Annotated in this window: 210 protein-coding genes, 4 tRNA genes, 3 rRNA genes, 12 pseudogenes and 1 riboswitch (1 of these 230 running past the window's edge); of the genes and pseudogenes, 135 read left to right on the forward strand and 94 right to left on the reverse strand. The window is 44.9% G+C overall.

Annotated features, from left to right (window positions below):
- The 12 genes from GA693_RS12470 to galE all read left to right on the forward strand — a co-directional run.
- Positions 1 to 112: the 3' end of a hypothetical protein gene (locus GA693_RS12470; protein ID WP_160241773.1), read on the forward strand. It extends 1,313 nt beyond the left edge of the window; 112 of the gene's 1,425 nt are visible here — the last part of the coding sequence; the start codon falls outside the window, past its left edge; it ends in the stop codon at positions 110 to 112.
- Positions 102 to 662 carry an acyltransferase gene (locus GA693_RS12475; RefSeq protein WP_160241772.1) on the forward strand — a complete coding sequence of 187 codons (561 nt, stop codon included), beginning with the start codon at positions 102 to 104 and terminating at the stop codon, positions 660 to 662. Before GA693_RS12470 ends, GA693_RS12475 begins: the two co-directional genes overlap by 11 nt.
- Positions 659 to 1,846, forward strand: coding sequence for a glycosyltransferase (locus GA693_RS12480; protein ID WP_160241771.1), 1,188 nt, complete (start codon positions 659 to 661; stop codon positions 1,844 to 1,846). Before GA693_RS12475 ends, GA693_RS12480 begins: the two co-directional genes overlap by 4 nt.
- Positions 1,843 to 2,988: a glycosyltransferase family 4 protein gene (locus GA693_RS12485; protein ID WP_160241770.1), complete on the forward strand. Its 1,146-nt coding sequence runs from the start codon at positions 1,843 to 1,845 to the stop codon at positions 2,986 to 2,988. The genes GA693_RS12480 and GA693_RS12485 overlap by 4 nt, the downstream gene beginning before the upstream one ends.
- Positions 2,989 to 3,597, forward strand: a complete 609-nt coding sequence (locus tag GA693_RS12490; protein ID WP_160241769.1) for a sugar transferase — start codon at positions 2,989 to 2,991, stop codon at positions 3,595 to 3,597.
- Positions 3,594 to 4,244, forward strand: coding sequence for an acetyltransferase (locus GA693_RS12495; RefSeq protein ID WP_104499742.1), 651 nt, complete (start codon positions 3,594 to 3,596; stop codon positions 4,242 to 4,244). The genes GA693_RS12490 and GA693_RS12495 overlap by 4 nt, the downstream gene beginning before the upstream one ends.
- A 31-nt stretch (positions 4,245 to 4,275) precedes the next feature.
- Positions 4,276 to 5,445, forward strand: coding sequence for a DegT/DnrJ/EryC1/StrS family aminotransferase (locus tag GA693_RS12500; protein WP_160241768.1), 1,170 nt, complete (start codon positions 4,276 to 4,278; stop codon positions 5,443 to 5,445).
- A gap of 140 nt (positions 5,446 to 5,585) precedes the next feature.
- Positions 5,586 to 7,460 (forward strand): nucleoside-diphosphate sugar epimerase/dehydratase, encoded by a 1,875-nt coding sequence (locus tag GA693_RS12505; protein WP_160241767.1) that lies wholly within the window; start codon positions 5,586 to 5,588, stop codon positions 7,458 to 7,460.
- Positions 7,461 to 7,484: 24 nt separating this feature from the next.
- Positions 7,485 to 8,360, forward strand: a complete 876-nt coding sequence (gene galU, locus GA693_RS12510; protein WP_160241766.1) for a UTP--glucose-1-phosphate uridylyltransferase GalU — start codon at positions 7,485 to 7,487, stop codon at positions 8,358 to 8,360.
- Positions 8,361 to 8,378: 18 nt separating this feature from the next.
- On the forward strand, positions 8,379 to 9,635 hold the full coding sequence (locus GA693_RS12515; protein ID WP_160241765.1) for a nucleotide sugar dehydrogenase: 1,257 nt from the start codon (positions 8,379 to 8,381) through the stop codon (positions 9,633 to 9,635).
- Positions 9,635 to 11,299: a glucose-6-phosphate isomerase gene (gene pgi, locus GA693_RS12520; protein ID WP_160241764.1), complete on the forward strand. Its 1,665-nt coding sequence runs from the start codon at positions 9,635 to 9,637 to the stop codon at positions 11,297 to 11,299. The genes GA693_RS12515 and pgi overlap by 1 nt, the downstream gene beginning before the upstream one ends.
- Positions 11,292 to 12,308 (forward strand): UDP-glucose 4-epimerase GalE, encoded by a 1,017-nt coding sequence (galE, locus tag GA693_RS12525; protein WP_104484445.1) that lies wholly within the window; start codon positions 11,292 to 11,294, stop codon positions 12,306 to 12,308. The genes pgi and galE overlap by 8 nt, the downstream gene beginning before the upstream one ends.
- Positions 12,309 to 12,365: 57 nt before the next feature.
- On the opposite strand, the gene GA693_RS12530 is transcribed toward galE, so the two are convergent.
- From GA693_RS12530 to GA693_RS12595, 14 genes are all read right to left on the reverse strand, one after another.
- The gene (locus GA693_RS12530) at positions 12,366 to 13,736 is read right to left on the reverse strand and encodes a phosphohexomutase domain-containing protein (protein WP_160241763.1); all 1,371 of its coding nucleotides are present in this window, start codon (positions 13,734 to 13,736) and stop codon (positions 12,366 to 12,368) included.
- 220 nt (positions 13,737 to 13,956) lie between these two features.
- Positions 13,957 to 15,570 carry a Tn7-like element transposition protein TnsE gene (locus GA693_RS12535; protein WP_160241762.1) on the reverse strand — a complete coding sequence of 538 codons (1,614 nt, stop codon included), beginning with the start codon at positions 15,568 to 15,570 and terminating at the stop codon, positions 13,957 to 13,959.
- 2 nt (positions 15,571 to 15,572) lie between these two features.
- Positions 15,573 to 17,105 carry a TnsD family Tn7-like transposition protein gene (locus GA693_RS12540; protein ID WP_160241761.1) on the reverse strand — a complete coding sequence of 511 codons (1,533 nt, stop codon included), beginning with the start codon at positions 17,103 to 17,105 and terminating at the stop codon, positions 15,573 to 15,575.
- A 4-nt stretch (positions 17,106 to 17,109) separates the two neighbouring features.
- A complete protein-coding gene (locus tag GA693_RS12545) occupies positions 17,110 to 18,786 on the reverse strand; it encodes an AAA family ATPase (protein ID WP_104500502.1) in 1,677 nt (558 codons plus the stop codon).
- 14 nt (positions 18,787 to 18,800) lie between these two features.
- A complete protein-coding gene (locus GA693_RS12550) occupies positions 18,801 to 20,897 on the reverse strand; it encodes a Mu transposase C-terminal domain-containing protein (RefSeq protein ID WP_104500501.1) in 2,097 nt (698 codons plus the stop codon).
- A complete protein-coding gene (locus GA693_RS12555) occupies positions 20,884 to 21,693 on the reverse strand; it encodes a heteromeric transposase endonuclease subunit TnsA (protein WP_005233265.1) in 810 nt (269 codons plus the stop codon). The genes GA693_RS12550 and GA693_RS12555 overlap by 14 nt, the downstream gene beginning before the upstream one ends.
- 604 nt (positions 21,694 to 22,297) lie before the next feature.
- The gene (gene glmS, locus GA693_RS12560; protein ID WP_075167635.1) at positions 22,298 to 24,136 is read right to left on the reverse strand and encodes a glutamine--fructose-6-phosphate transaminase (isomerizing); all 1,839 of its coding nucleotides are present in this window, start codon (positions 24,134 to 24,136) and stop codon (positions 22,298 to 22,300) included.
- Positions 24,137 to 24,148: 12 nt separating this feature from the next.
- Positions 24,149 to 25,513 (reverse strand): bifunctional UDP-N-acetylglucosamine diphosphorylase/glucosamine-1-phosphate N-acetyltransferase GlmU, encoded by a 1,365-nt coding sequence (gene glmU / locus GA693_RS12565; protein WP_160241760.1) that lies wholly within the window; start codon positions 25,511 to 25,513, stop codon positions 24,149 to 24,151.
- Between the two features lie 18 nt (positions 25,514 to 25,531).
- A complete protein-coding gene (locus GA693_RS12570; protein WP_104472366.1) occupies positions 25,532 to 26,008 on the reverse strand; it encodes a phosphatidylglycerophosphatase A family protein in 477 nt (158 codons plus the stop codon).
- 22 nt (positions 26,009 to 26,030) lie between these two features.
- Positions 26,031 to 26,948, reverse strand: coding sequence for a thiamine-phosphate kinase (gene thiL, locus GA693_RS12575; protein ID WP_160241759.1), 918 nt, complete (start codon positions 26,946 to 26,948; stop codon positions 26,031 to 26,033).
- Between the two features lie 16 nt (positions 26,949 to 26,964).
- Positions 26,965 to 27,414 carry a transcription antitermination factor NusB gene (gene nusB, locus GA693_RS12580; protein ID WP_005181335.1) on the reverse strand — a complete coding sequence of 150 codons (450 nt, stop codon included), beginning with the start codon at positions 27,412 to 27,414 and terminating at the stop codon, positions 26,965 to 26,967.
- Between the two features lie 4 nt (positions 27,415 to 27,418).
- The gene (ribH, locus tag GA693_RS12585) at positions 27,419 to 27,889 is read right to left on the reverse strand and encodes a 6,7-dimethyl-8-ribityllumazine synthase (RefSeq protein ID WP_005181338.1); all 471 of its coding nucleotides are present in this window, start codon (positions 27,887 to 27,889) and stop codon (positions 27,419 to 27,421) included.
- 19 nt (positions 27,890 to 27,908) lie between these two features.
- Positions 27,909 to 29,024 (reverse strand): bifunctional 3,4-dihydroxy-2-butanone-4-phosphate synthase/GTP cyclohydrolase II, encoded by a 1,116-nt coding sequence (gene ribBA, locus GA693_RS12590; RefSeq protein ID WP_104473595.1) that lies wholly within the window; start codon positions 29,022 to 29,024, stop codon positions 27,909 to 27,911.
- A 665-nt stretch (positions 29,025 to 29,689) separates the two neighbouring features.
- Positions 29,690 to 29,926, reverse strand: coding sequence for a VF530 family protein (locus tag GA693_RS12595; protein ID WP_002058193.1), 237 nt, complete (start codon positions 29,924 to 29,926; stop codon positions 29,690 to 29,692).
- 135 nt (positions 29,927 to 30,061) lie between these two features.
- Between GA693_RS12595 and GA693_RS14910 the strand changes: the two are divergent.
- Positions 30,062 to 30,517: pseudogene (locus tag GA693_RS14910) on the forward strand (aconitase family protein); the annotation flags it as partial.
- Between the two features lie 4 nt (positions 30,518 to 30,521).
- On the opposite strand, the gene GA693_RS14915 reads toward GA693_RS14910, so the two are convergent.
- The 3 genes and pseudogenes from GA693_RS14915 to GA693_RS12615 all read right to left on the reverse strand — a co-directional run.
- On the reverse strand, positions 30,522 to 30,782 hold the full coding sequence (locus GA693_RS14915) for a helix-turn-helix domain-containing protein (RefSeq protein WP_004647603.1): 261 nt from the start codon (positions 30,780 to 30,782) through the stop codon (positions 30,522 to 30,524).
- A 283-nt stretch (positions 30,783 to 31,065) separates the two neighbouring features.
- Positions 31,066 to 31,434 (reverse strand): MbcA/ParS/Xre antitoxin family protein, encoded by a 369-nt coding sequence (locus GA693_RS12610; protein WP_005233302.1) that lies wholly within the window; start codon positions 31,432 to 31,434, stop codon positions 31,066 to 31,068.
- Positions 31,435 to 31,500: 66 nt separating this feature from the next.
- Positions 31,501 to 31,674: pseudogene (locus GA693_RS12615) on the reverse strand (DDE-type integrase/transposase/recombinase); the annotation flags it as partial.
- A gap of 216 nt (positions 31,675 to 31,890) precedes the next feature.
- Here GA693_RS12615 and GA693_RS12620 point away from each other — a divergent pair.
- The 3 genes and pseudogenes from GA693_RS12620 (at position 31,891) to GA693_RS12630 (ending at position 34,099) form a co-directional block, all read left to right on the forward strand.
- A complete protein-coding gene (locus tag GA693_RS12620; protein WP_160241758.1) occupies positions 31,891 to 33,120 on the forward strand; it encodes an acetamidase/formamidase family protein in 1,230 nt (409 codons plus the stop codon).
- Between the two features lie 480 nt (positions 33,121 to 33,600).
- Positions 33,601 to 33,914, forward strand: a pseudogene (locus GA693_RS12625) (aconitase family protein); the annotation flags it as partial.
- 14 nt (positions 33,915 to 33,928) lie between these two features.
- Positions 33,929 to 34,099, forward strand: a complete 171-nt coding sequence (locus tag GA693_RS12630) for a hypothetical protein (protein ID WP_160241757.1) — start codon at positions 33,929 to 33,931, stop codon at positions 34,097 to 34,099.
- Between the two features lie 129 nt (positions 34,100 to 34,228).
- Here GA693_RS12630 and GA693_RS14920 read toward each other — a convergent pair.
- The 5 genes and pseudogenes from GA693_RS14920 to GA693_RS12655 form a co-directional block, all read right to left on the reverse strand.
- Positions 34,229 to 35,215, reverse strand: a pseudogene (locus tag GA693_RS14920) (site-specific integrase); the annotation flags it as partial.
- Between the two features lie 61 nt (positions 35,216 to 35,276).
- Positions 35,277 to 36,409, reverse strand: a protein-coding gene (locus GA693_RS12640; protein ID WP_223155595.1) for an IS3-like element ISAba14 family transposase whose coding sequence is annotated in 2 segments (ribosomal slippage) — positions 35,277 to 36,157 and positions 36,157 to 36,409 — 1,134 coding nt in all. Because the reading frame shifts where the segments join, the coding sequence is not laid out codon by codon here.
- 85 nt (positions 36,410 to 36,494) lie between these two features.
- Positions 36,495 to 38,747: pseudogene (locus GA693_RS12645) on the reverse strand (site-specific integrase); the annotation flags it as partial.
- Positions 38,731 to 41,004, reverse strand: coding sequence for a hypothetical protein (locus GA693_RS12650; protein WP_160241756.1), 2,274 nt, complete (start codon positions 41,002 to 41,004; stop codon positions 38,731 to 38,733). The pseudogene GA693_RS12645 and the gene GA693_RS12650, both read right to left, overlap by 17 nt.
- Positions 41,004 to 41,678, reverse strand: coding sequence for a hypothetical protein (locus tag GA693_RS12655; RefSeq protein WP_160241755.1), 675 nt, complete (start codon positions 41,676 to 41,678; stop codon positions 41,004 to 41,006). Before GA693_RS12655 ends, GA693_RS12650 begins: the two co-directional genes overlap by 1 nt.
- 333 nt (positions 41,679 to 42,011) lie before the next feature.
- On the opposite strand from GA693_RS12655, the gene xseA reads away from it, so the two are divergent.
- Together xseA and xseB are read left to right on the forward strand one after the other, a co-directional pair.
- Positions 42,012 to 43,277 carry an exodeoxyribonuclease VII large subunit gene (gene xseA, locus GA693_RS12660; RefSeq protein ID WP_016658934.1) on the forward strand — a complete coding sequence of 422 codons (1,266 nt, stop codon included), beginning with the start codon at positions 42,012 to 42,014 and terminating at the stop codon, positions 43,275 to 43,277.
- On the forward strand, positions 43,267 to 43,461 hold the full coding sequence (xseB, locus tag GA693_RS12665; RefSeq protein WP_005180690.1) for an exodeoxyribonuclease VII small subunit: 195 nt from the start codon (positions 43,267 to 43,269) through the stop codon (positions 43,459 to 43,461). The genes xseA and xseB overlap by 11 nt, the downstream gene beginning before the upstream one ends.
- 179 nt (positions 43,462 to 43,640) lie before the next feature.
- On the opposite strand, the gene GA693_RS12670 is transcribed toward xseB, so the two are convergent.
- From GA693_RS12670 to GA693_RS12680, 3 genes are all read right to left on the reverse strand, one after another.
- Positions 43,641 to 43,850: a hypothetical protein gene (locus GA693_RS12670; protein WP_016658935.1), complete on the reverse strand. Its 210-nt coding sequence runs from the start codon at positions 43,848 to 43,850 to the stop codon at positions 43,641 to 43,643.
- Positions 43,851 to 44,008: 158 nt separating this feature from the next.
- Entirely contained in the window at positions 44,009 to 45,307 is a 1,299-nt protein-coding gene (locus tag GA693_RS12675) for a Y-family DNA polymerase (RefSeq protein ID WP_016658936.1), read from the reverse strand.
- The gene (locus tag GA693_RS12680) at positions 45,304 to 45,876 is read right to left on the reverse strand and encodes a LexA family protein (RefSeq protein ID WP_160241754.1); all 573 of its coding nucleotides are present in this window, start codon (positions 45,874 to 45,876) and stop codon (positions 45,304 to 45,306) included. Before GA693_RS12680 ends, GA693_RS12675 begins: the two co-directional genes overlap by 4 nt.
- Positions 45,877 to 46,569: 693 nt before the next feature.
- On the opposite strand from GA693_RS12680, the gene GA693_RS12685 reads away from it, so the two are divergent.
- Positions 46,570 to 47,034 (forward strand): hypothetical protein, encoded by a 465-nt coding sequence (locus GA693_RS12685; protein ID WP_160241753.1) that lies wholly within the window; start codon positions 46,570 to 46,572, stop codon positions 47,032 to 47,034.
- Between the two features lie 223 nt (positions 47,035 to 47,257).
- Here GA693_RS12685 and GA693_RS12690 read toward each other — a convergent pair whose 3' ends face one another.
- Positions 47,258 to 47,779: a hypothetical protein gene (locus GA693_RS12690; protein WP_160241752.1), complete on the reverse strand. Its 522-nt coding sequence runs from the start codon at positions 47,777 to 47,779 to the stop codon at positions 47,258 to 47,260.
- Between the two features lie 514 nt (positions 47,780 to 48,293).
- Between GA693_RS12690 and GA693_RS12695 the strand changes: the two genes are divergently transcribed.
- Positions 48,294 to 48,860 (forward strand): recombinase family protein, encoded by a 567-nt coding sequence (locus tag GA693_RS12695; RefSeq protein WP_000678311.1) that lies wholly within the window; start codon positions 48,294 to 48,296, stop codon positions 48,858 to 48,860.
- A 114-nt stretch (positions 48,861 to 48,974) separates the two neighbouring features.
- Positions 48,975 to 49,295, forward strand: a pseudogene (locus GA693_RS12700) (chromate resistance protein ChrB domain-containing protein); the annotation flags it as partial.
- 47 nt (positions 49,296 to 49,342) lie between these two features.
- Here the strand turns inward: GA693_RS12700 and GA693_RS12705 are convergent.
- Entirely contained in the window at positions 49,343 to 50,047 is a 705-nt protein-coding gene (locus GA693_RS12705) for an IS6-like element IS26 family transposase (RefSeq protein WP_001067858.1), read from the reverse strand.
- A 63-nt stretch (positions 50,048 to 50,110) separates the two neighbouring features.
- Positions 50,111 to 50,314 (reverse strand): annotated as a pseudogene (locus GA693_RS14925) (LysE family translocator); the annotation flags it as partial.
- Between the two features lie 426 nt (positions 50,315 to 50,740).
- Between GA693_RS14925 and GA693_RS12710 the strand changes: the two are divergent.
- The 3 genes from GA693_RS12710 to aadT all read left to right on the forward strand — a co-directional run bounded on the left by GA693_RS12710 (position 50,741) and on the right by aadT (position 56,646).
- Complete coding sequence (locus GA693_RS12710; RefSeq protein ID WP_032073150.1) at positions 50,741 to 51,904, forward strand: efflux RND transporter periplasmic adaptor subunit; 1,164 nt, start codon at positions 50,741 to 50,743, stop codon at positions 51,902 to 51,904.
- Positions 51,901 to 55,005 (forward strand): multidrug efflux RND transporter permease subunit, encoded by a 3,105-nt coding sequence (locus tag GA693_RS12715; protein WP_323844239.1) that lies wholly within the window; start codon positions 51,901 to 51,903, stop codon positions 55,003 to 55,005. Before GA693_RS12710 ends, GA693_RS12715 begins: the two co-directional genes overlap by 4 nt.
- Positions 55,006 to 55,131: 126 nt before the next feature.
- Positions 55,132 to 56,646, forward strand: coding sequence for a multidrug efflux MFS transporter AadT (gene aadT / locus GA693_RS12720; RefSeq protein ID WP_099143580.1), 1,515 nt, complete (start codon positions 55,132 to 55,134; stop codon positions 56,644 to 56,646).
- Positions 56,647 to 56,749: 103 nt separating this feature from the next.
- On the opposite strand, the gene adeS is transcribed toward aadT, so the two are convergent.
- Positions 56,750 to 57,865, reverse strand: a complete 1,116-nt coding sequence (adeS, locus tag GA693_RS12725) for a two-component sensor histidine kinase AdeS (RefSeq protein WP_099143579.1) — start codon at positions 57,863 to 57,865, stop codon at positions 56,750 to 56,752.
- Positions 57,855 to 58,196: pseudogene (locus GA693_RS12730) on the reverse strand (winged helix-turn-helix domain-containing protein); the annotation flags it as partial. The pseudogene GA693_RS12730 and the gene adeS, both read right to left, overlap by 11 nt.
- Positions 58,197 to 58,274: 78 nt before the next feature.
- On the opposite strand from GA693_RS12730, the pseudogene GA693_RS12735 reads away from it, so the two are divergent.
- The 6 genes and pseudogenes from GA693_RS12735 to GA693_RS12760 form a co-directional block, all read left to right on the forward strand.
- Positions 58,275 to 59,125 (forward strand): annotated as a pseudogene (locus GA693_RS12735) (IS3-like element ISAba14 family transposase); the annotation flags it as partial.
- A gap of 85 nt (positions 59,126 to 59,210) precedes the next feature.
- A protein-coding gene (locus tag GA693_RS12740; RefSeq protein ID WP_223155595.1) for an IS3-like element ISAba14 family transposase occupies positions 59,211 to 60,343 on the forward strand; the annotation gives its coding sequence in 2 pieces (ribosomal slippage) (positions 59,211 to 59,463 and positions 59,463 to 60,343; 1,134 coding nt in all).
- A 132-nt stretch (positions 60,344 to 60,475) separates the two neighbouring features.
- Entirely contained in the window at positions 60,476 to 61,336 is an 861-nt protein-coding gene (gene aac(3)-IId, locus GA693_RS12745) for an aminoglycoside N-acetyltransferase AAC(3)-IId (protein WP_000557454.1), read from the forward strand.
- 12 nt (positions 61,337 to 61,348) lie between these two features.
- Entirely contained in the window at positions 61,349 to 61,891 is a 543-nt protein-coding gene (locus GA693_RS12750) for an AAA family ATPase (protein WP_000587837.1), read from the forward strand.
- A gap of 590 nt (positions 61,892 to 62,481) precedes the next feature.
- Entirely contained in the window at positions 62,482 to 63,186 is a 705-nt protein-coding gene (locus GA693_RS12755) for an IS6-like element IS26 family transposase (protein ID WP_001067858.1), read from the forward strand.
- A gap of 59 nt (positions 63,187 to 63,245) precedes the next feature.
- Complete coding sequence (locus GA693_RS12760; protein ID WP_104470814.1) at positions 63,246 to 63,812, forward strand: recombinase family protein; 567 nt, start codon at positions 63,246 to 63,248, stop codon at positions 63,810 to 63,812.
- Positions 63,813 to 64,027: 215 nt separating this feature from the next.
- Here GA693_RS12760 and GA693_RS12765 read toward each other — a convergent pair whose 3' ends face one another.
- Positions 64,028 to 65,308 (reverse strand): cation transporter, encoded by a 1,281-nt coding sequence (locus GA693_RS12765; RefSeq protein WP_104500112.1) that lies wholly within the window; start codon positions 65,306 to 65,308, stop codon positions 64,028 to 64,030.
- 90 nt (positions 65,309 to 65,398) lie between these two features.
- Between GA693_RS12765 and cadR the strand changes: the two genes are divergently transcribed.
- The 7 genes from cadR (at position 65,399) to GA693_RS12800 (ending at position 73,558) form a co-directional block, all read left to right on the forward strand.
- On the forward strand, positions 65,399 to 65,791 hold the full coding sequence (gene cadR, locus GA693_RS12770) for a Cd(II)/Pb(II)-responsive transcriptional regulator (protein ID WP_004281856.1): 393 nt from the start codon (positions 65,399 to 65,401) through the stop codon (positions 65,789 to 65,791).
- Between the two features lie 142 nt (positions 65,792 to 65,933).
- Positions 65,934 to 66,344 carry a hypothetical protein gene (locus tag GA693_RS12775; RefSeq protein ID WP_025465702.1) on the forward strand — a complete coding sequence of 137 codons (411 nt, stop codon included), beginning with the start codon at positions 65,934 to 65,936 and terminating at the stop codon, positions 66,342 to 66,344.
- 48 nt (positions 66,345 to 66,392) lie between these two features.
- Entirely contained in the window at positions 66,393 to 67,760 is a 1,368-nt protein-coding gene (locus GA693_RS12780) for a TolC family protein (protein WP_004677225.1), read from the forward strand.
- A gap of 1 nt (position 67,761) precedes the next feature.
- A complete protein-coding gene (locus GA693_RS12785; protein WP_086197158.1) occupies positions 67,762 to 69,012 on the forward strand; it encodes an efflux RND transporter periplasmic adaptor subunit in 1,251 nt (416 codons plus the stop codon).
- Positions 69,002 to 72,160, forward strand: coding sequence for an efflux RND transporter permease subunit (locus GA693_RS12790; RefSeq protein ID WP_160241749.1), 3,159 nt, complete (start codon positions 69,002 to 69,004; stop codon positions 72,158 to 72,160). The genes GA693_RS12785 and GA693_RS12790 overlap by 11 nt, the downstream gene beginning before the upstream one ends.
- Positions 72,161 to 72,245: 85 nt before the next feature.
- Positions 72,246 to 73,145, forward strand: a complete 900-nt coding sequence (locus GA693_RS12795) for a cation diffusion facilitator family transporter (RefSeq protein WP_004665978.1) — start codon at positions 72,246 to 72,248, stop codon at positions 73,143 to 73,145.
- A gap of 203 nt (positions 73,146 to 73,348) precedes the next feature.
- Positions 73,349 to 73,558, forward strand: a complete 210-nt coding sequence (locus tag GA693_RS12800) for a hypothetical protein (protein WP_160241748.1) — start codon at positions 73,349 to 73,351, stop codon at positions 73,556 to 73,558.
- Positions 73,559 to 73,689: 131 nt separating this feature from the next.
- On the opposite strand, the pseudogene GA693_RS12805 reads toward GA693_RS12800, so the two are convergent.
- Positions 73,690 to 73,983, reverse strand: a pseudogene (locus tag GA693_RS12805) (IS5/IS1182 family transposase); the annotation flags it as partial.
- 96 nt (positions 73,984 to 74,079) lie between these two features.
- Here GA693_RS12805 and GA693_RS12810 point away from each other — a divergent pair.
- Both GA693_RS12810 and GA693_RS12815 read left to right on the forward strand, forming a co-directional pair.
- Entirely contained in the window at positions 74,080 to 74,784 is a 705-nt protein-coding gene (locus tag GA693_RS12810; protein ID WP_001067784.1) for an IS6-like element IS1006 family transposase, read from the forward strand.
- A 121-nt stretch (positions 74,785 to 74,905) separates the two neighbouring features.
- Entirely contained in the window at positions 74,906 to 75,277 is a 372-nt protein-coding gene (locus GA693_RS12815) for a hypothetical protein (protein ID WP_004726814.1), read from the forward strand.
- 329 nt (positions 75,278 to 75,606) lie between these two features.
- On the opposite strand, the gene GA693_RS12820 is transcribed toward GA693_RS12815, so the two are convergent.
- Entirely contained in the window at positions 75,607 to 76,542 is a 936-nt protein-coding gene (locus GA693_RS12820) for an HNH endonuclease (RefSeq protein ID WP_160241747.1), read from the reverse strand.
- A 298-nt stretch (positions 76,543 to 76,840) separates the two neighbouring features.
- Here GA693_RS12820 and GA693_RS15015 point away from each other — a divergent pair.
- The 5 genes and pseudogenes from GA693_RS15015 to GA693_RS12845 form a co-directional block, all read left to right on the forward strand.
- Positions 76,841 to 77,136 (forward strand): annotated as a pseudogene (locus GA693_RS15015) (integrase core domain-containing protein); the annotation flags it as partial.
- Positions 77,110 to 77,265: a hypothetical protein gene (locus GA693_RS12830; RefSeq protein ID WP_160241746.1), complete on the forward strand. Its 156-nt coding sequence runs from the start codon at positions 77,110 to 77,112 to the stop codon at positions 77,263 to 77,265. The pseudogene GA693_RS15015 and the gene GA693_RS12830, both read left to right, overlap by 27 nt.
- Positions 77,266 to 77,347: 82 nt before the next feature.
- Positions 77,348 to 77,593, forward strand: coding sequence for a type II toxin-antitoxin system RelB/DinJ family antitoxin (locus tag GA693_RS12835; protein WP_160232242.1), 246 nt, complete (start codon positions 77,348 to 77,350; stop codon positions 77,591 to 77,593).
- Positions 77,583 to 77,876 (forward strand): type II toxin-antitoxin system RelE family toxin, encoded by a 294-nt coding sequence (locus GA693_RS12840; protein WP_000221359.1) that lies wholly within the window; start codon positions 77,583 to 77,585, stop codon positions 77,874 to 77,876. Before GA693_RS12835 ends, GA693_RS12840 begins: the two co-directional genes overlap by 11 nt.
- Positions 77,877 to 77,949: 73 nt before the next feature.
- A complete protein-coding gene (locus GA693_RS12845; RefSeq protein WP_160241745.1) occupies positions 77,950 to 78,360 on the forward strand; it encodes a PH domain-containing protein in 411 nt (136 codons plus the stop codon).
- A 135-nt stretch (positions 78,361 to 78,495) separates the two neighbouring features.
- On the opposite strand, the gene GA693_RS12850 is transcribed toward GA693_RS12845, so the two are convergent.
- Positions 78,496 to 79,628, reverse strand: a protein-coding gene (locus tag GA693_RS12850; RefSeq protein ID WP_223155595.1) for an IS3-like element ISAba14 family transposase whose coding sequence is annotated in 2 segments (ribosomal slippage) — positions 78,496 to 79,376 and positions 79,376 to 79,628 — 1,134 coding nt in all. Because the reading frame shifts where the segments join, the coding sequence is not laid out codon by codon here.
- A gap of 274 nt (positions 79,629 to 79,902) precedes the next feature.
- Here GA693_RS12850 and GA693_RS12855 point away from each other — a divergent pair.
- Positions 79,903 to 80,943: an IS481 family transposase gene (locus GA693_RS12855; protein ID WP_160241744.1), complete on the forward strand. Its 1,041-nt coding sequence runs from the start codon at positions 79,903 to 79,905 to the stop codon at positions 80,941 to 80,943.
- Between the two features lie 42 nt (positions 80,944 to 80,985).
- On the opposite strand, the gene GA693_RS12860 is transcribed toward GA693_RS12855, so the two are convergent.
- A protein-coding gene (locus GA693_RS12860) for an IS4-like element ISAba1 family transposase (protein WP_085940648.1) occupies positions 80,986 to 82,076 on the reverse strand; the annotation gives its coding sequence in 2 pieces (ribosomal slippage) (positions 80,986 to 81,536 and positions 81,536 to 82,076; 1,092 coding nt in all).
- 101 nt (positions 82,077 to 82,177) lie between these two features.
- Here GA693_RS12860 and aph(3'')-Ib point away from each other — a divergent pair.
- Together aph(3'')-Ib and GA693_RS12870 are read left to right on the forward strand one after the other, a co-directional pair.
- Positions 82,178 to 82,981 (forward strand): aminoglycoside O-phosphotransferase APH(3'')-Ib, encoded by an 804-nt coding sequence (gene aph(3'')-Ib / locus GA693_RS12865; RefSeq protein ID WP_001082319.1) that lies wholly within the window; start codon positions 82,178 to 82,180, stop codon positions 82,979 to 82,981.
- Positions 82,981 to 83,817, forward strand: a complete 837-nt coding sequence (locus GA693_RS12870; protein WP_000480972.1) for an aminoglycoside O-phosphotransferase APH(6)-Id — start codon at positions 82,981 to 82,983, stop codon at positions 83,815 to 83,817. Before aph(3'')-Ib ends, GA693_RS12870 begins: the two co-directional genes overlap by 1 nt.
- Before the next feature lie 166 nt (positions 83,818 to 83,983).
- Here GA693_RS12870 and GA693_RS12875 read toward each other — a convergent pair whose 3' ends face one another.
- Positions 83,984 to 84,688: an IS6-like element IS1006 family transposase gene (locus GA693_RS12875; protein ID WP_001067784.1), complete on the reverse strand. Its 705-nt coding sequence runs from the start codon at positions 84,686 to 84,688 to the stop codon at positions 83,984 to 83,986.
- A gap of 63 nt (positions 84,689 to 84,751) precedes the next feature.
- Here GA693_RS12875 and GA693_RS12880 point away from each other — a divergent pair.
- From GA693_RS12880 to GA693_RS12910, 6 genes and pseudogenes are all read left to right on the forward strand, one after another.
- Positions 84,752 to 85,582 (forward strand): annotated as a pseudogene (locus GA693_RS12880) (IS91-like element ISCR2 family transposase); the annotation flags it as partial.
- A 284-nt stretch (positions 85,583 to 85,866) separates the two neighbouring features.
- Positions 85,867 to 86,532, forward strand: a complete 666-nt coding sequence (locus GA693_RS12890; protein ID WP_168400355.1) for a tyrosine-type recombinase/integrase — start codon at positions 85,867 to 85,869, stop codon at positions 86,530 to 86,532.
- Positions 86,533 to 86,721: 189 nt separating this feature from the next.
- Positions 86,722 to 87,888: a tetracycline-inactivating monooxygenase Tet(X3) gene (locus tag GA693_RS12895; RefSeq protein WP_024160783.1), complete on the forward strand. Its 1,167-nt coding sequence runs from the start codon at positions 86,722 to 86,724 to the stop codon at positions 87,886 to 87,888.
- A gap of 148 nt (positions 87,889 to 88,036) precedes the next feature.
- On the forward strand, positions 88,037 to 88,774 hold the full coding sequence (locus tag GA693_RS12900; RefSeq protein ID WP_001366550.1) for a recombinase family protein: 738 nt from the start codon (positions 88,037 to 88,039) through the stop codon (positions 88,772 to 88,774).
- Positions 88,771 to 88,995 carry a hypothetical protein gene (locus GA693_RS12905; RefSeq protein WP_000743213.1) on the forward strand — a complete coding sequence of 75 codons (225 nt, stop codon included), beginning with the start codon at positions 88,771 to 88,773 and terminating at the stop codon, positions 88,993 to 88,995. Before GA693_RS12900 ends, GA693_RS12905 begins: the two co-directional genes overlap by 4 nt.
- A gap of 210 nt (positions 88,996 to 89,205) precedes the next feature.
- Positions 89,206 to 90,699 carry an IS91-like element ISCR2 family transposase gene (locus tag GA693_RS12910; protein ID WP_001120888.1) on the forward strand — a complete coding sequence of 498 codons (1,494 nt, stop codon included), beginning with the start codon at positions 89,206 to 89,208 and terminating at the stop codon, positions 90,697 to 90,699.
- 175 nt (positions 90,700 to 90,874) lie between these two features.
- Here the strand turns inward: GA693_RS12910 and GA693_RS12920 are convergent, their stop codons facing one another.
- Both GA693_RS12920 and sul2 read right to left on the reverse strand, forming a co-directional pair.
- Positions 90,875 to 91,177 (reverse strand): phosphoglucosamine mutase, encoded by a 303-nt coding sequence (locus GA693_RS12920; RefSeq protein ID WP_000251875.1) that lies wholly within the window; start codon positions 91,175 to 91,177, stop codon positions 90,875 to 90,877.
- Between the two features lie 86 nt (positions 91,178 to 91,263).
- Positions 91,264 to 92,079, reverse strand: coding sequence for a sulfonamide-resistant dihydropteroate synthase Sul2 (gene sul2, locus GA693_RS12925; protein WP_001043260.1), 816 nt, complete (start codon positions 92,077 to 92,079; stop codon positions 91,264 to 91,266).
- Positions 92,080 to 92,168: 89 nt separating this feature from the next.
- Between sul2 and GA693_RS12930 the strand changes: the two genes are divergently transcribed.
- Positions 92,169 to 93,259 (forward strand): IS4-like element ISAba1 family transposase gene (locus GA693_RS12930; RefSeq protein WP_085940648.1). Its coding sequence is split into 2 segments (ribosomal slippage): positions 92,169 to 92,709 and positions 92,709 to 93,259, totalling 1,092 coding nucleotides; the frame shifts between segments, so codons are not numbered across the junction.
- A 67-nt stretch (positions 93,260 to 93,326) separates the two neighbouring features.
- On the opposite strand, the gene GA693_RS12935 is transcribed toward GA693_RS12930, so the two are convergent.
- The 8 genes from GA693_RS12935 to GA693_RS12970 form a co-directional block, all read right to left on the reverse strand.
- Positions 93,327 to 94,031: an SDR family oxidoreductase gene (locus GA693_RS12935; RefSeq protein WP_160241742.1), complete on the reverse strand. Its 705-nt coding sequence runs from the start codon at positions 94,029 to 94,031 to the stop codon at positions 93,327 to 93,329.
- A 231-nt stretch (positions 94,032 to 94,262) separates the two neighbouring features.
- Positions 94,263 to 94,781, reverse strand: a complete 519-nt coding sequence (locus tag GA693_RS12940) for a tetratricopeptide repeat protein (RefSeq protein ID WP_160243721.1) — start codon at positions 94,779 to 94,781, stop codon at positions 94,263 to 94,265.
- 284 nt (positions 94,782 to 95,065) lie between these two features.
- A complete protein-coding gene (locus GA693_RS12945; RefSeq protein ID WP_160241741.1) occupies positions 95,066 to 95,203 on the reverse strand; it encodes a hypothetical protein in 138 nt (45 codons plus the stop codon).
- Between the two features lie 222 nt (positions 95,204 to 95,425).
- Positions 95,426 to 96,172 carry an ATP-binding protein gene (locus GA693_RS12950; RefSeq protein WP_160241740.1) on the reverse strand — a complete coding sequence of 249 codons (747 nt, stop codon included), beginning with the start codon at positions 96,170 to 96,172 and terminating at the stop codon, positions 95,426 to 95,428.
- Positions 96,173 to 96,182: 10 nt separating this feature from the next.
- Positions 96,183 to 96,743, reverse strand: a complete 561-nt coding sequence (locus GA693_RS12955; RefSeq protein WP_160241739.1) for a DUF1376 domain-containing protein — start codon at positions 96,741 to 96,743, stop codon at positions 96,183 to 96,185.
- 72 nt (positions 96,744 to 96,815) lie between these two features.
- A complete protein-coding gene (locus GA693_RS12960; protein WP_004895356.1) occupies positions 96,816 to 97,064 on the reverse strand; it encodes a hypothetical protein in 249 nt (82 codons plus the stop codon).
- A complete protein-coding gene (locus GA693_RS12965) occupies positions 97,057 to 98,238 on the reverse strand; it encodes a site-specific integrase (protein ID WP_160241738.1) in 1,182 nt (393 codons plus the stop codon). The genes GA693_RS12960 and GA693_RS12965 overlap by 8 nt, the downstream gene beginning before the upstream one ends.
- Positions 98,239 to 98,257: 19 nt before the next feature.
- Positions 98,258 to 98,467 carry a hypothetical protein gene (locus GA693_RS12970; RefSeq protein WP_000122748.1) on the reverse strand — a complete coding sequence of 70 codons (210 nt, stop codon included), beginning with the start codon at positions 98,465 to 98,467 and terminating at the stop codon, positions 98,258 to 98,260.
- A 115-nt stretch (positions 98,468 to 98,582) separates the two neighbouring features.
- Here GA693_RS12970 and GA693_RS12975 point away from each other — a divergent pair, with 115 nt between their 5' ends.
- Positions 98,583 to 98,810 carry a helix-turn-helix domain-containing protein gene (locus GA693_RS12975; protein ID WP_160241737.1) on the forward strand — a complete coding sequence of 76 codons (228 nt, stop codon included), beginning with the start codon at positions 98,583 to 98,585 and terminating at the stop codon, positions 98,808 to 98,810.
- Positions 98,811 to 99,135: 325 nt separating this feature from the next.
- On the opposite strand, the gene GA693_RS12980 is transcribed toward GA693_RS12975, so the two are convergent.
- Together GA693_RS12980 and GA693_RS12985 are read right to left on the reverse strand one after the other, a co-directional pair.
- Positions 99,136 to 99,211: transfer RNA gene (locus GA693_RS12980), tRNA-Gly, on the reverse strand.
- A 45-nt stretch (positions 99,212 to 99,256) separates the two neighbouring features.
- A tRNA-Gly gene (locus GA693_RS12985) sits at positions 99,257 to 99,332 on the reverse strand.
- Positions 99,333 to 99,564: 232 nt separating this feature from the next.
- On the opposite strand from GA693_RS12985, the gene GA693_RS12990 reads away from it, so the two are divergent.
- The 5 genes from GA693_RS12990 to GA693_RS13010 all read left to right on the forward strand — a co-directional run bounded on the left by GA693_RS12990 (position 99,565) and on the right by GA693_RS13010 (position 102,434).
- Positions 99,565 to 99,873 carry a BolA family protein gene (locus tag GA693_RS12990; protein ID WP_016658959.1) on the forward strand — a complete coding sequence of 103 codons (309 nt, stop codon included), beginning with the start codon at positions 99,565 to 99,567 and terminating at the stop codon, positions 99,871 to 99,873.
- Between the two features lie 32 nt (positions 99,874 to 99,905).
- Positions 99,906 to 100,298, forward strand: coding sequence for a SirB2 family protein (locus GA693_RS12995; RefSeq protein WP_160241736.1), 393 nt, complete (start codon positions 99,906 to 99,908; stop codon positions 100,296 to 100,298).
- Between the two features lie 80 nt (positions 100,299 to 100,378).
- Positions 100,379 to 101,221: a ParA family protein gene (locus GA693_RS13000; RefSeq protein ID WP_160241735.1), complete on the forward strand. Its 843-nt coding sequence runs from the start codon at positions 100,379 to 100,381 to the stop codon at positions 101,219 to 101,221.
- A 7-nt stretch (positions 101,222 to 101,228) separates the two neighbouring features.
- Positions 101,229 to 101,621, forward strand: coding sequence for a hypothetical protein (locus tag GA693_RS13005; RefSeq protein ID WP_005181343.1), 393 nt, complete (start codon positions 101,229 to 101,231; stop codon positions 101,619 to 101,621).
- A 219-nt stretch (positions 101,622 to 101,840) separates the two neighbouring features.
- Complete coding sequence (locus GA693_RS13010) at positions 101,841 to 102,434, forward strand: LysE family translocator (RefSeq protein ID WP_016658963.1); 594 nt, start codon at positions 101,841 to 101,843, stop codon at positions 102,432 to 102,434.
- On the opposite strand, the gene GA693_RS13015 is transcribed toward GA693_RS13010, so the two are convergent.
- On the reverse strand, positions 102,431 to 103,069 hold the full coding sequence (locus tag GA693_RS13015) for a DedA family protein (protein WP_005181345.1): 639 nt from the start codon (positions 103,067 to 103,069) through the stop codon (positions 102,431 to 102,433). The genes GA693_RS13010 and GA693_RS13015 overlap by 4 nt on opposite strands.
- 193 nt (positions 103,070 to 103,262) lie before the next feature.
- Between GA693_RS13015 and GA693_RS13020 the strand changes: the two genes are divergently transcribed.
- A complete protein-coding gene (locus GA693_RS13020; RefSeq protein ID WP_016658964.1) occupies positions 103,263 to 103,679 on the forward strand; it encodes a DoxX family protein in 417 nt (138 codons plus the stop codon).
- 220 nt (positions 103,680 to 103,899) lie between these two features.
- Positions 103,900 to 105,468 (forward strand): glutamine-hydrolyzing GMP synthase, encoded by a 1,569-nt coding sequence (gene guaA, locus GA693_RS13025; RefSeq protein ID WP_016658965.1) that lies wholly within the window; start codon positions 103,900 to 103,902, stop codon positions 105,466 to 105,468.
- A 207-nt stretch (positions 105,469 to 105,675) separates the two neighbouring features.
- Here guaA and GA693_RS13030 read toward each other — a convergent pair whose 3' ends face one another.
- Complete coding sequence (locus GA693_RS13030; protein WP_016658966.1) at positions 105,676 to 106,944, reverse strand: GGDEF domain-containing protein; 1,269 nt, start codon at positions 106,942 to 106,944, stop codon at positions 105,676 to 105,678.
- Positions 106,945 to 107,262: 318 nt separating this feature from the next.
- On the opposite strand from GA693_RS13030, the gene GA693_RS13035 reads away from it, so the two are divergent.
- Positions 107,263 to 108,210 (forward strand): pirin family protein, encoded by a 948-nt coding sequence (locus tag GA693_RS13035; protein WP_160241734.1) that lies wholly within the window; start codon positions 107,263 to 107,265, stop codon positions 108,208 to 108,210.
- Positions 108,211 to 108,341: 131 nt separating this feature from the next.
- Positions 108,342 to 109,001: a glutathione S-transferase family protein gene (locus GA693_RS13040; RefSeq protein WP_160241733.1), complete on the forward strand. Its 660-nt coding sequence runs from the start codon at positions 108,342 to 108,344 to the stop codon at positions 108,999 to 109,001.
- 45 nt (positions 109,002 to 109,046) lie between these two features.
- On the opposite strand, the gene GA693_RS13045 is transcribed toward GA693_RS13040, so the two are convergent.
- Together GA693_RS13045 and argS are read right to left on the reverse strand one after the other, a co-directional pair.
- The gene (locus tag GA693_RS13045; protein ID WP_075168056.1) at positions 109,047 to 109,667 is read right to left on the reverse strand and encodes an SPOR domain-containing protein; all 621 of its coding nucleotides are present in this window, start codon (positions 109,665 to 109,667) and stop codon (positions 109,047 to 109,049) included.
- Between the two features lie 85 nt (positions 109,668 to 109,752).
- Complete coding sequence (gene argS / locus GA693_RS13050; RefSeq protein ID WP_160241732.1) at positions 109,753 to 111,543, reverse strand: arginine--tRNA ligase; 1,791 nt, start codon at positions 111,541 to 111,543, stop codon at positions 109,753 to 109,755.
- Between the two features lie 184 nt (positions 111,544 to 111,727).
- On the opposite strand from argS, the gene GA693_RS13055 reads away from it, so the two are divergent.
- A complete protein-coding gene (locus GA693_RS13055) occupies positions 111,728 to 112,006 on the forward strand; it encodes a DUF2798 domain-containing protein (RefSeq protein ID WP_005181365.1) in 279 nt (92 codons plus the stop codon).
- A gap of 3 nt (positions 112,007 to 112,009) precedes the next feature.
- Here GA693_RS13055 and GA693_RS13060 read toward each other — a convergent pair whose 3' ends face one another.
- Positions 112,010 to 112,615: a hypothetical protein gene (locus tag GA693_RS13060; RefSeq protein WP_160241731.1), complete on the reverse strand. Its 606-nt coding sequence runs from the start codon at positions 112,613 to 112,615 to the stop codon at positions 112,010 to 112,012.
- A gap of 367 nt (positions 112,616 to 112,982) precedes the next feature.
- On the opposite strand from GA693_RS13060, the gene GA693_RS13065 reads away from it, so the two are divergent.
- The 6 genes from GA693_RS13065 to GA693_RS13090 all read left to right on the forward strand — a co-directional run bounded on the left by GA693_RS13065 (position 112,983) and on the right by GA693_RS13090 (position 121,092).
- Positions 112,983 to 114,683 carry an NAD-dependent malic enzyme gene (locus tag GA693_RS13065; protein ID WP_160241730.1) on the forward strand — a complete coding sequence of 567 codons (1,701 nt, stop codon included), beginning with the start codon at positions 112,983 to 112,985 and terminating at the stop codon, positions 114,681 to 114,683.
- Between the two features lie 169 nt (positions 114,684 to 114,852).
- Positions 114,853 to 117,747: a type VI secretion system Vgr family protein gene (locus tag GA693_RS13070; RefSeq protein WP_160241729.1), complete on the forward strand. Its 2,895-nt coding sequence runs from the start codon at positions 114,853 to 114,855 to the stop codon at positions 117,745 to 117,747.
- Complete coding sequence (locus GA693_RS13075; protein ID WP_160241728.1) at positions 117,744 to 119,354, forward strand: glycoside hydrolase family 19 protein; 1,611 nt, start codon at positions 117,744 to 117,746, stop codon at positions 119,352 to 119,354. Before GA693_RS13070 ends, GA693_RS13075 begins: the two co-directional genes overlap by 4 nt.
- The gene (locus GA693_RS13080) at positions 119,341 to 120,045 is read left to right on the forward strand and encodes a hypothetical protein (protein ID WP_160241727.1); all 705 of its coding nucleotides are present in this window, start codon (positions 119,341 to 119,343) and stop codon (positions 120,043 to 120,045) included. Before GA693_RS13075 ends, GA693_RS13080 begins: the two co-directional genes overlap by 14 nt.
- Before the next feature lie 157 nt (positions 120,046 to 120,202).
- Positions 120,203 to 120,601 (forward strand): hypothetical protein, encoded by a 399-nt coding sequence (locus GA693_RS13085; RefSeq protein ID WP_160241726.1) that lies wholly within the window; start codon positions 120,203 to 120,205, stop codon positions 120,599 to 120,601.
- Complete coding sequence (locus tag GA693_RS13090; protein ID WP_160241725.1) at positions 120,592 to 121,092, forward strand: hypothetical protein; 501 nt, start codon at positions 120,592 to 120,594, stop codon at positions 121,090 to 121,092. Before GA693_RS13085 ends, GA693_RS13090 begins: the two co-directional genes overlap by 10 nt.
- 104 nt (positions 121,093 to 121,196) lie before the next feature.
- Here the strand turns inward: GA693_RS13090 and GA693_RS13095 are convergent, their stop codons facing one another.
- Complete coding sequence (locus GA693_RS13095) at positions 121,197 to 122,117, reverse strand: Dyp-type peroxidase (protein WP_005181383.1); 921 nt, start codon at positions 122,115 to 122,117, stop codon at positions 121,197 to 121,199.
- A 158-nt stretch (positions 122,118 to 122,275) separates the two neighbouring features.
- Here GA693_RS13095 and GA693_RS13100 point away from each other — a divergent pair, with 158 nt between their 5' ends.
- Positions 122,276 to 122,896, forward strand: a complete 621-nt coding sequence (locus tag GA693_RS13100) for a LysE family transporter (protein WP_160241724.1) — start codon at positions 122,276 to 122,278, stop codon at positions 122,894 to 122,896.
- 67 nt (positions 122,897 to 122,963) lie between these two features.
- Here the strand turns inward: GA693_RS13100 and znuB are convergent, their stop codons facing one another.
- From znuB to GA693_RS13115, 3 genes are read right to left on the reverse strand one after another with little or no spacing between them, the layout of a single operon-like run.
- A complete protein-coding gene (znuB, locus tag GA693_RS13105; protein WP_016658980.1) occupies positions 122,964 to 123,764 on the reverse strand; it encodes a zinc ABC transporter permease subunit ZnuB in 801 nt (266 codons plus the stop codon).
- Positions 123,765 to 123,767: 3 nt separating this feature from the next.
- Positions 123,768 to 124,559, reverse strand: a complete 792-nt coding sequence (gene znuC, locus GA693_RS13110) for a zinc ABC transporter ATP-binding protein ZnuC (protein ID WP_016658981.1) — start codon at positions 124,557 to 124,559, stop codon at positions 123,768 to 123,770.
- Positions 124,532 to 125,029, reverse strand: coding sequence for a transcriptional repressor (locus GA693_RS13115; RefSeq protein WP_005181393.1), 498 nt, complete (start codon positions 125,027 to 125,029; stop codon positions 124,532 to 124,534). Before GA693_RS13115 ends, znuC begins: the two co-directional genes overlap by 28 nt.
- 136 nt (positions 125,030 to 125,165) lie before the next feature.
- On the opposite strand from GA693_RS13115, the gene GA693_RS13120 reads away from it, so the two are divergent.
- From GA693_RS13120 to GA693_RS13170, 11 genes are all read left to right on the forward strand, one after another.
- The gene (locus tag GA693_RS13120; protein ID WP_016658982.1) at positions 125,166 to 126,005 is read left to right on the forward strand and encodes a metal ABC transporter solute-binding protein, Zn/Mn family; all 840 of its coding nucleotides are present in this window, start codon (positions 125,166 to 125,168) and stop codon (positions 126,003 to 126,005) included.
- 171 nt (positions 126,006 to 126,176) lie between these two features.
- Entirely contained in the window at positions 126,177 to 126,575 is a 399-nt protein-coding gene (locus tag GA693_RS13125) for an ATP synthase subunit I (protein ID WP_005181400.1), read from the forward strand.
- Positions 126,576 to 126,676: 101 nt separating this feature from the next.
- Positions 126,677 to 127,552, forward strand: a complete 876-nt coding sequence (atpB, locus tag GA693_RS13130; protein WP_004970145.1) for a F0F1 ATP synthase subunit A — start codon at positions 126,677 to 126,679, stop codon at positions 127,550 to 127,552.
- An 86-nt stretch (positions 127,553 to 127,638) separates the two neighbouring features.
- A complete protein-coding gene (gene atpE, locus GA693_RS13135) occupies positions 127,639 to 127,884 on the forward strand; it encodes a F0F1 ATP synthase subunit C (protein ID WP_000424060.1) in 246 nt (81 codons plus the stop codon).
- Positions 127,885 to 127,924: 40 nt separating this feature from the next.
- Entirely contained in the window at positions 127,925 to 128,395 is a 471-nt protein-coding gene (locus tag GA693_RS13140) for a F0F1 ATP synthase subunit B (protein ID WP_005181403.1), read from the forward strand.
- Between the two features lie 12 nt (positions 128,396 to 128,407).
- Positions 128,408 to 128,944, forward strand: a complete 537-nt coding sequence (locus tag GA693_RS13145) for a F0F1 ATP synthase subunit delta (protein ID WP_075168156.1) — start codon at positions 128,408 to 128,410, stop codon at positions 128,942 to 128,944.
- Between the two features lie 46 nt (positions 128,945 to 128,990).
- A complete protein-coding gene (atpA, locus tag GA693_RS13150) occupies positions 128,991 to 130,535 on the forward strand; it encodes a F0F1 ATP synthase subunit alpha (RefSeq protein WP_005181412.1) in 1,545 nt (514 codons plus the stop codon).
- Positions 130,536 to 130,621: 86 nt separating this feature from the next.
- Positions 130,622 to 131,491 carry a F0F1 ATP synthase subunit gamma gene (gene atpG, locus GA693_RS13155; protein WP_005181426.1) on the forward strand — a complete coding sequence of 290 codons (870 nt, stop codon included), beginning with the start codon at positions 130,622 to 130,624 and terminating at the stop codon, positions 131,489 to 131,491.
- Between the two features lie 26 nt (positions 131,492 to 131,517).
- On the forward strand, positions 131,518 to 132,912 hold the full coding sequence (gene atpD, locus GA693_RS13160; protein ID WP_104490036.1) for a F0F1 ATP synthase subunit beta: 1,395 nt from the start codon (positions 131,518 to 131,520) through the stop codon (positions 132,910 to 132,912).
- Between the two features lie 26 nt (positions 132,913 to 132,938).
- Positions 132,939 to 133,358: a F0F1 ATP synthase subunit epsilon gene (locus GA693_RS13165; RefSeq protein ID WP_005181432.1), complete on the forward strand. Its 420-nt coding sequence runs from the start codon at positions 132,939 to 132,941 to the stop codon at positions 133,356 to 133,358.
- A gap of 134 nt (positions 133,359 to 133,492) precedes the next feature.
- Positions 133,493 to 133,975, forward strand: a complete 483-nt coding sequence (locus GA693_RS13170) for a DUF2846 domain-containing protein (RefSeq protein WP_005181435.1) — start codon at positions 133,493 to 133,495, stop codon at positions 133,973 to 133,975.
- 193 nt (positions 133,976 to 134,168) lie between these two features.
- On the opposite strand, the gene GA693_RS13175 is transcribed toward GA693_RS13170, so the two are convergent.
- From GA693_RS13175 to GA693_RS13185, 3 genes are all read right to left on the reverse strand, one after another.
- The gene (locus tag GA693_RS13175; protein ID WP_160241723.1) at positions 134,169 to 135,167 is read right to left on the reverse strand and encodes a pirin family protein; all 999 of its coding nucleotides are present in this window, start codon (positions 135,165 to 135,167) and stop codon (positions 134,169 to 134,171) included.
- A 120-nt stretch (positions 135,168 to 135,287) separates the two neighbouring features.
- Positions 135,288 to 135,896 carry a hypothetical protein gene (locus GA693_RS13180; protein ID WP_160241814.1) on the reverse strand — a complete coding sequence of 203 codons (609 nt, stop codon included), beginning with the start codon at positions 135,894 to 135,896 and terminating at the stop codon, positions 135,288 to 135,290.
- A gap of 182 nt (positions 135,897 to 136,078) precedes the next feature.
- A complete protein-coding gene (locus tag GA693_RS13185; protein ID WP_005181445.1) occupies positions 136,079 to 136,621 on the reverse strand; it encodes a glutathione peroxidase in 543 nt (180 codons plus the stop codon).
- Positions 136,622 to 136,949: 328 nt separating this feature from the next.
- On the opposite strand from GA693_RS13185, the gene GA693_RS13190 reads away from it, so the two are divergent.
- The gene (locus GA693_RS13190) at positions 136,950 to 137,861 is read left to right on the forward strand and encodes a DMT family transporter (protein WP_005181447.1); all 912 of its coding nucleotides are present in this window, start codon (positions 136,950 to 136,952) and stop codon (positions 137,859 to 137,861) included.
- A 380-nt stretch (positions 137,862 to 138,241) separates the two neighbouring features.
- Here the strand turns inward: GA693_RS13190 and GA693_RS13195 are convergent, their stop codons facing one another.
- From GA693_RS13195 to GA693_RS13205, 3 genes are read right to left on the reverse strand one after another with little or no spacing between them, the layout of a single operon-like run.
- Positions 138,242 to 138,808 carry an L-threonylcarbamoyladenylate synthase gene (locus GA693_RS13195; RefSeq protein WP_005181449.1) on the reverse strand — a complete coding sequence of 189 codons (567 nt, stop codon included), beginning with the start codon at positions 138,806 to 138,808 and terminating at the stop codon, positions 138,242 to 138,244.
- Between the two features lie 44 nt (positions 138,809 to 138,852).
- Positions 138,853 to 139,995 carry a DNA-processing protein DprA gene (dprA, locus tag GA693_RS13200; RefSeq protein ID WP_075168149.1) on the reverse strand — a complete coding sequence of 381 codons (1,143 nt, stop codon included), beginning with the start codon at positions 139,993 to 139,995 and terminating at the stop codon, positions 138,853 to 138,855.
- A gap of 16 nt (positions 139,996 to 140,011) precedes the next feature.
- Positions 140,012 to 141,169 (reverse strand): LysM peptidoglycan-binding domain-containing protein, encoded by a 1,158-nt coding sequence (locus GA693_RS13205; protein WP_160241722.1) that lies wholly within the window; start codon positions 141,167 to 141,169, stop codon positions 140,012 to 140,014.
- A gap of 119 nt (positions 141,170 to 141,288) precedes the next feature.
- On the opposite strand from GA693_RS13205, the gene def reads away from it, so the two are divergent.
- The 11 genes from def (at position 141,289) to GA693_RS13260 (ending at position 155,185) form a co-directional block, all read left to right on the forward strand.
- Positions 141,289 to 141,813 (forward strand): peptide deformylase, encoded by a 525-nt coding sequence (gene def, locus GA693_RS13210; protein ID WP_005181462.1) that lies wholly within the window; start codon positions 141,289 to 141,291, stop codon positions 141,811 to 141,813.
- A 90-nt stretch (positions 141,814 to 141,903) separates the two neighbouring features.
- A complete protein-coding gene (locus GA693_RS13215) occupies positions 141,904 to 142,326 on the forward strand; it encodes a DUF2946 family protein (RefSeq protein WP_016658991.1) in 423 nt (140 codons plus the stop codon).
- A 73-nt stretch (positions 142,327 to 142,399) separates the two neighbouring features.
- A complete protein-coding gene (locus GA693_RS13220; protein ID WP_160241721.1) occupies positions 142,400 to 144,454 on the forward strand; it encodes a TonB-dependent copper receptor in 2,055 nt (684 codons plus the stop codon).
- A 586-nt stretch (positions 144,455 to 145,040) separates the two neighbouring features.
- Positions 145,041 to 146,578, forward strand: a 16S ribosomal RNA gene (locus GA693_RS13225).
- Between the two features lie 61 nt (positions 146,579 to 146,639).
- A tRNA-Ile gene (locus tag GA693_RS13230) sits at positions 146,640 to 146,716 on the forward strand.
- 63 nt (positions 146,717 to 146,779) lie between these two features.
- A tRNA-Ala gene (locus tag GA693_RS13235) sits at positions 146,780 to 146,855 on the forward strand.
- A 353-nt stretch (positions 146,856 to 147,208) separates the two neighbouring features.
- Positions 147,209 to 150,098, forward strand: a 23S ribosomal RNA gene (locus GA693_RS13240).
- 191 nt (positions 150,099 to 150,289) lie between these two features.
- Positions 150,290 to 150,404 (forward strand): 5S ribosomal RNA (gene rrf / locus GA693_RS13245).
- Together the 16S, 23S and 5S rRNA genes with 2 tRNA genes alongside form the textbook arrangement of a ribosomal RNA operon.
- 186 nt (positions 150,405 to 150,590) lie before the next feature.
- A complete protein-coding gene (locus GA693_RS13250; RefSeq protein ID WP_104499218.1) occupies positions 150,591 to 151,820 on the forward strand; it encodes an MFS transporter in 1,230 nt (409 codons plus the stop codon).
- 118 nt (positions 151,821 to 151,938) lie between these two features.
- Complete coding sequence (locus GA693_RS13255; protein ID WP_160241720.1) at positions 151,939 to 154,338, forward strand: YgiQ family radical SAM protein; 2,400 nt, start codon at positions 151,939 to 151,941, stop codon at positions 154,336 to 154,338.
- Positions 154,339 to 154,651: 313 nt separating this feature from the next.
- Positions 154,652 to 155,185 (forward strand): DUF2726 domain-containing protein, encoded by a 534-nt coding sequence (locus GA693_RS13260; RefSeq protein WP_005181471.1) that lies wholly within the window; start codon positions 154,652 to 154,654, stop codon positions 155,183 to 155,185.
- A 38-nt stretch (positions 155,186 to 155,223) separates the two neighbouring features.
- Here GA693_RS13260 and GA693_RS13265 read toward each other — a convergent pair whose 3' ends face one another.
- From GA693_RS13265 to mdtD, 5 genes are all read right to left on the reverse strand, one after another.
- Entirely contained in the window at positions 155,224 to 155,577 is a 354-nt protein-coding gene (locus GA693_RS13265; RefSeq protein ID WP_005181474.1) for a RidA family protein, read from the reverse strand.
- 468 nt (positions 155,578 to 156,045) lie between these two features.
- Complete coding sequence (dinB, locus tag GA693_RS13270) at positions 156,046 to 157,101, reverse strand: DNA polymerase IV (RefSeq protein ID WP_104472828.1); 1,056 nt, start codon at positions 157,099 to 157,101, stop codon at positions 156,046 to 156,048.
- 9 nt (positions 157,102 to 157,110) lie between these two features.
- A complete protein-coding gene (locus tag GA693_RS13275) occupies positions 157,111 to 158,124 on the reverse strand; it encodes an MBL fold metallo-hydrolase (protein ID WP_160241719.1) in 1,014 nt (337 codons plus the stop codon).
- A 49-nt stretch (positions 158,125 to 158,173) separates the two neighbouring features.
- Complete coding sequence (locus GA693_RS13280; protein WP_160241718.1) at positions 158,174 to 158,959, reverse strand: glycoside hydrolase family 25 protein; 786 nt, start codon at positions 158,957 to 158,959, stop codon at positions 158,174 to 158,176.
- 75 nt (positions 158,960 to 159,034) lie between these two features.
- On the reverse strand, positions 159,035 to 160,426 hold the full coding sequence (gene mdtD / locus GA693_RS13285) for a multidrug transporter subunit MdtD (RefSeq protein WP_005181486.1): 1,392 nt from the start codon (positions 160,424 to 160,426) through the stop codon (positions 159,035 to 159,037).
- 176 nt (positions 160,427 to 160,602) lie between these two features.
- Here mdtD and GA693_RS13290 point away from each other — a divergent pair, with 176 nt between their 5' ends.
- Together GA693_RS13290 and GA693_RS13295 are read left to right on the forward strand one after the other, a co-directional pair.
- Complete coding sequence (locus GA693_RS13290) at positions 160,603 to 162,417, forward strand: choice-of-anchor I family protein (protein ID WP_160241717.1); 1,815 nt, start codon at positions 160,603 to 160,605, stop codon at positions 162,415 to 162,417.
- Positions 162,418 to 162,577: 160 nt separating this feature from the next.
- Positions 162,578 to 163,543 carry a hypothetical protein gene (locus GA693_RS13295; RefSeq protein WP_045795363.1) on the forward strand — a complete coding sequence of 322 codons (966 nt, stop codon included), beginning with the start codon at positions 162,578 to 162,580 and terminating at the stop codon, positions 163,541 to 163,543.
- A gap of 78 nt (positions 163,544 to 163,621) precedes the next feature.
- On the opposite strand, the gene GA693_RS13300 is transcribed toward GA693_RS13295, so the two are convergent.
- Positions 163,622 to 164,242 (reverse strand): LOG family protein, encoded by a 621-nt coding sequence (locus GA693_RS13300; RefSeq protein WP_160241716.1) that lies wholly within the window; start codon positions 164,240 to 164,242, stop codon positions 163,622 to 163,624.
- A 336-nt stretch (positions 164,243 to 164,578) separates the two neighbouring features.
- Here GA693_RS13300 and GA693_RS13305 point away from each other — a divergent pair, with 336 nt between their 5' ends.
- From GA693_RS13305 to GA693_RS13330, 6 genes are all read left to right on the forward strand, one after another.
- Positions 164,579 to 166,156: a TerC family protein gene (locus GA693_RS13305; protein ID WP_075167841.1), complete on the forward strand. Its 1,578-nt coding sequence runs from the start codon at positions 164,579 to 164,581 to the stop codon at positions 166,154 to 166,156.
- A gap of 79 nt (positions 166,157 to 166,235) precedes the next feature.
- Complete coding sequence (locus GA693_RS13310; RefSeq protein WP_160241715.1) at positions 166,236 to 166,703, forward strand: YchJ family protein; 468 nt, start codon at positions 166,236 to 166,238, stop codon at positions 166,701 to 166,703.
- Between the two features lie 63 nt (positions 166,704 to 166,766).
- The gene (locus tag GA693_RS13315; protein ID WP_005181518.1) at positions 166,767 to 167,411 is read left to right on the forward strand and encodes a trimeric intracellular cation channel family protein; all 645 of its coding nucleotides are present in this window, start codon (positions 166,767 to 166,769) and stop codon (positions 167,409 to 167,411) included.
- A gap of 144 nt (positions 167,412 to 167,555) precedes the next feature.
- Positions 167,556 to 168,875: a niacin transporter NiaP gene (niaP, locus tag GA693_RS13320; protein WP_005181520.1), complete on the forward strand. Its 1,320-nt coding sequence runs from the start codon at positions 167,556 to 167,558 to the stop codon at positions 168,873 to 168,875.
- 257 nt (positions 168,876 to 169,132) lie between these two features.
- The gene (parC, locus tag GA693_RS13325; protein ID WP_160241714.1) at positions 169,133 to 171,352 is read left to right on the forward strand and encodes a DNA topoisomerase IV subunit A; all 2,220 of its coding nucleotides are present in this window, start codon (positions 169,133 to 169,135) and stop codon (positions 171,350 to 171,352) included.
- Between the two features lie 149 nt (positions 171,353 to 171,501).
- Positions 171,502 to 173,178 (forward strand): AMP-binding protein, encoded by a 1,677-nt coding sequence (locus GA693_RS13330; protein ID WP_160241713.1) that lies wholly within the window; start codon positions 171,502 to 171,504, stop codon positions 173,176 to 173,178.
- A gap of 36 nt (positions 173,179 to 173,214) precedes the next feature.
- Here GA693_RS13330 and GA693_RS13335 read toward each other — a convergent pair whose 3' ends face one another.
- Positions 173,215 to 173,601: a hypothetical protein gene (locus GA693_RS13335; RefSeq protein ID WP_016659719.1), complete on the reverse strand. Its 387-nt coding sequence runs from the start codon at positions 173,599 to 173,601 to the stop codon at positions 173,215 to 173,217.
- 103 nt (positions 173,602 to 173,704) lie between these two features.
- Here GA693_RS13335 and GA693_RS13340 point away from each other — a divergent pair, with 103 nt between their 5' ends.
- Positions 173,705 to 174,106, forward strand: a complete 402-nt coding sequence (locus GA693_RS13340; protein ID WP_005181530.1) for an MAPEG family protein — start codon at positions 173,705 to 173,707, stop codon at positions 174,104 to 174,106.
- A 117-nt stretch (positions 174,107 to 174,223) separates the two neighbouring features.
- Positions 174,224 to 174,748: an inorganic diphosphatase gene (gene ppa, locus GA693_RS13345; protein ID WP_016659718.1), complete on the forward strand. Its 525-nt coding sequence runs from the start codon at positions 174,224 to 174,226 to the stop codon at positions 174,746 to 174,748.
- A gap of 108 nt (positions 174,749 to 174,856) precedes the next feature.
- Here ppa and GA693_RS13350 read toward each other — a convergent pair whose 3' ends face one another.
- Entirely contained in the window at positions 174,857 to 176,155 is a 1,299-nt protein-coding gene (locus GA693_RS13350) for an OprD family outer membrane porin (RefSeq protein ID WP_160241712.1), read from the reverse strand.
- Positions 176,156 to 176,915: 760 nt separating this feature from the next.
- Here GA693_RS13350 and GA693_RS13355 point away from each other — a divergent pair.
- Positions 176,916 to 177,695 (forward strand): TorF family putative porin, encoded by a 780-nt coding sequence (locus tag GA693_RS13355; protein WP_103799959.1) that lies wholly within the window; start codon positions 176,916 to 176,918, stop codon positions 177,693 to 177,695.
- Between the two features lie 59 nt (positions 177,696 to 177,754).
- Here GA693_RS13355 and GA693_RS13360 read toward each other — a convergent pair whose 3' ends face one another.
- A complete protein-coding gene (locus tag GA693_RS13360) occupies positions 177,755 to 179,242 on the reverse strand; it encodes a YifB family Mg chelatase-like AAA ATPase (protein ID WP_160241711.1) in 1,488 nt (495 codons plus the stop codon).
- A 69-nt stretch (positions 179,243 to 179,311) separates the two neighbouring features.
- The gene (locus GA693_RS13365) at positions 179,312 to 179,539 is read right to left on the reverse strand and encodes an accessory factor UbiK family protein (RefSeq protein ID WP_160241710.1); all 228 of its coding nucleotides are present in this window, start codon (positions 179,537 to 179,539) and stop codon (positions 179,312 to 179,314) included.
- Between the two features lie 276 nt (positions 179,540 to 179,815).
- Between GA693_RS13365 and glnK the strand changes: the two genes are divergently transcribed.
- From glnK to GA693_RS13400, 7 genes are all read left to right on the forward strand, one after another.
- On the forward strand, positions 179,816 to 180,154 hold the full coding sequence (gene glnK, locus GA693_RS13370) for a P-II family nitrogen regulator (RefSeq protein WP_004650081.1): 339 nt from the start codon (positions 179,816 to 179,818) through the stop codon (positions 180,152 to 180,154).
- Between the two features lie 62 nt (positions 180,155 to 180,216).
- On the forward strand, positions 180,217 to 181,620 hold the full coding sequence (locus tag GA693_RS13375) for an ammonium transporter (RefSeq protein ID WP_075174920.1): 1,404 nt from the start codon (positions 180,217 to 180,219) through the stop codon (positions 181,618 to 181,620).
- Between the two features lie 139 nt (positions 181,621 to 181,759).
- Positions 181,760 to 182,218, forward strand: coding sequence for a transcriptional regulator NrdR (nrdR, locus tag GA693_RS13380; protein WP_005181550.1), 459 nt, complete (start codon positions 181,760 to 181,762; stop codon positions 182,216 to 182,218).
- Between the two features lie 23 nt (positions 182,219 to 182,241).
- Positions 182,242 to 183,330 (forward strand): bifunctional diaminohydroxyphosphoribosylaminopyrimidine deaminase/5-amino-6-(5-phosphoribosylamino)uracil reductase RibD, encoded by a 1,089-nt coding sequence (gene ribD / locus GA693_RS13385; protein ID WP_160241709.1) that lies wholly within the window; start codon positions 182,242 to 182,244, stop codon positions 183,328 to 183,330.
- On the forward strand, positions 183,327 to 184,616 hold the full coding sequence (locus GA693_RS13390) for a DNA adenine methylase (protein ID WP_005181555.1): 1,290 nt from the start codon (positions 183,327 to 183,329) through the stop codon (positions 184,614 to 184,616). The genes ribD and GA693_RS13390 overlap by 4 nt, the downstream gene beginning before the upstream one ends.
- A gap of 27 nt (positions 184,617 to 184,643) precedes the next feature.
- A complete protein-coding gene (locus GA693_RS13395) occupies positions 184,644 to 185,303 on the forward strand; it encodes a riboflavin synthase (protein ID WP_016659709.1) in 660 nt (219 codons plus the stop codon).
- A gap of 112 nt (positions 185,304 to 185,415) precedes the next feature.
- Positions 185,416 to 185,961 (forward strand): VTT domain-containing protein, encoded by a 546-nt coding sequence (locus GA693_RS13400; protein ID WP_160241708.1) that lies wholly within the window; start codon positions 185,416 to 185,418, stop codon positions 185,959 to 185,961.
- 62 nt (positions 185,962 to 186,023) lie between these two features.
- Here GA693_RS13400 and GA693_RS13405 read toward each other — a convergent pair whose 3' ends face one another.
- The 5 genes from GA693_RS13405 to GA693_RS13425 all read right to left on the reverse strand — a co-directional run bounded on the left by GA693_RS13405 (position 186,024) and on the right by GA693_RS13425 (position 190,366).
- The gene (locus tag GA693_RS13405) at positions 186,024 to 187,328 is read right to left on the reverse strand and encodes an IS4 family transposase (protein WP_160241679.1); all 1,305 of its coding nucleotides are present in this window, start codon (positions 187,326 to 187,328) and stop codon (positions 186,024 to 186,026) included.
- 117 nt (positions 187,329 to 187,445) lie between these two features.
- The gene (locus GA693_RS13410; protein WP_005181560.1) at positions 187,446 to 187,664 is read right to left on the reverse strand and encodes a hypothetical protein; all 219 of its coding nucleotides are present in this window, start codon (positions 187,662 to 187,664) and stop codon (positions 187,446 to 187,448) included.
- A gap of 209 nt (positions 187,665 to 187,873) precedes the next feature.
- Complete coding sequence (gene blhA, locus GA693_RS13415; RefSeq protein ID WP_016659708.1) at positions 187,874 to 188,494, reverse strand: cell division protein BlhA; 621 nt, start codon at positions 188,492 to 188,494, stop codon at positions 187,874 to 187,876.
- A gap of 23 nt (positions 188,495 to 188,517) precedes the next feature.
- On the reverse strand, positions 188,518 to 188,925 hold the full coding sequence (locus GA693_RS13420) for a DNA polymerase III subunit chi (protein WP_160241707.1): 408 nt from the start codon (positions 188,923 to 188,925) through the stop codon (positions 188,518 to 188,520).
- A complete protein-coding gene (locus GA693_RS13425) occupies positions 188,918 to 190,366 on the reverse strand; it encodes a leucyl aminopeptidase (RefSeq protein ID WP_160241706.1) in 1,449 nt (482 codons plus the stop codon). The genes GA693_RS13420 and GA693_RS13425 overlap by 8 nt, the downstream gene beginning before the upstream one ends.
- A gap of 158 nt (positions 190,367 to 190,524) precedes the next feature.
- Here GA693_RS13425 and lptF point away from each other — a divergent pair, with 158 nt between their 5' ends.
- From lptF to GA693_RS13445, 4 genes are all read left to right on the forward strand, one after another.
- Entirely contained in the window at positions 190,525 to 191,625 is a 1,101-nt protein-coding gene (lptF, locus tag GA693_RS13430; protein WP_005181567.1) for an LPS export ABC transporter permease LptF, read from the forward strand.
- Position 191,626: 1 nt separating this feature from the next.
- Positions 191,627 to 192,697: an LPS export ABC transporter permease LptG gene (lptG, locus tag GA693_RS13435; protein WP_127801557.1), complete on the forward strand. Its 1,071-nt coding sequence runs from the start codon at positions 191,627 to 191,629 to the stop codon at positions 192,695 to 192,697.
- A 118-nt stretch (positions 192,698 to 192,815) separates the two neighbouring features.
- Positions 192,816 to 194,363: a 2,3-bisphosphoglycerate-independent phosphoglycerate mutase gene (gpmI, locus tag GA693_RS13440; RefSeq protein ID WP_160241705.1), complete on the forward strand. Its 1,548-nt coding sequence runs from the start codon at positions 192,816 to 192,818 to the stop codon at positions 194,361 to 194,363.
- 23 nt (positions 194,364 to 194,386) lie between these two features.
- Complete coding sequence (locus tag GA693_RS13445) at positions 194,387 to 195,556, forward strand: S41 family peptidase (protein ID WP_160241704.1); 1,170 nt, start codon at positions 194,387 to 194,389, stop codon at positions 195,554 to 195,556.
- A 16-nt stretch (positions 195,557 to 195,572) separates the two neighbouring features.
- On the opposite strand, the gene GA693_RS13450 is transcribed toward GA693_RS13445, so the two are convergent.
- From GA693_RS13450 to gacA, 3 genes are all read right to left on the reverse strand, one after another.
- Positions 195,573 to 196,928, reverse strand: a complete 1,356-nt coding sequence (locus GA693_RS13450; RefSeq protein WP_218945238.1) for a sigma-54-dependent transcriptional regulator — start codon at positions 196,926 to 196,928, stop codon at positions 195,573 to 195,575.
- Positions 196,929 to 196,998: 70 nt separating this feature from the next.
- On the reverse strand, positions 196,999 to 198,567 hold the full coding sequence (locus GA693_RS13455) for a sensor histidine kinase (protein WP_104489117.1): 1,569 nt from the start codon (positions 198,565 to 198,567) through the stop codon (positions 196,999 to 197,001).
- Between the two features lie 14 nt (positions 198,568 to 198,581).
- Complete coding sequence (gene gacA / locus GA693_RS13460) at positions 198,582 to 199,217, reverse strand: response regulator transcription factor GacA (protein WP_005181577.1); 636 nt, start codon at positions 199,215 to 199,217, stop codon at positions 198,582 to 198,584.
- Positions 199,218 to 199,434: 217 nt separating this feature from the next.
- Here gacA and GA693_RS13465 point away from each other — a divergent pair, with 217 nt between their 5' ends.
- Positions 199,435 to 200,517, forward strand: a complete 1,083-nt coding sequence (locus GA693_RS13465; RefSeq protein WP_127799456.1) for a serine hydrolase — start codon at positions 199,435 to 199,437, stop codon at positions 200,515 to 200,517.
- Positions 200,518 to 200,609: 92 nt separating this feature from the next.
- On the opposite strand, the gene thrC is transcribed toward GA693_RS13465, so the two are convergent.
- The 4 genes from thrC to xerD form a co-directional block, all read right to left on the reverse strand.
- Positions 200,610 to 201,755: a threonine synthase gene (gene thrC / locus GA693_RS13470; RefSeq protein WP_005181581.1), complete on the reverse strand. Its 1,146-nt coding sequence runs from the start codon at positions 201,753 to 201,755 to the stop codon at positions 200,610 to 200,612.
- 57 nt (positions 201,756 to 201,812) lie between these two features.
- On the reverse strand, positions 201,813 to 203,117 hold the full coding sequence (locus tag GA693_RS13475; RefSeq protein ID WP_016659702.1) for a homoserine dehydrogenase: 1,305 nt from the start codon (positions 203,115 to 203,117) through the stop codon (positions 201,813 to 201,815).
- A 122-nt stretch (positions 203,118 to 203,239) separates the two neighbouring features.
- The gene (locus GA693_RS13480; RefSeq protein WP_160241702.1) at positions 203,240 to 204,052 is read right to left on the reverse strand and encodes a DsbC family protein; all 813 of its coding nucleotides are present in this window, start codon (positions 204,050 to 204,052) and stop codon (positions 203,240 to 203,242) included.
- 97 nt (positions 204,053 to 204,149) lie between these two features.
- A complete protein-coding gene (gene xerD, locus GA693_RS13485) occupies positions 204,150 to 205,067 on the reverse strand; it encodes a site-specific tyrosine recombinase XerD (RefSeq protein ID WP_005181586.1) in 918 nt (305 codons plus the stop codon).
- A gap of 168 nt (positions 205,068 to 205,235) precedes the next feature.
- Here xerD and GA693_RS13490 point away from each other — a divergent pair, with 168 nt between their 5' ends.
- The 5 genes from GA693_RS13490 to ftsW all read left to right on the forward strand — a co-directional run bounded on the left by GA693_RS13490 (position 205,236) and on the right by ftsW (position 210,338).
- Positions 205,236 to 205,496 (forward strand): FeoA family protein, encoded by a 261-nt coding sequence (locus tag GA693_RS13490; protein ID WP_005181588.1) that lies wholly within the window; start codon positions 205,236 to 205,238, stop codon positions 205,494 to 205,496.
- Positions 205,493 to 207,346, forward strand: a complete 1,854-nt coding sequence (gene feoB, locus GA693_RS13495) for a ferrous iron transporter B (RefSeq protein ID WP_160241701.1) — start codon at positions 205,493 to 205,495, stop codon at positions 207,344 to 207,346. The genes GA693_RS13490 and feoB overlap by 4 nt, the downstream gene beginning before the upstream one ends.
- Before the next feature lie 25 nt (positions 207,347 to 207,371).
- A complete protein-coding gene (locus tag GA693_RS13500) occupies positions 207,372 to 207,620 on the forward strand; it encodes a DUF6587 family protein (RefSeq protein WP_016659699.1) in 249 nt (82 codons plus the stop codon).
- A gap of 154 nt (positions 207,621 to 207,774) precedes the next feature.
- Positions 207,775 to 209,127 (forward strand): UDP-N-acetylmuramoyl-L-alanine--D-glutamate ligase, encoded by a 1,353-nt coding sequence (gene murD / locus GA693_RS13505; protein WP_160241700.1) that lies wholly within the window; start codon positions 207,775 to 207,777, stop codon positions 209,125 to 209,127.
- Between the two features lie 14 nt (positions 209,128 to 209,141).
- Complete coding sequence (gene ftsW, locus GA693_RS13510; RefSeq protein ID WP_160241699.1) at positions 209,142 to 210,338, forward strand: putative lipid II flippase FtsW; 1,197 nt, start codon at positions 209,142 to 209,144, stop codon at positions 210,336 to 210,338.
- Here the strand turns inward: ftsW and GA693_RS13515 are convergent.
- The 7 genes from GA693_RS13515 to GA693_RS13545 form a co-directional block, all read right to left on the reverse strand.
- The gene (locus GA693_RS13515; RefSeq protein ID WP_005181597.1) at positions 210,327 to 210,587 is read right to left on the reverse strand and encodes a zinc-ribbon domain-containing protein; all 261 of its coding nucleotides are present in this window, start codon (positions 210,585 to 210,587) and stop codon (positions 210,327 to 210,329) included. The genes ftsW and GA693_RS13515 overlap by 12 nt on opposite strands.
- A 51-nt stretch (positions 210,588 to 210,638) precedes the next feature.
- Entirely contained in the window at positions 210,639 to 211,559 is a 921-nt protein-coding gene (gluQRS, locus tag GA693_RS13520; protein ID WP_160241698.1) for a tRNA glutamyl-Q(34) synthetase GluQRS, read from the reverse strand.
- A gap of 2 nt (positions 211,560 to 211,561) precedes the next feature.
- Complete coding sequence (dksA, locus tag GA693_RS13525) at positions 211,562 to 212,089, reverse strand: RNA polymerase-binding protein DksA (protein WP_160241697.1); 528 nt, start codon at positions 212,087 to 212,089, stop codon at positions 211,562 to 211,564.
- 214 nt (positions 212,090 to 212,303) lie between these two features.
- Positions 212,304 to 213,107, reverse strand: a complete 804-nt coding sequence (locus tag GA693_RS13530) for a metallophosphoesterase (RefSeq protein ID WP_104989208.1) — start codon at positions 213,105 to 213,107, stop codon at positions 212,304 to 212,306.
- Positions 213,108 to 213,128: 21 nt separating this feature from the next.
- The gene (locus GA693_RS13535; RefSeq protein WP_160241696.1) at positions 213,129 to 213,737 is read right to left on the reverse strand and encodes an NUDIX domain-containing protein; all 609 of its coding nucleotides are present in this window, start codon (positions 213,735 to 213,737) and stop codon (positions 213,129 to 213,131) included.
- Between the two features lie 77 nt (positions 213,738 to 213,814).
- Positions 213,815 to 215,710: a phosphomethylpyrimidine synthase ThiC gene (gene thiC / locus GA693_RS13540; protein WP_005181616.1), complete on the reverse strand. Its 1,896-nt coding sequence runs from the start codon at positions 215,708 to 215,710 to the stop codon at positions 213,815 to 213,817.
- Between the two features lie 84 nt (positions 215,711 to 215,794).
- Positions 215,795 to 215,925: riboswitch (TPP riboswitch) on the reverse strand.
- Between the two features lie 60 nt (positions 215,926 to 215,985).
- Positions 215,986 to 217,008: a hypothetical protein gene (locus tag GA693_RS13545; protein ID WP_171526572.1), complete on the reverse strand. Its 1,023-nt coding sequence runs from the start codon at positions 217,006 to 217,008 to the stop codon at positions 215,986 to 215,988.
- 348 nt (positions 217,009 to 217,356) lie between these two features.
- Between GA693_RS13545 and abuO the strand changes: the two genes are divergently transcribed.
- The gene (abuO, locus tag GA693_RS13550; protein WP_160241695.1) at positions 217,357 to 218,697 is read left to right on the forward strand and encodes a multidrug efflux outer membrane protein AbuO; all 1,341 of its coding nucleotides are present in this window, start codon (positions 217,357 to 217,359) and stop codon (positions 218,695 to 218,697) included.
- Between the two features lie 124 nt (positions 218,698 to 218,821).
- Positions 218,822 to 219,544 carry a phosphate signaling complex protein PhoU gene (gene phoU, locus GA693_RS13555; protein WP_005181619.1) on the forward strand — a complete coding sequence of 241 codons (723 nt, stop codon included), beginning with the start codon at positions 218,822 to 218,824 and terminating at the stop codon, positions 219,542 to 219,544.
- A 963-nt stretch (positions 219,545 to 220,507) separates the two neighbouring features.
- Here phoU and GA693_RS13560 read toward each other — a convergent pair.
- Both GA693_RS13560 and argH read right to left on the reverse strand, forming a co-directional pair.
- The gene (locus GA693_RS13560; RefSeq protein ID WP_005181625.1) at positions 220,508 to 220,777 is read right to left on the reverse strand and encodes an oxidative damage protection protein; all 270 of its coding nucleotides are present in this window, start codon (positions 220,775 to 220,777) and stop codon (positions 220,508 to 220,510) included.
- A 21-nt stretch (positions 220,778 to 220,798) separates the two neighbouring features.
- Entirely contained in the window at positions 220,799 to 222,229 is a 1,431-nt protein-coding gene (gene argH / locus GA693_RS13565) for an argininosuccinate lyase (protein WP_171457075.1), read from the reverse strand.
- On the opposite strand from argH, the gene GA693_RS13570 reads away from it, so the two are divergent.
- The 10 genes from GA693_RS13570 (at position 222,220) to GA693_RS13615 (ending at position 230,666) form a co-directional block, all read left to right on the forward strand.
- Complete coding sequence (locus GA693_RS13570) at positions 222,220 to 223,374, forward strand: sensor histidine kinase (protein WP_104989206.1); 1,155 nt, start codon at positions 222,220 to 222,222, stop codon at positions 223,372 to 223,374. The genes argH and GA693_RS13570 overlap by 10 nt on opposite strands.
- 55 nt (positions 223,375 to 223,429) lie before the next feature.
- Positions 223,430 to 224,170 carry a LytR/AlgR family response regulator transcription factor gene (locus GA693_RS13575; RefSeq protein ID WP_005181633.1) on the forward strand — a complete coding sequence of 247 codons (741 nt, stop codon included), beginning with the start codon at positions 223,430 to 223,432 and terminating at the stop codon, positions 224,168 to 224,170.
- Positions 224,171 to 224,278: 108 nt separating this feature from the next.
- Positions 224,279 to 225,196, forward strand: a complete 918-nt coding sequence (gene hemC / locus GA693_RS13580) for a hydroxymethylbilane synthase (RefSeq protein ID WP_034598116.1) — start codon at positions 224,279 to 224,281, stop codon at positions 225,194 to 225,196.
- Between the two features lies 1 nt (position 225,197).
- The gene (locus GA693_RS13585) at positions 225,198 to 225,977 is read left to right on the forward strand and encodes a uroporphyrinogen-III synthase (protein WP_160241694.1); all 780 of its coding nucleotides are present in this window, start codon (positions 225,198 to 225,200) and stop codon (positions 225,975 to 225,977) included.
- On the forward strand, positions 225,974 to 226,819 hold the full coding sequence (locus GA693_RS13590) for a hypothetical protein (protein ID WP_160241693.1): 846 nt from the start codon (positions 225,974 to 225,976) through the stop codon (positions 226,817 to 226,819). The genes GA693_RS13585 and GA693_RS13590 overlap by 4 nt, the downstream gene beginning before the upstream one ends.
- 2 nt (positions 226,820 to 226,821) lie before the next feature.
- Positions 226,822 to 228,015, forward strand: a complete 1,194-nt coding sequence (locus tag GA693_RS13595; protein ID WP_127799618.1) for a heme biosynthesis protein HemY — start codon at positions 226,822 to 226,824, stop codon at positions 228,013 to 228,015.
- Positions 228,016 to 228,025: 10 nt separating this feature from the next.
- The gene (locus GA693_RS13600) at positions 228,026 to 228,454 is read left to right on the forward strand and encodes an acyl-CoA thioesterase (RefSeq protein WP_005181644.1); all 429 of its coding nucleotides are present in this window, start codon (positions 228,026 to 228,028) and stop codon (positions 228,452 to 228,454) included.
- 145 nt (positions 228,455 to 228,599) lie between these two features.
- Positions 228,600 to 228,926, forward strand: coding sequence for an H-NS histone family protein (locus tag GA693_RS13605; protein WP_075167809.1), 327 nt, complete (start codon positions 228,600 to 228,602; stop codon positions 228,924 to 228,926).
- 163 nt (positions 228,927 to 229,089) lie between these two features.
- Positions 229,090 to 229,830 (forward strand): type II secretion system protein N, encoded by a 741-nt coding sequence (gspN, locus tag GA693_RS13610; RefSeq protein ID WP_104473370.1) that lies wholly within the window; start codon positions 229,090 to 229,092, stop codon positions 229,828 to 229,830.
- The gene (locus GA693_RS13615) at positions 229,830 to 230,666 is read left to right on the forward strand and encodes a type II secretion system protein N (RefSeq protein WP_160241692.1); all 837 of its coding nucleotides are present in this window, start codon (positions 229,830 to 229,832) and stop codon (positions 230,664 to 230,666) included. Before gspN ends, GA693_RS13615 begins: the two co-directional genes overlap by 1 nt.
- Positions 230,667 to 230,686 lie beyond the last annotated feature (20 nt).

Genomic DNA, 230,686 nt, shown 5'->3' on the forward strand with positions numbered 1-230,686 from the left:
GTCTGATTCTGATAATATTGTTTTCTTTGTATTTAAAAATGGATTATTAGTTTTTTTGTATTTATATTTTATTAGTATATTTTGTGTGAAAGGCTATAAGTATGTCAGGTAGAGATATTTTTAAAAAGTATTCTAAGTTATTGAATGCTTTTTATTTTTTTTATAATTTATTTCCAGATTTTTTGAGTTATATTTTATTAAATATTTTTAATTTTGGTAAAGTTGGTTTTTTACTTAGATATTTTGAATTAAAGAAAAGTTCAGAATTTGTAGGTGAAAATGTTTACATTGCTAAAAAATGTGTTTTTAAAAATTTAAAATATTTTAGTTGTGGAATAAATTTAAGCATTCATGAGTTTTGTTATATAGATGCTGCTGGTGGAATTGAAATAGGTGATAATGTTTCTATCGCACATAATTGTTCATTAGTTTCCTTTGAACATACTTGGGAAAATTTAGAAATCCCAATTAAATATAATCCAACTAAATTAAATTCTATTAAAATAGGTAATGATGTTTGGTTGGGGTGTGGTGTTAGAGTTTTAGCTGGTACAGTAATTGAGGATCGTGTGATTGTTGCAGCAGGTGCAGTAGTTAAAGGCACTCTTGAATCTGGTTATTTATATGGCGGAATCCCAGCTAAGAAGTTAAAAAAATTATGAGTTCATTAAAGTGTTTATATGTGCATGATCATACCTTTAAAAAAATGGGAAATGATTATTATAGTGAAGGCAAAATCACAGATGCTGTATTTTCGCGTTATATAAATGCGACAGATAGATTGAATGTTTATAGTCGTATGGAAGAAACTAAATTACCTAACTCCTTAACTAAAATAACAGCAAAAAATGTTAATTTTTGCCCTGTCGAAGGCCAGAGTTTTTCTCTGGTTTTTACTAAAAATATATCAAAAAACATTAAATTGGCTTTATCTGAAATTAGAGAGGCCGATTTTATTGTGGTACGCCTTCCTAGTTTTTTGGGAATATTTATTCTATTTTTAAATCTATTTTTTAAGAAAAAATATTTTGTGGAATTGGTTGGTGATGCAAAAGAAGCATTACTTACTTCGAAGGTGGAAATAAGTTTTTCGTTTAAAATATTTGTAAGTTTTTTTGCATTTCTTAACGCTTTTTTTGTTAAGAGGGCAGATGGCGTAATATATGTAACTGAATCCGCTTTACAGAATAAATACCCAACTACTGCTTTACAAAGTTATGCCTCAAATGTTGAGTTGAGGATTGAAGATAAACTTCTAAATTTACAAACTTATCAGAATGAAAAATCCTATTTTAAAATAGGTATGATCGGTTCTTTTAATAATAGTTATAAAGGAATTGATGATGCAATACGTGCAGTTTATATGCTAAGTAAAAAAGAGAATATTGTTCACTTACATATATTAGGATCTGGTAAATTAAAATCTGAATATCTTGCCATGGCTAAAGAAATGGGCTTGGTAGATAATATTATATTTGATGATGTACTTTCAGGTGGAGCGGAAGTTAATCAATGGTTAGACTCTTTAGACTTATATATACAACCGAGTAGAACAGAAGGTTTACCTCGAGCACTTATAGAAGCTATGGCTAGAGGTTTACCTGCAGTTGCTACCAATGTCGGTGGAATTCCAGAATTATTACCCTCTGAGTTTTTAATTCCACCAAATGCACCGCAAGAATTGGCTAACAAAATCGAGTTATTAATTTCTTCACAGCAATTACGTTATGAGCAAGGTAGAGCAAATTATAATAAAGCCAGAGAATATGACTCGGAAATTTTAAGACAACGCAGAACAAAATTTTGGAATCAGGCTAAAGCTATTGTGGAGAAGGACTTAAAATGAGCAAATTTCTAATTATCTCTAGCTTTCTCCCCTCAGTGCTTAACTTCCGAGGAAAACTACTCGAAGCGATCCATCAGCAAGGCTATGAAATCCATATTATTGCACCTGATTTGCCTTCGTTCCCTACGGAACATGAAAAACTCCTAGATTTAGGTTATTTCATACATGAAGTTTCCATGCAACGCACAGGTACCAACCCGGTTGCAGACTTAAAAACCTTAGGAAGCATGTATACACTCATAAAAAAAATCAAACCTGATTATGTTCTATCTTATACGATCAAGCCGGTTATTTATGGAACACTAGCCGCATGGCTGACAAAGGTACCGCATCGTTATGCCTTAATTACAGGTTTAGGCTATGCCTTTCAAAATGTCGAACACGGCAGCAAGCGTAGTTTCTTCCAAAAAATAGTACATGGTTTGTATCAACAAGCACTTTCGCATAGCCATAAAGTCTTTTTCCAGAATCCTGATGACTTAAAACTTTTTCAAAATTTAAAACTTTTGCAACCCAATTTGCCTACAGTGGTGGTGAATGGTTCAGGGGTGAATGTTACGGACTTTAATGTATTGCCTTTTCCTGTTAATACACAAAATAAGCCTAAGCTTTCATTCTTACTTATTGCACGGTTATTGGGTGACAAAGGAGTAAGAGAGTATGCAGAAGCAGCAAAGCTGATTAAACAACAGCATCCAGAAGTTGAATTCCATTTGGTGGGTTGGATTGATGAAAATCCTGCCGCGATTCAACAATCAGAGCTAGATACATGGATTGCCGATGCAAGACTTAAATACTGGGGTAAGCTTTCAGATGTACGACCAGCCATCGCACAAAGTTCGATCTATGTTTTACCTTCTTATAGAGAAGGAACACCACGTACAGTATTGGAAGCCATGGCAATGGGACGACCAATTATCACCACAGATGCTCCGGGTTGTCGTGAAACTGTAATTCAGGGCGAAAATGGCTTTTTAGTTGAAGTAAAATCTGTAACTAGTCTGGTTAATGCCATGCAAGAGTTTATAAATAATCCTGCACTTATTGAGCAAATGGGGCAACGATCCAGAGAAATTGCTTTAAATAAATATGATGTACATCAAGTAAACCGACATATGATGCAAGAAATGGGTTTAATATAAATGCTAAAACGCCTCCTCGATATTATTATTGCTTCTATTGCCCTTATTTTACTGTCACCGTTGTATTTTTATGTGGCACATAAAGTGAAAAAAAATCTGGGCTCGCCCGTTTTATTCCGCCAGGTACGCCCCGGTTTACATGGCAAACCGTTTGAAATGATCAAATTTCGCAGTATGAAAGACGCAGTAGATGCTCAAGGTAATCCATTGCCCGACAGTGAGCGCTTGACGCCATTCGGCAAAATGCTGCGTTCAACCAGTTTGGATGAAATGCCAGAGCTTTGGAATGTCATTAAGGGTGATATGAGTATTGTTGGGCCGCGTCCATTGCTTATGGAATATTTACCCCTTTATAACGAAGAACAAGCCAAGCGTCATCTGGTCCGTCCGGGTATGACTGGTCATGCCCAAGTAAATGGTCGCAATGCCATAAGCTGGGAAGAAAAATTTAAACTCGATACGTGGTATGTAGAAAATCAATCGGTTTGGTTAGATTTTAAAATTATGCTGAAAACGGTTAAAAAAGTGCTCGCCAAAGATGACATCAATGAAGCGGGTGAAGCCACAATGTCTAAATTTACAGGTTCAGAAAAGGATTCAAATTCATGATTTCTTATATTGGTGTATATGGTGCAAGTGGTTTTGGTAAAGAAGTCATGCCTTTGGCTAGACAACAATATCCCACATTAGAGAAACAACAATTTGTATTTATTGATGATAGTGGGGCAGGTACTAGTTTAAATGGATATCAGGTCTTAAGTTATGAAGATTTCTTAAAGTATCCTGACCAAAAAAAGGCAGTAACGATTGCAATAGCCAATAGCCAGGTTCGTGAAAAACTGGTGAAACGTTTAACTGAAGATCAAATTCAACATTTGAATATTCATGCAAGTAATACAGTTATTTTAGATGAAGTTCAGATTGGTGAAGGTAGTTTACTTTGCCCTTTCACTTGTCTGACATCCAATATTAAAATTGGAAAATTTTTTCATGCCAATATTTATAGTTATGTCGCCCATGATTGCGTGATTGGCGACTATGTCACTTTTGCACCTGGTGTAAAATGTAACGGTAATATTCATATTGAAGACCATGCCTATATCGGTACAGGTGCCGTAATCAAACAGGGTACACCAGACAAACCATTAGTGATTGGCAAAGGTGCTGTGGTTGGTATGGGCGCAGTAGTCACCAAAAGCGTCCCACCGGGCGTAACGGTGATTGGCAATCCGGCACGGATTTTAGAGAAAAAATAAGCTTTTCAATTTTAAAAATTCAGGAAACATCATGTTAAACACTGCATTTGAACCATGGCCAAGTTTTACTCAGGAAGAAGCGAATGCGGTTTCCCAGGTTCTATTGTCGAATAAAGTCAACTACTGGACCGGGCAGGAATGTCGCGAATTTGAAAAAGAGTTTGCCCGCTTTGCAGGGACTCAATATGCCGTGGCACTGGCCAATGGTACAGTTGCACTGGATGTGGCCTTAAAAGCCCTGAATATTGGTGCAGGTGATGACGTGATTGTCACCTCACGGACCTTTTTGGCATCTGCCAGCTCGATTGTGACTGCCGGGGCCAATCCGGTTTTTGCCGATGTAGAGCTTGACTCACAAAATATTTCTGCCCGTACCATAGAAGCAGTACTGACCCCAAACACCAAAGCGATTATTTGCGTGCATTTGGCGGGCTGGATGTGTGATATGGACCCGATTATGCAACTGGCACAGGACAAAGGCCTGTATGTCATTGAAGACTGTGCACAGGCACATGGTGCCATGTACAAAGGCAAGCCTGCCGGATCAATTGGCCATATTGGTGCCTGGTCATTCTGTCAGGACAAAATTATGACCACCGGTGGCGAAGGCGGTATGGTCACCACCAATGATGAACAGCTCTGGAAAAAAATGTGGTCGTATAAAGACCATGGTAAAAATTACGACAGCATTTATCACAAACAGCATCCACCCGGGTTTCGCTGGTTACACGACTCTTTTGGCACCAACTGGCGCATGATGGAAATGCAAGCCGTGATCGGTCGACTGCAGTTACAGCGGATGCCAGAATGGACGCAAAAACGGACTGAATATGCCCAACGTATTTTAAAGGTATTTCAGGACAGTCCGTATTTTAGTGTGCATTACCCGAACAATGATTATGTCCATGCCAACTATAAGTGCTATGTACAGGTCAATACGGCGCAGTTGCCAGAAGGCTGGTCACGTGACCGGATTATGGCCGAAATCAATGCACTGGGCGTACCTTGCTTTAGCGGTTCCTGTTCAGAAGTGTATTTAGAACATGCATTCGATGGTACGCCATGGCGACCCGCCCAGCGTCTAGCCAATGCCCAGCAGCTGGGTGAAAGCAGCCTGATGTTCCTGGTGCATCCAACCTTATCGGAAGATAATATTCGCACAACTGAACAGGCCATTGCTCAGGTGATTCAGCGTATATAATTTAATATGCGCTACAATAATGTCATATAAAAAATGCATCAACTGATGCATTTTACAAACTGAGTTTAATTTGCAGTTTAATCATTCCAATATTAATAATTGAACTGAGCTGTACTATTCCTATTGAGAAGACACATCAAGTGAAATCCGTCATCCTACCTCTCGTCGAATCCCCCCGTGCTGCCAAACTGGCTTTCCTGGTCATTTTGGATTTCTGTGTATTCCCAGTCCTAATCTGGCTGTGTTATGCCATTCGTCAGTTTGACCTTGGTGCAGAGGTGGTGCCGAATATTCCGTTTGGTTCACTGTGGGTCAGTGCAATTGCGGTTATCCTGCTGTTTGTGTTTGGGGTGTACCGCTTTATTGTACGTACCTACAATGAAGTGTTTATGGTCAAGTTGGGCCTGGCGACCTTTCTGGCGGTAGCGGGACTCTATGCCTTGGCCTATTTAACAGATGCTTTTATTCCAACCTCGATTCCACTGATGTTCGGCTTTATGATGTTCGCCTGGGTGTGGTTTAGCCGTGGGATCATCCGTTTTATTGTCCGTTCTTATGTGCAGGCGGGTATCCCAAAAAAACGCATCGCAATTTATGGGGCAGGCAATGCCGGTCAACAGGTGGCCGCGACCTTAAACCGTTCTAATGAACATTTACCGATTTTATTTATTGATGATAATCCATCTTTAAGTGGACAGAATATTGGCGGGATTGATGTCTATCTGCCGGAAACAGCACTTAAATGTTTTGGCAAATTGCGGATTGATGAAATTTTAATTGCCTTACCCTCTGTGGGGCGTAGCCGTAAAAGTGAAATCGTTAAATTTCTGGAACCTGCCCATTTAAAAATTACTGAAATTCCGGGTCTGACCAAACTGGTGGATGGTGAAATCCGCGTCTCCGATATTCAGGAAGTCGATATTATTGACTTGCTGGGCCGTGATCCGGTGCCGCCGGTGGCAGAGCTGCTAGAAAAAAATATTAAAGACAAAGTGGTGATGGTTACGGGTGCCGGTGGTTCAATTGGTTCCGAACTATGCCGCCAGATTATTAAAAACCAGCCGCAGAAACTGGTGATTTATGAGCTGACCGAATTTGCCCTATACAGCATTGATAAAGAACTGCGTCTGGCGTCCAATATCGAAATTATTCCGATTCTGGGTACGGTTCTGGATCAGGCTAAACTGGAACGGATTATTGAACAGTATGCGGTGCAGACCGTCTATCATGCGGCGGCGTATAAGCATGTACCGCTGGTAGAATGTAACCCGATTGCTGGCTTGAAAAATAATGCAATTGGTACCGCTTTTAGTTTAAATGCAGCCGTCAAAAATGGCGTTGAAACCTTTGTGCTGATTTCGACCGACAAAGCGGTACGTCCGACCAATGTCATGGGTGCATCGAAACGTATGGCCGAGCTGTACTGTCAGGCCATGGCGGAAGCGCAGGACCAGACCCAGATCAGTATTGTACGTTTTGGGAACGTGCTTGGTTCATCCGGTTCTGTGGTGCCATTATTTAAACAGCAGATTGCCAAAGGTGGCCCGATTACTGTGACCCATCCGGACGTGACCCGTTTCTTTATGACCATTCCAGAAGCTTCACAGCTGGTGATTCAAGCCGGTGCCTTGGGTCATGGTGGCGATGTGTTCCTGCTGGATATGGGCGAGCCGGTACGGATTCAGGACCTGGCCCGTCAGATGATTGCGCTCAGTGGCCTGAAAGTTCGTGAAGCTGATAGTCAGGACGGCGATATTGAAATCCAGTACTCCGGTTTACGTCCCGGTGAAAAACTTTACGAAGAATTACTGATTGATGCCGATAATACCGAAGTGACGCAACACAGCCGGATTTTACGTTCTTATGAAAAAATGTATCCTCTGGATGAGTTATTACAGGTTTTTGAACGCTTCAATGATTTAACCGCGGTGCAATCGGATATTGATTGGGCATTAAGCCAGCTGGAGCACTATGTTGATGGCTATCAGCGTGGTAAAGAAGTCAAAGTGAATTAAAATATCGAGATCAGGTTAAAGTATATGATTAAGAAGGCGATTTTACCTGTTGCAGGTTTGGGTACCCGTTTTTTACCGGCCAGTAAATCTATTCCCAAAGAAATGGTGACGGTGGTCGATCGTCCCGCGATTGAATATGTGGTGCGTGAAGCGGTTGCTGCCGGTATTGAACAGATTATTCTGGTCACGCATTCTTCCAAAGCGTCAATTGAAAACTACTTTGACCGTAACTTTGAGCTAGAAACCACATTAGAGCAGAAGCAAAAGTGGGATTTGCTAAAAGAAATTACCGAAATTTTACCGCCGCAGGTCAGCGTGGTTAGTGTGCGTCAGCCACAGCCACTGGGCCTGGGTCATGCGGTGCTGTGTGCCAAAGATATTGTCGGCGATGACGCTTTTGCCGTATTACTGCCAGATGTGCTGGTCAAAGATCAGGCAGAAAAAAATGATCTGGCCTTGATGATTGAACGTTTTAATGCCACACAGGCGGCGCAGATTATGGTCGAGGCTGTGCCGGAGCATCTGGTCGATCAGTATGGCATTGTGGATGTTGCCGCTGCTCCTGCAGAAGGCCAGAGTGCGGCCATGCAGGGGATTGTCGAGAAACCGGCGGTCGGTACTGCACCTTCTAATCTTTCCGTGATCGGGCGTTATGTATTACCGGCCAAAATTATGCAGCTATTGGCCACCACACCGAAAGGGGCCGGGAATGAAATCCAGCTGACCGATGCCATTGCCGCATTACAACAGCTGGAAACCGTCGAAGCCTACCGCATGAAAGGCCAGACCTTTGACTGTGGCAGCAAACTCGGCTATTTAAAGGCCGTCTTGCATTACGGAGTGGACCATCTAAGTTTAGGTGCAGAATTTAAACAGTTGATTCAAGAACTTAAAGACTAATACGGGGCAGAGGTCAGCATGAAGGTTGCAGTTTTTGGTCGAACGCTTTATGCCGGAGTGATGGCGGCGCTGTTGGCAGAATGTGGGCACAAGGTCTACTGGTGTGACATTTTCGAGCAAGATAGCCCGGAAGCGCCTGACTTTCAGGATGAGGCGGTCAATCGCCTGCTGCAGCAGCAACATGCCCAAGGCTTTCTGCATTACTGTAGCCTGAAAGAGCTGGGTCTGGAGATTGATGTCTATCTGTTTAGCCTGAACCCGGCTGAAGAGCCGCTGCTGATTGAATTGTTGCAGCAGCTCCAGCAGCGCCCGATCATTCATCCGAAACTGATGATCAATGCTTCAACCCTTGGCTTGCAGGGTACGGCACGTTTGAAACAGCTACTACCTGAAGATGACTGGGTGTATTTGCCGGATATGAGTCAGGAAGGCAATGCGCTGGCCAGTATTACCCAGGCGGAACAGCTGACTGTGGGCTGTATGAACCCGCAGGTGCAGAGCAAAGTGCAGGAATTTTTACGTCCTTTATTCCCGCGTAAGCAGCAATACCTGTTTATGCCGGTGCTGGATGCGGAATTTACCAAGCTGAGCATTTCCGGCATGCTGGCAACCCGAATCAGTTACATCAATGACTTGGCTGTGGTGGCCGAAAAACTCGGCATTGATATTGAGCATGTGCGCCAGGGCATGGCCGCTGATAGCCGGATTGGCGCGTCTTATATGTACCCGGGCGCCGGTTTTGGCGGAGAAAACTTCTCGCATGATGTTTTAACCCTGGCCAATACCGTGTCAACCACCGGGGTCAAAAGTCAGCTTTTGGCCCAGGTCTGGGAGATTAATGAGCAGCAAAAAGAACTGCTGTTTCGCAAACTGTGGAACTATTATCAGGGTGATTTAAAAGGCAAAACCATTGCCATCTGGGGTGCAGCCTTTAAGGAAAATACCTCACGCGTACACCATTCACCAATTCATGCCATGCTCAAGGCGTTATGGGCACAAGGGCTCACGGTTAAATTACACGATCCGCAGGCCTTGCCAGAAATTCAGGCATTGTATGGCGAACGCGATGACCTGATCATGTGTCAGGACCAGTATGAAGCTGTTAAAGGCAGCCATGCGCTGTGTCTGTTAACCGCCTGGAAACATTACTGGAGTCCGGACTATAAAACCCTGCTCAACAGTATGCAGCATCCACTGATTCTAGATGGACGTAATATCTATGATCCGCAATTTGTCAAAGCGCAAGGCTTTGCCTATATGGGAGTAGGACGCTAATGAGCAGTTCAGCAGCGGTACATACGCGTGATTCACTGTTATTACAGTTACAGACTTTAAAAAATCAGTTTGAACAGTGCCATTTAACCGATTTATTTGCACAGGATGCGCAGCGTTTCGAGCACTTCTCCGTACGTTTAAAATCGCTGGTTTTCGATTATAGCAAGCAGCGTATTGATGCCGAAGTACTGGCGCAGCTGATTCGCTTTGCTGAGGCACATGACTTATCGGGCTGGATCAACACCCTGTTTTCCACTGACCCGATTAACTATACCGAACAGCGTGCAGCCATGCATTGGGCGCTGCGTTTGCCGGAACAGGACAGTACTCATCCGGAACTGGCGCAGCAGGTGCAGACCCAGCTACAGCGAATGTATCAGCTGGTGGAAAAAATTCATGCCGGGCAGTGCCGCGGTGCCACCGGTGAAGTAATTCAGGATGTGGTCAATATTGGCGTCGGCGGTTCGGACTTGGGGCCTTTGATGGCGACTCAGGCGCTGTCCGATTTTAAACATTCAAGTGCCAAGCCGCTGAGCGTACATTTCGTTTCGACCATGGATGGCAGCCAGCTTTCGGATCTGCTGCACAAGCTGCGTCCGGAAACCACGCTGTTTATTATTTCCTCCAAGTCTTTTGGCACCATTGATACCTTGTCCAATGCACAAACCGTCCGTTTATGGCTGGAAAAAGCCTTGGGCAAACAGGCACGCGTATTACAGCATCATTTTGTTGGGGTCTCGACCAAGCCCGATAAAATGACCGCATGGGGCATTACGCCAGAAAACCAGTTCCTGCTGTGGGATTGGGTGGGTGGCCGTTATTCACTCTGGTCCTGTATCGGCTTGCCGATTGCGCTAATTATTGGTGTGGAAGGCTTTAAAGCCTTTCTGGCGGGTGCCTATGCGGTGGATCAGCATTTCCAGACCGCACCCTTTGCACAGAATATTCCGGTGTTGATGGGTCTGCTCGGCATCTGGAACAATAATTTCCTGGATATTCAGACCCATGCGGTTTTGCCCTATGATGGCCGCTTAAAATATTTTGCCTCTTATCTGCAGCAGCTGGAAATGGAATCGAATGGTAAATCGATTCAGCGCAGTGGTGACGCGGTTGAACTGGATACCTGCCCAATTGTCTGGGGTGAAGTGGGACCGAATGCCCAGCATGCGTTTTATCAGCTGCTGCATCAAGGGACACAGGCGGTCAGCTGTGATTTTATTGCGCCGGTGAAGCGCTACAATGCCAACCAGTTTACCTATGCCGAAAGTGCAGAGGCGCTGGTCGAGCAACATCATCTGGCGCTGTCTAACTGTCTGGCGCAATCGCGCTTACTGGCTTTTGGTAATCAGGCGCTGGATCAGGCCGAGCTGGCCAGTCTGCCACCGTATAAGCAATATGCCGGTAATCAGCCGAGTTCAACCTTCCTGATTCAGGAACTGAATCCGTATAGCTTGGGCATGCTGATTGCCTTGTATGAGCATAAGGTCTTTGTCCAGTCGGTGATCTGGAATATTAACCCCTTTGATCAGTGGGGCGTGGAAAAGGGCAAGGAAATTGCCAATCAGCTGTTGCCAATTTTAAATGGCCAGCAGCAGGATGTATCGGCACTGGACGCTTCGACACAGGGTTTATTACAAATTTTATTGGGAAAATCAGATGGCTAATATTCTGGTTACCGGTGGAGCCGGTTATATCGGTTCGCATACCTGTCTGGAGCTGCTCAATGCCGGGCACCAGGTGGTGGTGCTGGATAACCTGTCGAACAGTTCGGCAGAATCATTACAACGGGTACAAGCACTGACCCAGAAAAGTCTTCATTTTATTGAAGGGGATATTCGGGATGGTGCCGGTCTGGATCAACTGTTTCAGCAGCACAAGATTGATGCGGTGATTCATTTTGCCGGCCTTAAAGCAGTGGGGGAAAGTCAGCAAATTCCACTGGCTTATTTTGAGCATAATATTGCCGGGTCTATCAGCCTGGCGCAGGCAATGCAACGCGCAGGGGTGTTTAAACTGGTCTTTAGCTCGTCTGCGACAGTTTATGGGGAATATAATCCATCGCCTTATCAGGAAGATATGCCATTAAGTATGCCAAATAATAATTATGGCTATACCAAACTGGTGATCGAACAAATGTTGGAAAAACTGGCGATTGCTGATGAGCGCTGGTCGATTGCCTTATTACGTTATTTTAACCCGGTCGGCGCGCATAAAAGTGGTCAGATTGGCGAAGACCCGCAAGGGATTCCAAATAATCTGATGCCGTATGTGACCCAGGTGGCCGTGGGGCGTCGTGAAAAACTCTCTATTTTTGGCAATGACTATCCAACTCAGGATGGCACATGTGAACGAGATTTTATTCATGTCGTCGACCTGGCTCAGGCCCATGTTTTAGCCGTTGAGAATCGCCTGACTGAGTCTGGCTGCCGGGCCTGGAACATTGGGACCGGACAACCAATTTCAGTGCTGAAGATTAAAGAAACTTTTGAGGCTGTTAATGCTGTGCAAATTCCCTTTGAATTCGCAGCACGACGTGATGGAGATTTAGCCAGTTTCTATGCTGATTGCCAGCGTGCACAAACTGAGCTTGGTTGGCAGGCTAAATTGTCACTAGAAGATATGCTGGCCGATAGCTGGAACTGGCAAAAACAGAATCCAAATGGCTATCGTTAAGTAGGTTCAGACCCTCGCACAATAAAAAAATGGAGCATTTATGCTCCATTTTTTGTGTTAAGCCTGAATCAAACGGGTCAATTCATCGACATAGTCCTGCATTGGTTTGGGTTGCAGGTCACGGCGGCTTTCAATATTCAAACGCAATAACGGTTCGGTATTGGAAGCACGTACATTAAAACGCCAGGCACCGAAATCCAGACTTACGCCATCGGTCTGGTCAATGGCCGGGTTCTGATCGGCATAGTGCTCAAAAATCTTTTGAATGGTGGCTTGGGTATCTGCCACTTTAAAATTAATTTCACCTGAGCATGGGAACTTGGCAATCATCTCTTCTACTAGACTCGATAAGGATTGACCGGTTTCAGACAGCACCGCAATCGCCAGTAACCATGGAATCATGCCGCTATCACAATAGGCAAAGTCACGGAAATAGTGGTGGGCACTCATCTCCCCGCCATAAACCGCATTGTGCTCACGCATCACATCTTTAATAAAGGCATGCCCAGATTTGGACTGAATTGCTTCACCCTGATACTGTTCCACCACATCAAAAGTGTTCCAGACTAGACGCGGATCATGCACAATTTTTTCACCGGACTGCTTCAGCAAGAAGGCTTGGGCTAGCAGCCCCACAATGTAATAGCCTTCAATAAATTGGCCTTTTTCATCAAACAGGAAGCAGCGGTCAAAGTCGCCATCCCAGGCAATCCCCAGATCTGCGCCATGCGCCAGTACTGCCTCGCGGGTGCTGTCGCGGTTTTCTACCAGAATCGGGTTCGGAATCCCGTTCGGGAACGTACCATCGGCTTCATGGTGAATTTTGACAAACTCCACCGGAACATTCAGGGCCTTGAATTTGTCTTCAATCGCATCAATCACATGACCGGCAGCACCATTACCGGCATTCACCACCAGCTTCATTGGGCGAATCTTGGCTGGATCAATATAGGTCATCAGATGATCTACAAATTCTGGCAGAATATTGTAGGATTGCGTGGTTCCTTTGGCTGTAACTTCGGTAAATGTACCAGCTTCTGCTAAGGCCTGAATTTCTTTTAAGCCAGTATCGGCACTGATTGGACGCGCATTTTCGCGTACCAGTTTCATGCCGTTATAGTCCATCGGGTTGTGACTGGCAGTGACTTCAATCCCGCCTTGGACATCCAGATGGAAGGCGGCAAAATAGACTTCTTCGGTGCCGGTCATGCCCAGATCAAGCACATTTACACCTGCATCATTTAGACCTTTGATGGTGGCCTGTTTTAAATCTTCACTGCTTAAACGGATATCACAGCCAATCGCCACAGTTTTCGGCTGGTAAATCTGGCCATAGGCACGGCCAATTTTATAGGCAATCTCTTCATTCAGTTCGCTGCCCAGTTTGCCGCGAATATCGTAAGCTTTAAAGCAAGTTAGTTTTGTCATGTAATCCTGCAATATCCCTCAAAAAAGGAAAAGATATAAAGATATAAAGATGAGCATCTGGTAAGCACATCTTAGCTAAGCATTTTAACAGCCTGAATAAGTCTTTACTAAAAAATTACCGAAAGACATCCTTTATAGGGGGGAATACTTCAATGTTTACAGTATTTGTCACCAACACACGATACATGTACAGCATTACTTTTAATCGTATTATCTAAGATTAATTGAGTGGAGAACGCCCTAAGGTAGATAGGTGTCTGATAATATTCTGCCGCCATAGCTCTATTTCATCCGAAGTATATTGCATGGATTCCTGTGACTTTTTAGGATGATGAATGGTTTTAAATGACCCCCATTCTGAAAGTGTTTCCTTAGTAGGCCAACGTAAAGAGCGTTTCACAATCATCCGTGTAAGTTTCTTAATGACCTCTTGACTAGGCTGTGTGTTAGCCTTCCATTGAATTATTAGGGTAGAAATACTCTTCGCGTGATCATCAAGATCAATTTCAAAAATACTTAAAGCCCTGCCTTGATATTTGAATCTGAACTCAAGCAATGTTCGAGGCTGATCTTTATAGGTGTAATGTAGCCGTGATTTACCTACCTTGGGTAAACGATGGTAATGTGGATCTTCGGAGTCTAATACGATAACCTTTGACTCATTTAAGCCCAGGATCATTTCTTTGAATGCGGTAAGGCCTTCACTGTAATATTCTAGATATTGCAGATCATCTGCGAGACCTATGAATTCACCTTGACCAATGGTTCCTAATATTGATGGTTCATCTGTCGCAACGACATCTGGATCATCAAAGGTACCTCGTTCTTCCCCATATGATCTGTTCATCCCCTTGTGTTTTATATAGCGTTTTGCGGTACGGATCGGTTGCTGAAAACTTAACAGTACTGGTTCAGATTTGATAATCACTGCACCCTTATCTGAACTTGCTTCCTGTAGATCATCAATATCAGGTTCTTCTGGCATTTTTTCAATACGATAGCTACCTTTTGTTGAACTGTTCTTTCCATTCTGTTTTTGGATAAAGTGAGAGCTAGAAAACTCAACCAGCTTAGGAAGTTTGGGTTGTATATTTTTAATTTCAAGAATTTCATTGATATAAATCTGATCTGATTCTTTTGAATAATAGGCTTTTACCGTAATTTCTGTATTTCTTAAAGACGGACAGCTAAAGTCGAAATTCCATCTCTCTCTTGATTTGTCTTGATATTTTTGTGAAATAAAGTGGGCACCAATACTTTTATAGCAGGTTTTGATTTCACGATTAATCAGGATCCAAGCGAGAACACTGCGTATTTCAACAGAGTCATAGAGCGTAGGAGGAAAACTTTTTGACACTAATTCATGAATAATGTAATGATCTTTGGTTCTTTTTTGGACAAAGAACTCTGCATCCAAAAATTCTGGATTGAACACATTACGGGCAAAGTATGCATTATGAAAAAACAAAGCACGGGCAAGTTCAAGCTTGGGCAAATGCACTAAGGTATTTTCATAGCGATGATCAAGATCAGTCATGATCTGAGACAACTGATTTTGTTTGCTATAGATGTTGCATGTATTGTGCCAGCGTCTGAGATGTTCGATTTTATAAGTCAGAATGAGTGGCTCTGCCGATTTGTAATCTGGAGTTGGTTTTAAACATCTTTGACGTGCAAGTAAATGCATATTTGAAAATCTAACCCCGAGAGGATATTTTTTTTTCGACATCAGGTCGTTGAGTTGGAGTTCGATCATCCAATCTTGGTTTTTTTGTTCTTTATAAATAGTCCCTATTGAACGAATAAGGGCATTCTCAGGAAAGTTTTTCAGCATTATTACACCTTAATAATCTGATCATATTGTATGACCTGGTTGAGGAAGGTTCGGGTTTCTTTTGTCATTCTGTCTGTTGTTAAGCCAGCTTTTCTGAGTAACACCCACAAGGTGATAGACTCATTTTTGAGTTTATTTAGCAGAAGTTCACGTGATAAGCGCCGAATTTGATAGCAGCTAACATCCTCTTGGTATGTGCTTAGAAATTTTACGATTAATGGCAAGCTATCTAAATTCTTTTCAATAGTTGATGGGTTTTTTAACTGTTTGATCCACCAAGTTTTTGTCCGTCGAGGAGAGTCAAGATTATCGACTAATTTTTGATTTAAACGAAGTAAATATTTAACACCATCCCAATCACGTTGTCTCCAATTGACTTTTTTTCCAGAGGGAATAAATGGCATCTGTTTCTGACTGTTGGTCTCCATCAGCCACTTCTTATCATTACGGTACAGCCAAGCATAAAGTGCTGTATTCTGTTTTCTTGCTTCAATAATGGAATTTTGTGCTAAAGCTGTTAACCATGAATGGCGTTGAGCCTGGATAACCTCGGACTGTAAGTTTTCCTGTGAGGTGTCATTTGAAGGACGCATTGGGGTAGCATGGTAGGCTTTCACCTCTTTGAAGATATCTTGAAAAGACCAATGACTTCCAGCATAAAATGCTTCAATTACAATTAAATGTTCTAAGTAGCTGAAGCTACGTCTATGCTTTCTAAAGATATTTTTAAGCCAACTATTTTCTGTGTCTATCTCACCTAGTCCATGTTGTACTAAAAATGACATAGACCAGCGTTGCATGATTTTCTGATAAATGAGTTCATATATGATGTGATGATCGCCTTTGACCATACCGTGCTTTGAGGCAAGGGTTTTATAGAAAAGCGTCCATTGCTGTAAGGTGGCAGAAGAGCTGTTTGCAAGTGAACAGAGTTCAGTGGCTTTTTGGGCAATCAAAATTTCGTCTGGGGATGCGGGTTCTTGTTCAAGTATTGGACAATTATCCACACAGGCGGCTTTGAATTCATGCTTATGGATTGGTCTGTATTTCACACTACTATTAAGTAGCTTGCCATGTTGAGGGCAGCAAGTGACGCCTGGAACTTGCCATAGTCTTGACCAATACCATTCTCCATATATTTGTAATTGTTCGTCGAAACACTGAGGGCAATAGCGTAAGTATTCTGGAATACGAACTTTTGATGCATTCAACCCCACTGTTAAGTGTAAGGCACCATGCGATGCTCCTTGCATGAATCGTAAGCAGTCCTGTCGTCTTTCTTCAGGAATAAAGAATGTATACAGTGGAAATAATGTGTGATGGTTAATGAGATACATTACGTCATAGTGTGCTGAGGGTAGCCACTGCAGAATTTTGTCCAAATGAGAGGGAAGATCTACGGTCGCAGAAACTTTACGGTTCTGAAACACTTCATCGAGGAGCTGTTTGGGACTGGTAAGTGCCAAACGTATTCCAGCACGCGCTACAGTACTATATATCAGCTCATCGACATGAGGCATCGGAAAATTAAACATACTGTTAACTCTCCCTGAGCCATTGCTCAATATCGAGCACGTACTCTGTGTGGTTTTTCAGATGTTGGTAAAAGGATAGGTGGGATTCTTTTTGACTGTATTGAAAACGTAAATCAGCACTTTCTAAGCGATGCCAGACTGCAGCAGTATTCGTGGATTTTCGAGTGGATTGAGGCGCCTTTTTCTGCTCTTCGTCCATTACTTTTTCGAGATCATTTTCATCTTTGAGCCATTGCATGATCACTGGCAACAAAATTTGTATATCTGTATCTGGATAAGACTGAAAAGCTCGTTTAATGATGTTGGGTAATAGATCTGATTGATAGCCCAATTCAATCAGTAGACGATGCATACGGATCGCCTGTGAATTGCCGTCATAGATATCGACATCATCTTTTTCGAAGTGTGCTTTTCTGATTTTCTCCTGTAAGTACAGGAGCTTTTTGTCGACTTCAGGAATAATTAAGTCTGAATACTGCGCAATTCTTGCAGGATCTCGACTACGTAACGCCTCAATCATGGCATGGATTGGGATCATATCCTGCTCATAGGTGGTCTTCAGCAGTTTGATGGTGATACGCTCTATCCCAGTCTCAATTGCTCGGATTTGAGCCAGTACAAACAGTTTAACAACGATATCAGGTATACCTTGTGACAGTTCATACCAACATTCTCGTATATCTTCAGACAGGGTTAGGTCTGCTTTGGTCAACCATTGGTATTTCCAAAGTGTATCTGTAAACCCCACCCATTCAGACTTGACGACTTGCTGGGTGTGAGGAGAAATACTATTTTTTTCATTTTTAATCGGCTCCCATAACACAGCGCCAAATCCAATAGCTCTTCGGGCTGATCTGAAATCAGCATCAAATATAGGGCGGGCTTTTGGGGTTCCTACCATTACGACTGGCAAACTGATGATATTGACAAGCGTGACGAAAAAATTAAGCATCTTTTTTTCACCACCAGACTTATTGACGCTTAAGTGCTGAATTTCATCAATAATTAATAAGCCAATCGCATGTAGATTGGCGATTTGGCTCATCAGATGCATCAGAGTTTCAATGCCGTGCCTTTTAAGAGCATATTTTTTCTCATAATCCGAACCAATAGCAGAATCCACGGCTCTAAAGAAATGCAGACATAAGCTTTTTAATGAACCATCGTGCGGACAGTCAATTTTAAGGTAGACAATTTGGGTAAAATTATATTTCTCATGAAAAATGACCTGAGGATATGTAGCTAGGATCCGATTTAATGTGGTGGTTTTTCCACTACCTGAACAACCAATGAAAGACATACTTTTTGCGGTTGACTGGGCTGTTTTAAAGCGAAATGCATTAATTTCACCTGTCATCATCCGTTCGTAACCATTCTGCAGATGAGTGGCTAAATTACCATTCTCAAGATTACGTGCGACATATCCATCACGAATCATAATTGCGATCTTTTGCTCAAGTGAATAGTGTCTTGAAATTGGAAGAAAGAAACTATTCATTAGCTGAGCAATCAGGTGGCTTCTGACTACCCCAGGTTCATGTTTTTCAAGTGGACTGATGTCTACAGTACATTTCAAAGCCGTTTTAATATCGTTAAAATCACGTATTGGCGGCAAGGCTTCAATGAGCGGGTTACCTTTGTATTGACCAAAGCTCGGTTGATAGATAGCTTTTACTTTCATGGTTGTTCCTCACTTCAGTCATCATCAAATAGTTGATCAAAAAATGCAGGTCGATCATATGAATCATGCTCATCGGTCTGTGCTGCATTTTTTGAAAAAGGAAGGATGTTGCTTGGCAGGTCTTCACTGAATTCACTTTCGGACAGAGAGTTTTTCAACATCTCTCGTTCTTTATCACGTGCTTTTAGACGATTTTCTTTGATCTTGGAAAGACGCTGAGCATTGCTGTGAGTCGATGCCCGCGTGGATGCAATGGCTTTTTGAATAATCTCCTCATTTGAGCGCTCTAATTCAGCCCGTGCGAGTTGCAATGACATATGGTAATTTGCTTGTATTGACTTTTGCTCTTTTTGAACTTTCCAAACCTCCCAAAAGCTGCATCCTATAAATTCTCTTGAACGTTGGGCTAGATGTGCTTCCCAGCAATCTGATGTCGAAGGAGAGAAAAAGAGATACACTTTTTCTGCATTAGCAGGATCGTATGCCACGGTTATTTTTTTGGGGCGACGTGTTGAGGTAGACCGATGCATCCAGCCATTTTCTAAGATTTCTTTACAAATATAGTAAAGGCCAAAAACCTTGATACCTAAATGAGAGAGAGTACCTTCAGTTCGGGGCAAGAGTGCAATATAAATAGCACGTTCAGAAGCTGTTCTTAATTTTCCGGTCCGGTTTTGGATTCCCCAATTCCATAACTGTAATGGAATATTGGGAAGATCTGTTGGCATATCGATATCACGATCATAGGATCTAATCTCATGTGTCTGATTATGCATTAATACAGAGTTAAGTATGATCTTAGTAAATTCATGCACAGTCAGAGTGGCATCTAAACGGTAGTCTGTGCCACCACGTTTCTTTTCTTTAATAGGCTGTACAACACCTGGCGCATATGGCTTAAATTCGGCTTGGATAGTACGAAAATAGCGTTCAATGATACCTTTGAGATCACCTCTGTATGCCGGTGCATTTTCAATTCGTATAGCAAAACTTTTTTCTAGATGTTCAATTTGATGACCAAGCAATTCACCGCGATCCGCTAAAATGGCTTCAGGTAAACCAATACAAGGCCAATCTTCAGAGCGTATTTCACGGCCAAAATTTTTACAGTATTCGACTTTGTCACACATAGCGATGCGTAGAACTTGCATGCTGGTGACATAGGAGGGATTTTCAAGGCCGACATACATACCGGTCACCATGCGACTAAATTCATCTATCATGAAATAGACAGTCGGGCGGCCGATAATGCATTCACGATCAGAATCAGAGATGAGATATATATCTGCAATTGTGGCATCAATTTGATATCGAGAACCTGGCCCCAAGACTTGAGAGTTTGTTGTAGATACTAAAGGCCTTGTATCTTTTAAATATTCAATTTGATGAGAACGTTTTTTCAGCCTGAGGGTGGGATTGAAATCTCTCTCGTAAAAATATTTAAATTGCCAAAAAGAGGGATATTCACTCTTTGGTATATCAGGGTAACGGTCTTGATAAAGTATCAAAAATTTTCGGTAAGCGTATTTGACTGAAAATTTTTTGTCATTCAGTAAATATTGATGGATGACTTTTTTAAACAAATTTTCGACAGTGGTATCAATTAATGCACCTGTCCCTTCAGAAATAACACGTGGTCGTCCTAATTTCTTTTCAGTTACTCTTTTTTTTATGCCTTTTCCGCCAGAATTATAGTAATGAGGAATAAGTGCATTAGGTGTCATACCACGTTGCCAATAGTGCCGTAATAAACGATAAATGGTTTGTTTGGCCGCGACTTTTTCTTGTACAAGTTGGTTAATCAGATAAGCACGCTCTTTACGTTCATAAAATCGTTCATGTTCAATAACTGGTTTGATTATGGCAAAGTTTTGATCACGCTTTGTTTGGTAGATAGATCCTTCCGTTACAGTGAACAAACTGAGATCAGAGAATGGATCATCAGTCAGTTCGGCTTGCCCTAGTTCAATTCGTTGTTCGAGCTCCGAAATTGGAAAGAGTTCGGGCAATGCTTTATCAGACTCAATATCTATCCAAACCAAATGCTGAGGATATATTTTCAGAATGCGAAACCGATGATCTAGTTTATAAACATGATTAACCTGAAACATTTTTAAGTTTCTCCAAATGTTGAATATTCCCAATCTCAATGTCCCGACCACGTATTTTTCTATAGCTTTTGGAGATATCGAACAAAAAATACCGCTGGGCAAGCAGTTCTCTTATTTCTAGAAGAGATGCGCCTGTTTCCATGGAATACTGAGTGTCAAGGTATTTGGATAGCTCTATCAGGGTAAGTTCAGGTTTTTGGAGAAAATGACTCTGATAAAAGTCTATTTTTGAAAAGATATGGATATCGTCAGTTGCTCTATTCAGTGGGTAGAGCCATTTAATATTTTCTATTGCTGTTGGTGAAATCTCTTTTTCTGTAACGACAAACCAAGGTACTTGTTGTTCATCCCAATAACGTCTTTCAAGTTCCAATTGGGCAATGGTCTTCTTTTGATCTAGGTGCGCGGACTTGATAGCTTTTATAACAAAGCAAGGAGGCTTTAGCGGGGAGTTGTTTACAACAAAAAAAGTTGAAGTAAGAATTTGATGAACATTCTTTTCGATAGGGTGCTGAATTTTTAAATCTTCAGCAATTTGCAGGGTAGTTGTAAGATCAAGTGGAATTTGCTCGCGTATATCTTCGACCTCTTGAATTCTGTCTAATGCGAGAAATAAAGCTAACTCTAAGTCAGAAAATAAATGATGAGTTCTTTGGGTTTTATAACCATATACACGGCTAGACCGTTCCGTCAGGGATTTGTTATCTCTAACATTTAAAAAAGGCTTATATGAATGTAATCGCCCTTGGCCACGTCCTTCTTGTAGCCAGCGTAATTGTTGTTCTTTTGATGCCATCTGAAACCCCATACTTTTCTTTAAACCTAGCACTTGATTTATTTTTAATCAATATAGTCTTATATTTTATTTTTATGAATTAAATATTTTTACTTAGTATGATTGTTTATTTCTATTTAAATATTGCTGTTAAGGTGATAATTAAATTATTTTATTTTTAATAATCAAGTATTTATTTAATTTAAGGTTTGTAATTGTAATGATTAATATATTACTTTAACTTATGAGAAAAAATAAATTTTATATAAAAATTTATAGATTTCTTGAGGACTAAATTAGATTTTTTACTGAAATCGAAGAATTTATATTTTTATTGTAGAGTAAAATAGTTTAATACTTTATTTTTTATAAGTTATTGATTTTATTTATTAAATTTTTAAATAACTATTTAAAGAAAGTATCATCCTTTCTTGGTTTGTGCTCTTTAAATATATCCACGAAATAAAAAAGTCCCATACTTGTATTTTAACATATTGAAAATATGAATATTATTTTATATATGTCAAAAAAAAGTATGGGACTTTATTACACTAAGTGTAGGCTTTATTACATAGTATTGAACTATTTTACTTTCTTACAGTGAACCAGCCTTTTTCTGTTTTGCTTATTCTACCGTCACCGATTTGGCCAAGTTACGTGGCTGATCCACATCGGTACCGCGCAGTACCGCAACATGATAGGACAGCAGCTGGACCGGAATACTGTAAACAATTGGCGCCAGCACCGCACTGATTGATGGAATATGTACCACATGCTGACGCTCTTTGGTTTTAATGCCGCTGTGCTCATCAGCAAATACAAACAGCTCGCCACCACGGGCCTGTACTTCTTCCATATTGGATTTCAGTTTATCCAGCATGTCATCTTTTGGTGCCAGAATCACCACCGGCATTTCATTATCGACCAGAGCTAGCGGACCATGTTTCAGCTCACCGGCGGCATAACCTTCGGCATGAATATAGGAAATTTCCTTCAGCTTCAGGGCACCTTCAAGCGCAATCGGGAACTGGGTGCCACGGCCGAGGAACAGGCAGTGGTTCTTTTCCACAAACAGCTCGGATAAGTGCAGAATCGCCGGGTTATGTTGCAGGGTATCCAGAATCACTTTTGGCGTATGCCACAATTCCGCGATAATCTCGGTAACGGTCTTGTCTGCAATGCTCTGTTTGACCTGACCAATTTTCAGAATCAGCAGCATCAGCGCAGCCAGTTGCGTGGTAAAGGCTTTGGTTGATGCCACGCCAATTTCCGGTCCAGCCAAAGTTAACAGGCTGTGATGGGTTTCGCGTACCATTGATGAGGTGGCTACGTTACAAATTGCCATGGTGCAGATGTTTAGCGCTTTGGCTGCAGCACGTTTTTGGGTATCGCGCAGTGCAGCCAAGGTATCGGCGGTTTCACCCGATTGGGAAATACAGATATACAGGGTGTTGTTAACAATTACCGGCGTGCGATAGCGGTATTCGCTGGCAATTTCGACCTGACACGGTACATCAATCAGCTGTTCAAACCAGTACTTGGCAATCATGCCGGCATGGTAACTGGTACCGCAGGCAATAATCTGCACTTGCTGGATGCTGGCGAAGTCCTGCTCGGCCTGGGCCAGAAAGTCTTCACGCAGCGCATTGCCATTTAAAGCCTGAGAAATGGTTTGCTGAATCGCTTCTGGCTGCTCATAAATTTCTTTGAGCATGTAGTGCTTGTATTCACCTTTAGAGGCATTGCTGACCGTCGCATCCAGCTCTTTCACCGGACGATTCACCAGCTGACCATCCACAAAAACTTCAATGGTTTCACGGGTTAAACGGGCAATATCACCTTCTTCCAGATAAATAAAGCGATTGGTGATTGGCAACAAGGCCAGCTGATCCGAGCTGATAAAGTTCTCGCCAATCCCGACGCCAATTACCAGTGGTGAACCTTCACGAACCGTGATCAGTTCATCCGGATGATCGGTATGGATAATACCGAGTGCATAGGCACCTTTGAGCTGTGGCACTACCTGTTTCACCGCTTCCAGTAAACTTGGGGTGGATTTCAGGGCATCATTGACCAGATGCGCAACCACTTCGGTATCGGTTTGCGAGGTAAACACATAGCCAAGCGCTTCCAGATCATCTTTGAGTTCCTGGAAGTTTTCAATAATCCCGTTATGCACCACCGCCACATTGCCCGAAATATGCGGATGGGCATTATTTTCAGTTGGCTTGCCATGAGTCGCCCAGCGTGTGTGTGCGATCCCCAACGAACCGGTTAATTCGGCTTCAATAACCGCCTGTTCCAGATTGGCCACTTTCCCGACACGACGTTCACGTAATACATGACCGCCATTGATTAGCGCCAGACCGGCAGAATCATAGCCACGGTATTCCAGACGCTTTAAGCCTTCAATCAGGATATTGCTAATATTACGTTCTGCAACGCCACCGACGATACCACACATAATCTTTTCCTCTTATTTTTTCAGTTTTTGGGGACGTTGATAATTATCTTTACTCAACTGTTTTGAGCGTTCAAAGGCCAGGCTATGGTCAGCCACATCACGGGTAATTACCGAGCCGGCACCCACCGTTGCGCCGTTGCCAATGGTTACTGGTGCCACCAGCGAGCTGTTTGAGCCAATGAAAGCCGCATCGCCAATGATGGTTTTGAATTTATTGGCGCCGTCATAGTTACAGGTAATGGTGCCTGCGCCAATATTGGAACCGGCGCCGACTTCTGCATCGCCTAAATAGGTAAAGTGATTGGCTTTGGAGCCGACACCAATTTGGGTGTTTTTGACTTCAACAAAGTTGCCAATATGCACCTCATTGGCCAGCACTGCACCCGGACGCAGGCGGGCAAATGGACCAATCTGTACATCTTCACCGACAACAGCATTTTCAAAGACGCTATACGGCTGAACTTTGGTACCGGCCGCAATTTTGCTGTTTTTAATCACACAGCCTGCGCCAATTTCAACCCGATCACCGAGTTCGACTTCACCTTCAATAATCACATTGATGTCGATACGTACATCTTGACCTACTTTGAGTGAACCACGTAAGTCGAAGCGACTTGGATCAATCAGATGCACGCCTTGCTGCATTAACTGTTTGGCCTGGAAGCTTTGAAATTCACGTTCTAATGCGGCCAGTTGCACCCGGTCATTGACGCCTTCGACTTCAAAGGCACGTTCCGGCTGCACTGAAGCCACCTGCATGCCATCGGCAATGGCCATGGCCACAATATCGGTCAGGTAGTATTCGCCCTGCGCATTGTTATTGGACAGCTTTGGTAACCATTGATGCAGTTTGGCATTGCTGACGCAGTAAATGCCGGTATTGATTTCCTGAATCTGGCGCTGTGCCTCAGAAGCATCTTTGTGTTCAACAATGGCCTGAATCTGGCCATTGTCACGTACAATACGGCCGTAACCGGTTGCATCTGGTAGGGTCAGCGTGACCAGACCAATACCGGTAGCCTGACTGGCCTCGACCAGTTGCTCTAAGGTGGCCTGGCTAATGCACGGCACATCACCGGATAGAATAATTGAAACACCATCTTGACCCAGTACCGGCAGCGCCATTTGGACCGCATGTCCGGTCCCGAGCTGCTCGGCCTGTTCCACCCATTGAACCGTTTCATGGGCAAAGGCCTGTTGTACCTGTTCGCCGCCATGGCCATAAATGGTAATAATATTATCTGCTTGTAATTGTTGTGCCGTTTCAATCACGTGACCCAGAAGTGGGCGTCCTGCAAGGGGTTGAAGCACTTTCGGAAGGCTGGAGCGCATACGCGTTCCTTTCCCTGCGGCAAGAATAATCACGGTGGTAGACATGTATAATCCTAGTTATTGCTAAACCAAAATAAAATAAAGATAAATTAAAATACAGATTGCTGCCCAGAGTCCGGCAATCAGATCATCCAGCATAATGCCAAAGCCGCCATCGACCTGACGGTCAATCACCCGGATGGGCCAAGGTTTCCAGACATCAAACAGCCGGAACAGGGCAAAGCCTGCAATGACCCACATCGTATTCATCTGGCCAAAATAGATCAGCGGTAAAAAGGTAATCGACTGTCCGGCAAATTCATCCCAGACAATACGGCCATCATCATGGACGCCCATCACCCGTGCGGTTTGCCCGCAGATATAAATCCCGACCAGTGACATCAGCAGAATCGCCACAACCGAATAGGCAAAACCAAGCCACAGCCACAGCGGAATAAACAGCAGCGCAAAAGCCGAGCCGAAGGTGCCGGGAGCTTTGGGTAACAGGCCTGATCCAAACCCGACCCCACAGAAGACAACCAGGCGGTCGGGCCAGCTCATCGCTTTAAAATGAATGGCAGGTTTAGGCAAAGTGTTGGTATCCCTGGAATTGGAGCGAATGATCTACGCCATTCTGCACAAAATGAAGTTCGGGTGCTGCATGAATTTGTCCAATCTTGGTAACGCGGACATTCAGCGGTTGTTGTAAAAGTTGTTCAAAATGCTGTGGGCTGATGCTAAAGCACAGTTCATAGTCATCGCCGCCAGCCAGCGCATATTGCCAGCGCTGTGTGTCAGGTAAATGACGCAGAGTATCGCTAAGCGGTAACAGATCCAGATCTAGGGTGGCGCCAACCTTTGAGGCTTTAAGAATATGTCCCAAGTCTTGGGCCAGACCATCTGAAACATCAATCATGCTCGAGGCCAGACCTTTGAGTTGCTGGCCCAGTTCGCAGCGCGGGGTTGGATAATCCAGACGCTGCTTCAATGCATGACCTGGATGCTTCAGGCCAAAGGCGGCATCACCGACGGTGCCGCTGACACAGATATAATCGCCAGGCTGGGCACCGGCGCGGGTAATCGCCTGACCGGTATCCATCCAGCCTAAGGCGGTCACGGATAAGGTTAAATGCGGACTTTGGGTGGTATCTCCACCAATTAAGCGCACCCCAAATTGATCGCAGCAATCATACAGACCTTGGCTAAAGGCTTTCAGCCAGTCGTGATCAATTTGGGGTAGGCTCAAGGCCAGTAGAATACTGTGCGGCGTGGCACCCATGGCAGCAATATCGGAGAGATTGACTGCAACAGATTTCCAGCCAATGGCATGTGGATCAGTATCTAATGGGAAGTGTCGTCCAGCAACCAGCGTGTCGGCGCAAATCACCAGCTGTTGCTGTGGGGGAGGAGTCAGCACGGCTGAGTCATCACCAACACCTAAGTCGACAGAACTACCGTGCTGCCGATTGAAATAGGTGTCAATAATGGAAAACTCAGCCATCGCATCAATCTGTCAATTATTTAGATTGCTGTTTTTCTGCTGCACGTAATGAGCTGGCCAAACGGTCAAGAACACCGTTAATGTATTTATGGCTGTCTGCACCGCCAAAATGTTTTGCCAGCTCAATGGCTTCGTCTAAAACCACGCGATATGGAATTTCCAGATGTTCTTTCAATTCATAGGCGCCCAGACGAAGGGTTGCGAGTTCAACGCCGTCAAGGGCATCAATTTCGCGGTCAAGCACAGGGATTAAGAGCGCATCCAATGCTTCATGATTGGCAACCACTTGAGTCAACAATTCATGATAATAGCCGAGATCCACTTTGTGCATGGCATTTTCGACACGCGTGCGTGCTTCAATCTCGTGCACCGGATTGTGGCTCATCTGCCATTCATAAATTCCTTGTACAGCAAAACGACGTGCTTTACGTTTTGCTGCATAAGTTGCTTGAAGTGTTTGCGACATAGCGTTAAATAGCCTTTAACAAGTTAACCATTTCAATTGCAGTTAAAGCAGCTTCGCTACCTTTATTACCTGCTTTTGTACCCGAGCGTTCAATCGCTTGTTCGATACTATCCGTAGTCAATACACCGTTAATGACCGGTAAGCCAGTGTCCAGGCCAACCACGCCTAAACCTTTGGCACATTCGCCTGCAACAAAGTCGAAGTGAGGCGTACTGCCACGAATCACCGCGCCCAGTGCAATAATGGCATCGAAACGATCAGATGCTGCCAGTTTTTTCGCAACAACCGGAAGTTCCCACGCCCCTGGTGCATGAACAACAGTGATATTATCCTCTGATACACCATGACGTTTCAATGTGTCGATGGCACCTTCCAGCAAATGTTCCACCACAAAGCTATTAAAACGACCAACTAAAATCGCGTAACGGCCTTCGCTCGCGAGATGTAACATACCTTCAATACGGCGAACTGCCATAGCAAACCTCGATGATTTCTTAAGTTGTTTGTTGTGCGGTGACGTATTCCACCACTTCCAAGTTAAAGCCGGACAAGGCATTGAAACGTAATGGCGAGCTGAGCAGCTTCATTTTTTCAACACCTAAATCACGTAAAATCTGTGCACCTACCCCAATGGTCTGATACTGCTGAGACAGCGCCGCATTGGATTTACTTTTCTTCGGTGCATTTAAGCTGTCTAGTGCCGGACCTAAATCCTGCAGATGACGCTGGCCAATCCAGACCAATACGCCACGATCACTATTGGCAATTTCTTTTAAGGCACGGTCCAGGTTCCAGGCCGGTTCACCATCCTGCTTGTTTAGTTTTAGCAGGTCACGGGTCGGGTTAAAACCATGCACGCGAACGGTGGTCACGCCATCTTTTGGCTCACCTTTGACCAGCGCCAGATGAATATCCGGGTTACCCAGTTCACGGTAACGATACAGGTCAAAGCTGCCATATTCGGTATCAATAGTCTGCTGATCCAGACGCTCAACGGTTTGTTCATTGGTCATGCGGTAATGGATCAGGTCGGCGATGGTGCCCATTTTCAGACCGTGTTTTTCTGCAAACACTTCTAGGTCGGCACGGCGCGCCATGGTGCCATCTTCTTTAATAATTTCACAAATCACCGAAGCAGGTTCTAGACCAGCCAAACGGGACAGGTCACAGCCGGCTTCAGTATGTCCGGCGCGGTGCAGCACACCACCTGGTTGTGCCATCAGCGGGAAAATATGACCCGGCTGGACAATATCGGCCGGTTTGGCATGAGCAGCAACCGCAGTACGAATAGTATGCGCACGTTCAGCCGCGGAAATTCCGGTGGTGATGCCTTCTGCGGCTTCAATCGACAGGGTAAAGTTGGTGCCATGCTGGGCGCCGTTGGCATCGACCATGAGTGGCAGGTTTAACTGCTGGCAACGCTCACGGCTTAGGGTCAGGCAGACCAGACCGCGGGCATGGGTGATCATAAAGTTGATGTCTTCCGGGCGAACATGCGTGGCAGCCATGACTAAATCGCCTTCATTTTCACGATCTTCATCATCCATCAGGATAACCATTTTTCCTGCACGGATATCTGCTACGAGCTCTTCAACTGTATTGAGCGGCATCAACCTTCACCTTCTTTTTGTCTCAACGGACATTTTCATGACATTAATTGTGGCATAGTCTAACGCTTTTTCGTAGGTTTTGCCTATGCTTATCCGTTTCCCGGTCTGCTTCATTGTTATACACAGTGGCTGCTGGCTTGAAAAGGGCCGGTGTCTGGAAAAAGCTTGAATTGTGCAGAATATTTAAGCAATTGATCTGTAAAAAAATATAAACAGCAAGCCGCAAAAACCAGGAATTTTTTTAAAAACGCTTTTATACATTTAGACTGCGATTTAAATCAGCCAGATAAAACAGGAATGGCGAACAGGCTTGGGGTGAGGTTCAAAAATTTTAGAATAGGCAATAAAAAAGCCCCAATCTTTCGATCAGGGCTTTTTGAATCTGGAGCGGGAAACGAGACTCGAACTCGCGACCCCAACCTTGGCAAGAGTTACCGACATAAAATACACTAAATAACATAATTAGTATTTTAATAAACTCTATATATAACAGTTATATAGAGTTTTTATTTTGTGTGGTGTAATTTAAGGTAGGGTGGGGTACTTTGATTTTTGGTCACTAATTTATTGTGATAGTCAACAATAATAACCAACATACACATGCTTAATCTAAAGGTGTTTTACTGACTGGTATAATTTTATAATGAGAGGGGTGTTGCCTGGGGCTACGGTTTCTGTTTTGCCTTTTGGCGTAAGACGTACAAATATAAGCTTTCTACTTTTTCACGTGCCCATGGTGTGGTACGCAAGAATCGCAATGATGATTTAACACTTGGGTCTATGCAAAAACATCTAATTTCAATTTTACGACTTAAACCTTCAAAGCCACCGTAGTAATCCAATAATTCATCCAAAATGTCAGCAAGTTTTTTGCCGTGTAAAGGGTCATTGGAGGTGTTCATAATAGATCAATCGTATTTTGGGTGGCCATTATTATAACCTGGGCTAGTTGGAAAACTAGAGAGTTGGAATGTAAGTAATGATGGACTGAATAGCCACCAAAATTCTGGAGCACACCCAGCCATCGGGTGATGCATCATATTCATGCCTTGGCAGGGTGGCTTAACGGTCGAACTTCAGAACAGGAAATCCAGTATCATCCGGCACGGATCCTGATGCAGAATTTTACCGGTGTTCCTGCAGTGGTTGATCTTGCTGCAATGCGTGCAGCAATGGCCAAAGCCGGTGGTGATCCGGAAAAAATTAATCCGTTGTCACCAGTGGATTTAGTCATCGATCACTCGGTGATGGTCGATTACTTTGCTAGCTCGCAAGCTTTTGAGTAGAATGTCGCCATTGAGATGCAACGCAATGGCGAGCGCTACCAGCTTCTACGTTGGAGGCAGGCGGCGCTCAATCAGTTTCGCGTGGTGCCGCCAAGAACCGGAATTTGCCATCAGGTCAATCTGGAATATCTGGCACAAGTGGTCTGGAGCAATGAGGTCGATGGGCAGGGCTTTGCCTTTTCTGATACCTTATTCGGTACCGATTCACAATTTATTCATCATATTCTGAAAATATTTCTTCAATTTCATCCCACTGCGGCAATTTATGCTTTTTTTTATTCACTTCGAATTGTAAACCAACACCATCAAGCACACGTTCAAATATATCAAATGAACCTGTAAAATGGCCATTTTCCATCTCTGAAATTGTTGTTTTATTGACTTGAGTTTTTTCTGCAAGGCTTTTCTGTGTATAGCCTAACCCTTTTCTTGCCAAACGTATTTCTTTACCTATTTCACCTCGTGTAGCCATTTTTTCTCCCGAAATTTGTTAGCCATATAGCAAACTTTTAACTAATTATGGTTAATATTCGCTATATAGCAAACTTTTATAATGATTCTTGAATAGCTAAATTGAACTTATAAGATTCAATTTAGCCTCAAATTAGGTTAATAGAATCCATATATGTATGGTAGTTCTCAATAATGAGGCAGTTGTATACCTCTTGAGAAGAGAAACTTCTTATACCTTGAATTTGAATTATTAGACAAAATTATGACTTTTAATTTTCTGTGTAATGAAGCTTTATATATTCTTAATATTTACCCTGAAGCCGAAGTCCTTCGACTACGTTTAATACAGTAGCTAATCCCTGAGTAGTCTGAATCTGTTTTATCGGAATGCCTTTGGTTAGCTTATTTGGTGACTTCATAAAATGCTGCATCCATTTAGCCTCTCCACCTGTTAGAGCATCTAGTGATATCGCAATACGAATTAAAATAATTGCGAGTTCTCCTTGACTTGAATCGGGATCTAACTGAAGCGAATTTAAAGTTTCCACTGAATCTAAATTGATAACGATAGCAAGCTGGTCCAGTGTTAAACCAAGTTGTTTTGCAGATGATAAAACAGCTTTAGTTAATACCTTTTTTTGTTTTGCAATTTTTTCTGACGTTTTATGCATGACTGATCTCAGTTTCAGACGTTGCTGATACCTAGAGTTTATACTATTTGATTATCGTTTCTCAGACGTATTCATCCGTGTAGATACTTTCCATCCAACAATTGCTCGTGAGAACACATCAATAATAAAGGCGGTATAGACCCAGCCTGAATGAGTTTGAATATACGTAAAGTCACTCACCCACAGTTGGTCAGGATGATCAGCATTAAAATTACGTTTCACTAAATCATGGCTTTGTTGCATAAATATGTAAGCATCTGATTTACATAAATTTAATTTTGGATCAAAAAAATCAAAATTTTTAAAATCATATAGTTATGAAATCTTTGTGCAACAAAGCCAAGTGGAGATCGATCAAATGATTAAATTTTGAATATTTATGGTGGGGTATGTACTAGATTGGCATTGGGATTGCATGAAGTTAGCTTGCATTAATTTTTCATGGAATTTGAACATATGTTAAAACCTTTAGCTTTGTCTCTTGTTGTTGCATCAAGCTTTTCTTTTATTTCTGCACATGCGGCAACTGAAGATTTTAAAATTTTAAAACAGCTTGAAAGTCAACCAACCTTACTCAAAAGTGGGGAATATAAAGGGAATTATTATGTTCCAAGCACCTTGAATACAATCACTTGGGGCTATTTACCTAACAAAGATGCCAAACCTGTGTTGACCATTCCATCAGGCAGCACTATTACCTTTGATACAGTTTCGCATGAAGGCTTGCTTGAAGACCAAGGGCGTGATGCTGAAAAGTATTTCACTTCTAAAGGTGTGAAACCTCAGCATATTTTGCCTGAAGCGAAACTGATTACAGGTTCTAAGTTAGAGCACGATTTCCATAAAGATGGTCCACATATTATTACCGGACCTGTCTATGTCAAAGATGCAATGCCAGGTGATATTTTAAAAGTCGAGATTTTAAAAGTTGAGCCACGTGTGCCCTATGGTGTGATTTCAAACCGTCATGGTAAAGGCACATTGCCTGAGTTTCCTAAGCGTCAAAAGCATGATCATGCATCGCCTGCAAACCCAGAAGCCTATGGCAATGTTTCCATCTTTACTCCAATTGAAAAGAATAAAGAGGGTATTTGGGAAGGCGTTTTAAAAACCGAGTCAGGCAAAGCAATTCGTTTCCCATTGAATCCATTTATGGGCACGATGGGCGTTGCACCAAATACGAGCGCCCCTGTGCATTCTGTGCCACCATCGTTCTATGGCGGTAACATTGATATTAATGATTTAACCGCAGGTGCAACGGCTTACTATCCAGTTCAAGTACCGGGTGCGTTGTTCTATACGGGTGATAGTCATTTTGTTCAAGGTGATGGTGAGGTTGCATTGACCGCACTTGAAGGTTCTGCACGTGCGACCTTTAAAATTACGGTATTAAAAGCGGGGAGTGACAAAATACCAGGTAAGTCATTAAAGCAGCCTTTGGGTGAAAATGATGAATTTTGGATTACGCCGGGTTTAGATGAAGACCTTGATGAAGCGATGCGTAAGTCGACTCGTGAAGCAGTACGTTTTCTTGTAGATGAATACGGGATTTCAGAAGAAATTGCGTATGCGTACTTAAGTGCTGCAACGGATTTTGAGGTGTCTCAAGTGGTCGATAAAACCAAAGGAATTCACGCGATGATTCGTAAAGCAGATTTTAAGGAGTTTAAGAAAGAAGAAAAATAAATAAAACTTAGAAAAAAAATAGGTTTGTGCTTTTGCCAACTAATTTAGACATTGTTAGTTGGCTTTTTCTTTTGTAATGCTTTGAAAGGGCTTTGTTGCACGAAGATTTCATAACTATATGATTTTAAAAGTTTTGATTATTTTTTAATCCAAAATTAAATTTATTTAAATCAGTTGCTTACATATTTATGAAACAAAGCCTTGCTGAAGTAAAGACTTATTCATTGTAGATAAATTTATTGCTTTTAGGTCCTGTAAGAAACATATTAGTTTCTTTTTTTTTGAAAAGCAATTTATGACTTTATCATTTCGATCTGTAAAAGCCCTTGCTACGTAGTGATCTGAAATCACTCTGAAAATACAGTTAAAATACGCGGTTCAATTTACCTTAATCTCCTTACGGAATTGGCAGCCAGATCTGAATTGTTGGCAACTCTCTAGCAAAATTTCCTCGCAGCCCTGCATTTAGCTGCCTAGTGCAATCCGAGGGATGAACCCGTCTTTACAGATACGCTGGCTTTAGATATGTCGACGGTAGAAGCCAGTCTGGCAGGTCCGAAACGTCCGCAGGATCGTGTGCTATTGTCGCAAGTGCCGAATACCTTTGATGCTTTGATGGATCTGATCTTGAAACCGGTCAAAGAAGAAAAAGAGCGTCTGGAAAATGAAGGAGGGGAGGTGCGGCTGTTGAAGCAAAACACGCCAACCTGTCACATGAAAATGTTTTTTGTATGATTGAGGGTAAAAAATATCCGTTGCAGCATGGTGATGTGGTGATTTCAGCGATTACCTCCTTTCAATTCTAGGTTTGTCAGATGATATTCATCCGCATCAAATACTGGATGTAGAAGTACAACATATCGATGGTACATTTAACCGTTTTCAAGTGTTGTGTCGTATTGATACCTTGAATGAGGTGGAATACTTTAAGGTCTGTGGGATCTTGCACTATGTCCTGCGTAATTTGCTCACTTCCTAAATTAAATGATGAAAGCCCGATACCTACCACAATGCTGGTCAGGTAAGGAATGAGCCCAGAAGCATTTGAGGCAGCTTCAAAATGAGGCTGTCTCGTGTCTAGGATACTTGGAGCAGTCCAGTCGGCGATTTAATCAGTTTCAATAAGTTCCTCTTGGTGGAATACAGTTGTAGGCTTATGTACGGTATCAGGTGACATGTAATCTAATCCATTAAGCTGAATAGGTAGTGGGCGACCAATACATGCTAGATGTAAGCAAAATTTAAATGCAGCAAGAGCATGACCATCTTTTACTGAGTAGAGTTGTAGACGAGGAAACTCTTCTAGAGTCGATGGATGTTTATCTGTTGATGCTTTTGCTAATTTGAAAAGTTGAGGCTGTTGTTTAGCATCTAACTTTGTTTGCAAATCTTGTCCAAGTAAGTGCCAAAATTTGGCAGGAAATAAAGCCTTAACTTGGGAGTAAAAATGTTCGAGTTGATCGATATTCTTCCAGCGATAATGGATACCGGTATGTGATGCGGTCACTCGATTTAAAAATACATTCAGGACGTATGCAATTTGTATTGGATTTTTACGAGCTATTTTCTGTAGATGTTCAAAAAAATAAGTCACTGCATGAAGCTCTTCAGCGCTATCAAGCATTGCTGGTTTTAAGTGGGTTGAGCTATCAATACTAAATAAACGCGGATTCCCTTTTTTTGATTTAATGTTTGCTAAATTTAGGGCATTTTCATACCAATAATTGACGAGTTCTTCTGGTAAGCACATACGTTGAGCTGCACTTTTAGGATCGTTAGTGGTCTCCAATATATTGAGCGTTTCATAGAAGCGTTGAAGTGAAATTTTAGAATCTTCTGTTCCAACAAAGAAAGCAAAAAAATCATGGGATTGATCTATTTGTAATGACAGTTCATCTAAAATATCAGTAGCATTACTTTGAAGCCATTTTGTTTGATCGTTCAATAATATAGTTGCTAGAACGGCCTGGTTTTTTTCAAAATTAAAGTCTTTTTCATCATTTGTTATTTTCAAATTTTTAAACGTTGCATTGTGGCCCATAATTTTTTTAGCCAATTCATTAGGCATATCTGGATGATGTTTTAGTAGTTTTTGAGAGGTGGTCCCACTTGTTTGAACAACTAAAAGCGTATTTATAAGTGATATTCCGCTCTAGTTAAGCCACCTTGTTTTGTTGGGGTAGCTGATCATAGTAAAACTCATTTGGTGTCATTTTGTCTAGACTCGAATGAGGTCGTTTCAAATTATAAAACTCAAAATATGCACTTAATTGCTTTTTCGCATCTGTGACACTGCTATAAGCTTTGAGATACACCTCTTCATATTTAACGCTCCGCCATAATCGTTCAACCATCACATTATCTACCCATCGACCTTTACCATCCATACTGATTTGAATGCCATTTGATTTCAATACATCAATAAATGCATCACTGGTAAACTGGCTGCCTTGGTCTGTATTAAATATTTCAGGTCGACCATATTTTTCAATCGCTTCATTTAAAGCCGAAATACAAAAATCCACCTCCATACTAATCGATACCCTATGCGCAAGTACCTTGCGGCTATGCCAATCAATCACAGCACATAAATAAACAAAGCCTTTTGCCATAGGGATATACGTTATATCCGTAGACCACACTTGATTACTGCGCTGAATAGCCAACCCTTTGAGCAGATATGGATATTTACGGTGAGCTTGATTAGCCTGGCTTAAATTTGGTTTGCAATATAACGCCTGAATACCCATTTTCTTCATTAAAGTACGTGTATGACGTCGTCCTATATGATGTCCTTGACGATTCAACAAATCACGCATCATACGACTGCCTGCAAAAGGATATTGCATATGTAATTCATCAATACATCGCATCAGCTTCAGATCTGATGCACTCACAGGTTTTGGGCGATAGTAATAACAACCACGGGAGACTTTCAGCAGCTTAGCTTGCTTAGATACTGAAATCTGAAGTGAGTCGTCGATTAACTTTTGTGGTTGAAGCGGCCCAGTTTCTTCAACACACCTTCTAAAAAATCAATTTCTAATGCCTGCTCACCGATTTTTGCATGTAGTTTTTTTAGATCGATGGGTGGTTCTGTTGGAGCTTTTGATTGATCGAAAGCTTGCGAGGAAGCTGAGATCAATTGATTTTTCCAGTCAATAATTTGGTTTTGATGAACATCAAACTCAGCACTCAATTCAGCAAGTGTTTTTTCTGCTTTAATCGCAGCAAGTGCTACCTTAGCTTTAAAATCATTTGAATGATTTCTTCTTGGTCTACGTGCCATAAAATACTCCATATATTGATGTTTATAACATCATTTGAGGAGCAGAATATCACTTATAGGAGTTGTTCAAATTTACGGATCCATCTCTTTGACCAGCTATGAGATAACTTAAATGAATATAGCTTTTGAATGTTTCAACTGGCTCTATATGTCCTAAGAGATGTGCAATAACAAACCAATGGTTTTGTCCATGTTGATTTTGAAGTAGCTCAGCTCGAATTTTTTGATATTCGTTTTCGCTATAGTCAGTTAGCTTTTGCACTAGTGGTGCATATTCACAGTTCAGTAAAAGCGATAAATGATTCGCTGCAGTGTGACGAAAAGAGTGAAAGGAGTAATGATGCCCTTTAAAGATCTGATTTAATATCAGTTTTAGGGGTACGGTGACAGTGTGTTTATTCAGTTTTTTATTTTCATTCAAGTTGCTGAATAAATATAAACTTTTCTTATTTTCTAAGCGTTTTTCAACAACAAAATCGCTAAAGAATTGGTACTCATCATCTTTTAGCAAAGCGTATGCAGGCACAATCCGTTCCGCACTATCCGTTTTGAGCAGATGTTGATTCCCTTGTTTTTTTGAACCATAAGGTTGAACCCAGATAGAAAATTGATTTAAACCCTCGATATCTTTTACACGTAACCCGAGTATTTCGTTAATACGCATACCAGTACGGTAAGCCAAAATATAAATAATTTTTAATAATTTATAGTGATGGTCTGAGATGGATTGGTCATGTAAGAGCTGATTTAACTTCTTTAATATGACCTGGAAGGCTGTATGACCAATGATGCGTGCACGAGGTCTACTTTGCGATGCAATAAATTCAAGTTCGAAATCTTCTGCTTGAAAAACAATTTGTTGAAAGGTGTGAAAGCGTTTCAACATCCGGATTGTTTGGTCTTTAGATTTTTTAAACTCAGGTCGATCTGCTTCATCAGCAAGTCGTGTATTGCTAATGATTTGTTGATAGATTTTGTTCAGCAGATCATTAATGTCATCGTCGGCATCGAAGTATTGTAAGGCATGAGTTAAAAACGGTTCTGCGATCCGGGTGTAATATGTATAGATTGAACTATCTGCGAGTTTTTGATTATCTTGAAATACCTTCGTGTACTGAGTTGTATCAAAATCAAAGGTGGCTGATAATTTTTTTATTTGCTCTGAACTTGGTAGATAGAGACTGATGAGCCACAAAATAATACGTTTAGAAAACTCATTAAACTGCTCTTGGTGACGCAGGCAAAAATCAATAATGAGTTCAGCAATAGGTTGGTCCGTTGATGATGTGCGAATTATTTTCAGCAAGTTTTTATGAATAAATATCACATTCTCTACTGCTTCAGACGTATTGAGATCTGGTAGGACTTTGGCTGTAGAAGAGACATTTCGTTCGATTTCATCACTTAATTGAGTTTTAAATTTTGGGAATGCAAAGTTTTCAAACTCATGTTCTGATAAACCACACGTGAGTGTGTTTTCTAACAAACATTGTGAAAGGGCAGGATCAACATCTGCATTCTGCAGTTGTAGCCAATTAAAATTGGCGTAGTCACGTAAAAACTTAAAAGTCTTTTTGGTGTATGGATGTTTTATTTTTTGAAAAATGAGGTGCAGATACGCATTCACGTCTAGACTGATGTCACGAATTTGTCTTGTATTGAAGTGAATGAGCCAGAGTCGTGTGAGTTGATCTGGAACAAAATTACGTGATTTTCGTATTGTTTTTTCATCAACAAATAGATCGCCATAGCTTCGAGAAAGTGGCTCTAAAAAGATGATATTAAAATCGCAAATTTTTTGGATTTTTTCAGGGTTTTTTAAATGTTCGAGCAAAGCATTTAATGAAGCTGTTTGATTTAATCCACCGTATAACATTGAGCAAAGCAGAATATTCCCAATAATTTCATCATCAGAAAAAGCGGAACTATCTTGAGCAAGAATCCAGTAATCCCACAGTTTTTCGAGGATGATGTCAATTTCATGACCGGCTTGGATCCAATCTAGGGTGAAAATTGGTTCATCGCGTTTCATCTCAAAGGTAAGATAAGGTAGTGGGAGGTCTAGGTTATTACTTTTATTGAGGTCTTTGATATATGTTCGGAAGAATTCATGAGCATATTTTTTCCAGGCAAGATTCGGTGCTTTATGTTTAATAAACTCATAAATTGCAGGATAAGCTTGAATTAAGTCTTCATTTGAGAATTTTTGTTCATCAAAGTATTGTCGGAGCTCTTGTTCTGCATTAGCTCGTATGTCCTTTTTAGGCTCATCTCGTTTGAATTGACGTCTGTCTTCAGCATAGCGTTTTTCTGAGATTTTTTTATTGCGTGATGACATGATCTTCAACACCTGTAATTTTAAAATATGTTTTCATTTGCTCTAAAACATCTGCAATTTTAGAAAATTGTGAGAGCGATAAACTGGAAAATGGATGTGCTGCTTCTTGTTGCATGAGCTCATGCCCAAATAGAGCTAAAATTTCAGGTTCAGAAAATTTATGAGTCAAAAATGCACGAGCTGTGTGGCGATGCCAATTTTCATGAGCAAGTCCTAATTCAGGATGGAAATTTTTGACTGTAGAATGACTTAGTGGTTTCCACTCATCATCTTGGATGATTCCCAAAAGGGGCAGCTTACTTGCTTCTATTTGTTGTATAGCATCACTTAAAGCTGGATGACTCATCATGATTTGAATCGAAAAATATTCTAAAAATTTAAGGAATTTTTTTATCTCTTCAACTAAAAATGAACAAAGTGGGATTAAACGTCCGAATCCATTGCGACCGCCTGCTTCTTTGTCAGAAACCATCAAAATTTGGCGTTTTAAATTAAAGCTTTTAAGAAATCCAGGGAATTCAGCAACGGGGCGTGCTGCTGTAAAAAGAAGCAGGATATGCCACATCCAGATGTTGTAGTGGTTGTATATAGCAATCAGATCGTCTTCAGCTTGTGAAAAAATATTAAACTTCAATACAGCAAAAATCTCTGTAATGATCTGTGGTTTTGGAGCTTTACGACTACCAAAATGAATTATTGAATCAGGGGGCGAAGGTACACAACTTTCATATGTGCTTGCTATATCTGCACAAAGTGATTTTAGAATATCAACATATTGTGCATGTAATCGTGGAATATTCTGATGACAATAAGAAATAGATGATGACTGATTGGCATCAATCCCTGTGATTAAATCTGCGAGTTGTTTATTCCCTGTTTTTGCAAGAACCGTATGATGCAGTAGAGAACTCACCTTTACGACAGACAGTTTTGGAATCAATAATTCTTGTCTTAATTTGCGTAAATATTGCTGTATATCATCGAAACTAACCGAATCCATTTTGCGGAGATCCTCAATGAATAGATTCGGGATTGGAATGTCTAAATAGATCGTCTGATTAAGCAAGCTGTCTGAATACTCAAAATCTCGGTTTTCAAATACATTAAATTTACTGTTTAAGAAGAATTGATCATTTTTATTGATCATTTTTTGGCGGTTATTTAAGTTTTTAGCTCGCTTGCTTTGTATATATAGCCACTCATTCACACTATTACCGGTCAAAAATGCGAGCATTAGAATCAAAGCACTTTTATTTTGATGTTCAGAGTAGTCCACATGAAGTCTTTTCAGTAGATGGTTCACGCTAGATGGATTCGGAAAAAAACTACTCGACGTGAGTAAATGTTCTTTGCGTTGAATATGTTTTGCAACAAGCGGTAGAACATAGCTTTGACTCGTTTCTGAATGTGCTGCGAGTGGTGTGACGTCAGTTGGATTGACAACAATTTGCCGATTAATCGGCTCATCAATTAAGGTTTCTATATTCAGTGCTTTAGATTTAGCCCCTTTTTTGATTTCGATACTTTCTTCAATGAATTGTTCTTCATCAAGAAACTGATGTTGAAGTTGTGTATCGATACTTGCACGTGCAATCTTCGCTTTGTTTTTTAAAACGTAGTTAAAAGTAATGCGAATATCATTGAGTAGATTGCGATCAAACTCCGGCAATTCATCCGTATCTAATGTGATCAGATGTTGAATAAATTGTTCTAAGCTCTGTGTTGGATCTTGAAGATAGGTACTCCAGAGACGTTGATACTCTTCTGTATTTTGATATTTTTTTTCAGTATCTAAATTTTTATTTGCAGTCCTAAAGCGCTGGAATAAGCGCTTTACGGTATTGAAGTGTTCTGTGTGTGCTTGTTTAAAAAGCTCTGGTTTAAGCTCAGGAAGAGCAATTAAATAAATTGCCGCTTTTAAAACTAGAATATTCCAATGTTGCGCATGAGTTTTTGACTCAGATAATTGCGCAATTGAATTGATGTATGACGTAATGGGTAAATCACTAATCTTAACCTTTTTCGTGAAAGCGATTACCAGAGGTGTCGGCAGCTGTGAATCAAACTCTACATCGATATCAAAGTAATCGAGATTAAGACCAACCAAAAAATTGTCAGTCTGTTGAGAAGACAATAGTTTAACTACAAAGTTGATATGTTGCGTACGTTCAAATTGCTCATCACCAAACAGTTTTTCTAGTGTTTTTTGCAGTGAAATAACTGGCAAATCAATATGCTCGTTTAGATCGTTCCACACTATGATCTCCAAATTTTTTCTGTACTTAGGCAACTATCAGAGTGATCAATGAGTTCTTTTACACATCTGCTGTTGAGTGATAATTCATTAAAAATATGTGTGCGCTGTTGATTAATATTTTTAATCCGCTGATTCAGTTGATTTCGAGAACATGCAAGTAGTTGTGCTAGCAGTTCCAGACTCATTTGATGATGTGGTTTTAAAGATGATCCTTTGTTAAGAGTTAATAGTGTTTGACGTGAAAGATGTGTATTAATCAAGTGCAATGTTTTTCGTGGGTTCAAAGTCTTAATGTCAAATTTTGTAGATTTGATGAATTGAATAAATTCACGACTGCATAACTCCATCAGAAATGCTAACTCATCATCTGAAAAAGATTGTTGATTGTGAATAATTAAAGTGACTTCATTAATATCTTGCTTTAAATAGCTAAGATATAAGTGAATATTATTGAAAATGGAGTAGCCATCAAATTCTGAAGTTTTCCACACATGGAGTTCTTTTATGCGATTAGAAATATCTAAATCTGCAGTGAGATTTTTAAACATATTTAAGTAGCATAAGTTGAAACCATACGCTTGTGGATGAATGGTGATTCTGCTTTTTTTGAAATTTTTTAGAGTACTTATCTGTGTTGCTGGAAACTTCAAAAGTAGTTCAGATGTCAGATCCATGTGTGCTATTGAATAAAAATAATACAGCAATATTCACGTATATTTAGAGTTTTTGAATATGGCAGGAGGTATCATTTTTTCCTTGTTTTTAAAGTTTATTTATTATTGAAAGTTTCAAATTTTCCTCCTCGATTAGATACTCACTATTAGTTAGCTATATTTGTGAGTGGCTTTGTTGCACAAAGATTTCATAACCATATGATTTTAAAAGTTTTGATTGTTTTTGATCCAAAATTAAATTTATTTAAATCAGATGCTTACATATTTATGCAACAAAGCCAATGAAAGCTGTTATTTTGTAGGATCAAATGACCGCATTCCGTATTTTCTTTCATGTCAGAAACCCAACTCAGTCTCAGTGAATACCTGACCACCGTACAGGAAGTCATCCAGCTGACTTTCGATGAAGCGGTATGGGTCAAAGCCGAGATCCGTAATCTCAGCATCAAAGGCGGGCATTACTATCTGGAACTGGCAGAGAAAGATGAAGACAGCCATAAAGTGATTGCCAGCTGTAAAGGCACCCTGTGGAAATTCACCGCACAAAAAATCGTGTTAAGGTTTGAACGGGAAAGCGGCATTGAACTGTCCAGAGACTTGAATGTCCTGATCAAGGTCAAAGCCAAATTTGATCCGCAATATGGTTTCTCCGTCAATATTGAAGATATCGACTCCAGCTTCACCTTAGGTGACATTGCCAAACGCTATCAGCAGATCCTGCAGCGCCTGACCCAGGAAGGCCTGCTCAATAACAACAAACAGCTACCGGCACCTTTTGATTTGCAGAACGTACTGGTCATCGCCCCGGAAAATGCCGCCGGGCTGGGAGACTTTAAAAAAGATGCCGATGCCCTGGCTCAGGCGGGTGTCTGCCACTTCGTTTATCATTCAGCCACCTTCCAGGGCAATACTGCCCCAACCAGCATCATGCAGGCTCTGGCCAGTGCACTCAGGCAGTGGGCTCAAGATTACCAGACCGCTCCCGACCTAATTGTGATCATCCGTGGGGGTGGAGCAGTGAATGATCTGGCGTACCTGAACGACTATGATCTGGCTGCACTGTTGTGTAAAAGAACAGTGCCGATCTGGGTGGGCATTGGCCACGAGAAAGACCGCACCATTCTGGATGAAATCGCGCATCGCTCCTTTGATACCCCAAGTAAAGTCATCGCCGGGATCCGTAACCTGATTGTCGAACGGGTCAATGAAGCCAGTACTGCGCTGCAAACCATCAAACTGCTGTCCCAGCATCAGCTGACCGCCTATCAAAGCCAGAATGACCAGTATCTGAAAACCATCCAAACCCTGGCACAAAGCCAGCTCAATGATGCGCAGCGTAGCGTTGATCTGCTGAAAAGCGATACCCAGTATTTTGCCCAGCAACAGCTGCGGCAGGCTGTACAGCAGACCGAATCCCTGATGCGGGAAACCTTGCTACAGAACCCACGAAACGTGATGGCTAAAGGCTATGCGATTGTCCGCAGTCAGGGCAAAGCCATCCGCTCAGTGCAACAAATCACTGGCCAGCAACTCCAGATCGAACTCCAGGATGGCATGATTGATGCCACCGTGACACAGGTAAATACACATGAACAATGAAGAACTCAGTTTCAAACAGGGCTACGAGATTCTGAAGAAGAATGCCGAACTGCTGGAATCGCAGGAAGAACCGGATATTGATAACCTGATGGCGATCGTTGAAGAATCCATGACCGCCTACAAAGCCTGCAAATCAAGGATTGAGGCGGTTCAGCAGGCGCTCAATGACACCTTTAAGGAATAGAAAAAAAGCCTAAGGACCATAAAAACGCTTTGTCTGTTCAGTACGTATTCCTGTACTTAACTGTATAAAACCATGTGTTAGGTACAAAAATATGGACTTAACGATAACGATCAAACCGGATCTGAGCACTCGACCGATTGAACAGGAGAATACCGTCCGTTACTGCAATCCATGCCGGTCTACCTATCAGTGTTTTGAATCTCGTGAAAAACCCCGTGTTCATCTACCTGCATGTGTGGAATCGGGGTATGGGTCAGTTCTGCGATCGCAATCAGGTTTGCGGACATTTGCTTGCCCAATAACGCTCTAGCTTCCGTTACTTTGTCAGAAACTTCACTGGCTTGAGCTGATTCTTCTACAGGGATTTCGTCCTTTGTTGTTTTAGCCATGCGATTTAAGCCTCCTGAGTTGCTTGCAATATGATGAGCTCAATGTTTTACCATAGCGATATGAGTATCTTCCCAGCAGCGATCCGTCCGCAATAGGGGGGCTGGATAGATGTCCGGTTGTTAATTGTCACCTGTTTAACCTAAAAAGGGGTGTTGGCTTAATGGGTAATTTTCAATAATCCCTGCCAGCTGAAATAGTTCTGGGTCAGATGTGTCCGGTTCATCGACCATTTCCGCTGTGGTAAATAACACGATCCCACTGCCAGTTTAGTCTTGCCATATCTGGCTTGCACGGCTTCTAAAGCCTGCATCAGCTGTTCGTTGCTTTCACGCTGGCGATGGTCTGTAAGCAGATCAGGCACATAGCGGGTCTTGCTGACCAGACCGGTCAGAATCACCCCACATTTTTTATACTTTACCTCTGGCTTATAGATGCCTTGCAGTAACTGCATCGCAGCATGAATCAGATCAAGTACACAGTCCGTGGGTTCCGGGAATTCAAAGGCCAACGATTTGCTGTAATACGCTGTGTTTTGATCAAAGGGATTGGATTGCACAAAAGCAATGATACAGCCACACAGCGAGGCATCCGCACGCAAGCGCATGACTGCATCTTGCACATACTTACCCATGGCTTCTTTCAGATCATCCAGCTCAGTAATCCGTTCTCCAAAGGAGCGGCTAGCCACAATCTGCTGCTTGGGTGCAGGAGCATCCTCCAGTTGCAAACAGGAGATGCCCTGTAATTCCAGCACCGTGCGCTGCATCAGCACTGAAAACAAACTTCCCATGCGATGCGCATCCTGCATGGCCAGATCCAGTACCGAATGGATGCCCATCTGGTTCAGCTTTTTGACCAGCTTACGTCCCACACCCCAGACTTCACCCACCTCAATTCCAGCATACAGCGTTTCCTGATCCAGATAATCCAGCTCCAGCACATTGCATACGCCTGCAAAGCCAGGCCATTTCTTGGCAAGGTGATTGGCTAGCTTGGCTTCGGTCTTGCTGCGACCAATCCCGATGGATACCGGCAACCCGATCCAGTCCCAGATCCGCTGTTTCATCTCTCTGGCATAGCGGGTCAAGTCAAAATGCTGTGCATAACTGGTTAAATCCAGAAAACATTCATCAATCGAATAGATTTCCTGTTCATGCGGAGCCACATAACCGGCCAAAATCGAATGGAAGCGATTGGACATTTCCGCATACAGGGCATAGTTGCTCGACAGCACCACCACTTGATGCTGCCGGACAATGTCCTGAACCTGAAACAACGGAACACCCATCTTGATGCCCAGGGCTTTGGCCTCATTACTGCGGGCCACTGCACAACCATCATTATTGCTCAGCACAATCACTGGACGGTGATTCAGGCTGGGATTAAACACCCGTTCACAACTGACATAACAGTTGTTGATGTCGATCAGGGCATAAATCCGCTCGGGGCTGTTCATCTGAACTTCTTGATGACACTGGTGACTACACCCCAGATCAGCAGGGTCTGACCGTCTTTCAAATGGATATCCGCATAATCCGGGTTTTCCGCCTGTAACCAGTGTTTGTCGCCTTCAATCATCAGTCGTTTGATGGTGAAATCATTGTCGATCAGGGCCAGAACAATATCACCATGCTTGGGCTCAATACTGCGGTCCACGATCAGCTTGTCCTTCAGATCAATCCCGGCATCGCGCATGGAAAGCGATTCCACCTCAACGATAAAGGTAGCCTGCTGGTTCTGGATCAGGAACTCGTTCAGATCCAGGGTCTTGTCGATATAGTCTTGGGCTGGGGAAGGGAAACCTGCAGCCACCTTTTGCAAGGCAACCGGAATCTCATAATGTGTTCTGGCTTCAACCGGAGTAATCGAAGCAACATCATTGCGGGCTGGTTTTTTTATCTGATCCAGATACTGCCTGATCTCCAGTACACGGGCTTCGGGAACCCGGATCACTTTGGTTGGGCCTTCATGAACTGGTTTGCGACCAGCACCTTCACGGGCACCACCATGCTGAAATTCATCCATTTTACTTGTTCATCTTGATTGTGTAACATAATCAAGATGGTAAAACAGCAGTGGAAAAAAACAACTCCATTCGTCGGATTGTGTTCTGAATATCTATCTCACCAGAAGGTGGTTATAGATTACTTAGAGCAATCAAACTTGAGCTAAAAATTATTTGCAGCCCAAGCTGTTGAGGTTCAACTTCTACTGCAGAAGGTTTAAATCAAACCTGAGGGAACATGCCACGTGCATAAGAAAAAGGGCACTGTTGCAAATAACCACTAATGGCTGCTTAACCTCTACTTTTAACTTCGGTTATTTATGGGAGGATTACCCAATGATGTTGGTTGTTGCAGCATAAGTTGAAGGGAAAGTCCTTATATATAGTCCAGTGCTTTTGCTTTTGTGTTAGGGATGTTGGCTTTGCTCGATACGAATGTATCGACCCGAAGGGCAACTAGCCCGACCTGTGAAGGAACGCTCACATCTTTATTTTTTTGTGATTTATGTTATATTCCTTTCAGAAATTAGTGCTGTAGTTTATTTTTTAGCCCGATCATCCCTGGTCGGGTTTTTTTATACTTAAAAATAGCTAAGAACTTTTAAAAAAGTCATATTTCGCTTGGAACAATATTTTAAATAAAAGTACAATTAATTGTCTAATTTTAGATACTTTTTTATTAAATATTTCTATAAACCAACTGGTAATATAAAGTGATTAAAGCTCTAAAGTATGCATTAGCATCATCAATTTTACTAATTTCAACAACACAAACTTATGCAAAAGACGAATGTTCAATTGATTTTACAACTAATCAATCACTGATTAGAACAATCAAAGAGAAAGGTTTCGTATTTGAAAATTATGATAAGGTCTGCAAATTATTACGTTCGGCAAATGCATCAGTTGACATAGTCTCTATGTCACAAATTTCTCCGTATCAAACTACTGCCGCAGTAAATGTTAGATTAAAAGCTAAAGAATATGAGGCTCAAGGAATTAATGTTTATTCTGAACACCAAAGCTGGATACGTTACGAACAAGAGCGAACAACACTAATTCAAGAAAATGCTGCTTACATTGTAACTATGGCAGCACTAAATGCAATAAGTCAAAATTCAGTAGATGAATTAAATAAACAGCGTGCAGCTTTAAAAAACTACAAAGCTAAAAAGTAGGAAAATGATTGGCATAAAGTATCAAATATGCCTATAAAACGTCCGAAATAGCGTGGAACATAAAAAAGCCTAGAACTGAAATAGAACTAGGCTTACTAACTTACTGATAAGTATAAATTATAGGTTATGCATTTCGTATAATATCCATTATGTTAAATAGAGGCTTATGGATGTTTATATCGTATAAGGTTATTTCGGTTTTGCACAAAGATAAAAAATCTAATTATTTTGAATATCCTGTTTGATTTGCTTTTACCATGTGGATATAAGGATTTTTATTCCATTTCTCAGCATGTGAATAGATTACACAAATTTGATTACTTGCTTCGTGTATCTGATTTTTATATCTAAAATAAGGTAATCCATTCAAACGTTGTTGCTTATTAACTAAATCAAAGGTTTCTATTCCTCTACGCTGCGGAATATAAATATTTTCGACTTGACCGCACATCTCTTTTTGCTGTGCTGATTGATTAATATCTTGTGCTATTGTTACGCCTGTCGAAATTCCAGCAAAGAGTAATAATAAAAAAAATAACCAATTTATCGAAAGTGGTAGTACATCATTTATGTGTTTTCTGAACAAAGCAAATAGTAATGTAAATCCTGAAATCAGTGCACAAGATAAGGCCAATTCGTATTCATTGGTAAATAAGAACAAAATACTTAAAATAGCAGAAAAAATTCCGGTCCATACATTGTCTTTAATTGTTAGTGGTCTTAATCTTTCTTTTTTAACTAACATTTTAATCCTAAAAAATTGATGCTGATATATAAAGATTTTCTAAAATTAACATAATACACCTTATACGAAATGCGTTCTAATTCTCTTTAGAAATCAATGCTGTAGTTTCTAGTTGATAGCCCATCTACCCCAAGGTGGGCTTTTTTTATGATTTTTCACGTTCCACGCTTATTATTTAATCAAAAGACCTCTTGAGAAAGTATAGTTTTATCTAATTTTTGAATTGGCTAAAACCTCATAGAATATAGCTTTTGGCTGCTTAAAATTTGACTAACGCAAGAATTCTAAAGTTTCTCAACTTTGATTAGCTCAAATAAATACCATTTCTCTTTTTCTAGGTCTCTTTAAATCACGAATTATGTAACTATAGAGTATACCCTAAAGTTACAATCTGAAAGTTCATGAAATTATGTATCATTTAAATGATTTTTAATCATAAGTAACATGTAACTTTAGTGTTAAAGAATTATAATTTACGAAATTGTTCATTTTTATCCAATTGGGGCGTGAAAAAGTGAAAGGCCAAAAAGTAGGGTATGTCCGGGTAAGTTCTGTCGAGCAAAACACTGGACGTCAACTTGAAGGAATTGAGGTCGACCGGATTTTTGTTGACCGTGCTTCAGGTAAAAATACTGACCGACCTAAATTTCAGGAAATGTTGAACTATGTCCGGGAAGGGGACAGGGTGATTGTACATTCAATGGATCGTTTTGCGCGAAGCCTAAAAGATTTGGTCACTGAAGTAGATAAACTGGTCAAACGAGGGATCGCCATCCAGTTTGTAAAAGAAAATATTACTTTTACAGCCGAATCCACCCCGATGGATAATTTGATGCTTCAAATGATGGGTGCTTTTGCACAGTTCGAACGTGAGATCATTTTAGAGCGGCAAAAGGAAGGAATAAAACTCGCCTCTGCTCAGGGGAAGTACAAAGGTCGGGTGCATAAACTAAAGCCTGACCAAGCTGAAGCTTTACGACAAGCATGGAAGGAGGGGAAGTATCCATCGAAAATGGCATTAGGGAAAGCTTTTGGGATTAGTCGTCAGGCGGTATACCGATATTTACAAGTTAGTGAATAGCTTATTGGGATTAGCAAATCTTTTATGACTTTTACATATATTCTTATTAAAGGAAAACTATTTTTAATCTTTTAAAATAGTTATAAGATAAACAAAATTTGTTGATTTTATAACATGAAAATATCATTACTGATCTCATCACTTCCCAGTCAAAGCACAACCGCAAGAATGCGAATTTGGCGTTCATTAAAGTCAAATGGTGCAGCAACTTTAAGAGATGGTGTTTACCTCTTACCCGAAGCACATTCTGAAAAATTTGAGTCTGTTGTTCATGATCATCTTAATGAACATGGGCATGCCTATATCTTTCAGACTGAACCTCCTGCACATTTAGACCTTGCTCAACTTTTCGACAGAACTGGAGAATATGAAGAACTGAGAACTGAAATTTCACAAATACAAAATACGCTTGAGGAAAATAAGAAAAAAGGGCACTGTTGCAAAGTTAGCGATGAGGCAGCCTTTTGTCTTATTCAAAGGCCTTACATTTCAAAAACTCTGCTTACCAGGCGCATTTCGCCCAGGGGATCACCATAATAAAATGCTGAGGCCTGGCCTTTGCGTAGTGCACGCATCACCTCAATACCTTTGATGGTGGCGTAAGCCGTCTTCATGGATTTAAATCCCAGCGTGGCGTTGATTATCCGTTTCAGTTTGCCATGATCGCATTCAATCACGTTGTTCCGGTACTTAATCTGTCGGTGTTCAACGTCAGACGGGCACCGGCCTTCGCGTTTGAGCAGAGCAAGCGCGCGACCATAGGCGGGCGCTTTATCCGTGTTGATGAATCGTGGGATCTGCCACTTCTTCACGTTGTTGAGGATTTTACCCAGAAACCGGTATGCAGCTTTGCTGTTACGACGGGAGGAGAGATAAAAATCGACAGTGCGGCCCCGGCTGTCGACGGCCCGGTACAGATACGCCCAGCGGCCATTGACCTTCACGTAGGTTTCATCCATGTGCCACGGGCAAAGATCGGAAGGGTTACGCCAGTACCAGCGCAGCCGTTTTTCCATTTCAGGCGCATAACGCTGAACCCAGCGGTAAATCGTGGAGTGATCGACATTCACTCCGCGTTCAGCCAGCATCTCCTGCAGCTCACGGTAACTGATGCCGTATTTGCAGTACCAGCGTACGGCCCACAGAATGATGTCACGCTGAAAATGCCGGCCTTTGAATGGGTTCATGTGCAGCTCCATCAGCAAAAGGGGATGATAAGTTTATCACCACCGACTATTTGCAACAGTGCCAGCAATATAATGAATCAATCCATGTGGAATAACAGCTTCACCTATATAGCCAAACAATACGAATAAGATCAACATGGCGAAACCAATGCCTAGGTAAAATCCTATAGTCTTTTTTAATTGACCTGTAAGGCCAGAATTTAGCCCCATAAAATTTACAGGGCCTGGGCTATACATAACGCTTAATGTATAAAGAAATATTTCCACAGAGTTCACTCAATTAGATAGCAATAAACATCAAAGAGAGAACGGTATCGAGTTATAGGCCTTAAAGATTGTACGTTTGTGCTGAACTAATTAAAAATTTCTATTTAACTTATGTTCACCTAAAGTTCACTTCATAAGTGTATAAAGAAACTATGTATTGTATTTTCAATTGCTTATATAAATATTAGTCTTGGTTTAGAATTTTAAAGTTCATGAACTATGAGAAAAAACTAAGATACGATCAAAATTGTAGAACAACAAAATTATTTATACTAATTTACAAGCCACGCTGTTTAAGCGTGTCATTAAAAAATAAATCTTTTAATCTCTCCACACAATCTCCACACAATCTCCACACAACATCAGCAATTCATAAACACTGCTATTTCAAAATAGTAGTATCTAAAACCCCCCCTCTGAAAAAGCATGTCAACACATTATCATTTAATAGGTTCAATACTTATTACAACTGTACTTTTAATCGGCTGTACACAAGCCAAAGATGCTGAACAGTCCCCAACAGAAATGCCACCAGCGGTTGTCAGTACCATCACGGTATTACCGCATTCCATGAATTTAATTGAAAATCTTCCAGGCCGTGTTGTCGCTTACCGTATTGCTGAAATTCGCCCGCAAGTAGGTGGAATTGTTGATAAAGTACTTTTTAAGCAAGGCTCTTATGTGCAAGCAGGTCAACCGCTTTTTAAATTGAATTCTGAAATATTTCAGGCAGATGTAAAAAGCAATCAAGCCACTTTAAACCGTGCACAAGCTGAGGTGACACGTTTGCAGGTGCTGTTAAAACGCTACACTGAATTAGTAAAAGTAAATGCGGTTAGTCAGCAGGAATACAACAATACCGAAGCAGATTATCAAAAAGCAAAAGCCGATGTGGCGCAAATGCAAGCCATGTTAAGCAGACAACAACTTAATCTTAAATATGCGACTGTTACAGCCCCTATCTCGGGAACGATTGGTGAAATCTTAGTGACTGAGGGTGCATTAGTTGGTCAAGGTGATACTAATGCAATGGCCGTAATACAACAGATTAATAAAGTCTATGTTGATGTAAAGCAATCAATTAGTGATTATGAAAAACTACAGGAAGCTTTACAGCAAGGTGACGTGTCAAATACCAAACATACGGTTGAAATCCTAAATAGTCAGGGTAAACCTTATAACGTTACAGGTGAAATCCTATTTTCGGATACTAAAGTTGATCCTGATACGGGTGATGTCACAATCCGTATTTTAGCCAATAATGAAAATCAAAAACTTTTGCCAGGCATGTATGTTCGAGTCAATATGAGCCGAGCTCAAGTTGAAAATGCGCTCCTAGTTCCAGAACAAGCGATTCAACATGATATTAGTGGTAAAGCCAATGTTACGATTGTTAATCAAAAAGGTTTAGCGCAAAGCAAGCCTGTTCAGCTTGGTCAACGTTATCAAAATAACTATGTGATCAAACAAGGGTTACAAGCAGGTGAGAAAGTCATTGTTGAAGGGGCTGATCGTATACAGCCTGAGCAAAAATTAAAAATTAAGCAGTGGCAACCTACAAATATTAAGGAAAATGGAGGACAGCAATAATGTCCCAATTTTTCATTAGGCGTCCTATTTTTGCATGGGTGATTGCTTTATTTATTATTCTGTTGGGTGTACTAAGCATCCCCAAGTTACCTATTGCACGATTCCCAAGTGTTGCGCCACCACAGATTAGTATTACGGCAATCTATCCAGGTGCTACGCCAAAAACATTGAATGATAGTGTTGTGACCTTGATTGAGCGGGAAATGTCAGGTGTCAAGAACTTACTGTATTACAGTTCAAGTTCGGATAGTTCTGGAGAAGCAACAATCACCGCAACCTTTAAACCAGGCACAGATGTAGAACTGGCACAAGTTGATGTACAAAACAAAATTAAAGCCATTGAGTCGCGCCTACCCCAAACAGTTCGACAACAGGGGCTGATGGTTGATGCTGCATCATCTGGTTTTTTAATGATGGTGGGGTTGAGTTCACCAAATGGCAAATATAGTGAAATTGATGTCAGTGACTATATGACTCGCTATGTAATTGAAGAATTAAAACGGGTCGAAGGTGTTGGTAAAGTCCAAAACTTTGGTGCTGAGAAAGCCATGCGAATTTGGGTCGATCCAGACCGCTTGGTCTCTTATGGATTGAGTATTCAAGATGTGAATACAGCCATCCAAAACCAAAACTTGCCGATATCACCGGGTCGTATTGGTGATGTTCCTGCGTTGAAGGGGCAACAAATCACCATTCCTTTGACTGCTCAAGGTCAATTAGAAACTGTAGAGCAATTCAAGAACATTAGTTTACGTGCTCAACAAAATGGTGCCATTGTTCGATTATCGGATGTTGCTCGTGTCGAAATTGGTGCGCAAATGTATAACTTTGCGATTTTAGAAAATGGTAAAGCCTCTACAGCTGTGGCGATACAAATGAGTCCTGGTGCCAATGCTGTTAAGACTGCAGAGGGTGTAAAAGCAAAAATTGAACAATTAAGTCTAGCATTGCCTGATGGTATGAAATTCTCTATACCTTACGACACTGCACCTTTTGTAAAAGTTTCGATTGAAAAAGTAATCATGACATTGCTTGAAGCTATGGCTTTAGTTTTTATTGTCATGTTTATCTTTTTACACAATGTTCGATACACCTTAATTCCGGCGATTGTTGCACCGATTGCATTGCTTGGCACATTCTCAGTCATGCTGCTTGCTGGTTTTTCGATTAATGTGCTGACCATGTTCGGTATGGTGCTTGCGATCGGGATTATTGTCGATGATGCGATTGTGGTCATTGAGAATGTTGAACGCATTATGGCGACAGAAGGCTTATCTCCAGTTGAAGCCACATCTAAAGCCATGAAGGAAATTACCAATCCGATTATTGGCATCACCTTAGTGTTAGCCGCTGTATTCTTGCCGATGGCATTGGCGTCAGGCTCAGTGGGGATTATCTATCGTCAGTTCACCATTACCATGTCGGTTTCAATTTTATTCTCAGCTTTCCTTGCACTGACATTAACCCCTGCGTTATGTGCAACGATGTTAAAACCGATTGATCAAGACCATCAGAAAAAGGGTGTTTTTGCATCGTTTGATCGCAGTTTTGAGAAGCTGAACAATCGCTATGAACGCAGTTTATTTAAAGTAATTAAACATAAAACCCTCGCAATGTTATGTTTCTTAGGCATTGTCATTGTGCTGATTTTTAGTTTTAAACACGTTCCGACTGCGTTTATGCCAGAAGAAGATCAGGGGTGGTTTATGACTTCGATTCAACTTCCTGCGGATGCAACTCAAGAACGTACCCGTAAAGTCGTTGCTGAGTTTCAAAATTATTTAGACCAAGAAACGGGGATTAAAGACAATATGGCGGTCTTAGGTTTTGGTTTTAGTGGATCTGGTCAGAATACAGCGATGTATTTTACCAATCTATTGCCATTCGAAGAGCGTACTATTACGGCACAAGAAGTCGTGAATAATGCCAATATAGCGATGGCTGAAAGTTCAGAAGGTCAAACCATGTCTGTGTTACCACCAGCAATTGATGAATTGGGTAACTCATCTGGTTTTTCACTGAGATTATTAGATCGTGGCAATATTGGCATGCCTGCTTTAAGAGAAGCGCAAGATCAGCTTTTAGCATTAGCAGCACAAAGTAAAATCGTGGCGGAGGTCTATCCTGAAGGTTTGCCAGATGGCAGTTCTGTACAGCTTAAAATTGATAGAGATAAATTGCAGGCATTAGGTGTTAATTTCAGTGATGTGACCGATATTATTTCAACCTCAATGGGTTCGATGTACATCAATGACTTTCCAAATCAAGACCGCATGCAGCAAGTCATAGTGCAGCTTGATTCCAAATCACGCATGAGTATTGAAGATATTCTTCAGATTAAAGTGAACAGTCAAAGCGGTAAATTGGTTTCAATGTCTGAAATAATTACACCCATTTGGCAACATTCACCACAACAATACAATCGTTACAACGGTCGTCCATCATTGAGTATTTCTGGCAGTCCAGCAGCAGGTGTATCTTCAGGACAAGCCATGACTGAGATGGAAAATTTGATTAAACAGCTTCCGAAAGGTGTGGGTTATGAGTGGACTGGGATTTCTCTAGAAGAAAAACAGTCGGAATCACAAACCTTGTTTTTATTACTGTTGTCGATGTTAGTCGTTTTCCTTGTCTTGGCAGCACTTTATGAAAGCTGGTCAATTCCATTCTCTGTGATGCTAGTTGTCCCTCTAGGGTTGATTGGCGCCTTTTTAGCAGTAATGTTACGTGGTATGCCAAATGATATTTTCTTTAAGGTCGGCATGATCACGATTATTGGTCTATCTGCAAAGAATGCCATTTTGATTGTTGAGTTTGCAAAAGCATTAAGAGAAGAAGGAATGGGTTTAGTGGAGGCAACCGTTGCAGCCGCTAAATTGCGCTTACGTCCAATCCTAATGACATCTTTGGCATTTACCTGTGGCGTTATTCCTTTAGTCATTGCCAGTGGCGCTAGTTCTGAAACTCAAAAAGCGATTGGTACAGGCGTCTTTGGCGGCATGATCAGCGCAACAATTCTAGCTGTTATTTTTGTACCGATTTTCTTTATTGTCGTCATGAGCATGGTTGAGAAATTCTCGAAACGTAAAGCGGCACATTAAGCATCAAAACTGAGAATAAAAGCTAAATATAAAAGCTGTGGGTTAACGAGTTTAGCCCACAACAAATCTTTCATTTACATCTTTATTTCAGAATTGATTTAATAAACCATCAATATAGGTTTGATCATGAAAGCTACGAATCTTGATCCGAAACGCTGGTGGATATTGCTCGCTGTCGTGCTTGCATTTCTGCCGATTGTGATTGATATGACTGTACTGCATGTTGCGGTTCCATCATTAACCCAATCATTGAGTGCCTCAAGCAACCAAGTCTTATGGATTATTGATATTTATCCATTACTTATGGCTGGACTTTTAGTTCCGATGGGAACTTTGGCTGATCGTGTCGGCAATCGTAAGATTCTGCTGATTGGCTTGGTTATATTTGGAATTGCCTCAGTCCTTGCGGCATTTTCCCAAACGGCTTCTATGCTGATTGCCGCACGTGCTTTATTAGCATTAGGCGGTGCCATGATTATGCCCTGTGTATTGGGTATTATTCGCAGAACCTTCGAAGACAGTCGCGAACGTGCCATTGCGCTGGGTATTTGGGGCACAATCGGATCAGCCGGTGCCGCCATTGGACCGCTCATTGGTGGTGGATTGTTAGAATATTTCTGGTGGGGTTCAGTTTTCCTCATTAATGTCCCAATCATGTTAGTTGTCGCCCCAATGTGCTATTTCTTATTATCCAAAAATGAAGCTATAACCTCTGGACATTGGGCATTTGGTCAGGCGCTATTGCTAATTTTCGGTTTGGTTTCATTTGTATATGCGCTCAAAGCAGGCTTAGGCGGTAAACAGTCGTTGTTAATTGTCCTTCCTTTAGTCATTTTTTCTATTGGATTATTAACCATATTTGTACGCAAACAGCTGAATTCTCCTCAACCGATGCTAGATCTTTCACTATTTTCACGCCCTGCTATTTTAGCAGGCATTATTATGGCAATGGTTGCTGCAGGCGCTTTGGCAGGTGTGGAATTAACCTTAGCGATGGAGCTGCAATATGTCATTCGTTTAACACCACTACAAGCTGGTCTTTTTATGGTTCCGATTATGGTTGCTGCTGCTATTGGTGGGCCTATTGCTGGATTTTTATCTAATAAATTCGGACTGCGTCTAGTTGCAACATTTTCATTAATATTGGCAGCAATTGCGTTGATCAGTTTGAGTTATTCAGATTTTCATCATCCGGGAATTATTGTTCCCTTTATTTTAGCTTCAATTGGACTCACTCTAAGTATCGGTTTAACAGCTTCATCCATTGCGATCATGGGCTCAGTACCTGCAGAAAAGGGCGGTGCGGCAGGTTCACTTGAAAGTACAGGTTATGAACTGGGTACAGGACTAGGTATTACTTTATTTGGTGTTTTCATGGCCTATATATTTGGCAGTCATCTTCAAGTGCCGTCAGATTTAACTGCTGTTTTAGCAGAAAAAGCCAGACTATCGATTGGTGATACCTATTTAGTGGCGAGCCAGTTACCCGTTGAACAAGGTACAGCATTGATTAACGCAGGTAAAATTGCCTTCAGTTCAGCTCATGTTAATTTATTATTAACAGCAGGGATTATCATCGGCATACTCTCCATTGTGGTATTTTTTATGCTAGCGAAATATCGAGATGAGAATTCATTGTAATGAAATTTATTTGAGGATCATCAAACAGAATGGTTAAGTTCAGACATCAATTTATCTTAAATTTATGGTTTAAATGAAGCCGTATTGATCTGAACTTAACACATTATAAATGAGTTGATGTCTTACGATTTATACGATTTAGTTGAATAGTAAAACAGCTGCCACCTAAGTTTTTGGATTTAGAATAATAAATATGACCTTGGTGTGCTTCAATAATTGCATCAATCACTGCCAAGCCTAATCCAGTACCGCCATCTAGACGTGATCTAGAGTCTTCCAGACGATAGAATGGCTTGAACAGATGTGCAAGATGCGATTCATCAATACCAGGACCTTCATCTTCAAACATTAATAGCCAATGTTCTGCTGTGGCCATCGTTGTAATATTGATTTGTCCAGCATTCGAATATCTTAGAAAATTAGAAAATAATGCAATAAAGACTTGTTCCATCCTTCTTATATCAACGCAAACCAATTTATCCGTCAAATTTAAAATAATAGTTAAACCTTTAACCTGAAACCGTTCATTAAACATCTGCAGACATTTTTCAATACTATCTTTTAAATTGGTCTTTTCTAGTTCTAAACGTAATTGTTTATTTTCAATAAGTGTCAGTGTCCGTAAATCTTCCACAAGGTAAGATAAGCCTTCGACTTGGTTCAATAAGCTTAGGTGTAAAGCTTGATCGGCAATAAATATACCATCGACAATACCTTGCAAGCGACCTTGTAATATTGTCACAGGTGTTCGTAATTCATGTGCAATTGCAGCATTCCAAACAGTTGAATTCTTAACTGATACTTCAAGTTGGTTTGACATTTCATTGAAGTTCTCAATAAGGGACTTGATTTCATGTGGAATATCATGATGTGGCTGTTTAATTCTGAGTGCTAAATTACCTTGTTGAATTTGTTGAATAACATCTGCTAAATCACTAATTGGCTGTGTATAGCGTTTTCCATATTTAAAGGCGAGGATAGTAGAAAGAAAAAAGCCTGTTAATAGCACTAAAAACAGCCAGATAAAGTCAACAGAGGTAACTGAAAATTCATTTGAATTAATAACTTGCGTATTTAGAAAACCTATTTTTATCGCCCAGCTATAAACAAAATAGCCAATCATGAAAGATAACAGCGTAATGCCTAAATTGAGTAGGCTCATCATGATAATAAACTGGAAGTTAATTCCAACTGAATTTTTAAAAAAGTTAAATTTCATGATTTTGATCTAAGCGATACCCCACGCCACGGACATTGATTAATAAGCCATTTACATCATTTTCTTCAAGTTTTTTGCGTAATTTGCTGATATGGCTATCTACAGTGCGATCTAAAGCATCACTTTCAGGCATACAGTTTTGGATCAATTCATTACGTGTAAAGACTTTATTCGGTGTTTTTGCCATCAAAAACAGTATCTTATACTCAGTTAACGTAAGGTTGAGCAACTGATTTCTTTGACCATTTGAAATGTAAACTTGATGATGATCTGGATTAATTTCAATATTTCTATAACGAATAATATTAGTTATTTCCATATTTTGGCTTGTACAGAGATGGATCCGTAAATTTGAACAACTCCTATAAGTGATATTCTGCTCCTCAAATGATGTTATAAACATCAATATATGGAGTATTTTATGGCACGTAGACCAAGAAGAAATCATTCAAATGATTTTAAAGCTAAGGTAGCACTTGCTGCGATTAAAGCAGAAAAAACACTTGCTGAATTGAGTGCTGAGTTTGATGTTCATCAAAACCAAATTATTGACTGGAAAAATCAATTGATCTCAGCTTCCTCGCAAGCTTTCGATCAATCAAAAGCTCCAACAGAACCACCCATCGATCTAAAAAAACTACATGCAAAAATCGGTGAGCAGGCATTAGAAATTGATTTTTTAGAAGGTGTGTTGAAGAAACTGGGCCGCTTCAACCACAAAAGTTAATCGACGACTCACTTCAGATTTCAGTATCTAAGCAAGCTAAGCTGCTGAAAGTCTCCCGTGGTTGTTATTACTATCGCCCAAAACCTGTGAGTGCATCAGATCTGAAGCTGATGCGATGTATTGATGAATTACATATGCAATATCCTTTTGCAGGCAGTCGTATGATGCGTGATTTGTTGAATCGTCAAGGACATCATATAGGACGACGTCATACACGTACTTTAATGAAGAAAATGGGTATTCAGGCGTTATATTGCAAACCAAATTTAAGCCAGGCTAATCAAGCTCACCGTAAATATCCATATCTGCTCAAAGGGTTGGCTATTCAGCGCAGTAATCAAGTGTGGTCTACGGATATAACGTATATCCCTATGGCAAAAGGCTTTGTTTATTTATGTGCTGTGATTGATTGGCATAGCCGCAAGGTACTTGCGCATAGGGTATCGATTAGTATGGAGGTGGATTTTTGTATTTCGGCTTTAAATGAAGCGATTGAAAAATATGGTCGACCTGAAATATTTAATACAGACAGAGATGGATCCGTAAATTTGAACAACTCCTATAAGTGATATTCTGCTCCTCAAATGATGTTATAAACATCAATATATGGAGTATTTTATGGCACGTAGACCAAGAAGAAATCATTCAAATGATTTTAAAGCTAAGGTAGCACTTGCTGCGATTAAAGCAGAAAAAACACTTGCTGAATTGAGTGCTGAGTTTGATGTTCATCAAAACCAAATTATTGACTGGAAAAATCAATTGATCTCAGCTTCCTCGCAAGCTTTCGATCAATCAAAAGCTCCAACAGAACCACCCATCGATCTAAAAAAACTACATGCAAAAATCGGTGAGCAGGCATTAGAAATTGATTTTTTAGAAGGTGTGTTGAAGAAACTGGGCCGCTTCAACCACAAAAGTTAATCGACGACTCACTTCAGATTTCAGTATCTAAGCAAGCTAAGCTGCTGAAAGTCTCCCGTGGTTGTTATTACTATCGCCCAAAACCTGTGAGTGCATCAGATCTGAAGCTGATGCGATGTATTGATGAATTACATATGCAATATCCTTTTGCAGGCAGTCGTATGATGCGTGATTTGTTGAATCGTCAAGGACATCATATAGGACGACGTCATACACGTACTTTAATGAAGAAAATGGGTATTCAGGCGTTATATTGCAAACCAAATTTAAGCCAGGCTAATCAAGCTCACCGTAAATATCCATATCTGCTCAAAGGGTTGGCTATTCAGCGCAGTAATCAAGTGTGGTCTACGGATATAACGTATATCCCTATGGCAAAAGGCTTTGTTTATTTATGTGCTGTGATTGATTGGCATAGCCGCAAGGTACTTGCGCATAGGGTATCGATTAGTATGGAGGTGGATTTTTGTATTTCGGCTTTAAATGAAGCGATTGAAAAATATGGTCGACCTGAAATATTTAATACAGACCAAGGCAGCCAGTTTACCAGTGATGCATTTATTGATGTATTGAAATCAAATGGCATTCAAATCAGTATGGATGGTAAAGGTCGATGGGTAGATAATGTGATGGTTGAACGATTATGGCGGAGCGTTAAATATGAAGAGGTGTATCTCAAAGCTTATAGCAGTGTCACAGATGCGAAAAAGCAATTAAGTGCATATTTTGAGTTTTATAATTTGAAACGACCTCATTCGAGTCTAGACAAAATGACACCAAATGAGTTTTACTATGATCAGCTACCCCAACAAAACAAGGTGGCTTAACTAGAGCGGAATATCACTTATAAATACGCTTTTAGTTGTTCAAACAAGTGGGACCACCTCTATATCTCGATAGGTATAGTAGAGTGATATCTCGATAGGTATAGTGTTTTGCAGTTTAGAGGAGATATCGCGATGCATACGCGGAAGGCAATAACGGAGGCGCTTCAAAAACTCGGAGTCCAAACCGGTGACCTCTTGATGGTGCATGCCTCACTTAAAGCGATTGGTCCGGTCGAAGGAGGAGCGGAGACGGTCGTTGCCGCGTTACGCTCCGCGGTTGGGCCGACTGGCACTGTGATGGGATACGCGTCGTGGGACCGATCACCCTACGAGGAGACTCTGAATGGCGCTCGGCTGGATGACGAAGCCCGCCGTACCTGGCTGCCGTTCGATCCCGCAACAGCCGGGACTTACCGTGGGTTCGGCCTGCTGAATCAATTTCTGGTTCAAGCCCCCGGCGCGCGGCGCAGCGCGCACCCCGATGCATCGATGGTCGCGGTTGGTCCGCTGGCTGAAACGCTGACGGAGCCTCACGAACTCGGTCACGCCTTGGGGGAAGGATCGCCCGTCGAGCGGTTCGTTCGCCTTGGCGGGAAGGCCCTGCTGTTGGGTGCGCCGCTAAACTCCGTTACCGCATTGCACTACGCCGAGGCGGTTGCCGATATCCCCAACAAACGGTGGGTGACGTATGAGATGCCGATGCTTGGAAGAGACGGTGAAGTCGCCTGGAAAACGGCATCGGATTACGATTCAAACGGCATTCTCGATTGCTTTGCTATCGAAGGAAAGCCGGATGCGGTTGAAACTATAGCAAATGCTTACGTGAAGCTCGGTCGCCATCGAGAAGGTGTCGTGGGCTTTGCTCAGTGCTACCTGTTCGACGCGCAGGACATCGTGACGTTCGGCGTCACCTATCTTGAGAAGCATTTCGGAACCACTCCGATCGTGCCTCCGCACGAGGCCGTCGAGCGCTCTTGCGAGCCTTCAGGTTAGAGGCCGTCGACAATGATAATCTGGATCAACGGACCTTTCGGCGCCGGAAAGACGACGCTCGCTAAGCGGCTGCGCGATCGGCGTTCCAAATCGCTGATCTTTGACCCCGAGGAAATCGGGTTCGTGGTGAAAGAAACGGTCCCCATGCCAGCGAGCGGAGACTATCAGGATCTCCCCTTGTGGAGGGGACTTACGATCGCGGCGGTCAGGGAGATTCGAAGGAATTACTCGCAGGACATCATCATCCCAATGACGCTCGTGCACCCGGACTATCTGACTGAGATACTCGACGGGGTAAGGCGGATCGACGATCAGCTGCTGCACATCTTTCTGACGCTCAACGAGGACCTATTGCGTCACCGGATCGCGAACCAGACCATGCATCCTGACCCGAATCGAAATGCGGAGATTCGAGAGTGGCGATTAGCGAATGTCGCCCGATGCTTGGCCGCAAGGGAACGGCTTCCATGCACAACCCGTGTTCTCGATAGTGGTGCACACACCAGCGATGAACTCGCAGCGATGGTGCTCGACGGAATCGATGGGCGCACCTGATCGCCTTCGACGCCTGCGCAAAGCGTAGCGCGAGGGTGGCGGGCTCACGACCAAACGCCCAGAGGTCGATCATCGCAGGGATGTTTGGCTTTGTGGTGCGGACGACGGGACTCGAACCCGTACTCTCACAGAGAAGCAGATTTTCGTACCACCTCGACTTTCGCCGCCGTCTGATGACGTTCGTGGTCTGGACTGTCCCTTCGCCATTGCCCGAAGGCTTTAGGCGCCGCCCGTCCAGTCTCTACACCTTCCCCCGAAGGGGCTTGGCTCGGGATTGGCTTAGGGTATTGCCCGTTAGCGTTCCCCGACTTTGAGCGGTTCTACTCCGCGGATTTCCCCGCGGGCACTCCAATTTTAAAGTCTGCTGCGTCTACCGATTTCGCCACGTCCGCCTTTTTTCGCCGTTCCTAGCGCTCGTGCGATGCACCTATGTTGCACCTAGCGCCGAATCGTTCTTCGTCATCCTGAAAAACCACGTCTCCTAAAGCCTTGCATAGCTTATCTTTTCTCCACCACGAACTTTTTTGGGCACTGTTGCAAATAGTCGGTGGTGATAAACTTATCATCCCCTTTTGCTGATGGAGCTGCACATGAACCCATTCAAAGGCCGGCATTTTCAGCGTGACATCATTCTGTGGGCCGTACGCTGGTACTGCAAATACGGCATCAGTTACCGTGAGCTGCAGGAGATGCTGGCTGAACGCGGAGTGAATGTCGATCACTCCACGATTTACCGCTGGGTTCAGCGTTATGCGCCTGAAATGGAAAAACGGCTGCGCTGGTACTGGCGTAACCCTTCCGATCTTTGCCCGTGGCACATGGATGAAACCTACGTGAAGGTCAATGGCCGCTGGGCGTATCTGTACCGGGCCGTCGACAGCCGGGGCCGCACTGTCGATTTTTATCTCTCCTCCCGTCGTAACAGCAAAGCTGCATACCGGTTTCTGGGTAAAATCCTCAACAACGTGAAGAAGTGGCAGATCCCACGATTCATCAACACGGATAAAGCGCCCGCCTATGGTCGCGCGCTTGCTCTGCTCAAACGCGAAGGCCGGTGCCCGTCTGACGTTGAACACCGACAGATTAAGTACCGGAACAACGTGATTGAATGCGATCATGGCAAACTGAAACGGATAATCAACGCCACGCTGGGATTTAAATCCATGAAGACGGCTTACGCCACCATCAAAGGTATTGAGGTGATGCGTGCACTACGCAAAGGCCAGGCCTCAGCATTTTATTATGGTGATCCCCTGGGCGAAATGCGCCTGGTAAGCAGAGTTTTTGAAATGTAAGGCCTTTGAATAAGACAAAAGGCTGCCTCATCGCTAACTTTGCAACAGTGCCTGAAAAAGTGAAAGGCCAAAAAGTAGGGTATGTCCGGGTCAGTTCTGTCGAGCAAAACACTGGACGTCAACTTGAGGGAATTGAAGTCGACCGGATTTTTGTTGATCGTGCGTCAGGTAAAAATACCGACCGACCGAAATTTCAAGAAATGTTGAATTATGTCCGGGAAGGAGACCAGGTGATAGTACATTCCATGGATCGTTTTGCGCGAAGCTTAAAAGATTTGGTGACTGAAGTAGATAAACTGGTCAAACGAGGGATCTCCATCCAGTTTGTAAAAGAAAATATTACTTTTACGGCCCAATCCACTCCGATGGATAATTTGATGCTGCAACTGATGGGTGCTTTTGCACAGTTCGAACGTGAGATTATTCTGGAGCGGCAAAAGGAAGGAATTAAACTGGCATCAGCTCAAGGGAAGTACAAAGGTCGGGTACATAAATTGAAACCTGAGCAGGCTGAAGCTTTACGACAAGCATGGAAGGAAGGGAAATATCCTTCAAAAATGGCATTAGGTCAGGCATTCGGTATTAGTCGTCAAGCGGTATACCGCTATTTAAAAGCCGGGGAATAACTCAATTGAATTTTCGACTATATTTAGTTTAGCTTATGAAAATGAGGGAATGTGATAAATCTATGAAAAAGCCTATTCGAGGGGGGAGATTGAACTATCATACTGATTTTAGATGACCATTTAATCAATCACCCCAGATGTTTAGAAAAGAAAAAACCCCGGCATCCTGCTGGGGTTTTTAGTATTGGTTCGCTCGGTATAACTCTTGTTGTACCTTACTTCAAAGCCAAAATCTTTCGAGCACCATTAAGTACGAATAAAGAAACCAGTATACCAATGATTAAGTCTGGATAAGCTGATCCCGTCCATGCCACGAGTACACCGGCAAATATGACGCCCATATTTACCACAACGTCATTCGCTGAGAAAATCCAACTGGCTTTCATATGTGCGCCATCTTCTCGATGACCAGAAATAAGATATAAGCATGTCACGTTAGCTATAAGTGCGAGCAGGCCAATAACAATCATGAGCGTTGATTCTGGCTCGCTTCCAAACATGAATCGTCTAATGACGTCAACAATCACGATGACAGCGAGTAATAACTGAATCCAGCCTGCAAAATGAGCTGCTTTTACTTGATATTTCGCAGCTTTCCCGACGGCATATAGCGCAATACCATAAACGGCTGCATCGGCAAACATATCTAGAGAATCAGCAATCAATCCTGTAGAAGCAGCAATAATACCGCTGATGAATTCTATAAAGAACAGTAGAGCATTAATGCCTAATAACAGTTTAAGTACTTTAGCTTGTCTTACAGGATCAGGTTCATTGGGTAGGTCACCTGAAGAAAGCTGTGTTTCATCAAGTTTCGCCCCAAAACCCAGTCCTTCAAGTTTGGCCGTAATTTGCTGAATCCCTTCATTATGGAAGACTTTCAGTTTTCGATTGGGAAGATCAAAAGTAAGACCTTTAACTGCTTCAAGATCTGCAAGAGTCATACGGACCATTTGCTCTTCAGCAGAGCAATCCATTTTAGGAATGGTGTAGGTACTTGTTTGCTTGGCCTGTTGATTGCTTATATAAGTTTCAGTCTTCACAAGCTTTGCCCCAAAACCCAGTCCTTCAAGTTTGGTGGTTATATTTTCATCTTTTTGATTATGTAGAACCTTTAAAGAACGGTTAGGTAAATCAAAGATGAGTTTTTGAACACCATCAATTGAAGATAGCGCCATACGAACCATCTGTTCTTCCGCAGAACAATCCATTTTGGGAACTAAGTATTCACTCATGTAGTGCGAATCTTTTAAAACGTTTTCAGTGCTTAAATTTTCTTTGGGATCAGAACCACAACAGGATTGAGCGGTATCTTCACAACTGTTTGAAGTGTTACAGCAAGGAGATGAAGATTTTTCTTCTTCCTCTTCACCACAACAGCTAGGCGTATTATCACAATTCTTTGAATTGCTTGCTTCTGCAATTGATGGATGATTTTCTTGTTGAGATTTCTTATCTTCGCATGGTGTTTCTTTACTACATCCACAACCACTCATAGTTATACCCATTAAAAAAATTTATAAACTTTGAATATTAGAATCCCTATAGTTACTATAGAGTCAAGATTTTTTGGAAATACCAACTCAATGCATTTAAAAATTGGTGAACTCTCTAAAAAAACCTCATGTTCAGTATTAACAATTAGGTTTTATGAAAAGGAAGGTTTAATTCCGGAACCCGAAAGAACAGAAGGAAATTACCGCCTTTACGATATAGGCTATGTTGAGCGAATTAAGTTTATTTTGAATTGCCGAACTTTAAATATGAGTTTGAATGAAATTCGTCAATTACTCACCTATAAAGATAATCCCAAGAAAAATTGTTCAGATGTGAATGAATTAATTGACTTACATGTCAGTGCTATCAGAGAAAATATAATCAAGCAACAAAAGCTTATTGAACAATTATCTGATTTAAGAGGTACTTGTGATGGCTTATGTACAATTGACCAATGTGGAGTTCTAAAAAATCTAGCTTGATTATCTAGACCTATGCTTTTTTCAAAAATTCTGTATATCTTTACTTAAGGCTGCAAAAAGTTTAAGGTTACTCAAATTCTGTGATCAGATCTTTGATAGATCTGGACAGCTTCTTATTGGTGTTTTAAATACAGATTTGTGTATGAAGAGAAAAACATTTCTAATCCAGATATTGGTACTCTTATTCACATTCCAGAATATTTGGAGTGTGGCAGAGGCTGCGTGTCTGCATGAAATGCCAAACATACCCAATTCAATACTCTCTAATCCAATCGATTTAGACGAAAAGAGTGATAGTCCTAGTCAAGCACTTTATTCCTTAGAAAACTATAAAGAAATTTATGACTATTGTCAGAAGGTTTGTTTTAACGAAAAGTGCAGTCATTTCTCAAATACAATCGTGATTCAGATTGACCCACCCGATGATTTGAAGCTTAAAACTCATTTTGAGACAGTCCTTACACCATCTTATTTGGGAAGAACTTTTTATAAATCCCCTTATCTGAATCAATTAACACCCCCTCCTGATTTGCCCCTACTATTGGTGGGGTAGTCTTATAAAAGCCCACCACTCCTAATCTCATTATGTGTGGGGCATTTCATGTCAAAAAACAAATTATATCAGGATACTTCTATCCTGAATTTATCCTGGTCAGCATTCCGTACAGGTGTCTTGCTATCAGCAATGATCAGCTTGAGTACTTCTGTAGTCGCCAGTCCTCAAGATTTAACGCTGCGACAAGCCATTGATCAGGTCAACCAGTATCAAGCGTCCCAAAATTTCTGGGAAACGCAAAACAGCATTAATGCCACGAATCTTCAGCAAAGTAAGCTGTTTAAAAATCCTGAACTGTCAGTTGAACAAACGGGATTTGGTTCAAATAATGAAAAAGAGCTTACCATTGGCATATCACAACCCTTGGATATTTTTGGTGAGCGAAAAGCAAACCAAAAATTAGCCAGTCTCTCTACAGATAAAACAGCACTGAAGCAGAAGATTTATCAAGCGCAAATTGAGCTTGCAGTGAAATATGTATGGTCACAACTGGCCATTGCCGAACTTGAAAGAAACATTGTCAATGAACAACTTCGGGTGAGCGAAGAAAACCTTAAAGCGATCGAGAAGCGCTTTACTGCGGGCGGTATCGCGCAAGTAGATGTGAATCGCGCACGTTTAAGTCATGCTGAAAATATCCGTCTTTTTAGACAGGCCGACTTACAAGTCCAAGTGGCCACCCAACAATTATCAAATTTATGGGGAACCTCTGATAAGTCATTGCAGGTAAACCTCTCTTCACAAAAGCTCTGGCCAAAATCGACTCATCAGCAGGTTCAAGAATATTTAGCGGAAAACTACGTTGAGAAATATCGAGCTTTACTGGTATTAGAGTCTCAAGCAACGGTTGATCAACTAAGGGCAAAGGCACGTCCTAACCCCACTTTAAACCTAGGTGTCAACCGCACCCAATCCTTGGAAAACTCCACACAAAATCAATTAGTAGTCGGAGTCAGTGTACCGCTTAATATTTTCGATCGTCAGCAAAATGGCATAAAAATCGCGCAAGAAAAAATGAACTTATTAGAGCGTCAGAAAGAGTTTTATCTAAAGCAAAATGCGCTGCAAATAGGCACAATTTTAACCGAGTTGCAGGGTTTAGAGCTGCAATTCAAAGTCGTTGACGAGACTCAAATTCCTTTGGCGACTCAAGTTCAAAGTAAGACGCTACAAGGTTTCTTGGCAGGCAAGTTTGCTTTAACCGATGTTCAGCAAGCCACGCTTCAATTACAAGACATCCGTCTGCGTAAAGTCCAGTTGTTACGGGATGGCTGGCAAAAGGCCATTGAAGCAGAAAGTTTGAGCTTAGGCATTAGCCCAAGTGAAGTCATGTCGAAAGATGCTATTGCACAAATCAATCAAAACTTATGGCAAGACATACAGGCCATGCCTGTCATTGGTGGGGGAAATTAACATGTTCGATCTTAAAAACAGCTTAAAAAAACAGAGCGGAAAAATCTCTCAACCTCTACTGATTGGTTTGGTCATCGGCGCAACCGTACTACTCAGTATTTTCTTGATCTTGTCGGGTAAGAATAAATCTGAAACATCAGATGAACATGCAGAGGAAGAAGGCGCAGAGGAACATGGAAGTGAAGAACATGGCGGTGAAACCGAAGAGCATGCAGAAGGCGTGAGCCTGACGGCCAAGCAACTGGTGGAACAGGGCATACAGTTATCAGCGGTCGATCAAGGTCCGGTGGTTAAATTAAGTTCTTATCCTGCCAAACTCAATGTGAATACGGATCAGCAAGCGCATGTCTCACCGAGTTTTAGCGGTCATGTAGAAAATGTTTATGTAGAACTCGGCCAAAAAGTTCAGAAAGGGCAGCCTTTGGCTACATTGCTTGTTCCTGATCTAGTTGATCAGCAGGCCAATCTTAAAATTGAACAAACCAATCTGGAACTGGCGAAACAAGACTTTGAGCGTGAGCGTCAATTGTGGTCACAGGGTATCTCAGCAAAACAGGACTATCAACGGGCTTATAACAGTTATAAACGGGCACAAATTCAGGTTCAAGCGGCCCAATCACGTTTAAGTGCATTTGGTGCTGTGAATGCCAGTAACGGGCGCTATATTTTAAAAGCCCCAATTTCTGGCGTGATCAGTAAAAAGGATTTGGTTCTCGGGGAAAATGTTCAGTTAGCAAGTCAACTCTTTACCATAGACCGGTTAGATCAGCTCTGGCTTGAATTTATTGTTCCAAATTCTGAAATTGTGGGCTTAGCCCCGAATCAAAAGATCGAATTTAAATCTTTGCAAACTGAAAAGGTCTACAGGGCAGTTATTCAAACCTTAAATACTGAAGCGGATATTCAAACAGGTCGTCTTCAGGTGCGAGCAAAAGTTGAATCGAATGCAACCGAATTACGTCCAAACTTGATGGTAAACGTACAGTTGCAACAACGCAGTGAAAGTACCGCACTACGGGTACTTAAGTCCGCAGTTCAGAATGTCGATGGAAAAGATGTGGTTTTTGTCGCCACTCAGCATGGACAAAAAGTTGAATTCACTCCGCAGCCGGTGAAATTAGGTCAATCGTCTGGGGATAGCCAGTGGATTGAAGTGGTAAATGGGCTTAATCAGGGACAAAAATATGCCGCTCAAGGCAGTTTCTTACTGAAATCTGAGATGGAAAAAGGAGAGGCTTCACATGAGCACTAAAAGCCCTCACATTCCAGACCACGAATCGGTAAAACCTGAAGGGCTGTTTGATCGGCTGATCCAGTTTTCTATTCATAACGCAATCTGGGTCATGCTGTTTATTGCAGCCTGGATTGCTATTGGTATTTATAGTTATCAAAAGTTACCGATTGATGCTGTACCGGATATTACCAATACTCAGGTGCAGATTAACACCTCAGCCAATGGCTTTACGGCTTTGGAAATGGAACAGCGGATTACCTATCCAATTGAGAATGCCATGTCAGGCATGCCGAAAATGGAACAAACCCGCTCTATTTCACGCTACGGCTTATCACAAGTGACCATCATTTTTGAAGATGGCACGGATATTTACTGGGCCAGACAGCTTATCAACCAGCGCTTGCAAGAAGCAATGGGAGAAATGCCTGAAGATGTGCAACCTAACATGTCACCTATTTCGACAGGTTTAGGTGAAATCTATCAATGGGTGATTAAAGCCGAACCAAATGCTAAAAAGCCGGATGGGACCGCTTATTCGGCTATGGATTTACGTGAAATTCAGGATTGGATTGTAAGGCCACAATTACAGCGCGTAAAAGGCGTTGCGGAGATCAACAGCATTGGTGGCTTTAATAAAACCTATGTGGTTGCCCCAGATCTGAACCGATTGCAACAATTACAAATTCCTTTGACTGATTTACAAACCGCCTTAACAGAAAATAATGAAAACCGTGGTGCTGGGTATATCGAGAAAAATGGACAACAGTTGACTGTGCGGGTGCCCGGCACTTTAAACACGATTGAAGATATCCAGAACATCAGTATTGCCAATAAAAACGGCTATCCGATTCGGGTGGCAGATGTCGCCAATGTCTCAATTGGTCATGACTTAAGAACAGGGGCTGCAACCTATAATGGTGAAGAAACTGTATTGGGTATTGCCATGATGATGATGGGAGAAAATAGCCGTACCGTTGCTCAAGCCATTGATGAAAAGGTGCAATCGATCCAGCAATCGCTACCTAAAGGTGTGATGATTGAGACTGTGTATGACCGTACGCATTTGGTTGATCGGGCGATCAAAACCGTTCAGAAAAATTTGATTGAGGGTGCAATCCTCGTCATTGTTATTTTATTTCTCTTTCTAGGTAATTTCCGTGCTGCGCTGATCACGGCTTGCGTTATTCCACTGTCAATGCTGTTTACCTTGACGGGAATGGCAGAGCAGAAGATTAGTGCAAATCTGATGAGTTTAGGGGCACTGGACTTCGGTATTATTATTGATGGTGCAGTGGTTATTGTAGAAAACTGTATCCGTCGGCTAGCAGAAGCTCAGAAGCTGAAAGGTGGTTTACTTAGCCGTTCTGAAAGATTTAAAGAAGTCTTCTTGGCTGCAAAACAGGCGCGTCGTCCTCTCATCTTTGGACAGTTAATTATTTTGGTAGTTTATCTACCTATCTTTACCCTGACGGGTGTAGAAGCCAAACTTTTCCATCCTATGGCAATGACGGTTGTACTGGCTTTAATTGGGGCCATGATTTTATCTGTCACTTTTGTGCCAGCCGCAGTTGCCCTATTTGTCACTGGAGAAGTCAAGGAAACCGAAAGTCGCTGGATGCATTGGCTTAAAACTAAATATGAATTGCTTTTAGATAGAGCCTATGAGCTTCGTTTATTTGTGACTATTGTGGCTGCCTGTATTTTAGTGCTTACGGGTGTGCTAGCTACTCAAACAGGTAGCGAGTTTGCACCTCAACTGGGTGAAGGTGATTTTGCTGTTCAGCAAATGCGTTCCCCAAGTACAGGGTTAGAACAGTCACTGAGAATGCAGGAAAATACTGAAAAGTTACTGTTGAAAGAATTTCCTGAAATTAAAGCAATCTTTGCCCGTACCGGTACAGCAGAAGTGGCCACAGATGTCATGCCACCCAACATTTCAGATGGCGTGGTACTGTTAAAACCTCATGATGAATGGCCTGATCCAAAACAAACGATTGATGAGCTTCGCCAAAGAATGATTACTTTCTTAGCGACATTGCCGGGAAATAACAGTGAGTTCTCGCAACCCATTGAACTGCGTTTTAACGAGTTAATTTCAGGGGTGCGAAGTGATGTGGGTGTCAAGTTATTTGGCGATGATATGGAAATTCTGAATCGTGAAGCGAATAAGATTTCTCAGAAAATTAAATCAATTTCAGGCGCGACAGCCGTTAATGTAGAGCAAACCAGCGGCTTACCCTTGTTGAATGTAGAAGTTGATAAGTCCAGAGCAGCACAATACGGCTTGTCGGTAAGAGCAATTCAGGATCTGGTGGCGACAAGTGTCGGTGGTCAAAATGTTGGAACCATTCTACAGGGAGACAAGCGTTTTGATTTTGTTATCCGTCTAGATGAATCCCAGCGTAGTCCCGAGCAGTTAGCGCTACTTCCTGTTCAATTGCCAAATGGTGGTTTAGTCCAACTGCAAGATGTTGCACGCGTTGAAAATATCCTGGGTATTAATCAGGTCAGCCGTGAAAATGGTAAACGTCGGGTGGTTATTACTGCAAATGTAGAAGGACGCGATTTAGGCTCATTCGTAACAGAACTTCAGAGCACGTTATCCAAACAGGAATTACCAAGCGGTTATTGGATAGATTATGGCGGTCAATTTCAAAATCTGATGTCTGCAAAAGCGCGTATGCAATTGGTGGTTCCGCTCGCATTGTTGACGATCTTTATTTTATTGATGGCTGTATTCCATAATATCAAAGAAAGCTTACTGGTCTTTAGTGGTGTCCCGTTTGCCTTATGTGGAGGCTTAATCGCATTGTGGTTGCGTGACATTCCATTATCCATGTCAGCAGGGGTTGGCTTCATTGCACTATCGGGGGTGGCTGTACTGAATGGCTTAGTCATGCTCACCTTTATCAAAGAGTTGCGACAGCAATATGACCTTTATTATGCAACGTGGCAGGGTGCAATTTTGCGTCTTAGACCTGTGCTGATGACCGCTTGTGTTGCTTCGCTTGGGTTTGTTCCGATGGCTTTGGCAACCGGGACTGGGGCAGAAGTACAGAGACCTTTAGCGACTGTAGTCATTGGAGGAATTATCTCCTCTACCCTGCTTACATTGGTTTTACTGCCTGTACTGTACCGGTGGATGAATGAAAAGAAAGCTTCTTAATCCATTAGATTAAGCAATTTTTAGCAGAGATATTGGGTCTGTCTCAAATATCTCTGCTAATCATGGATTAAATAAGGAAAATTTTATGTCAGAACATCATGATCATAGCCATGCGGTTGTTACTGAAGGAAATAGTAAGAAATTAATGTTTGCTTTGGGTTTAACGACTACTTTTTTAATAGTAGAAGTTGTCGCTGCTTTTATTACCCAAAGTTTAGCATTACTGTCTGATGCCGCTCACATGTTTACTGATGTAGCCGCATTAGCTATTGCTCTTGCTGCTATCAAAATTGGTAAAAAAGCCGCAGATGATAAAAGAACTTTTGGCTATCAGCGATTCGAAATTTTAGCGGCTCTGTTTAATGCAGTGATGCTTTTTGTGGTGGCGATATATATTGTCTATGAAGCTTACCAACGCTTTACGCATCCTGCTGAAATTCAAAGTGTTGGAATGATGATTGTCGCAGTCATTGGTTTGGTCATAAATTTGATTTCAATGAAAATCCTTTCTGCGAGTGCTCAAGAAAGTCTAAATGTGAAAGGCGCATATTTAGAAGTCCTTAGTGATGCACTGGGATCGATAGGCGTGATTATCGGAGGAGTGGTCATTTATTTTACCCAGTGGATGTGGGTAGATACCGTAATCGCTGTGTTAATTGGCTTCTGGGTTTTACCTCGAACTTGGGTTTTATTAAAACAAAGTATCCATATTTTGCTTGAAGGGGTTCCTGATGAGATTGATATTGAGTCGTTAAGAAATGATTTATTGATGCTAGAGGGTGTTGAAGGGATTCATCAGTTGAAAGTCTGGGCTATATCTTCAAAAAACATTCATTTAACTGCTCATTTGGTTGCTCCTAATAGCGATCCAGATCAGCTCTATCAAAAGGCCTTAGACGTTCTAAAACATAATCATAGTATTACTGAAATTACGTTACAAATAGAAAGTAAGGAATGTAATACATTGGAACAGCATAAACATTAAAGTGCTGCTCTTTCTACATAATGGACAGATGACTAGGCTGATAAACCTTACCATTTTCCTGTATTACACTTCTATTTATCACACGCACTTTAAACACCATCCTGAGACATTTTAAAATTACAAGAATGTAATTTATGAGTCCTCTGGGTGTTAATTCTTTAAAGTTAGAATATCTAACAAGTATTAAATGAGAGTAAATAAACATGCTATTCAAAAATAAATTTTGTACTAAATTACTGTTAATTAGTGCATTCTTTAGTATCGCAAGTTTTAGTTATGCAGATGGCGGCTTGTTATTTCTTGAAAAGAATTTAAAAGCTTCTAAAGTTGAAAATTCTAGACAAAAACAAGTTAAAAATAATGAATCAAATGAATCAAATGAATCAAATGAATCAAATGAATCAAATGAATAGTTGGGTTGCATAAATAAATCAATTAGACTTATTCATTCAGCAATATAATTCCTGAATGAATAAGTTTATAACTAAAACCGGCTTTGTTGCATAAACATTCAAAAGCTGAGTTTTCCCCAATCCATTCAAATTTAAGTGACAACTTGGGTGTGAGGTCTACCTAATTCCGTAAATCTATTCAGAACTGCCACACGCGCATGAACTTCATTGACCTGACTTTGAAAATGTCTTGCCGTCAGCTTATCTCCTAATAATTTGATGCAATGCATCTTGGTTTCCACCAAACTGCGACGGTGATAGCCCGACCATTTTTTCCATAGGGTTCTGCCTAAATGCTTAACCGTTTGAAGTAACTCATTTCGTTCTATTGAACTGATTTTAGAATCTTTCCAGGGCTTGGCATTCTTCCTGGGTGGAATTACGGCACTGTTGCAAATAACCACGAATGGTAAGCTGAAGGGCACTGTTGCAAATAACCACGAATGGTAAGCTGAAGACTGTTTTAGCTAAAGGTGCAGCATATGAATCCTTTCCATGGTCGGCATTTTCAGGGCGAAATCATTCTTTGGGCTGTGCGCTGGTATTGTAAATATGGCATTAGCTATCGTGAACTGCAGGAAATGCTGGCCGAACGGGGTGTGAATGTTGATCACACGACTATTTACCGTTGGGTTCAACGTTATGCTCCTGAAATAGAAAAACGTTTACGCTGGTATTGGCGTAATCCTACAGATCTGAGCTCGTGGCATATTGATGAAACCTATGTAAAAGTGAATGGACGATGGTCTTATCTGTATCGTGCAGTCGATCAACGTGGCGATACCATTGATTTTTATCTTTCTTCTAGACGTAATACCAAATCAGCATATTGTTTTCTTGGAAAAATTTTAAATAATGTGAAGAAGTGGCAAATTCCACAAGTGATCAACACGGATAAAGCACCCACATATGGACGTGCTTTATCACGGTTAAAACGGGAAGGTAAATGTCCACCAGACCTTGAGCACAGGCAGATTAAGTATAAAAATAACGTGATTGAATGTGATCATGGCAAGCTAAAGCGGATCATCAGGGCCACATTAGGATTCAAATCTATGAAGACGGCTTATGCCACAATTAAAGGTATTGAAGTCATGCGTGCACTACGTAAAGGACAAGCATCGTCATTTTATTATGGTCAGCCTCAGGGTGAAGTGTGTCTAATCAACAGGGTTTTCGGTCTCTAAGTACTTTTTAAAGGGAACATCATCGACTCAAATCTCTATTTGCAACAGTGCCGAATTATCCAATTGAAATTAAAAAAAATATATATTTATAATTAAATGAACATCCAAGTTAAGAACTAAAATGATAAGAGACGATTTAAAAAAATATCCTAAAGCAATATGGATACATTTTTATAAAAACCGTATAAGTTTGATGGCAGAGAATGGCACAGTCAAAGCAACTGAAATTCCTAAATCACCTTATGATCACCCAAGAATGATTTTGGCAGATTTTGAAAGCGCTACAACAACATTAAAAGCTTTAATGAGACACCATTCTAACGGTTTATCTTTTTTCAAGTTTACAGCTCCTATTACGATTGTCCAAATAATGGAGCCGATACAAGGTAATTTAACTAAGATTGAAATACGAGCTTTTAAGGAGTTATTTCTTAATACTGGTGCAAGAGAAGTAAAGCTATATGACCTTGATGGAAACTCTATTGAAGAATAATTTTAAAAGCCCTATTTAACATAATGGATATTATACGCAATAAAAAAACCTGGGCACCAACCCAGGTCTAAAATTTAAAAAACAGATAAATATCAGTGCAATAAACTCATTTTTCTAATTTCGCATAACGTGTATTATGTTAATTTTAGGAAAACTTTAAAATTACTGCAGTCCAGCAAGTACTAACTGCCTGTGCATACCCATTATTGAAAGAGGAAATCGCGAAGGCAGTAAGTTATGGTATTGCAACTGTGTACCGAGTTGCACGATTCAAATAAGACGGCCCACTCAGTATAGAGTGGGCCTGGTTTTTGTGTCGGACAGTGTAGTTACCCCTTGAATAGGTGCTTCCGGTGCCAGACTAAATAGTATTTGTTTTCTCGACTAAGAGGTATTTGTGCTGTGGTATCTACGTTCATTTGTAGGAGAAGATCATGCACCTTCTGGTCAGATGACAAGATACGCCCATCATCATCAATAGTAATGAGCCCTTTATCGAAAAGAGCATCAATATGCACAGCAAAAAGGAAGCCATTATGAGGGTCTAATCGCTCAGAGTTATCTGAATCAGCCCATCTTTTAATGTGGCTGCCACGTAACAAAGTTGGTTCAGTGATACCTGTAATTGGGCAACGTCCTTGGTACACATCCATTAGAGACTTTTTAAATGCGGCCTGACCAATTCGCTGGAATGTCATGACTTGCTTGCATGTCTCAGGAACATCACTTAGAGCATCTTTTAGATCAAGATCGTAGATTTTAGTAATGGCTAGTTTGTTGAGTAAGTATGATGCTAAACCAAGGTCGATCTTAGCTAGGTAAGATCCTTGATTACCATTTCCCAGTGAATTCATAGGAGCATACTTTGCTGGTAAGAGATGCTTGAACTCATCTATGAATGGTTTCAACTTAATCTTCTTTTCGCAAGTAGAGAAGTCCACATCTATTTTCCATCCATCTGTTGACCAGTACTCTACTGTCTTATGAGGTTTTGGTGCTTTGTAAGCTGAAGTTTTTGCAACACCTATAGCCTGCATTTGACCTTTAGCATAAGAGAAAATGATGTCACCTGGTTGGACCTCAGTCATACGTTGATATGACATATTGAAGCTTCCATCCGCATTCTCGAATGGTGACCAAATGAAGCCACCACTCCTTTCTTCATCACCTGTCTGACTATTATTACACCAGTAGAAATTGACTGAATCAGATCCTCTGTACTCTTCTAATTGTGCATCTACGTAATCTTTCACTTTCATTTTCATTGATCATCAACCTCTAAGAATTTTCCAATATCATCATATGATTATTCTATTTTGTAAATGGTATTATTATCGGAATTATATAATTTTGATTAAAAAACATGCATAATTTTTATATATTATTGATAATATTTATAATATTTTTTACTAGGGATTAGTGTTTTTATTAAAAAATATTGTTGTATTTGTTTTTTTTGTGAATTTTTCCTAATTAGATTCACGTTCGTACAGCATGTTGTGCTTACGAACATCAATCCAAGTAGGAAATCCATAGAACAATTCGCATAAGGGAAGGTTACTCAGGTTGGGACAAGTAGAATGGTTCATACATTTGCTTGGACATAGAGCCCTTGCTCGTCCAAGACGTACTTTTGCTCAGTCATTAGGATTTCGTATTTGCATAACAGCGATTCGCAGTCCACAAAGCAATAGGATGGCTGAAGCATTTGTAAAGACGTTTAAAGTGGATTATGTATACTTGAATGATGTGCTGGATGCTGAAACCGTCATGAGATGTTTTCCAAGTGGGATCGAAGATTACAATTGTAATCATCCGCATAGTGGCTAAAAATGAAATGTCCTCCACTATGGGCTTATGCAAAAGCTGCTGGAAAAACAATAGATGATCTAGATCTATCAAATCTTTCAGAAGACTCTAAAAAAATTTTACAACGAGAGTTTGCTTTAAAAACATGTAGTGAAGATGACTCAAACCCTACTATTTAACATAATGGCGGTTATACGAAGTCGACTTGTAATGCAATTTGCATTACAGTACTCCTAGTACATTAAATAACTGGGAGATATGATGGCTACTGTTAACTTCAGGGTCGATGAAGCCCTTAAAGAAAAATCCTATTCCATCCTTAAAGAACAAGGTATTACACCTACAGATTTCTTTACTAGTATTCTTGAGTATGTTGCTACGACTGGGAAACTACCTGTCAAAAAAGCTTTGCTTTCAGAAGAAGATGAAGAATTGTTAGCTCTTGTCCGTAAGCGCATTAATGACCCTAAAGAGATGTTTGAGGAAGTCACATTAGATGACTTATAAGCTTTTACGTCACAAGGACTTTACAGCAGAATGGGAAAAACTCCCTGTTGCTATACGGGATCAATTTAAGAAGAAACTAGCCAAAGTCATAAAGCAGCCACATATTCCAAAGAATATGCTGAGAGGCGATCTTGCAGGTTGCTATAAAATTAAATTATTAAAAGCTGGTGTCAGACTTGTCTATCAAGTTAAAGATGATCAGGTAGTTATCTTGCTCATCACAGTCGGGAAACGAGCTGATAGCATAGTTTATGACGAAGCTAAAAAGCGCATTAAAGACTAAAAATGGGAGCTTATAGCTCCCATTTTTTGAATTCGTATAACGGCCATTATGTTAATTTTAGAGAAATTCAATAATGCAAAAATATAAATCAAAAATAGATTGGTGGGTGATTATAGTTTTGACAGGAAGTTCTTTACTGCTTTTAACCTTGGTCTATAGTAATTTTGATAGCCAAAATTTACATGAAGATATAATTTTTTCTGTCCTTTTCAGTTCTTTAGCTCTAGTGGTTTGGTTACCCATTCCAACAACATACTATGTTGTCGACGGTGAGATATTAAAGATACACAGTATATTCTTAAAGTGGGAAATTCCATTGAGTAGCATTGAAAAGATCAAGGAAACATCAGACTCTTTATCAGCTCCAGCTTTATCTTTAGATAGAATAAAAATTGAATATAAAAAAGATGGTATTCATAAATCAATCATGGTTTCGCCAAGAAATAAAACTGAATTTATAAAACAAGTATCTTCTCGCATTTAACATAATGGCTGTTATAAGAAATGAAAAAGCCTAGACTCGGATCTAGGCTTTAAATTTTAAAAAATACATAAAAAAGAGGTGGTCCCACTTGTTTGAACAACTAAAAGCGTATTTATAAGTGATATTCCGCTCTAGTTAAGCCACCTTGTTTTGTTGGGGTAGCTGATCATAGTAAAACTCATTTGGTGTCATTTTGTCTAGACTCGAATGAGGTCGTTTCAAATTATAAAACTCAAAATATGCACTTAATTGCTTTTTCGCATCTGTGACACTGCTATAAGCTTTGAGATACACCTCTTCATATTTAACGCTCCGCCATAATCGTTCAACCATCACATTATCTACCCATCGACCTTTACCATCCATACTGATTTGAATGCCATTTGATTTCAATACATCAATAAATGCATCACTGGTAAACTGGCTGCCTTGGTCTGTATTAAATATTTCAGGTCGACCATATTTTTCAATCGCTTCATTTAAAGCCGAAATACAAAAATCCACCTCCATACTAATCGATACCCTATGCGCAAGTACCTTGCGGCTATGCCAATCAATCACAGCACATAAATAAACAAAGCCTTTTGCCATAGGGATATACGTTATATCCGTAGACCACACTTGATTACTGCGCTGAATAGCCAACCCTTTGAGCAGATATGGATATTTACGGTGAGCTTGATTAGCCTGGCTTAAATTTGGTTTGCAATATAACGCCTGAATACCCATTTTCTTCATTAAAGTACGTGTATGACGTCGTCCTATATGATGTCCTTGACGATTCAACAAATCACGCATCATACGACTGCCTGCAAAAGGATATTGCATATGTAATTCATCAATACATCGCATCAGCTTCAGATCTGATGCACTCACAGGTTTTGGGCGATAGTAATAACAACCACGGGAGACTTTCAGCAGCTTAGCTTGCTTAGATACTGAAATCTGAAGTGAGTCGTCGATTAACTTTTGTGGTTGAAGCGGCCCAGTTTCTTCAACACACCTTCTAAAAAATCAATTTCTAATGCCTGCTCACCGATTTTTGCATGTAGTTTTTTTAGATCGATGGGTGGTTCTGTTGGAGCTTTTGATTGATCGAAAGCTTGCGAGGAAGCTGAGATCAATTGATTTTTCCAGTCAATAATTTGGTTTTGATGAACATCAAACTCAGCACTCAATTCAGCAAGTGTTTTTTCTGCTTTAATCGCAGCAAGTGCTACCTTAGCTTTAAAATCATTTGAATGATTTCTTCTTGGTCTACGTGCCATAAAATACTCCATATATTGATGTTTATAACATCATTTGAGGAGCAGAATATCACTTATAGGAGTTGTTCAAATTTACGGATCCATCTCTAAATTAAGGCGATAGTCCCAATTTTTTAGCTTCGTATAACGTGTATTATGTTAATTTTAGAATAATTAAATATTAGCTATTAAAGTGTATTAGTTCAGACTTGATCGTACATTCTTCTTGAAAAAGAGAAAGTTACCCGTTTTGATAAAGGTGTCGAAATCTTAATCAAAAAAAGGTAACTTTCTTATGTTGCATACTAACAATCAAATTATCAAACACAAAGTAGGTCTGCTCAATTTAGCTGAAGAACTTCAGAATGTATCTAGAGCATGTAAAGTGATGGGTGTGTCCAGAGACACATTTTATCGCTATCAGGAACTAGTAAATTCTGGTGACATTGATGCACTGATGAATAAGTCCCGTCGGGTACCAAATTATAAAAATCGCGTAGATGATGCTACTGAACAGGCTGTTATTGATTTTGCAATTCAATATCCTGCATATGGTCAGCACCGTACCAGTAATGAGTTACGCAAGAAGGGTGTATTCGTTTCAGGGAGTGGTGTCCGCTCTATTTGGCTTCGCCATGATTTAGAGAACTTTAAAAAGCGATTAAAAGCCCTTGAAGTGAAAGTGGCTCAAGAAGGAATTGAGTTAAATGATCATCAGATAGCAGCGCTTGAACGCAAGCATGAGGATGACGTTGCTTGTGGTGAAATAGAAACAGCTCATCCTGGTTATCTAGGAGCACAAGACACCTTTTATGTTGGGAATCTCAAAGGTGTTGGACGGATCTACCAACAAACATTTATTGATACTTATAGCAAGGTTGTTCATTGCAAGCTCTACACAACTAAAACACCGATTACCGCAGCGGATTTGCTGAATGACCGTGTATTACATTTCTATCAATCTCAGAATTTACCAATACTTCGCATTCTTACAGATAGAGGCACTGAGTATTGCGGTAAGGTGGAACAACACGATTATGAGTTATATCTAGCAGTGAATGATATTGATCACACGAAGACAAAAGCTGCATCACCACAGACAAATGGGATCTGTGAACGCTTCCATAAAACAATATTACAGGAGTTCTATCAAATTACGTTTAGGAAGAAGCTTTATAGCTCATTGGATGAATTACAAGTTGATCTAGACGATTGGCTGAAATTCTATAATACTGAACGAACTCATCAAGGAAAAATATGTTGTGGTCGCACACCATTTGAAACTTTACTTGATGGAAAACGGATTTGGGCTGAGAAGAATTTAGCTCAAATTTAACCTGACAGACACAATAAAAAATGGCTCTGTACACGACAAATTTCACAGAACCCTTATCCTATCAGGATTCTGCTTTCTTAAAATTGCCAAAATTTCCTTAAACTCTTCTTTTTTCCCAAAACCAATTAAACGCTGAATCGCCATTTGAACATAGTCTAAACCATAGCGAAATAAACTCATTGAGAGTCGTCCATGCTTCTTTATTTTTATCGCTTTTTTTTGATTATGTTGCCATTCACCCGTTAAGTAACACCAACAGAAGCTTATAGCTAACACCGCAATCAATTTTTTCACTCGTCTAGGGTCTGTCAAGCGCGTATTTTCAAGATTAAACCCGCGTCCTTTGAGACAACTGAATAAGGTTTCAATTTCCCAGCGTAATGCATAATCCTGAATAGCATTGGCATTAAACTGAGGAGAAACGACGAGTAAAAGCTCTCCATTTTCTAACTGTAGTGCACTTATATATAGTTTCACCCGACCAACCAAAATCCGTCGTTTACGACATTCAATTTGACCAACTTTAAGATGGCGAAATAAATCACTAATTTTATGATTCTTTCCTAAATGATTGGTGACAATGAAGTTTTTTTAACACGAATGCAGAAGTTGATGTCTTGTTCAATTAACCATGTAAACCACTGCTCACCGATAAACTCTCTGTCTGCGAACACATTCACAATACGGTCTTTACCAAAAATGGCTATAAAGCGTTGAATCAAAGCAATACGCTCTTTCGTATCTGAATTTCCACGTTTATTAAGCAATGTCCAAAGGATAGGTATCGCTATTCCACGATAAACGATTGCGAGCATCAGGATATTAATATTTCGTTTTCCCCATTTCCAATTGGTTCTATCTAAAGTCAGTTGCACTTGGTCGAATGAAAACATATTGAAAATCAACTGAGAAATTTGACGATAATCAAAATACTGACCTGCAAAGAAGCGCTGCATACGTCGATAAAATGATTGTGGTAAACACTTGATGGGCAAGGCTTTAGATGCAGAAGAAAGATTACATGTTTGCTTTAAAATAATCACAAGCATGATGAGCGCAAAGCACTTTAAATGTGACTTGTTCCATTTTAGAGATTTGTTTAAGATAAGATATAACTCATTGAGATGTGTCATAGTATTCGTCGTTAGAAAACAATTATTGTGACATTATTTCAATGAGTTATCTATTTTTGTCGTGTACAGAGCGCTTCATCAGAAAACTGAAGGAACCTCCATTGAATCGAACTAATATTTTTTTTGGTGAATCGCATTCTGACTGGTTGCCTGTCAGAGGCGGAGAATCTGGTGATTTTGTTTTTCGACGTGGTGACGGGCATGCCTTCGCGAAAATCGCACCTGCTTCCCGCCGCGGTGAGCTCGCTGGAGAGCGTGACCGCCTCATTTGGCTCAAAGGTCGAGGTGTGGCTTGCCCCGAGGTGATCAACTGGCAGGAGGAACAGGAGGGTGCATGCTTGGTGATAACGGCAATTCCGGGAGTACCGGCGGCTGATCTGTCTGGAGCGGATTTGCTCAAAGCGTGGCCGTCAATGGGGCAGCAACTTGGCGCTGTTCACAGCCTATCGGTTGATCAATGTCCGTTTGAGCGCAGGCTGTCGCGAATGTTCGGACGCGCCGTTGATGTGGTGTCCCGCAATGCCGTCAATCCCGACTTCTTACCGGACGAGGACAAGAGTACGCCGCAGCTCGATCTTTTGGCTCGTGTCGAACGAGAGCTACCGGTGCGGCTCGACCAAGAGCGCACCGATATGGTTGTTTGCCATGGTGATCCCTGCATGCCGAACTTCATGGTGGACCCTAAAACTCTTCAATGCACGGGTCTGATCGACCTTGGGCGGCTCGGAACAGCAGATCGCTATGCCGATTTGGCACTCATGATTGCTAACGCCGAAGAGAACTGGGCAGCGCCAGATGAAGCAGAGCGCGCCTTCGCTGTCCTATTCAATGTATTGGGGATCGAAGCTCCCGACCGCGAACGCCTTGCCTTCTATCTGCGATTGGACCCTCTGACTTGGGGTTGATGTTCATGCCGCCTGTTTTTCCTGCTCATTGGCACGTTTCGCAACCTGTTCTCATTGCGGACACCTTTTCCAGCCTCGTTTGGAAAGTTTCATTGCCAGACGGGACTCCTGCAATCGTCAAGGGATTGAAACCTATAAAAGACATTGCTGATGAACTGCGCGGGGCCGACTATCTGGTATGGCGCAATGGGAGGGGAGCAGTCCGGTTGCTCGGTCGTGAGAACAATCTGATGTTGCTCGAATATGCCGGGGAGCGAATGCTCTCTCACATCGTTGCCGAGCACGGCGACTACCAGGCGACCGAAATTGCAGCGGAACTAATGGCGAAGCTGTATGCCGCATCTGAGGAACCCCTGCCTTCTGCCCTTCTCCCGATCCGGGATCGCTTTGCAGCTTTGTTTCAGCGGGCGCGCGATGATCAAAACGCAGGTTGTCAAACTGACTACGTCCACGCGGCGATTATAGCCGATCAAATGATGAGCAATGCCTCGGAACTGCGTGGGCTACATGGCGATCTGCATCATGAAAACATCATGTTCTCCAGTCGCGGCTGGCTGGTGATAGATCCCGTCGGTCTGGTCGGTGAAGTGGGCTTTGGCGCCGCCAATATGTTCTACGATCCGGCTGACAGAGACGACCTTTGTCTCGATCCTAGACGCATTGCACAGATGGCGGACGCATTCTCTCGTGCGCTGGACGTCGATCCGCGTCGCCTGCTCGACCAGGCGTACGCTTATGGGTGCCTTTCCGCAGCTTGGAACGCGGATGGAGAAGAGGAGCAACGCGATCTAGCTATCGCGGCCGCGATCAAGCAGGTGCGACAGACGTCATACTAGATATCAAGCGACTTCTCCTATCCCCTGGGAACACATCAATCTTACCGGAGAATATCGTTGGCCAAAGCCTTAGCGTAGGATTTCGCCCTCTCCCGCAAACGACCCCCTTTTATCGGCACTGTTGCAAATAGAGATTTGAGTCGATGATGTTCCCTTTAAAAAGTACTTAGAGACCGAAAACCCTGTTGATTAGACACACTTCACCCTGAGGCTGACCATAATAAAATGACGATGCTTGTCCTTTACGTAGTGCACGCATGACTTCAATACCTTTAATTGTGGCATAAGCCGTCTTCATAGATTTGAATCCTAATGTGGCCCTGATGATCCGCTTTAGCTTGCCATGATCACATTCAATCACGTTATTTTTATACTTAATCTGCCTGTGCTCAAGGTCTGGTGGACATTTACCTTCCCGTTTTAACCGTGATAAAGCACGTCCATATGTGGGTGCTTTATCCGTGTTGATCACTTGTGGAATTTGCCACTTCTTCACATTATTTAAAATTTTTCCAAGAAAACAATATGCTGATTTGGTATTACGTCTAGAAGAAAGATAAAAATCAATGGTATCGCCACGTTGATCGACTGCACGATACAGATAAGACCATCGTCCATTCACTTTTACATAGGTTTCATCAATATGCCACGAGCTCAGATCTGTAGGATTACGCCAATACCAGCGTAAACGTTTTTCTATTTCAGGAGCATAACGTTGAACCCAACGGTAAATAGTCGTGTGATCAACATTCACACCCCGTTCGGCCAGCATTTCCTGCAGTTCACGATAGCTAATGCCATATTTACAATACCAGCGCACAGCCCAAAGAATGATTTCGCCCTGAAAATGCCGACCATGGAAAGGATTCATATGCTGCACCTTTAGCTAAAACAGTCTTCAGCTTACCATTCGTGGTTATTTGCAACAGTGCCGCTGACGCACACCATCGCCCACCGGGTGGGTCGCTATCTGGAACGGCAAGGCCTGCTGGAACGGGATGTCGAAAACAGCTATCTGGCCTCGGATGCGGTGGATGACGACCCGATGACACCCCTGCTGGGGCACTCGATCACTTACCGTATCGCTGTCGGTTCACAGGCGGGGCGAAAGGTGTTCACTTTGCAAACTCTGCCGACCAGTGGTGATCCGTTCGGTGACGGGATTGGCAAGGTAGCCGGGTCCAGCCTGCACGCCGGCGTGGCGGCCAGGGCCGATGAACGCAAGAAGCTCGAACGGCTGTGCCGGTACATCAGCCGCCCGGCGGTATCCGAGAAGCGGCTGTCGTTAACACGAGGCGGCAACGTGCGCTACCAGCTCAAGACGCCGTACCGGGACGGCACCACGCACGTCATTTTCGAACCATTGGATTTCATTGCAAGGCTGGCCGCCCTGGTACCGAAGCCCAGAGTCAACCTAACCCGCTTCCACGGGGTGTTCGCACCCAACAGTCGGCACCGGGCGTTGGTCACGCCGGCAAAACGGGGCAGGGGCAACAAGGTCAGGGTGGCTGATGAACCGGCAACACCAGCACAACGGCGAGCGTCGATGACATGGGCGCAACGGCTCAAGCGTGTTTTCAATATCGACATCGAGACCTGCAGCGGCTGCGGCGGCGCCATGAAAGTCATCGCCTGCATTGAAGACCCTATAGTGATCAAGCAGATCCTTGATCACCTGAAGCACAAAGCCGAAACCAGCGGGACCAGGGCGTTACCCGAAAGCCGGGCGCCACCGGCTGAGCTGCTCCTGGGTCTGTTTGACTGACGAGCCTGAAGGCCAACGATACCAATCAAAATGCTGCGTTCACAGCGCCGCGGCAGGGATCCGCCGTGCTGGTTGTCGGAAAAGGAGCCGCTAGTGGGAAAGAGGAGGGTAAATTTTCAGCGTTGCTGGCTCCCCGTCAGCCGGATTGGGTTGCATCGCAGGGGTGTCGAAAGAGTCAACTGCGGTCCAAAGCTGTTGGACTTGGGTGAAAAGGGCGTTTATTCTTCCTATACGTCGATCGATTGAATGAAGGACATATACAATCATTTCTCCGACATTTGGTTATGGAGCGAAAAGTTTCAATATCTTATCAAAACCAGGCAATCAATGCGATTAAGTTTTATTACGAACGTGTTTTGGGTGGACAACGGAAAACATATTTCATCGAAAGACCAAAAAAAGAAAAAACACTTCCTGTTGTGATGAGTGAAGAAGAAACCATTCGGGTACTACGCGCTATTGAAAACGTGAAACACAAGGCTATTCTGATGACTATTTATTCGGCAGGTTTGCGCATTTCTGAATGTATAAACCTGAAAATAAAAGACATTGACTCCAAGCGCATGCAAATTCGTATAGAACAGTCAAAAGGAAAAAGAGGTCGTTATACCATTTTATCTGAGAAAACATTAATTATTTTAAGAACATACTTTATGGAATATAAACCAAAAGATTATTTATTTGAAGGTCAAAAAGGTGGCGCATACTCAAGCCGAAGTATTCAAAACATTTTTAAAGCAGCTGTTTTAAAAGCAAAGATTCAAAAGGAAGTTACTGTACATACCTTACGACATAGCTTTGCAACGCATTTGCTTGAGAATGGTACGAGTTTACGTTATATTCAATCGTTGTTAGGTCATTCAAGCAGTAAAACAACTGAGGTTTATACACATATTACCACCAAGGGAATGGAACAATTAAAAAGTCCGATGGATTTGTTAGATATATAGAAAGGATTTGTATATTTGAGCAAAACTTAACAAAAAGCACTATGAATATAAATCCTTTTGAGAGAGTAGAAACGAACGGTAAACGGTTGAAAACGGATTTGTCACTGATAATGAAAGGTTTAGCAAAATAAGATATAGTGGATATATACGCCATTTGGCGTATAGCCACTTGTTATGTGCCATTTTTGAATGACAATGCGAATAGATACAGACAAACAAATGAATTTACTTAGTGATAAGAACGTTGCAATAATTGGTGGTGGACCCGTTGGACTGACTATGGCAAAATTATTACAGCAAAACGGCATAGACGTTTCAGTTTACGAAAGAGACAACGACCGAGAGGCAAGAATTTTTGGTGGAACCCTTGACCTACACAAAGGTTCAGGTCAGGAAGCAATGAAAAAAGCGGGATTGTTACAAACTTATTATGACTTAGCCTTACCAATGGGTGTAAATATTGCTGATGAAAAAGGCAATATTTTATCCACAAAAAATGTAAAGCCCGAAAATCGATTTGACAATCCTGAAATAAACAGAAATGACTTAAGGGCTATCTTGTTGAATAGTTTAGAAAACGACACGGTTATTTGGGATAGAAAACTTGTTATGCTTGAACCTGGTAAGAAGAAGTGGACACTAACTTTTGAGAATAAACCGAGTGAAACAGCAGATTTGGTTATTCTTGCCAATGGTGGAATGTCGAAAATAAGGAGCTTTGTTACCGACACGCAAGTTGAAGAAACCGGTACTTTCAACATCCAAGCTGATATTCTTCAACCGGAAATAAACTGTCCCGGATTTTTTCAGCTATGCAACGGCAACCGATTAATGGCGGGACATCAGGGCATTTTATTGTTTGCCAATCCCAATAATAATGGTGCATTGTATTTAGGAATTAGTTTTAAAACGCCCGATGAATGGAAAAATAAAATTCCCTTAGATTTTCAGGACAGAAACAGCGTTGCCGATTTTTTATTGAAAAGATTTTCCAAATGGAGTGAAGTTTACAAACAATTAATACGTTCGGTATCAACATTTCAATGCTTGCCCACAAGGAAATTTCCTTTGAACAATGATTGGAAAAGTAACCGTCCATTACCCATAACAATGATTGGCGATGCTGCTCATTTGATGTCGCCTTTTGCAGGACAGGGTGTAAATACGGGATTATTGGATGCTTTGATATTGTCTGAAAACCTTACAAACGGAGAATTTACAAGTATTGAAAATGCCATCGAAAACTACGAACAACAAATGTTTGTTTATGCAAAAGATACGCAGGACGAATCGACAGAAAACGAAACCGAAATGTTTAGTCCCAATTTTTCGTTTCAAAAATTATTGAATCTATAAACAGTAAGAAAAAACGGCTACTAACAAGCAGTTTTGCAATAGTGGGGCAGAAGTGCAAAATTGAACTTGTGTGCTTCTATCAACTTTTGTACATTAGCTGCCAGTTTAAGATGGGTGCATTTGAGTATGCCCAAAGGAGCCCGCAAGTATGCGCAGGACGAAGCCAGTAGCCGCGCCGATGGTGGCGCGGGTCTATCTGCGCGTCAGCACCGACGCGCAGGACTTGGAACGCCAAGAGGCGATCACTACGGCCGCGAAGGCCGCCGGCTACTACGTCGCCGGCATCTACCGTGAGAAGGCATCCGGCGCACGCGCCGACCGGCCTGAGCTGCTGCGCATGATCGGCGACCTACAGCCCGGCGAGGTGGTCATTGCCGAGAAGATCGACCGCATCAGCCGCCTACCTTTGCCCGAGGCCGAGCGCCTGGTGGCCTCGATACAGGCCAAAGGCGCACGCCTGGCCGTCCCTGGCGTGGTCGATCTATCCGACCTGGCGGCCGAGGCCCAGGGCGTCGCCAAGATCGTGCTGGAAGCCGTGCAGATCATGCTTTTTCGCCTGGCCTTGCAGATGGCCCGCGACGACTACGAGGACAGGCGCGAACGCCAGCGCCAAGGCATTGAGTTGGCCCGCCAGGCCGGGCGGTACAAGGGCCGCCGTGCTGATCCGAAGCGCCGCGCCCAAGTTGTCGCGCTGCGCAAGTCCGGCTACAGCATCAACAAGACCGCCGAGCTGGCCGGGTACAGTGCGGCCCAGGTGAAACGGATATGGGCCGAGGTCAGCCAGGCCGAAGCGAAGCAGCACGGCGCGTTCGTGGAGGACGCATTGACGGAAGCCGATGCCCTGGCCGCTGTCGGCCAGGATGAGCGCCAGGAGGAAAGGGCATGAAGAAGCCGAACCAAGACGACGAGCCGTTTTTCATCACCGAGGAGATTGCGGCCGAAATGATCGCCGGCGGCTATGAGTTCGAGCTGCCGCCCATTCCTTGCACCATCCGCCTACGCGACGTGCTGGAGCGCATGACCGATGCTGAGCTAGCATTGCAGCCGGGCGAGATCGCCGACCAGGAGCGTGAACGCTGCCGGCGCAAGCCGTGTTCAACCTCATGATCTGGTCATGGTATTTTTCATGGCACTGAGCCTGATAGTTCTTGCAAATTGTTGTCACTAAAGGGTTTTGTGTGCTTGTTTACAATCGAGTGGGAGTGACGGGCACTGGCTGGCAATGTCTAGCAACGGCAGGCATTTCGGCTGAGGGTAAAAGAACTTTCCGCTAAGCGATAGACTGTATGTAAACACAGTATTGCAAGGACGCGGAACATGCCTCATGTGGCGGCCAGGACGGCCAGCCGGGATCGGGATACTGGTCGTTACCAGAGCCACCGACCCGAGCAAACCCTTCTCTATCAGATCGTTGACGAGTATTACCCGGCATTCGCTGCGCTTATGGCAGAGCAGGGAAAGGAATTGCCGGGCTATGTGCAACGGGAATTTGAAGAATTTCTCCAATGCGGGCGGCTGGAGCATGGCTTTCTACGGGTTCGCTGCGAGTCTTGCCACGCCGAGCACCTGGTCGCTTTCAGCTGTAAGCGTCGCGGTTTCTGCCCGAGCTGTGGGGCGCGGCGGATGGCCGAAAGTGCCGCCTTGCTGGTTGATGAAGTACTGCCTGAACAACCCATGCGTCAGTGGGTGTTGAGCTTCCCGTTTCAGCTGCGTTTCCTGTTTGCCAGCCGGCCCGAGATCATGGGGTGGGTGCTGGGCATCGTTTACCGCGTCATTGCCACGCACCTGGTCAAGAAAGCGGGCCATACCCACCAAGTGGCCAAGACGGGCGCGGTCACCCTGATCCAGCGTTTTGGATCGGCGCTCAATCTGAATGTTCACTTCCACATGCTGTTTCTCGACGGTGTGTATGTCGAGCAATCCCACGGCTCAGCGCGTTTCCGCTGGGTCAAGGCGCCGACCAGCCCAGAGCTCACCCAGCTGACGCACACCATCGCCCACCGGGTGGGTCGCTATCTGGAACGGCAAGGCCTGCTGGAACGGGATGTCGAAAACAGCTATCTGGCCTCGGATGCGGTGGATGACGACCCGATGACACCCCTGCTGGGGCACTCGATCACTTACCGTATCGCTGTCGGTTCACAGGCGGGGCGAAAGGTGTTCACTTTGCAAACTCTGCCGACCAGTGGTGATCCGTTCGGTGACGGGATTGGCAAGGTAGCCGGGTCCAGCCTGCACGCCGGCGTGGCGGCCAGGGCCGATGAACGCAAGAAGCTCGAACGGCTGTGCCGGTACATCAGCCGCCCGGCGGTATCCGAGAAGCGGCTGTCGTTAACACGAGGCGGCAACGTGCGCTACCAGCTCAAGACGCCGTACCGGGACGGCACCACGCACGTCATTTTCGAACCATTGGATTTCATTGCAAGGCTGGCCGCCCTGGTACCGAAGCCCAGAGTCAACCTAACCCGCTTCCACGGGGTGTTCGCACCCAACAGTCGGCACCGGGCGTTGGTCACGCCGGCAAAACGGGGCAGGGGCAACAAGGTCAGGGTGGCTGATGAACCGGCAACACCAGCACAACGGCGAGCGTCGATGACATGGGCGCAACGGCTCAAGCGTGTTTTCAATATCGACATCGAGACCTGCAGCGGCTGCGGCGGCGCCATGAAAGTCATCGCCTGCATTGAAGACCCTATAGTGATCAAGCAGATCCTTGATCACCTGAAGCACAAAGCCGAAACCAGCGGGACCAGGGCGTTACCCGAAAGCCGGGCGCCACCGGCTGAGCTGCTCCTGGGTCTGTTTGACTGACGAGCCTGAAGGCCAACGATACCAATCAAAATGCTGCGTTCACAGCGCCGCGGCAGGGATCCGCCGTGCTGGTTGTCGGAAAAGGAGCCGCTAGTGGGAAAGAGGAGGGTAAATTTTCAGCGTTGCTGGCTCCCCGTCAGCCGGATTGGGTTGCATCGCAGGGGTGTCGAAAGAGTCAACTGCGGTCCAAAGCTGTTGGACTTGGGTGAAAAGGGCGTTTATTCTTCCTATACGTTGTCGGCAGCGGGCCAAAAAGGAATACGTCCATGCCCATCGAGGTGAAACCGGCTGTGAGCGCGGGTTCAAGCATATAGCCCGACAGGCGCGTATCCTTGCCGATCACGACACGATGGCGGTGGTCACCGCGACGAAAGACACGGCCAGCCGCCATGCCGACGCGCAAGGCGGTTTCCGCCGTCATCGCGCCTTCGTTGGCTTTGCCACGAATACCGTCTGTGCCGAAATATTTGCGCACCATAAGGTCGATTATCCTGTCGTCGGGTCGCCCTCAAAGGGGACATGCCTGCTGAACCGCGAATATAGAGAAATATCCCGAATGTGCAGTTAACGAATTCTTGCGGTTTCTTTCAGCGCCGCCAATACCGCCAGCCCGTCGCGCAAGGGGCGCGGCTCGTGTGTGCGGATGAAGTCAGCTCCACCTGCGGCGGCGGCAAGCTCTGCAGCGAGTGTCGCGGCCCCGACATCCCCCGGACCACGGCCTGTGAGCGCGCGCAGAAAGGATTTGCGCGAAACAGACAGAAGCACCGGCAAATCGAAGCGCAGCCGCAATTCATCGAACCGCGCCAGCACCGAGAGCGAGGTTTCGGGAGCAGCCCCCAGAAAAAACCCCATGCCGGGATCAAGGACAAGGCGGTTGCGTTTGATACCGGCACCCGTCAGCGCCGCGATGCGCGCGTCAAAGAACGCCGCAATGTGATCCATGATGTCGCCAGCGGGTGCCTCGCGCCGATCTGCCTGCCCGTCTTGCACCGAATGCATAACGACGAGTTTGGCAGATGATTTCGCCAATTGCGGATAGAACGCAGCGTCTGGAAAACCGCGAATATCATTGAGATAGGCCACACCACGCGACAAGGCATAGGCTTGCGTCGCGGGTTGATAACTGTCGAGCGAGACGGGAATGCCATCTGCCTTGAGCGCGTCCAGCACCGGCGCGATACGCGCGATTTCTGTGTCGGACGAAACAGGCGCGGCGTCGGGATTGCTGGATGCCGGACCGAGGTCGATCACATCTGCCCCCTCGGCCATCAGCTTACGCGCCTGCGCAATGGCTGCGTCTGGCGCCAGATACCGGCCTCCATCGGAGAAACTGTCCGAGGTTATGTTGACGATGCCGAAAATGATGAGCGATTTATTCATGGGGGCTTCTATAATAATCTCTGTACACGACAAAAATAGATAACTCATTGAAATAATGTCACAATAATTGTTTTCTAACGACGAATACTATGACACATCTCAATGAGTTATATCTTATCTTAAACAAATCTCTAAAATGGAACAAGTCACATTTAAAGTGCTTTGCGCTCATCATGCTTGTGATTATTTTAAAGCAAACATGTAATCTTTCTTCTGCATCTAAAGCCTTGCCCATCAAGTGTTTACCACAATCATTTTATCGACGTATGCAGCGCTTCTTTGCAGGTCAGTATTTTGATTATCGTCAAATTTCTCAGTTGATTTTCAATATGTTTTCATTCGACCAAGTGCAACTGACTTTAGATAGAACCAATTGGAAATGGGGAAAACGAAATATTAATATCCTGATGCTCGCAATCGTTTATCGTGGAATAGCGATACCTATCCTTTGGACATTGCTTAATAAACGTGGAAATTCAGATACGAAAGAGCGTATTGCTTTGATTCAACGCTTTATAGCCATTTTTGGTAAAGACCGTATTGTGAATGTGTTCGCAGACAGAGAGTTTATCGGTGAGCAGTGGTTTACATGGTTAATTGAACAAGACATCAACTTCTGCATTCGTGTTAAAAAAACTTCATTGTCACCAATCATTTAGGAAAGAATCATAAAATTAGTGATTTATTTCGCCATCTTAAAGTTGGTCAAATTGAATGTCGTAAACGACGGATTTTGGTTGGTCGGGTGAAACTATATATAAGTGCACTACAGTTAGAAAATGGAGAGCTTTTACTCGTCGTTTCTCCTCAGTTTAATGCCAATGCTATTCAGGATTATGCATTACGCTGGGAAATTGAAACCTTATTCAGTTGTCTCAAAGGACGCGGGTTTAATCTTGAAAATACGCGCTTGACAGACCCTAGACGAGTGAAAAAATTGATTGCGGTGTTAGCTATAAGCTTCTGTTGGTGTTACTTAACGGGTGAATGGCAACATAATCAAAAAAAAGCGATAAAAATAAAGAAGCATGGACGACTCTCAATGAGTTTATTTCGCTATGGTTTAGACTATGTTCAAATGGCGATTCAGCGTTTAATTGGTTTTGGGAAAAAAGAAGAGTTTAAGGAAATTTTGGCAATTTTAAGAAAGCAGAATCCTGATAGGATAAGGGTTCTGTGAAATTTGTCGTGTACAGAGAAAAAATGGGTAACTGTCAGATCAGGTTTGAGCTAGTACAATTAAAGCTTTATAGACTTCCGCCACCATCAACATTAATTACTTGACCTGTAATGAAGCTTGAATTATCTGAAAGTAAAAATGAAACAGCATTAGCAACATCCTCTGGCGTACCTATTCTACCAAGAGGTATTTTATCTAATAGTGCTTTTTCAGCATCACTTCCTTTTGGTCTAGTCTTTCTGAAAAGTTCTGTTTCAATTGGTCCAGGAGCAACACAATTCACTGTAATACCATAATCCGCTAGCTCTAAAGCCCATGTACGTGTACACCCGACCAAAGCACTCTTCGCGGCAGCATAAGATGTTCTTTCTTTAGAGCCATACATAGCACGACTTCCAATATTAATGATCCTTCCTGAATTTTGTTTCTTTAGATCTTCAATAAAATGTTGCGTAACTTGAATAGCTGTCCGAACATTTAAGTTCCAGACATCATTTAAAGATTCTAAATTAATTCCACCTAAGGGCTCAGGTAGACTAATTCCAGCATTATTAACGATTCCATTGACCTGATAAGAAGCTGAAATACTTTCTAGCACTTCTTGAGTCTGCTCAATATTTTTTAAATCACATTGATATAATTTTCCAGGGAATTCTATATTTTCTATATTTCTTGCAATACCAATAACTTCATTACCATCATCAATTATTTTCTGACAGATTGCTCTACCAATCCCCCTAGTTGCACCTGTTACCAAATAAACTCTTTTCATGTGATATCAACCATCTAACTAAACTAAAAGATACTGAACAATTCTGTCTGGAATGTCCATTCACCTTTAATGCCTATTTATGTATTTAACATAATGGTGGTTATACGCAATAAAAAAACCTGGGCACCAACCCAGGTCTAAAATTTAAAAAACAGATAAATATCAGTGTAATAAACTCATTTTTCTAATTTCGCATAACGTGTATTATGTTAATTTTAGGAAATATTAAAACTAATTTTCAGACTTATCCCACCAACTTTGAGCTAAATCAGTATTTTTAGGAATACCTATACCATCACGATACATAGCGGAAAGACTTCGCATTGCTTTCTTATTACCTAACTTTGCAGCCTTTTCACGAAGTTCAAAAGCTTTATTAATATTAACTTCTATTCCGCTATCTGCACGAGTATATAGATCAGCTAACTCAACCATTGATTCAGAATGGCCATTTTCTGAGGCTTTCTGAAACCACTTAAAAGCTTTTTGGAAATGTTCTAAAGAATCGTTTTTGTCATCATCTTCCATTAATCTAGCATAGGTAACATATCCATCAGCTAACCAAAACATTGCTGCTACATTTCCATTTTCTGCTGATTTAAGAGCCCAAACTTCAGCTTGATTTTCATCTGAATCAACACCATGACCATATAGATAAATCTCGGCTAATTCTAACTGAGCAGAAGTATCTCCATTTTCTGCTTTCGCTAATAAATCATTAGAAAAAACAGGTTCTGCAAATGTTTCCATTGAAAGGCAAACTCCTAAAGCCATAAAAATATTTGTTAATTTATTCAATTTTTAACCTTTAAGCTAAACTGTTAGGCTTGTATATTTTTATATCATACCTAAAAGAAAACTCTAAAATTAGAGTATGTCTTATCTCTATTTAACATAATGGCTGTTATACGAAATGAAAAAGCCTAGACACTAGTCCAGACTTTAAACTTTAAAAAACACATAAAAATCAGTATCATAAACTCATTTTTAGGACTTCGTATAACGTGTATTATGTTAATTTTAGACAATCTTAATTAATATTGATTTGGATGCTCTACATACCATTTAAGATTTTCTTGCGCTTTAGAATCACCTAACTCAGCTAAAGGCTTAATTATTTCTATTGCTTTAGCTACGTTTCTGTTGATTCCTTTACCACGGCTTTGTTGCATAAATATGTAAGCATCTGATTTAAATAAATTTAATTTTGGATCAAAAAATAATCAAAACTTTTAAAATCATATAGTTATGAAATCTTTGTGCAACAAAGCCGTTCAAACTTAATAGGATATTGATTGTGGAAACCGAGAGTTATCTGCTGGGTTAGATGTTCTGAATCTTTAGAAAGAAAGCCAATTATCTCGGAAGATAATTGGCTTGAGCAAAGAGTTTGGCTATCCGCTTATTCGTCGATCATCCCAATAACACGGTACTACAATCAAATTGTTTTCATGTAATCGTGACCATAATCGGACACCTAAATCCCGCTGCATATTTTGGACTGTGAAATTGGAAATCAGCAGGGTAGATTTCATATTGTCATAACGACTATATAAGATCTTATGCACCATCTCCAGGCGTTTTTCATGCCGGTCATGCAGGCCATATTCATCAATCACCAATAAATCAAAACTGGAGAAATGGTCGATAACTTCTTTCTCAGAGCGTGAAGCATCTGACCAGGTATCCATCATTTTTTGAGCGATTTCTGCACTGGTATAGTAGCGTGCAGATTTTGTACTATTATGCAGAATGTTGCGAATAATTGATGCACTCAGATGGGTTTTACCTGTACCCGGTGTACCAATCATCAACATGTTCGGGTTGTGGTCAGAAATAATCTGCTGTGCAAAGGCCTGACATAGTTTGATGGTATCGTCTTGTGCAGGGCATGCAACTACATAATTCTTGAAGCCACGATCCAGGTAACGTTTATTGAGCCCTGAATTTTTAATTTTCTGTTGTAGCAATCGCTGTTGCAGCTCATCTGCATAGGCTGCATGTGAGTGATGGACGGTTTCTTTGGCACACAATTTACAGAGCCTGTGACCGGCGATTTCCATCAGGGGTATATGATGGGTAGGGCAGAGTGTTTCTATTGTTTCTGCGCGAAACTGGAGTGTTTTAAGCATGGTATTCATGGCTGATCTCCTAAATCCATTTTGAATTTTCTAAAAAACTCTCATTTTTTTCTTCAAAATTTGAAGATGAAGATGAAGATGAAGATGAAGATGAAGATGAAGATGAAGATGAAGATGAAGGGCATGATTCAAGCATGGCTTGAGTAATACTCGAGCTCTTCTCAGGAGCTGCTTGAGCATTTACTTTTCGTTGCTTGGTTGATGCTTGAGCATTACTTGCGGATTTATTCCAGCGTGCTTGAGCTGCATTTTTAGCTTTATCAGATTTCATTTGCTGATTTTGCAATGCCTGGCTTTTTAAACTGGTTAAAAAACTTGAATGAATCTGCTCAGACTCGACTTCAAACAATTCCAGAGCCATCAGCGTATTCAACAAAGTTTTAGCCTTGGTGTGCTGAGGTAATTTCGTGATGCTACATACAGTAGCTAGGTCATGAGGGATGGCACCATTTTTCCAGAAATCCATCATTAACAGCAGTGCCGCACCAATTTGTTCTGCCGTCATTCGTGCAAATTTTGCCTGTAGGTCGCCAATATAGAGTGGCATCCAAATTGAAATATCTTTATGCATGTGTTCACCTTTTTATAGATATAGAGGGGCTAAGGTCATCGATTGGATGACCTTCTGTCTGTGTTTGTTTTATTAGTGAGCGAGACTCATTAAGCGGAGACGGGCCTGTTGGGCCAAGTCATCGTAATGGGCTTGCCCTTCATCCAACATTCGCTGTAACCAGAGTCTCAACGCCTGGTGATCATCGAAGCATTTGTTGATCTCCAGCAAAAATGCCAGATTGTGCAGTTTGGGAATGTGTAGCTCATGGATTAATTCACGAGCGACCATATCTGCTTCAGGACTGACGACCACACCACCAAAGAAAGCTTTACTATTCATGTGCAAGCTCCTCTGTATTTAGTTTTTCCAGCATGGCTTCAAAAGCACTGCCATCGCGACGCGTAACATTGGGGATGTAACGGCTATAGACCCGGAATAGCATTTCAGTCGTTGAATGCCCCAATTGACGTGCGATCCATTCCGGATTCTCTCCCGCCGACAGCCAGAGTGTTGCTGCGGTATGACGTGTTTGATAGGCTCTTCTAGGCTTCAATCCTAGAAAGCGCAAGATCGGATGCCAGACACGTTTATTCACCAGACGGTAATCGAGAGGTCCACCGTCACGATTGCAGAATACAAACTCTGATTTGCCATTATTTAAGCTTTTCTGTTGTAGGAAGGCCTGATAAACCCGATCACTCATTTGGATGGTACGGTCAGAACCATAAGTTTTGGTTCCACCAAGCACACCATTCACTAACGCTTCTCTGATATGGATTTCACGACGTTGTAAGTCGATATTTTTCCATTGCAGACCATCGATTTCACTGGTACGCATACCCGTAAAAAAGCGAATGGTGTAATAGGGGCGGAAATCTTCACGCACTGTGGTAAGAATTTTATGCACCTCTTCCAGAGAAAAAGGTGTGACTTCAATCTTGCTTTCCTTCAGATTGTTAATATTTTTATAAGGCGACTCAAACTCGTATCGTTCAGCCGCATCATTGAGTATCATACGTAAAGGCGTCATGATTTGATTGATCCTCGATGCTTTTAGACTTGTCTGATCTTTTCCGTGTGTCACTTTGGCGAGAGAGGCACGGAAGTTCAGCAAGTCTGACTTCTTGATTTTCGAGAGAACCTGATTACCAAAAGCAGGAATCAAATAGTTTTTGATTACAATTGAAACCTTTTGCTGGTATGAGGTTCTCCATTCAACTTGTTTCTGCTTAAACCACAATTCAGTAAACTCTTTAAAAAGAGGAACCCTAGTTTGTACAGCGATTTGCTGACTTCTTTTTTCCTTAAAATCATCGACACGTTTACTTTTTGGAAAGTACTTTTCGTATTCAAAAGTGCCCAGTGTGATTTCTGCCTCAAGCTGTTCGAGACGTTTTTTCAAAATGCGACGGTTATAGGCATTGTCTTCAAGATTGGTTGTTTCTCTGCAACGAATGCCCATGTAGCGAAAGTCGGCAATCAGTTTGCCACTTCGTTCCCGGATGGTAGCCATCAGTTAAACCTCCTAAGCCTTATTGCAAAGCATCCATGCTTAAACCAGTGAATTTAAGCATTTCAGTTTCAATACGTTCCCAAACAAAAAGAATTTTGCGGCCACCAAAAGGACGGATGTAGTGAACACCTTCAATAAAGACACTGTCCTTCAGCTGGTTGCGAATGGTACGAGCGTCGTACTGGATTTTTTCAGCCAGTTGCTGGGCTGTGAGATAGGTATATGACATAATTGTATTCCTAGCGTAATTCATCGGATGTAAGGAATTTTTCATCCTTAGACCTAAAATAACCTCAAATTTAATTAAATGCAATTAAATTTTCATTGTATTAGAGGAAAAATTAATGGTTATTTGTAAGCTACCAATATTGTTGGCTGAAAGAAAAATGCGTGTAGCTGACTTAATTCGTGGTACAGGCATTAATAAGACAACTTTGCATAAGCTTTATAATGGCGAATTGACTCGAATTGATTTGGAGACCATCGATCGAATTTGTGATTATTTGGATGTACAGGTAGGGGATTTATTTGTTTTTGAAAAAGACAATAAAGAACAATCTGTTAGTCAGTAGTTTGGTCACAAATGGTCACATCAAAAAGTGAAATGGTCACAAATTATTGATCATTTGGTAAAAAATACCTTGTTTGGAAGAGAACAGGGTGATTTTTTGCCTTCAAAAAAGCTCTGAAAGTGGTGATCGATTGAGGACATTTAAGATCAATTGAGACCATTTTTTTTGTTGTGGGCACGCTATGGTCACATCTTGGTCACAAAATACAAATTACATTAAGAATATTTTTTATTGAATCGAATAACAAAGGAAGAAGAGTTTTTAAAAAATATAATAAAATCAACAAGAAAAAAGCCCCAATCTTTCGATCAGGGCTTTTTGAATTTGGAGCGGGAAACGAGACTCGAACTCGCGACCCCAACCTTGGCAAGGTTGTGCTCTACCAACTGAGCTATTCCCGCAGGGTCGATCAATTTTTTACTTTAAAAAATGAACAAAAAAGAATTTGGAGCGGGAAACGAGACTCGAACTCGCGACCCCAACCTTGGCAAGGTTGTGCTCTACCAACTGAGCTATTCCCGCATGCGGTGTATAATACATTATGCAAAAACAGGGTCAATAACTTTGTGAAAAAACTTGTGCTGATTGCATAAATAAAAGCCATTTTGACCAAGGTTTAGATGATTTCTGCTGTGAAATCAGCCCATAGCGGCGGTTCAGGCGGGAAAAAGCCGGTTTTCAGCCGGTTGCCACAATATCGCAAAAAGAACAGGGTATACTAAGATTAATCTCAGGCCTTTTTGGATGCATGATCATGAGCATAGAACAACAACTGATTGAACGCTTACACACCCTGAACCCGACACATTTAGACGTGGTGAATGAATCTTCTGGTCACGGCGGCTATTATCCGGGGAAGGAATCTCATTTTAAGGTGGTAATCGTCAGTGAACAGTTTGCCGGTTTACGTCTGGTGCAGCGTCATCAACAAGTCTATGCCGCGGTCGGTGATCTGTTAAGTCCAAGCAAGATTCATGCGCTGGCAATTCATGCCTTTGTTCAGGATGAATGGCAAGGACAGGATACCTCAAGCCCGGAATGTGCCCACGCCCCGAAACAATAACCCGGAACAAGAAATAGAGATCAGAACAGTTCATGGAAACCCAACTTTTACTTAAAATTATTCATATGACCAGCATCAGCGTATTGCTGGTCATTCTGCTGGCCCGTGGCCTGACCTTATTTAAAGGCGTGCAGGGCAACCAGCCCAATCCGGCCGGACGCACACTATGGGTGGCGCTACAACATTTATCGGTTACGCTGATAGTAGTAACCGGAATTGTGCTGCTGGCATTAAAGGATTTTCAGGTCGAAACCTGGTTTTATGCCAAAATCATTTTATTCCTGGTGATGCTGTCTTCGTTAATGAAAGCCTACCGTAAAACGGACAGTATTTTACTGGTGCAACGCCGCGCCGGCTGGGGCATAGCCCTGGTTGCATTACTGGCGATTATCGCCTTGGTAATGATCAAGCCAAGTTTTGGTTAATTGTTCGACAATAATGTCTATCTCTCGGCTATACTTCGCTACACTTGAGCCAATTAGAATATAAAATCAGAGGGATAGACATGCGAACACGTGTGGTCTTTAACCAGAAAGGCGGCGTTGGAAAATCCAGTATTACGGTCAATCTGGCCGCCATCAGTGCCCATCAGGGCTTTAAAACCCTGGTCATTGATTTGGACCCGCAAGCCAACTCCAGCCAGTATTTACTGGGGGATGATGCCACCTATTCCACCCATAAGCCGGCACTAGAGCCAAATATCCAGAACTATTTTGAAGAAGTGCTGGGCAATACCCAAAGCAAAGGCTTAATTGGCAATGCCTTGGGCTCGATCTTAAAAAGCCGCGCCAAAGGTCTGGAAGCCTATGTGCATCAATCGCCCTTTCCAAATCTGGATGTAATTCCAGCCAGTCCGGACCTGGGCAGTCTGACCCATGCCTTAGAAAGCAAACATAAAATCTATAAATTGCGGGATGCCTTGGCCTCACTGGCCGGGCGTTATGAGCGGGTCTTTATTGATACACCGCCGGCGTTTAACTTCTTTACCTTGTCGGCACTGATTGCGGCTGACCGGGTATTAATTCCGTTTGACTGCGATGTATTTTCCAAACGTGCCTTGCACAGCCTGATTGAAAATGTGCTGGAAACCCAGGAAGACCATAATGCCGAGCTGGAGATTGAAGGCATTGTAGTGAACCAGTTCCAGGCTCAGGCCAAGCTGCCACGAGAAGTGGTCGAGCAGCTGAAAGAGGAGCAGTTACCGGTATTTAACAGCATGCTGCCACCCTCAGTCATCATGAAAGAGTCGCATCATAAAAATCTGCCGCTTATTCATTTTGCTACAGATCATAAATTGACGCAGGCCTATCAATCGTTGTTCAATGAGATTGAACAGAAACAATCCTGAGATGGGCATGAAAACACTGTATATCAGCCTGCTGGCTGCCGGAACCTTGCTGCTGGGTGCCTGTGCCACGACGGTTAAACCGACCTATGTCTCGCCTACACATTATCAGGCGCTGAACTGCCAGCAGCTGCAAAGCGAATATAACCGGATTCAGTCCTATATTGATCAGGGCGTACAGGCGCCTAAACGGACCGGCGTTGGTGTGGGGGTGGGTCTTGGCGGAGGCTGGGGCAGTCGTGGCGGCTGGGGCATTGGCCCAAGTGTTTCGGTCAATATGGGACAATCATCGAATACCAAAAATACTGAACTGGCACGGGTGCTGGGCGAGCAGGAAGCCATTGTGCAGGCGGCGCGTTTTAAAGGCTGTCCAATTGTTGTACGCACCAAGCAGGCCAGTTAAGGCTTCGCATTTTTCACGCTGGGCTGGCAGTTTATGCGAGTCACGGCGTGAAAAATCTTAGCAAAATGTTTCAGAAAAAATTATTAAAAATCTTAAATTTAAATAAAAATAAAGGCTTTTTTATCTGTCCAAATATCCTCCCAGTCGTGAGAAAAACTTGTCAGTTTTTATCAAATTAATATAAGGTGTGCGCCTAATTTCAGGTAATTTCAGGTGTCTATGATTGAAAGTTGGCTGTTTGTGCTGGCAATGATTGCGGTTCTGCTTATTCCGGGACCAACCAATGCTTTGCTTGCAAGTTCAGCACATCAACATGGAATTGCCAGAACCAGTTTATTTGTGCCTGCCGAGCTGCTTGGCTATTTATATGCCATCAGTTTGTGGGCGCTGCTGATTCATCTGACCGTCCCAATCTGGCCGTATTTAAGCCATATTCTGCATGGCTTGAGCGCACTATATGTGCTGTGGACGGCTTTTCATTTGTGGAAGCATGCGCATCTGGTCAAGCATAACCAGCTCAACCCGTCTATCCGCCCGCATCAGCTGTTTTTTGCCACCTTAAAAAATCCCAAGGCACTACTTTTTGCTGCCGGGATTTTACCGACTGAAACCTGGGATAATCCGACCAATTTCTTGATGGTTTATGCAGTGTTCTGTCTGGTGCTGTTGCCGACTGCGCTGTTCTGGATGTCTTTTGGTCGCGCGATTTTATCGGGAGAATCCAAGCAAATAAAAGCCGATCTCTTGTATAAAGGATCGGCCATGTTGCTGGTGCTGTGTGCTTTTCCGGTTATTCTGCGCTTTTTCGCTTAAGCGCGGACCTGCTTTTTCAGCTTCTGGCGGGCAAAACCAATCACCCCCGGCAAGACACTTAAAATAATGATGCCAAAAATCAGATAGGTAAAATTCTCTTTCACAATTGGCATGTTACCAAACAGATAACCCAGGGTAATAAATGAGCCAATCCAGCAGAAAGCGCCCACTACGTTATAGGTCAGAAAGTATTTATAGTTCATGCTCCCGGCACCGGCAACAAAAGGGGCAAAGGTGCGGGCAAAAGGCACAAAACGGGCAAAAATAATGGTTTTACCGCCATGCTTGGCAAAGAATTGCTGGGTGGCAATTAGGTGTTTTTTATTAATAAAGCGTGATTCAATTTCAAATACCCGTGGCCCAATATATTTACCAATATGATAGTTCAGGGTATCGCCCAAGACAGCGGCAATAAACAGTAAGCCGCCCAATAACCACGGATCCATGGCACCGGTCGAGGCCGCCAGCGCACCGGCTGCAAATAACAGGCTGTCTCCCGGTAAAAAGGGCATCACCACCAGACCGGTTTCAACAAAAATAATCAGAAACAGGATGGCATAAATCCAGACCCCATAATTGGTAATGAACTCAAGTAAATGCGCATCAACATGCAGGATAAAATCAATCAGTTCCATGAGGGAAAAACAAGCAGAAATGTAGTCAAATCCTATCAGTCCGGTTGGTGAAAGTCAGTAGAAAAACGTAAATAAATTTCCGCTGTCATCATTCTAAATTTGCAACGATACATCTTTGAAATGGTGATTTTTTGATATTCGGCCAGTCCCTAAGATAGCAGCATCTTTTTACTGATCTGCTCTAGGTTCTCTCATGTTTAATCCAAATACTGTGGTTGCCAAAATCTTTCAAACCCCTGCCTTAAACAACCTGTCGCTGCTACTGGCGCGTGTCTTGCTGGCTTATATTTTTATTGTGTCGGGCTGGGGCAAAATTGCCGGCTATAGCGCAACGGTGGGCTATATGGAAGCGATGGGGGTGCCGGGTGGCCTGTTACCGCTGGTGATTCTGCTGGAGCTGGGTGGTGGTCTGGCAATTTTACTGGGTCTGCAAACCCGTCTGGTGGCATTGGCACTGGCAGTATTCAGTTTGCTGACTGCATTTATGTTCCATGGCGCACCGGAAGATGCGGTTAACCTGATGAAGAACCTGGCGATTTCAGGTGGTTTCCTGCTATTGGTGCTGCAAGGTGCAGGTAAACTGAGCCTGGATCATCTGATTGAAAAATAAGACGCAATGTAGGGAAATAATTTTCCCGTCATTCAGTACAGGCAGCTCCGGCTGCCTTATTTTTTGCCTAAATAGATAATAAAGAAGAGGGTCGAGAACATCTGCCGGTAGCGGCCTGATTCGGAGATCCACACAGACTGATCTGAATCTTGTGTTTAATGCGCAGAAAAAATGCTAGAATACGGCGCTTATATTCGTTTGCCTCTCATAGTTGTTTGTCATGACTACCAATACTCAAATTACTGAAGATCGTATCCTGATTCTGGATTTCGGTTCTCAATATAGTCAGCTCATCGCACGTCGTGTTCGTGAAGCTGGCGTATATTCTGAAATGTATGCCTATGACATGTCTGAAGAAGACATTCGTGCATTTAATCCAAACGGTATCATCTTGTCGGGTGGACCTGAAAGCGTTCACCAGGAAGGCAGCCCGCGTGCACCACAAGTGGTGTTTGAACTGGGTGTGCCGGTATTGGGCATTTGTTATGGCCTGCAAACCATGTGCGAACAGCTTGGCGGTAAAGTTGAGCCAGGTACTGTCCATGAGTTTGGCTATGCAGAAGTAGACATCGTGGTGCGTGACCAGCTGATTGGTAACCTGCAAGACCGTGAAAACCAGCTGCATGTCTGGATGAGCCACGGCGATAAAGTTGCCCGTATTCCGGAAGGTTTCCAGGTGACAGCGCAAACTCCAAGCTGCCCAATTGCCATGGTATCTGACGAAACACGTCGTTTCTACGGCATCCAGTTCCACCCGGAAGTAACGCACACTTCTAAAGGTGCGGAATTACTGTCGAACTTCGTACACCAGATTTGTGGCTGTCGCGGTCTGTGGACACCAGAGCACATTATCGACCTGCGTGTAGAACAGCTACGTGAACAGATTGGCGATGAAAAAGTACTGCTGGGTCTGTCAGGCGGTGTGGATTCTTCTGTGGTTGCTGCATTGCTGCATAAAGCAATTGGCGATCAGTTGACCTGTGTATTCGTAGACAACGGTTTGCTGCGTTTAAACGAAGGCGACCAGGTTATGCAAATGTTTGCTGACAACATGGGGATCCGCGTGATTCGCGCCGATGCGGAAGATCGTTTCCTGTCTGCACTGGCAGGGGTCACTGATCCTGAAGCGAAACGTAAGATTATTGGTCGTGAATTTATTGAAGTGTTTGCTGAAGAAGCACGTAAATTAGATGGTGTGAAATTCCTGGCACAAGGTACGATTTATCCAGACGTGATTGAATCTGCCGCCAGCAAACAGGGCAAGGCGCATGTAATTAAATCACACCACAACGTGGGTGGTTTACCGGATGATTTGGCTTTTGAACTGGTTGAACCGTTACGTGACCTGTTTAAAGATGAAGTACGTAAACTGGGCACCACTTTAGGTCTGCCACACAGCATGATTTACCGTCATCCATTCCCGGGTCCAGGTTTGGGCGTGCGTATTCTGGGTGAAGTGAAAAAAGAATATGCCGACATTTTACGTCTGGCTGATGACATCTTTATGCAGGAACTGCGTGCCAGCGGCTGGTATGACAAAACTGCACAAGCCTTTGCTGTATTCCAGCCAGTGAAATCTGTTGGGGTGGTGGGTGATGGCCGTCGTTATGCCTGGGTTGTTGCCCTGCGTGCCGTTGAAACAGTTGACTTTATGACAGCACGTTTCGCGCACCTGCCATATGATCTGGTAGATCGTATTTCAACTCGTATCATGAACGAGATTAAAGACGTTTCACGTGTGGTATATGACGTATCGTCTAAACCACCTGCAACAATTGAATGGGAGTAATTCAGGGCTTTCGGACAGTACTGCTGTCCGCCTGAATTACGCCAAGGGCTGTGCCCGCGGCAGTGGGGTTTTACGAAGCATTGCTTTGTGCCTGAATTACGCCATGAGCCCATTTTAAAGCATTGCTTTTAAAATCGGCGCAAGGTGCGCGGCAGTTTAGAAGCCCGAAATTATTTAAAAAAGAGCGCCTCGGCGCTCTTTTTGTATTTAAACCACCCAGGAAATATTGGACGGGCAGGCCGGTTTTTTCGGTTCGCTCATGCCAATATCATAGTGCAGTACACAATTACGCCCATGCTGTTTGGCCGCGTATAAGGCAATATCAGCTTCTTTAATTAATGTGGTTAAATCAGGCTGTTCGGCTTTGAGCTCAGACACGCCAATCGAAACGGTAAAATTCAGGCTGATATTCTGGCCAATATAAATCCGGTGCTGGGCAATTTTGGTTCTTAAACGTTCGGCAATCAGCAGTGCATCCTGCAGACTGGTTTCGGTGAGTAAAGCGGTAAATTCCTCGCCACCAAAACGCGCCAGAATATCCTTGCGCCGCATTTCCTTACGGGCAATATCAGCAATGGTCTGCAGCACCTGATCACCGACATCATGACCATGGGTGTCATTAATCTGCTTGAAATAATCGACATCAAACATCAGCAGGCAGGTCGAAGCATGCTGCGGCCATTCATGTACCTTATGCTCGGCAATATGCACAAACTGGCGGCGGTTGCTGAGCTGGGTCAGCTCGTCGGTATGCGCCAACTCTTGCAGAATATGGAAATTCCAGTCATTTAGCATGGTTCTGAGAAAATTACGCCGTGCATTCAGGGTATTGGTCCAGCTGATATATAAACTGAACAGCCAGATTGGCAGATAGACCAGCGCAAAAATGATGGTTTCAATGGCGCTGGTTAAGTTAGATACGCCTAAAAACACCACGGTACTGATTAAAAACGAGGTATATAGCGCCGGCTTAAAGCGCACCTGAATACACAAATTGGCCAGCACCACAAAAATGACCGAGGCATAGATATAGATATCGATATAGGGGCTGTTCGACAAGGACATCAGATAAAACCACAGGCCGGCACAAACCAGCGTGCCGACCGGTAAAATCTGGTCATGGATCCGGATATCTTTCACATATTTGAACAGGAAATAATTAATGCTGATGGCCAGTACAATCACGATGACTCTGGCGATACCGGAGAGCAGACTGACATCGGGCAGTACAAAATAATCGGCGAAAAAGTACAGTAAAAATGCCAGCTGGCCAATGTGATTGACCTGTTGTAAATACAGCTTCTGGTGAATGGTCTGGAATTTATAAAAATAGTCTTCAAACTGGGGCGGAATACGGGCAGCCGGATCTTGCAGGGCCTGTTCCAGGGCCTGACGACTTTCCAGGTCGCACTCTGACGCTTGTAAAATATGTCGATCAGAATCATCGGGTGCAAGATCTGTTGAATTCGTCGACATTCTAGTCCGATTTCCCATCTTCATAGAATTGCCCCAAGTCTTTAATAAAATCAAAGTAATAGTATAGCTTTGACGATTAAAAAAAGACCTCCCTAAATATGGGTAATTTGCTGAAAAAAAGCCTCAAAACGGCAGGAAAAGAGAGGAAATTGTGCGCTGGTGCTCACATGAATCCTTACAACAAAAAGCGATTTTTTGATTGTTCTGCCAGGAGAATGCTGCATATTAACTGAACTATAGCAAACTCATGCAGCATCCGCGTATAAGATAAACAACAAGATGAGCGACATGGAACATCGCCAGAGTTAGGATACAACTATGACCAATGCCAACTATACCGAACTGTCCCATTCAGACGATTGTGAAAAATATATCCAGCAGTTTATTCAGGAAGTGCCGCTGCGCCGTGCAGAAATCGGGCAGGGCACCGTCATTAAACGCGCCTTGCCCAGCCGTCATAAACGCATGATTGGCGCCTGGTGCTTTTTAGACCATGCCGGTCCGGTCAGCTTTCCGCAGGGTGACGGGCTAGATGTCGGACCACATCCGCATATTGGCCTGCAAACCTTTACCTGGATGATTGAAGGCACCCTCATGCATACCGATAGTATCGGCTCCAAACAATTGATCCGGCCGAAACAGGTCAACCTGATGACAGCCGGGCAGGGGATTTCGCATACCGAAGTCGCGCCAGAGCAGGAAACCCACATGCATGCGGCCCAGCTGTGGATTGCCTTGCCGGATGCCAGGCGCAATATGCCGCCGCGTTTTGACCATTATCCTGAATTACCGGTGGTGTCACGAGATGGGGTTGAATTTACCGTACTGGTCGGAGAGTTTCTGGAAATCCGCTCGCCGGTTGAGGTGCATAGCCCGTTACTGGCAGTGGACTTAACTGCGGCCGAAACGGTGCGCACCCGGCTTCAGCTGAATCCGGCCTTTGAATATGGCTTTATGGCGCTAGAAGGCACGGCGCATATTAACCAGCATGAACTGAACGAAGACAATATGGTGGTGCTGGAGCCGGGTCTGCAGGACATTGAGATTGAACTGCACCAGGGTGCACGCGTACTGTTACTGGGCGGTGAGCCATTTGAATCCGCGATTTTACTATGGTGGAACTTTGTCGGACGTACCCAGGACGAGCTGAGCGAGGCACGTGACCAGTGGGTCAATCAGGACCCGCGTTTTGGCAGCATTCCAGATTATAATGGGCCACGGCTGGAAGCACCGGCCCTGCCAGATAAAATGCGTGCTTCACGTTAAGCAGGCATGATGAATTGAACTTCAGGCCCAAGCGTCGCGATCGATGGATGGGCTTGATGATGCTGAGTTGCTGCAACCGGTCAAGGTAGCCGGTGGTTCTTTATTTCAAGAAAAACAATCAGAGTATCATTATGATTACTGTGCATCATCTGGAACAGTCGCGTTCCTTCCGTATTTTGTGGGCCCTGGAAGAACTGGGCCAGCCTTATCAGATTGAATTTTATCGCCGTTTACCGAGTTTTGCCGCGCCACCAGAGTTAAAACGGGTGCATCCGCTGGGTAAAGCACCAATTTTGACAGATGGTGAGCAGCCGATTGCCGAATCTGCGGTGATTTTAGAGTATTTACAGGAACAGTATGATGTGGCGCAGCAGTTCAAGCCAACACGTCCGGCCGATCAGCAGCAGTACCGTTACTGGATGCACTATGCCGAAGGTTCACTGATGCCATTGCTGGTGATGCAGCTGGTGGCCAGTAAAGTGCCGCAGCGCGCACCCTGGCTGATTCGTCCGGTGGCAGCAAAAGTCAGTGAAGGTATCCAGCAGGGTTTTATTCAGCCGCGACTCAAAGATCATATCCAGTTTCTGGAAGATTATCTGGCCACACATGACTATTTTGCCGGCACATTTTCCTTTGCCGATATTCAGATGGCCTTTCCGCTACAGGCCTTGCAAAGCCGTACTGATGGCAAATATCCGCAGATTGAGCGTTATCTGCAGCGACTGGCACAGCGCGAGGGCTATCAGCGGGCGTTCGCTCGTGAACAGAAGCTAGAGGCACAGTTGGCCTAAACAAAATTTGAAGCTATAAAAAAAGATGCTTGCGCATCTTTTTTATTATTGGCGTTTCACCACAATCGAATCAATCCCGCTATGTTGCAGGGTTTGCTGAGCAATTAGCGCCGCCTCTGCAGAGGTATATGGCCCCGAAATTACCCGATACCAGGTTTCACCACCTTCTACGGTTTTGACCACATCGGCGGACAGACCATTCAGAATAATTTCAGCTCGACGTGCATCGGCGGCATCCGGATCGGTATAGCTGCGGACCTGCAGAATATAGCTGGCAGGCGCGGCCACGGGCGGTTCAGTTGGCGTGATGCCCGCCGTCGCTTCACTGGCGGCTGCGGGCGCTGCCGGCTCAACAATTGGCGCTTCGACAATCACCACTGCCGTCTGTTCCTGGGTTTCAGGTACGGCCTGCTCCGGAATTGGTGTTACCTGTTGCTGGGGCAGCAGGTCATAGAAGCGGTAATCCTTGTTGGTGTCTTCCTGATAATGTTCAGAAGTGATCTGGCCTTTTGGTGGCACAGGTTCCCACGGCTTCCACAGCATTAAGGCCACTGCGAAACATAACACGACCAGAATCACCACCAGTGTGCCTAACCAGGTCGGAATGAGTGGTTTTTTGGGCTTATTTGGTCGTTCTGATACACCGCGTTGCGTTTTTCCAAACACGAGGGAACCTCTTTATTCTGATTATTGGCTGATTGGCTGGACAGGTGCGTGATGGTACGCCTGCCCAGCAGAAGAATGTCTTGGTTTACATGCTTTCAGGTGCAGAAACACCTAATAATTCTAAACCATTGCGCAAGGTTTGTTGTACGTTTACTGAAAGCAATAAGCGGGCTTGAGTAAGCGCAGCATCATCATTGAGCACTTTGTGTTCATTATACCAGCCGTGGAATAAAGCTGCTAATTCTTTCAAGTAGTTACCAACCTGATGGGGTTCGCAGGCATTGGCAGCACGGGTCACAATTTCAGGATAGGCCGCCAGCTTGGCCAGAATTTCAGTTTCAGCCTCCAGTTCCAGCTTGGCCGCAAACTGACGCGCGTCAAGCGCATTAAAATTCACGCCTGTGCTGGCTGCTTTTTCCAGCATACGGCAGATACGGGCATGCGCATACTGGATGTAATACACCGCATTGTCTTTGCTTTGTGAGACTGCTAAATCCAGGTCAAAGTCGATGTGCTGTTCAGATTTACGCATGACATAGTAGAAGCGCGCTGCATCGTTACCGACTTCTTTACGCAGGTCACGCAAGGTCACGAACTGGCCAGAACGGGAAGACATCTGTACCATCTCGCCGCCGCGCCATAAGCTCACAAACTGTACCAGTAAAACAGTCAGTTTTTTCGAATCATACCCCATCGCAGCAATCGCGGCTTTTACACGAGAGATATAACCGTGGTGGTCAGAGCCCCAGATATCAATCAGGTCGGTATAGCCACGTTGTAATTTGTTCAGGTGATACGCAATGTCTGAAGCGAAATAAGTGGTTTGACCATTACGACGTTTGACCACGCGGTCTTTTTCATCGCCAAACTCAGTCGATTTAAACCAGATGTTGCCCTCTTGCTCATACAGATAACCGCGCTGATCCAGCGTTTGCAGCGCTTCATCAATTTTTTCAGTTAAAGAGGCTTCGCTAAACCACTGGTTAAAGGTTACGCCAAATTCACCGAGGTCATCTTTAATGTCATCCAGAATGGCTTTTAAAGCCGCCTGATGGAACACGCGATAGCCTTCGCCAATTAAAGTCTGTGAATTGAAAATCAGACCATCAATATGTTTTTCTTTATCGCCAGACAGGACCACCTTGTTGCCTTCTGCATCCGGCTCGGCTGCATACTGCACATCTTCCGGCACATCTTTATAGACATCGGCCACTGGACGTACATAAGCATCCCCATCCTGGTCGATAATGCTTTGCGCGATTTCTTTGACGTAATCACCCTGATAGGCATTTTTCGGGAACACCAGTTCCTGACCGGTCAGTTCCAGATAACGTAAGTAAGTTGATGTTGCCAGAATATCCATTTGACGGCCGGCATCGTTCACATAGTATTCACGATCTACGGTCGCGCCAGTGGCTTCGAGCAGGTTGGCAACGGTCATGCCGTAAGCGGCACCGCGACCATGACCCACGTGCAGGCTGGACGTCGGGTTGGCAGAAACGAATTCAACCTGAATACGTTTGCCCGCGTTGACCTTGGTGCGACCAAACTGGTCTTGCTGTGCCTGGATTTGATCAAGAATGGCAAAACGCTGGTCGGCATTTAAGAAGAAGTTGATAAAACCCGGACCGGCAATTTCTGCTTTGCTGATATCTGCCACTTCTGGCAATGCAGCCAGAATTTTTTCGGCCAGATCACGCGGCTTCATGCCCGCAGCTTTAGAGGCAATCATGGCGATATTTGAGGCAAAGTCACCGTGGCTTCGGTCTTTGGTTCGCGTCAAATTACTGGTGTTGTTCCAGTCTGCTGGGAGGACACCTTCTGCTTGAAGGGATTGCACTGCATGTTCAAGAGCTGCTTGGATTGCCGTATTCATAATCAGTCGAAAAATAAATGTCGCAGAAAAACAGCAAATATAGCAAATTTCACTGTCTTTAGGTGAACCCATTTGTAGTGAATGAAGATTGTCCGACATTCTGCGCCATCTGTAGCCTGAAAATGCTACCATGGCCATGAAATGACCTGATCAATGACGGATTTGTCCCGCTGTAGGAGCACGCATGCACGCCAAACGTCCTGTAATTATCGCCAATATTCCTAAACTGCCAGCAAAATGGGCGGGCATTATTATGCCGCTGCTGCTGTCTGGCCTGATGAGCGGTATTATTTCAATGGTCAATATGCTGCGTGCGCTGGGCTGGGTCGAAGGGCTGATCACACTGTGGTTCCAGAACTGGATGATTTCCTGGGCCATTGCCTTTCCGGTGGTGCTGGTGGTGTTGCCGCTGGTGCGCCGTTTTACCGCGATGCTGGTGGATATGCCGGGCGCACCCAAATAGCATTTAGCCCGATGCACCAGACTCCTGACAGGACACCGGTTTACTCAGCAGATCGGCATTGCCATTCTGGAAGGTATAAAGCCGGGAGGCATTAAAAATCTTGATCACCTTGGCCTGCGCAATGGCTGCCTGGAAGTGTTTCAATGGCTCATCGGTATGTACATTAAAAGGATTGCCATAATTCTGATTGTCGAGCAGGAACTGGATCTGTCCGGTATTCGGATCATAAGCCTTTAACAATGTCTTGCCTTCGGCACTGCTGAGCGAGAAGGTTGGTCGCTGGCTGCTGATCTTGCAGTGCAGGGCCAGAGTCAGAATCACTCCATCCTGAGCCTTGTTTTTCAGCTGATAGCGTCCCAGCTGTTCATTTTCAATATAGACCCATTGTTGAGTGGGCATGCTGGCAGTAAATTTTTCCAGTTGCTCCAGGGTTTTTTTACTGATATCGACCACGCCGTCTTTGTCGATTTTCGGTGCTTTGTCTTTAGCGGAGAATAAACCGGTCACCTGATCGCTGACTTTTTCAGTGGTATTGGAAAGGGTCTGGCAGCCGCCTAACCCCAGCACAGCGGCCAAACCGCCCAGTGCAATCCATGGCTTGATATACATGATTTTTAAATATGTCGTTGTGTTTTGCTCCAGAGCATACCCAAATTGAGGCCAATTGAAAAATCTGCACTGGCTGCATGTAACAGAAAAACAGCGAAAAACTACATCCAGCAGGGGCGGAGATTTGTAAGCTAAACAGGCAGGGGATTGATCTGGGTACAAAAAACCCGCATTTTCGGCTTTGGGAAAGCCTTATGTCGTGACTGAATGCCGGATTGGACAAATTTATTCAGTACCTAAATTATCCACAAATCATTATCAATTTTCTAAATACCCTATTGTCCTCAAAACGGGCTAAGCTAGCTTATCTCCCAGAGGAACTTTTGCTTTGAGCCTCCTTCTGGATCATCGAATAATGAGATTGGAAATGACATCAGCGAATTCAGCCACCAAAAAACCGCTTTACATCCCTTATGCCGGAAACACGCTTCTGGAGCTGCCTTTGCTTAATAAAGGCGGTGCATTTACAGAAGAGGAACGCCGCCATTTTAATCTCCACGGTTTACTTCCACATGCCATCGAGAGCATTGAAGAACAGAGTCAGCGCTCCTATCAGCAATATGTGTCGTTTAACGATGCCATCAACAAGCATATTTATTTAAGAAATATTCAGGACACCAACGAAACCCTGTTCTATCACTTAATTGAGCATCATTTAAGTGAAATGATGCCGATTATTTATACCCCGACGGTTGGCGAAGCCTGCCAGCGTTTTTCTGATATTTACCGCCGTCATCGTGGCATCTTCCTGGCCTATCCGGACCGCGGCCATATTGATGACATTCTGCAAAATGTGAACAAGAAAAACGTGAAGGTGATTGTAATCACTGATGGCGAGCGCATCTTAGGTCTTGGTGATCAGGGGATTGGTGGGATGGGGATTCCGATTGGCAAATTATCCTTATATACCGCATGTGGTGGGATCAGCCCGGCTTATACCTTGCCAATTACTTTAGATGTAGGTACCAACAACCCGCAACTGCTGGATGATCCAATTTATATGGGCTGGAATCAGCCGCGGATTACCGACGATGAATACTATGCCTTTGTTGATGAAGTGATTGCCGCGATCCAGCGCCGCTGGCCAAAAGCGCTGATCCAGTTTGAGGATTTCGCTCAGAACAATGCCATGCCATTGTTAAACAAATATCGTGACCAGATTTGCTGTTTTAATGATGATATTCAGGGCACCGCAGCCGTTTCGGTGGGCAGTTTAATTGCTGCCTCACGTGCCGCTGGTAAACAGCTGAAAGATCAGGTGGTGGCTTTCCTCGGTGCCGGTTCTGCTGGTAGCGGCATAGCCGAGCAGATTATTGCGCAGATGATGTATGAAGGTTTAAGCGATGCCGAAGCGCGTGCGCGGGTATTTATGGTTGACCGTTTTGGCCTGATCACCGAAAACCAGCCGAATCTGCTGGACTTCCAGCGCAAACTGGCACAGCCGCCTGAACGGGTTGCAGCCTGGGGCAATGCCGATGACATGATTTCACTACTCGATGTAGTCAAACATGCCAAACCAACGGTACTGATTGGCGTATCAGGTCAGCCGGGGCTGTTTACCGAAGAAATTATTCGCACCCTGACCGAGAATTGTGAGCGACCAATTGTAATGCCACTGTCGAACCCAACTTCGCGGGTTGAGGCGGTGCCGGCTGATATCCTGCAATGGTCTGAAGGTAAGGCGCTGATTGCAACTGGTAGTCCATTTGCACCGGTGAATTATCATGGCAAGATTTATCATATCTCACAGTGTAATAACTCCTATATTTTCCCGGGTATTGGTTTGGGTGTAGTCGCCTCCGGCGCGACCCGAGTCACAGACAGTATGCTGATGGCGTCGAGTAATGCACTGGCAGACTGTTCGCCGATGCTGCTCGATCCAGCGGCCGATCTGCTGCCGGATTTAAATGAAATCCAGAAGGTTTCGAAAATTATTGCCTTTAAAGTGGCTAAAGCGGCGATGCTGGCCGGTGTAGCGCCGGTAATCAGTGACGAGTTACTGGCAGAGGCGATTGAGGCGAATTTCTGGAAACCGGAATACCGCAGTTATCGCCGGATTACCTTCTAAAATATAGACAAACACAACAAGGAGCTTCGGCTCCTTTTTTTAGGGCAGCTGTTGATCGCAACTGGTCGGAAACAGGCGGTTTGTAGCCCCGAAATGAAAGCGGGAGACTGGATTAAAAAATAAGCATTGTTTAGAATCGGGGCAAATTAAAACAATAGCTTTTATAACAATGATAACCCGTGTTCATATCCATACTGCCTTGGAGCAGGCCGGCCTCAGCCCACAAAAACGCGCCCTCCATATTCAATTTTCTCAGCTTGCCTTAAATACCGATGTTTTCTTGCAGCGCATCGACGGTGAACACCAGCTCAATCAGGGCTTATGTGCTGAACTGATCTGTCTCTCCACCAACGCGCAGATTCCGTTAAAACAGTTTATCGGCGCGCAGGTTGCCGTCGATCAGGTCACTGACCAGGGCCAGCTATTTCGCAGCAGCGGTATTATCACCGCAGCCGCGCAAGGCCAGAGTGATGGCTCTCTCACCCTCTATAAACTTACGCTAGAAGATCCAACCGCACTCTGGCATAAACGCCGTAATAGCCGCGTGTTTATGAATAAAAGCGTACGCGAAGTCAGCGAGATTCTGTTTAAAGAATGGCAGAACAAAAGCCCGCTCTTTGCCGCCAGCCTGACCCTGGACTTAACCGGACTGACCCAGGAACTGGATGTGCGTCCCTTTATCATGCAGTCCAATGAAACCGACTATGACTTTTTGACCCGGCTCTGGCGCAGTGAAGGGATTAACTGGCTGATTGATGAAGCCCAGTTACAGGTCGTACATTCCAGCAGCCCGCTTCAGGCCCAGAAATTACGCCTGATTGATGATAACAACCAGTACAGCGCCTTAAATCGTCGCAGTATCCGCTTTCATCGCTCCAGTGCCACCGAACAATTAGACAGTATCACCCAGTTGATTGCCCAGCGCAGCCTGCAACCGACGGCCGTACATCTGCAGCGCTGGCAGTCGGATAGCCTGAGCCAGGAAGAAGGCGCCGGTTCTGTACAAAGCAAACACCAGCACAGCCACAATCAGGACAATGCCAGCTTAAGCCTGGAACAAGCCTGGCAGATCAGCCCGGCCTGGATGCAGGATTTAAATGGCGAAGACCAGGCCACAGCCTCTTCCAACAACCAGCTGGATAAACTGAACCAGAACCTCAGCCACTACAACGACCTGCAATCCAAATACTTCAGCGCCCATTCCACCGTCCGTGATGCCCAGGTTGGCTACTGGTTTGAACTGAATGAACACCCGGAAATTGACCAGCACAGCGCAGCCGACAAAGAATTCTTAATTACCGGCAAACAGTTCTATAACCAGAACAACTTACCTAAAGACCTCAATCAGCAGATCAACCAGCTACTCAGCCAGAGCCACTGGCATAGCCATATTAATGTTAAACACGAACAACACCCGGATGAACGTCAAGGCAATACCTTAACCTTACAACGTCGCAATATCCGCACCGTCCCGGAATACCATCCACTACAGCACCGCCCAGCGGCTCATCCACAGCGCGCCCGGGTAGTCGGTCCTGCTGGCGAAAGCATCCATGTCGATGAATGGGGCCGAATCAAAGTCCGTTTCCTGTTTACCCGCAGTGATGACCATCAGCATGATGGCGGGGCCGGCAGTAATGACAATGACACCGATTCCGCCTGGGTGGATGTACTGACGCCTTGGGCCGGAGAAGGCTACGGGGCACGTTTCCTGCCACGGATTAATGAAATTGTGGTGATCGACTTCTTCGACGGTAACATCGACCGGCCATTTGTGGTGGGGCGTTTACATGAAGCAGAACGCTCGCCAACCCGCTTTGATACCCTAGGCCAGCTACCCGACACCAAAAAACTCAGTGGTATCCGCTCACAGGAAATTGAAGGCAGTGGTTTTAACCAGCTGCGTTTTGATGATACTCCGAAGCAGATTTCTGCCCAGCTGCAAAGCAGCCATGGCGCGACCCAACTGAACCTAGGGAACTTGAGCCATCCCAAAGCCAGTGCCGAAAGTGACGGTCGTGGTGAAGGTTTTGAACTGAGAACCGATCAGTGGGGTGCAGTCCGTGCTGGAGAAGGCTTGCTGATTTCCACCCATCCACAGGCACAGGCAGAAGGCAATCATCTCGATGCCAGTGAAGCCAAGAGCCAGCTAGAAAGCAGCTTAAACAACAGTACTGCCCTAAGTGAAGTGGCCAAAAACCAGCAGACCGATCCTTTAGAAGTTCTCGATAACTTAAAGAACTTCCTGGAACAGATCGAACAGCAGGATGAAAGCAAAGCCGCTGCTTTTAAACAGGCACTGATGATTCTCAGCGCACCAAACTCTATTGCGTTGAGTAGCCAGCAAGATGTACATCTCTCTGCGGATGGTCAGATCAGCCACAGTGCCGGAGAGAGTATTAACCTGAGTACGCAGCAATCCCTGATTGCCCATGCCAGCCAGAAACTAAGTTTATTTGCAGCACAAGAGGGTGCACGTCTGTATGCTGGTAAAGGCAAGGTTGAGATTCAGGCACAGGGTGATGGGGCAGATCTTATTGCCAGGAAAGGGGGGAAGGTCATCTCCACAGAAGACAGGATTGAAGTTAAGGCGAGTAAAAAAATTATATTGGTCGCTGGAGGAAGTCAGATTGAGATTAGTGGTTCAGGCGTGTTACCGACCACGGGTGGCAAGTTCGAGGTGAAAGCAGGGCAGCATCTGTTTTTACAGCCACAGAATGTGGTTGAACCGAAGATGAGCTTACCTCAGATGGCAACATTGTTTAGTAATCAAATCAATTATCAATGGAATAGCTCATCTGCAGGAGAAAAAGAAATTTTTGTGATTGATCAAACTGATGGAAAGCTTCTGAAAACCAATAAATCCATATTAAATGAACAACATCAATTGAGTACTTTTAGGTTCTATACGCCGCAGTCAACTGACTTTATTGCACTGGGCTTTAACTCTTTGCATACACATTTGAGTGGAGCATTGAGTGATGAACAGATTGATTATTTGCTCGAAGAAATAGAAGAAGATCAGGAGGATGAGGTGTCTACACACGAGGATATTGAATCATGAGTAAACTGGTGACCATTACCTCTAAGTTTTATGATAAATCTGGACGATATGTCAGAAATCTGAAGGTGAAATCACGTTATCAAAATTCATCGAGAGAGAATCTGAAGAAAACAGATACAGATGGCTTATTTGTCTTTCAAGCTTCTCCTAATCGGATGGTAGAAATTTTAGCAAAACCACCGAAGGCATCTGATTATACTGTGGTGAAGGTCATTAATTCTTCGACACTCTCCTCTTCAGAGCATCCTATAAAAATTCAGTTACCTAACACCATTGAAGAATATCGACAAATGAATAGTACGATTTCTCAGAATGGTTTGGTGGTAACACCTTTTCAAGTGGTTGATGTTCATGGAAAGATTATGGCTCATTTTCCGATACAAACACGGCCAAAGGGAAAGAAAAGTTTTGAACGTATTACAGATGATCAAGGAAGAGTTGAAGTCCTCTCTTCAGCTAATCGTGATATTGAATTTTTAGCCTTAACATCGAATGATGAGTTTGTTTTAAAAAGATCGCTTAATTCAGGTAATGGCACAGAAAAACCTATTCTGATTCAACTAGATGAACCCTATGAAAAGTTTAAAAGTACTTCTACACTAACACTTGTAGATCGTGAAGGTAGTAATTACGTTATTGAAAAAACAAATATTGAGATGTTAATTGTAGCTACCGGGAAGAAAAAGGTTTATTCGATTTCCAATGGAAAACTGCCGTTAATAAGTATGGTTGGGCAGAGATTACAATTTACTGTACTCAAACCAGATGGAAAGCCTTTAGATCCAGTAAGTTATGTGGCCAAAAGAGTTAAAGAGGAAGCTGTTAAATTACATCTAGATGTTGATATTATTGAAGGAACCACAGAGGAGAATAAACCTAATTTAGATAACAGGATTGATAATGATTCAGAAGATATTATTTCGTTAAGCTTTTTTAAAGCTGTTTATGGTTCTAGAAAACTATTTTCTCATCGCGTAATGAATGGGAGATCAACACAAAATACTACGCCAGAAGAGTTTGTTCCTGAGTTGAATAAAAGTCTTAGAAAACATAATTTAAAAGATAAATTAATGTTATGTCATTTTTTAGCACAAATTTATCATGAGTGTGACCACTTTAATACCTTAATTGAATATGCTAGTGGGAAAGATTATGATATATCTAACTTTCCGCCATCTGTTTGTGACGTTAAAAATAGTCGAGCATGTCGAAGAAGAAATCAAATCTTAGCTGAAGGAAATACATCTTTTGGAGATGGTCCTAAGTATAAAGGAAGAGGTCTAATTCAGCTAACTTGGAAAAGTGCATATAAAAAATATAAAAACTACTCAGGAATAGATGTAGTTAGTAACCCAGAATTAATTTGTGATGACTTATTTCATGCAGTGGAAAGTTCTGTATGGGCATTTAATATATTTAAAAATGCAGATAATTTAATTTATAAAGGGTATCCAGATTTAAATAGTAACTATAGTGATAGTCATCATTTAAAAGTAGTTGAGTCTGTGAGTAAGAGAATAAATGGTGGAAATAATGGGATGTTGGAAAGAAAGAAGTTATTTATAAAAATATTGAGAGAAGTGGAGAAAAGGAATGGTTTTAAATAAATTTTTCATTTTTTTATTATTGATTTTTTCAGGTAATTTGTCAGCAAAAGATATTTTAGTAAAAGAAGATAATAATATTTACTATAGGAAAGGGGGAGAAAAATTTTATTTATTCAATGGTAATGACTACTGTTATAATAAAAATGGTTTTTGGTTAGAGGAAATAAATGATAGTAAGTATAAATATTTGGTGGTGAATTACACAGAGGATTGCAACCCAAGTGGTCAATACAGGATTTTTGAGATATCTTCTAAAGAGGTAAAAGAGTTTTATTTGAGTCCATTATACGATCCAGAATTTAAAAAAAATAGAATTATTGAAAGGTTTAAAGATGGAGCAATAAGCTATAAAAGAATATATCTTTTAGAGTCTGGGAAATATATATTGAAAGAAGAATGGAGGACTTTAGCTCCAAACTTAAATTTAACTACTTTTTTTTCAAATCCTAATAATATTTATGTATTGAAGAGTGACTTAGGTAAAATAGTCGAGAAAGTTGAAGTATCCTCAAGAAAGGCTTTTTTATTTGATCAATATTTTAATAAGAAAAGATCTTATTTAATTAATGGGGATATTGTAAGGATAAAAAATATTGTAAAAAATAAAGATGAATTTTACTTAAATATTGAATATTTAAGTATGAGTGGGAAAGTAGTAAAAGGTTATATATTGATATCTGATATTTTGTGATTTTTCATTTTAAAATTTTATGAATTAAAGAAATTTATAAGTTCAAGAATTATCAATAAGAATTGTAATTAATTGAAAATTCCCTATTCTAGTTTTCTCCTTAAGGAGGAGAGGAACTCTATTACTATAAGGTAATAAATGATAAGGTTGAAAAATTATGAAAAATATTTATGTATTAATTTTTATCATTTTATTATCATCATATTCATTGGCTCACTCTAGTCATGAATTTTATTGCTTATCAGATGGTAAAAAATCAATATTATTAGTTCCTATTTACTATCTTCAAGTCAAAAAAATTAAATATTTCCCCTATATGAGAGATATAAATCTTTCAGACCCCTATGAAATAGAAGAAGTAGATATGGGTGATAATGCTCAGCCAGAAATCTATCGTTCAATGAATGAAATTATAGATGGTAAAATCACTGGGAAATATCGTTTTATGTCCCAAGGATATTTACTTTATGAAGTGGCTTATACAAATAAAAATACTAGAAAAGTCACTAAATTCGAGAATAAAAAAGTAAAATTAAAGGGAATTGAATGTTTTTGAAAATTTTCTTGAGTTGTATTTTTATAACTTTATTTGGATGTGGCTCTTCAGAAATTAGTCGTTCAGCTGAAGTGGATCAGAATACTATTGCAGATGAGAAAATCTTTGAATTGAATCTTGTTGATTTGCAATTAAGCGATCAAGGAGGTATTGCTAAATTATCAAAAAAAAATAATTTTTGCCGACTTCATGTTGAGCTATTAAGTAGTTATGGGAAGGAGGTTTATAATTTTAAATTTAGCCTATTAAGTTTAGTAGAAACTAATCATTTTATTTATAAATATGAGGGTGGAATTGTAGACTATAGAACTGCAGAGGATAAAGAGCTGACAGAGTTGATGGCAGAGTACAAGGATGAACATGTTATTTCAAATGAGCTTCAGTTAATAAATAAGGAAACCGTATTAGGTCATAAGAATATTGATATCAATAAAAATTTTGAATTTTATTTGAATTTATTCCCAAATGATGCAGTTTTAAAGTGTAGATAAATTTAGGAAATATAAAAATAAATAGCTATGAGTCCTTTTAGTATTCTGGTTATAGTTCATCTTTTTTCTGAATGGTAAAAGCCGACTCTCGTCGGCTTTATAAATTATCCTTCCAGCACTGTTTCCAGCAACTCTTCACTTGGAGCGAAGTAGTAAGCACCATCTAAAGCGGTCACAAAATGCAGTAAACGGTCATGAATACCATCCCCCGAGGTGCCAAACATACGCTCAAGCATCGCATCCAGAATGGTTAAATCCTTGGTATAGGCAATAAAGAATAAGCCTTGGTCACCTTGCCCATCCCCATACGGTAGGGAATGACGCAGAATTTCCATTTCTTCACCTTCATCATCTTCAACCACGGTACGGGCGACGTGGGCATTGTCAGGTTTCACCTCATCATCCAGCTCAATCGACTCAAGTTTGGTGCGACCCATCACTTGTTCTTGTGCATCGACTTTCAGACGTTTCCATTTATCTAAATCATGTGCATAACGCTGGGCAAAGACAAAGGAACCATCTTCAAAAATGCCGGCATCTTCGCCCAGTAAAGCGACTTCAGCACGGTCATCCGGGAATTGCGGGTTTTCTGTGCCATCAATAAAGCCGGTCATGTCGCGGCCATCAAAATAGCGGAAGCAGACCCGCTCATCCAGAACATCAACCTGATCCTGAATACCCTCAAAGAAAGACTGGCTCAGGGCAAAACAGATATCCGCACGGGCACTGGCAATATGAATGAGTACATCTGCCGGTACGACAGGCATCTGGAATGCGCCTTCAATCGGTTGTAACTGCTTAAAGCCAGCTGGAGTTTGGGAGTACAGTTGTGCCCAAAGTTCAGGTCCAAAGGCCACGGCAGTTTTAATTTGTGCATGAGGATGCTGGGTAATCAGGCGATCACGGGTATTAAAAAGATCAGCTAATTTTTCTTTTAATTGCTCAAGAGTTAAATCTTTTAAACGTAAAACAATAAAACGGGCATGATCTGAAGGTAATGGCAAGATTACAGATTGAGCTGTCATTCATGGCTCCTAAGTTTTTAATAATCAATCACTAAAACTATTGTGCCTGAACCGGTAGCAGCTTAACAGTCTCTGGATCAGATTTTTATTGCCTCTTTACTGCGCACTTAAAAGATGAATCGTCATATAATAATCTGTCATTTTTGTGGTGAATTACCATGTCTTATCAGATTTGGCTGGCCTATATGCTGGCCTGTTGGGTGATTAGTGTGTCGCCGGGCGCAGGTGCGATTGCCTCGATGTCGAGTGGGCTGAATTACGGTTTTCGTCATGGTTACTGGAATGCCATCGGGCTGCAACTGGCGCTGCTGGTACAGATTGCGATTGTGGCGGCCGGCGCGGGCGTGCTATTTGCGACCACGCCTTGGGCTTTTCTGGCAGTGAAATGGTTCGGGGTAGCGTATCTGCTGTATCTGGCCTATCTGCAATGGAAAGCGCCGGTACACTCGATTGAAATCCGGCAGGATTTACCACAGAAATCAGCTAGACGACTGCTGCTGAACGGTTTTCTGGTGAATATGAGCAATCCGAAAGCGATTGTATTTTTGCTGGCTGTCTTGCCACAATTTCTGGATTTATCCAAACCGCAGTGGATTCAATATCTGATTATGGCAGCAACCATGATTACGATTGATCTGATTGTGATGGCGGGCTATACCGGCCTGGCAGCTAAGGTTTTAAGATTGTTAAAGTCACCGCGTCAGCAGAAAGTCATGAACCGGACGTTTGCCAGTCTGTTTGCTGGTGCTGCATTTTTATTAAGTCTGGTGCATCAGTAATAGATGTTGATTTTCCCCTCTCAATGATAAAGAGGAGAGGGCTAGATGGAACTTTTCGGTTGATTGTTTAGGCCAGTTTTTTAAATTTCTGCATGGTAAAGATCAGGGCAAAAATCACCGCCATGGTCAGCACAATAGTCAGACCGGTCGAGGTATTTAAGCCGGCGCTGGACCATAAACCAACCGTTACCCCAATTTGTGCAATCACAAAAGCCCAAATCACCATCTGTTTCGGAGAATGCGCCAGCAGTCGTGCCGTGAGCGCCGGAATCACCAGCAGCGCACCCATCAATAGCGAGCCGACCGCGCGTAATGCCAGAACCGTAAACAGGGCCAGCAGCAACATAAAAATCAGACGTTGCCACTGGGCATGAATACCTTCACTGGCAGCAATATCCGGATCAATGGCAATCTGAATCTGGGCTTGCCAATACTTATATAGAACCAGCAGTGCACCGACAATCACCAGCGCAAAGATGGGTAAATCAGCCCAGGAGATCGTGAGCAGATCACCAAACAGGTAGCTGAGCAGTTCCGGGCGCAGGCTTGGAATGTGCTGGATAAACAGTAGACCGGAGCAGAGCAGGGTCGCAGAGCATAAGGCCAGCAGGGCATCATTCGGTAAGCGCGGATCATGCAGAATCCAAAGAATACCAACCAGTAATAAGGCTAAAAATGTAACGCCCATCCACAGCGGTAAGCTCAAGGCGCCGGCAATGGCCACGCCTAATAAGGTGCCATGTGCCATGGTATCGGCAAAAAAAGACATCCGGCGCCACAGCATCAGACAGCCGAGTGGCGCGGTCAGAAACACCAGTAAAGTGCCCATGATCCAGGCCGGAAGTAATAACGATAACCAATCCATCATGGTTTAGACTTCCGGTTCAGGGTGAATATGGGGACGGGAATCATGCTGACACGGCTCGGCATGGTCGCCATGCGCACAATGATCATGATGATGCTGATAGAACACCCGGTTGGTGCCAAAAATGGCCTGATATTCCGGATGCTGCTGCACGCTTTCGGGCAAGCCGCTACAGCAAATGTGTTTATTTAAACATACCACCCGATGCGTGCCTTGCATGACCCATTGCAGATCATGTGAGACCATCAGCACGGCACAGCCATATTTTTCTGGTAGGCTACGCACATAGTCATACAGCTCGGCTTCCGACTGGATATCCAGCCCCTGCATTGGTTCATCCAGCACCAGCACATCGGGTTGGCGCAATAAGGCGCGGGCCAGTAATACCCGCTGCCGTTCACCACCTGACAATTGCTGCACTTTGGAATTTTCCAGCTTGGCAATACCGGTATCGCGGATAATTTCTGCTTTTAACGTGCTGCTACATTTTTCTAAAGCCAGCAGATCCTTGACCCTTAACGGCAAGCTGTGTGAAGGATTGAATTTCTGCGGCACATAGGAAAATTTTAGTTTTTTATCGGCCAGTACTTTGCCAGCCGTGGGTTTGACAATACCGAGCATGACTTTAATCAGCGTCGATTTGCCGGCACCATTCGGACCAATGAGCGTGACAATTTCTTTCTCATGCAAAGAGAAATCGACCTGTTTTAAAATATCACGCTCATCAATCCGGACTTGAATCTGTTCAAGGCGAATCAGCGGCGCAGGACTTAGCGTTTGCTGGCGCAGTGCTGACATAAACCAGAAATCTCGATAATACTGTGATGGGCGGTGAAGTGGTCCGAAGCCGACAGCTCTGCCAGTTGCTGCAGTAAACCCTGCGCAGAAGCTTCTTTGACCACTTTGCATTCGGTGCAAATTAAAAACGCCGCCTGATGGCCTTCGCGCGGATGGCAGCAGGGAATATAGGCATTAATAGAAGTTAAACGGTGAATCAGCCCTTTTTCTAATAAAAAGTCGAGGGTGCGGTACACGGTTGGTGGTGCCGCCGGACGATCTGACTCACTTTTAATTTTGGCCAGCAGGTCGTATGCCCCCATCGGGCCCGAGGCATTTAAAATCAGTTCCAGCACTTCACGACGAAGTGGGGTCAGGCGAGCACCTGTGGCGGCACAGAGACTTTCGGCTTCAGCAAGACGCTGCTCAATATTTTGATGGTCGTGCACGCCATGTAATGCATCATGATGTTCATGAGAACATAAGCTCATAGCTACCCCAAGGAAATGTAGGAGGAAAATCGGACATTAAATTTTAACATGAAGTATAGTCAGATTCGATTATACATAGGTATTTTTGTTATTTTGTTATAATATAACATCTATCCTGTTTTATGATTTTGCGCTCATGTCCCGTTTTTTCGCCTTCTGTGCTCTGGCTTTGTTCAGTACCTTGAGTTGGTCTCAAAGTCTTGTTATTTCGACACAGCCGATTTATCTGATTGCCAAGGAAATTACACAAGGCATAGAAACCCCGACCTTATTATTGGCCGACCAGACCGGACATGATGTCAGTTTGACTCCTGCACATCGCAAGACCATTCAGGATGCAGGTCTGGTGATCTGGCTGGGCAAAGCGCATGAAGCGCCTCTAGAAAAACTGTTCAGCAATCAGAGCAAAGCTATTTCATTGCTAGATTCTGGCATTTTGCAAACGCTACCACAGCGTAGCCCTCGTGGTGCAGCATTAAAAGATACGGTCGACTCGCATGTCTGGCTTGATCCGAACAATGCCATTCGTATTGGCTTTTTTATTGCGGCCTTGCGTTCCCAGCAGGTGCCTGAGCAGCGTGAACAGTACTGGGCCAATGCCCGTGCCTTTGCCCAAGAGCTGCTCCTGACCGCAGACAAGTTTAAAAGCAAAGCCTCGGCCAAAGCCTACTGGTCTTATCATGATGCCTATCAATATCTGGAACGTCCGCTGAACCTGAAGTTTGCCGGCGCACTGACCCATGATCCGCATGTCGCTCCGACGGTGGCGCAAATTAAATATATGAATGATCATCGTCCAAACACGAAAATGTGTTTACTGGCCGAAGGTCATGCCAGCAAGAGCCAGTATCAGCGCCTGAATCCGATTGTGTTTCAAATGGTCGACGAAAGTATGAGTGGGGCAGGGGACTTTGTGCAGGCCTGGCAGAAATTGGCTACCCAAACGCAAAAATGTGTAATAAATGCGCAAAAATAGCGCGTTTTGGCGGCAAATTTGAATTATGACAATACGGTTACAGTTGTGCAAAAAAATACGACTAAGATCGGGAAAAGATTGCATGTTCAGGGGTGTAACTCTATAATGCCTGCGATAAAAAACGATCATCAGTTAAACTTGTCAAGCATTTATGCTGTGAGTGGAAAGTAAATGAGCCGAACTAGTCGCTTGATTGACCGACGATTAGCGAAAGCTTTGGTCTTCTTGCAAGCATTCATGATACCTGTTGCTGCATTGATTGCCTGGATATTCAAAGATGCTACAGCCGCCTTGAGTGCCGCACTTGGTGCATTGGTATGTTGGGTTGCAAGTTGTTATTTTTCCTGGCAGTCGTTCCGCGCAGCAGGCGCGAGAGCATCTAAACAAGTTCTGTCGAACATGTATAGGGGCATGCTCGGTAAGTTTGCGATTGTGATCGTAGGATTCATTTTAATTTTAAGCAATGTCGAGCCGTTGTCTCCGGTTGCATTGTTTTGTGGTTTTATTCTCGTTCAGGCCATGTCGTGGGTCGCTCCGTTTTGGGTGTCACGTCTACAAAAACGAGTATAGGCGCAGCAAAAATTGAAAAGTTTTTAGGAGATGAGCGAGATATCAAGCAGCACGCGATATTCGTTCCCTCTTTTGTTTTTGACATTGACCAGGTGTGATTTATGGCTGCTGAAGAACATGCCCTTACTTCGACCGAGTATATCAAGCATCACTTGACCAACATGACGTACGGCAAAATGCCAGACGGTTCATGGAAGTTGGCTGAGTCTGCTGAAGAAGCTCAACAGATGGGGTTCACTGCTATTCACTTGGATTCAATGGGTTGGTCTATCGGACTTGGTCTGATCTTCTGTTTATTGTTCTGGATTGTCGCGAAAGCTGCAAATTCAGGCGTGCCTGGTAAATTCCAGTCAGTAATTGAAGTGATTATCGAGTTTGTAGATTCAAGTGTACGTGATACCTTCCATGGGAAGTCTCGATTAATTGCACCCTTAGCATTAACCATTTTCGTGTGGATTTTCCTCATGAACTTGATGGATTTAATCCCTGTTGACTTTATTCCTTATGTAGCTCAACAGGCGATTGCATCTATGCTGGGTGTGGACCCTCATCAGGTTTACTTTAAAATTGTTCCGACTACAGATCCAAACATTACCTTAGGTATGTCTATTTCTGTATTCTTCTTAATTATTTTCTATAGTATTCGTGAGAAAGGTGTTGGCGGCTTCGTTGGTGAGTTGGCACTTAACCCATTTAACCCAAGTAATCCAGTTGCTAAAGTGCTTTTAATTCCATTCAACTTATTGTTGGAATTGACTACTTTCTTGGCGCGACCAGTTTCATTGGCTCTACGACTGTTCGGTAACATGTATGCGGGTGAGTTAATCTTCATTCTTATCGCGTTATTACCGTTCTGGATCCAGTGGGCATTGTCTGTGCCTTGGGCGATTTTCCACATTTTGATTATTACGCTACAAGCATTCATTTTCATGATGTTGACAATCGTGTACATGAGCATGGCAAGCGAAAAGCATTAATGGTATGGCCTAACTGTCATCGGGCGGTTGGGCACACAATTTTTTAACTTAATTTGGTATAAAACCTAACCTCTGAGGAATTTTTCATGGAACTCACTTTAGGTCTAGTTGCAATTGCATCTGCTATCTTGATCGCTTTCGGTGCTTTAGGTACTGCGATTGGTTTTGGTCTTTTGGGCGGTCGCTTCCTTGAAGCTGTTGCACGTCAGCCAGAATTGGCTCCACAACTTCAAACTCGTATGTTCTTAATCGCGGGTCTTCTTGATGCTGTGCCTATGATCGGTGTTGGTATTGGCTTGTTCTTCATCTTCGCTAATCCATTTGTAGGTTAATCAGCTTAATTCCCAAAAATCCACTATTTGAGGAATAGCAATGAATATCAACCTCACATTGATTGGCCAAGCGATTGCATTTGCGATTTTCGTCGCATTCTGCATGAAGTTTGTATGGCCACCACTAATCAATGCGATTAGTGAGCGTCAGCGTCGCATCGCTGATGGCTTAAATGCTGCTGAAAAAGCAAAAGCTGACCTTGCTGATGCGCAAGCACAAGTTAAGGCAGAGCTAGACGCAGCGAAAGCACAAGCGGCTCAATTGATCGAACAAGCGAACCGTCGTGCAGCACAATTGGTCGAAGAAGCGCGTACTCAAGCATCTGCTGAAGGTGAGCGTATCCGTCAACAGGCGAAAGAAGCTGTTGATACTGAAATCAATGCTGCTCGCGAAGAATTACGTCAACAAGTCGCTGCTTTGGCAGTTGCCGGTGCTGAGAAAATTCTTAGCCAGCAAGTTGACGCAGAAGCTCACAATGCCATGCTGAACCAGCTGGCTGCTAAACTTTAAGCGAGGCGAAATATGGCTGAACTCTTGACGTTGGCACGCCCATATGCGAAAGCAGCATATGCTTATGCCTCTGAGCAAAGTGCAACTGACAGTTGGTCACAAGCACTAGCATTGCTCAGTGCTGCGGTACAAGACGAAGCATTTTCAGCTTACTTAAATCGCCCTGAGCTTACTCCTGCAGAGCAGGTGAGTGTTTTTGCAAAAGTTTTAGGTGAAGACCAGACTGCAGCATTGTCAAACTTTTTGACTTTGCTTGCTGAAAATGATCGTTTGTCTTTAATGCCTGAAATTCAAGCAGAATATGAACAGCTCAAATCACAGAATAACAACAATGTGGACGTCGTAATTGAATCGGCTTTCCCATTGTCTGCTGACCAGGAACAAGTGTTGAAAGCGGCGCTGGAAAAGCGTTTCAACAGCACGGTTTCTATTGCAGTAGAAGTCAACCCGGCGTTAATCGCGGGTGTTGTTATTCGTGCAGGCGACCAAGTGATAGATGATTCTGCGCTTAACAAGCTTGAAAAAATGCGGACTCGTCTTCTTGCGTAATTGCATATAAGAAGACTGAACTTTAAAAAGATTGAGGTATAGCGCAATGCAACAACTGAATCCATCCGAGATCAGTGCGCTCATTAAACAGCGTATCGGCGATCTGGACACCAGCGCGACCGCTAAAAACGAAGGTACCATTGTTATGGTATCCGACGGTATTGTGCGCATTCACGGTCTTGCTGATGCAATGTACGGTGAAATGATCGAATTCGACGGCGGCTTATACGGTATGGCACTGAACCTAGAACAGGATTCAGTGGGCGTCGTTGTTTTAGGTAACTACTTAGGCCTTCAAGAAGGTCAAAAAGCTCGTTGTACAGGTCGTGTATTAGAAGTTCCGGTTGGTCCAGAACTTTTAGGCCGTGTCGTAGATGCTTTGGGTAACCCAATTGATGGTAAAGGCCCAATTGATGCGAAATTAACTGATGCTGTAGAAAAAGTAGCACCAGGCGTAATTTGGCGTCAATCAGTGGATCAACCTGTACAAACTGGTTATAAATCAGTAGATACAATGATCCCAGTTGGCCGTGGTCAGCGTGAGTTGATCATTGGTGACCGTCAGACTGGTAAAACAGCTATGGCGATCGATGCGATCATCGCTCAGAAAAACTCTGGCATTAAGTGTGTATACGTAGCAATTGGTCAAAAACAATCGACTATCGCGAACGTAGTACGCAAGCTGGAAGAAACTGGCGCTATGGCGTATACCACTGTTGTAGCAGCAGCTGCAGCTGATCCAGCAGCAATGCTGTATCTGGCGCCTTATGCTGGCTGTACAATGGGCGAATACTTCCGTGATCGTGGTGAAGACGCGTTAATTATTTATGATGATTTGTCTAAGCAAGCTGTTGCTTACCGTCAAATTTCATTGCTTCTTCGTCGTCCACCAGGTCGTGAAGCTTACCCAGGTGACGTATTCTATCTACATTCTCGTCTACTTGAACGTGCTTCTCGCGTATCTGCTGACTATGTTGAGAAATTCACTAACGGTGAAGTTAAAGGCCAAACTGGTTCATTAACTGCATTGCCGATTATTGAAACTCAAGCAGGTGACGTATCTGCATTCGTACCGACTAACGTAATTTCGATTACTGATGGTCAGATCTTCCTTGAAACATCATTATTCAACGCGGGTATTCGTCCTGCGGTGAACGCCGGTATTTCTGTATCGCGTGTTGGTGGTTCGGCTCAAACGAAGATCATCAAAAAATTGTCTGGTGGTATCCGTACCGCTTTGGCGCAATACCGTGAATTGGCAGCGTTTGCTCAGTTCGCTTCTGACCTTGACGAAGCAACTCGTAAGCAACTTGAACATGGTCAACGCGTAACTGAGTTAATGAAGCAGAAACAATATGCGCCTTACTCAATTGCTGACCAGGCTGTTTCAGTTTATGCATCTAACGAAGGCTACATGGCTGACGTTGAAGTGAAGAAAATCGTAGACTTTGATGCTGCGTTAATTTCTTACTTCCGTTCAGAGCACGCTGCGTTAATGCAACAAATCGATGAAACTGGTGATTACAACAAAGACATCGAAGCTGCAATCAAAGCAGGTATTGAAAGCTTTAAAGCGACTCAAACTTACTAATTTAGCACTTTGCTAATTAGTGTTGGTTTGGTTCACGGATCAACCTTCGAGGGCTCGAAAGGGCCTTCGAATACTAGGTTAAGCGTATGGCAAACTTAAAAGAAATTCGCGCCAAAGTAGCTAGCATCAAGAGCACGCAGAAGATTACTCGAGCGATGCAAATGGTAGCTGCTTCTAAGATGCGTCGTGCGCAAGAGCGCATGGCTCAAGGCCGTCCGTATGCCGAAAATATGCACCGTGTAATTGCTCATTTGGTACAAGCGAATCCTGAATATAAACACCGTTATATGGTTGAGCGTCCTGTGAAGCGCGTTGGCTATATCATTGTTTCTTCAGATCGTGGTTTGGCAGGCGGTTTGAACATTAACCTGTTCAAAAAAGTGGTCAAACACGTACAACAGCAACAAGAGCAGTCAATTGAAGTTCAATTTGCTTTAATTGGTCAAAAAGCGGTTTCGTTTTTTAAAAACTACGGCGGTAAAGTACTAGGTGCAACTACAAACGTAGGTGATACACCAAGTCTTGAACAGTTATCTGGTTCTGTACAGGTGATGTTAGACGCTTATGATAAAGGCGAGTTAGATCGTATTTATCTGGTGTCCAACGGCTTTGTCAATGCCATGACTCAAAATCAAAAAATCGAACAGCTTGTTCCTTTAGCAGCTGCTGAAGAAGACAAGACCCTGAACCGTCAATACGGTTGGGACTATATTTATGAACCAGAAGCAGAAGAACTGCTGAATGGTTTATTGGTTCGTTATATTGAGTCTGTGGTGTATCAAGGTGTGATTGAAAACATCGCTTGTGAGCAATCTGCACGTATGGTCGCAATGAAAGCTGCGACAGATAACGCAGGTGAGCTTATCAAGAACCTACAACTTATTTATAACAAGCTGCGTCAAGCCGCGATTACTCAGGAAATTTCTGAGATCGTTGGTGGTGCCGCTGCCGTTTAACATTATTTTGAATTGAGGAGACAGCAATGAGTAGCGGTCGTATCATTCAGATCATCGGCGCGGTTATCGACGTCGAGTTTGAACGCAACAGCGTTCCTAAGATCTATGACGCTCTTCACGTTGATGGCACTGAAACTACTTTAGAAGTTCAGCAACAACTTGGTGACGGCGTTGTACGTACAATTGCGATGGGATCTACTGAAGGTCTTAAACGTGGTTTGAACGTAACTAACACTAACGCGCCGATCTCTGTACCAGTAGGTACAGCGACACTTGGTCGTATCATGGACGTTCTTGGTCGCCCTATCGACGAAGCTGGTCCAGTTGCAACTGAAGAGCGTTTACCAATTCACCGTCAAGCGCCTTCTTATGCAGAACAAGCGGCTTCTACTGACCTTCTAGAAACTGGTATTAAAGTCATTGACTTACTTTGCCCGTTCGCGAAAGGTGGTAAAGTTGGTCTGTTCGGTGGTGCCGGTGTTGGTAAAACTGTAAACATGATGGAGTTGATCAACAACATCGCTAAAGCGCACTCAGGTTTATCTGTATTCGCTGGTGTTGGTGAGCGTACTCGTGAAGGTAACGACTTCTATCACGAGATGAAAGACTCTAACGTTCTAGACAAAGTAGCAATGGTCTACGGTCAGATGAACGAGCCACCTGGTAACCGTTTACGCGTAGCGTTGACTGGTCTGACTATGGCTGAGTACTTCCGTGATCAAAAAGACGAAAACGGTAAAGGCCGTGACGTATTATTGTTCGTTGACAACATCTACCGTTATACACTAGCAGGTACTGAAGTATCAGCACTTCTAGGCCGTATGCCATCTGCAGTAGGTTATCAGCCTACACTTGCAGAAGAGATGGGTGTTCTTCAAGAACGTATTACATCAACTAAGTCTGGTTCGATTACGTCTATCCAAGCGGTATACGTACCTGCCGATGACTTAACAGATCCATCGCCTGCTACAACGTTCGCTCACTTGGACGCAACTGTTGTATTGAGCCGTGACATCGCTTCTCAAGGTATTTACCCTGCGATCGATCCACTTGACTCTACTTCACGTCAGTTAGATCCACTGGTAGTTGGTACTGAGCATTACGAAATCGCTCGTTCAGTTCAAAACGTTCTTCAACGTTATAAAGAATTGAAAGACATTATCGCAATTCTTGGTATGGACGAATTGTCAGAAGAAGACAAACTTACTGTATACCGTGCACGTAAGATCCAACGTTTCTTCTCTCAACCGTTCCACGTAGCTGAAGTATTTACTGGCGCGCCTGGTAAACTTGTACCGCTTAAAGAAACGATTCGTGGCTTTAAAGGTCTTCTAGCTGGTGAATACGATCACATCCCAGAACAAGCGTTCTATATGGTTGGTGGTATTGACGAAGTGATTGCTAAAGCCGAGAAACTTTAATTAGCTACCTAATTTAGGAGGTTCTCATGGCGACTATGCAATGTGACGTTGTAAGTGTTCAGGAGTCTTTGTACTCTGGCACTGTAACTATGCTAATTGCAAAAGGTGCTGGCGGTGAGTTGGGTATTATGCCTGGCCACGCTCCGCTGGTAACTTTGCTCCAACCTGGCGCGATCCGCGTTATTTTGGAAAATGGTACAGAAGAATTAATCTATGTATCTGGTGGTGTTCTAGAAGTTCAACCGCACGTTGTTACGGTTCTTGCAGATACTGCAGTCCGTGCAGAAAACTTGGATGAAGCGGCAATTATTGAAGCGCGTAAACACGCTGAACAATTGCTGGCGAATCAAAAGAGCGATTTGGACGCTGCTGCTGCTTTGGCTGCTTTGGCAGAAACTGCTGCACAGTTGGAAACGATCCGCAAAATCAAAAACCGCGCAATGTAATTGCTGGTTTAAGATTGAAAAAACCACCCGAAAGGGTGGTTTTTTTATGAATACTATTTAATGCAATGTATTAGTAAATAACTTATATATTGTTATATTTCATCCTCTTACAAAATAAATAAGGGGAATTTGGGGTGTCAAATAAAATTATTTTACCGCTATTATTATCATTAGGTTTTGTTGGTTGTGCTTCGGTTCCGAAAGCAGATCCACAAGCAGTGCAGCAACAAAAAAAGATTCAAGCGCCACAAGCAGGTCAAGCAGGAATCTATGTGTACCGCTCGAATAGCGTTGTAGGTGCGGGACTCAAGAAAGATATTTGGGTTAATGGTGAGTGCCTGGGTGAAACTGCACGTGGTGTTTATTTTTATACAGAGGTAGAAGGTGGTAAAACACATATTGTGTCTACAGAATCAGAGTTTTCTCCTAATCACCTGAACGTAACTACACAAAGTGGGAAAAACTATTATGTTCAACAATACATTAAACCAGGTGTATTTGTTGGTGGTGCAAACGTAAAATTGGTTGATGAGACTGAAGGTCAACAGGCGATTGAAAAATACAGTTTGGCAGTAGGCGGCAAATGTTCTAAGCCTTCTATTCAACTTCCTAAATAATAATTTCCACATCTGTGTTTGCGGTTGCTGCAAGGTGTAAATCGCAAACACTTGCTTTTGATCTAAAGACTTTCATTCATCTTTACTTAACCCAGCTCTATATCCATTTTTCCAAACTCTGATAATTTCATTGTTTAATTTTTTCATAAAAAACAGCCTGACATGTGCCAAGCTGTTCTCATAAAAATAGAATTTAGAGCTGTTCAGGATATTCCTTATGCTCACCACCCTGATAAGTCGCAAAACGCGGCTGTTTACGTTCAAACACCGGTGCTGGACTCGGCCATGGCCATTCACCGAATTGGGTGTCGCGGTAACGTTTAAAGGCAGCGTTCAGTTCATCTTCACTATTTAGTACAAAAGGCCCGCGCATGGCTACCGGTGCACCAATTGGTTCACCTTCAAGCCATAGAATCCGGGATTCGAGTAGTCCACCTTTTAAATGAATCTCGGCATCCGATTTCAATTCGGCCAAATGTTTCACGTCCATCTGCTGACCTTCAAGCTCTAAACTCTTACCCTGATAGAAATAACAGAAGCGGGTCGAGCTGGCGCTGGTGGCTGGAATGGTGACTTCAGCTTCGGGCGCTAGGGTAATCAGGTAAATATTCACCTTGTTTTCAGCGGGTGCTGCCCATGAATGAGGTGGACGTGGCAGGGCATCGGTTTCTTTAAATTGACCGGAAATCACCCGGATATCAGCTTTCTGGCCTGCCGCATTGGCTTCAATTACATGCGGAATCTGCTCGCGCCATAACATTTTATAATCAGCTGGCTGTTGCTTCTGCTCAGGCGATGAATTAAACCAGATCTGGAACAGTTCCATTGGGTTGGCTTGGTCTTCATGCACGAGTGGAAACATCTCGCAGTGTTCGACGCCATTGCCGGTGGTCAGCCATTGCACATCTCCAGCGGCATAGCGACCGGCATTGCCGAGTGAATCAAAATGATCGACCACGCCTTGTTCCACTAAGGTAATGGTTTCAAAACCGGTATGTGGGTGCTCAGGGAAACCGGGCACCACATTGCCATAATACATATTGTATTCTTTATTTTGTGGTGGCGTTTGCGGACCCAGTTGGGCATTGCCAGCCGGAAAATGATCCAGATGATGGGCACAGAAGATAAATGGATCTTTCAGATCTAAACGGAATGTCACCGGTACAACAGAATAAATCAGTGGATGCTGCATGGCAGACCTCTTATTTTTAAATGAACTCATTATTTTTTTTAAATTTTAACCATCAGAATCAGACCAGAAACTGTCTGAATCAGACAAGCTCACCACCCAGATGGGCAGTGAGCCTGAAAATCAGGATTCAGTTGCTGCCTGATTTTCAGTGTCAGTGTTTGCGCTTTCAGTATTTTCAGAATTCTCTGACTGTAACAGGATGCTGGCCAGTTTCACCATTTCAGACTGTACTGTGCCCATCTGCTGCTGAATTTTGGCAAAATCCACTTTGCTGAGGTCAATCTGACCATTTAAAAATGGCGAAGCCAGAACCTGTTCATTGGCTTGCAGAATGTTCTGGCGAATATTGTCAATTTCCTGACTTTTTAAATTCAAACTGTTTAAGGCGCTATTAAAGCCCTGTAATTGCTGTTGCAATTTGCTGGCTGCGCTTTGTAGCTGTTGATGATCCTGACTGTTGACGGCCTGTTGCAGCTCGGTCTGGGTCTGGCGTAACTGCTCGACATACTCACCGGCTTTCAGCTGCATATCAGCCACATCGCGCACAATATAAAACATATTGCCGCTTTTTAAATCGGCTTGTGGCGCAGGGCTTTGCTGCTGGGAGGTGATTTCAGTGTCCGGATCGGCTTCCGAAACCGGAGCGCTGGGCTGGTCACAACCGACCAGAAGTAGAGCTGAAGTCAGCAGGCCAAAGGGCAGGAGAAAATGGGAAAAGGCGCGTTTCATGGCAAGATCAATCACAATTTTTATCTTGCAGTTTAATATAGGGGCTTTAATTAAATAAAAAACAGATTGTTGCAAAGCAATAACAATTTTCCAGGGCAAACAGGCGGTGTGATGAGCGTGGCTTATGGATGTCTAGATCTATAAAAAAAGAGGGCCGCGACCCTCTTTGTTACTGTAAACAATTAACGCGCCAGTTCGGCATTAATCGCATCGACAATACGTGGGTCATCGGCCTGAATATCTGGGGCAAAACGTGCCACCACTTCGCCTTCTTTATTGATCAGGAATTTCTCGAAGTTCCATAGCACTTCAGGTGGTTCATTTGGGGTCAGACCATAATCCACCAGATCTTTCCACCACGGGCCTTCACCGATTCGCTCAGGAATGGCTTGAGTCAGGCGGGCATATAGCGGATGTTTATCTTCACCCACTACCGAAATTTTGGCAAATAACGGGAAATCTACCTGATAATTCAGCGAACAGAACTGCTGGATTTCTTCATTGCTGCCGGGTTCTTGCGCCAGAAAGTCATTGGCCGGGAAGCCCAGAATTTCCAGACCTTGTTCTTTTTTCTGCTGATAAAGCTTTTGCAGACCTTCATATTGCGGCGTCAGACCGCATTTAGAAGCCACGTTTACAATCAGCAGCACCTTGCCTTGATACTGGTTCAGTGTGGTTTCTTCACCCTGAATGGTCACGACCGGAATGTCATATACAGATGCCATGTGTTTATCCTAAAGTGATTTATTGTCGTTCTCTGTTGTAACGGGCTTTGCCCAATCCCGCAAGACCTATTGCTGCGGCTTTTGGCAGATTTTTGTATAGCGCTGTGTCAATGCGGCATATTTTAAGCAGGTGCGGAATCCCAGCAAAGTGGAGTGATGGAGCAATTTGAACGCAGCACAAGATTTCACCATCGCGAACTGCCCCAAAGCAGTTAAATTGGACTAGAATGAGGGCACAAGGAAAGTTTAAAAATAAAGTGAAAAGGCATTCATTCAGCGCAGGAAGCAGCGTCTGCTTCAGGCCGATCGACTCAACAAGGAACAGAATATGACACAGCAAGAAAAAATGCTGTCTTGGGCCATTCTTTTACCGGTCAGCGCGGTACTGATCTGGTCACTGAATATTGTCGTGACCCGCTATGTGACCGACTTTATCTCGCCGGTGAGCATCAGTTTTTATCGCTGGTTTTTTGCCTTTCTGATTCTGACCCCATTTATTTTGCCGCGGGTGATTCGTGAGCGTGCCCTGATTGTGCCGCATCTGAAACAGCTGGCAGTGCTGAGTGCCTTTGGACTGGTGCTGTATCAGGGACTGGCCTATACCGCTGCGCATTACACCACCGCCACCAATATGGGCATTATTAATGCCTTTATTCCGATTTTTACCATTTTTGTGTCGATGCTGATTCTGCGCGATATTCCGAATCGCTACGCCATTATTGGCAGCCTGTTGTCCTTTGCCGGGCTAATCTATGTGATGGGGCAGGGCAATCCTTGGGGCTTGCTGCATGCCGGTGGTCAGTGGGGTGATCTGCTGATGATTATTGCCGTGTTTTTCTATGCCTTTTACGGGGTTTTTCTGAAAAAATGGCAGCTGCAGATTCCGTTAATGCTGAGCCTGTATGTGCAGATTCTGTTTGCACTGCTGTATCACCTGCCGTTTGTGGCCTGGTTGGGTCTTGATGCTATCAATATGGCGAATGCCGGCAGCGTGATCTACGCCAGTATTTTCCCTTCATTAATTGCGCCTTTGGTGTGGATGATGGCGATTCAGCGTCTGGGACCGAACCGCACCAGTATCTTTATGAACCTGATGCCGGTGTTTACCGCTTTAATTGCCTTTGTCTGGTTAAAAGAGGCCTGGACCATTTATCACAGTATTGGTGGGGCGATTATTCTGTTCGGAATTGTGCTGGCCCAGAAAAAAACTGTGGCGCCAGTGCTGCTGAAAGCTAAATAATTGCCTAAAAAACGAACAAACAAACTTAATTTTTTGCTTGAATGATCTCGTGAATAAAGGCAAATAGACTTTAGTCGAGGAGAGTAGCTTTTAGCTTCTTTAAAAAGCACTTTAAAAAGAGCAAGATAATTTGAACTTTTTTCAAATAATGGTTGATTAATCATAGGTTTAAGCTGCTTTTTAAGAGCTAAAATATATTTGTTTTTTTTAAACTGTTCACCCATAATACGCTCCATCGCAGATTAGCGACTGTTGCTGATTTGCCCAGAGATTTCGATACCCTCTGGATGTGATTGATACACATCCTTTTTTATGCTCAACCATCCCTATATGGTTGAGCTTTTTTTTGCCTGAAATTTCTTTCATTTCTGGCCCGATCTTCAGTCACGAATCACGGCACCGGTTTCAGCATCCAGAATACGGCTAGGTAACTGGCTGAGTCCCAAATCGCCATTTAAATAATTCAGCTGATTGCCAAAATACTGGCTGGCCTCTTGCAGGGAGCGCGCCGGTTCCTGTCCGGCCGGATTGGCACTGGTGGATACAATAAAGCCGCTAAAGGCATGACATAGCGCGACACAGAGCGGATGCGTGGTTACACGTACCGCGACTTTAGGATGCTGGCCTTTAATCCAGCTGGGAATATGCTCACCTGCCGGCAACAACCAGGTGGTAGCACGCTCTGCGGGTGGATTGAGCCAGGAGTCGATCACCTGTTGACGCTGTGGTTCGGCCAGGTTGTGCAGCAAATGTTCTACCTGGGAAATATGACCTGCCAATAAAATCACGCCTTTTTCAATCGGACGCTGTTTCAGTTGCAGAATCTGCATAAAAGCATCTTGGTTATACGGGTCACAGCCGAGACCCCAAACTGCCTCTGTAGGATAGGCCAGCACCTGTCCTTGCTGTAGACAAGTGGCTGCTTCGGCAACAGAGGTTGTAATCATGTGGTACACCTTTCGAGGTTATGCGGGGTGTACTATTGTGAACCTTATTGCGATGGACGACAACGCAGATATAGCCCCGATTGCTGCATTGCCATCCCGAGCAGCTCCAGTTCCATTAACTGAGCGGTTAAATGGGCGGTTTCCTGTTGCAGTTCGCTGGCCAGCTGGTCCATATTTTTACCGACCCAGTCCAGCTGGCTGTATAGGGCCAGCAGATGTTCGGGTAAGGTCGGGTGGGCAGCTGCAGATGCTGTAGCGGATAAGGTCGCCTGCTGCTGGCTCAGCCATTGGGTTGGCAAGGCCAGATCTTCAATGACCTGTTCCGGATGATCAACCAGAATTGCACCTTCCCGAATCAGTTGATGGCAGCCCTGATGAAATTCACTGTAGATATGACCGGGAATGGCAAACACGGTTTTGCCCTGTTCAGCTGCCAGTTTGGCGGTAATCAGCGAGCCACTGTCCAGCGTGGCTTCGGCCACAATTACTCCCAGGCTAAGTCCACTGACAATGCGGTTGCGCCGTGGAAAATGCTGCTGTAGCGGTTTAGTCTGGGGCAGGAACTCACTGATAATAGTGCCATGCTGTTGCAGAATCTGGTCACGCAGGCCCTGATGTGTGGCTGGGTAGGTGAGGTCGAGGCCAGTACCCATCACGGCAATGGTACGTTGATGTTTCAAGCCACCCTGATGGGCTGCTTCATCAATGCCTTGCGCCAGGCCACTGTTAATAAAAAAGCCTTTTTCACTTAAATAATAGGCAAAGTCATAAGCCACCTGCCGGCCATGCGGACTGGCTTTGCGACTCCCAACAATTGCCACTTGCGGCTGAAGTAAAGGTTGCGCCTGTCCCTGACCAAATAAAATTGGTGGCTTATCGGTATAGGGCAGCAGTTGGGTGGGGTAACCGACATCTTCGGGAATAAGAATAAAATCGGTATGTTGCTGGACGCGCTGCAGCAAGTGCTGGAAGTCGGCTTGTGCCTGTGCTTGATGAAAATCCCGTGCGCGTTGCAGATGGTTCTGATGCAGTCCCAGTTCTGCCCAGCGCTGCAGGTTGCCGGCTTCGGTGGCCGCAGCCGCCGAACCGAAGTGCCGGATTAATTTATAAAAGCTGGGGAGTGAATGCTGAACCAGATACCACAGGCGAATCGTTGCGAGATGACCGGGTGATATCGTATTCAGCATGGCTCATCCCTCAGTCTTAATCTTCCATAATCGGTGGCTGAATACCGGCCCCGACTTTAATTGGTAGTTCGCTGTCCAGAATATAGGCATAGCTGAGCTGGTCAAAGGTTTTAAAGACCATGGCATAGCCAATACGCTCGCCTGGCAGCTGCACCCGTTCACGGGTTTTCGGATCGGTGACCACTTCGCCTTTTTGAGTTACAGCAAATACATGACCGGATTGCACGCCGTGCGCCTGACCACGGTCAATGGTGACCACACTGTGTTTAGCTGCGGTACCAATTGAACCCATCACGCGTACCACTTGGCCATCTGCTGCAATGTGTTCGGCATTGGTCGGGTAGAATAGGGTTGGTAACATCGGGTCATATTCTGGCAGCACACGATCGCCACGACGCACTTCGGCATTGTAGGTATCGGTCAGTTTCAGGGTGGTAATATCATTTTCACCGCGTACTGCAATACCGGATGCCACCTGAGTCAGCTCCAGACCGGCATTGTATTTTTTACCGTTGGCATCGGTGAAGATATACGGTTCGCCTTCACGATACACAGCATAACGCTGGCCAACTTGCAGACCCTGACCGCGGGCATAGACATTCTGGCCTTTGGCCGCCAGGACACGCTGATCCGCCGTGCCTAAAATATAAGGCGTCTGTTGCAAAGATTCAGGGGCAATAATGCTGGTACGTTCCAGCCAGTGCTGGATGTACTCTAACGGAATTACCGGAATGGTATTGTTGAGTGACTCGACCCGGATTTGCGGCTGCAGGCTGGTGGTGTTACCGGTATAACGACGGATAATACCTTCACAGCCATCACCTTCATCTTTACCAATGATCGGGCGGCCATCATAGGTACACATCAGCAGTCGATCTCCCGGGAAAATCCAGTGCGGATTTTTCACGTGCTTGTTGCTGGCCCAGATTTCACGCCAGCGCAGCGGGTTTTGCAGAAACTTCTTGGAAATATCCCACAGCGTATCGCCTTTTTTCACCACATACACATTTGGTGCATTGGCCTGTAAGGTCGGTGGGTTGATATTGCGTGCCGGTGCGGCCTGTACAGTACTGACTGCGCCCACCCCAAAACTGAAACAGACAGCAAGTGCCAGCGCCTGCTGTTTTAACCCCAAGGCACGAAAAGAAGATGTGCCCTTCAAAACCTTTTTCATTATCATAATTCCTAAAATTATGTATGTAGTTGCGTTATAATAACGATCTTACATACATTTTTTCGATGAAGCATTCCTTCATTCGGTTATTTGACCAATGGCAAAGCTGAGGACGTAATATGGCCTTATTACCTATTTTAAGTTTCCCCGATCCCCGTCTTCGTACCATTGCACAACCCGTCGAAGAAGTTACTGATGAAATTCGTCAGCTCGCCGCAGATATGTTTGAAACCATGTATGAAGCGCCCGGCATCGGGCTGGCTGCAACGCAGGTTGACCGTCATATTCAGCTGATTGTTATGGATCTGTCTGAAAACAAAGACCAACCAATGGTATTCATTAACCCCAAAATTACCCCATTGACTGAAGAAACCCAGCCTTATGAAGAAGGCTGCTTGTCAGTGCCTCAAATATACGACAAAGTTGAGCGTCCGTCACGTGTAAAAATTGAGGCAATTAACCTTGAAGGTCAAGCATTTGAGTTAGAAGCGGACGGACTTCTCGCTGTCTGTATCCAACATGAAATGGATCACTTAAATGGTAAGCTTTTTGTCGATTATCTGTCGCCATTAAAGCGCCAGCGTGCCCGTGAAAAAGTCGAAAAAGTGGTGCGTCAGCGTCAGAAAGTGGCGGTTAAACGCTAAACAGCCCTGCGACCAAAAGATCAGGACAAAACAGCCCAATTTCGATTGGGCTTTGTTATACTTGGGCCAGTCAAAAGCAGGAATATATGTTTGTTGATTCGTAGTGGTTTACTGCTCTCACTGATGGCAGTATTTTTACAGATTGCTGTTTTTTTACAGCCTTTGCTGCCGAAAGCCTATCAGGTGGCACCGGTCTGTGAAACCATTACGCGTGCGCTTTTATTGCCGGTTGATCATTCAGCGCATGGACATGCCCATTCCGAACATCTGTACAGTCAGCATCAACCAGTCATTTCAGATGACGGGCATAATCATCATGATGCCAATCATCAATGCCAGTACTGTACCGTGTACGGCAATCTCGTTTTACCGCCAGAACTCAGTGTGAAAGAAGTGCTTGATCGTATTCAAGTGCGTTTTATCGCTTTTGAAAAAGCTTTCCAGCATGTCTGGTTTGCACTGCAACGACTATTTCTTATTCCTCAGGGTAGGGCACCGCCACTGTTTGCATAAAACCGCGTTTGTTTTGCTTGGGTCTTGAATGACTTAAGCCGTGTTTTATATGTATTCCAGTGAGAAATGAAAAATGGCTCAGCCAAAATTCTTTTTACAGCCTCTTGCGGCTGCGATTTGTGTTGCTTGTTATTCACCAGTTGTGTTTGCAGAAACCCCAACACCCGTCCAAAGTCTGGCACCAATTGTGATGACTGCGCATCAGGGCAATGATGCCAACGGCCTGATTGTCCGTGCCGATCCGAAACAGCCAATTCAACCGATTCCAGCCACCGATGGTGCAGATTATCTGCAAAGTATTGTCGGTTTTAGCGCGGTCAACAGTGGCGCCGGTACCAATGGCGATGTGACTTTCCGTGGTATGTTTGGTTCGCGGATTAAAATTCTGACCGATGGCACAGAAAACCTGGGTGCCTGTCCGAGTCGTATGGATTCACCGACCTCCTATATTTCACCAGAAAGTTATGACCAGATTTCGGTAATTAAAGGCCCACAAACCGTGCAATATGCCAATACCGGCTCAGCTGCCACCGTGATTTTTGAGCGCCGTCCGGAACAGTTTGATGAAGATCAGCACTATCGTGGTCAACTGAGTGTGCTGGCCGGTTCATTTGGCCGTCTGGACCATAATATTGAGGTTGCAGCAGGCGACGAGCAGAAATATATTCGCCTAAATAGCAACCGTTCGGTATCGAATAGCTATCAGGATGGTGAGGGCAATACCGTGCCATCGGACTGGGAACGTTGGAATGCTGATGTAGCACTGGGCTGGACCCCGGATGCAGATACCTGGGTTGAATTGACCGGAGGGAAAGCCGATGGTGAAGCAGTTTATGCAGGCCGTGCAATGGATGGCTCTAAATTCGCGCGTGAAAGTTTAGGTTTACGTGTTGAAAAGAAAAATATTACAGATGTAATTAAGAAGCTTGAAGCACAAGTCAACTATAACTTTAATGACCATGTCATGGATAACTATAGTTTACGACCTGAGCCAATGATGAAAATGGCAACAAATGTGGCACGTAAAACATTAAATGCACGCATGGCGATAACTAGTGAATGGGATAAAGTTCAATTAGTTGCGGGTATAGATAGTCAAAATAACGAACATAGTATTCGTAAAACGGATAGTAAGACAGGTATTGGCTATCAAGATCAACCGCGTATGACAGATATGAAATTTCAATCTGTGGGTGGTTTTGGTGAAGTCACTTATCATTTAGATGATGAAAATAGAATGGTAACGGGTGTTCGCCTTGATCAAGTAAATGTTAAGGATGAACGTCAAGATTCTATTAATAATGGATATAACCGTAAATTAGATAAAACATTAGCAAGTGGTTTTATTCGATTTGAAAATACTCATCCTGATCATGATGATGGAAAAACCTATATCGGTTTAGGTTATGTAAAACGCATGCCTGATTATTGGGAGTTGTTTAGTCCTAAATCTGGTAACGGTAATATAAATACATTTAATAATATTGATACTGAAAAGACTTTACAGTTAGATGCAGGCTATCAACACCAGCATGGTGGTTTTAACTCATGGGCATCAGTTTATGCAGGCATAGTTGATGATTACATTTTGACAAACTATGTTGAAGTCAAAGACCCAATGACAAGTAAAGTTTCCTTAGAGGCGCGTACAAGAAATGTCGATGCTGTGATTGCTGGTGCAGAAGCAGGTATGGGTTATCAATTTACCGACGCTATCCAAGCAGATGTAAGTGCAATGTATGCGTGGGGTGAAAACACCACTGACAATACGCCGTTGCCACAGATTGCACCGCTTGAAGGTCGTGTAAACTTACGTTATATCCAGGATCGTTATACCTTGGGGGCCTATTGGCGAATCGTAGATGGTCAAAACCGGATTAGCCAGAATCAGGGCAATATCGTAGGTTATGATCTAAAAGAAAGTGCAGGTTTCAGCACTTTGTCCTTAAACGGCACGTACCATCTTTCCGATGGGGTTGATCTTTCTGTGGGAATCGACAACGTTCTAGATAAGACCTATACCGAGCATTTAAATAAGATGGGGGCGGCCGGTACAGGTCTGCCAATTACCCAGCAGTTCAACAACAGTGGCCGTAACTATTGGGCGAGAATGAGCTTTAAATTCTAATTAGCTCGAAATGCAGATAAAAAGCAGGACGAAAGTCCTGCTTTTTATTTTTAAAATTTTATTTATTTCAAAAACTTAATATAAATTGGTATTTCTAAATATAATAACGAACATTTTTCTTAAAATAATTTTTATAAATAAAACAATTATTTATAAATTTTTTGGATTATAAAATAAACACACGTTTCAGAAGTTTTTAAAAAGGTGTTGCAACCCCTCTGAAATCCTGTAGAATGCACATCCATCGGCGGTGATGTTGATAAAAACTTGTTGATAAACAAGGATTTAGCCAAAATGGTTGAGTTCTGGTTTAGGTGGTAAGTTTAGAAATAAAATCAACATTGCATGTTGACTTTCTAAAAATAGAGAGTAATATAGCCGACCTAGCTTGATGCTGACGAAGCATCGAGAAGATCATTAAGAGATTATGAAGAACAACTTGTGTGGATTTTTACTGGTTGATTAATCGAATATATTTTCATTAATTGATTGGTTTAAATTACTCGAAGTTTATTTGAGCGAAATTTAAGTCAGAAAATTGATGAGCCAAGTTTAAGAGTTTTACTTATAAAACTCGAAATGATTTTAACTGAAGAGTTTGATCATGGCTCAGATTGAACGCTGGCGGCAGGCTTAACACATGCAAGTCGAGCGGGGATAGGGTGCTTGCACCTGATTCCTAGCGGCGGACGGGTGAGTAATGCTTAGGAATCTGCCTATTAGTGGGGGACAACGTTCCGAAAGGGACGCTAATACCGCATACGTCCTACGGGAGAAAGCAGGGGATCTTCGGACCTTGCGCTAATAGATGAGCCTAAGTCGGATTAGCTAGTTGGTGGGGTAAAGGCCTACCAAGGCGACGATCTGTAGCGGGTCTGAGAGGATGATCCGCCACACTGGGACTGAGACACGGCCCAGACTCCTACGGGAGGCAGCAGTGGGGAATATTGGACAATGGGGGGAACCCTGATCCAGCCATGCCGCGTGTGTGAAGAAGGCCTTTTGGTTGTAAAGCACTTTAAGCGAGGAGGAGGCGCTCTAGGCTAATACCCTAGATGCGTGGACGTTACTCGCAGAATAAGCACCGGCTAACTCTGTGCCAGCAGCCGCGGTAATACAGAGGGTGCGAGCGTTAATCGGATTTACTGGGCGTAAAGCGCGCGTAGGTGGCTAATTAAGTCAAATGTGAAATCCCCGAGCTTAACTTGGGAATTGCATTCGATACTGGTTAGCTAGAGTATGGGAGAGGATGGTAGAATTCCAGGTGTAGCGGTGAAATGCGTAGAGATCTGGAGGAATACCGATGGCGAAGGCAGCCATCTGGCCTAATACTGACACTGAGGTGCGAAAGCATGGGGAGCAAACAGGATTAGATACCCTGGTAGTCCATGCCGTAAACGATGTCTACTAGCCGTTGGGGCCTTTGAGGCTTTAGTGGCGCAGCTAACGCGATAAGTAGACCGCCTGGGGAGTACGGTCGCAAGACTAAAACTCAAATGAATTGACGGGGGCCCGCACAAGCGGTGGAGCATGTGGTTTAATTCGATGCAACGCGAAGAACCTTACCTGGCCTTGACATACAGAGAACTTTCCAGAGATGGATTGGTGCCTTCGGGAACTCTGATACAGGTGCTGCATGGCTGTCGTCAGCTCGTGTCGTGAGATGTTGGGTTAAGTCCCGCAACGAGCGCAACCCTTTTCCTTACTTGCCAGCATTTCGGATGGGAACTTTAAGGATACTGCCAGTGACAAACTGGAGGAAGGCGGGGACGACGTCAAGTCATCATGGCCCTTACGGCCAGGGCTACACACGTGCTACAATGGTCGGTACAAAGGGTTGCTACACAGCGATGTGATGCTAATCTCAAAAAGCCGATCGTAGTCCGGATTGGAGTCTGCAACTCGACTCCATGAAGTCGGAATCGCTAGTAATCGCGGATCAGAATGCCGCGGTGAATACGTTCCCGGGCCTTGTACACACCGCCCGTCACACCATGGGAGTTTGTTGCACCAGAAGTAGGTAGTCTAACCTTAGGGAGGACGCTTACCACGGTGTGGCCGATGACTGGGGTGAAGTCGTAACAAGGTAGCCGTAGGGGAACCTGCGGCTGGATCACCTCCTTAACGAAAGATTGACGATTGGTAAGAATCCACAACAAGTTGTTCTTCATGACGATGTATCTGAGGGTCTGTAGCTCAGTTGGTTAGAGCACACGCTTGATAAGCGTGGGGTCACAAGTTCAAGTCTTGTCAGACCCACCACTAACGACAAGCAAGCAATTGCAGAGCGAATAGAAATCAGAACATTGACTTAAATGATAAGCTGGGGACTTAGCTTAGTTGGTAGAGCGCCTGCTTTGCACGCAGGAGGTCAGGAGTTCGACTCTCCTAGTCTCCACCATAGATTATAGAGCTTAGTAAGTTTATGCTTATTAATCTCTGTGATTTATCACAGTTGACTGCAGTCCGACGAGGATGCAGTGAATCATTAACAGATTGGCAAAATTGAGTCTGAAATAAATTGTTCACTCAATCAATATACGTTAACGCGTTGTTATGACGGGTTGATGAACGTAGATTGAATTGAGAACTAGCAAATTAACTGAATCAAGCGTTTTGGTATATGAATTTAGATTGAAGCTGTACGGTGCTTAAGTGCACGGGACTTCGAACTGTAGATTAAATAGATAATTGATTATTTATTTAATTGTCTTAATCCTACTTGTAGGGATTAACGACTGTTTGGGGTTGTATAGTCAAGTAATTAAGTGCATGTGGTGGATGCCTTGGCAGTCAGAGGCGAAGAAAGACGTGATAGCCTGCGAAAAGCTCCGGGGAGGCGGCAAATATCCTTTGATCCGGAGATGTCTGAATGGGGAAACCCACTTACCATAAGGTAGGTATCAATACATGAATACATAGTGTATTGAGGCGAACGAGGGGAAGTGAAACATCTCAGTACCCTTAGGAAAAGAAATCAATTGAGATTCCCTCAGTAGCGGCGAGCGAAAGGGGAACAGCCCATTAAGTTATGTGTGTTTTAGTGGAATGCTCTGGGAAGTGCAACCATAGTGGGTGATAGTCCTGTACACGAAAGGGCACACATAATGATGACGAGTAGGGCGAGGCACGTGAAACCTTGTCTGAATATGGGGGGACCATCCTCCAAGGCTAAATACTCCTGACTGACCGATAGTGAACCAGTACCGTGAGGGAAAGGCGAAAAGAACCCCTGTGAGGGGAGTGAAATAGATCCTGAAACCGCATGCATACAAGCAGTGGGAGCCACTTCGTGTGGTGACTGCGTACCTTTTGTATAATGGGTCAGCGACTTACATTCAGTAGCAAGGTTAACCGCATAGGGGAGCCGTAGGGAAACCGAGTCTTAATAGGGCGTATAGTTGCTGGGTGTAGACCCGAAACCAGGCGATCTATCCATGAGCAGGTTGAAGGTTGGGTAACACTAACTGGAGGACCGAACCCACTGTCGTTGAAAAGCCAGGGGATGACTTGTGGATAGGGGTGAAAGGCTAATCAAGCCTGGTGATAGCTGGTTCTCCCCGAAAGCTATTTAGGTAGCGCCTCGGACGAATACCATTGGGGGTAGAGCACTGTTTCGGCTAGGGGGTCATCCCGACTTACCAAACCGATGCAAACTCCGAATACCGATGAGTACTATCCGGGAGACAGACTGCGGGTGCTAACGTCCGTAGTCAAGAGGAAAACAATCCAGACCGCCAGCTAAGGCCCCAAAATCATAGTTAAGTGGGAAACGATGTGGGAAGGCATAGACAGCTAGGAGGTTGGCTTAGAAGCAGCCACCCTTTAAAGAAAGCGTAATAGCTCACTAGTCGAGTCGGCCTGCGCGGAAGATGTAACGGGGCTAAAACTATGTGCCGAAGCTGCGGATGTATACATTGTATACGTGGTAGGGGAGCGTTCTGTAAGCCGATGAAGGTGGATTGAGAAGTCTGCTGGAGGTATCAGAAGTGCGAATGCTGACGTGAGTAACGACAAAACGGGTGAAAAACCCGTTCGCTGAAAGACCAAGGGTTCCAGTCCAACGTTAATCGGGGCTGGGTGAGTCGACCCCTAAGGCGAGGCCGAGAGGCGTAGTCGATGGGAAATTGGTTAATATTCCAATACTTCAGTGTAATGCGATGAGAGGACGGAGAAGGTTAAGTCAGCCTGGCGTTGGTTGTCCAGGTGGAAGGCTGTAGGCATGCATCTTAGGCAAATCCGGGGTGCTCTATGCTGAGAGCTGATAGCAAGCTAGTTTACTAGCGAAGTGGCTGATACCATGCTTCCAGGAAAAGTCTCTAAGCTTCAGTTACACTGGAATCGTACCCGAAACCGACACAGGTGGTCAGGTCGAGTAGACCAAAGCGCTTGAGAGAACTCTGCTGAAGGAACTAGGCAAAATGGTACCGTAACTTCGGGAGAAGGTACGCTGTTGACGGTGATGGGACTTGCTCCCTGAGCGGTTGACAGCCGCAGAAACCAGGCCGCTGCAACTGTTTATTAAAAACATAGCACTCTGCAAACACGAAAGTGGACGTATAGGGTGTGATGCCTGCCCGGTGCTGGAAGGTTAATTGATGGGGTTAGCGTAAGCGAAGCTCTTGATCGAAGCCCCAGTAAACGGCGGCCGTAACTATAACGGTCCTAAGGTAGCGAAATTCCTTGTCGGGTAAGTTCCGACCTGCACGAATGGCATAATGATGGCGGCGCTGTCTCCAGCAGAGGCTCAGTGAAATCGAAATCGCTGTGAAGATGCAGTGTACCCGCGGCTAGACGGAAAGACCCCGTGAACCTTTACTGCAGCTTGACATTGAACTTTGACCTTACTTGTGTAGGATAGGTGGGAGGCTTTGAAGTTGGAACGCCAGTTCCAATGGAGCCGTCCTTGAAATACCACCCTGGTAATGTTGAGGTTCTAACTCTGTCCCGTGATCCGGGACGAGGACCATGTCTGGTGGGTAGTTTGACTGGGGCGGTCTCCTCCTAAAGAGTAACGGAGGAGTACGAAGGTGCGCTCAGCGTGGTCGGAAATCACGCGTAGAGTATAAAGGCAAAAGCGCGCTTAACTGCGAGACCCACAAGTCGAGCAGGTACGAAAGTAGGTCTTAGTGATCCGGTGGTTCTGTATGGAAGGGCCATCGCTCAACGGATAAAAGGTACTCTGGGGATAACAGGCTGATACCGCCCAAGAGTTCATATCGACGGCGGTGTTTGGCACCTCGATGTCGGCTCATCTCATCCTGGGGCTGAAGCAGGTCCCAAGGGTATGGCTGTTCGCCATTTAAAGAGGTACGCGAGCTGGGTTTAGAACGTCGTGAGACAGTTCGGTCCCTATCTACCGTGGGCGCTGGAAATTTGAGAGGATCTGCTCCTAGTACGAGAGGACCAGAGTGGACGAACCTCTGGTGTACCGGTTGTGACGCCAGTCGCATCGCCGGGTAGCTATGTTCGGAAGGGATAACCGCTGAAAGCATCTAAGCGGGAAGCCTACCTCAAGATAAGATTTCCCTAGGAATTTATTCCTCTAAAGAGCCGTTCGAGACTAGGACGTTGATAGGTTGGGTGTGGAAGCATAGCGATATGTGAAGCTGACCAATACTAATTGCTCGTGAGGCTTGACTATACAACACCCAAACAGTTGTTGTATCAAGCTAGATTCTAAACTAATCCTTGATTTAGTTAATGCGACACAATAAAATTCAGACCCAATGGCCAATCCGTTAATAACTCATTTGGAACAAAGTAAGGCATTACATGCAAAAGCATCAAGCTTAAGCAAAGTAACTAAGACCCGAACAAGTCCATAAAAGTTGTGCTGGCGACAATAGCAAGAGTGAACCACCTGATCCCTTCCCGAACTCAGAAGTGAAACCTCTTAGCGCTGATGGTAGTGTGGGGTTACCCATGTGAGAGTAAGTCATCGCCAGCTCATTAATTCAAAATCCCCCTAGCTTAAATAGCAGGGGGATTTTTTTATGGGCGTAATTTGTGTGCTTAAGAAAGTGGAATTTTTCGAGGACTGTTCTCTCCGTTTAAATAAGCTTTTAATCGGTTGAAATTGAAGCCCCCAATTTAACCGGAACCGGCGTATACTCATAACATAATTGGAGTGTATATGTCAGATTCCCAAAGCCAGACTCAGCAAATTGAGCACGATTCTCCTCAGTTTAAGGCCATTCTTCTCTCTTTGTTTTTGGCCGGTTTTGCCTCCTTTTCTGCCTTGTACTGTGTTCAACCGATGATGCCGATTCTGGCCCAGTTCTTTCAGGTCAGTCCGACCCAAAGTAGTTTCCCCTTATCTTTTTCGACCTTTGCTTTGGCCGCCGCTCTATTATTTACCGGCCTGATTTCAGATCGGGTCGGGCGTAAACAGATTATGGTCGTGGCATTGTTCTCTGCGGCCTTACTGTTAATAGCCAGTGCCTTATTGCCACAGTGGTCATTTTTTCTCAGCACCCGTGTCCTGATTGGCATGGCAGTCAGTGGGGTGGCCGCGGTGGCAATGACCTATATTGGCGAAGAAATTGCGGCCAAAGATGTTGGCTTTGCCATGGGCTTATATATTTCCGGCACCGCAATTGGTGGCATGAGTGGTCGTTTAATTGCCGGAGTTCTGGTGGATTTTATTTCCTGGCAATATGCAACTTTAATCATTGGTGTGATTAACCTGGCGATTGCGATTCTGTTTTACTGGCTGCTGCCCAATTCCCGGAATTTCCAGTCCTATCCAATTCAATTGTCGCGTTTTAAACAGGCCTTTGCCAAAAATCTGGCCGATCCAAAATTAAGAATTCTGTTTCTTCAGGGTTTTATTTTAATGGGATGCTTTGTCTCGGTATTTAATTACATGAGCTATCATCTGCTGGATGCACCTTTTGCTTTGCCACAAACCTGGATCGGGCTGATTTCTGTGGCTTATCTGGCCGGAATTTACAGTTCGCCACGGGCGGCACAATGGGGACAAAAGTTTGGTCGGGAAAAAGTGTTACCGTTGATGCTGCTGGTGATGTGGGCCAGTCTGGCGCTAATGTTGCTGAATCAGCTGGCGGTCGTGTTAGTCGGGCTGCTGATTTTTACCTTTGCTTTTTTTGCAGCACATTCTCTTTGTAGCAGCTGGGTGACGGTGCAATCATTACAGTATCGGGCGGTGGGTTCATCTTTATATCTGTTCTGCTATTACTTGGGCTCGAGCGTGCTCGGCAGTGGTAGCGGTCTGATCTGGGAGCGCTGGGACTGGCCTGGCTTATTGATCTTTATCGCAAGTCTGCTGTTGTTGGGCCTGATATTGACCCTATATCTGAAAAAATTAAGCAGCACTGCACCCACGGCACAGATTAAAAATTAAAAACTTGATTTTGTATAAATTATAATCAAGCAAGCCACTTGGAATTCATGCTAAAATACTCGGCTTTCATCTTTCGATCTTTTCTGATCTTCCATCTGCCAGCCGAGAATTGCTAGCCATGTCTACTGCTTATACCGCTCAAACCGCGCCGAAAGCGTTGTTTGATTACGACAAATATTGGGCGTCATGTTTTGAACCCGCGCCATTTTTGCCGATGTCACGCGAGGAAATGGACCAACTCGGCTGGGATAGCTGTGACTTTATTCTGGTCTGCGGCGATGCCTATATTGATCATCCATCTTTTGTATCCGGTATTATTGGCCGTGTGCTGGAAGCGCAAGGTTTCCGGGTCGGAATTATCGCGCAGCCTGACTGGACCAATGTCGAGGCCTTTCGTGCCTTAGGTAAACCGAATATTGCCTGGGGCGTCACCGCCGGCAATATGGACTCGATGATCAACCGTTATACCGCGGATCGCAAAATCCGCTCGGATGATGCCTATTCACCAGACAATGTCCCGAACAAACGTCCAGACCGTGCTGCAACCGTGTATTGCCAGCGCTGTCGTGAAGCCTTCCCGGATGTGCCGGTGTTGCTTGGCGGGATCGAAGGTTCACTGCGTCGTATTGCGCATTATGATTACTGGTCAGATAAAGTCCGTCGTTCAATTCTGATGGATTCAAAAGCCGATTTATTGATGTACGGTAATGGCGAGCGTTCCATTATTGAAGTGATGCACCGTCTGGCCAAAGGCGAAAAAATTACCGATATCACCGATGTGCGCGGTACTGCCTTTATCATCAATAAACATAACCGTGCGGCCAAAGCCAAGTTTGTCGAAATCGCCTCCAATGATGTCGATACCATTGGCCGTGTCGATCCGATCATCAACCCCTATGTGATGACCGAAGATATTGATGGCTGTGAAGTTGAAAAAGAAAAGGGTAACAGCTTAAGCCAGTACCAGAATTTCCAAAAAGAAATGGTGGCCAATCCGATTGTCCGTGAAGGCGACAACCTGGATGCCGATACGCAGATTGTTCAGCTGCAACCGGCCTCAAAAGCCATTAAGCATAAACTGCCACCACGTGAACTGGCGGTTATTCGTTTGCCATCTTTTGAAGACGTGGCCAATGATCCGGTACTGTATGCACATGCCAACCGTATTCTGCATTTGGAAACCAACCCGGGCAACGCACGTGCTTTGGTGCAAAAACACGGCGAGCGTGATGTCTGGATTAATCCACCACCAATTCCATTGACCACTGAAGAAATGGATTATGTGTTTGACCTGCCATATGCACGTCTGCCACATCCAGCTTATGGCGATGCACGTTTCCCGGCGTTCGACATGATCAAGTTCTCGGTGAACATCATGCGTGGCTGTTTTGGGGGTTGTACGTTCTGTTCGATTACCGAACACGAAGGCCGTATCATCCAGAACCGTTCGGAAGAGTCGATTTTGCGTGAAGTGGAAAAAATCCGTGATACCGCACCGGGCTTTACCGGGATTATCTCGGACTTAGGTGGTCCAACCGCTAACATGTACCGCTTGCACTGTAAAGATCCGGAAATTGAAAAGAACTGCCGTAAGCCGTCCTGTGTATTCCCAGGCGTGTGTCAGAACCTGCATACCGATCATGCACCACTGACCCAGCTATACCGTAAAGCACGTGCGATTAAAGGCATTAAAAAGATTTTGATTGGTTCCGGTCTGCGTTATGACCTGGCGGTACTGAATCCGGAATATGTGCGTGAACTGGTGACCCACCACGTTGGGGGTTATCTGAAGATTGCACCGGAACATACCGAAAAAGGTCCGTTATCGAAGATGATGAAGCCCGGTATTGGTACCTATGACCGCTTCAAGCAAATGTTTGATCGTTTCAGCAAGGAAGCCGGCAAGGAACAGTATCTGATTCCGTATTTCATCGCGGCGCATCCGGGCACCACCGACTACGACATGATGAACCTGGCGATCTGGCTGAAAAAGAATGGTTTCCGTGCCGATCAGGTACAGACCTTCTATCCATCGCCAATGGCCACCGCCACCACCATGTATTACACCGGTAAAAACCCGCTGGCCAAAGTGGCGCGTTATACCGAAGATGTCGATATTGTGAAAGGAGAGAAACGTCGTCGTCTGCACAAAGCCTTCTTGCGTTACCATGATCCAAACAACTGGCCATTGTTACGTGAGGCTTTAAAAGAGATGGGCCGTGCCGATTTGATTGGCAATTCCAAGCAGCATCTGATTCCAACCTATCAGCCGCAAGGTACGGAAGGGCAGTACCAGTCAGCGCGTAAGAAAAACTCGACCCTGGCCGGAGATTCACAGAAACGTACCGGTCAGCCTGGTAACCGTGGTCAAGGCCAAAATCAGGGTCAGTCGAATCGTCCGAAAAAAGGCCAGATGTTGACCCAGCATACCGGTTTGCCTCCACGTGAAACTGGTGAAAAACGTCCATTTGGCGGCGCAAAGACCAAAGGCAGGTTTAAGCCAAAATCCCGTGCTTAAATCAGGAAAGGACGCCAAGTGCGTCCTTTTTCTGGTTCACATTTTGTCGGATTTGTCAGACAATTGGTTTGAAAAGAATTGTGAAGCTCATAAAAGTTGGTATACATTAGCTTGAGGAAAAACAAGGAGATGGTTTTTCCTGGAAACTTGCTCTGCAACAGACTGTCAGTGTTTATGCATCTTTCGTCAGCATTGGTTTAAGTTTCTTAAATTTAACCTATTTATAATAAGCAAAACGTTATACTTGTATTTGAAAAATAATCGGTGAGATACCGAATAAATTATAAGAATAGAGTATTAAAGGATTAACCTCATGACTGTTTATATTATTCTCGCAAGTCTTATTCTGGCAGGGTTGCTCATCATGGCGGCCAGGCATGCCATTCAGGCCAAACGCCAGACCGACAGTACCCTGAAACGCCGCGCTATTTTCAGTTTGAATGAGCAGCTGACCTATACCCGGCTGAAAGAAATTTTACCGACCCATACCGTGCTGACCCATGTGTCTTTTGATGCGCTACTGACCACCAAACTGCCGCGTACCCGCAATAAATACCGCAATATGGTGGCGGACTTTGTGGTGCTGGATGATGCTTATCAGGTACTGGCCGTGATTACCCTGGATGATACCCTGACCTTAAAACGTCAGCATATTCAGTATCAGAATGAATTGCTGCGGATGGCCGGTTATACCGTAATCAGCTTTGATCAGGTGCCGGAATATCAGCAGTTGCGTGAAGAATTTGGGTTACTGGAGGGCGCTGAAAATCTGGAGGCGCTTGATCTGCCAAAAAAGAAATTGGCGTTCTATCCGGCCTCAGCGCGCAGAATGGGCGCGTTGGGTTGAAAAAAAGCATCTAAACAGATGCTTTTTATCTCAAATTTTTATGGTTTAACCGCGACCACAGTCATTTCAACCAGGACTTCGGGCTGATACAGCTTGGCTTCCACACAGGTGCGGGGCAGCGCTTCAATATCGGCGACCCAGGCATCCCAGATTTCATTCATGGCTGCATAGTCTTGCTCGATATCTTTTAAGAAAATCATGACTGACATGATATGACTTTTATCGGTGCCGGCTTCAGCCAGTAAACGGTCAATTATCTCAAGGGTCTGGCGGGTCTGACCGCGAATATCCAGGCTGGTGTCTTCTGCCAGCTGGCCGGCCAAATGCACCAGATGGCCTGAAATGGCAATTTCTGAATAGCGCTGTGCGACATGTAAACGTTGTACGGTCATAACAAAATCCTGTAGATGGGCAAGCAGCACCTCGGCTGCTCTGGCAATGTGACTATATTGCCATGAAGCGCCAGTACAGAACACCAGCGCTGCCGGAGTTGGTACAGAAATCCATCAATCTTGTGGCGATTTTGATTTGAAAAATGGGAATTTTAGGACGCAAAAAGCCGGTGATCTGAAGGGAATAGATCGGGATAATGCGATAGAAAATCAGATAAAAAGAAGCAGGTTACAGTAAGGCGGGAGACGATACAGCCATCCATGGGAACGTCAGAGTTGTCCTGTAATATTCGGATAGATCATCACGCCAATCACAGGACAGCATGCTGAAAGTAAAGGTGATTTTCAGCATCTCAGCACATACATGGATAAATGTATTGCGCAGATAGATTACTCTAATTTTGCCCATTGTGAAGCGCATTTTGTATCATTTTTATTCTTTTGATCAATTCCTGCACAATTTTAAGCCTAAAGTAGACTGAGCTGCGGCTGCTGGGCTGGTGAAGACAGTTGATAAACCCCCACGCCAATCAGCCGGAACTGTTCCTGAGGCGAAATATGCATTTCCTCAATTAATAGTTGTAGCGCCTGTGCCAGCTGCTGCGGATGAGTAAAAATATGCTGAAAGCTTTTGCTGTGCTGCAACACCTGAAAGTTTTTCAGTTTCAGTTTGACTGACACGCCGCGGGCACAGAGCTGCTTTTTTTCCAGACTGGCCCAGACCTGTTGCAGCAGCTGTGGCCAGTAGGGCGTGCATTGGCTGAGGACATAATCATCATCAAAGGTGATTTCTTTGGAAATCTGCTGGCGTTTGCGTTCGGCCTGAACGGGGCGCTCATCAATGCCTTGTGCATATAAAAACAGGCGTTTGCCATATTTACCAAAACGTTGAATCAGCAGGCCTTCTTCGACCTGTTGCAGATCGCCCAAGGTTTCCAGACCCAAGGCCTTCAGCTTTTCCTGCATGACCTTGCCCACGCCCGGAATTTTCTTTAAGGGTAAATCCTGAATAAAGGTCTGCACCTGCGAAGGCTTGATCACGCAGAGGCCATTCGGTTTATGCCAGTCCGAGGCAATTTTGGCCAGAAATTTATTGGGTGCCACGCCGGCAGATGCAGTCAGGCCGGTGGTCTGAAAAATATCTTCGCGGATGCGCATTGCTACTTCTGTGGCGCTGGGGAGTTGCTGCAGGTTTTCGCTAACATCCAGATAGGCTTCATCGAGCGACAGCGGTTCAATGATTGCAGTATATTTTTGAAAAATTTGATGGATTTGTGCCGACACTTCCCGGTATTTCTGAAAATTCGGTTCCAGTACAATTACCTGCGGGCACAGTTTCCGGCCCTGACTCATCGACATGGCCGAGCGCAGCCCAAACACCCGCGCCGGGTAGGACGCGGCCACAATCACCGCGCGAGGATGATGTGATGCCACCACCACCGGCAGATGTTGTAACTCTGGACGCTCTTTTAGCTCGACCGAGGCATAGAACGCATCCATATCAATATGAATGATTTTTCTCATGGCACCATCTTAACGCGCGACATCCGTGGCTGTCATTAGCGGATAAGCATACGGTTGATCGAGCAGCAGCACTTGGGTCTGTTGTTGTGCTGCGGCCTTGATCACGGTATTCAGACTCTTCGGGGTATTATCGGCCAGATGTGGTAAAAACTGTAGCGGCTGTTCTGGCGGCTGGAAAAAATCATCCCAATGGATGGGAATCAGCACCTTGGGTTTTAGGTGCTGCAAGGTTTCTGCCAGATACTGCTGCTGATACTGTTCCGGTTGCCTGGACAGCTGGGCAATGCCCAGAAACAGATGATCGACCTGTAGCTGTTTGAGCTGTTCGGGAATAAAACCGGTGCTGGCCTTGACCAGACTTTTATGACCTTCATATTCAATCAGATAGTCAAAGCTATGGCCTTCTTTAAACTCCGAAAACCGTGCCGGCAGGCTCAGTGGCTGCTGGATTTCCTCACCCAGATCATTATTCACTGCAGTTGGCGGAGTATGCTGGGACGGGAAAGCGGTGACAGTAAAGTTGCCAATCTGCATCGGTTGTAAAGGTGCCAGCTGCTGTAACTGGCTTTCGGGCAAGTGAGCACCACGGGCAATATTCAGCGTGCTTCGGGAACCAATAATTTTAGCCTGCGGCAGCAATTGGCCAAGTAGAGGGATATCCAGCGCATGGTCATAATGCGAGTGTGTCACCAGAATGGCTTGCGTTCGTTGCAATTGATGGAGCTCAATCGCATGTTCAATTACGATTGGCTGGCTGTTAATTTGACCAAACATCAGCTGACTCAGACTCGGCCGGCTAAAGAAGCCATCAATCAACAGCTGTTGCTGGCCATCATCAAACAGTAAGGTCGATACACCAAAGAATTTGACCGTGTAGCCCGCTGGTGCGGTTGCTGCCGGCTGATACAGCCATGGCTGGAAATCCTGCACTTTGCCGGAGGGCTGCAGCATATAGATGATGAGTGCAATCAGCAGTAACATCAGGCCAAGCAGACCTGACAAAATTTTGTATTTCAGTGTCATTCGCACAATATTCCTGTCAGCTTTTATTTTTATCTTGTTGGTATGAGTATTAAGGGGTTGTATCCACGCTATTTTTAGATGGTTCCACAATCTGGTTGGCCTTAAGAAACTGTTGCCAGTCCTGTTCATCGCCATAAAAGGCATTCAGATCGACCGGAGTGGCAATGCCGGTAATCTGGCCACGATTGCTATATTGCCAGAACAGCCAGTCGGGATTACCGCTTAAGGCCGGTTTACCCTGATATTCGCGTACCCACAGCGGCACCTGCGGGAACTGATTGACCAGTACAATATTATAAAAATTCCTGGAAATGTAAAAAATCGGCTGTTTGCCATAGTGCTGTTGCAGCGCGTCATGCATCACCCCAATTTCATGCAGCAACTGTTCCCGGGTATAGGTGTTGATGCAGTTGCTGTCGTATTCCAGATCAATCACTGGTGGCAAGCTGTTGGCCTGTTTCGGAACGCTGTCGATAAAATTCTGTGCCTGCACCTGACCATTACGACACAGCCGATAAAAATGATAGGCGCCGACCAGAAAGCCCTGTTCATGCGCGGCCAGCCAGTTATCCTGAAATTTACGGTCTTTAAAATCGCCGCCTTCAGTGGCTTTTAAATAGACGAAACGGTATTTTTCCGGCGAAATCCTGTGCCAGTCAATCTGCTGCTGATGATGCGAAACATCAAAGCCCTGAATCGGATAGTCCTGTGCGGTGGCTGGCCGGGTATGCAGAACGCCCCAATACAGCAAGGCCGCCATCAGCACCACGCCGCAGATGGCCACCGCAGCATAAGTCAGGGGCTGGACAGAACGGCGGGCAGGGCGTGCAGACATAGGCAAGGCAGATCTTCAGGGTTCAATTTTGATCATAACGCGAAGCCTGCGCGGCGGCTAGCGTTCTACGCGGCTTTAGACCGGGGTGTTTTTTGGAATTTTCCAGAAAATCATTGCAGCCAGCAGGTTGATACTGCCCAGACAGATCAGGCTGGCATGGAAGGCTGCGACCACCTGTTCCGGTCCCCAATAGGCACTAAACAGGTTGACCAGCGTTCCGGCCAAGGCCACGCCAATACTCATGGACAGCATCATGATCATCGACAGGAAACTGTTGCCGCTGCTGGCATCTTGCTGCGGCAAATCTTTTAGGGTCAGGGTGTTCATGGACACAAACTGCAGTGAATTAAGCAGACCAAAAATAAAGAAATGCAGCGCACGTAGCCAGATGGGGGTGTCGGCCGTGGTCAGGGCAAAACTGGCGATACAGGCCCCGACCAGCAAGGTATTGGTGATAAGTACCTGACGATAACCAAAGCGCTGAATCAGCTGGCGGATAATCGGTTTTGAGGCCAGCGAACCGAGTACGGTCGGAATCATCATCAGGCCGGTCACAAAGGGCTCAAAGCCAAAGGCCAGTTGCAGCATCAGCGGCAGTAAAAAGGGAATTGAATTGCCGGCCAGCCGGGCAATCGAGTTCCCAAGAATCCCGATTGCATAAATCCGGTGCCGGAACAGCTTGCTGCGAAACAGGGCATTCTGATGGGTATGCGCATGATAGGCATACAGGCCGGCACTCAGCAGACCGAGCAGGACCAGCGCAATGCTCCACCACAGCGAGTACAGCGGACTGGCCACGTTTTCAATGCCCAGTGACAGCCCGACCATGGCAATCAATAACAGGATAAATCCCCAGAAATCAAATTGCGGCACGCTCGGCTCGGTAATATTTGGCATGGCTTTAAAAGTAATCAAGACCCCTAAAATGCCAATCGGCAGATTGATTAGAAAAATCCAGTGCCATGAGGCGACTTCCACCAGCCAGCCGCCCAAAGTAGGTCCAATTAAGGGGCCGATCAGACCGGCCAGACTCATCAGGCTCATGGCCGATAAAAACTGGGTGCGGGGAATGATTTTTAGCATCGCCAGACGACCAACTGGCAATAAGAACGCACCGCCAATGCCTTGCAGTACCCGGTAAAACAGCAGTTCATTCAGGCTGCTGGCATAGGCACAGCCAATGGAGGCCAGGGTGAAAATCACAATGGCGGAAAAATAGGTGTTGCGCACGCCAAAACGGTCGGCCAGCCAGCCACTCAAGGGAATACAGGCCGCCACTGACAATACATAGGCCACCACCACGCTGTGCATTCGCAGCGGATCTTCCTGCAAATTCTCGGCAATGGCCGGCAACGCGGTGTTGATGATGGTGGTATCCAGGCCCTGCATAAAAAAGCCAATCGACACCAAGAGCACTAACAATCTGAATTCGGGTTGCAGGGCTTGATGGGTTGGCGTGGCAGTCATAATTAGCGGGCATGGTGGAATTTTGCCTAGTGTAAAACAATCTGGCGCGGATGTCGTATCTAAAGCGTTGCCGCGTGACGGCCTGACCCTGTCAGAAAACTGCAATCAAAACGTCATGGCACTGCAACCGGATGTTTATAAATTGTTCATATTCTAAACACTATCAAATTAAACCTATGAAATTAAAATTGAAATCACTTTGGGTGGCCATGTTGGCCGTGGGAATGGCAGCGTGTAACAGTGATGATGATCAGGTCAGTCCCGCACCGGTCGATCCAACCCCAAATACCATTGAACTGAGCAAAATTGGGGCCTATCAGTCGGGCATTTTTGCAGAAAGTGCCGCAGAAATTCCGGCCTATGATGCCGCCAGCAAACGTCTGTTTGTGGTCAATGCGCAGGCCGGGGTGCTGGATGTACTCGATTTAAGCCAGCCAAATCAGCCGGTTAAAATTGCCGAGATTCAGGTCCATGATATTGCCGAAGGCGCAGAAGTAAACAGTGTCGCGGTGCATAACGGTATTGTGGCAATTGCGATTCAGGCTGCCGTCAAAACCGATCCGGGTTATGTGGCGCTGTATCAGGCCAAAGATCTGAGCAAACTGGCGCATGTGCAGGTCGGTGCCTTACCGGATATGCTGACTTTTAGCCCGGATGGTCAAACCCTGCTGGTGGCCAATGAAGGTGAGCCATCTGATGATTATCAGGTTGATCCGGAAGGTTCAATTTCCGTGATTCAGCTGAGTAATTTAACAGCGCCTGTGGTCCGCACTGCAGACTTTAAAGCCTTTAATGGACAGGAAGCGGCGCTGCGTGCCCAGGGCGTGCGTATTTTCGGGCCAAATGCGACCGCGGCGCAGGATTTTGAACCGGAATATATTACGGTATCGCAAGATGGCAAAACGGCTTGGGCTGCATTGCAGGAAAACAATGCGCTGGCCAAAATTGATGTGGTCAATGCCAAAGTACTGGCGGTGTATCCATTGGGCTTTAAAGACCATGGTCTGGACGGCAATGGCATGGATGTCAGCGATGCCGATGGTGTTGATGGAACGGGCAGTATTAAGATCCAGACCTGGGCCAATGTGCGCGGTCTGTATATGCCAGATGCAATTGCCAGCTTTGATGTGGCCGGCAAAACCTATATCGTGACCGCCAATGAAGGCGATGCGCGCGCCTGGGGCGAAGACACACCAGAATATTTTAATAACGACACCAGCAAAGGTTTTGTTGAAGAATGGCGAGTGAAACATCTGGTACATGCCGATGGCTTTGCCCGCCGTTTAGGCGATGATTTACCGGCACACTTAAGCCAGCTGGCCAAAGGTGCCGAGCTGAATCCGGATAATTTTGGTTACTGCGGTGCCACGGCAGGCAATGCTGGTGACTGCCGTAAAGATCATCTGCTGGGTCGTCTGAATATTACCTGGACTGAAGGCTACCAGAAAAATGCCGATGGTACGCCAAAGCTGAATGAACGCGGCAATCTGGTATATGACCATCTTTATAGTTTTGGTGCACGCTCGGTCAGTATCTGGACAGAAAATAGCGCGCAAAACGGTCTGGAACGGGTCTGGGATTCAGGGGATGATTTTGAGCAGTACATTGCCGAGCATCATCCGGAAATTTTCAATGCCAACCATGAAGAAGCAGGCATGGATAACCGCAGTGACAACAAAGGCCCTGAACCTGAAGGCGTGACGCTGGGCCAGATTGGCAGCAAAACCTTTGCCTTTATTGGTCTGGAACGTGCTGGCGGGGTGATGGTCTATGATGTATCGACTCCATCTGCACCAAGTTTTGTGCAGTATCTGAATAGCCGTGAGATGAGTGCGAGCACTGAACAAATTGAGCTGGGGCAGGCCGGTGATTTAGGCCCGGAAGGTCTGGTCTTTATTGAGGCAAAGGACTCGCCTAATGGCCAGCCATTACTGGTGGTGGGCAATGAAGTCAGCGGCAGCACCGCGGTATATCAGCTGAACCTGAAATAAGTGAGCAAAAAAGAGAAAGGGCACTACGGTGCTCTTTTTTTATTTTAAATTTTTATTGTCACTAAAATGTCATAGAACTGAAATAGTATTGTCATCATTTTAAGCTAATGCCAGCCCGATAGGGGGTGGTGTTCCCTTTTTGAACATAGGCTTTGTTCTTATGACAATTGAACTTTTAATGGTAATCGGCTTCTGTTTGGCGGCCTATTCTATTGTCGGAAATGATGTACCTCAAACCTTAGGGACTTTTATTTCTTCTAACTCCCATCGTCCTTGGTGGGTACTGTGGGTGTATATCAGCAGTATCCTGGTTGTGGTCTTGGTCTATGGCTGGTATGCATCGGGCGTCGGTGATGCCTCTTATGGGCGACTGGAAACCATTCCGTTCCCTGAAGGTGGAATTACCTGGCTGTATATTGTGCCGCCGGTTTTACTGTTGCTACTGACCAAATATGGTATTCCGGTCAGTACCACCTTCCTGGTGTTGACCATCTTCTCTCCTGCGAGCTTGGGCTCGATGATGGTCAAATCCATGATGGGCTATGCCGTGGCCTTCCTGGCGGCGCTGATCATCTATCGTTTTGTGGCTAACAAAATGACGGTGTACTTCAACCAGACCAAAGATCAGGAACATTCGACCAAATGGGTGATTCTACAATGGTTATCTACCGGTTTCCTGTGGAGCCAGTGGCTGATTCAGGATCTGGCCAACATCTTCGTGTATGTGCCGCGTCAGGTACCGTTTGAATTCCTGATGTTTGCCATTACGGTCTTTGTGATCTTGCTGGGGGTTATTCTGTACCAGCGTGGTGGTGCCATCCAGAAGATTGTCGATACCAAAACCGATGTTACCGATGTACGTGCTGCGACCATCGTGGACTTTATCTATGCAGTGATCCTGCTGGTTTTCAAAGAGTGGAGCAATATCCCGATGAGTACCACCTGGGTATTCCTGGGTCTGTTGGCCGGTCGTGAATTTGCCATCTCAATGATTGTGAACGGGGTCAGCAAATACCGTACCTCACGCAATGTCAGCAAAGATGCGATGAAACTGATGTTTGGTCTGGCCATGTCGGTATTCCTGGCGACCACTTTGCCATGGTTCTATAACCTGATTTCAGGCTAAGCCTGGACTGAACATCAAGTACAAAAAAAGCGAGCTTCGGCTCGCTTTTTTCTTTCTGGATTTTTGGGTTCAAGCGCTTTAAATGGCAACGTGCTGTGGGGCATCCAGATTATGCAAGGCAGTCAGGATTTCATCGGCATGATTGCAGATAATCAGCTTGGCGCGGTGCTGCGGCGGCAGGAAGCCTTCAGTCACGGCATGGTCAAGTTGGGCAATTAGCGCATTATAGAAGCCATTGACGTTATAGAGCATCATCGGTTTTTGATGCTGGTTCAACTGGCCCCAGGTGGCAATTTCCAGAATTTCCTCAAAGGTGCCCAGTCCGCCCGGCAAGGCCACAAAGGCGCTGGCACGTTCGGCCATGAGGGCTTTACGTTCATGCATGCTGTGTACAATATGCAATTCGGTCAGACGATGATGGGCAATTTCATAATCCAGCATAAATTCCGGAATCACACCTACAGTTTCACCACCGTGATCAACCACGGCATCGGCGACCTGACCCATTAAACCGATACTGGCGCCGCCATAGACCAGACCAAAGCCATTTTCCGCCAGACGGCGTGCCAGTGCCACGGCCTTTTCCTGATACACCGGTTTATTTCCAGAACGTGAGCCGCAATATAAAGCAATTAAAGGTTGTGTTGTTTTAGGAGAAGGATATTTTAAATTATCAGTCATTTTTACTACGCTATTCATGATTCTTGTTTCACCTTAACATGTTCTTTTTGTCTGCTCTAGCTTATGCAAAAAATATGACAAACAATGCCAGCGCCGTGCAGTGTGATTGCAAAGAATTGTTAAAGCATGCAGCACAACCGTGATCAGGCCAAAAAAAGAGTGATTCTGGCGCCAATCTTTTCTATACTGAAATTGTGTTTGACAACAATAGAACCGTCATGGGTAGTGGACACTATTGCACCATACAACAACAGCCGCTTTTAATCTCTTTTCTTTTCCCTTTCATTCCCCAGGTTTTGAAACAGCCGGCCTTGGCTGTCGCACAGCCAAAACGATACTCGTGGAGCATCGCCCATGATTTTTGAATGGATGTCTGATCCAGCCGCATGGGTGGGTTTGCTGACCCTGATTATTCTGGAAATTGTGCTGGGTATTGATAACCTGGTGTTTATTGCCATTCTGGCTGAAAAATTGCCGCCAGAACAGCGTAATGCCGCGCGGGTGGTCGGGCTGATTCTGGCTTTAGGCATGCGCCTGATTCTGCTGGCTTCAATTGCTTGGGTGGTCACCCTGACCAATCCGCTGTTCCATATTTTTGATCATCCGTTTTCGGGTCGTGATCTGATCTTGCTGTTTGGTGGGGTGTTCCTGCTGTTTAAAGGCACCATGGAGCTGCGTGAGCGTATTGAAGGCAAGCCGCAGCTGAAAGAAGAAAATCCGGTACACGCCACTTTCTGGATGGTGATTGTGCAGATTGTGGTGCTGGATGCGGTGTTCTCGCTCGACAGTGTGATTACCGCGGTCGGTATGGTCAAAGAGCTGTCGGTGATGATGATCGCGGTGACCATTGCCATCGGTATTATGCTTTGGGCCTCTAAACCGCTGATGGATTTTGTCAACAAACATCCAACTGTGGTGATTCTGTGCCTGTGCTTCCTGATGATGATCGGTTTCTCGCTGGTGGTGGAAGGTTTCGGTTATCACATTCCAAAAGGCTATTTATATGCCGCGATTGGTTTCTCGGTGATGATCGAGTTCCTGAACCAAGCCATGCGCAAAAATCAGGAAAAAATGGTCACCACCACTGACCTGCGTTATCGCACTGCTTCCGCGGTGATGCGGATGCTCGGCGGCAAACCGAACGGGCCGGAACCGGAGCATCCAAGTCCGGAAGAAGTGCTGGCCACACGTGCTTTTGCCGATGAAGTCTTTGCCGAAGAGAACAGCGTTTACCATACCGTGATGGTGCAGGGCGTACTCAGTCTGGCCGAGCGTCCGGTAAAATCGGTGATGACCCCGCGACCGGAACTAGAATGGCTGGATTTAGATGAAGACCAGGATAGCATTCAGGCCCAGCTGATGAATACCTCGCATTCACGTTTAATTGTGGTGCATGGCGAGCTGGACAATATTGCCGGGGTGGTGCTGACCCATAAGGTCATGAATGAATTTATTGAAACCGGCGTACTGAATTTTGAAAAACATCTGCGCGAACCGGTGATTGTGCATGAAAATGCGCAGGTATTGATGGTGATGGAACAGCTACGTCAGGCGCCGCTGCAAATGGCAATTGTGCTGAACGAATATGGCTCGATTGAAGGTGTGGTCACCCCGATTGATGTGCTGGAAGCCATTGCCGGTGAATTTCCGGATGAAGATACCCTCGACGCGGTTGCAGAAACCCTGGAAGATGGCAGCCTGATGCTGGATGGCTCGACTGATATCCGCCATGTCTCGTTATTGCTCGGTCGTGATCTGGTTAATGAGCTGGAAGAATATTCGACCCTGTCGGGTTATATCCTGTTCCATCTCGGCCGTTTGCCGGAAAATGGCCAACGTCTGCTGGCCGATGATCATATTTTTGAAGTGGTCACCATGGACGGGCATAAAATCGAGAAGGTGCATGTGCTGCCGCAGCCGCCAGCCGAGTAGCACTCAGAATATTCCTGTTTTCTGGTTCAGTTCCGTTAAAATAGCCTGCATTGTCAGGCTATTTTTTTGGAAAAAATTTATGTCAGAACAGCCTTGTCCTTGTGGCGCTGGGTTTTATCACAGTTGTTGCCAGCCTTTGCATTTAGGTCAGCAGCAGGCCCAAACTGCCGCTCAGCTAATGCGTTCACGCTATAGTGCCTTTGCCTTGCAGCAGATTGATTATATTGTCAAAACCACCGCACTTGGTCAGCAGCAGGCTCTGGATGTGGCCGCTATTCGGGACTGGAGCAGCGCCAACCAGTGGTTAAAACTGGAAATCGTAAGTGCTCAGGAAAAGCTGGACAAAAGCCATGCCCAGGTCGAATTCAAGGCCTATTATCATGATGGCAACCAGCCGCAGATACATCATGAAGTATCGCATTTCGTCAAACATCAGGGTGCGTGGTATTTTCTTGATCCGACCACCGATCAGCAGATTACCATGAAACAGCCCTGTATCTGCGGTTCGGGCAAGAAATTTAAGCAATGTTGTGCGCAATTTTTATAACATTTGCCGTATTTTCGCTTATGATAACGCGCATCAATTCCCCTAGTGAAAGAAGGGCAGTTCATGTTGCTGTTGGTCATTTATATTATTGCCATTACTGCAGAAGCAATGACAGGTGCATTGTCGGCAGGACGGCGAAGCATGGACTGGTTCGGGGTGACCCTGATTGCCTGTGTCACCGCACTGGGCGGCGGCTCGGTACGTGATGTATTGCTGGGCCATTATCCTTTAACCTGGGTCAAGCATCCGGAATATCTGGTCCTGACCTGCGCGGCAGCCTTTGTCACCATTTTAATTGCCAAATGGATGCGCCATCTGCGTTCCATCTTCCTGGTGCTGGATGCCTTGGGCCTGATTGGCTTTACCATTATTGGCTGCCAGATTGCGCTGGAAATGGGCCACGGTTTTGTGGTGTCGGCGGTGGCCGGTGTGCTGACCGGCGTCTCGGGCGGGATTCTGCGTGATATTCTGTGTAATGATGTGCCGCTGGTGTTCCGCCGTGAGCTGTATGCCAGTATCTCTTTTGTGTCGGTGATCTGCTATTGGGTCTGTATTGAAATTGGCCTGTCGCTAGAACTAACTGTTATCGCCACGCTGATTTTTGGTTTTACCTTACGTTTAATTGCGATCTATTTTGGTCTGGAAATGCCAAAATTCATTTATAAGGATGATGATGAGCAGTCGGCCTCATCCAAAGATGCCTCCTAGCCACAAATCTCCTATAAATTAAACGGCATGACCGCTATCCAGAGAGCGGTCATTGTCTTTAAAATCAAAGCTGATTGCTGTTGTCATAACAATAACCAGGCGCGCCATCCGCGTTTTCCTCTCCACCCTGTCAGAGCGTTTATTATGGATCTAGTTTCTCGTGTACAACGCTTACCGATTGGTAAGTTCCACTATACCTTGCTATGGGTCATCGGACTGGGCTGGATGTTTGATGCCATGGATACCGGTTTAATCTCCTTTATTCTGGCCAAAATGGCGGAAGACTGGCAAATGAGCCCGGCAGAAAAAGGCTGGGTGGTGTCAATTGGTTTTGTTGGCATGGCCATTGGTGCGGTGTTCTCCGGCGGGTTGGCCGACCGGATTGGGCGTAAAACCGTATTTGCCACGACCCTGGTGATTTATAGCCTGGCCACAGCGGCCTGTGCCTTTGCCCCAAATTTAAGCTGGTTACTGTTTTTCCGCTTTATTGTCGGTTTAGGGCTGGGCGGGCAGTTGCCGGTTGCGGTGACTTTGGTCAGTGAATATATTCCGGCGCATGTGCGGGGCCGTTTTATTGTGCTGCTGGAAAGCTTCTGGGGGCTGGGCTGGCTCTGTGCGGCGCTGGTGTCTTATTTTGTGATTCCGACCTTTGACTGGCATATGGCCTTTTTAATTGGTGGTTTGCCGGCGCTCTATGCCTGGGTCATCTGGAAAAAAGTACCGGAATCGGTGCCGTATTTAATTAACCGCGGCCGGGTCGAAGAAGCGCACAAACTAGTACAAAGTCTGGAACGTCGCTGCGGCGTCGAGGTGATTGAACAGCTGGAAGTGAAACCGGTGGCAGCCAAACAGAATATTTCCTTTGCCCAGCTGTGGTCGGGGCCATTTGCACGCCGTACCCTCATGCTGTGGCTGATCTGGTTCGGCATTGTCTATTCCTACTATGGCATTTTTACCTGGCTGCCAAGTCTGCTGGTCAAGGAAGGCTATACTATTGTGCAGTCCTTTGAATATGTGCTGATCATGATTCTGGCGCAGTTGCCGGGTTATATTGCGGCGGCCTGGCTGGTAGAAAAACTTGGCCGAAAAGCCACACTGGCCGGCTTTATTGGGCTGTGTGCGGTATCAGCCTACTTCTTTGGACAGGCCAGCAGCGTCGGCATGATCGTGTTCTGGGGTTGCCTGATGTCCTTCTTTAACCTAGGCGCCTGGGGTGTGCTTTATACCTATACGCCGGAACAGTATCCAACCAATATCCGTGCCTTTGGTTCCGGCTGGGCTTCGGCGGTGGGCCGTATGGGCGGTATTGTTGCGCCTTTGGTGGTGACCCAGATGATGGTGATGCACAACGGCTTTAGCTATGTATTTATGATGTTTACCGCGGTGCTGCTGGCCGTGGCACTGGTGATTGTGCTGCTGGGTGAGGAAACCCGCGGCAAGACCCTGGAGTCGATTGGTTTATAAGCAGCCGCTCATACAGACAATGCAAGATGCGCTGGCTATTGTGCCGGCGCATCTTTTTTATTTCTGGAATATGTTTTTCAACGCGCAGTCAGACTTGTGTATTTTTCAGTTGATTGACGCGCCTAAAATGGATATTTTTACGCCATAAGACATAAATTGTCGCAGAGTGTGATCGGCTACCCTTGTGCTGGCCGCGGCTGCGGCATAGCATAAGAACGTCAAAACTATAACGCATTAATTTAGGATTACAGGTTGTTATGACAAGCCTCGCGCATCATGCGACAGAAAACCGTTCCGTAGCAGAATTTACTGAACAAGCATATCTCAGCTATGCCATGTACGTGATTATGGACCGTGCATTGCCTCATATCAGCGATGGCCTGAAACCGGTACAGCGCCGTATCGTCTATGCCATGAGCGAGCTGGGTCTCAAGCCAAGCAGTAAACCAAAAAAATCTGCACGTACGGTCGGTGATGTGCTGGGTAAGTACCATCCGCATGGTGACTCGGCCTGTTATGAAGCCATGGTGTTAATGGCGCAGCCGTTTAGCTATCGTTATCCATTTATTGAAGGGCAGGGCAACTGGGGTTCACCGGATGATCCAAAATCCTTTGCCGCAATGCGTTATACCGAAGCCAAATTATCCGCATATAGTGACCTGTTACTGTCTGAACTCGGTCAGGGCACCTGCGACTGGCAGGACAACTTTGATGGTTCCCTAAAAGAGCCAGTGACCTTGCCGGCACGGGTTCCAAATATCCTGCTCAATGGCACCACCGGCATTGCCGTGGGGATGGCCACCGATATTCCGCCGCACAACTTGCGCGAAATCATTAAAGGCACCATCGCCCTGATCCGTAATCCGAATTTAAGCGATAGCAAGGTCGCAGAATATATTCCTGGTCCGGATTTACCGACCCGGGCTGAAGTAATTACCCCGCCAGATGAACTGTTAAAGATTCAGACCACTGGACGCGGCAGTTATCGCATGCGTGCGGTGTATACCATTGAAAAAAATGAAATTGTTATCAGTGATTTGCCGTATCAGGTGTCTGGCTCAAAAGTCATCACCCAGATTGCCGACCAGATGCAGGCCAAAAAACTGCCGCTGGTGACCGATGTACGGGATGAATCGGACCATAAAAATCCGACCCGACTGGTGATTGTGCTGCGTTCCAACCGGATTGATGCCGATGCGGTGATGAGCCATCTGTTTGCAACCACCGATCTGGAATCAAGCTATCGGGTCAACATGAACATGATTGGTGCCGATGGTCGTCCACAGGTGAAATCGATTCGCCAGATTTTATTGGAATGGATCGAGATTCGTAAACATACCGTCACACGCCGCCTGCAATATCATCTGAACAAGATTGAAAAACGCCTGCATATTCTGGCCGGCTTGCTGATTGCCTATTTAGACATTGATACCGTGATCCGCATTATCCGCGAAGAAGATCATCCCAAAGCAGAGCTGATGGCGCACTTTGGTATTGATGAGATTCAGGCTGAAGCCATTTTGGAACTCAAGTTGCGCCATCTGGCCCGACTGGAAGAAATGGAAATCCGTCGCGAACAGGAAGAACTCGAGACCAAAGCTGCCACAATTCGTGAACAGTTGGCCAATCCGGAATCATTAAAAAACCTGATTATTACGGAGTTAAAAGACGACGCCAAAAAGTTTGGTGATGACCGCCGTTCACCAATCGTGCAGCGCGCTGAAGCCACTGCCATTAATGAACAGGACATGCTGCCGGCTGATCCGGTAACCGTGGTGCTGTCTGAAGCTGGCTGGATTCGCTGTGCCAAAGGCCATGATGTCGATGCCGAAAACCTGAATTTCCGCGCTGGTGACCAGTATTTAAGTCACGCCCAAGGCAAATCCAACCAGCGTGCCTATGTGCTGGATGACACTGGACGCAGTTATGGTGTGGCCATTAACAGCCTGCCATCGGCGCGTGGTTTGGGTGAACCGCTCAGTTCACGTTTATCACCGGCCAGCGGGGTCGGCTTTAAACAGGTGTTTGTGGCAGAAGATCAGGCTGAAATTCTGGTCATGAGCAGCAAAGGTTATGGCTTTAAAACCCAAGCCAAACAGCTGGATACCAATGCCAAAGCCGGTAAGGCTTTCCTGAGCCTGTCTGAAGGCGCCAGCGTGATGAATCTGCAAACTATTGAGCAGTTCAGTCATGTTGCGCTACTCAGTTCTGCCGGCCGTTTACTGATTGTTGATCTGGCAGAATTACCGGTGCTGAACAAAGGTAAAGGTAATAAATTGATACAACTTGAACCGAAAGATCAGATTGTATCCATGACAATGCTAAATTTAGATGAAATAATTCAAGTGTTTGCAGGACAACAGCAGTTAAAATTAAAAGGTGATGACTTGCAGAAGTATATCGGTAAGAGAGGAACTAAGGGACAGCTTTTACCACGGGGATATCAAAAAGCAAATAAACTGTTGATTCAGAGATAAGACTAGCGTTGTTTACATAAAATACGTTATATATGAATCGAATTCGTGAAAATGGATCCACTGCTGTACATAAACAAGCCAAAAAATGAAGTGCGGCAGTGTATAAAACAGTTGAATACTAAGGATTACTGATTGGAGAGATTGGCATTATGGAAAAAATTTGGTTTGAAGAATACCGAAAGACAGGGATTCCAGAAACTGTAGAGTTGCCACCGGAGAATACGTCACTGGTTGATATCTTTGAACGTAATTTCCAGAAGTTTGGTTCACGTGATGCCTTTATCTTTATGGATAAAGTGCTGACCTTTGCTGAACTGGAAGAAGCAAGCCGTAAATTTGCAAGCTATTTGCAAGGTCTGGGCTTGGCCAAAGGCACACGTGTTGCAGTGATGATGCCAAACGTTCTTCAATATCCAGTGGTGGCATTGGGTGTATTCCGTGCCGGTCTGGTGCTGGTGAATGTAAACCCGCTGTATACCTCACGTGAACTTGAGCATCAGTTAAATGACTCTGGCGCAGAAGTGCTGGTGATTATTGAAAACTTCGCTTCTGTATATCAGGCGATTCTGGGTAAAACCCCAGTCAAGCACGTCGTGGTTGCCTCTGTGGGTGACATGCTAGGCACCTTAAAAGGTACGTTGGTGAACTTTGTCTTACGTTCAGTGCGTAAACAGATTCCGGCGTGGGACCTTCCGGGTCATGTCAAGTTTAATGCGGCCATGTCGAAAGCCAATGTCAGCAACTACAAGCGTCCAAGCCTGACTCTAAGCGATACGGCAGTACTGCAATATACCGGTGGTACGACAGGGGTATCTAAAGGTGCAGAACTGACCCACCGTAACCTAGTGGCAAACATGCTGCAATGCGATGGTATTTTCCAAAGTAAATTTGGTGCGCAAGATGGTCAGCCAGATGACCGTATTTTCTGTGCATTGCCGCTGTATCACATTTTTGCATTTATGGTGTGCGCGCTTTACGGGATGTATAAAGGTCAGGCAAACGTATTGATTCCAAACCCGCGTGACTTACCTGCGGTAATGAAAGAATTACGCAAATATCAACCAACTTTCTTCCCTGCGGTGAATACCTTATTCAATGCACTTGTGAACAATGAAGAGTTTAAACAGCTTGATCACAGCCGATTGAAAATGGCGATGGGCGGTGGTATGGCTGTATTACCATCTACAGCGGAAGCCTGGAAAAAAGTGACTGGCACCAACATCATTGAGGGTTACGGTTTATCTGAAACTTCACCGGTGGCTACCGCGAACCCGCCAGCGTCTGAAGAATTCAGCGGTACGATTGGTATTCCATTGCCATTAACTGAAGTGGCAATTCTGGATGATGCCGGCAATGAAGTAGCATTGGGCGAGCAGGGTGAAATTTCAATCCGTGGTCCACAAGTCATGAAAGGCTATTGGAACCGTCCAGATGAAACCGACAAAGTGATGATTAATGGTTTCTTCCGTACAGGTGACATTGGTGTTATGGATTCACGAGGCTATGTGAAGATTGTTGACCGTAAGAAAGACATGATTTTGGTATCTGGCTTTAACGTTTATCCTTCTGAAATTGAAGAAGTCGTGGCGAAACATCCAAAAGTACTGGAAGTGGCTGCAATTGGTGTACCAGATGAAAAATCAGGTGAAGTGCCAAAACTGTTCGTTGTGAAGAAAGATCCTTCATTGACGACTGAAGAAGTTCTGGCCTTTGCCAAAGAAAACCTGACCGGTTATAAACGCCCACGTTATGTTGAATTTATGGATGAATTACCGAAATCGAACGTAGGTAAAATCCTGCGTAAAGACCTACGTAAGACTGCATAAATTCTGCAATAAAAAAAGCGCCTAAGGGCGCTTTTTTTAATTCTCTTTTTTCATTAGCCAGCGGTCGAAGTAAGGACGTCCAACCCCCATCACCCCGAGGAAAATAAACATCGAGCCAAACTGACGGCTAAAACCGGAGGAATGGAAGCTGCCATAACTTAAAATATTATCAATCAGGCAATACACCAGAATTACGGTCACCCAGTGCCATAAAGGCAGACGTTTAATTCCCACCGCATACAGGGCCACCCACAGCACCACAAAGGTAAACAGGGTTGACCAGATGTTCAGGTTGGAACAGATGACCGTTAATAAAAAGGCCACAATGGGAATCACAATTTTTAAGGCCCGATCGACTTGCAGCTGATGCTGGCGCTGTTTTTCAAGTACATCGAACATTTCTTTTTGATCAGGATTGACCATCATGAATCCTACACAATGAATAAAAACACCCTATTTAACAAAATTTATGCTTAAAACACCATGCTATGATAAAGTTTTGAAGAATTCCGACGAGAAAAAATAGATGCAAAGTATTAGTGGAATCGTCTATCTGATTCTAATCGCCTGCCTGTTGCCTTATTTATTTGCAGTAATTGCAAAAATGGCTGGCGGCTTTAAATCTGAAGATAATCAAAATCCACGTTCTTTTTTAGCCAATACCACCGGTCTGGCGGCGCGTGCCAATGCTGCCCAGCAAAACAGCTTTGAAAGTTTGCCGCTGTTTATTGCCGCCATTTTACTGGCCGAATATATGGTGATTCCGCAGTTTATTATTATGACCTTTGGCATTGCCTATCTGGTGTTTCGTCTGCTGTACGGGCTGTGTTATCTGGCCAACTGGGCGACGTTGCGCTCGATTATCTGGTTATTATCGTTACTTTGCCCGATCTGTTTATTGCTGCTGGTGATTAAACTGACCGCGTGATTGCACAGCAAAATATCTATTTTTATGTCATGAATGTATAATCGCGAAGTCATTAATAGCCGAAACCCGTTATAATTGACGCGGTTTAAAAAATTTAATTTGTGAAAGAGTGATGCCATGAGCTACAGCAATATCCCAGCGGGTAAAGATGCGCCAAATGATATCTATGTAATCATTGAAATTCCTGCCAATGCAGCGCCAATCAAATACGAAATTGATAAAGATTCTGATGCGTTATTTGTAGACCGTTTCATGGGTACTGCAATGTTCTACCCAGCAAACTACGGTTATGTACCAAATACTTTGTCTGAAGATGGTGACCCATTAGACGTATTGGTGGTAACACCACATCCGGTTGAACCAGGTTCAGTAATTCGTTGCCGCCCGGTCGGTAAATTGAACATGGAAGATGACGGTGGTATTGATGCGAAACTGATCGCGGTACCGCACGACAAATTGACTCCAATTTACAAAGACGTGAAAGAATATACCGATCTTCCACCGTTACTGATTCAACAGGTTGAACACTTCTTTGCCCACTATAAAGATTTAGAGCCAGGCAAATGGGTGAAATTGACCGGTTGGGAAGGCGCAGAGGTTGCCAAAGCTGAAGTATTAAAAGCGATTGAAGCTGCAAAATAATACGGCTTTTTCCGCCTCACTGATCTGTCTTGTTCAGTGAGGACGTCATAAAAAAACCTGCACAGAATATGTGCAGGTTTTTTTATTATGGATTGAAATTCGGGTGAATTAGAATAATTTCACAGGAATATCTAACCAGATACGCCATTCGTTGGTGTCAGGCATATAGTAGTCATTTGCATAAGCAGCATCATTACGATAGTGAGAATAACGTAGACGCAAACTAGTATCCTTAGCAAAACCAGATTGAACGGTATATTTTACCTGATTGAAAAACTCTTGTTCTTTCGCGTTATTATCAGTCTCTGTGTCGATATCCCAGCCATATACAAAAGCTGAAGTCCAGTTCAGTCCAGGAATACCATATTTAGAAAAATCTAAATTGTATTGAAGTTGGGCTGATTTTTCGTCACGACCGTTAAAGTCTGAAAGATATGAGTTTGGCAAGTAGACACTTTGCACACCATCAGCATTTTCACCATATGCATAACCAGTGTTTCCAGTACTTTGTTGATAAGCCAACATAACACTATGAGCACCTTTATTATAAGTACTAGAAAGTGCCCAAATATTATTGCTACGATCAGATGAGTCTGATCCTAAGCGAGAAGATGATGCTGAAGCATCTTTATCCCACTCGGTATGATAACCACTGAAATCATGGGTTAAAGTACTATCATTCGCTAAAGCGTAGCTATAGTTTGCATTAATATAATGACGATCAAGTTTGTCCTTAACATCTACACCATAATATGAAGCATTTACGGCATCATTAAATTTATATTTTGCACCCCATACTACGGCACGATCCAGCTCAGCACCATCAGAGTTAATTTGGTTAGAAAGCTGATTTTCTGTGAATTTACCAGCAACTAAGTTTAAATTTTCAATTTCGTTACTTTGTACCAATAGACCAGTAAAGTATTCAGGCACTAGACGTGCAGTATTACTTGCAAGTACAGGAAGATCTAAAACTTGAGTACCATAAGTCGCTGTCGTATTTGACACACGAGCTTTCACATAAGCACCACCACGTGCCCAATGATCATAGGCGTCTTTAGTTCCATCAGCATTATTTTGAGGGTGGGTAGGAATCATACTGTTGCCTGTGTGACCATTTTCACCCAGTTTGATTGATGCATCCCCAATAATACCAGCACCAAAACCAACTGTACCCTTTGTGAAACCCGAATCTAATTTGACGATTGCTGTTTGAGCGAAAGAACTCGTATCACTATTTGGTGGAGTGCCTTTATAGTCACGAGATAAATAACCAGTACGGAATAATACCGAACCTTCTGCACCTTCAACAAAACCTTTAGCTTCGCTTTGCTCGCTGGCAACAGCTGTAGAAATTAAAGCAGCTTGTACCAGTACTGCTAATGTTAATTTTTTCGCGTTTAGCATTGGGAGAGAGCCTCATCCAGAATGTTATGTTTCAATTTGTTTAAAAAGAACCCAGAAACCGGAAGAATTTTATAGGGAATTTGTAAAAAAGATACTGTTTTATCCATTTTTCTTTGAGAAAAATGCAAACGCTAGCGTATACAGTTTCAATCCTTGCTCTTGTAAAACACCCTTCCTGGGTCATATTGCAGAAAATTTGCTTCTCAAAACAGGAAGGCAATTTTCGCGCTTTAATGTACTGTGTTTATACTTTTTATTCAAAAAATAATTTGTGATTATGCGGTTTTAGACAGTGTGAAGATGTGGGAAATTTGGCACTTTGCTGGGAGTAGAACGTACATAAAAGATTTATCTCGCTGAATTTTTTATGCATTTCGTTGAAGCTATGATTAGAACTATCTCATGAATCAGTGCATTCTAGTAGAATACAAGATTGCACTTTTTTTAAGCAGTAAAAAGGTGTTTGAAGGATTAAGCGACTCAAAATAGCGCATGATGTAAGCAAATATAAATGCTCTGGTTTATCTCACAATACAGCGAAAGGATCAGCACATCAGTAGGATTGAAAAAGTATCATGCTGTTTTTAAATTTTTATCTGATATTAAAAGTTTATATAAAATAATAGGTTGAAACTAATTAAAGAAAAATTGAAATCATTCTTTTTGAACAGATGCCAGTGTTGGCATAGCTATTGCAAAGCTTAAGGTGAGTTTAAAAACACAACTAAAAACGTCTGCGGACGGTTGGGGGAATCTAACAATGAAATTCACTTTAAAAGCTTTAGCAGTTGCAGCAGTAGCTTCAGCATCCAGTTTTACTTTTGCAGATGAGCCTGCATCTCCGCACTCAGTATCTGGCAATATCGGTGTGTTATCGAGCTATAACTTGCGTGGTATTACAAATACACCTGAAAATAAAGATGCCACAATTAATGGTGGTATAGATTATAACCATGCTTCAGGTTTTTATGCTGGATGGTGGGGATCAACTTTAAGATATTCTGCAGGTACAGATCTTTTTGAAAATGCAGCAGGTGAATTAGTAGAAGTTGAAACAGGTGAAGTCACTAATGCTTTCGAAAACGATTTCTATGCAGGCTATAGCGGTTCAATCAATGATGACTGGGGTTATACAGCAGGTTTAACGTACTATTATTACTATGATATTGGTAATTCTGGATCAAACGGTTTTGAAACCATGTTGGGTTTGACCTATAAAGATTTAGGTATCACTGCGCAAACATTACTTGAAGATCTTGATTGGGGTAATGCAGGTGATACTTATCTAAAAGCATCTTATAGCTATGCTTTACCTAAAGATTTTAGTTTAGATACAGCACTTGGTTTATATCTATATGATAAGAATGGACCAATTGAAGCTGCTGATACATTTAGTTTCCGCCACTTTGATATCGGTTTGAGTAAAGCACTTGCTGATACTGGCGTGACTGCAAGCATGAACTATATTTTAGGTGGTTATGACCGTAATGATATAAAACAAAAAAATAAAGTTGTCCTAGGTCTAGGTTACAGCTTCTAATTATTTAATAGAAAAAAGGCGACAAATGTCGCCTTTTTTTATTTTTATTGTCCAATCGTTTAGCTTTGCTGACCTCGATAAGATAAAGCTTCCGATAAATGCTGAGGCTGAATTTCTGAATTCTCAGCTAAATCAGCTATGCTTCGTGCTACTCGTAATACCCGATGATAAGCACGGGCAGATAAATTTAACTTTTGTTGGGCAAGTTCAAACATTTTACTGGTCTGAGCATTTAGTGGCGCAAATTGCTCTAATTCTTTTGGGGTTAATGCCATATTCAGCTTGTTCTGTCTTTGTATTTGCAGTTCGTAGGCAGTTATCACACGCTCCCTAACGGTTGCAGAATCTTCTACCGGTTGTGTAGATTGTAATTCATGAGCTTGCAGAGGAGGCACATCGATATGCAGGTCAATCCGATCCAGTAATGGCCCAGAAATCCGGTTCTGATAACGCTTGATCATTTCTGGAGAACACTGGCAGCGAATATCCTGATTAAACGCATAGCCACACGGGCAGGGGTTCATCGCGGCAATCAGCTGGAAACTGGCCGGAAAGGTAATCTGCCGCGATGCCCGGGAAATCACAATTTCTTTGGATTCCAAGGGCTGCCGCAATACTTCCAGCACTTTACGGTCAAACTCCGGCAGTTCATCTAAAAACAGCACACCTAAATGAGCCAGGGTAATTTCGCCCGGTTTCGGATGCGAGCCACCACCGACCAGTGCAATCGCTGAAGCGGTATGATGCGGGGCTCGAAACGGCCGCTGTCCAAAGCGATGTGGGGTATTGGCAATTGAATAGATACTGGCAACTTCAAGATTTTCCTGCATATTCAGGGGCGGCAAAATACTGGCCAGACGTGAGGCCAAGAGAGTCTTGCCTGTACCGGGTGGACCTTTAAAGAGCAAGGAATGGCCACCGGCAGCGGCAATTTCCAGGGCACGCCGAGGTCGCAGCTGTCCTTTGACATCCGCCAGGTCAAAAGCATAGCGTTCCAAGCGGGTTTCCGAGCTTGCTGCAAAAGGCTGTAGGGGCGCAGCCTGCGCCAGATGCTCACAGACCTGTTTCAGATGACTGGCCGCAAACACCTGAAAGTCGGGCAATTGTGCGGCTTCCTGTGCATTGGGTTCCGGTAATACCAGTTGATGGCCGGCCGCCTGACAGGCAATGGCAATACTTAAAGTGCCGGTGACCGGGCGTAACTGGCCATCCAGCGCCAGTTCACCAATAAATTCCAGGTTTTCTGCGGCCTGTTCGGGCAATTGTCCGGAAGCAATCAGAATGCCTAAGGCAATCGGTAAATCCAGACGTGAGCCATCTTTGGGTAAATCGGCCGGGGCCAGATTAATGGTCAAACGTTTGGTGGGAAACTGAAAACCACTGTTAATAATGGCCGAGCGAACCCGGTCTTTACTTTCACGGACCGCGGCTTCGGCCAGACCGACAATGGTTAAGGAGGGCAGACCCTGACTTAAATGGACTTCAACTTCAATGGACGGGGCATTCAGTCCAAGCAGACCCCGCGTATAAATTTTGGCAAAAGACATTGTTGTTATGTTCCGTTTTGGTGCGTTATTTTTGGTCGTTATGCGTCTTTTGTTGCACTAAGAAGGTGCTTATTCTTTGTTCAAAATCTTTTGTTCGAGTGCTTCTACCTGCTGCAGCAGTTCATTTACACGAAGATTGGCATTATTCAGTGCAGTGCGCTGACGGTCCAGCTCTTCTTTGGACACCAGATCCATTTTGCTGACGGCTTCGCTTAGCAGGGCACGCAGATTATGTTCTAAGTCTTTTTTCGGTTGATCGACCTGTTCTAAGATGGCCTGTAATAAGGTTTCTATCATAATAAATTCCATTCCAGTGGACTGAAAAGCGCAGTGTAGCATTGCTCTGGCCCAGACTATAGTGTTTCAGATGAAATATGGTTTTATTCGATGCCGGAGATCGTAAATCTCTACAGAAAAATGTTTATTTTTTGAAGATTGGTGCATGAGAAAGGTATAAAATAAGATATAAATAAATCACATGCCGTAACTTCTAATTTCCCCCGACCTTAGGAGTTTTGGCATGAAATTTGAACATAAAACCTTACTGGTGAAATAAGCCGAAGGAAAACACACATGAAGCTCGTAACTGCAATTGTAAAACCCTTTAAATTAGATGACGTGCGTGAAGCACTGTCAGAAATTGGTGTTCAAGGGATCACTGTCACTGAAGTCAAAGGCTTCGGTCGTCAGAAAGGTCACACTGAACTGTATCGTGGCGCAGAATATGTTGTTGATTTTCTACCAAAAGTGAAAATCGAAATCGCCATTAGTGATGAGATGGTGGATTCAGTGATTGAATCAATCACCCGTGTAGCAAGCACCGGCAAAATCGGTGACGGTAAAATTTTTGTGACGAATCTGGAACAGGTCATCCGTATTCGTACAGGTGAAACAGGTGCAGATGCTGTTTAAGTAATTGGCACGAAGTTTGCTGAGTACCTAATAACTCACAAAAACTAGGTTGGGGGATACGAATGAAAAAAATGCTACTTGCGCTCGGCCTGTCCGGCGCGCTTTTGGGTGGTTCTGTTACTTGGGCTGAAGAAGCCGTAACAGCGCCAACTCCTTCAGAACAAATCACAGTAAATGATACTGTGGAACCTGCGCTTATTGAATCAAGCGATATCATCACTACAGAAACTGCTTTACCTGAAGTGGCAGCGGCTGAAGAAGAAGCCGTGTTAGACACTGGTGATACCGCTTGGATTCTGGTCTCAACAGCACTTGTCCTACTCATGACCATTCCGGGCTTGGCCCTGTTCTATGGCGGTATGGTGCGCAAGAAAAACGTCCTCAGCACCATGGCGCACAGTTTTGTTGCGGCCGCAGTGGTCAGTCTGGTCTGGGTAATTATTGGCTATACCTTGGCCTTTGGCGAAGGCAATGCCTTTATTGGCAGCTTGGACAAGTTCATGCTGGCCGGTATTACCACCGATGCCTTGAGTGGCACCATTCCTGAAATTCTGTTTGTGATCTTCCAGATGACCTTTGCGATTATTACCGTGGCCATTATTAGCGGTTCGATTGCAGAGCGGATGAAATTTGGGGCCTTTGTTGCGTTCATTGCCATCTGGGTGGTGGTGGTCTATGCACCTATTACCCACTGGGTCTGGGGTGGCGGCTGGTTAGGTAATGATGGCGCGCTGGATTTCGCTGGTGGTACCGTGGTACACATTAACTCTGGTGTGGCTGGTCTGGTGGCTGCCTATATGCTGGGCAAACGTATGGGCTTGGGCCGTGAATCGATGGCACCGCACAACCTGACCTTAACTGTGGTGGGTGCAAGCTTGCTGTGGGTAGGCTGGTTTGGTTTCAATGGTGGTTCTGCGCTGGGCGCCAATGGTTCAGCAGGTTATGCTTTAGTGGTGACTCAAGTTGCCGCAGCTGCAGCCGCACTGGCCTGGTTAGTGACTGAAAAAGTGGTCCGTGGTAAAGCCTCTGTATTAGGCGGTGCTTCAGGTGCTGTGGCCGGTCTGGTGGTCATTACCCCGGCAGCAGGTTTTGTCACCGTCGGTGGTGCCTTAGCCATGGGGCTGATTGGTGGCGTGGTCTGCTTCTGGGGGATTACTGCACTGAAACGTGCCCTGAAAGCCGATGACTCTTTAGATGCCTTTGGCCTGCATGGCGTGGGTGGTATTGTAGGTGCAATTTTAACCGCCTTCTTTGCCAGCGAATTCATTATGGGCGATGCGGCACCTGCCAGCCTGATGGGTCAGCTGTGGGTGCAAGTGGAAGGTGTGATTGCCACCATTGTGTACTCTGCAGTATTAACCTTCATCATCCTGAAAGTGATTGATCTGGTAATTGGTATCCGTGTTGAATCTGATGATGAACGCATGGGTCTGGATTTAAGCCAGCATGGTGAACGGGTTGAATAATCTTTCAGCAGCATAATCAATATATTGTGTAAAACAGCCCAAAAGGGCTGTTTTTTTTCTATATATTGCGTAAAACTCTACAAAATCCTGTTTTTTTGCTACACTCTCAAATCAACTGGATTTGTTCAATTAAACCACTATGCATTGTCCATTTTGCAACGCCGCAGACAGTAAAGTGATTGATTCACGGCTGGCAGCTGAAGGCTGTCAAATTCGCCGACGTCGTGAATGTATTAGCTGTGGTGAACGTTTTACCACCTTTGAAAGTTATGAAGTGGTGATGCCACGCGTCATTAAATCGGACGGTAAAAATGAGCCCTTTGATGAAGCCAAACTGCGCCGTTCATTGATGCATGCCTTGCAAAAACGTCCCGTGACTCAGGAACAGATTGAAACGGTACTCAGTGATATCCAGCTGCAAATCCGCCGTCTGGGCGAACGTGATGTTAAATCACGCACCATCGGGGAAATTGTCATGCAGTCTTTATTCTCGCTGGATCATGTGGCCTATGTGCGTTTTGCTTCGGTGTATCAGGACTTTCAGGATGTGGAAGCCTTCCGCCGTCAAATTGAACAAATGCAGCAACGTGAATACTAAGCTCAACGCGCAAGAGTGGTGACATGTCCGAGTTAACTCAAGACCAAATCTGGATGCAGCGTGCCATTGAACTGGCACGACTCGGACAGTACTCGACCAAACCGAATCCGAATGTGGGCTGTGTGCTGGTTAAAGACGGACAGCTGGTGGGTGAGGGCTATCATCCGCGTGCCGGACAGCCACATGCCGAAGTATTTGCCTTACGTGATGCCGGCGATGCCGCCCGCGGTGCAACCGCTTACGTGACTCTGGAACCTTGTGCGCATTATGGACGTACCCCGCCTTGTGCCAAAGGTCTGGTCGAAGCCGGTGTGGCCAGAGTGGTAGTGGCCTGTCCTGATCCGAATCCGCTGGTGGCTGGTAAAGGCGTGCAGATTCTGCGCGATGCCGGAATTCAGGTGGAGGTAGGCGTGCTGGAACAGCAGGCGCATCAGCTGAATCTGGGCTTTTTAAAAGCCATGGCCACGGGTCAGCCTTATGTCCGCTTAAAAGTGGCGTCAAGTCTGGATGGCCGTACTGCCATGGCCTCCGGTGAATCGAAATGGATTACCGGCAATCCGGCCCGTCTGGATGTGCAGCACTGGCGCGCAATTTCAGCAGTGGTGATTACCGGGATTGAAACCGTACTGGCCGATGACTGTCAGCTCAATGTCCGCCAGCTGGCGATACATCAGGACATCAGCAGCATTGCCCAGCCGAAACGGCTGGTGCTGGACCGTCAGGGACGCTTACCCTTAACCGCCAAACTGCTCGAGCAGCCGGACAGTGTGATGGTGATGGGTCCGTATCGGGCCGAGCTGGAAGCGCTGGGCGTGATCCAGCTCGAGGTTCAGCCTTTGGATCAACTACTTCGAACTTTGGTGCAGCAGTATCAGCTGTATGATGTGCTGATTGAAGCCGGTGCAATATTATCGACCGCCTTTTTACAGCAGCAATTGGTCGACGAAGTGATCAGTTATGTGGCTCCGACCCTGTTAGGCCGGTCTGCACGTGCCATGTTTCAGGCAGAATTTGAGCGTATGGCACAACAACTTCGATTTAAACTTTGCGACGTCACTCAATTCGGTGATGATGTGCGCTTAAGGTTAACCCCTTCTCAAGAGACGTTATGAATTCAGAGTCTACGGTTTATCACAAACGTCGTCACGCCGCACGTACGACAGATGAATATCTTTTCCATCAGCTGGTTCCTTATCTGGGGAATAAACGTCGTCTGTTACATCTGATTCTGGAAGCGCTGGAGCAGACCGGCACCCTGAACAAAGGCGGCCGCGCCCCGATCTTCGCTGACTTTTTTGCCGGTTCAGGCGTGGTTTCACGTCTGGCCCGACAAAATGGCTATCGGGTAATTGCCAATGACTGGGAACCGTATAGCCATGCGCTGAATCATGCGATTTTGGCTTGTGTGGAAGCGCCGGCGTTTAAAGAGCTGGGCGGTTATCAGAAAGCGATTGATTATTTAAACCGTTTGCCAGAAGTCAAAGGCTGGGTCACGCATAACCTGTGCCCACGCAATGATGAAATTTATGATCCGACCCGCGACCGTTTATTCTTTAAACGCCGTAACGGGATGCGTATTGATGCCATCCGCCAGCAGATTGCCACCTGGCAGGCGCAAGGCGCGATTGATGATGTCGAGATGAGCGCGCTGCTGGCGCCTTTGTTGTATTCGGCCAGTTTTGTCAGCAACACCTCCGGGGTCTTTAAAAGTTTCCACCATGGCTGGGGTGGTAAAACCCAGACTGCACTGGAACGGATTGAATCTTTGTTGTGGTTAACCCCAAGCCGCTTCTGTGAAATTGGTGATCCGAAACGTCCGGCTGCCGAAATGTGGTGTGTTGATGCCCAGCATCTGGCCAACCAGATGAGCGGTTTTGAAGTGGATGTGGCGTATTTAGATCCGCCATATAACCAGCATGCTTATAGCAGTAACTATCATGTGTTAAATGCCTTAACCTTGTGGGATCAGGTCGATTTACCAACGCCAGATACCAAAGGCTTTAAGAGCGGCATTGACCGTGCCTGGCGTAAAGAGCGTCCGAGTCCGTATAACTCGTCCAAGCACGCCAAAGAGGCGTATGAGAAGCTGTTAGAGACCATTAATGCACGGTATATCCTGACCAGTTACTCCACCGATGGCAATATCAGTGCAGTGGATTTGTTGCAGGCCAATTTAAAACGTGGCCGGGTCAGCCTGTTAACCCAGGATGTACCGCGTTACCGGGTCAGCAAGCAGCGTCAGTCTGAACGCGCACGAGTACTGGAATTTATTGTGATTACCGATACTCATGCCAAGTCTGGCCCGCCAATCCGGCAGTTGCTGGGGCAGTTGCATCACTTTGCCGAGCTGGGCGGGGTCGATACCAGCGGTGTTAGCACCCAACTGGCCTTGTGGTAAGCACTAGAGACAATAAGAGAAAAGACTATGTTTACAGGAATTATTGAAAGCGTGGGCAAAGTGGACAGCCTGCAAAGTGTCGGTGGTGATGTCCGCCTGCGTATTCAGACCGATCTGGATATGTCCGATGTCCATCTGGGGGATTCTATTGCCACCAACGGCATCTGCCTGACCGTTATTGAGTGGGGCGATAACTGGTACGCGGCCGATGTGTCACGGGAAAGTTTAAACCGGACTACCTTAGGTAACTGGAAAGTTGGCCAGCCGGTGAATGTGGAAAAAGCCATGTTACCGACCACCCGTTTTGGCGGACATATTGTCAGTGGTCATGTCGATGCCGTGGGTGAAATTACCTTGGTGCGTGAAGATGCGCGTTCTTTATATTTCGAAGTGACTGCACCGGCTGAAATTGCCAAATATCTGGCCGAAAAAGGTTCGGTGACTGTAGATGGCATCAGCCTGACCATTAACCATTTACGTGGCAGTGTAATCAGCCTGAACCTGATTCCGCATACCGCAGAGCGTACCAATATTGGTACCTGGAAAACTGGGACTAAAGTCAATCTGGAAGTGGATGTTTTGGCGCGTTATATCGAGCGTTTACTGCTCGGTGAAAAAGCCGCAGAAACCACGGCACAGTCAAAAATCAGCATGGACTTTCTGGCCGAAAATGGCTTCTTAAAATAAGTCCTGACGCTGCTGTACAGAACAGTCTGATTGAAAAAATTAGACTGTTTTTTTATTTTTAGCGATAATTCAGGCTGCGCGAAACAGAGTAACTTACGTTGGTTAAGTGTAGATGATTGATTTTTTGCTAAATTTTGAACAGTGGCTGCCTGTGTTGCTCAACAACTATGGGGTCTGGATTTATGCAATTTTATTTTTAATTATCTTTGCGGAAACCGGTTCGGTATTTATGTTTTTTCTGCCGGGAGACAGTCTGCTGATTGCCATTGGCGCCTTATGTTCAACCACCGACGTGGTGCATTTGCACTATATGGCGATTTTACTGTGCCTGGCCTCTATTCTTGGCTATAGCGTGAATTACTATACCGGCAAGGTCTTGGGGCTGAAGTTTTTTAATGACCATTCGCGTTATTTCAAACCGGAATATATCGTCAAAACCAACCGCTATTTTATGAAGCATGGCGGTAAAACCATTCTCATTGCACGGTTTATTCCTTTTGTCCGTTCTTTTGCACCGTTTGCTGCCGGTTCCGGACATATGCCCATCGCCAGCTTTACGGCCTATAACATTGCCGGTGGCATTATCTGGATTGTGTTTTTATTGGCCATCGGTTACGGTCTGGGCAATATCCTGTCGTGGCTGGGTCATATTTTTTAATATAAACAGTGCTGAAAAACCGCACGTACAAAAAAGCCCACGCGGGGTGTAATGCCAGTCAGTTAAGAGATTGACTGGCTTTTTCTTGGGTATTTTTGAGGTTTTCCTTTTACAACTCTTGGGTAACTCCTCATCCGTCTCTCAGGTATAACATACCGATTAGATTTCTCCATTAAACTTTCCAGATGTTTGGGTAGATTACCTGCAGAAGCCAAAGAGTCGAATCTGAGTAAATTAAGAAGGGCAATAGATGCAATATGAAAACTGATCCTCAACGGGCTTACTTTGGCACGTTGAGCCATATATTTCATTTGTCTTCTTAGAACATTATAAGCAATCAAGACACCCCATAATTCTTGATAAATTAAGTCTGGCTGTTTGCTCCTTAAGTGCTTACCTTCCTGTAAATTGCTTTTAATTTCTCGGTAACACATTTCAATTTCCCAACGCTGAGCATATAACTTTGCCAAGGCTATAAGTGGGTATGTCTTTGAATCTAATAATGAAGTAATGTAACGTCTGATTTTTCCTGCCTGCTCAACTTCAATTAAACGTGCTTCCCAGTAATCTCCTAATGCTGGATTAAGTTTTTTGGCTCTTGCTGATATTGGCATCCTGATATGAAAATCATGTGGGGAATTCCGTTTAATTATGTCATAACGTAAATTATCTTTAGCTCGCATAAGCCAATGACTTGATTCTCCACGTGTTTGCCAGCCTATTAAAAAATCAGCAGAGAAATAAGCTCGATCAAACAAAGTAATACTTTGTGCTGGAGGAGATAATTGATTTGCTAATGTGAGTTCACCTTGATCCATACTGCCTATTTGGGCATCTATGATTTCATGAGTATTGGTATTCACTAGACACGTGGCTCTAACTTGTGGGTAAGGTGCTACAGCAGTTTTACCTTTAGATGAGCCAAAATGATTAAAATTCTCCTTGGTCAGTGGCATAGACCAAACCACCCCGTCAACAGCACATACACTAAGACCTTGAAAGCTTGAATATTGTTGTTGTGATTCATCAAACCATGCTTGGCTGATTAAGGAGAATAAGGCAGCTAAGGGTTCTCGACCTAAACGTTGTCGAGCTTGGACAGCTGCACTAGGAACACAATAATCTGTTGTACCAAACACGAGTTTTAATTGTTCTACCACATAGCTGATGGGTTGATTGCGAAACAAGGCAAGCCCAAGAACAAGCCAAACCACGTGCTCAGCAGGTAATTTTCTCCTTCTGATCGATGCCTTACCTGTTTGATGCAGAGATGTTTCAATCCAATTTAAGTCAATAAGTTCACAAAAATGGCTAAGTGATGGGAGAGCATGTTCAAGAGTGGATTCTAAATGTTCAGATAAAGACATAAAAAAATGAGCGTATTTACATACACTCATTTTTACTACATTTTACTAATATTTGCTTAACTGACTGGCATTACACGCGGGGTGGACTTTTATCTTGCGGGGAGAAATTCGCTGACCTTAGTGCTTGATCACTGTTACAGAGGTACCGCCTAAACGTGGACTGGCTTCTGCAACCGGTGCCAAAGAAAATGTACCCTTTTCAGCTTCTTTGGTCAGGTAAATATAAAGCGACTGGAAATCTGCACGGCTGATTAATAAATCCTGAGCAGTAATATGCCATTGTTCACCACTATGCAGATGGTCAATTTTGCTCGATATTTGTGTCAAGATACCCATTTTAAACCCTAATTATAAAAATAATTTTTACTTTAAAAGGCAGCAGTACTGCTGTTTAAAGTATGACTATCTTGTGACAAAAATATTTCACTTTCATGACATGCGGGCGAGAAATTCTGCCTCACAACCCGATTTATCTTTCAGATGGGCCGGTTTAAATCTGCATTTACTGACACCGTACCGGGTTTTTCACGCCAGAAGGCCGACATTTAGGCCTCTTTGGAAAATTGGGAATGTTTTAAAATATATTCAATTTCTTCCTGGGCAGCGGCTTGTAGCTGGCTGCGGAACTGTTGTACTGCTTCTTCAATCCGGGTTTCGGCTTCCAGTTCCAGACGTACCCGGACACTGTCGAGTTCCGACAGAATCTGTTCATCGGCAATACGCACGCCTTTGGCAAAATTGAAACTACCATTTTCCGGATTTTTTTGATAACGCGCAGTGTAGTCCAGAATCTCCTGATCCAGCTGGGTGCGTAAACTGGCCAGGGTTTCGGTCTGCGCGGCAAACTGTTGCAGTTCATCCTGATACAGAGCCTGCGCATACGCGGCCTGATCGGCGCGTTGTTGGGCCAGACGTTGCTCCAGCATCTGCTGGCGGCGAATACGCGCTTCTTCAATTAACTGGATTTTCAGTTCGGCATAGGCCTGATCAATTTTCTGAAAGGACTGCTGCTGTTGCTGCTGATCGTACTCTACCCAGCGTTTGAGGTCGCTGTCCGGTTGCAGCACCTCGCTAATCCGATGCAGGTCATCAATAAAGGTCTGACGCACAGCTTCAGGCGCAGTTAACCAGCGCTGTTTAAAATCTGGACCAACATTTAATGCCACGCTGCATCTCCTTTGGGGTGGTTCTATAATTTGTGGGTTTGCGGCTCAATGCCTAAACGACGATATTGTTTATATTTTTCCCGGCCAAGCTGTTTGGCGGTTTCATGATTTTCAATGATTTCGATAATGTGACTAAATTTGGCGAACTGTTCAAGAGCCTGTTTGTTAAAATTAAACACAATCCAATCATTTTCAGTTGGCAACTGCGCTGAAATACAGACCTGTGCCGTAGGCTCATCAATACCATGCGGAATAAAACTGCCGGCATCAAAGCTCCACAGCCGTTCATCCAGCGCCCGTTGCAATGCCGGGTCTGCGCTATACAGCCAGATGCGCTGTGGTTCACGCAGGATTTTCCGGCATAAACGGCAAGTGCTGTCCACTTGCCGTTCAGGACTTTTTTCAAACAGATAAAAGCTGACTTTAGCCATGCTGCTCTGCACGGTTGGCCAAGAATTGCATCAGTAGCGGTACCGGACGGCCTGTTGCACCTTTATGGGTTCCTGAATTCCAGGCAGTGCCGGCAATATCCAGATGCGCCCAGCGATAGTCACGAGTAAAGCGTTGCAGGAAGCAGGCTGCAGTCACAGAACCGGCTTTTGGACCACCAATATTGCCAATATCGGCAAAAGGTGAATCTAATTGTTCCTGATAGTCATCAATCACCGGCATACGCCATACGCGGTCAAAACTCTGCTGGCCGGCCTGGGTCAGTTCCTGTGCCAGTTCATCATCTGGTGTGAACAGACCGGTTAACACCGAACCGAGCGCAATCACACAGGCACCGGTTAAGGTCGCCACGTCAATGACCAGTGCCGGGTTAAAACGCTGGATATAGGTCAGGGCATCACACAGCACCAGACGGCCTTCGGCATCGGTGTTCAGGATTTCGACAGTCTGACCGCTCATGGTGGTGACAATATCGCCCGGACGGGTGGCTTTGCCCGATGGCATATTTTCCGCTGCGGCAATGGCTGCCACCACATGAATCGGCAAGCGTGATTCACACAGCGCACGTAAGGTCCCCAAGACTGAGGCTGCACCGCACATATCGAATTTCATTTCGTCCATGCCAGCACCCGGTTTCAGGGAAATACCGCCGGTATCAAAGGTAATACCCTTACCGACCAGTACAATAGGTGCCTGCTCAAGATTGGCCTTGTATTCCAGGGTAATCATGCGGCCCGGACGCTCGGAACCCTTGCTGACCGCAAGGAACGCACCCATGCCCAGGTCAGCCATATGCTGTTCATTCAGCACGGTTACTTTGAGTAAATCCGGGAATTCTTCTGCCAGTGCCAGTGCCTGATCAGCCAGATATTCCGGGAAGCAGATGTTCCCCGGACGGTTGCCTAAATCGCGGGCAAAATTCTGACCAGTATGTACCGCTTCAATAAATTTCAGCTGATGGGCAGTTAACGGGCTTTGTGTGGCAATCAATTGAATCTGCGCTAATACAAATTCATTCTTTTTGGTTTTAAATTCATCAAAACCGTAGGCGGCCTGGGTCAGGCTCAAGGCAAAAATATAATGCAGTTCTTGTGGCAGGACTGATAGATCTACCGCAATACTGCTAAATTTCTTCTGTGCGGTTTTTACAATGGTTTGCGCCAGTTTGGCCAGTTTAGCCGGCTGTAATTCGCTGCTTAAACCAAGGCCAATCAGCTGGCTGAATGCCGGCAAGTTGTCCTGTGCTGTCAGGCTTAAGCTTTCATTAAAGCCGGATTTAAATTGTACGGCCTGGGTGATGCTATCTAAATTTTTGATTTTATAGTGATCTGCGGTTGTACGAAGGGTATTGGCATCGACCAGAATAAATAAAGCAGCTGCGGTGACATTGTCTTGGTATGTCGGATGAATCGTCAGTTTCATATGCGTTATATAGGCCTTTTAAAATTTTAAAACCATTAAACCATTGAAACATTTTCATGAATAGAGTTTCAATGTGAAACAACAGTATAGGTTTTATATTTTCAACATTCGGGTAAACTATCGCTAGTTTTATTCCCTCGTTTTCTGGAAGCATTAATTTGATTATTCGGCGTTATCTGGTCAAGCAAGTTGTGTCGACATCCTTGGTTGTGATTGCCTTATTGACCTTGATCATGATGGGTGGCCGGCTGATCAAGTATTTTGGCGTCGCCGCGCAGGGGCGTCTGGATGCGGGGATTCTGTTTAGCATTATTGGCTACCGTCTGCCGGAATTTTTAACCCTGATTTTGCCACTGGGCTTTTTTATTGGCCTGATGCTGGTGTTTGGCCGGCTTTATGTCGATCATGAAATGGCAGTGTTAAATGGCAGCGGTGTCAGTCGTAACCAACTGGCACGTTTATTAGTCCCGATGACGGTGGTATTTCTGGCGGTGCAGGCCATGCTGATGGTTTGGGCAGCACCGTGGGGGATTCGCCAGTTTGAAGAATTGACCACCAATCAGGCGGTCCGTACCGGTTTCGATCTGGTACGGCCAAAAGAGTTTATTTCTTCGGGGCCATATACCATTTATGCCGGCGACCTGTCAGAAGACCGGCGTAATCTGAAAGATATTTTCTTCTACCAGCGTGCTGACCGTCCGGGCAAACCGGATATCATGATTCTGGCCAAAGAGGCGACCCGGATTGAACTGTCTAATGATCCGGCCAATGTGGTCGATCTGGTCGAAGGGCGCCGTTATGAAATTTATCCGGATCGTCCGCAGTATTCTCAGGCTGAATTTGCCAGCTATCGTTTGCGTCTGGAAAGTGATCAGGAAGCCAAATTCCAGAGCACCGAAGTGGAAGCCCTGCCAATCGGGCAATTGTGGGATAACCGTCAGGACCCGGTGGTGGCCAGTGAGCTGGGCTGGCGCATCTTCGTACCGTTTTCAATTCTGGTGGCGCTGCTGCTGGCGGTGGCTTTATCAGAAGTCAGTCCGCGTCAGGGACGTTATTTAAAACTGTTTCCGGCCCTGCTGATTTTTGCCAGCCTGATTGTGGCGCTAATGGCGGTCAAAACCCGGATCAGTAAAGAAGAAATGGGTATCTGGGCCTATCCGCTGGTGCTGATGGTCTATGCCATTGCGGCGGCGCTGTTCTCGCGTAAACAGAAACTGGCACCCAAAATCAAGAAACAGATTCAGCGAGTGAGGTCTTAATATGTTCGCACGTCGTATAGTGGCCAAGCATGTGACCAAAACGACCGCACTGGCGATGTTGGGGGCAACCGCGGTGTTGTCCGGCTTACAGGTATTATTTACCTATCTGGGTGAACTCGGTTCCCTAAAAGAAGGCTATGGCGCGCTGGATGCCTTATGGCATGTGCTCTGGGGTGCGCCCGGTTATCTGTATGAAATTCTCCCGATTGCCGCATTAATTGGCGCGGTGCTGGGCCTGGGCACGCTGGCTTCAAACAGTGAGTTGATTGTGATGCGTGCCGCTGGTATCAGCCTGTGGCGGATTGTCGGCTGGGTGGTGCGTTCGGCGCTTATTCTGGTGGTGCTGTCTTTTGCCTTAAGTGAATGGGTGATTCCCTATACCAACGAGCGCGCAGAAAGCGTCAAGAAATATCGCAGCGTGGCTGAACTCGGTGAAGTCAAAGGCTACTGGACCCGCGAAGGGCAGCGCTTTATTTATATTGACTATGCCAACTCGCAGGGCACACTGAAGAATATTCAGGTCATCGACTTCGATGATAACTTCCGCTTACGCGGTACCTTAAATGCCGAACAGGGCCAGTTTGTCGAAGATGGCGCCTGGTCACTGCAAAACAGCCGCCAAATGGACATTCTGCCAGAGGGCAATGCTATTGCTGATCAGCAGGCCACGCAGCCTTTATCGCTGGCCTTGCAACCAAAATATGTACACATGGTCACCATCGACCCGGAAGATTTATCACCCAGTCAGCTGGTCAGTTTCATGAGCTATATGCATGAGTACAGTCAGGTGCCGAAAAGCTATCAGCTGGCTTTCTGGCAAAAAGTTGGTTCTCCATTTGCCCTGATTGCGCTGGTGCTGATTGCCTGTTCCTTTATTTTTGGACCGCTGCGCCAGCAGTCGATGGGTTTCCGTCTGGTGATTGCCTTGTTTGTCGGCCTGGGCTTCTTCTATTTACAGGATTTCCTCGGTTATGCCAGCCTGATTTATGCGCCATCTCCGGCCTGGTTTGTGTTTATCCCGATTATTCTGATGTTTGTGGTGGGTGGTTATCTGCTGCAACGCGCCCGATAAGCCGGCAATTGAACAAAACGATAGTGTGGCACGGTTGAAACCATCAGCCGTGCATGGTGTCCGAACTGAAAATTCGGTAAGATATGCGATTAATTTGTAGACTAAAAGAGTGTGAACTATGACGGATGCAACTGCAGGCAAAATCCCTCACGTACTGGTCATTATGGATGGTATTGGGCATCGTGAAGCTGTTGAGGACAATGCGTTCCTGGCGGCACAACGTCCAAATTTGACCGCTATGCAGGAAAAGCATCCGCATGGGTTGATTTCAGGTTCAGGTGAAGATGTGGGCCTGCCAGATGGTCAGATGGGTAACTCCGAAGTGGGCCATATGAACCTGGGTGCCGGCCGTGTGCTATATCAGGACTTTACCCGCATTACCAAAGATATCCGTACCGGTGCTTTCTTTGAACATAAAGTGCTGGTCGATGCAGTCGAGAAAGCCAAAGCTGCGGGCGGTGCCGTGCACTTAATGGGCCTGCTGTCGGAAGGTGGCGTGCACTCACATGAAGACCATATTGTGGCAATGGCGGAGCTGGCGCTGAAACGTGGTGCAACTGTTTATTTACACGCATTTCTGGATGGCCGTGATACTCCGCCAAAAAGTGCGCAGCCCTCTTTGCAAAAACTGGATGCCCTGTTTGCCCAATATCCAGGCCAAGGCCGGATTGCCAGCATGATCGGCCGTTATTTTGCCATGGACCGCGACAACCGTTGGGACCGTGTAGAACAGGCTTATCGTCTGTTAACAGAAGGTGAAGCAGTCCGTACTGCAGCAACCGCCGTAGCTGGTCTGGACGCAGCTTATGCAGCCGATGAAAGCGATGAATTTGTTAAAGCTACCCGTATTGGTGAGGTTGCGGCAATTCAGGATGGCGACAGCGTGGTGTTCATGAACTTCCGTGCAGACCGTGCCCGTGAACTGACCAAAGCCTTTGTGGAAACCGACTTTGCCGGTTTTGAGCGTAAAGTGGTGCCGCAGCTGGCCAAGTTTGTGATGCTGACCCGTTATCAGGCCACCATTGATGCACCTGTGGCTTATATGCCAGAAGCACTGAAAAACTCGCTCGGTGAATATCTGTCAGACCTGGGTAAAACCCAGCTGCGTATTGCCGAAACCGAAAAATATGCACACGTGACCTTCTTCTTTAGTGGCGGCCGTGAAGATGAATATCCGGGCGAAAAGCGCATTCTGATTCCATCACCAAATGTAGCGACTTATGATCTCAAGCCAGAAATGAGCGCGTATGAAGTAACGGATGAGCTGGTGGCAGCGATCAATTCAGGTGAATATGACTTGTTGGTGGTCAACTATGCCAATGGCGATATGGTGGGTCATACCGGTGTGTTTGATGCAGCGGTGAAAGCGGTAGAAGCAGTGGATACCTGTCTGGGCCGTGTGTATGAAGCTGTAATGGCCAAGCAGGGTCATATGCTGATTACTGCTGATCATGGTAATGTCGAGCAGATGCAGGACTATGACAGTGGTCAGGTTCATACCCAGCATACCACCGAGCTGGTGCCGTTTATTTATGCTGGCCCGACCCAGGCGGTGATTGCAGAAGGTGGTGTTCTGGCCGATGTAGCACCGACTTTATTAAGTCTGATGCAACTGCCAATTCCTGCAGAAATGCAAGGGCGTAATTTAATTACCCTGACTCCATAAACTGCCAACAGATAGGTGAAAGGATGGTTCCACACTGGAAACGCGTGCTTGTTGCAACAACATTGATGATGTGTGTGAACCTGCCTGTCTGGGCGGCAGAAGATCAAGATCCGCTGGCACTGGAAGAAACTACCGAGCAGGACTATGTTGAAGTGCCGGTCGAATCGATCCAGCAGTTTGTCAAAATTTATGGGCTGGTCAAAGCCAATTATGTCACGGAAAAAAGTGACGAAGCTTTGTTTGCTCAAGCCATTCAAGGTCTGGTTTCCGGACTGGACCAGTATTCGCGTTATCTGAATGCCGAAGATTACCGTGCCTTGGTGCAATATACCGAAGGCGATCTGGCCTCGGTCGATTTTAATTTACGTTACGATGCCCAGCAGCATCAATGGCAGATTCATAATTTAAGACCCGATGCCGACTCGGCCAAACAAGGCCTGCGTAATGGTATTTCGGTTTTTAAAATCGACAATCAGGAACTGCAAAAGCTCAATCAGGATCAGGTCAATGCCTTGTTGATGGGCGCGGTTGGCTCCAATATCACCTTGCAACTGACCGCAAGCGCGCAGCCGATTCGTCTGGTACGCAACAGAAAAGTCGAAACCGATATTCAGGCGCAGATGCTGAGTAATCAGGTACTACTGATTAAAGTCAAAGTCTTCCAGCAAGATACTGCCAATGAAATCAAGGAACTGATCGAACAGTACAGCACACCACGGCTAAAGGCGGTACTGTTTGACCTGCGCAATAACCCGGGCGGTTTGCTGTCCTCGGCAGTCGAATCGGCCGATCTGTTCTTGAATCAGGGCGTGATTGTTTCTACCAAAAGCCGCGCTGAAGGCGACCAGCAATTTCAGGCTTTACCGAGTTTTGAATTCCAGAATCTAAAGGTCGGTGTGCTGATTAACCAGCGTTCGGCCTCGGCTGCAGAAGTGTTTACTGCCGCCTTAAAAGATCATGGCCGTGCCTGGGTGATTGGTGAAAAAAGTTATGGCAAAGGGGTGGTACAGAAGCTGTTTCCGCTGTCAGATGGCACCGCCTTACAAATGACGGTTTCTCACTATTACACCCCGCAAGGCAAAATGATTGAAGGGGTCGGGATTGAACCGAACCAGCGCTATGCACTGCAACAGGATATGAAAGAAGACAATTATCTGGACCATGTTGCAGAGCTGCTGTTAAGTCATAAATAGGCGCAGGGTTCGCACCTTATTCATCGGTATCCAGTCCGAATTTCTTTAGTCGATAACGCAGGGAACGAAACGACATCCCCAGTTTTTTCGCAGCCAGGGTCCGGTTCCAATGGGTCAGATTCAGTGCATTCAGCAAAATCTCTTTTTCGATTTTCTCCAGAAACAGCTCCAGTCCTTCTTCCGGAAGTTTACGCGGAGCAGCGGGCAGGGCATCAGCTGTAACCGGTGTTGCCGGGTCAGCTTCTGGCTCGGCCAGCGGTGCCATTTTGCGTAAGGGTGCGGTCTGCAGATGTGGCAGATCAATCACATCATCATCACTCAAGGTCATGGCGCGTTCAATGATATTGCGTAGCTCACGCACATTACCCGGATAATACTGTTCCAGCAAAAACTGCTGGGCACGTTCTGACAGGGTTTTGCTGTGTATATCCCATTCCTGGGCAATTTTCTGAATAAAATGCTGGGCCAGCAATAAAATATCCTGACCACGCTCACGTAGCGGTGGCAACACAATATCCATCACATGAATCCGGAAGAACAGATCCTGACGGAACCGGCCTTGCTGGACTAACGCTTCCAGGTCCTGATGGCTGGCACTAATAATCCGGAAATCAACATCAATTTCCGTCTCGGAACCGACTGGACGAATCCGTTTTTCCTGCACCGCGCGCAGCAGTTTTACCTGCATATTGAGCGGCAGTTCGGCAATTTCATCCAGAAACAGGCTACCGCCGTGTGCTGACTGAATCAGGCCCTGTTTGTCCTGCGCTGCACCGGTAAAGCTGCCTTTTTTATGGCCGAAGAATTCGCTTTCCATCAAATCGCCCGGAATCGCGCCACAGTTGATGGCAATAAAAGGCCCGTCACTGCGGTTGCTGAGGCGATGCACCAGATTGGCCACTACTTCTTTCCCGGTGCCCGATTCACCACTAATAAACACCGGTGCCTGCGAGCGGGCAATTTTTTTCAGGGTGGTGCGCAGTTGCTGAATCGGTAGAGATTGCCCGATCAGCATCCGCTGTTCCAGCTGGTCCGCTTCCTGGCTATGTGCTTTAAACAGCGGCTGATTCAGTGCTTTTTCCAGCAATTGTTCGAGGTGTTTCTGGTTAATCGGTTTGCTGACAAAATCAAAGGCCCCGGCTTTGAGCGCGGCAATGGCAATTTCCATATTGCCATAGGCCGTCAGCACCGCAACCGGCAGCTGCGGAAAATGCTGGGCAATCAGCTCAACCAGTTGCAGGCCATTGCCATCGGGTAAATTCAGATCGGTGATGCAGGCGTCATAGTGATGACTGGACAGCAACTGCCGTGCCTGCTCCAGCCGGTGTGCCACGTGTGTTTGAATCCCCATGCGCGCCAATGTCATTTGCATGAGCGTGCATAAATCTTCCTCGTCATCGACGAAGAGAACGAGTGGTTGTTCCACTAAACTTCCCCAAAAACTATTTATTTACGTCAACAGGTGAGCATTCAATCCTGAAACATGCTCCTTGTTTTTGTTCTACATAGCGCAACTTGGCCCGATTGGCCTCGCAGAAACTATGTGATAAGTATAATCCTAAACCAGTTCCACTAATTTCGGTACTAAAAAATGGTTGAAACAGGTAGCGAATATCATGTGAAGCCACGCCACTGCCATAATCTTTGACATCCATATAGACCGTGTCCTGCTGGCGATAAAGTTGCAGTTCAATCGGATGATCCGGCGCATTGTGGCGCTGGGCATTACGGATCAGGTTAATCAGCACCTGACGCAGCTGGGATTCATCAAACAGAATCTGCAGAGGTTCGGGCTGGCTGACCTGAATCTGGCTGGCCAGATCGGCCAGATCATCCTGGATCAGCTGCGGAATAAAACGCGCCAGATCAATCTGCACCGGTGTGGTTTCCTTATTTTTCACCATGCTCAGGGTGTCATCAATGATCTTGTCAATGCGCTGCGACTGCTTGTCAATCATCTGGCTCAGCATCTGCTGCTGATCGGTATCGCTGCCAGCCAGCAGGCGATTGGCCTGGACAATGGCCGCCAGCGGATTACGGATTTCATGGGCAATACTGGCCGAAAGCTGGCCCAGTGCTGCCAGTTTCAGTTGCTGCACACGCTGGTTGATTTGCCGTGCATCCTGCAGCACCAGCAAGGTTAAGGTCTGCTGAGGCACCACCAGCTTTTGTACCTGAATCTGGATCAGGAAATGACTGAGCTGCGATTCAAACTGGAATTTTTCGCCGTTAGAGAGCTGGTCAAACTGCAATAATTGAAATAGGTCGGGCTGTACTTTATACAGTGGATATTTGTCGAAAGCATACAGCGGATTAATACCCAGCAAATGGCAGGCGGCCGGATTACTGACCATAATATGGCAGTTTTCATCCAGCACCAGATAGCCCATATCGGTCTGTTCCAGAATATAGCGGTTAATATTCTTTAGCCGGTTCAGTTCCAGTGACTGGGAAAAGTTCAGGTGTTCCAGAATCTGGAAACGGCGGACGGCAATCTGGCCAAAACGGTAAATAATAAAAAACAGGAACGAGAGCAGGGCACTTTGCCCGATGCGATCCAGAGAGGAAAAATCCAGTAATGTGCCAACAAAATGCTGATAGGTGACACAAATCATCGCCACCAGGGTAATGAACAGCGCCTTGCTTTTTTCCAGCAATAATGTCGCGGCGAAAATCGCAATCACAAACAGCAGGCTTAAATGCAGGCTCGGTCCATCCAGTGCAAAGGTCAGACTGCTGAGCACCAGCACATCAACACTGAAAATCAGCGTGAGTTGTAGCGGAATCCTGTGCCGGACATAGCGAAAATACAGCAGCTGGGCACAGCTAAAAATAAAATACAGCACCAGACTGGCGGCATACAGCCGGGGATGCTGATAATCATGATTGAGAGTTTGAGTGGTGAGTAAATAAATCAGCAGCAAACAGAAGGCAATTATCAGCCGATACGCCCCGTACCATAGCCCGAGATGGTACTGGTTCAGTTCAGCTTGCGTACGGCGGATATCCATGAGGCTTAAACCGCTTAAGGTTTAATTAATCCGTAGCGAATGGCCAGATGGGTCAGTTTGACATCACTGTCGATATTCAGTTTTTCAAAAATACGGTAGCGATAGGTGTTTACGGTTTTCACGCTGACGAACAGCTTGTCAGCAATTTCCTGCGCGCTAATACAGTTCACCACCATCATTGCCACCTGCATTTCACGTTCCGACAGGCTGTCGAACGGTGATTGCTGGGTGTCTGACAGGTAGGAACTGGCCAGTTGCTCGGCAATATCGGCACTAAAATATTTACCGCCCTGCATGACTTTTTTAATGGCACGCACCATTTCCGAGACAGGTGCACCTTTGGTGATATAGCCTTTGGCACCGGCTTTGAGTAATAAAGAAGGATAGGGTTCTTCGGCCAGACCACTGACCGCCAATACCTTGGTTTCCGGGGCAGTCTGTAATAAACGGCGCGTGGTTTCCACCCCGCCAATGCCCGGCATGTTCACGTCAAGCAGGACCACATTGGGATGATGCTGGCGCACCAGATTAATGGCTTCTTCCCCAGATTCAGCTTGTCCAATGACCTGAACATCGGTGTGGTCTTCGAGCATACGGCAGATGCCGGTACGAACCAATTCATGATCATCCACCACTAAAACTGTGATCACCTAGACTCTCCCTCTCACTAAAATCATCTTTTTTGTTACATATAGCAAAATTAACTTGCAATCAACCGACAAAATTGGCCATCCTATTCTTAACCTAAAGTGAAAAATTCTGCACAATGTCGGAGGCTAAAATTGGTTCCGTGCTGTGTTGTAAATGTAAGGCATATTTGAGGTAATACGCAAATGTATCTTACCTCCCTGAGTTGAGTAAGCAATAGTGAAAAATTCTAAGAAGTTATTAATGCATGTGCTGGGAGCATCGGTTCTGCTCGGCATGAGTTCAGTCAGTACTGCTGAAATCGTCATGAACCCTTCCTCGGGGAGTAACGCACAGGCAACGCTAAGCTGGTCATCTGAAGAAGCCAACCAGCTACTGAATGGCGATGTGATGACCACCGCCACGACTTCTGTGACCGAGCAGGTGGTGGAACCGTCACCACAAGGCTCAACCAAAATTACCACCACGGTACGCAGTTCCAGCACACCGGCGCCCGCCAGCACGGTCAGTAGAACCAGCCCGATTCTGGATACTGCATCCTATAGCAACCAGCCCACTGTGAACGCACGTGCCGCACTGGTGATGGATGCCAATACCGGTGAAGTGCTGTACAGTAAAAATACCAATACCGCGTTGCCGATTGCTTCAATTACCAAAGTGATGACTGCGGTAGTGACGGCGGATGCGCGTTTAAATATGTCTGAGCAAATTACCTTGCAGCAGATTGATTTTGCCGGTGCAGCAGGCAAGAACTCGAGTTCGACCCTGCGTGTGGGCGACAAGATGAACCGTGCTGAAGCCTTATTATTTGCCTTAATGAAATCAGAAAACCCGGCCGCAGCAGCGCTGGCACGTACCTATCCGGGTGGACGAAGTGCGTTCGTGGCCGCTATGAACAACAAAGCGCGTGAGCTGGGCATGCATTCGACCCGCTTTACCGAATCAACCGGTTTGGACCCGCGCAATGTGTCATCGGCACGTGATTTAGGCATTCTGGTCAGTACCGCCTCTCAGTATGGTCTGATCCGCCAGTTCTCGACCACGCCAAGCTATGACTTTAACTTAGGTTATCGGGTGCTGAAATCGAACAATACCAATTCACTGGTGCGTAATGGTGGCTGGAATATCAACCTGTCCAAAACCGGCTTTATTAATGAAGCAGGCCGTTGTCTGGTAATGCACACCACTTTAAATTCACGTCCGGCGGTGGTGATTATTTTAGGGGCCAGCAATACCCAGGCGCGTAATAACGATGCCACCCGTTTAATGTCCTGGACCAGCCAGTTACCAAAACGGATTTAAGCTGAATTGTTCTGTGCGAAATCGTGCAGAACTTAAAACCTCAGCCATAAAAAAATCCCTGCATGAGCAGGGATTTTTGTTTCAAACCGGAATTATTGATCCATATTTGAAAGGATAGAATCACGAACCTGATCCATGGTAGCGTCAATCGACAGCATCACCGCATCCTGGCACTGTTTCATTGCAGTGTCTGGGTCTTTCAGACCGTTACCAGTAACAGTACATACAATTACTGAACCTTCTGCAATTTTACCGGCTTTAATGTCACGCATCGCACCGCCAATGGATGCTGCAGATGCAGGCTCAACAAACACGCCTTCGTACATGGACAGCATGCGCTGAGCTTCCAGAATTTCCGCATCGGTCAGTTCATCGAACCAGCCTTGTGAATCACGAACTACAGCTTTGGCATGGTTCCAGCTTTGCGGGTTACCAATACGGATTGCAGTGGCTACAGTTTCCGGGTTTTCAACTGGCGCACCACGTAAGAATGGCGCAGCGCCAGAGGCTTGATAACCGACCATAACTGGTAAACCTTCCGGTTTTGGACCAGTAAAGGCATCCGTTGCCGCATCATACACCACTTGTTCAAACTGGTCTGCAGGCTGGTTAGCTACAGCTTCGGTATAACCCATCCAGTGTGCAGTAATATTGCCCGCGTTACCAACTGGCAGGCAGTGGTAGTCTGGGGCACGGCCGAGTTCATCCACGATTTCGTAGGCAATGGTCTTTTGACCTTGCAGACGGTACGGGTTGATCGAGTTTACGATGGTTACAGGAGCCTGATCGGCCACTTCTTTCACCAGACGCATACCATCGTCAAAGTTACCGCGAATCTGCATGGTGATGGCACCGTACATCATGGCCTGTGCCATTTTACCCATGGCAATTTTGCCTTCAGGAATCAGCACAAACGCTTTGATACCAGCACGCGCTGCATAGGCTGCTGCCGCTGCAGAAGTGTTACCGGTAGAGGCGCAGATAATGGCTTTTGAACCTTCTTCAACCGCTTTGGTTACGGCCATGGTCATACCACGGTCTTTAAATGAACCTGTCGGGTTTAAGCCTTCATACTTCACATAAATTTCAACGTTCTTGCCAATAATACGTGGAATGTTCTCAAGCTTGATTAGCGGGGTATTCCCTTCACCGAGAGAGATTGCACGTGTAGTTGCAGACACTGGTAAACGGTCACGATAACGGTCAACTAAACCAGTATAACGATTGGCATTCGACATGATGATGTTCCAATTGTGTGTAGAGCTTGGCAAGGGGAAATATTCCCCTTGACCCGATTAATTATCAAGCGATTCTAAACGAATTCGTACAATTTCGCCATGAATCACAGGCAAAGCTTGAATTTGTTGTAACGCTTCATCCATTTTTGATTCCTGAACTGGGTCAGTCAGAATCACGATAGGAATAAGGTCTTTTAAGCGAGATTGCTGCATGATGGCATCAATACTGATACCGGCACGGCTTAAAATAGTGGTGACATCGGCTAGTACACCGGTCTGGTCTTCGGCATTAATGCGAATATAGTAACCCGTGGTCATCTGTTCACGGCTTAAAATTGGCAGGTCAGTTAAGGCTTCGAAGGCCAGTTGCGGAATTGTACCTGCACCGTCTTCGGTATAGGAGATGTCACGGACAATATCGACCACGTCAGCAACCACTGCTGAAGCGGTTGGGCCTGCACCGGCACCGGCGCCATAATACAGGGTTGGACCGACTGCATTGGCCTGCACCAGCACCGCATTTTTCACGCCATTCACATTGGCAATCAGTTCTTCTTCAGGAATCAGGGTTGGATGCACACGTAATTCAATACCGGCATCGGTACGGCGTGCAATTCCTAAATGCTTGATACGGAAACCTAAATCTTCGGCATATTTGACATCTTGCGCGGTAATTTTGCTAATGCCTTCGGTATACACCTTGTCAAATTGCAGCGGAATACCAAATGCACATGAGGCCAAGATAGTCAGCTTGTGCGCTGCATCAATGCCTTCAACGTCGAAGGTTGGATCGGCTTCGGCATAACCCAGCTCTTGCGCTTCTTTCAGCACATCGGCAAAGGCACGGCCTTTTTCACGCATTTCGCTTAAGATGAAGTTACCGGTACCGTTAATGATACCCGCCAGCCATTCAATCTTGTTCGCGGCCAGACCTTCACGAATCACCTTGATGATTGGAATACCACCAGCTACCGCAGCTTCATAGGCGATCTGAACGGCATGATCATCCGCGGCTTTAAACAGTTCGTTGCCGTGTTCAGCCAGCAAGGCCTTGTTTGCGGTGACAATATGTTTGCCGTGTTTCATCGCTTCCATAATGACTTCATATGCAGGATGAATCCCACCCATGACTTCAACCACGACATCTACATCCGGTTGACGCACGATATCCAGCAGATCCGAGCTTTGTTTGACCGTTTCTGGCAGGTTCAGGTCTGGACGCGGACGACGGGTGCCGACATAGGTAATTTCAATTTCACGACCGGTGCGACGTTTAATCTCAGCAGCATTTTCTTTTAATAGTTTAAGGGCACCACCACCCACAGTACCAAGACCGAGGATTGCCAGACGAACTGGTTTCACGTCACACTCCATATTTAATCAATTTTAAGCGAGCTTAGATCATAGCTAAAAAAAGCTGAAGACTCTAGCGTAGAAATCACTTTCTCTTGATCTATAAAAAACAGTAATTTAACCCATTAAAATTAGTTATTTAAACGCTTCAGCAATTCGCTTGGCGACAGATAACCACCAAGGTAAACCCCGTCTGCACTATAGATTGCCGGTGTACCGTTCACCCCAATATTCAGACCCAGCTGATAGTGTTCACGTACTGGCGTTTTGCAGCTCGCGGCAGGCAGTTCAGCACCGGCAATGGCCTGATCAAAAGCCGTATGGCGGTCTTGGCTACACCAGACGCTTTCCATGGCCGGAATAAACTGTTCACCACGTGGCCAGGCAATATAGCGCACTTCAATGCCTTTGCTGTTCAGCTCATCCATATGTTCATGCAGCTTGTGGCAGTATGGACAGCTGACATCGGTAAACACATAAATGATGTGTTTGGTTTCACCCTTGGCTTTATAGATCAGCAGGTCCTGCTCTTTCAGGCTGGCAAAAATCTGTTTATTGGTGCCGGCTTGCAGGCTCTCACCGACGTTATGTAGCTGTTTGTCGCCTAAACGGATCACATCACCCTGGAAAATGTATTTGCCATCGCTGGTGGCATAGACCGCAGACATGCCTTCCAGGCTGACCCAGTACAGATTGGGAACTTCCGTGGTTTTAACTTCCGTGATTTTGGCCTGAATGCCAGCAGTTTTAAAATGCTGTTCCAGGGTTTTGACCAGACGCTGCTGGGCATTACGTTCAGAAAGGGTAGAGGCTTCCCCGGTTGCCGGTGCACTGGCCGTAAGCGTGGTTTGTTTTTTCTCATCATTATTGCTCGAGCATGCCGTCAGGCCCAGGCCTGCAGCAAGTGTCATGGCCATTACAATTTTCGCGCGGGTAAATGTCATTGCTAACCCTTTTCTTATCGATATAAAAACAAGGAGGCTAGCATAACAAAAAAAAATGACCGATCGAAAACTTCTTGGTCGTATTTCGGCAGTGCGGTTAAGCGCGAGGATGATGGGTCGCGTGCAGCTGCTGCATGCGAATCTGCGCGACATGGGTATAAATTTGTGTGGTCGACAGGTCGCTATGCCCCAGCAGCATTTGCACCACGCGCAGGTCCGCGCCATGATTGAGCAGATGCGTGGCAAAGGCATGGCGTAAGGTATGCGGCGATAATTCGGCCTGAATCCCGGCCTGTAGTGCATAGCGTTTAATCGCATACCAGAAGTTCTGCCGGCTCATGATGCCGCCATGCTGGGTCAGAAATAAATAATCGGTGCTGGTTTTATATAGCTGCGGCCGCGCCTCTTGCAGATAGTGTTCTACCCATTCACAGGCGACCTGGCCTAAAGGCACCAGACGTTCTTTATTGCCTTTGCCGACAATGCGCAAATAACCCTGTTTCAGGTTAATCAGCTCCAGACGTAAATTCAGCAATTCAGACACCCGTAACCCACAGGCATACAGCACTTCAAACATGGCCCGGTCACGCAGGCCCAGCGCTGTATTGACATCCGGTGCCTGAATTAGCGCTTCAACATCGGCTTCGGACAGATCTTTGGGCAAGGCCCGGCCCAGTTTTGGGGTTTTATGTGCGGCGACCGGATTGTCGGCGCGCAGTTTCTGTTCACGCAGAAATTTATAAAAAGCCCTTAAGGCCGATAGGCAGCGGGCAATCGAACGTGGGCTTTTTTGCTGTTTGGTCAATTCAATCAGGACATCGGAAATATCATCATGACTCCAGTCCAGCATCGAACTGGGCACGCAGGCACTGCATAACATTAAGTCGGACAGATAGGCATTGCGGGTATGTGGACTGACGGTTTGTGCTACTAGATGATCGCGAAAGCCCTGCAAATAGCTTAAATGTTCCGGAATGGTGACAGGTGCAGGAATGCGGGGCTTTTTATTGAGCATGTGGATCACTTTAATTTAAGAATTCGATCAAGATCATTGGAATTCTCCAATGTAGAGTAATTTTTCCGGGCTGTCGATGTGATATAAGAACGGAAACGTAATCAATCCTTATTTGTTAATTATTCTCATTTGTTTGTATACTATTTAAAAGAGCTTAGGAATTTCACAGTGCGTTTATCAGAGTTAAAGGTAAAGCAGACGGCCATTATCCGCCAGATTATCCGGCAGGATGAGGGGGGCGAGTCACACAATGACTTGGTGGCCAGCCGTCTGGAAACATTGGGGTTTGTGCCGGGCACGCGCGTTCAGGTCATTACCAAAGGTGTTTTTGGCGGGGACCCGATTCTGATTCAGGTCGGTTTTACCCGTTTTGCCTTACGCAAAAATGAAGCAGAGAAAATTGAAATTGAAGATGGAGTCACTACATGAGTGATGCCTTACGTATTGCCCTTGTAGGGAATCCTAACTGCGGTAAAACCTCATTATTCAACCATTTAACTGGTACACGCCAGAAAGTTGCCAACTATGCCGGCGTAACGGTCGAACGTAAAGTCGGTCATTTTAATTTACCTTCAGGCAAGCCGGTACGGGTGCTGGATTTACCTGGCACTTATAGCTTGAATGCTGCCAGCCCGGACGAAGCCATTACCCGTGATGTGGTACAGGGCAAACTGGCAGAAGAAGGCCAGCAGGATGCTTTCCTGTGCGTGGTTGATGCCACCAATCTGAAGCTGCATCTGGGTTTGGTACTGGAAATGATTGAACTGGGTCGTCCAATGTTGCTGGTGCTGAACATGATGGACGAAGCGCGTCGTCGTGGCATGCAGATCAACACCCAGAAACTGTCTGAGCGCCTCGGTGTGCCGGTGGTAGAAACCGTGGCCGTGCGCCGTTCCGGGATTGAAAACCTGATGAATGCGCTGGATCAGGGTAAATATGCGCTGCCACATACCGAATTGACCGGTCTGAAAGGCGATGCCCATCAGAAGGTCGAAACCCTGCTGAATGATGTGGTGCAATACGTCGATCAGGAAGATAAACGTTCCGATTTCCTCGATAAGGTGTTCCTGCATCCGGTGCTGGGTCTGGTCAGTCTGGCGGTCATGATGTTTATCATTTTCCAGGCGGTCTTTGCCTGGGCAGCCCCATTTATGGACGGGATTGAAACCTTCTTTGGCTGGCTGGGTGAAGTGATTGGTGGCAGTATTGCTCATCCTTTACTGAACAGTCTGGTGGTGGACGGGATTATTGCCGGTGCCGGTGGTGTGGTGGTGTTCCTGCCGCAAATTCTGATTCTGTTCTTCTTTATTCTGGTTCTGGAAGAATCGGGTTATTTACCGCGTGCCGCATTCTTGCTGGATAAACTGATGTTTAAAGCCGGTTTAAGTGGCCGTGCCTTTATTCCGTTATTGTCCAGCTTTGCCTGCGCGATTCCGGGGATTATGGCAACGCGCAGTATCAGCGACCCGCGTGACCGTTTAACCACTATTTTTGTGGCACCGCTGATGACCTGTTCCGCGCGTTTACCGGTGTATGCGCTGTTAATTGCCGCCTTTATTCCGGAACAAACGGTATGGGGCCTGTTTAACCTGCAGGGTCTGGTGCTGTTTGCGCTGTATATGGCTGGTATTTTAAGTGCGCTAGGCGTGTCTTTTGTGCTGAAGTTTTTCCAGAAAGACAAATCCGATCACATGCTGTTGATGGAACTGCCAAGTTACCGTTTCCCGGACATCAAAAACGTCTGGATTGGGTTGCTGGATCGCGCCCTAATCTTCCTGAAACGGGTCGGTGGCATCATCTTTGCCCTGTCGATTCTGCTCTGGTTCCTGTGTACCTTCCCGCAGCCGCCAGAAGGCGCGACCATGCCGGCGATTGATTATACCTTTGCCGGGATGCTGGGCCATATCATGCAGCCAATTTTTGCCCCACTGGGCTTTAACTGGCAGATCTGTATTGCCTTGATTCCAGCAATGGCAGCCCGTGAAGTGGTGGTGGCTGCACTGGGTACCATTTACGCCCTGTCAGGGGATGAAGATGCCATGGCCGATGGTCTGGCCAGCATCATCAGCAGCGGTGGTGACTTGGGCTGGTCATTGGCGACCGGTTTATCGCTACTGGTCTGGTTTATTTATGCGCCGCACTGTCTGGCGACGCTGGCCACGGTACGCCGTGAAACGGCATCGTGGAAAACAGTGGGCTTTATGACCGTGTATCTGTTTGGTCTAGCCTATTTGATGTCATTCCTGACCTATCAGATAGCATCCAACCTGTTGGCTTAAGCCGAAACAAAAAAAGGAGACTGAAATGATTGAAGTATTGATTGTGGCGGTATTGGTGATGTGGAGCACGCTGGTGGTCTTCAAAAAGGTATTCCCGAAGACTTCAAATTCAGTCTTTCTGAAGTTGTCGGATGCCTGTACGGCAAAAGGCTGGCACACGCTGGGCAAATGGTTCAGGCCGAAAATGGCTGCCGGTTGTGGCGGTGGCTGTGATTGTCCGGTGTCGGAGCAGGCCAGCAAGAAAACTGAAGTACAAGGGGTCAAGTGGAAGTAAGCCCTTGAGCATCAAAAAAGCCGTCATCTCTATGACGGCTTTTTTACGCACTGACACAAAATTTTTTCCAGAAACTGCAAACAGAAAAAGCATTCAAAACCCCAAAGTGCTAACATTTCCGCAGTTTAAAATCCAAATCATTGATGGAGCTCAAATGTTAATACAACGCGGTGGATTAAAAGTTGTGGCAGGTCTTGGCATTTCAGGTGTTGCAGCAGTCAACTTCTTGCATGATCAGGGCTACCGCGTTGCCGTAACAGACTCTCGAGCGACACCCCCCGGCTATGACCAGATTCCGGCCGAGGTTCAGACCAGTTTTGGCCAGTTTGACCAGGAACTGCTGTTGTCTGCTGAAGAAATTATCATCAGTCCGGGGCTTGATCCAAAACTGCCAGAAATTCAGACGGCAATAGCGCAGGGCATTCCGGTGGTCAGTGAAATCCAGATTTTGCGCCGTGCCACTGACAAGCCAATTGTGGCCATTACCGGTTCCAATGCCAAAAGTACCGTAACCACACTAATTGGCCTGATGGCTGCCGATGCTGGCAAGAAGGTCGCGGTTGGGGGTAATCTGGGCCGTCCGGCGCTGGATTTAACCAAAGATGATCCGGAGCTGTATATTCTGGAACTTTCCAGCTTTCAGTTAGAAACCACCTCAAACCTGAATGCTGAAGTGGCGGTGGTGCTGAACATGAGTGAAGACCATCTGGACCGTCATGGTGACATGCTCGGTTATCACACCGCCAAACACCGTATTTTTCAGGGCGTGAAACAGGTGGTGTATAACCGTGATGATGCACTGACCCGTCCACTGGTGCCAGATACCACCCCTATGCAGAGCTTTGGCCTGAACGCACCAGATATCAACCAGTTTGGTATTTTAAAAGAAACAGATGGCACCATTTGGCTGGCGCGTGGCCGTGAACGTCTGCTGAAAAGCAGCGACATGTATATTCAGGGTACGCATAATATTGCCAATGCCTTGGCCTGTCTGGCGCTGGGTGAAGCGATTGGCCTGCCGATGGACAGCATGCTGAACACCTTAAAAAGCTTTAAAGGTCTGGAGCATCGCTGTGAATTCGTCAAAGAGGTCGCAGGCGTGCGTTATTATAACGACTCCAAAGGCACCAATATTGGTGCCACCCTTGCGGCACTGGAAGGCTTGGGTGCAGCAATTCAGCCGTATGGTGGTCAGGTGGCCATTATTTTAGGCGGGCAGGGCAAAGGCCAGGACTTTAAGGCACTGCGTCAGGCGCTCAGTCAATACGCCAAACTGGCAGTGTTGATTGGTGAAGATGCCGCGCTGATTGAAGCGGCGGTACAGGGCACTACCACGCTGCTCCATGCCGACAGTCTGCAACAGGCGGTCACACTGTGCCAGCAGCATACCCAGCCGCAGGATGTCGTGTTATTGTCACCTGCATGTGCAAGTTTTGATATGTTCTCGGGCTATCCGGAACGTGGTCGTCAGTTCGTGGCTTATGTCAACGAACTTGGTCAAGAATAATAAGGATTTGGGATATGGCTGGCTTTGCTCAGACAACGATCAATAAAATCAATCAGGTCTATGAGCGCTGGTTACCGCGGTTACCGGCCGAAGTGAATGTACGCAATGTGCTCATTTTTAGCGTATTGGCCTTGCTCTGTATCGGCTCGATTATGGTGGCGTCTGCCTCAATGCCCTATGCCGAGCGTATGCATGAAAATGCCTTCCATTATGTACTGCGGCATGGTATTTCAATTGCGGTAGCGCTAATTGCCGCCTATACCGTGTATAAAGTTCCCTTAAACCTCTGGTTCAATAACACCTTCTTTTTATGGATTATTACCATTGCCTTGCTGATTGCAGTACTGGTGGTCGGTACCGAAGTCAATGGTTCCAAACGCTGGATTCGGGTGGCCGGGTTTACCTTGCAGGCTTCAGAAGTGGCCAAGGTGATGATGGCGATTTTTACCGCCGACTACGTGGTACGTCGTGCCGAAGAAGTGCGTAATAATATTAAAGGTCTGGTACGGCTGGCAGTGATTATGGCGGCGACTGTGGGCCTGATTACGGCAGAACCGGATTTGGGTGCGACTGTGGTGATTGCGTTGACCATGCTCGGGGTGTTCTTCCTGGCCGGTGCACCACTGATTCAGTTCGGGATTGCCTTGGGTGCGATGCTGGGTGCGTTTACCTTCCTGGTGGTGTTTGAGCCCTACCGTTTTGAACGTTTAATGTCTTTCTCTAACCCGTGGAATGATCCGCTCGGGGCCGGTTATCAGCTGTCAAATGCCTTAATGGCTTTTGGCCGGGGTGAATGGGCCGGGGTGGGGTTGGGGCATAGTATCCAGAAAATGTCCTATCTGCCGGAAGCGCATACCGACTTTATGCTGGCCGTTTTAGGCGAAGAATTTGGCTTTTTTGGTATCCTGGTGGTGCTGAGCCTGTCTTTCACTATGCTGGTCTGCTGTATTCGCATTGGTCATCGTGCCTTGCGACATCAGTATTTACGTGCTGGTTATCTGGCCTATGGCATCAGCATCATCTTCCTGTTACAGATTCTGGTGAATGCCGGTATGAATATGGGCATGTTGCCGACTAAAGGGCTGACCCTGCCATTTATCAGTTATGGTGGTTCATCGCTAATTATGTGTGCGGTGATGGTTAGTCTGATTCTGAAAATTGAAAGTACTACCCAGCAGACCAATCCAAGCCGTGAGGAATCAAGCTTCTAGATTGCTCTGCTGAAATGGATCTGGCTGAGCATGGTGCAACACTGTGCTTGGCATTTCCGTTTTACAGTTCAGACATTTGACAAAGCTGCCTTTGGCTTTGGATAGCGGAATTAAAGGAATAAAAAATAAGGAAAAATAATTGCGCTGCTGCTTCAGTTCATAGCTGGTGCGGGTGCGACAGACCGGACAGACAAACTGGTTTTTCTCCAGCACTTTGGTTTTTGGACCAATCCCGAAAATAAAAAACATAGTAATCCCATCTTGCAGTTATTTTTTTCTAGATTAGCGCAAATTGTGTAGTTATGCGTAGCTGCCCTGTAGCTGAGTTGTATGTGGAATGGCGTCAATTGACCACTGGGCAATGGCTTGCTGCAGCATACGTGCCGGGGTGTCTAAAACTACCGGGGGTTGGTGCAAAGCCGTGAGCACCTGTTGTAATAGCAGAGGAGCCTGATTTAAATCCAGCGGCTGGGCCAGGTTCTGCTTGGAGAGTTTTTGCCCCTGATCATTCATGGCCAGCGGCAAATGCAGATAGCGCAGTTCCGGATAGCCCAGCACCCGCCCAAGCCAGATCTGTCGTTCGGTATTGTCCAAGAGGTCTGCGCCGCGGACGACATCGGTAATGCCTTGCAGATAGTCATCGACCACCACGGCCAGCTGATAGTTAATAATCCCGTCACGGCGTTTTAAGACAAAATCCCCCAGATCTTGTTGCAGGTTGGAGCAATGCCGGCCCTGCAAGCGGTCTTCAAAGCAGATGTCTGTATCGGTCACTTTCAGGCGGATGGCCTGCTGTGCAAAGGGGAGTTGCAGATTGCGGCAGGTGCCAGCATAAATATGATTGGAACCGAGCATTTTACGCGTGCACTGACAGGCATAGACCCAGCCTTGCTCGGCGAGTTGCTCAAGAACGTCTTCGTAAATAGCCAAACGGTCTTTTTGAAACAGAATCTCGCCATCCGGCTCGAACTGAAAGGCATCTAAAGAACGCAGGATATGCGCTTCACTGCCGGGATAAATACGGGGAATGTCAGTGTCTTCAATACGGACCAGCCAGCGCCCATGCTGGGCCTTGGCATCGCAATAACTGGCCACCGCGGTAATGAGGGAACCAAAATGCAAAGGGCCGGTTGGCGATGGCGCAAACCGGCCCACGTAATTCTCTTCAGCTTTCCCTCCCTTTATCAAAGGGAGGAGCAGGGAGGGATTACGAATAGACATGCTTAACCGTTATTTTGCTTCTCTTTGATTTCTGCCAAAGTTTTGCAGTCAATACACAAAGTCGCAGTTGGACGCGCTTCTAAACGGCGTAAACCAATTTCGATTCCGCAGGTTTCACAGAAACCGTAGTCATCGTTTTTAATGGCTTCAATGGATTGTTCAATTTTACGGATCAGTTTGCGTTCACGGTCACGGGTACGTAACTCGATGGCAAACTCTTCTTCCTGAGTGGCGCGGTCGTTTACGTCAGGCAATGCAGTATTTTCATCTTGCATTGTGTTTAGCGTACGATCAACTTCAGACATCAGCTCGGCTTTCCAGGCCAAGAGAATCTGACGGAAGTGCTCAAGCTGGCCCTCAGACATATATTCTTCATTTTTTTTCGGCTGATAAGGCTCAATACCAAATAAGCTAGCAGTAGAACCACCTTCTGACGCCTTTGGCTTTGTCTTACGCACGCGCTTTGTAGATTTTTCCTCTACAACATCTGTTTGTTCGTCCAAGACTTGATTTGGGTTGTCATTCGCCATGTAGGGCATTCCTCATCATATACGTATTATCTATACGCAAAAAATATGGTGATATGCAAGTGTTTTTATCCACTCCCAAGGAGAAGATTATCCCTTCGGGGGTCGTCATCATATAGACTTTTTATGTATATTGATAGTCTTTGATGTTTGGATTTCGTCGTATCACGTTTTCCTTCGCAGCCATAACTTAAAGCAAAAAGATTAAAATGAAAAGTTAATAACCTGAAATTTCATTATTTATTTGACCGACCAAATTTTCAACACGATGCACCTGTGTGTCGAACTCGCCATTGTCCTTTAAATGCAAGACCCGATAGCCCGGTGCTTCCTGTCCCAGGGCAAAATCATCACTGTGTGGTTTAAACTGCACTGAAGTCGAAGGCGTTGAATAAAAAGGAATATTGTTCCAGATGTTCAGTGAATCCTGATGCACGTGGCCAAATAAAACCGCTTTAATATTCTGGTGCTTGACCATCACTTCAGTCAGATCTGCGGTATTTTTCAGTTTATGCTGATCGACCCAATGTGACTGCATGGCAAAAGGATGATGATGACAGGCCAGAATCACATGCTGGCCGGCATGTTCGGTTAACAGCTGGTCCAGTTGCGCGAGCTGGGAGGGTTCAATCCGGCCATCAATCTGATTCTTGACCGCACTGTTCAGCAGCATGATGGTCCAGCGACCCAAATGAATGGCATGTACCCGGTTTTGCTGCTGGTGAAACGGAAAATACTCCACCTCATCATGATTGCCCGGAATCTGATAAAACGGAATATTCAGGCGGTGCATAAATGCCAGATAGCGCGCATAGGTCGCCGGCACTGGCACCTGTGCCAGATCCCCGGTATGAACAATGGCATCCAGCTCAGGATAACGTTGCTGAATATCACGCATGATGCCATGAAAGCTGTGTTCCGGATTCATCTGCACAAATTTAAGGTCTTCCTGATCCATTAAATGTGTGTCTGAAATCTGGACGATGGTCCAGCTTTGTGTATTTTTGCTTATAAAAGTCATGCCTGACCCCTTAGACATTCCTTATGGTTTAATTTGTTGTTGTAACCATTGCAGGGCGATGATCAGCGGCGCATTCCTGAGCCGACCATTGGCCAATAAGATCGGTAAGTGCTCATACTCAAAAATATGCAATTGAATATTTTCGCCTTCCTCACTAAGACCAAACACACCGCCTTGTTCAGGCAAATTTACTTTCGCACTATATAAATGAAAGATTTCCGCACAAGCTCCTGCAGAAGGATAGAAGGTAAACAGATGCTGCAGTTCTTCAACTTCGCAGCCTGATTCTTCTAGGGTTTCACGGCGAATGCAGTTTTCCGGTGATTCATCACCATCGAGTACGCCCGCAATGACTTCGAGTTGCCAGGGAGAATCCTGATCATCCATTGCCCCAATACGAAATTGTTCTATTAATGCAAATTTATGTTTTTTTTCATCATATAACAATACACCGGCTGCCTCCGGGCGTTGAATCAACTCCCGATGAATGACCGGTGTATAGTGGTTTTGATTAAACAGGCGATGGCTCAGACTGACTTTTTCAACCTGAATAAAGCCACGAAACAAGAATTCACGCTGTTGAATGCGCAGTTCATTTCGACCATAGGTCGCCTGTTTAAGTATTTCCATAAAACATCATACGGATGAAGAACATCAGTTTTCATCCTAACTGAGATTAAATGGAACACAAACTCTTTTTCGATAGCTTAGACGTCGTGGTACAATTTTTGACCAGTCTGCTGATAGGTCTCCTTCATGGCTTTGAGACCTTCCGCAACCTCTGTATCACTTTGCATGGCTTCTTTAGCAAGATTCTGATTTTGCGCATAATCTCTCACATTTTGGGTGATTTTCATGGAGCAGAATTTCGGTCCACACATCGAACAGAAGTGCGCTGATTTGTGTGCTTCTTTCGGCAAGGTTTCATCATGCATACTGCGCGCCGTATCCGGGTCCAGACTCAGGTTAAACTGATCTTCCCAGCGGAATTCAAAGCGGGCTTTGGACAGGGCATTGTCACGCGCCTGCGCACCCGGATGACCTTTGGCCAGATCGGCGGCATGTGCAGCAATCTTGTAGGTGATAATACCGTCTTTAACATCTTTCTTGTTCGGCAGACCTAAATGCTCTTTTGGCGTCACGTAGCACAGCATGGCCGTGCCATACCAGCCAATCATAGCGGCCCCAATGGCCGAGGTAATATGGTCATAGCCCGGTGCAATATCGGTGGTTAGCGGACCAAGGGTATAGAACGGCGCCTCTTTGCAGACTTCCAGTTGCAGATCCATATTTTCCTTGATCATATGCATTGGCACATGACCCGGGCCTTCAATCATCACCTGTACATCATGTTCCCAGGCGCGATGCGTTAACTCGCCCAGGGTACGAAGTTCGCTGAATTGTGCTTCATCATTGGCATCCTGAATACAGCCCGGACGCAGGCCATCGCCCAGACTGAAGGAAACGTCATAGGCTTTCATGATTTCGCAGATTTCATCGAAGTGGGTATACAGGAAGTTTTCTTCATGATGCGCCAGACACCACTGTGCCATGATTGAACCACCACGTGACACAATACCGGTGAGGCGGTTGGCGGTCAGCGGTACATAACGCAGCAGTACCCCAGCATGAATGGTGAAGTAGTCCACACCTTGTTCGGCCTGTTCAATCAGGGTGTCTTTAAAGATTTCCCAGGTCAGGTCTTCTGCCACGCCGTTGACTTTTTCCAGGGCCTGATAAATGGGCACGGTACCAATTGGCACGGGTGAGTTACGGATAATCCATTCGCGGGTTTCATGAATATTTTTCCCGGTCGATAAATCCATGATGGTGTCGGCGCCCCAGCGGGTGGCCCAGGTCATTTTTGCCACTTCTTCGGCAATGTCGGAACCCAGTGCCGAGTTACCAATATTGGCATTAATTTTCACCAGGAAATTACGGCCAATAATCATCGGCTCAATTTCAGGGTGGTTAATGTTGGCGGGAATAATGGCGCGGCCGGCAGCGACTTCCTGACGTACAAATTCCGGGGTAATTTCACGCAGGTTTTGTGCACCAAAGTTTTGTCCCGGATGCTGGCGCATATCGACGCCTTGCTGTTGGCGCAGGTTTTCACGGATGGCGATGTATTCCATTTCCGGGGTAATAATGCCCTGTTTGGCATAGTGCATTTGGGTCACGTTATGCCCGCGTTTGGCCCGGCGCGGTTTCTGGATATGGGCAAAACGGATGTCGGCAGTGCGGATGTCACGCAGGCGTTCCTGACCGAATTTAGAACTGAGCTGATCCAGAATTTCTGTATCGTTACGCTCTTCAATCCAGCGTTCACGCACATTCGGTAAACCCTGGTTCAGATCAATATTGACTTCCGGGTCGGTGTAAACGCCAGAGGTGTCATAGACCATTACCGGCGGATTGTGTTCACCGCCTAAACTGGTTGGGGTCTCGGTCAGTTCAATCTGGCGCATCGGGACACGGATATCCTCACGTGAGCCCTGGATATAGACTTTGCTCGAAGCGGGTAAAATACGGGTGAGGTCTTTGGCATCTTGCTCGTGTTGAGCAGAAATAGCCTCGGAAGAAAGATTCGTTAATTGGTTCATACCATGATCCTTATGAAGAGCATCAACGAATCAAGCACGACCAAAACGAAACGGATTTATCCTGAATAATAAATCGAAACTTAAGGTTTAGTTGCGCTTGATTCCTACGCAGGTGTTAACCTGATCAGGTTCAACGGTACTTGTGCTTAATCATCTATACGGTTAGACAATTACACAATCTCAGCGAGGATTTACTCGCGCTCCGTCAAGCTGCTTAAATCTTAACAGGTTGGCTTAAAAAGGCCAGTGATAAAACTGCCAAATTGGTGGGTGGCTTAGTTATTCTGATAAGGCATACAGACCGCATCGCTAAAACAGTCACGGGTCGGACTTAAGCCGTTTAGCGGTAAATCCAGATAATGGGACAGCTGCTTTAGCGCCAGGGTGTTGGCACGTTCATTGTTTTGTTCCTGTGCGGTCAGGCTGACTGGAATACGGTTACGCCGTTCCTGTGGCGACATCTGTACAAAGCTGCGGAATTTACGCGCCTGATCTGCCAGTCGCGACTGCTCCAGCTTGGCCAGCTTTTCAATTTCATACCAGACACTGGGCTGAATCGCATATTCTGCTTCATAGCTGTCTGAAACCGGGGTATTTAAGGTGCCTTTAAACAGGAACATACGATAGACCTGATCCAGATAACGCGCATCACGGATATAATTGCTGTCAGGATAGTTTTTGACATAATCTTCCCAGAACAGGGCGCGACGCACCACTTCCTGGGCATCAATGGTCAGGCCGCCATCACGAATCGGACGCTGCATATTCTGTTCGGCCAGATTTTCAATAAAAATCCGTTCGGCATCGGGCAGATAAGGCGCAAAAATACGAGCCAGGTACTGCGGATTACGCCGATAGACCAGTTGCCCTTCACCGGCATCATACAGGTCGACATAGGCCTGACCTTTGTGTTTCAGCAGATACTGGTCGCGTAAGGCAAACTGTTCGAAATGGCTTTGCTGAATGGTGGGATGCTGGGCCAGATCAAAGGCATACTGATCAAAAGCGGTCTGCTGCTGGGCGGTACGTTCGACTTTCAGAAAATTCTGGTACATCTGGGCAGACAGTTCCAGCAGATGCTGCTGGTCGGGGAAATCCATTAGTGGCAAACAGACTTTTAAATCCTGGTTAATCTGTTCCAGGGCAAAGGTGGTGCGCTGCTGGTTAATCTCGCGCATTTCCTGTTCAATACCGCGGCAGATCGACTTTAAATCGACCGCCTGTTCAGCCACAGCCTGCTTCGGCTTCTGTTCAATGACCACAGGAGGTTCTGGCCTTTGACACGCGGTCAAAACCATTGCAGAACATAAACTGAGCAGTAAAGTACGCCAGCGGGGAGAAATAAGCTTCACGATAACCCAATTAAAAAAGCAGCAAAAAAATAACAAGTGCGGAATGTATGGCGCTATTGTAACGAGCTTCGGGCCGGTGAATTGTAGCGTTGTGCTGAAGTTTGGTTACATGGCTGTGAGTGCGCTCCTGGCTCAACTCAACTGGACAGCTTGCTGCTTGAGTTAAAGCGGTAAAATATAAAAAAATAATCAAAAACATACGAAAAAAATGCGATAAATCGCTACTATGGAGCAAATTGAGTCAATGCTTGACTGAGACATGGCCATTTTGGCGAGATGAGTTAAACGAATAAAATGAAGAAAAAAATATGTGTATTGGGCCTGCTGTTGTTTAGCCCTTGGGCGCAAGCCTTGGATCTGGTCGAGGCCTATGAGCGTGCCAAAGCCACCGACCCGAACTGGCAGGCCAATCTGTTGCAATATGAAGCCGATCAACTGAATTTAGGCATTGCCAAAGGCAATTTGCTGCCGACCGTGACTGTGTCTGGCAATATCACCCGGCGCAGTCAGGACGCCAATACTGCGACAATTCCAGGTTCTCCAGTCAGCTCTGAAAGCCTGTCACCTTCAGCAACCACCACCCGTCAGGTGAGTGTCACCGCACGCCAGCCTTTATTTCGCTGGGATGCCTGGGAAGGCCTAAAACAGGTCAAAACCTCACTCAGTCTCAGTGAAGTCACCTTAAGACTGCAAAAGCAGGAGCATATCTTAAATGTGGCCGAGGCCTATTTTAATGTGCTACGTCAGCAGTCTTTAACCACCGCCTATTTACAGGAAGAGCAGGCACTGCTGGAACAGCTGAACATGATGAATGCCAAGCTGCGCGAGGGACTGGTCGCGCGCAGTGATGTCAGCGAAGCCGAGGCGCAATATCAAAATGCCAAGGCCAACCGGATTGCTACCCATGTGCAGCTGGTGCTGGCACAGGAACAACTGGCGCAGCTGATCGGGCCATATCGTGAAAATCTGGCGGTACTGCGAGATGACTTTCAGTTCCAAAAGCCTGATCCGGCCAGTTTAGAGGCATGGACCGAGCTGGCACAAAGTCAGAACCTGTCCATTTTGCAGGCCCGCTTGCAGCAGCGTTATGCCGAAGACCAGAAACGGGTGGAGCAGGCCGCGCGTTATCCGCAAATTGAAGCGGTCGGTACTTATGGCTATAACAAGCAGACGCCACAAAGCCCGATTTCTCAGAATGGCCAGTTTGATCAGGTCGGCATTGAAATGAACTGGAATGTATTTACTGGCGGGCGTACCCAGCGCAATATCCAGAAAGCAGCGGTGAATGTCGATAAAGCCGAAGCCGAGCTGGATGCGGCGATCCGTAAAGCCAATACCGATGTAAAAAGTGCCTATTTGCAGGTGGAAACCGATCAGTCCAAATTACAGGCACGACAGGCGGCCATGCAATCGGCAGAACTGGTATCGCGCGCATCGCGTGCCCAATATAATGAAGGCCTAAAAACCATGGTCGATGTCCTGCTGGCCCAGCGTAATGCTTTTTCGGCCAAGCAGGACTATTTGAATGCCAAATATGATTATCTGATTAATATACTTCGCCTCAGGGCGTCGGTGGGGCAACTCAGTGAAAAAGATCTGGCCGAGATGAACTTGTGGTTAATAGAAAAACCTTAAATTTCAATAAAATAAAATGATGCAATCGGGCACTTGTTTAAATTGTCATAAAAGCTTAATGTTTAATGTGATTTAATAATCAATGATCAAATAAGTCCGTTATTACTGCATTGGAGTACATCTCTTGAGTCCAAATAATCCTGTGTTAAATCACCATATTTCTTCTCAATTTAATGAAGATCTACAGGATGTCAATACAAAATTCATGACCATGGGTGGCTTGGTAGAACAGCAGGTGGCCAATGCGATTCATGCATTGCTGGACACAGATGCCGCGATGGCAATAGAGGTGCAATTTCAGGACAATGCGGTGAACCGTCTGGAAACTGAAATTGATGAAGCATTAACCCTGATTTTGGCGCGCCGTCATCCTGCAGCAATTGACCTGCGCATGGTGATTGCCATGAGCAAGGCCAATACCGACCTGGAACGTATTGGTGATGAAGCGGCTAAAATTGCCCGGATTGCACAAAGCTTGTGTGAAGAAGGTGGCTCGCCGCGCGGTTATATGGAAACCCGTCATATTGGCAACCAGGTGCGAGTCATGATTCATGATGCGCTGGATGCTTTTGCCCGTTTAGATGTCGATCAGGCTTTACGCGTACTGCTGGCCGATGCCGATATCGACCGTGAATACCAGTCGGCCACCCGGACTTTAATGACCTATATGATTGAAGATCCACGTCATATTTCCCGCGTCATCAATGTAATGTGGGTACTGCGTTCCCTAGAGCGGATTGGTGACCATGCGCGTAATATTTCCGAGCAAGTGATTTATATGGTCAAAGGTCTGGATGTGCGTCATACCAGCATGGAAGAAATTGAACAGAAAGTTCAAGAACGCTAAGTTTGAATACCAGAAACAGCCTGAAATAATTTTCAGGCCTTTTTTATGGATTACGCATAAAATGGATAAAAAAAATCCCAGATTTTGGGGGAAATCTGAGATCGAAATCGGGGATATTTATATCTATTATAAGAGATGCTTCCATCTCCTTGATTGTTATTATAGGAAGATGGTGGGCGGAAATCTTTAAGCTTATTGTAGTCTAATGTTGAGTTTTATGAACAAATGTATCGGCCAGTTACAATACCAATCGGTTAAATAGGTTAATTTTAATCTAAATTATAAACCCCTGATTTTGGTGAAGTAAAACTTTATAGTTGTCCAGATATACCTGTCAATTCAATAAAAACCAATCACCTTAAGCTCACTATAAACAGGGAGCTTGCGGCTGGAAAACAACAGAGTTCATCTACTTTTTCTGTGCCAAGCCTGAAATGGGTGAATGAAGAGGAATTCATTTTTTTATCGATGAAATTTTTTTGGATTAAAGGCTAAAAGCATCTTCCGAGATAAAACCCTATGTGCAGTGGTTGATCTTGGGTTTGGATAGAGTAAAAGAAAAGCTCCATTTCTGGAGCCTTTCAAATTTAAGCCTACGCGCTTCGCTTGTCTTACGTAATTTTTACAACCGTGCATAAAAAAATCCCCAAAAAATGGAGATTCTTTTTGCATGAAAGTCTACGCGGACTTCGCCCTTGTCTTGCGTAAAACTTAAAGCAGCGCTTTCTTTTTTACTCGAAGCACAGCTTCTCGTCTTGCGGCGTGGCGGAGCAGTATCGAGTATAAAAAAGGAGCCTCTTCAGACTCCTTTGAGACATTTGAAACTACGCGCTTCGCTTGTCTTACGTAATTTTTACAACCGTGCATAAAAAAGAATCCCCAAAAATGGAGATTCTTTTTGCATGAAAGCCTACGCGGACTTCGTCCTTGTCTTGCGTAAAACTTAAAGCAGCGCTTTAAGTTTTACTCAGGCTTTAGCCCTTCGGCTTTTTCTAAGGTTTCGTCATTATTGAAGAATTTTTCGCGCTGTTCTTCCAGAAACTTTTTCGCATCTGCTTCAAACACGTTTAAACGCTTTTCATTGATCAGCGTGGTCTGATGTTTCAGCCATTCGTTCCAGGCCTGTTTAGACACGGTATCAAATAATTCCTGACCTTTGGCACCCGGGAACGGGGCAAAGTCCAAGCCTTCCATTTCTTGTTGATACTTACGGCAAAATACTTGTCGAGACATATCCATACTCCGAATTTAAGATTAAGCGTAAAGTTGCTCTAAACGGGCGTGGGCGCGTTCAATCGCAGCAGCGACTTGTGCCGGAGCAGTCCCCCCAATATGGTTACGTGCATTCACTGAAGCTTCCAGAGTCAGGGCTTTTTCAAATACATCGGCCTGAATCAGGTCAGAGAACTGCTGCAGCTGTTCCAGGGTCAGTTCAGACAGGTCTTTGCCTTCCTGTACGCCCAGTGCTACCGCTTTACCAACAATTTCATGGGCATCACGGAAAGCAACGCCATTTTTCACCAGGTAATCCGCAAGGTCGGTTGCAGTAGAGAAACCACGCAGCGCCGCTTCACGCATTTCTGCAATGTTAGGCACCAATGCCGGAATCATGTCAGCAAACGCCATCAGTGAACCACGTACAGTATCAATTGCATCAAACAGAGGCTCTTTGTCTTCCTGGTTGTCTTTGTTATAGGCCAGTGGTTGACCTTTCATCAGGGTCAACAGGCTCATTAAGTCGCCATAGACACGGCCGGTTTTACCGCGAACCAGTTCAGGGACATCCGGGTTTTTCTTTTGCGGCATGATTGATGAGCCGGTACAGAAACGGTCAGGAATATTCACAAATTTAAACTGGGCTGAGGTCCACAGAATCAGTTCTTCCGACATACGTGACAGGTGCATCATGATTAACGATGCCGCAGCGTTAAATTCAATCCCGAAATCACGGTCAGATACTGCATCTAAAGAGTTTTCAGCCACGGCATCAAAGCCCAGTAATTCTGCGGTATAGGCGCGGTCGATTGGATAGGTTGTACCTGCCAGTGCAGCTGAACCGAGTGGCATACGGTTCACACGTTTACGGCAGTCAATTAAGCGCTCAGAGTCACGTACCAGCATTTCAAACCAGGCCATAAGGTGGTGACCAAAAGTCACAGGTTGAGCAGTTTGTAAATGGGTGAAGCCCGGCATAATCGTGTCAGTGTTTTTTTCCGCCAGGCTTAGAATACCAGTTTGTAGTTTTTTCAATAATTCTAAAATGGCATCAATTTCATCACGCACATACAGACGGATATCGGTCGCCACCTGGTCGTTACGGCTACGGCCGGTGTGCAGTTTTTTACCGGTAATGCCAATACGCTGGGTCAGGCGTGATTCGATGTTCATGTGCACATCTTCAAGGTCAATACGCCATTCAAACTGACCCGCTTCAATTTCGGCTTTAATGGTGTTTAAGCCGTTGATGATGTCGTCACGTTCCTGTGCAGTCAGCACGCCAACTTTGGCCAACATGGTTGCATGGGCGATTGAGCCGGCAATATCTTGTTTATAAAAGCGTTGGTCAAATTGGACAGATGCTGTAAATTCAGCAACAAATGCGTCAGTAGCTTCAGAGAAACGACCGCCCCACATACCCGAAGTCTGGGTTTGTGACGGATTTGAGGAATTAGAAGATGTGGTCATGTCGGCTCAATAGAATAAAAAGCAGTAATTTGAAAACGAGTATAACAAATTCGGAATCACTTGCCGAAGGGCAGGTGAGATCATCTTTTGCAGATACGGCTGATGAAAAAAATTACAGTTATTTTTTTACGAAAATAGGGCGTTGGCAACATCTAATTGAATTATTTATTGCCAGCAATGTATTGGCCATGGTGCTGGCACTGGCTGAAGCGCAGGGCTGGCAGGCATTAACCGGCTCAAGGCTGCTGCAATATGTGCTGTATATTAACTGGGTGCTGCTGGCCTTTACTGCCTTTATTGAATATTTTCAAAGACGTTTGGGCCGGATGAGTCTGGGCTTTTCGCTCGGTTTTGGTTTTTTATTGCTACAGCTAATTGTACTGGTGACCACTTTAAGCCTGAATCTGCTGACGCATTTTGGCCAGAATTTTCATCTGCGTGACTTGACTGCAGCCGAGCTGGGGGGCGGGCTGGATTTGCATTTAAGTTATGGCATCTTGCTGGGAGCATTCTGTTTTCGCTATTTATATTTGCGCGAACAGAATTATCTGCGCGAGCAAAGTGCTCTAAAGGCCAAGGTGCATGCCTTGCAAGCGCGTATCCATCCGCATTTTTTATTCAACAGTTTAAATAATGTCATTAGCCTGATTGCGATTGATCCTGAAAAAGCCGAGCAGATGCTGCTCAATCTGTCACGTCTGTTTCGTGCCAGTTTACAGGAAGTCAAGCTGGTCAAGCTGCAGGAAGAAGTTGAATTATGCCAGCGTTATCTGGAGATTGAGCAGATTCGTCTGGGTGAACGCTTGCAGGTGGAATGGAAAATTGAACAGCCGCAACTGCTCAGTCAGGTACAAATTCCCTTATTAACTTTACAACCTTTACTGGAAAATAGTATTTTTCATGGTGTTGAAAAAATATCCAGACCGAGTACCATTAGCGTATTGGTAGAAATTTTGGAAAATCAAGTCAATATCGTCATTACAAACCCTTACGTAAACGCTAAAATGAATTTACGACAAGGACATGGTATTGCAATTCAAAATGTGCAACAGCGTCTACGCGCCTTTTATGGAAGAAAGGTGGTCTTTCAAACGTATGCAGGGGAGGGCATGTATACCACCGTGGTACAGTATCCATATAAATAAAAAAAAATTCACGTTAAGCTATAAAAATAAATGATTTAACGTAAAGGAGGGATAAATGGATGTTCTGATCTGTGATGATGAACCTCTTGCAACTGAGCGTTTGGCCCGCTTGGTGACTCAACTTGGACATCAGGTGGTGGCAACCGCCAGTCATGGTGAGCAGGCCATTGAGCTAGCAGATGAACATCAGCCAGATGTCGTGTTATTAGATATTCAGATGCCAGAAATGGATGGACTAAGCTGCGCCCAGCATTTGCGCGAGCTTGACCCCATGCCGGCAATTGTCTTTTGTACCGCCTATGATGAGCATGCACTTGATGCATTTAAATCGCAGGCAGAAGGGTATTTATTAAAACCGGTCATGCAACAGGAATTGCAGCAGGTTTTAGATCACTTAACCAAACTCACGCAAGCCCAGCTGAGTCACATAAAACAAAAAGAAAATATGGAAGAATTGAATATAAAACGCCACCAGATCACGGCGAAAACTTATCGTGGTGTTGAACTGGTGCCTGTAGAAAATATTTATTATTTTTTAGCAGATCAAAAATATGTCACCGTGCGCCATAAAAATGGCAGCGTGCTGATTGACGAAACCTTAAAAGACCTGGAGCATGAATTTGCCGATCAGTTTATTCGGATTCATCGCAATGCACTGGTCTCGATTCATTATCTTGAAGGACTGGAAGTGATTAATACCGGTCAATATCAGGTGCGTTGTCGTGAACTGGAAGAACGTCTGGCAGTAAGCCGTCGTCATTTACCGACCTTAAGAGAACGTATTCAGAAACTGTAAGCACCGGCTGAAATGGCTTTTTCGCCATCTCAGGGTGCAAATTGACTTGCATTTTCAAGCGATCAGGTTAAGTTTAAGGGAATTCTTTTATTTGCTTTCACTGACATGATGAACACCCTGAAAATTGCAACTCGACAAAGCCCGCTGGCATTATGGCAGGCGGAACACATTCGTGCGCGTTTAGAAGCCTTACATGCCGGTCTAAACGTGGAGTTGGTCACCTTTGTGACCCAGGGTGATAAAATTCTCGATACCCCCTTAGCCAAAATTGGGGGCAAGGGACTGTTTGTCAAAGAATTAGAAGCAGCTTTGCTAGATGGTCGTGCTGACCTTGCTGTGCATTCCATGAAAGATGTGCCAATGGCGCTACCAGAAGGCTTAAGCCTGGCGGTGATTTGCGAGCGTGAAGATCCGCTGGATGCCTTTGTGTCCAATACTTATGCCAGCTTTCAGGACTTGCCGCAGGGTGCCAAAGTCGGAACGTCCAGTTTGCGCCGTAAATGCCAGATTTTAAAAGCACGCCCTGACCTGGAGATTATTGATTTGCGCGGTAACGTTGGTACCCGTCTGTCCAAGCTGGATGCAGGTCAATATGATGCGATTATTCTGGCCAGTGCCGGCCTGAAGCGTTTGGGCCTTAGTGAGCGGATTCGTCATACGCTCGCGCCTGAAGTGAGTTTGCCGGCCGTGGGTCAGGGCGCTTTGGGGCTGGAATGCCGGACTAATGATCAGGCCGTACTCGAGCTGATTTTGCCGTTGATGGATGATGAAACCAATGTCTGTGTACGCGCAGAACGTGCGTTTAATGCTTATCTGGAAGGTGGCTGTCAGGTGCCGATTGCCGGTTATGCCACTTTAAAAGATGGCCAGCTGTCGATGGAAGGCCGGGTGGGCAGTGTCGATGGCCAGACCTTGTTAAGCGCACAGCTCAGTGCCGCACCCGAGCAGGCCGAACAGCTGGGTGAACAACTGGCACAGAACCTGTTGGCACAAGGGGCAGGTGAGCTGCTAAAAGCCTTATATTAAGATGCTGTTTATTAATACCCGCCCGGCCGATCGTGCCTGTACCTTGTCACAGGCTTTAAGGCAACAGGCCTGGTCGGTGATTGAACTGCCTCTGCTGGAATTACAGGCCCGTCCCTGGTCCGATGCATTGGCACAGCTGTACCAGCAATTACTGCAGGCGCAGCGGATTGTGGTGGTCAGCCCGACCGCGGTACACATCGGGATGGAGTATCTGGCGCAAAGCGGTATTCATCTCGATCAATTACAACATTTACAGTGGATTGCGGTTGGTGAAAAAACGGCGCAGGTACTGGCAGAATACGGAATTTCGAGCGCCGTGCCGGAGGTTGAAACCTCGGAAGGGATGCTGGAACTGCCTTTATTAAAATCCCTGGCGGCCGGTTCATGTATTGCCTTCTGGCGCGGTGAAGGTGGACGTCAGTTTATGATGGACAGCCTGCAACAGGCCGGAATGCAGATTCTGAATTTTATTTTATATCAGCGTCAGTGTCCGGCCGCGTCGATTCAGCAGATGCCCGCGCTATTGCCACAACTGCAGCAGCACCGGGACTATTGGATGCTGATTAGCAGTGAGGCCAGCTGGTTAAACTGGTTGCGGCTGAGTCAAGCGCAAAAAGAATTATTGAACCGGGGACGTTATCTGGTGCTGGGTGACCGCCTGGAAGCGCTGTTGATGGATTATCAACAACAGCATCACACCCGTTTTCAACTGATCAAGTTGACGAATTTAAAAACAGAAACAATACTGCAGCAGATTGAGCTTAAATCAGGACACGCATGAAGAAGCTACTTATTTTATTATTGATCATCGGCTTGGCCTGGATGTTAAAGCTGAGCTATGACGTATTTAAAATAACGGCGCAGCAGTCCGAATTGTCTCAGAGTATGCATCAGGCGGAAAAAAGTCGCGCCAATCTCAATGACCAGCTGGTGGCTTTACAGCGCCAGAGTAATAATCCTTCTCCATCTGTATCTTCAAGTGCGCCTGCAACTGATACTACGGTGCAGATCAACCAGACCACGATCACGCCGCAGCAGATGCTTCAACAGCAGCTGGAACTGATCGAATTTGCCTTAAAGCAAGCGCAATATCCGTATGCACTGGAAAAGCTGGCAGCACTGGATGTTCAGCTGAATCAGTGGGCTTTGTCACCAGCACTGGCTGAAAGCCTGCATCAAACCCTAAGCAAAGACCGGCAGCTGATCCAGCAATTTGCGGCACAGCGCAGTGCCCAGCAGCAGCAGGTCACTCAGGCTCTACAGCAGCTGGATCAGCTGTTGCGTCAGGAAATCCAGCAGCCACAACTGCAGCCGGCGCAAGAGGCCAATCCGGCCTTCTGGCATAAGTGGTTGAAACTGGAAGCCGCCGAGCAGCCAGCGACTGTACTTAGTCAGCGTCAATTGCTGTTAAAAGAAGCGCAGTTGCGTTTATTACTGGCACGTCAGTTATTAGGACAAGGCCAATATCTGAATTATCAGCAGGAGCTGACTGAAATTTTTCATCTGTTACAGCTGCTGCCGGATCGGGGGGCGCAGCAGTTAAGCGCTGAATTGGCGGAAATTCAGAGCCTGACCGTGATTCCTGTGCCGGTGCTGACCAGCCGCACCTTATTGGATGAATGATCATGAAGCAGATTGTTCTGGCCTATGTTTTGGTCACGTTAGTGCTGGTGGCCTTGCTCAGTGTATTCAGTTATGGCTATGGCGCGGGCTATGTTTACCTGTATTGGCGTGACTGGCAGCTACAGACCAATATCTGGGTGCTTTTAATTTTATTGATGCTGATCAGTCTGGTGGTGCAGCTGATCTGGGCGATGCTAAAGCGTTATTTAAGCCGTGAACAGCGTAAGCAGGCAGCGGTGTTTGATTTCCAGCATTTACATCCTTATGAGCAAATGGCAGTAATCTGGCTGCTGGATGCCGCGCGTGAGCAGGACGCCTTTATCCGTCAGGTATTTAACCAGTCTGGTTTATTAAAAGCCGTGATTCATTCACGCCTATCGCTGATGCAGCAGGATTATCCGGTGGCTTTGCAGATGTTAAACCAGAGCAAGGCCATGGCCTTTGAGCTGGCCGAGTTGCAGCGTATTGAAATTTATCTGGCGCAGCAGCAACCGGAAAAAGCCCTGACCCATCTGGAATTTTTAAATGGCCATCAACTGTCGCCGTGGCTCAAAGATGTTAAACAAGCCTATGAACAGCGCTTAACCGCACTGTGGGGAGAGTTTGCGCTGCAGTATCCATGGTTATATTTGCGTGCGACCCAATATGGGCATTTAGGGCTGGACAGCAAGCAGTTATGGCTTGAGCAAATCTTGCAGCATTTTGAGCAGGCCACACCGGAAGCATTGCAGGATTTAAAACAGCGTTATTGCAATCTGTCAGGGCAGATATTTACCCAGCCGTATGCGATTAAAGTGCTGTGGTTAAAAGTGCTGGTACGCTTAAGCGATATGGGAGAGCAGCAGGAGCATCTGGCGGTGCATTTACTGTCTGAACAGTTTCATCAGGATGTGTTCTATTTATGGTTCCAGCAGCAGCTGTTAAAACCGGTACCGGATTATCTCAAGATTGAAGATTATCTGAATCAGTGGGAACAGCAATATCCTGCTTTACCGGTATTGAGTTTTGCCAAATGGCATATATTGGAAGCTACCGGTCGTCATGACGATGCAGCACAGCTTCTGGATTTATATCCGGAACATATTTTAATGAACTATTTAAGAATTAAATCGGCATTAAAAGATCAACCGCATTTACAGCAGCAGTTAAATCTGGTGTTTGAAAATAATAGTCATTTCATGAAAATTAAAATCTAGGTAAAGTCGCATGCAATTAACCGATTATCCAGTAATTCATCAACAAGTGGTGGCATGGGGCGATATGGATGCGCTCGGTCATGTCAATAATGTGATGTATTACCGCTATATTGAAAGTGCCCGCATTCATTATATGGATCAGATCAGAATGATGCAGCAATCCTTTTCGACGGTAGTGGCATCAAATCAGTGCAAATATATGCGTCCGGTATTTTATCCGGATACCTTAAAAATAGGTGTACGGGTTGAGGAAATCCGAAATAGTGCTTTTCGCATGCATTATATATTATGGAGCGAGCAGCAACAGGCTGTAGTCGCGAGTGCAGAAGCCATCATGGTTTGTGTGAATTCTGAAAGTATGCAGAAAATGCCATTACCCGAGTCGATTCGGCAGCATATTTTGGCTTTGGAAAATAGTGTGGGGCATTATCTGGATTAATTTTAATCCCGAATAAATAGATTATTTATCTCTGTTAATAATTGTTTTTCATTTCAAATAATGATTGAAACTTAATTCAGATAAAAATATGATGTATTAATGCAATTGAAGTAAATTAATATAAAAGCATACTTGTGGAGTAAATATGATGCCCGATATTAGTAATTTGTCTGTAGAACAATTAAAGCGCTTGCAGGAAGAAGCGGAAGCATTAATTGCATCAAAAAAGGACCAGGCAGTTGAAGATGCATATAATCAGATTTTGGCAATTGCTGAAAATGCGGGTTTAAGCATTGAACAGATTCTTGAGTTTGGTGCGTCTAAACGTAAAAAGAATGTACGTAAATCGGTAGAGCCGCGTTATCGTAATAAAACCAATGCCAATGAAACCTGGACAGGTCGTGGTAAGCAACCGCGCTGGTTAGTGGCAGAACTGGAAAAAGGTGCCAAGCTTGAAGACTTCTTGATCTAAACTTCATCAGATTGTCATCTAAGCGCACTAGAGTGTCGAAACCAAGCAGAACTGCTTGGTTTTTTTATGTGTATCCGTTGGTGTTGTAAAAAAAGTGTGCATAATGTGTGCATGAAAATAACAATTTGTTCATGAATGCATTAGATAGGTTGGTCGTGGTGGAATGATAAAGAAACCGAGATACATCACGTGGTGGATTTTCGCCATCATTGCTTTTTTAATTTTTGTGTTATTACAGATTCCTGCAGCTTGGTTAATTTCAAAGTTTTATAAAAACAATCAGAGTTTACATAATGTCAGTGGCAACATCTGGCAGGGGCAGGCAGATTGGCACAAGGGACAGTTGCGTGGCAGCTTAAGCTGGAATACGCGTCCTTTAGACCTGTTATTGCTGAAAGTGGCAGCCGATGTTGAAATCCATAGTGGTCATACCGAACTAAAAGGCGTGATGGGTTACCGTTTTGGGACCTTCATGCTGAACGCTGTACACGGCCGTGTTGCGCCAGAAACTCTAAAAACCCTGGTCGACTGGCAATGGCCGACCAATCCGATTCAATTACAAAATATCGATCTGAACTATAGCAAGCAGCAAGGGTTTGCCCAGGCACAGGGCCAGCTCAACTGGGCCGGCGGGGAGCTGGTGTATCAGTTTGCCCAGCGTCAAGAGCGCATGACCGTACCAACGCTGAAAGGCACGCTGTCAGATGAAAGCGGAAAACTGAAAATTGATGTGCGTGATGCACGTGACCAGAAAATGATAAACCTGAGTCTGGATCAGGAGATGATGCTGGATGTGCAGCTGACCCAGCGTTTATTGATGCATGTTCCTTCTTATGAAGGCAAGGCTGGTGCCGATACCTATGTAATCAGTACCCGCCAGCCGCTGTTCAAGGGAGGCTTCTGATGCAGAAAATCTGGGAACAGCTGCAGACTCTCCAGCTGAAACAGGCCGATCGTGTCGCACCGTTATTGCTGGCGCTGCTGATTCTGTATTTATGCTGGAAGCTGGCCAGTCTGTTCTGGCTATTACTGGCGCCGCCTCAAGCGATGCAACTGGATCGGGTCGAACTGGGTTCGCAGCAGCTGCGTGTACCGAATATCAGCAGTTTTGCCTTGTTTCATGAAGCGAGCCAGCGTACGCAGGCCGAAGACAATCTGAACCTTCAATTACAAGGCGTGATGGTCGGTTATCCCAACCAGTTTTCTTCTGCCGTGCTCAAAGTCAATGAGGTGGCAGAGCGCTATCGCGTCGGCGATGTGATTGAAGGCAGTGGTTATCAGTTGGCTGAAGTGTACTGGGATCGGGTGGTTTTGCGTCATAGCAGTGGCGCCACCCGTGAGATAGAGTTTAAAGGCATTGAAAACGGGCTGAATCAGCCGATTGTGCCGACACAAAGCCCAGCTGCACCCAACAGAAATCCGGCACCGGCAACAACTGCGCAAAATGCGATTGGTCAGGCAGTGCAAAAGATTCAGCAAGACCGGGAACGCTATTTACAGGATATGGGCGTGAATAGTGGCAATGGTCAGGGCTATGAAATTACCGCACGGACACCGGCGGCACTCAGAAGCAGATTGGGATTACAACCAGGCGACCGGATTTTATCCTTAAATGGTCAGACTGTCGGACAAGGGCAAAATGAAGCCCAATTGCTGGAACAGGCAAGACAGGAGGGTCAGGTCAGACTGGAAGTTCAGCGTGGTGACCAGGTCATCACGGTACAACAAGATTTTAAGTGACGGATTTGTCACCTTATAGG

This window comes from Acinetobacter indicus, assembly GCF_009914475.1.
Classification (GTDB): Bacteria; Pseudomonadota; Gammaproteobacteria; order Pseudomonadales; family Moraxellaceae; genus Acinetobacter; species Acinetobacter indicus.

Bases quoted from the DNA above. Each gene is read 5' to 3' on its own strand.
- GA693_RS12475 (WP_160241772.1), top strand. From the start codon at position 102: ATGTCAGGTAGAGATATTTTTAAAAAGTATTCTAAGTTATTGAATGCT.
- GA693_RS12480 (WP_160241771.1), top strand. From the start codon at position 659: ATGAGTTCATTAAAGTGTTTATATGTGCATGATCATACCTTTAAAAAA.
- GA693_RS12485 (WP_160241770.1), top strand. From the start codon at position 1,843: ATGAGCAAATTTCTAATTATCTCTAGCTTTCTCCCCTCAGTGCTTAAC.
- GA693_RS12490 (WP_160241769.1), top strand. From the start codon at position 2,989: ATGCTAAAACGCCTCCTCGATATTATTATTGCTTCTATTGCCCTTATT.
- GA693_RS12495 (WP_104499742.1), top strand. From the start codon at position 3,594: ATGATTTCTTATATTGGTGTATATGGTGCAAGTGGTTTTGGTAAAGAA.
- GA693_RS12500 (WP_160241768.1), top strand. From the start codon at position 4,276: ATGTTAAACACTGCATTTGAACCATGGCCAAGTTTTACTCAGGAAGAA.
- galU (WP_160241766.1), top strand. From the start codon at position 7,485: ATGATTAAGAAGGCGATTTTACCTGTTGCAGGTTTGGGTACCCGTTTT.
- GA693_RS12515 (WP_160241765.1), top strand. From the start codon at position 8,379: ATGAAGGTTGCAGTTTTTGGTCGAACGCTTTATGCCGGAGTGATGGCG.
- pgi (WP_160241764.1), top strand. From the start codon at position 9,635: ATGAGCAGTTCAGCAGCGGTACATACGCGTGATTCACTGTTATTACAG.
- galE (WP_104484445.1), top strand. From the start codon at position 11,292: ATGGCTAATATTCTGGTTACCGGTGGAGCCGGTTATATCGGTTCGCAT.
- GA693_RS12530 (WP_160241763.1), bottom strand. From the start codon at position 13,736: ATGACAAAACTAACTTGCTTTAAAGCTTACGATATTCGCGGCAAACTG.
- GA693_RS12535 (WP_160241762.1), bottom strand. From the start codon at position 15,570: ATGCTGAAAAACTTTCCTGAGAATGCCCTTATTCGTTCAATAGGGACT.
- GA693_RS12540 (WP_160241761.1), bottom strand. From the start codon at position 17,105: ATGTTTAATTTTCCGATGCCTCATGTCGATGAGCTGATATATAGTACT.
- GA693_RS12545 (WP_104500502.1), bottom strand. From the start codon at position 18,786: ATGAAAGTAAAAGCTATCTATCAACCGAGCTTTGGTCAATACAAAGGT.
- GA693_RS12550 (WP_104500501.1), bottom strand. From the start codon at position 20,897: ATGTTTCAGGTTAATCATGTTTATAAACTAGATCATCGGTTTCGCATT.
- GA693_RS12555 (WP_005233265.1), bottom strand. From the start codon at position 21,693: ATGGCATCAAAAGAACAACAATTACGCTGGCTACAAGAAGGACGTGGC.
- glmS (WP_075167635.1), bottom strand. From the start codon at position 24,136: ATGTGTGGTATCGTCGGTGGCGTTGCAGAACGTAATATTAGCAATATC.
- glmU (WP_160241760.1), bottom strand. From the start codon at position 25,513: ATGTCTACCACCGTGATTATTCTTGCCGCAGGGAAAGGAACGCGTATG.
- GA693_RS12570 (WP_104472366.1), bottom strand. From the start codon at position 26,008: ATGAGCTGGCCCGACCGCCTGGTTGTCTTCTGTGGGGTCGGGTTTGGA.
- thiL (WP_160241759.1), bottom strand. From the start codon at position 26,948: ATGGCTGAGTTTTCCATTATTGACACCTATTTCAATCGGCAGCACGGT.
- nusB (WP_005181335.1), bottom strand. From the start codon at position 27,414: ATGTCGCAAACACTTCAAGCAACTTATGCAGCAAAACGTAAAGCACGT.
- ribH (WP_005181338.1), bottom strand. From the start codon at position 27,889: ATGGCAGTTCGCCGTATTGAAGGTATGTTACATCTCGCGAGCGAAGGC.
- ribBA (WP_104473595.1), bottom strand. From the start codon at position 29,024: ATGCCGCTCAATACAGTTGAAGAGCTCGTAGCAGATATCCGTGCAGGA.
- GA693_RS12595 (WP_002058193.1), bottom strand. From the start codon at position 29,926: ATGAACACCTCCAATGACCCTTTACACGGCAAAAAACTTGCTGACATT.
- GA693_RS14915 (WP_004647603.1), bottom strand. From the start codon at position 30,782: ATGGCTACACGAGGTGAAATAGGTAAAGAAATACGTTTGGCAAGAAAA.
- GA693_RS12610 (WP_005233302.1), bottom strand. From the start codon at position 31,434: ATGCATAAAACGTCAGAAAAAATTGCAAAACAAAAAAAGGTATTAACT.
- GA693_RS12620 (WP_160241758.1), top strand. From the start codon at position 31,891: ATGTTAAAACCTTTAGCTTTGTCTCTTGTTGTTGCATCAAGCTTTTCT.
- GA693_RS12655 (WP_160241755.1), bottom strand. From the start codon at position 41,678: ATGGATCTGACATCTGAACTACTTTTGAAGTTTCCAGCAACACAGATA.
- xseA (WP_016658934.1), top strand. From the start codon at position 42,012: ATGTCAGAAACCCAACTCAGTCTCAGTGAATACCTGACCACCGTACAG.
- xseB (WP_005180690.1), top strand. From the start codon at position 43,267: ATGAACAATGAAGAACTCAGTTTCAAACAGGGCTACGAGATTCTGAAG.
- GA693_RS12670 (WP_016658935.1), bottom strand. From the start codon at position 43,850: ATGGCTAAAACAACAAAGGACGAAATCCCTGTAGAAGAATCAGCTCAA.
- GA693_RS12675 (WP_016658936.1), bottom strand. From the start codon at position 45,307: ATGAACAGCCCCGAGCGGATTTATGCCCTGATCGACATCAACAACTGT.
- GA693_RS12680 (WP_160241754.1), bottom strand. From the start codon at position 45,876: ATGGATGAATTTCAGCATGGTGGTGCCCGTGAAGGTGCTGGTCGCAAA.
- GA693_RS12690 (WP_160241752.1), bottom strand. From the start codon at position 47,779: ATGTTAGTTAAAAAAGAAAGATTAAGACCACTAACAATTAAAGACAAT.
- GA693_RS12705 (WP_001067858.1), bottom strand. From the start codon at position 50,047: ATGAACCCATTCAAAGGCCGGCATTTTCAGCGTGACATCATTCTGTGG.
- GA693_RS12710 (WP_032073150.1), top strand. From the start codon at position 50,741: ATGTCAACACATTATCATTTAATAGGTTCAATACTTATTACAACTGTA.
- aadT (WP_099143580.1), top strand. From the start codon at position 55,132: ATGAAAGCTACGAATCTTGATCCGAAACGCTGGTGGATATTGCTCGCT.
- adeS (WP_099143579.1), bottom strand. From the start codon at position 57,865: ATGAAATTTAACTTTTTTAAAAATTCAGTTGGAATTAACTTCCAGTTT.
- GA693_RS12750 (WP_000587837.1), top strand. From the start codon at position 61,349: ATGATAATCTGGATCAACGGACCTTTCGGCGCCGGAAAGACGACGCTC.
- GA693_RS12755 (WP_001067858.1), top strand. From the start codon at position 62,482: ATGAACCCATTCAAAGGCCGGCATTTTCAGCGTGACATCATTCTGTGG.
- GA693_RS12765 (WP_104500112.1), bottom strand. From the start codon at position 65,308: ATGAGTGGTTGTGGATGTAGTAAAGAAACACCATGCGAAGATAAGAAA.
- cadR (WP_004281856.1), top strand. From the start codon at position 65,399: ATGCATTTAAAAATTGGTGAACTCTCTAAAAAAACCTCATGTTCAGTA.
- GA693_RS12775 (WP_025465702.1), top strand. From the start codon at position 65,934: ATGAAGAGAAAAACATTTCTAATCCAGATATTGGTACTCTTATTCACA.
- GA693_RS12780 (WP_004677225.1), top strand. From the start codon at position 66,393: ATGTCAAAAAACAAATTATATCAGGATACTTCTATCCTGAATTTATCC.
- GA693_RS12785 (WP_086197158.1), top strand. From the start codon at position 67,762: ATGTTCGATCTTAAAAACAGCTTAAAAAAACAGAGCGGAAAAATCTCT.
- GA693_RS12790 (WP_160241749.1), top strand. From the start codon at position 69,002: ATGAGCACTAAAAGCCCTCACATTCCAGACCACGAATCGGTAAAACCT.
- GA693_RS12795 (WP_004665978.1), top strand. From the start codon at position 72,246: ATGTCAGAACATCATGATCATAGCCATGCGGTTGTTACTGAAGGAAAT.
- GA693_RS12800 (WP_160241748.1), top strand. From the start codon at position 73,349: ATGCTATTCAAAAATAAATTTTGTACTAAATTACTGTTAATTAGTGCA.
- GA693_RS12810 (WP_001067784.1), top strand. From the start codon at position 74,080: ATGAATCCTTTCCATGGTCGGCATTTTCAGGGCGAAATCATTCTTTGG.
- GA693_RS12815 (WP_004726814.1), top strand. From the start codon at position 74,906: ATGATAAGAGACGATTTAAAAAAATATCCTAAAGCAATATGGATACAT.
- GA693_RS12820 (WP_160241747.1), bottom strand. From the start codon at position 76,542: ATGAAAATGAAAGTGAAAGATTACGTAGATGCACAATTAGAAGAGTAC.
- GA693_RS12830 (WP_160241746.1), top strand. From the start codon at position 77,110: ATGAAATGTCCTCCACTATGGGCTTATGCAAAAGCTGCTGGAAAAACA.
- GA693_RS12835 (WP_160232242.1), top strand. From the start codon at position 77,348: ATGGCTACTGTTAACTTCAGGGTCGATGAAGCCCTTAAAGAAAAATCC.
- GA693_RS12840 (WP_000221359.1), top strand. From the start codon at position 77,583: ATGACTTATAAGCTTTTACGTCACAAGGACTTTACAGCAGAATGGGAA.
- GA693_RS12845 (WP_160241745.1), top strand. From the start codon at position 77,950: ATGCAAAAATATAAATCAAAAATAGATTGGTGGGTGATTATAGTTTTG.
- GA693_RS12855 (WP_160241744.1), top strand. From the start codon at position 79,903: ATGTTGCATACTAACAATCAAATTATCAAACACAAAGTAGGTCTGCTC.
- GA693_RS12870 (WP_000480972.1), top strand. From the start codon at position 82,981: ATGTTCATGCCGCCTGTTTTTCCTGCTCATTGGCACGTTTCGCAACCT.
- GA693_RS12875 (WP_001067784.1), bottom strand. From the start codon at position 84,688: ATGAATCCTTTCCATGGTCGGCATTTTCAGGGCGAAATCATTCTTTGG.
- GA693_RS12890 (WP_168400355.1), top strand. From the start codon at position 85,867: ATGGAGCGAAAAGTTTCAATATCTTATCAAAACCAGGCAATCAATGCG.
- GA693_RS12895 (WP_024160783.1), top strand. From the start codon at position 86,722: ATGACAATGCGAATAGATACAGACAAACAAATGAATTTACTTAGTGAT.
- GA693_RS12900 (WP_001366550.1), top strand. From the start codon at position 88,037: ATGCGCAGGACGAAGCCAGTAGCCGCGCCGATGGTGGCGCGGGTCTAT.
- GA693_RS12905 (WP_000743213.1), top strand. From the start codon at position 88,771: ATGAAGAAGCCGAACCAAGACGACGAGCCGTTTTTCATCACCGAGGAG.
- GA693_RS12910 (WP_001120888.1), top strand. From the start codon at position 89,206: ATGCCTCATGTGGCGGCCAGGACGGCCAGCCGGGATCGGGATACTGGT.
- GA693_RS12920 (WP_000251875.1), bottom strand. From the start codon at position 91,177: ATGGTGCGCAAATATTTCGGCACAGACGGTATTCGTGGCAAAGCCAAC.
- sul2 (WP_001043260.1), bottom strand. From the start codon at position 92,079: ATGAATAAATCGCTCATCATTTTCGGCATCGTCAACATAACCTCGGAC.
- GA693_RS12935 (WP_160241742.1), bottom strand. From the start codon at position 94,031: ATGAAAAGAGTTTATTTGGTAACAGGTGCAACTAGGGGGATTGGTAGA.
- GA693_RS12940 (WP_160243721.1), bottom strand. From the start codon at position 94,781: ATGGAAACATTTGCAGAACCTGTTTTTTCTAATGATTTATTAGCGAAA.
- GA693_RS12945 (WP_160241741.1), bottom strand. From the start codon at position 95,203: ATGCAACAAAGCCGTGGTAAAGGAATCAACAGAAACGTAGCTAAAGCA.
- GA693_RS12950 (WP_160241740.1), bottom strand. From the start codon at position 96,172: ATGAATACCATGCTTAAAACACTCCAGTTTCGCGCAGAAACAATAGAA.
- GA693_RS12955 (WP_160241739.1), bottom strand. From the start codon at position 96,743: ATGCATAAAGATATTTCAATTTGGATGCCACTCTATATTGGCGACCTA.
- GA693_RS12960 (WP_004895356.1), bottom strand. From the start codon at position 97,064: ATGAATAGTAAAGCTTTCTTTGGTGGTGTGGTCGTCAGTCCTGAAGCA.
- GA693_RS12965 (WP_160241738.1), bottom strand. From the start codon at position 98,238: ATGGCTACCATCCGGGAACGAAGTGGCAAACTGATTGCCGACTTTCGC.
- GA693_RS12970 (WP_000122748.1), bottom strand. From the start codon at position 98,467: ATGTCATATACCTATCTCACAGCCCAGCAACTGGCTGAAAAAATCCAG.
- GA693_RS12975 (WP_160241737.1), top strand. From the start codon at position 98,583: ATGGTTATTTGTAAGCTACCAATATTGTTGGCTGAAAGAAAAATGCGT.
- GA693_RS12990 (WP_016658959.1), top strand. From the start codon at position 99,565: ATGAGCATAGAACAACAACTGATTGAACGCTTACACACCCTGAACCCG.
- GA693_RS12995 (WP_160241736.1), top strand. From the start codon at position 99,906: ATGGAAACCCAACTTTTACTTAAAATTATTCATATGACCAGCATCAGC.
- GA693_RS13000 (WP_160241735.1), top strand. From the start codon at position 100,379: ATGCGAACACGTGTGGTCTTTAACCAGAAAGGCGGCGTTGGAAAATCC.
- GA693_RS13005 (WP_005181343.1), top strand. From the start codon at position 101,229: ATGAAAACACTGTATATCAGCCTGCTGGCTGCCGGAACCTTGCTGCTG.
- GA693_RS13010 (WP_016658963.1), top strand. From the start codon at position 101,841: ATGATTGAAAGTTGGCTGTTTGTGCTGGCAATGATTGCGGTTCTGCTT.
- GA693_RS13015 (WP_005181345.1), bottom strand. From the start codon at position 103,069: ATGGAACTGATTGATTTTATCCTGCATGTTGATGCGCATTTACTTGAG.
- GA693_RS13020 (WP_016658964.1), top strand. From the start codon at position 103,263: ATGTTTAATCCAAATACTGTGGTTGCCAAAATCTTTCAAACCCCTGCC.
- guaA (WP_016658965.1), top strand. From the start codon at position 103,900: ATGACTACCAATACTCAAATTACTGAAGATCGTATCCTGATTCTGGAT.
- GA693_RS13030 (WP_016658966.1), bottom strand. From the start codon at position 106,944: ATGTCGACGAATTCAACAGATCTTGCACCCGATGATTCTGATCGACAT.
- GA693_RS13035 (WP_160241734.1), top strand. From the start codon at position 107,263: ATGACCAATGCCAACTATACCGAACTGTCCCATTCAGACGATTGTGAA.
- GA693_RS13040 (WP_160241733.1), top strand. From the start codon at position 108,342: ATGATTACTGTGCATCATCTGGAACAGTCGCGTTCCTTCCGTATTTTG.
- argS (WP_160241732.1), bottom strand. From the start codon at position 111,543: ATGAATACGGCAATCCAAGCAGCTCTTGAACATGCAGTGCAATCCCTT.
- GA693_RS13055 (WP_005181365.1), top strand. From the start codon at position 111,728: ATGCACGCCAAACGTCCTGTAATTATCGCCAATATTCCTAAACTGCCA.
- GA693_RS13060 (WP_160241731.1), bottom strand. From the start codon at position 112,615: ATGTATATCAAGCCATGGATTGCACTGGGCGGTTTGGCCGCTGTGCTG.
- GA693_RS13065 (WP_160241730.1), top strand. From the start codon at position 112,983: ATGACATCAGCGAATTCAGCCACCAAAAAACCGCTTTACATCCCTTAT.
- GA693_RS13070 (WP_160241729.1), top strand. From the start codon at position 114,853: ATGATAACCCGTGTTCATATCCATACTGCCTTGGAGCAGGCCGGCCTC.
- GA693_RS13075 (WP_160241728.1), top strand. From the start codon at position 117,744: ATGAGTAAACTGGTGACCATTACCTCTAAGTTTTATGATAAATCTGGA.
- GA693_RS13080 (WP_160241727.1), top strand. From the start codon at position 119,341: ATGGTTTTAAATAAATTTTTCATTTTTTTATTATTGATTTTTTCAGGT.
- GA693_RS13085 (WP_160241726.1), top strand. From the start codon at position 120,203: ATGAAAAATATTTATGTATTAATTTTTATCATTTTATTATCATCATAT.
- GA693_RS13090 (WP_160241725.1), top strand. From the start codon at position 120,592: ATGTTTTTGAAAATTTTCTTGAGTTGTATTTTTATAACTTTATTTGGA.
- GA693_RS13095 (WP_005181383.1), bottom strand. From the start codon at position 122,117: ATGACAGCTCAATCTGTAATCTTGCCATTACCTTCAGATCATGCCCGT.
- GA693_RS13100 (WP_160241724.1), top strand. From the start codon at position 122,276: ATGTCTTATCAGATTTGGCTGGCCTATATGCTGGCCTGTTGGGTGATT.
- znuB (WP_016658980.1), bottom strand. From the start codon at position 123,764: ATGATGGATTGGTTATCGTTATTACTTCCGGCCTGGATCATGGGCACT.
- znuC (WP_016658981.1), bottom strand. From the start codon at position 124,559: ATGTCAGCACTGCGCCAGCAAACGCTAAGTCCTGCGCCGCTGATTCGC.
- GA693_RS13115 (WP_005181393.1), bottom strand. From the start codon at position 125,029: ATGAGCTTATGTTCTCATGAACATCATGATGCATTACATGGCGTGCAC.
- GA693_RS13120 (WP_016658982.1), top strand. From the start codon at position 125,166: ATGTCCCGTTTTTTCGCCTTCTGTGCTCTGGCTTTGTTCAGTACCTTG.
- GA693_RS13125 (WP_005181400.1), top strand. From the start codon at position 126,177: ATGAGCCGAACTAGTCGCTTGATTGACCGACGATTAGCGAAAGCTTTG.
- atpB (WP_004970145.1), top strand. From the start codon at position 126,677: ATGGCTGCTGAAGAACATGCCCTTACTTCGACCGAGTATATCAAGCAT.
- atpE (WP_000424060.1), top strand. From the start codon at position 127,639: ATGGAACTCACTTTAGGTCTAGTTGCAATTGCATCTGCTATCTTGATC.
- GA693_RS13140 (WP_005181403.1), top strand. From the start codon at position 127,925: ATGAATATCAACCTCACATTGATTGGCCAAGCGATTGCATTTGCGATT.
- GA693_RS13145 (WP_075168156.1), top strand. From the start codon at position 128,408: ATGGCTGAACTCTTGACGTTGGCACGCCCATATGCGAAAGCAGCATAT.
- atpA (WP_005181412.1), top strand. From the start codon at position 128,991: ATGCAACAACTGAATCCATCCGAGATCAGTGCGCTCATTAAACAGCGT.
- atpG (WP_005181426.1), top strand. From the start codon at position 130,622: ATGGCAAACTTAAAAGAAATTCGCGCCAAAGTAGCTAGCATCAAGAGC.
- atpD (WP_104490036.1), top strand. From the start codon at position 131,518: ATGAGTAGCGGTCGTATCATTCAGATCATCGGCGCGGTTATCGACGTC.
- GA693_RS13165 (WP_005181432.1), top strand. From the start codon at position 132,939: ATGGCGACTATGCAATGTGACGTTGTAAGTGTTCAGGAGTCTTTGTAC.
- GA693_RS13175 (WP_160241723.1), bottom strand. From the start codon at position 135,167: ATGCAGCATCCACTGATTTATTCTGTTGTACCGGTGACATTCCGTTTA.
- GA693_RS13180 (WP_160241814.1), bottom strand. From the start codon at position 135,896: ATGAAACGCGCCTTTTCCCATTTTCTCCTGCCCTTTGGCCTGCTGACT.
- GA693_RS13185 (WP_005181445.1), bottom strand. From the start codon at position 136,621: ATGGCATCTGTATATGACATTCCGGTCGTGACCATTCAGGGTGAAGAA.
- GA693_RS13190 (WP_005181447.1), top strand. From the start codon at position 136,950: ATGACACAGCAAGAAAAAATGCTGTCTTGGGCCATTCTTTTACCGGTC.
- GA693_RS13195 (WP_005181449.1), bottom strand. From the start codon at position 138,808: ATGATTACAACCTCTGTTGCCGAAGCAGCCACTTGTCTACAGCAAGGA.
- dprA (WP_075168149.1), bottom strand. From the start codon at position 139,995: ATGCTGAATACGATATCACCCGGTCATCTCGCAACGATTCGCCTGTGG.
- GA693_RS13205 (WP_160241722.1), bottom strand. From the start codon at position 141,169: ATGAAAAAGGTTTTGAAGGGCACATCTTCTTTTCGTGCCTTGGGGTTA.
- def (WP_005181462.1), top strand. From the start codon at position 141,289: ATGGCCTTATTACCTATTTTAAGTTTCCCCGATCCCCGTCTTCGTACC.
- GA693_RS13220 (WP_160241721.1), top strand. From the start codon at position 142,400: ATGGCTCAGCCAAAATTCTTTTTACAGCCTCTTGCGGCTGCGATTTGT.
- GA693_RS13250 (WP_104499218.1), top strand. From the start codon at position 150,591: ATGTCAGATTCCCAAAGCCAGACTCAGCAAATTGAGCACGATTCTCCT.
- GA693_RS13255 (WP_160241720.1), top strand. From the start codon at position 151,939: ATGTCTACTGCTTATACCGCTCAAACCGCGCCGAAAGCGTTGTTTGAT.
- GA693_RS13260 (WP_005181471.1), top strand. From the start codon at position 154,652: ATGACTGTTTATATTATTCTCGCAAGTCTTATTCTGGCAGGGTTGCTC.
- GA693_RS13265 (WP_005181474.1), bottom strand. From the start codon at position 155,577: ATGACCGTACAACGTTTACATGTCGCACAGCGCTATTCAGAAATTGCC.
- dinB (WP_104472828.1), bottom strand. From the start codon at position 157,101: ATGAGAAAAATCATTCATATTGATATGGATGCGTTCTATGCCTCGGTC.
- GA693_RS13275 (WP_160241719.1), bottom strand. From the start codon at position 158,124: ATGACACTGAAATACAAAATTTTGTCAGGTCTGCTTGGCCTGATGTTA.
- GA693_RS13280 (WP_160241718.1), bottom strand. From the start codon at position 158,959: ATGTCTGCACGCCCTGCCCGCCGTTCTGTCCAGCCCCTGACTTATGCT.
- mdtD (WP_005181486.1), bottom strand. From the start codon at position 160,426: ATGACTGCCACGCCAACCCATCAAGCCCTGCAACCCGAATTCAGATTG.
- GA693_RS13290 (WP_160241717.1), top strand. From the start codon at position 160,603: ATGAAATTAAAATTGAAATCACTTTGGGTGGCCATGTTGGCCGTGGGA.
- GA693_RS13295 (WP_045795363.1), top strand. From the start codon at position 162,578: ATGACAATTGAACTTTTAATGGTAATCGGCTTCTGTTTGGCGGCCTAT.
- GA693_RS13300 (WP_160241716.1), bottom strand. From the start codon at position 164,242: ATGAATAGCGTAGTAAAAATGACTGATAATTTAAAATATCCTTCTCCT.
- GA693_RS13305 (WP_075167841.1), top strand. From the start codon at position 164,579: ATGATTTTTGAATGGATGTCTGATCCAGCCGCATGGGTGGGTTTGCTG.
- GA693_RS13310 (WP_160241715.1), top strand. From the start codon at position 166,236: ATGTCAGAACAGCCTTGTCCTTGTGGCGCTGGGTTTTATCACAGTTGT.
- GA693_RS13315 (WP_005181518.1), top strand. From the start codon at position 166,767: ATGTTGCTGTTGGTCATTTATATTATTGCCATTACTGCAGAAGCAATG.
- niaP (WP_005181520.1), top strand. From the start codon at position 167,556: ATGGATCTAGTTTCTCGTGTACAACGCTTACCGATTGGTAAGTTCCAC.
- parC (WP_160241714.1), top strand. From the start codon at position 169,133: ATGACAAGCCTCGCGCATCATGCGACAGAAAACCGTTCCGTAGCAGAA.
- GA693_RS13330 (WP_160241713.1), top strand. From the start codon at position 171,502: ATGGAAAAAATTTGGTTTGAAGAATACCGAAAGACAGGGATTCCAGAA.
- GA693_RS13335 (WP_016659719.1), bottom strand. From the start codon at position 173,601: ATGGTCAATCCTGATCAAAAAGAAATGTTCGATGTACTTGAAAAACAG.
- GA693_RS13340 (WP_005181530.1), top strand. From the start codon at position 173,705: ATGCAAAGTATTAGTGGAATCGTCTATCTGATTCTAATCGCCTGCCTG.
- ppa (WP_016659718.1), top strand. From the start codon at position 174,224: ATGAGCTACAGCAATATCCCAGCGGGTAAAGATGCGCCAAATGATATC.
- GA693_RS13350 (WP_160241712.1), bottom strand. From the start codon at position 176,155: ATGCTAAACGCGAAAAAATTAACATTAGCAGTACTGGTACAAGCTGCT.
- GA693_RS13355 (WP_103799959.1), top strand. From the start codon at position 176,916: ATGAAATTCACTTTAAAAGCTTTAGCAGTTGCAGCAGTAGCTTCAGCA.
- GA693_RS13360 (WP_160241711.1), bottom strand. From the start codon at position 179,242: ATGTCTTTTGCCAAAATTTATACGCGGGGTCTGCTTGGACTGAATGCC.
- GA693_RS13365 (WP_160241710.1), bottom strand. From the start codon at position 179,539: ATGATAGAAACCTTATTACAGGCCATCTTAGAACAGGTCGATCAACCG.
- glnK (WP_004650081.1), top strand. From the start codon at position 179,816: ATGAAGCTCGTAACTGCAATTGTAAAACCCTTTAAATTAGATGACGTG.
- GA693_RS13375 (WP_075174920.1), top strand. From the start codon at position 180,217: ATGAAAAAAATGCTACTTGCGCTCGGCCTGTCCGGCGCGCTTTTGGGT.
- nrdR (WP_005181550.1), top strand. From the start codon at position 181,760: ATGCATTGTCCATTTTGCAACGCCGCAGACAGTAAAGTGATTGATTCA.
- ribD (WP_160241709.1), top strand. From the start codon at position 182,242: ATGTCCGAGTTAACTCAAGACCAAATCTGGATGCAGCGTGCCATTGAA.
- GA693_RS13390 (WP_005181555.1), top strand. From the start codon at position 183,327: ATGAATTCAGAGTCTACGGTTTATCACAAACGTCGTCACGCCGCACGT.
- GA693_RS13395 (WP_016659709.1), top strand. From the start codon at position 184,644: ATGTTTACAGGAATTATTGAAAGCGTGGGCAAAGTGGACAGCCTGCAA.
- GA693_RS13400 (WP_160241708.1), top strand. From the start codon at position 185,416: ATGATTGATTTTTTGCTAAATTTTGAACAGTGGCTGCCTGTGTTGCTC.
- GA693_RS13405 (WP_160241679.1), bottom strand. From the start codon at position 187,328: ATGTCTTTATCTGAACATTTAGAATCCACTCTTGAACATGCTCTCCCA.
- GA693_RS13410 (WP_005181560.1), bottom strand. From the start codon at position 187,664: ATGGGTATCTTGACACAAATATCGAGCAAAATTGACCATCTGCATAGT.
- GA693_RS13420 (WP_160241707.1), bottom strand. From the start codon at position 188,925: ATGGCTAAAGTCAGCTTTTATCTGTTTGAAAAAAGTCCTGAACGGCAA.
- GA693_RS13425 (WP_160241706.1), bottom strand. From the start codon at position 190,366: ATGAAACTGACGATTCATCCGACATACCAAGACAATGTCACCGCAGCT.
- lptG (WP_127801557.1), top strand. From the start codon at position 191,627: ATGTTCGCACGTCGTATAGTGGCCAAGCATGTGACCAAAACGACCGCA.
- gpmI (WP_160241705.1), top strand. From the start codon at position 192,816: ATGACGGATGCAACTGCAGGCAAAATCCCTCACGTACTGGTCATTATG.
- GA693_RS13445 (WP_160241704.1), top strand. From the start codon at position 194,387: ATGGTTCCACACTGGAAACGCGTGCTTGTTGCAACAACATTGATGATG.
- GA693_RS13450 (WP_218945238.1), bottom strand. From the start codon at position 196,928: ATGCAAATGACATTGGCGCGCATGGGGATTCAAACACACGTGGCACAC.
- GA693_RS13455 (WP_104489117.1), bottom strand. From the start codon at position 198,567: ATGGATATCCGCCGTACGCAAGCTGAACTGAACCAGTACCATCTCGGG.
- thrC (WP_005181581.1), bottom strand. From the start codon at position 201,755: ATGTCGAATGCCAATCGTTATACTGGTTTAGTTGACCGTTATCGTGAC.
- GA693_RS13480 (WP_160241702.1), bottom strand. From the start codon at position 204,052: ATGACATTTACCCGCGCGAAAATTGTAATGGCCATGACACTTGCTGCA.
- xerD (WP_005181586.1), bottom strand. From the start codon at position 205,067: ATGCTCAATAAAAAGCCCCGCATTCCTGCACCTGTCACCATTCCGGAA.
- feoB (WP_160241701.1), top strand. From the start codon at position 205,493: ATGAGTGATGCCTTACGTATTGCCCTTGTAGGGAATCCTAACTGCGGT.
- GA693_RS13500 (WP_016659699.1), top strand. From the start codon at position 207,372: ATGATTGAAGTATTGATTGTGGCGGTATTGGTGATGTGGAGCACGCTG.
- murD (WP_160241700.1), top strand. From the start codon at position 207,775: ATGTTAATACAACGCGGTGGATTAAAAGTTGTGGCAGGTCTTGGCATT.
- ftsW (WP_160241699.1), top strand. From the start codon at position 209,142: ATGGCTGGCTTTGCTCAGACAACGATCAATAAAATCAATCAGGTCTAT.
- GA693_RS13515 (WP_005181597.1), bottom strand. From the start codon at position 210,587: ATGTTTTTTATTTTCGGGATTGGTCCAAAAACCAAAGTGCTGGAGAAA.
- gluQRS (WP_160241698.1), bottom strand. From the start codon at position 211,559: ATGTCTATTCGTAATCCCTCCCTGCTCCTCCCTTTGATAAAGGGAGGG.
- dksA (WP_160241697.1), bottom strand. From the start codon at position 212,089: ATGGCGAATGACAACCCAAATCAAGTCTTGGACGAACAAACAGATGTT.
- GA693_RS13530 (WP_104989208.1), bottom strand. From the start codon at position 213,107: ATGACTTTTATAAGCAAAAATACACAAAGCTGGACCATCGTCCAGATT.
- GA693_RS13535 (WP_160241696.1), bottom strand. From the start codon at position 213,737: ATGGAAATACTTAAACAGGCGACCTATGGTCGAAATGAACTGCGCATT.
- thiC (WP_005181616.1), bottom strand. From the start codon at position 215,710: ATGAACCAATTAACGAATCTTTCTTCCGAGGCTATTTCTGCTCAACAC.
- GA693_RS13545 (WP_171526572.1), bottom strand. From the start codon at position 217,008: ATGGTTTTGACCGCGTGTCAAAGGCCAGAACCTCCTGTGGTCATTGAA.
- abuO (WP_160241695.1), top strand. From the start codon at position 217,357: ATGAAGAAAAAAATATGTGTATTGGGCCTGCTGTTGTTTAGCCCTTGG.
- GA693_RS13560 (WP_005181625.1), bottom strand. From the start codon at position 220,777: ATGTCTCGACAAGTATTTTGCCGTAAGTATCAACAAGAAATGGAAGGC.
- GA693_RS13570 (WP_104989206.1), top strand. From the start codon at position 222,220: ATGTGGTCATGTCGGCTCAATAGAATAAAAAGCAGTAATTTGAAAACG.
- argH (WP_171457075.1), bottom strand. From the start codon at position 222,229: ATGACCACATCTTCTAATTCCTCAAATCCGTCACAAACCCAGACTTCG.
- GA693_RS13575 (WP_005181633.1), top strand. From the start codon at position 223,430: ATGGATGTTCTGATCTGTGATGATGAACCTCTTGCAACTGAGCGTTTG.
- hemC (WP_034598116.1), top strand. From the start codon at position 224,279: ATGAACACCCTGAAAATTGCAACTCGACAAAGCCCGCTGGCATTATGG.
- GA693_RS13585 (WP_160241694.1), top strand. From the start codon at position 225,198: ATGCTGTTTATTAATACCCGCCCGGCCGATCGTGCCTGTACCTTGTCA.
- GA693_RS13590 (WP_160241693.1), top strand. From the start codon at position 225,974: ATGAAGAAGCTACTTATTTTATTATTGATCATCGGCTTGGCCTGGATG.
- GA693_RS13595 (WP_127799618.1), top strand. From the start codon at position 226,822: ATGAAGCAGATTGTTCTGGCCTATGTTTTGGTCACGTTAGTGCTGGTG.
- GA693_RS13600 (WP_005181644.1), top strand. From the start codon at position 228,026: ATGCAATTAACCGATTATCCAGTAATTCATCAACAAGTGGTGGCATGG.
- GA693_RS13605 (WP_075167809.1), top strand. From the start codon at position 228,600: ATGATGCCCGATATTAGTAATTTGTCTGTAGAACAATTAAAGCGCTTG.
- gspN (WP_104473370.1), top strand. From the start codon at position 229,090: ATGATAAAGAAACCGAGATACATCACGTGGTGGATTTTCGCCATCATT.
- GA693_RS13615 (WP_160241692.1), top strand. From the start codon at position 229,830: ATGCAGAAAATCTGGGAACAGCTGCAGACTCTCCAGCTGAAACAGGCC.